Below are 218,488 nucleotides of genomic sequence, written 5' to 3'. Positions count from 1 at the left end.
GTGGTCGACGTAACGGAGGTTGCAGAACTGCTGCATGGCGCAGAGAACGTCGTCTGTGCCGACGCGGGCTACACCGGCGTTGAGAAAAGGCCAGAGCATGAAGGGCTGCCAGTGATCTGGCAGATTGCTGCGCGACGCAGCACCTACACGCGCTTGAGCAAACGCAGCGTGCTTTACAAAGCCAAGCGCAAGATCGAAAAGGCCAAGGCGCAAGTGCGTGCGAGGGTCATTCTGAAAAGACCTTAAAAATCAAATGCGCTGTTTTTGATTGGTTTGAAAAATGGGGGCGCCGCATGCCATAACACTTTGTCACGCAATCAAAGTGATCTGCCATGGGGGCGACAGCAAGGGGTCATCCTCGCGTTCTGCGAGGGCAGTTAGCTTGGTGATTAACTCGGTACGAATGCCCTGCGAACTTCGCTTGCGAACTCAACCAGGTCCTGGTGCTTTTCCCAAGCGGTAGTTAAGGACTCAACCGTGGGCTCACCGGCCTGCGCAACGTTCAATCCATGCTCGATCGCGGCGTCCCGCTGGCGACGGGTAGGTCGAACCCTGTTGCAGCGACAATCAGGTCAAGCAGTTCGCCAGCTTGATTGGAGAAGTTGGCAAAGGCGTTGAGCACCGTGGGCTCTTGCTCAACGTTGAAATGTAAAACGGTCAGATGCTCGTTCTGATCCTGGTTCATATGGGCGCTACTCCTAGACGAGTAGCACCTATGATAACGGCTGAAGCTGAGGCGCCCAGTTGGAACGCCCTCTCGGAATTTCAGGGCTTATGCGACGGCTGAGCATGCGGCGTACAAGGCAAAACAGACGAGTTAACGCTGCATTGACCGCCACTACTCACCAGGGGCTTCTGGCTTTTTCCCGCCGGCGCCACTGCTGCTCGCCAGCCGTTCCCGGACGACTTTGAAGGCTAGCCGCCCCAAGTAGAGAAGACTCTGTCCGAAGATCCTCACGAAGGTCCATGTCCAGGACTTAAATAACCCCAAAACCAGCTTCACTTTTGCAGGGTCGACCAAACGGGTCTCGCCAGCAGACTCGGCCCAGGGGTTATCAGGTCGAACAGGCTGAACAGGAAGGTTGTTCCACCAGTCTGTCAGCGCCTGCATCTCCTGTTCGGCCCGGGCAATCACCTCGGGATCGGAGCTGCTGCTAATGACCTTGACGACTGCGAACTCGGCTGAGAAGCAATGCATGGTTGAGCAATAATTCGAAAAGGGCTGGCTCTCGGTCCACTTGTCCATGGTGACATTCAGGACTGCATTCGCACCCATTTCCCGGGCCTGGTTGGTCAGGTTTTGACGCGCCTCGTTGGGATCATTCGATTTGCCCCAGCCCGAGCCGATAGTCAGCACAACCTCCATACCAGGAGGAGGCCCACCCTTCGACCAAATGAAACTGTCAGGCTCCGCGTAGATAGGTGTCGGGCCTAAACCAGGTACGACCTGTTTAGCCTTCGATCCCTTTGGCGAGGGGGTCGGTACAAACGTCACGCGGTGACCGGTCACCAAACCTTGATCGCCCAAGACATCGTTCACATGGACGAAATAGCGCTCGCCGTCATCGCCGTTGATGAAGCCATAGCCCTTCGCCTGGACGAAACTGGTCACCACACCTTTGATGCTGCAACCAGTGATATTCTGGTGAGACAAAACTAGCCTCCTTTCAAATCAGATATCGGGGATTCTATCGCCAATGTGCGGGCCCCAGTGCATTAACTGTTCGGGCCGCTTGTGACACGATTGGCCTTGTCTACCGAGTGTAACGGCTATACTCCACCGGACCAGGAGTTCAAAGAAATCATGCCCCTTGGGGGGAGCCCAGCCGGGCAACAGCTGGGCGCCCTGCCCCTCAGATTTTGAACACCACAGGTTACTGCACCAAACTCCGGGGCTTAGCCCGCGGTAATTCAGAGCCGACATAGGCGTAACCGTGATTGAAGGCCTCACGCCGCCGATCAGCATCATGGATTAGCGCTTGCCGAATAAGGTCGATGCGGTTTTGCTGTGCAGCCAGTGCCGCAGCATACCCCTCTAGCTCCGCTGCAGCGTCATGGATGCCATCAGCCTTTGTCACACCTGCCAGCCATTGAGCCACCACGATGCTGGATGGTCCCGGTTTAAACAAACGGTACCGGCCACCCTTCTGGAAACCGGCGTGCAACATAACCAGAGCTACTAGCAGGTCGGACAGGGTCAACTTAGCTAGATCAGCGCTATCAAGGAGGATGCCGTTGGAGTGAATGCAGATAGCAGCGTTCAACGCCAACGGGCCATAGGGACCAAGGTCGGGGAAGCGATCTGTGATCTGGGTCGACACGCCCTCGGCGCGGAGAATCAGTTCAGACCCGACTGGCGTAGCTGACATTTCAGCGAGCACCTTGCCTGCCATGATGTCCAGGCTGCCTAGCGAAAGCTCCGCTTTACAGATCGCGGGAAATTCACCTGACCCTGCAAGCTTGAGCAGTACGTCATGTGCAGCTTGCTCCTTACGCTCCAAAATGCTGGATGCCCGATTCTGAAAGTCCAAAGCTTTCGGGGGTAGGAGCACTTTGTTCTGTACATCATGCGCAAAGGCGAACCGGTTACGATCATCGACAGGAGGCCCTGGGCGGAAATCGGGGAACAGCGTCAGCATGTCCGACTCTGCAAGCCATGGAGTGGTTTCGTAGTAAGTAATCGTCAGGGCGCCGTCCGCGCGGACCTTCACCGCTTTACCATCAAGAACCCAAACAACCTGCTGTGTCCCGAGGTAAGGCTGGACCATTGTGAGAGACCCAGCGTAAAGGTTCGGAACACGCTCCAGATCCGCAGTCGCCACACGAGTTTCTTTGCGTGTGTCAAAAACGGCTCCCGGCTTACGCACACCAGGTTTCAGGGTGTACACAGCATCATCCCCTCTGGGAGGTACAAACCCGTTGGGGAACTGGGAGGAACCACGCTGAAGGTATGATCCTTGAGCGACGAATGCCAGGCCCTCAGCCACCTCCTCTTCTGTGAGCAGCAGCCGCGGAATCACGCCCCCATGAGCTTTATGCCTAAGTGCACGGCCGATGCAGAGGCCTGAATCTACAAAGAGCCAAACCACCTCATGATCAGGCACGGCAAGGCCATTTTGGATGTGCTGAGACAGCGGCAACCAGGACTGAGGAATCACCGTTTTGCTCAAGAAGTTGTCGACCGCCTCCTCACTCCCCTCTGGATACTGTTCGTCCGGGTCGATGATTGAGCGCTCCAGGCGGGAAGCGCGGATAGCGTCGTACAGGGCGGTGAAGTCAGCCCAGTTGAACGCGCGGCCGTCAGGACGCACGCAGAGGTCGTAGCTTGGTGCACCAAGCTTGAAGAAGCGGTCTTGCTCAGCATGCCAACTGCGAGCAGTAGGCTGAGCTTCCTTCGCCGCCTGCTGGTCGCCCTTCAGCCCAATGGCCTTCAAACGATCCTCTTGCTGGCGCTCAACTGTGAACTGGTCAATGCTCAGCCCACGAAGCCGGGCCCGGCCAGCGCGAAGCCAGGCCTGCATGAACGGGATGCTGGCAAGCACATGCAGCTTGTAGGCGAACAACAGTTGAATGTCTGCCCGGGTTATCGACCCTGCAGGAGGGAATGGCCCACGACCAAGACAGGCAATGAATTCATGCATGTCAACGTACGCGGAAAGCTTGGCAAAAACCTCCCGGAGCAGGTCTGGGTTGCCTGTGGCTGCGAGATCAAGCCCGCGGCAGAGGCGTTTTACAATGCCAGGGATTTCGCGGAGGTCGGATTGCTGGAAAACAAGACGCTTGAGAGCAAAAGGGGGACGGTTCATCACATGATCCTTAGAAGTCGCACAAGCGAAATGCTTATGCCTACGGGTATGCACGATGACTGCGGTTGCTGGCTGACCAGGTCTGTGTGCACAAGACCGATTCTTCTCGGGGTGACAGATTCCCAGTGATGCGGATGATTCCTATAACTCGGCGTCTTGAGATCACTCGGATCAAGCCAATGCCAGCGGCCCTTTTCAAGACTGAAAAAGCATAGGGGATTGGAAAGGCGCGTGGCAAGCGAAATGTTCGACCGCGGGGGAAAGCGGTCGACGACGGGGAGTTGCTCAATAAGAGTGGCGCGGGCCGGGACGATGGGCCAGTTGCCACGCGACCAGGCCTACTGGCAGATCAGCCTGTGGCCTTGAGCTTGATGGCCTGAGTACTTCGAGCTTCGACCTTCGCCCAGGCCTCATCGACTCCTTCAGTGTGCCCGCAAAAATCGCATTGATACCCCCCGTAAGCAGGGTTGGAGTCGCTATCGTGGAATGTCATCGGCCTGAAGTGACAGGTCGGAACCGGGTCATCCCGGGACGCCTCATGAGCGGCAGCCAGGTCTTTCAAGGACTGCTGAAACGCCTCGTAATTTGCGTCTGGATTCACAAGGCATCCTCCTCGCCATACTTCATCGCTACGCAGGCTCGCGTCGTTCTATACCGCAACATTAGCTGCTCCTCTGCCCTAGTCTCTGGTCAGAATAACGGTTCCGATGCACCCGGCCATAGGTTGCATGCTGATGCGCATCGGGTATCCGTCCAAACCTGATTGACCAAAGCGCGCCTTCGATATCTACTGTATATAAATACAGTACAATGAAGTGTCGCACCATGTTCGTAACCAGCATCCGCCAGATCACCGAATCAGAGCTACCTGGGCTGCTCATAGTCCTTTCTGGAAGGGTTGCCGGCGGCTTTCCTGGCCCGGCCGCAGACCACTACGAGCCTCCAATCTCCCTGGATGAGCTCGTTGACCTAAGAGCCCCGCACGTCTTCCTGGCGGAGGCCGAAGGTGACAGCATGGCTCCCGCTGCAATCCTTACGCGCACCAAGCTGATCGTCGATCGCGCGCGAACGCCACACCCAGGTCATATTGTCGTGCCGTACGTAGACAACCAACCCGTTGTGAAACGACTCGATAAGAAAGTTGATGGCACGTTGTTCCTATCTTCTGACAATCCAAACTACCCCCCATCGACGGGAAGGAAAACATTGATGTTTTCGGGGTGGTAACATGGAGCCTTACGTGCCATGCACCATAACAGGCCAACATATGCGCTTATTGACTGCAACTCTTCCGGGGCTTTACTAACAGTTAGATACGATTTTTTCTAGAGAATACAATCGGTTAGGCTAGGTAATTTTTTTCACGTTTTTTGTTTTTGAGGTGGTCGTCGCACGTTAATCGGGCTCTGCCCATCCGCTATCCATGTGGCTCCAAAGATCAGGCATGGAGGGGCATGGCAGGACTCCACGCGGCAATCGAGTTTCTGGCTGGGTATTACACAGACTTGCCCGCCCGTTTGCATCCGACCTGACCAGTCCTTTGGGCCGGATTCGACCAGCACGCTTCTTGATCATGACCGGCAGAAGACGACCCATAGCGGACAACCTTGTCACTTTCAATTTCTATTCTTAGAGAGAGGCAATCAGTGCATCCATGTGCTTCTGATCGGTTTGCGTGATAGCTTCTATGAGATCCTTTACGGCATACTCAACATCAAAGATCAGTTCATTGTTCCCAACCAATCTATCGATAGTGTTGGCATGGCTAAAGTAGTGGAAGACCTTAAGGATGCGCTTGGATTTCTCAACACCAAATAATGCTTCAGCTCGTTGATCTACCGTCTCCTTCATGATTCCAGGTAATCTTGAGTAGGTATAAAGCTCAATGAATCTCCGTATTGCATTGGGCAAGAGCATTAAAACGGTATGATCTGTCTTGTCTGGGGCCTGGTGGAAGCGGTAAATCACTTCAAAGAGGAAATGATACTCCGATTGATAACGGGCCAATGATGTAGGCATGTCGCAAAATGTTGATTCCTTCTCGCTTATCCGCTTAATGAGGAACAGTCTAGCCCCTTGCTTGGAGGCTTCTGGCTTAATTTCGCGTAGCAGGTTAAAGAATTCGAAATTGTGAGTCGAAATGAAAATCTGCTTGCAGGTAGTTAACCATGGGGAGTTTTCGTTTTCTTGCTTGAAAAATAATGATCGGATCGCGGCTGTGATTTGAAAGATATGATTGGCATCAAGGCTTGAAATTGGGTCGTCGATATATACGACAGTCTGCTTGAACTCCTCAGGCTTCAACTCTTGAAGCTTAGTGAGGAAGTAGGAGAAGGCAATGGCGGTGCGCTCCCCATCACTAAGATTCTTGGCGACCTTGCCATTCTTGCGGAAGAGCCTGAACTGCTCTTGGTTCGTCGTCGGATCTTTGATAACCAATATCTGGATAGCTTCACTGCCCAGCATGGATACCAGTCGTTCATTGATCTTCTCTCGGCCAAGCTGGGCTTGACTGATGAGGGCCTGAAGTTTCTCGACTTCCCCTTGAAGGCGTGTGGCGTACGTGTGCAGCCGATCACGACGTTTGACTATCCGTGCTTTTTTACGTTCGTATCCGGCATTCTCTTGAGAGTCGATGAACTGCTGAACGTAGTGGTACCTCACGTGCTTAATGGCCTCTGCCTTAGCAGTGGTGAAGTTGTCAGCTAGCTTATTGTTTTCATCGATTACGGTATTGATGACCTTGATCGCATCGACAATGACACTGGCCAGTCCTTCGGCCAAAGGGGTTGGTTCCAGCTGTTTGCGTGGGGCATCAACCTTGCGTTGGACGTCATCCGCAAGGGTCTTTACTGCCAGATTGAACGCTTCAATGGCCTTAGGTAAAGGCGCGGCAGCGACCTTATAGCTGTCTCGGAACTGTGGGTTGAACTCAGCTTCCTTGGGCAGCGTGAGCTTGATCTCAGCGGATTTTACACGCTGCAAAAGGTTTTCGACTTTCTGCTTGTGCTCCTTGAGATCTTTGGAAAAGTGGGCTCGAAATGTGGCAAGCCTATCCTCGGTGACAGTGTTTCCGCAGAACTCGCAAGTGCCTTCTTGTTGGTGGATGTGTAGGCCTGACTCAACCCAGCGCTCGATCTCCGGATGGTCTTCAAGATGCTTGAGCATGTTGGTGAAAGTTGGGATAGCAGCAAGAATTGTTACTGCATCTTGGTGAATATTTTCAATCGATGGAGAGGCGTCGACCCTGTCGACGGTGCTTGGCTTCTTGTTGTCAGGAGTTAAGGCAAGTTCAATACTTTCCGAAAGATCCTTCTCGTCCAGAAGTTGGGAGTCGAGGACGCCCACGACCGGTATGTCATTTCCTAGCTGGGTTGCAGTATAGGGATCAATCTTAAGAAGCTGACGAAGGTTTTTGGCCGCATCCGTTTTGGCATTGGAAACTGTCTGGGTGATAGTGTTAAATTGAGAATCAAGCTTCTTCCTCGTTCCCTCGGATTTTTTGATTCGACCCGAGATGTAACCAATCTGATTTTGGGCCTCTTCGGATTCTTTGCCGAGAAGAAGAATTGGCTTAAAGCTATTGCCTTCAAAATGCAAATTGTCTCGAATGAAGTCTGAATTAAAAACGCGAACTATCAAGTTGGATTGCTCGAAGTTCTTGTCTGTGATCGGCTGCTCATCGGTCTCGAAGCTGAATTCACATCCAGCTAGATCGGGGTTCGGCTTCTTTGCTTCGAGTTGTGCGAATAGCCTCGAAAGCGTCGTTTTTCCCGAGTAATTCCACCCAAAGATCAAGTTTTTTATCCCGAACTCTTGGGTATCTATCGGCTTAGTGTAGTTGTTGTAAATGCCCAGATTTTTTATCTTCGAGATTCCTTTTATCACTATCACACTCCATAGTGCTCTTGATGTTGGCTATGTCAGACTCGACCATTCTGTTTTGGTGTTTTGTCAAAACTAGTGCAGCGCAGGACGTATCGGTGAGTATCTCGTTCGTCAGGGAGGTTAGCATTGAAACCCAATGAATGAGACGAAACAAATGACCGCTCCTGGCCGTTCTCTGTCGGTCATGGCCACTAAGCGTGCTGGTCAAATCCGATGCAATCGGTGGTCAGGTCGAATGCAAAGGTGGTCACGTGAAATGCAATTTCGCATCTGGCGGCTCGGAACAAAAATTACAGGCCGTTTGATCTGTGGGTCACGTTTTGTGGGAGGGCAGGGCTACTATTTTAAGGTCACCGCTTCTTGCTTTTAGGGCTCGCAGTTCTGCCATCAGAACTTCATTAATCGACGCGAGGTCAGCGGTTTTCAGGCGTAGCTCTTCTAGTTCTTGGCGGAGCAGTTTATTTTTCTCGCGTTCCGCTATGAGATCCTGATGCTTTACGTCGCGTTGGGCACGACTGGAGCGGCCCTGAGCCTCGCGGATTGCCTCGGCCACATTCGGGTAGTGGTTATGGATCAACGCCGTTGAGACGCCCGCCTCACGAGCTACTGCGGCAATAGTGACTTTGGTCTCACCTGTATGGGCTCGGCCACGTTGAATGCGAGCTAACGCAAGACGTAGATCTCGCTCTCGACTGTCGGATGTCTTGCGTGTTGTTTTCATTCGTCAGCGGTCTCAGGTTCAAATTCAAGCTGTTCCAGTACATTCCGACAACGATCCAAATCACGCAGAACGCGCTGTCGACCACCTTCGCCGATGTCTTTACAGTCCAACAATCCTTTTAGGTTGTTGAAGAGACCTTGGTAGACCCCAGCGTGCTGGACACCAATCACAGAGCTGTCGCAGCCGCCACAGCGCGTTCTTTCCATTGTATTGCCGACGCAACCGTCATCATCAGCAGTACACCAGGAGTGGCCATTACTTCGGATCGAGGTGCTCTCGGCAATCGACTTAACCATCGAGGCATGGCTTTTGAAAATGGCGAGATTTTTGGGGTCTCTTTGCCATTGCTTGATTGATCTTCCGTAACCGCCCCCTAGAGATGAAGTGCCCAACCAGCCACTAACCACACCAGACTTGATGTCTTCGAGTTCGAACTGGATATCTTCAAAAAGCTCGATATCGAGGTGCTGACCCCACTCCTGATCCATGGCGTAACCTAAGGTCATATCCATCGACCAATGAGCGAAGTGTTCTCGGAGGTAGCGCAGGTCACCGAATTGGCTATGCGCAGCGTAGTTGGCAAATTTTCGCCGGAATTGATGGCTTGCGAGATTCCAACTGAGGCCACAACTCCTTGCGAAGGCTTTCAGGTTCTTGTTCCAGGTTGAGCCCGAGAGGGTTCTGACTAGGTTGTTTTTCGTGGCACTGACGCCAAGAAAAAGCGCATGCCGATGCTTGTGTGCTTCGGTGATTTGAGGGTCAGTCGGATTGATGCTGTGGCGCCGAGTGATTTCGTCAGCAATCATCGCCTGGTAGGGAGCGGCCCAACGCTCCATTAGGCGCACCGCCGATACTGTACTTTCAGGAATCATCCAATCATGGATACCTGCGTCGGTTTTTTCCGACGTTGATCGCAGCCAGTGGTAGACCGTGCCTTCATCGTCCTCAGTGCTGTGGTGAGCTCCGATCATGACGTTTGCTAACTCATGGTTTCGGCAGCCGGAAGTGCTGGCTATGACAATGTAAGATGCCGTTCTGAGGCTCTGGATCGCTTGATTGAACTCTCCAAGCCCTCCGGCCCAGCCAAGCGCAACCAGTCGACGATTTTTCGCCTCTTGAATGTTTCTGGTTACTTGTCCATTCCGCTCAGCAGAGACGCGTTCTAGATCATCTTGGATGTCGAGCAAAGCATTACCACGCCGAACCTGCTCATGTGCCTTCTCGAATAGAGTGCAAAATACATCGTCGGGTAGTAATGGGGTCTTGCCAGCCTCTTCACCCCGCGATCGGCGCCCTGACATCGCGCTCGCCGAGGTATCAGGCCAAGGGTTTCTAGGTATTGGATCGTGGGTGTATTGGCTCAGCTCGTAGAGGGCCTCCACAGCCATAAAGCGCCGTTCAAGCGCGCTGACAGATAAGGGTTTTCCCTTACTACGCCGTGTCTGGCGGATAGCCCTGCACTCAGAAACGTAATTTGCACAGACCATGGGTGTTATCGCACCGAAATGATCGATCTTGAATGTGCTTACATGCCGCAAAAACGGCAGGCTGTTTTCGAAAACGTTGCGCAGTGTGCTGGCAGATGGGCGTTTTTGTCCGGCGCGGCCACGACGTAAATACCGATACATGACGGACTTCATCACCGGAATAAATTCAATAGGGACGCGACTGAAGTCTATCTCCCGCACACCGTCTGGCACATTGCTGGTGAATCCCTCTAATCGCCAAGTCATGTCACGATATCGACTAAGGATGACCCACTCGCGTCCTACCCTAGTGGCACTAATGATGAGCGCTTCACGTTCGTTCACAGCGAGCTTGCGAACATCCCCTGGCTGCTGTCCCAATTCGCTCCACTGTAGTGCATCAGTATTAAGCGCACTCACGAGAAAATCTCCAGGCTATCCAGGACATCCACTGACCAAAAGGGATGCGGACTGACGCGAGCTTGCTCGCGGGCTGCCTCCACAGCTTCTGGTTTGAACGCTCCTCGCCGCAGGCCTTCGGCGATAACATAGTCGTCTATCAATCTAGGAATGTGGGCGTATTGCTGGCTCCAACGCCGTTTACCCATCCGTACACGCTCCGCAAATACTCGGAAATAGAAACTGAATAGTCGGTGCAAATCCTCACCTGTAATCGCGTAGTGTTTGCAACGCAGGCAGTTGAGAAATGAAAAGCACGCGATACCTTGGCGTTTTGGCGCGTATTGACCATTTACCGGGTCTTCGCACTGGCCCATTGGAGTTTTTTGGTATGTAGCGCCTATCGTCCGACTAAGTAGTTCTTGCACCAGGATCTCTCCCATGAAGCGCCAGTTGCGCCTTGCTTCAGTGCTCGGTGCTAGATAATTTCTCTCGGCCACCTGAGGCGTATTTCCTAGCGCGATTGACGTCGTCGTCAAATCGCCATCTAACAGTTCAAATATTCGATTGGCAAATGTCTTGCGCAAGCGTGAGATATTGATGCGAAGCGGCTTACCATCTGTGTCTACAAGCTTGTAGTCGGTTACCAGCTTTCTGGTCGCTAGCTTCAGCGCCCCGTCTGTCAATTCGATGATGCCGCCACGGCCTGGCCCTCGTTGTACGCGATAGAGCCATACAAGATCTTTGATGCTATCAGGCGCTTCTGGCCGTAGCGGTTCACTAAGGATCAGGACTCGGCGGATCAGGCGCTCAATATTGGTTCTGATGGTCGGAGTAGATTCAAGGAGGCGCTCGTCCGCGCTTTCTGTTCGTAGAGCAACCTTGTTTGTGGTGTGTCCACGGCGCTTCCACAAAACCAAAAATACACTTCCGTCTTTGGGATGCGCTCGCAGGCAGTCGCGCCCCATTTCTAGAAGAGGGGTGGAGTTGCGCCCTGTATGCAGTGCGATGGTCAACAGTACGTAGGCCAAAAGCTCACCACTTAGGACGGCATCATCTTTCCATATCGGTGCAACTGCTTGTTTCAATGCCGAGGCAAACGCTTGCCTTTGGCGCTTGGGTAGTGGCGTTTCTCCTTTGTGTTTACCACTACTAGGGAAGGGGTTTCTTGGAAAGGTCGCATCGTCCCCTGACGTGATCAGAGAAATTATCCCTCTGCTACCTAGCGCATTCAGGATGGATTTCGCAGACGTGTAGTGACTTCTCTGGCTGAGGGTAGCGATGCCAAGGCCTGCGAGGTGCCCGAGAAAATCGTCCACTAAGGAGCGATTAATGTCTCCAAGCACTAGCTCACGCTCAAGCGCTGTGGCTCGCAAAGTCGCAAAGTTGAGGAAGTGATTTAGGCCGCCTTTGCATATACTCGCTACGGTACTCGGCTCGATTTCGCTGTCTTGCTTGGCGAGGTATCGCTCAATTTGCCGCTGGCATGCATAGGTGATTGAATCGATACCAACCCCGTACCACGACGCGAAATCATAGTTTCTAGAGCCGGTAGGGTTTCTCCCAAAATCGACATTCGTATTTGTAGGTGGAAGCGCTTCAGGAAGTACGAAAACCGCACCCACTGAATCACGACTATGTTCCACCTGGGGCACGCTGAGGTCGGTCTTAACAAAGATCTTTCGCTTGCCCATTAAAATGCGTCCATGCCATCTGCAAGCTCGTCATCGTAAGCCAGTACCGCATTGTCAGCGAGTTCATTGATCAGGTGCAGGTATATCATCGTCGTTTGGATGGAGCTGTGGCCGAGTTGTCGCTGCAAAAACACGAGCGGTTCAACCTCTCGGCCATTGCGCTGAAGAGCGAGTAGCGTATGAGTTGCATAGGTGTGACGAAGCATGTGCGGATGCACTCTGAGGTTCGCTCGTTTTCCAATATCACGGACAATGCGTTCAATGCGCTTTCCATCATCGGCGTAAGGCTCACCAAGCTGATTCAGAAACAATGGTTTGTGCTGGGTATCACTCAACGAAGCCCGCTCACCACGAACTTGCACCGCGTATCGATGGAGCTCCAGGAGGAAACGCCGACTGATGTAAATGTCACGCGGCTTGCTCCTCTTGGTGCGCATACTGCTACCATCTTGTGGATCGAGATGAATCCGAATGTTTCGCTCAGGTTTGCCGGCCTTGTCGGGATCGAAGACGTAGGACAAGGGAAAAGTCGCGATTTCTTCTCGCCTCAGCCCTGTATGAAGACCCAGCCGGATCATCATTCGGTGATGTGGATTCTCTGCTTCTGCCAGCAGCGCCTTAATCTCGTTCATGCTGAGAAATTTGGGCAGCACTCGGTGCTTCACCGGCATGATGTCATTCACCAATGCTGTTCCACCATTGGCAGCAACGTGAGCTAGAAAACCTGACTCGCCATTTATTTTCCGCTCCTCAAGTCTGAACGGTAGCTTGGTTACCCATCCCTGATGTTGAGCAAACTCGTAGAACTTGCATACGTAATGAAGCCTTTGGCGGGTGGTGGAACGTGCCAACTGACACTCTACCAAGCAGAAATCTCGGTAGCCCACGACTAGGCTCTTTGCCTCACCTCGATCTACATCTCGCCAGTCGAGTCCATGCGCTTGGAGGAAGCTGAAATAATCGTATAGAGCACGCCCGGTGCTAGGCCAAGACTTCTTAGATCCTATGGCCCCTCGGAGGAGGTAGTCGCGCATAAACTCGTTCGCATGCACGCAACTATCCATGGTGTCCCACAGCAAGATCGGGAATCCAGGATATGGACGACCTCCTATCACTAAGGACTCAGTGGCCCAAAGCAGCTCCATCTCTTTCCTCCAACCGGGCTTGAATACTGAAGATTTCTAATCTGTTGCCACGAGGATACTTTTCTCCTAACTCTTCGCAAGCCCCAGAACAACCGTTTTTACTGCTCATGCGAAAGACTATTTCGACCAGACTTAAGAAACACTCCAATAGTAACGTTGTCAAATAATGACGGTTGCATAATTGCGCTCACTGATGAAGCAAAAGCGCTAGGACTTAGGATGGGTGACCCCTACTTTAAGATCAAAGACTTCTTGAGAGATAACGGAGTTGTAGCATTTTCTAGCAACTACGCTTTGTACGGCGACATCAGCTCAAGAGTTCAGCAAACCATTGAAAGTATGGTCCCGCGGGCGGAAGTTTACTCAATAGATAAGAATAAGTTGCATACTGTGGACGCCCAAAGTTAGATAGGGTTCCCATGGACATTGGCGCTTTTTCTTACAGAGATATCCCTTGGCTACCGTTGAGCACATCCACTTCAGTCCGCATGACCTTTCTGTCAAAGACCGCCTGATTACCTACTCGTCGAATAGCTCCCGGGTAGTAATCGAAGGGCTACCACAAATTTTCTGGGTAAACGGCTTGCCCTGGAGAGAGGCGAACCTCTGGGCTATGGAGCGTGTCACCAATGGGGAAGCAATCCTAAAGACCGTTTCCAGCAACGTTAATGGACTGCTGAACTACGCGAAGTTTTTGGAGAGCCGCAGACTTGAGTGGTTTGAGTTCCCGTCTCGAAAAGCTGATCGGTGTCTCGTTCAGTACCGTGGGGCGCTTATTAAGGCGCGAGATGCTGGTCATATCAGCCCAGCAACGGCCTCCGAGTACATGCGCAACTGCATCAGTTTCTATAGGTGGGTCAGGAAGCGTGGGCTTCTATCTCCGCTGTTGCCACTATGGAAAGACAAGCGCTTTTTCATCAAATACTTTGACCAGGTTGGTTTTGAACGAACCTTCGCTGGCACTACTACCGATCTGGGGATTCCCAACCGGAAACGCATCGGGATCACTTTGGAAGGCGGGTTGCTTCCTGTCACCTCATCTGACCGCGACGTCATTCTCGATTTTGCAAAACGTAATGCCTCGCCTGAGCTGTACCTGATGCTAGCTCTAGGCTTTTTCACGGGTATGCGACTGGGAACAATCTGTGACCTTCGTATCGGCGCGTTGGAACGTGCGATACCTGATCCGTCCGCTAAAGGCCTGCTTAGGATATTTGTGGGGCCAGGTGCGTCCCCGCCCGTGCATACCAAATTTGGAGTAACTGGCCAGGTATGGATTCCCGAAGCTTTGTGTTCAGAAGTTTTGGAATATTCCAAGGGGCTCCGCAGGTTAAGTCGCGAGGCATCTGCTGCCGATGAGAATCGAGACCTAGTTTTCTTGACTCGTTTCGGTAATACCTTCGGACGGCGCAGCAGCGATCAGTCTTCGGCCATAAACGTTGAGATGTCATCGCTTAGAAAAGCAGGCATCACAGCTGGCGTTAAGGTACTCAGGACATTTCGCTTCCATCAGTCCCGGTGCACCTTTGGAACTGAGCTAGCCAAGCTGGCTTTAGCAAATTGCGATGATGTGGCGATAGTGATTGCGACTGTTAGCAATGCATTGCTTCACGGTCGAAATTCGGAGGCTACTACCTTCAAATACATCAAGTTTGTGCAAGCCACACCCGCTAAGCAGGCCATTGCGAACAGCTTCATGGCTGCGTTTACAGGGATTTCTTCCAGGCACGGAGCGAGCAATGAATAATCGGACGTCTTCAGACCTAACGTTTCCAATGCTTGAGTACGCGAAGAACGAGACGCCTTGGGATCTGACCCCATTTTTATACAGCGGTGGTGCAAAGGCAAAAGTGAAGACTGTACGCAATGAAATCACATCAGGTGTTTTAGGGGATCCTTTGCTGGAACGGGTAGAGCTTGTAAAGGAGCTCCACGAGTGTTTGGCCGACGACCTTGTAGGCGGGGGGAGCCGCTTTTCGGCGAATAACAAGATCGGTTCGTTGCGGCAGTTTTTTCGGTGGGCGGATCAATCCGGACGCCAGTTGAGCATTGACAAGGTTGCGCAAGCTTACCTGGGGTGGGCAGAGCATCTTTTACACCGTCACCGTGTGGAAGGATATTTAACTGCCGGATCGTTATACGACACTGCAAGTTTGACAGCGACGATGCTTGATCGAGTGCTAGGCCGAAGCTCGACACTTTTGTACAGCACACGAATTCGCAAACCCAGAGGCAACGGACGGGTTAGAAATGGGAGCGCTGATAAGCAAAGTGTGGAAGAGAGCTTTTCTTTCGGGCAGTTAATTGCCGACCTCTGTACGTCACTCACTTATGAGGCTGTGGCGGGACCACTCCCCATCCAAGTGGCATTGAGATCGGGTACAACGCTACCTATCTGGTGCGGCCTTCGCGATACAGAGAAAGAAGCGTCACGACGGGTTCGACCTCAAACCAAATTCCAGATTGCGGCCATCCTTCGACACCGAGAATTCCGGGACTCTGACGTTTCAATCGAGACTCGATACCCGGCAGTAAATCTGAGAATCGAAGCCGAGATGCTTATGTTCATCGCGCAAACCGGCATGAATTTGTCGCAGGCGCATCAACTTCGGATCGACCAATACCACTATACGAGTCACCTTGATGGTTACCAAGTCAGGTCTTACAAAAAGCGTCGTCAGGGCGAAGTGCTATTTGAAGTTTTCTCAAGCTACAAGGAGTGGTTTGAACGCTACATTGAGTGGCGAAACACGTGGTTTCCGGACGACCTAGAGGGGCTTCTTTTTCCTCTCGTCCGTCTTGGGGGACGTCTCGTTGTAGAAGCTCCTCAGTTCACAGCTCTAGTGCGCCTCTGTACCGATTCCAATATTCGATTCGTTCGACCACGTAAGCTACGGGGTGCTCGTATTAACTGGTTGTTACGTGAATCGCAACGCCCTGAACTGGTCGCGGAAATCGCACAGCACACAGCTGAAACGTTGATCCGTGTGTACGCTGAGCCCAATCCGCAAATTGCGATGATTGAAATTACTCGATTTCACCGGCAATCAGATCCCGTCATTTGCTCACCTGCTCCAGGTGCTTGTGCGACGTCCTTGCCAGAATCGGTCGTAGATGCTCCGACGAATGCACCTGATCCCGATTGTATCAACGCTGCTGGTTGCCTCTTCTGCGTCAATCATCGGGATATTGAAAGCGAAGATCACGTCTGGTCGCTAAGTAGTTTGCGCGTGCTCAAGAGCTTGGAGCTAACTAGATATCGTCCAGCTTCCACGGATAGATCTGAGGAGGCTGACCATCCTGCAATGCTTGCGATTGAGCGTCTGAGTGCGAAGCTGCGGTTCTTTCAAGAAAGTAGCGAGGTGCGTCGGCTTTGGGTTGAGGAGGCACTGGCTCGCATAGCTGAGGAGAGTTATCACCCAGCTTGGGACGGATTTATTCGGCTGGCGGAAGTTACAGCGGGACCTTCCTTATGAATATCCTCACGACGTTAGGGCTTTCTATTGAGTCGCCTCTCGCCGTTCCCGGAGCGCCAAATTACCGTCCTGAGAGCTGGCCTCCGCCACCTGATTGGCCTGTCGTAATTGATGCACAGGGCAAAGTAGTAAGCCGTTGGGGCGACCCAGTTTGGAGGCTTGACCCATGGGCCAAGAAGGCGTTAACGCTAAATTTCGGGGATGGCCCCGCCACAAAAGTCGCGGCGCCCATTAGCTCGGCGAACGCTGATCTGCTTCGTATCATCACAGGCTGGTGGCTATACGGGCCGTACGGCGCTCGCGGCTATCGATCTCTAAAGACGCGGTTCGATCAGATGCGGCGGTTGTTTGTTTTGTGTGAAGAGGCAGGAATACTGGCCAGCGAATTGAGCCGCTTTCCACGCGTATGCGAGGAAATCCCTGCCTTTCTTCATGCCTCAAGAAAGACTGAGTTTCTGTCGTTAATGCATGAGCTATACGCGTCTCGCAGCGCCGTAGGGTTTACTTTGCTGGATTCGGGCTCGCTAACCCGTCTGGCTGCGCTGTTTCCACCCCACCAAACAGCTCAAACACCGTACATTCCTCCACGTATTTGGCACTACCAAGTCACCAGGCTGCGAGAGTGTCTTGATGACTTCCTATCCCATCAACAACAAGTTGAAGCTTGTTACCGGTTCAGCATTGAGGCTTACGAACATAATCATAGAGTTTCAAAAAGAGTGGCGTGCGCAAACGCACAACCTTTTTGCGGCCATAAGATGCATTTATCAGGCGCTAAAACGGGGCTTCGTTTTCTCGGAGCGTTTGCAGATACCGCGAAACGCTTCGGCATTTTTGAGCTACTTGAACGTTGGGTGGGGCGCAGTGGTGAATTGCAAGTAAGAACGCTGACTAGCTATCTGAAACTGGTCAATAGCGCAGGTTTAGCTTACATCCTTAACTTCAGCCTCATGCGAGTCGAGGAAGCTTGGAATCTTCGAGCGGGATGCCTTGAGGTCGAGCACGACAAGAATTTCGGCGACATTTTTTTGTTACGTGGACAGACGACGAAAACGCAGGCCGATAGCGACGCCCTGTGGGTCACATCCCCATCTGTAAAGGTCGCAGTGAGGGCGATGGAGGTCATTTCTCTGTTTCGGTCATTATACGCACCTCATGTAGCTGCGAGCGGGCTCACGGGGCGTTTTTTAACCTCGTTTTCTTACGAACCGTGGGCCCCATCGAGCAAGAAAAATGATCACTCACTGAGACCAAGTATTCCGTCATATTCCGACCTTTTGAGCCACTACGGCAAGGTGTTTGACTTGGAGCGTTTGCGTATCACGAGTGAGGATTTGAAATTGGCCCGGCTAGCTACTCCTACATTGCCGGAGGACTATCAAGTGGGCGCGGTATGGCCGTTAGCATGGCATCAGTTGCGTAGAACTGGTGCAGTAAACATGCAAGCTTCCGGGCTCGTAAGCGATGCCTCGCTTCAGTACCAACTCAAGCACGTCACCCGAGCGATGAGCCTTTACTACGGACAAAATCACTCGCAGATGCGTCTAGAGGATAAGGCTCACACGCTGTACGTTCGCACGATGTACGAGACGCTTGGTAGAGAGTTACAGCAGCTTACGAGTGAGCGTTTTGTAAGTCCCCATGGAGATAAACGTAAGGCTGAGATCGTTCGGCTGATCACGCCAGAGGATGCAAAGAAGATGATCGGTTTGGCGAAGAAGGGTGCCGCAGCATGTCGCCAAATCCTTCTTGGCGTTTGCTCGAGTCGCAAGCCTTGTCCGTACGGAGGAGTCGACAACATTGCTCATTGCGGGGGCGGTGATTCGGAGGATGAAAAACCTTGCCCTGATGTGCTGTATGACTCAGAACGATTGGACGCAGTCGATGATCTTGAACATGTCCTCAAAGAGCGGCTTGTTAATGCTCAGTACGGAAGTCCGCTAATGGAGTCCTTAATCGCTCAACAACGAAGCGTAGAGAGCTTCCGGCGAGTCATAGGGGGAGCAAATGGACGTTGAACTCACGGCGCGTCGCAGCGCGGCCGATCAATATCGCGAGGCTTTTGAGCGCTTGAAACTCAATAAGCCGCAGCTTCTAACGAAGGGGACACCGGTTACTCAAAACAACGTGGCCAAAGAGGCCGGGAGCGATCCGTCGGCACTTAAGAAATCACGTTTCCCGAGTCTCATCGCAGAGATAAAAACCTACATCGAACAACATGCGGAGGAGCGACCTCGTTCGTTGAACCAGATAAATCATCTTGCCCGTCAGAAAAGCCGCGCCTTGCGAGATCGGATTGAGCAGGTTGCCCGACAGCGCGACCAGCTAGCAAGTTTATTGAGCGAGGCGGATGCGAAAATCATAGAGCTGTATGACCGTATTGCTGAGCTTGAACGACAGTTACCTGCGTCCAACATACTATCGTTGGATCCACGCGGGCCCAGAAAGCTTTGAGATGGCAGTCGTGGGGGTACACGATCCGCAACTAGCCGCAAGGCTAGGGGCGATACTCAATGAGCGTGTTGTGAGGCTATGCTCAACGAGCGTCCGCTTTGGCTGACCTTGCTGACTGACCAGGGGGACGAGACGACACCTGGAGTATCGTCGAGGCGGATCATCACGACAGTCGCGGTGGATTTAGAGAATTAAAACTGTCGCTGCGAAGCCCGGCTTTCTGGGGCTTCAAGCCAACTCTGGAGGAAACGCAAAACTGTCGCAAACCCTCAAGTCTCTGCTGTGGAGCGGAGGCCTAGAGAATTAAAACTGTCGCGACCACCCGATTAGGCATGTTGCAACTGTTCAGCGAGTCACGCCTGCGCAATTGCCGACCTGAGCGGGTAGATGAATTCATCCTTCCATCTACGTTCACACATTACAGACTCAACCCAGCCGTCCTTTCTGCTCATTCTCCAACTCGGTGTGACGCTAAGAACAGAACGCGCATCGACGGTAGTGGCGACGGGGACCGGGCACATCGACAGGGCTACATTCTTTGGTAAGCCCCGCGTCAGCGGTTCAGGCGTGCTGGTGCAGGTCGGGCAGCTATAGCTTCGCTCCCATACCCGAATGCCTGATTTTGAGTTTCCAAAGCGCCCGTAACGATGCCAGACCTCAGATGGCCGTCCAAACCCAACGCCATATTTTTCGGCGCTAACTTTCACGGCAGACATGCCCAGGTCAAAATATCTTTCCACCGCCCTCATTCTAGCTGTAGGTAGAAGCCCCTTTCCCACCCTGCTTGTCCTAAAGCAACTAATGAACATTGGGGCAGTTTCACCGGAGATTCTGTTGAGAAGCAAAACACAGCCGAACGGGTAGAGCCATCTGTCTCCGCATGCACAGTTTATGAGCAGCGCAACTGGTCTTGCTGGCGTTTGCTGGTAGTGCGACAAGTCATCGTAGAATGCTTGGCCACGACACACTGCACTCGCTATATCGGCTGCATCCAGTGGTGTTTTTGCGACGAACACGGGGTTTGTTCGTGCTAGATCCTCGTTGATAACGCCCGTCAGGCCGATACTGCCGAATATCCAAAGAGTCGGAACACCAGAGCGATTGCGTTGTTCAGTGCGCTCATATGTCCGCTGCGCAGACTGAGGCGAAATCTGCACTTCTATTGCTAGGCGCGGAGCAAAGGCCGAGTCGCCAACCAGAATGTCAGCCCGCCAATCGTCTACGCCGTCTTCAAGCTCGGCTTGAATGCCTAGAGCAACCAGCTTCTTGTAAATGGCCACCTTCATGGCGATATGGTCTGGGCTTTCAGTGCTGGAGTAGCCCTCAGGGCTCTCTCCAGGAAAATGGGAAAAGTACCTGGTGATGCCTCCATCCCGTCTGAGGGTTTTGGCCTGTGCCGGAAGTTTCGTATCCGGCATGAGCACCTGGCGGCCTTTCGATATTTTCACTACTTTCTTCCAATCTTCATCGCTAAGCACTGAGGCCACAGTACGACAGCCGTTCACTAAACCCACGCAAGCCAAGGCAACCTCCTTTTCCAAAGACGCAGTTCAGATTCACAACAGAGTCAGTATTTGATCTTTAGTAATCTGAAACGTCTGTCAGGTACGACGCCTGGAGAATACTTATTTGGCAGCGACCCGTCACAACGGCGACCAGCCTGCGACAGATTTTTATACCCTGCGACAGTTTTAATTCTCTGAATTTAGCGGGGACCATCGCAGGATGTACTTATGCTTGTGGTCGTGCGCTAACGTTTTAGATCGTTTTGGTTACGAGACACAAGCCCAGTGAGTACGGCACGGGCCCTTTGACGTCGCAAACAATCCAGTGAGCATGAGATGCTGCTATCATCCAGGGTTCAGCGGGGGTGAACGTAAACAAAGGTGATTTGCGGAAGCGTAGTAAGCGTCTAGCCAACACACCTTACTGACCCCAAAGCATACTCCGAAGCTACCAACAAACACCTGAACACCGCTTCTCCAAAGGATAGGCGCTGCGAAATATGCCCGATCCTCGTAGAGACTATTCAAGCTCTGGCTAGAATCAATTATTGTCGATGCCGAGGTTCCAACCATGACCCTAGCCCAACTCCTCCTATTTCTCCCCGCAGCAGCAATCGTTGCCGTCTCACCGGGCGCCAACAACCTGCTTGCATTCGCAAATGGCAGCAGGCAGGGTTTGCTGCCTACAGTGGTCGGTCTGTCAGGTCGGTGTACGGCCTTTGCATTGATGATCGCAATGGTGATTGTCGGTTTAGGCGCATTGCTAGAGGCGTCTGAACCCGCTTTCCAGATTATTAAGTGGGTAGGTGTCCTTTACCTCGCCTATCTCGGCGTAAGAATGATGATAGGCCGTGATTGTCACGAAGATGGGGCTTCGGTATTCCAGCCTGTCGATGCCTACTCCTTGGCACGCAGGGAGTTCATGACTGCCATGACCAACCCCAAAGCAATCTTGCTCTTCACTGCTTTTGTTCCCCAATTCATTGTTGCTGGTACTGGCGCCTCCTTCACTGCCCAGTTCGTCGTTTTAAGTGCAATCTACATTGCGGTCGAGTTTATCGCCGCTATAGGCTGGGCCCTTGCTGGCAGCATCATTCGATCTCTGCACCCTTCGAAGCGGAAATTGTCGATCATCAATCGCATAACGGGTGCAATGATGCTCGGCGCAGCCGCCTTATTGGCTACAGCCAGACGAACTTAAGTGTGTACGTCCGAGCGTCACCCTTACATGATTAAACGGGCTCCCACTTATGCGGAAGCAACTGCTTGATTTCACTCACCCGCTGCGTCGGCAGGCGTCTGAGAACGTCTTTCAGATAAGCATACGGATCATGACCATTCAGCCGTGCAGACTGGATCAGGCTCACGATCGCTGCCGCACGTTTACCGCTGCGCAGCGACCCTGCAAAGAGCCAGTTCTTCGGCCCAAGAGCCCATGGCCTGATTTGGTTTTCGGCCCATTTGTTGTCTATGGGTACGGCACCGTCATCAAGGTAGCGCGACAGCGCTGCGGCCGTGTAAGACCCGACTTGCTGTGACAATGCGCTTTCTAGACTGGCGCTCACGACTAGACAAAATCCATGTTCGAAGGCAAGTCTGAAAGTGGTGGCGACGTAGGGATGGGCGTTAACTTGGGTAAACCAACTCAGACGGCCTATGGGTCACAATTTATTGGTATAAAGGACGGTAAGGAGATTCGCTCCTCGAAATATTGCGATCCTATTATCTAAAATCGGGCGTGTAAGCCCGTCACAGGAGAGGCGATGTCAAAATCCTATGTGATTGGGATTGCAGCTGCAATTTTCGCTACGTTCAGCTGGGCGCTTAATTTTCTGTCTCCTTACATGATGGGAGATTTTGGACCGGTTGATTTTATTACATTGAGATTCATCATCTCTGGCTGCATTGGTCTTGTTGTTATTCGTGTTTATTGGCCTGGCGATCCAGTTTTAAGCTGGCGTTCAACTATGATGGCCGGGCTGCTTGGCGTCCTAGGATATGCTCTTTACATAGGATGCATTATGGGAAGTGTACTTCACGGTGGGGCTATAATCGCACCCGCATTTTTGAGCGCTACGCCGGTTATAGTTGCCATCACAGGCAATTTGATCAACCGAACAGTTTCCTGGAGCAGCTTCTGTGCACCCATAATTCTGGCAGTTTTTGGTTTGGTTGCAACGAATTATGGAATTTTGGTCAGCGTTTTAGATGGAGGCGCGCCCTCGTACCTTGTGGCAGTAGGTTATGCGTTAGGCGCAGTATTGGCTTGGTTAATGTTCAGCATATTAAACCAAAAGATATTGGCAAAAATTCCCCAAGTACATTCAGGTCTTTGGACTGGACTAATGATGAGTGGAGCAGGTGTCAGCGTCCTGCTTTTCTTACCTTTCGGGCTTGTGTTTGGGGTATATAGCTACCCGCACATTGACCTACGTTTGGACAATACTCTACCGGTTTTCGCCGCAGCATCAGCGCTGGCATGTTTTGCCTCCGTTGGAGGGGCATGGGCTTGGAACATTGCAAGCCAGCGGTTACCCATGGCCCTGTCTGGGCAGCTCATTTCTGTAGAAACGATCTTCGCCGCTGCGTTCGGCCTTATCGCCGAAAACCGTCTACCTACCGGTCTTGAGATGCTGGGAGTAATAGCCCTGTTAACAGGTGCCACAATCGCAATAAAGGTCATGACGCCAAGTTACCGCGCAGGTTCGAGTGTACAGGCGTGATTTGCTCTGAAAGCCCATCGGAGAAAGTTCTTTGGTAAGCGTCGTTTGGAGTCACCTACACAAACCCAGCTATAAGCGCGATGGTGTTCATTTTAAAACCGGAGACACCGTGGCGCTTAATGCCGGAGCTTGGAAGATGTGTTGGCTGGACACCGCTGACAGGACGCATACGTCAGTGCGCATTCCACGAACTGGCCGTCGACCGCTAGTGAGCAGGAACCGGGAAAATCGTATACTAAGGTTTTCCGACCTGCCGTAGCGGCCTGAATTTTCCATCTTCCAGTTTGTGGCTCTGCCGCCACACGTAATCGCCTGTCAGGTTGATGTGCTACCAGCCCAACGGCGACAGGTACTGATACAGATCTGTATTCACCGGCTTTCCGGCGTCGGCTGACCTTTGGGCTGCCCGCTCGAGAAACACCGTGTTCCACAGCACAATGGCTGCGGTCAAGTCCAGCAAAGATGGCTAGACACCCGTGTGCACCGGGGCGACATTACAATGTGTGATGCCCGGTGCTTGCGCATTATCACAAAGCGACACGTCCCCCTTTCGCGGAGTATACCTATGTTCAGTCACGTGCACGTCGGAGCTAGGGATCTTGAGTGTTTGGTAGTCTTTTACGACGCCTTGCTGGCGAAACTAGGCCTTATCCAGATGCCTGAAGGGAACGGTGGGGCTGCTCGCGGCGTAGGCTGGCGATACCCCAATAGGCGATGGCCCCAGTTCTACGTCCAGCACCCTATAAATGGTCTTGCAGCCACTTGGGGGAACGGTGTTCAAGTGAGTTTTCTGGCAGCTTCGGAGGCCCAGGTTCGTGAGGTCTGGGCGCTTGCTATTGAGATGGGAGGAACCAATGAGGGTAAGCCGGGCTTTCGAGAATATGCTTCAGATTTCTATGCAGCATATTGTCGGGATCCAGAGGGGAATAAGCTTTGTTTTGCATATGCTCCGGATCCCTAAGCGTAGCTTGAAACTTTGAACAGTCGAGAATCGAGGGCGCAGCATTATCTATCGGGAAGCAAGGCGTGTTCGCCGGACGGATACGGCAGTGGAGCTGCCGTCAAATGCGAGCATCACCTTTTCGGGCTTTTTATAGCTGCTAGCTGTGATCAGGATAGGCCGGTGAATTGTTCGCACCACAGCTTCTATCTGGCTGCCAAGGCTGTGCGCGTTGCGTGAGTTGTCTTCACCCACTCTTCCTATCACCAACAGTCGAATCCTCCTGAAGGTCGCTCAGATTTCTACCAAGTGTCCGTGGCGCTGCTTCAGCTCAGGAAACGCAGCGCCGGAAATGGCCGTTCGCTCCCTGGCCTTTTCCAGCATGTGTTGGCCATGCTCCAAGGCCAGTTTTGCACGCTGCGCATCCAGCGTGGCCAGATCTTCCAGTAGATGTTCACTGCTGCCGAGACCGATATTGCCGCTGAGGTCAGCGGATGCAGGATATTTCTCCTTATCCAGCACATGAAGCAAGGTCAGGGGGAGCGCTGAGACGTTGCGAAGCCCATGCTGCGTAATCACAGACCGCCAATGCGGATTGTGAGTTATCTGCATGCCATTACGTGGGTCATTGTCGTCCTCCTTAGTGGCTCATGAGCTTGTCGATGGCACCGGGTTTGTCATGCATACCGAAGCGGTCAACGATTGTTGCGCTGGCTTCATTGAGACCGAGCACTTCAACCTCAGCGCCCTCACGGCGGAACTTGATCACGACCTTATCCAGCGCTGCGACGGCGGTAATATCCCAGAAATGCGCCTGTGTGAGATCGACGGTGACCTTTTTCAGCGCTTGCTTGAAGTCAAAACCCTCAGTGAACTTGTCTGCAGAGCTGAAGAACACCTGGCCCACAACGTAATAAGTCCGATGCGATTGCGCCTCTTGCAGAGTGCTCTTGATGTCCAGATAGTGTCCGACCTTGTTGGCAAAGAACAGGGACGCCAGCAGCACACCGACCAATACGCCGTAGGCCAGGTTGTGAGTGGCCACGACGACCACGACGGTCGCCACCATGACGAGGTTGGTCGACAGCGGATGCTCTTTCATATTGCGCAAGGAATCCCAGCTAAAGGTACCGATGGACACCATAATCATCACTGCCACGAGTGCCGCCATCGGGATTTTAGAGAGCCATTCGCCAAGAAATACCACCATCAGCAGCAGGAAAACGCCGGCACACAATGTCGAGAGGCGGGTGCGGCCACCAGATTTCACGTTGATGACTGACTGGCCGATCATCGCGCAACCTGCCATCCCGCCGAGCATGCCAGCGGCGATGTTGGCCACACCCTGACCTTTGCACTCGCGGTTTTTGTTGCTGGTGGTATCCGTCAGACCGTCGACGATGGTCGCGGTCATCATCGACTCCAATAGGCCTACAACTGCCAGCGCTGCGGAGTAAGGAAAGATGATGCGCAGGGTTTCAAAGTTCAGCGGCACTTCAGGCCACAGAAAAATCGGCAGTGTGTCCGGCAATTGGCCCATGTCACCCACGGTACGGATGTCCAGCCCGAGGTAAAAGGCAAGTGCAGTCAGTGTCAGGATGCACACTAATGGCGAAGGAATCAGCTTGCCAATCACAGGTACATACGGAAACAGGTAGATTATCCCTAGGCCCGCTGCGGTCATGGCGTAGACGTGCCAGGTCACGTTGGTCAATTCAGGTAACTGCGCCATAAAAATCAGAATCGCTAATGCGTTTACAAAACCCGTGATCACAGAGCGAGAGACGAAGCGCATCAGCGAACCTAGCTTCAGGTAACCCGCGAGGATTTGAAGTACCCCACAGAGCAACGTGGCTGCCAGCAGATACTGAAGTCCGTGCTCTTTAACCAAAGTAACCATGAGCAGTGCCATGGCGCCGGTAGCCGCCGAGATCATGCCGGGACGACCGCCGACGAAGGCAATAACAGCACAGATACAGAAGGAGGCGTAGAGACCAACCTTGGGGTCGACGCCGGCAATGATCGAGAAGGCAATGGCCTCCGGGATCAATGCCAGGGCGACTACGAGACCTGCTAGCACGTCTCCACGGACGTTGGAAAACCACGTTTGTTTGAGCGATTGCAGCATCAGAATATCCAAGGCAAAGCATCGCGCACGCCAAAGGAATGGCGAACGAATCGATACAAGTTCAAATTTTGAGGATTTTTTGCTGTGTGCTTGAGGTGCAAAAACCAGGCGTACAGCAGTGTGCGCCCGCGAGCGAGACTAGCGGAAGCAGGTGTTGCGAGGGGGGCGTAGCGCTAAGGCGGCGTAGGCTGCCAGTAGATCGTTTGGAGTACAGTCATGCTGATGTTCCTGTGCTCAAGGGGTATGCGGAACCGAAGTATACAATGAAGCCGTCGCCGATTGCGACCCGTTGCCAAGCTCTGCATGAGCTACGTCAGATATAGGCTTAGTCAATCGGTATACCTGCGGGCAAGACTTTGCTTTCCATTCATTCCTGTTCGAGCTGGTCTGTGTGCTGAGCGGTGAGTTGGCCAGACGGTTACTGTTAGCTGCCTTCGTGGCCGACCGGAGGCAGTTCTGCTCGCGTTTGATCGTCCAGGCTTATCGTCATGCTGGCGTGAACCTAGTGTCGGATGCGGACTTCTGCCATCCGGGGTGTTCCGGAAGGCGGCCGAGAGAACCCGGAAAAAACGTACGCTAACCTTTTGGTTTCTTCTAACCACAAGATACCGGCGCACTGAGCGCAGCGTAGGATGTCCAGCTGTTCCGCACGTAATAGTGTAGCAATGCACACTCTGCTATCATCCAATTTGCTCCCTGTGCGCGAGGCCATAGAAAAGTTCCAATTTTTTTGGGGCATTCCATCGAACCCGAGAGCACAGCTACTGGCCTTATTCCTGTGAGTGCACACTATGAACACCGTGACTCATCCCGTCAGTTCTAGTAAGTCCGCTCAAGAGGAAGCGCTCAGGATGAACGCTGTTCGCAGGTACGCCATCCTAGACACGCCTCCGGATGGCGCATTTGATCGTGTGACCGCGATAGCAGCTCGTCTTCTTGGAACTCCGATAGCAATCGTGAGCATCGTCGATACAGACCGAATCTGGTTCAAATCTCATCACGGACTCGACGTAAAACAAATTCCCCGCAATTCAGGCCTTTGTTCTTCCGCGATCCTCCAGGCAGAACCTTGGTTAGTAACGGACGCTAGACACGACCCTCGTACGCTCGTTAATCCCCTCGTCGCAGGCGAATTCGGGTTACAGTTTTATTTGGGAGTACCGCTTCATACCCACGACGGTTTCAATCTTGGCACGCTATGTGTTTTGGACACGCAGCCGCGTACGGTCACCCAAGACCAGCTAGACACATTGACGGATCTTGCAAGCGTTGTGATGGATCAACTGGAGCTGCGCCTGTCTGCTATGCGATCCATCGCGGAAAAGGAAGCGGCGCTGAATCATTCCCACTTAATGGCCGAAGAAATCGACCATCGTGTGATGAATAGCCTTCATCTGATTGTGTCGATGTTGAGCATTCAAAGTGCTCAGCTGGGCAGCTCTGAAGCGGCTAAGGAGATTTCCAGAGCGGCAACCAAGATATTTGCTGTAGCCAATGTGCATAAACATATTAATGTCGGCAAGGCAGCCTCTACGCTGGATAGTGCTGACTATCTCGTCCAATTGTGCGCTGGCTTATCTACGATGCTGGGATCTGAAAGCCAGATGGTAATCTCAGTCGACGCCGTCCCACTGGCGTTGGATAGTGAACAACTCAGCCGAATCGGTCTGATTGTTAACGAATTGGTGACCAATGCATTGAAATATGGAGCCTCTAAAATCAACGTTCATTTAACACCATATCAGCACCAATGCTGCTTGACTGTGAGCGACAATGGCAGAGGCCTCCCGACTGACTTTGATGTACATAAAATGTCGGGGCTGGGAATGAAGGTGATCACTGAACTGGTAAAGAACCTAGATGGTTCGCTAAGTCATGAGCCCAACGCAGACCTTGGAGGCACCGCGTTTCAGATAATTTTTTCTCCTGTGTTCAAGACTCGCCTCCCCGCAAGGCTGGTTCCTGATGGTCTTCTGAGATGAGCAGGGAGACCGTAACGTACAAGGACTTTAATGGAAACGGTCTGCAACTTCATCTCGGCGAGCGCTCTGTGTAAGGTTAATCTGAAACCCGTGTCGGGCAATGGATTGTCAGATATCGTATCCCTCGGATGCTCAAAAAGCCCGCCCAGCGTAGGCTTGAATGATTGGCGCTATCCAAGAGCAGCAATTATCCGCCACTGCTCATTACTGTTTTGTAGAGGTAACGACAGAGCTGCTCTTGCTGGGTTCTGTATTGGATTTCAAGACACACCACTGCTTCCATCTGACCCAGCCAAACGTCATCTGAAACGTGTTGCAGGTGATTAACCGTATCCCGCCAAGCAATGCGAGCCAGCTCAACGGCTTCCACCAATTCCACCAGGTACGAATCTGAAGCCAGCGTAGAGACTGTGTGCATTTAAAAAATCGCCACCCATGAGCCCTTCAAGGGCGCTGGCAGCGATCCCGCTTCGTGGTGCTCAACGTAAAATTCCAGCCAGCCAACGTACGTTCGGAGATTTTGTTCATTAAGTTGAGTGCCAAAATTTAAGGAAAATATTCGCTACGAATATGGCTTTCTCACGATAAGCAGCTACCGTAAAGTTGCCAATAAAATCTAACTGTGCTTTGTCCCTGCCTCGCAAGAGTCACGGCTGCTCCATGGAGGGGTAAATGGGCTGCTTGATATGCGCTCAAAAGACTGGTTTGCAACGGTCAATTGGCGATTGGGAGGAGCGTCACTGTGCTACCTGCGGGCATTACCGAATCTCAAGAAACTTTCTCGTTCTTATGGAAATACAGGGTCTGAAATTCAATATCGAGGAAACGAGACTCTGGCTGTCAACTCTGAGGAGAACTGATCCTCTCCCTGGAATCGTCGCGGAGAATGCGATTTGTGTTAAAAATTTATCTATCGGTTCTCGCGTTTATGCCACACGCGCAACAGGTAGACGATAGATCCCGTAATTTCGTAACGCATCTCGTAGTGGCCAATCAGGATTCGGCGCACATCGCTAGGTTCGAACTCATCTAGCCGCTCACCGATGCGTGGATTTGCCAGCAACGTTGTCGGGGCAACTGTTAGTTGCTGTACAGTACGAGCAGCGGCAGGCTGATCCACCACCGTCGCCAGAAATTCATATAGGCGAGCAAGGTCAGAAAGCGCTTTGCTGGTGCAATTCAACTCCATCAATTCGGGATTGCTAATGGCGATTCGGTGTTGGGGCTGTCGGCCCAGGCTTGGACAGCTTAGTGGTCAATCACATGACCAGCGTCTACATCGGCCAACGCTTCGCGTGTCAGGCGACTGCGCCCCCCTTCTTGGTCTATCCAAGCAGCCAGAGTCTGCTTGACGATCCAATTCTTGGAGCGCTCCAGCCGCTCAGCCATTAAATCTACCTTTTCGGCTAACTGCATAGGTACATGAGCGGTGACGGATCGAGTTTTTGCGGTAGTTGCCATGAAGACTGCTACTTCTAACCAATTGGCTGCACAAGGTGCATGCCTTGCCGGCGTTCAATCACAGCAGCTTCCGATGCCGCTTGGCGTAACGTAATGGCACGTTCGCTGGCTTGGCGTGCTTCGGCATAATCGCCATTTTTTCTGAGTTCATTGGCGCGCCATTCCGCCGCTTCGGCAGAAGCAAGCAACGCCAAAGAGTGCGGCACGTTTTGCTCTGATTTTTGATTCAGTTCTTGCGTGCTTCGATGGCGCTCGATCACGTGCGAGGCCTCGCGGGCCGCATTACGCAATTGGGTACGGGCAATATCGTAACTGTCATTGGGTACAGCTTCGAGGGTTTGGAGGCAATTATGCAACGACTCCACTGCCGTCAGCAGCTTATCAATTTTCTGTAACAGCTCAACTGTGTCAGGATGATTTTTCATGAAGCGTCACTTCTCTCGAATTGGTACGGTGGGGTTCGAGTGAGGAATGTCATCAGCAGCCGGTGGAATGACATGTGATTGAGCCTCTCATTCTACGCCAGCGTCCAAAAAAAATGATTCAAAGTAATCATAACTAATAATATTATGTTGACAAGCTGCGGTGTCAGGCTGGGCTATACCCTAACCTGATGTCAGCTCCTGCTGCTCGCAGTCAACAGCGGCTTTCGGTATGGACAGATTAGGCTCTGAAAGCGCTTCGTAGGTGGATATCCATGGTCATGGTGTATTCAGCGGGAAACTAGAGTTGGCGTGGGCTTCACTCATGTCCATGGGTTGACATCTTTCCTTTACATCGATGAACTATTTGCAGATCTAACTGGCATACAGGAGCCTGTTGGTGATTTCGCGCGAGAGATACAATCAAGAATAAAGCTATGGGTTGGCATGCCTGTGGGTATTGGGATTGGTCACACCAAGACACTTGCAAAAGCAGCACAGCACGCTAGCAAAGTGTATAAAAAGCAAACTGGCGGCGTGGTAGATCTACGCTCAGAACATGCGGTGAAATGGCTTCTACAGCGGATGCCATGCAATGAGGTTTGGGGCGTGGGCCGTAGGCTAACGGAGCATCTCAGCGCCCAGAATGTGACCACGGCATGGCAGCTTGCAAACCTAGACCCTAAAACCGTTCGCCAGCGGTACGGCGTGGTACTCGAGCGGACGGTGCGTGAGCTTAGTGGCGAGGCATGCATTGAGCTCCAAGAGACCGAACCTGATAGGCAAGCTATCTGCACCAGCAGGATGTTTGGTACCAGGGTGACCACTAAGCCTGGCATGCAGGAAGCGATTGCTGCTTATATGCATCGAGCAAGTCAAAAACTGAGAAAACAACGCTCGCTGACTGGCGTCATACGAATTGGTATTCGCACCTCCCCTTTCGGTGAGGGGCCTAAGTATTCAAACGCGGTGACTATCACCCCACCCTACCCCACTGATGATGTGCTGTTGCTCACTCGTTTAGCAAACGAAGCTATAAACACCATTTGGCGTGACGGATTCAAATACAGCAAGGCAGAGATATTGCTAATGGACTTGCGCAAGCGGGGGGAATATACAGAGGATCTGTTTACTCCTTCACAGTCGATTAAGTCCGATTCGCTGATGCGCGTACTGGATCAGGTAAACAGACGCTTCGGGAAGAATGCCGTTCATTCAGGGCGCATGCCATTATCACCCGATTGGGAAATGAGGCGTGAGCTGCTCAGCCCCAGCTACACAACCTCCTTTTACCAACTTATGAAATTCGCCGCTATCTGAGGCCTGGTTGTAAACCGCTATAGGTCATTCAGGTTCAAGATACAGAAAATCCTGCAAGGCTTAATCGGAAACGCGTTCATAACTATTTTACTTATGGGTGAAAGGCGTTTCCTTTAACTCTGAATGGTGTCCGATCCGTTCGCCGAATGGGCTTTGTAGGAGCAAATGAGTGTCAAAATGATCGACAAGCTGAGCCCAGCGATTTGCCAAGCACTTGCAGTTTGTTCATCCGTCAAAGCGCCTAAAATTTGTGCTACGGCAAGTACGCCGAATAGGAGCGTGCCCAGATCAGATCCAAGGGTATTCAAAGGTCTGGCAGTGCCTGATACCCTAAAGAAACGCGCCCAGTTATAGGCTTTCCGCGAGGCTTGAGTCTGTTCAATCATGATCATTTCCCTAAGCTATTCCGTACGTCCAAGACGGCCTTCGTAGGCCTCTAAAAACAGGACAAGCGACCACCCAAAGCACAGGAACAACGGTGGCCCTACGGCAAACGATTTGTCGGGCCAAATGGTCACTACAATGGTGGCAGCAAGAACTACTATTGCCTGCGTACCAAGCATCCACATTAGACCCTTGCGGGTGGCTGGGCGGCGAGGGTGATTGGCTGCTGCCTTAAGTATTTCAAACAGTCTGTTCATACTTTTCCTTTATTGCCCGACTTGTGACTGAGGTAAGCCAACCAGCTCAGAAAAACTATTCCGCTACCGCCCAAGAACAAGCCAAAAACAACCCGCATTTTGTCGCTCTGCTTCTGTTCACTCGCCATCATCAATTCCTATGACATAGGAGCCTTAGTCTCGCTATAGCCGCATGAGGGACATTTCAGACAAGCCCTCAATTCGGGTGCTTTTTCTTTCCCCTCCCACATTGCGTTAGGTCTTAGCTGCCGGAGGGAGAAAAGTGCCTTCCCATCAGTTAACAAGTCTCCGCAGCTTGGGCAATGGTCGTCCGGAACAGGCGCAGGTCGGTACTCAATTTGTCCCGCGCTAATAGCGGTGCTGGCCTTTCTAAGTGCATCACTTTCGGCCTGCCTTGCCGTCGAGCCTTCGCCAAAGAAACGCGAATCCGTTAGCGACCCGTCTGTCAGCCCCACCTTCACTTCGCACCGGTAATGCGTCGATGAGATTTTTTCGATGGGGCGAACCGTCGCGTCGTGTTTATCGTCTAATCGATGCGTAGCCATCTGTCATCATCCGTTTTTAGCGGACGCCAAAAACGGCATCCCTATACTGACGTGGCCCCGGTTTTAGGCCGGGGCTTGGGTACAGCAGAAGACTATTCCTATGATCCGAGTACCACGAAGCCGATGATCGTCACCATCACAACAACAAGAATGAAAATAATCAAAAAACGAAAACTCACGGCGTTCTTTCCCTTAACTCATCCTTGACCATTGGCACGGCGTATAACCGTCCCGTCACAGAGTGTGATTTGGCCCGTACTTACGAGCGCCAGTCGAGCAGAGCGAGCAACCTTTCGCTCGACCTGCCGTGGCAGAAAAGCGACCTTGCGAGCCTTGCGCTCGGCAGATACAGCCATGGAAGAAATTAGGTTGGCGCTACCCTGACCAGCGACCTCCCAGCTTCCATCTGGCTGGCGAACAGCATCAGCAGTATTGGAGCCCACATCCAACAGCATCTTCGTCGAGTCGAAAGTCGGAATCTGGGAACCGGCGAGATACTTCGTAAGCTTGTCGAAAAACTCAGTTTTACCTTTTGCAATTTCATGTTTCATGGCGATTTCCGTGACCAATTACATATTTAGAAAGGGGAGCGTTAAGCCTTCTCCCCTAATACGTTTAGATCCTAGTTCTGACTAGGCTCACCCTTTGGGAGAATGGCGTCTAAAACAGCCTGCGGCCCCTTATCGACCAAACTCTTGACATTGGACTCATCAAAACCATGCTGACGCAATATCAGCTCATGGCGCTCCCTGTTTGATTGAATCTGCATGGCCACATCAGGCCAAACGAGTTCTTGATCAATCGACAAGATCTGACCTTCGGCAATCAGCCCATCAAGAAACACTTCACCTATCCCAAACTGACGTAAGAGCACGCGAAGACGATCTATCCCCGGTTTCCCATGCAATGTTGCCACAACCTTTACGCCTGCTTTCGCCAGTGCCACAACCTCAAATGCAAGCCGTGCAGAACGAATTTCGTCAACCAACACCAGCCTTTGACCTAAAGGGGAATCAAGACAGGTTTCGCTGCCGAGCCCCACATCGACAATCAATGTGGGGTCGTTTGTGTTGATATTTGCACGCAGTAGGTCGTTGATCACAACATTGGCTGTGGTTGATTTCCCCTGTCCCGTGGCTCCGCAAACAAGAACCAGCGCCCCTCGGTTATCCGATTGATCCAACAAACGATGTAATTCCAGAGGGATCGTTTCGCTTTCTTCAAAGATGGTGGCCATGCTTCGCGTTTGATCGCGACGGGCGTTTACCTTGATATTTTGTGTCGGGTAAAGGGTGCGGGGGGATTGGATTTTGTCCGACTGCCCATAGGACACACACGCGGCGTCCCAAGTGGGAAAATTTTCTGCCTTCGCCACAAGCTCCAGGGCCTGAGAGTGCGTGACCGAAACCTTGAACATTTCGGCGACTGCCGGACGCAGTTGTTTGGCGCGAGCTTTAAGAGTTTCTGAAGTCATTGTCGATGGTTTCCATGTGAGCCAGGTTGACGCATAGCGTTGTCGGAGTCCTCGTTCTCGATGCCTGGCAATGGTTGCCAACAAGCTTCGTCTACTCCCCCATTCACCGTACCGTTTCCGGCGAGGACGACAGGCTGGGGTGGCCTTGTTGAAATGATATTTGGAATGGCATCACCATGCCGAATAGCACTTCTTCCGTCGAAGGCCCCTTGAACGGGGCCAGCATAATTTCCGTGATTACTGGGCGTCTTCTTCGCAGCCGGTAGTTTCAGGTTCTGGATACCAACCGAGGGTGACAGCGGCTGCATTTTGCAGCCCTGGTTCATTGGCATCACCCAACACAACACGCACCGACCATTCTTCTAGTTCGGCGAGGGGTACATCGCAAAGGTCTGCAATCTCCACGATCCAGTTCTGATCGTTGAGGGCTTGAGCCGCGATCATCACTAACCGCGCTAAGCCCGCGTCATCGAGAGCTAGTAGTTGTTCACGTAGCGGTTTCATCTGACTTTTCGTGTCAATCCGGCCTCACTGACTGCTACGAGAGCTTCCAAGCGAAAAACCCGCCCCAGCTCAAAGCCATAACTATTACGAAAAAACGATACGTTCCATGCTACTTCTCCCTATTTACCCTATGCATTTGTTGTAGGTTCGGCGTCTACGGGGTGGCGCGCTACCAGGCCGACAGTTCAGTTTCTTGTATTCAAGATAACCACCGCTCTGCGAATTCCAACTCGTTGGGGAATTCTCCCACAAATCTGGAGAATGCAACCCAAGTCAGGGGGCCTAAAAGTCGTTTAACTCAGTAAAGGGCAAGCTCATAAGCTTTTCGAATGGTGGCCTGATCGACGATTAAGTAGGGGTTGCTGCGATCCAGATTTTGACCCGGGATGGTCTGCACCGTCTCCACCTCACCGGTCGCTGCCAGTAAGTGGCGGACTAGGTTGCGCCGGACACTATGCGAGACATCGTGAAGCTGGCCTCCCGGTAGAGTCGGCAGATCGTTTGCTGGAGCGAATCGCACGCCAATCCAATGCTCGATGGCGGCCAGGCACTTTGGGTTGGTCGGGTAGATGTTGCGAGGCCGGCAGCCCTTGGTACTCTCGGTCTAGGTCTCTGGGCGGATGGCGCTGCCGGGCTAAAGCACGTCGCCAGCCTCGAGCAAAGCCAACTCTTTGACATGGATGCTGGTGGTGTTGGTGAGATACAGCAGCATCACGCCACGCTCGGGCATGCTTCCTGACGGATGCGAAGCGGCTCAGGTGGCTACTTTGGCGTGGACGAAGACATGCTGCGCGCCGGGAGGCTGTGGCTATTGTTTCTCGCTGTCAGGATTGAACGGGGATCGAGGCCGATCCTGAGAGAGCTGGCGCGGACCCTCCTAATCAGCATACCAACAGGCCAGGCCAAGCGCGGTGTACACGGAAAACTTCATTGCTGCGGATTGTGTGGACTCGACGGCCATTGATGCCGATACCCTTTTGAAACGCGCCAGAGAACGACATGTAGATAAGCGCTTGCAGATACTTGAACGGAAAACGACGTATCGTTTTGGGATGTGTTTGGAATATTCCAACAGTAACCTTACGCTCTTCATGACGCCGGACTATTCCCAATGACAGACCAGATCGACTTCGCAGAGGTGGATTCATTCGCCGATAACCCCGAGCCCCGTTGCCCATGCCTACTCCTCCTGGACGTATCGCGGAGCATGGACGGCCCGGCACTCGATGCCCTAAACGATGGACTCGTACAATTCAAAGACGAGCTGGCAGCGGACGCATTGGCTTTACAACGCGTTGAAATCGGTATCGTTACGTTCGGCCCAGTTGAGATCCACACTCCGTTTATTGAAGCTGGCGCATTTATGCCACCTGTCCTCTTAGCTCGTGGGGATACGCCTCTGGGCGAAGCCATCACCACCGGCCTCAAGATGCTTGAAGACCGTAAGGCGATCATCCGGGAGAACGGGGTAGCACTTTTTCGACCGTGGATTCTGGTAATCACTGACGGGGGTCCGACTGATGCTTGGAAGCACGCTGCTGCATTGGTTCGTGATGGCGAGCAGAACAAGCGTTTCGCCCTCTTCACCGTAGGGGTCGAAGGAGCCAATATGGAGGTGCTCTCCCAGATCAGCGTACGCGCTCCATTGAAACTTGATGGACTGAAGTTCCGCGAGTTGTTCCAGTGGCTTTCCGCCTCAATGAAGGCGGTTTCGCAGTCTTCACCAGGAACCGAGGTTCAACTCGCTCCGCCAACCGGGTGGGCAAGTGTGTGATGTGGGAATGCGCTAGCGCGGTGTCGATTGGAACCGCGCACACTGAGCGTGGCGGCCGATGCGAAGATCGCTGTTCCTCTCAGGTTTTTGACCAAGCCGGCTCGCCATGGGTCGCTCTATTTGTTTCCGACGGCGCCGGCAGTGCCGAGTGTGGAGAGCAAGGCGCAGATATTGCCGTGCGTACAGCAAACGAGACCGTCGCACAGCTGATGGAACTAGCCGAGCTACCGCTTGATGAAAGCCTAGCTCTTCAGATCGTAAATGAAATCCGTCAGGCCATCTCGCAAGCTGCTGATCAAAGCCAACTGCCGATCCGAGCGTATTCCTGCACCTTTCTCGGCGCACTCACCTCTTCCGCAGGAACACTAGTATTCCAGATTGGTGACGGCGGAATCGTTCTCGACGGGCAGCATGGACTTGAATTAGCGATTGAGCCCATGAACGGGCACTACGCAAACGAAACTTTATTTATCTGTCAAAAAGACGCAATCGAGAAGTTGGCCGTTCGTGTATACCCAGCGGGCGTAACAGCCCTGGCGCTCTTCTCTGATGGGTTACAGCATCTTGCTCTGGACATGGCCAAGCGCGAACCTCACGGGCCTTTTTTCGAACCAATTTTTCGGAAGATGCAATTCCTCACGGATGTAAGTCGACCACAGATAGGTGCTGCGCTGGAAGGCTTCCTCGGAAGCTCCAGGATCAACGAAAGGACTGATGACGACAAGTCCCTTGCCATTGCCGTATTGAGGGTCTGAGATGGCACGCAGGCTCTATACAGCGGACGGTAACCCGTGTGAACTTGTTGAGGTACTTGGCAAAGGTGGCGAAGGCTCGGTATTCACCCTTCAAGGAACGCGAGATGTTGTAGCCAAGGTGTACCACGCCCCCCTCGATCGAGATAAACAAACCAAGCTCAGTTACATGGTGGGTGTCCACGATGAAAAACTACTGAAGTACGCAGCTTGGCCTCAAGCGACGCTCCATGAATCCCGCGGCGGGCCCGTGGTTGGTTTTACGATGCAAAAGGTCGGCGGGATGAAGCCGATCCAGTCCCTCTATAGCCCGGCACAGCGAAAGCAGGAGTTTCCGCAAAGGGGCTGGGACTTCCTCGTGTACGCTGCTCGAAACACCGCAGCTGCTTTTTCCGTCCTGCACGATCGCGGATTTGTAGCCGGCGATGTAAACCATGGAAATCTCTATGTAGGACAGTCCGCCGTGGTCAAGTTGATTGACTGCGACTCGTACCAGTTAAGCGACGGCGTTAACCAGCACCTCTGCGAAGTCGGCGTCGGGACCTACACACCCCCTGAGCTTCAGGGCAAAAGTTTCCGCGGAGTAGTGCGAACGCCAAACCATGATAACTTCGGTCTTGGTCTGCTCATCTGGCACCTCTTGATGGGCGGTCGGCACCCTTTCGCCGGCGTGCCTCAGAAGGAAGGTGTCGGCGAAACGATTGAAGACAACATCTCAGAATTCAGGTTTGCGTATAGCGCCAGCCAATCCCTTCTACTTCCGCCCCCCAACGCACTACCTCTATCGACGGTGCCAGGCTCAATTGCCGGGATGTTTGAGAATACATTCACGGTGGCAGGCCAACAGGCAGGTCGACCAACTGCCCATCAATGGATGGTCGCACTGGACGAACTCCGGTCCTCGCTCCGGCCATGTGCGAAATCAAAGCTCCACACCTTTCCGTCACATCTGAGCACTTGCCCTTGGTGTTTGATGGATGGCAAGGGTGTCTCCTACTTCACTGTCACACCCATCTACGCACCAGGGGAGGCAAATAACGGTACCCCAGTCAGGATTGGTGAAGTATGGGCAGCGATAACCAAAGTACCAGTTCTTGCCCCAGTGCTAATCCCACAAGCGAGAAATCCTAGCCCGCAGCCAGATCCTTTGCCGCTTGGAGTATTCAGCACAACCGCCAAGCACATCATGAGCTTATCGCTGACGGCTATTACGATCGCGATATGGTCGGCCGTGGGTGGGTATCCGCTCATATACCTAGTGATCGTTGCTATGACCTGGCTGTTCGTGGGGCAATTTGGCACAAAAGCTAAGACGGAAGAGAAGCAGCGTCGAACCCTTGTGAGGGAAGCTGCTCGTAAACGACACGAAGATGCAGTGAAGGAACTGAAGGCAGACTCCGGTGTTGATCAGGTAGCAGCCAAGCGCGAGTTGCTAAACAGGCTCAAGCTTGAGTTTGACACCTTGGCTATCAGGGAGCAGAAAGATCTCGCAGGCCTTCGCAGTAAAGCTGAGCAACGCCAACGCACAGCGTACCTAGAGCGATTTTTCATCGAGAAGGCCGTCCTGCCAGGCGTTGGGCCCGCTAAGCGAGCAGCTTTGCAAGCGTTCGGCATTGAAACCGCCGCAGAGATCAATGCGCGCAAGATCATGCAGATAAGAGGATTTGGAGAGCGAATTATCCAGGTACTGTTGGATTGGCGAGACTCTCATGAGCGCAATTTTCGGTTTAACCCTGCAACCGCCATCACGCCTGCGGACACGCAATTAGTTAAGAGTGCTGTGCGGAAGCGTGCAGTCGAGATTTCTGCTCTGATGGTGCAGGGCCTAAAAGATATCAGGCAGGGTCCGGAGGTGCGCGAAGGGGCGCTACACCGACATCTAAAAACGGTGCAACAGGCTGCTGATGAGCTTGCACAAGCTGAGGCTGATTGCAAAGCACTCAACTGATCAGGTTACCAAAAAACGGAGCCCTATTTTGGCTGGTGAATGGATAGGCGAGGACTGATCATAACTTCTCATTCGCTGGCGAGGTCATTATGCAGTTAACTCAAATTCGAGATTTTCTGTTGCAACACCAGTACGAGTCAAAGCTCGTTTTTGTCTCACGATCTATCCGTACTGTGTTCAAAGTCGCAGTCGTCTACCCTGCGATTCTTTCGGCTTGCATGGTCGCGCTGATAGGGATGCAAGGCCGAGGCTTTGCTGAAATTCCATATATGATGTTGTCGACCATGGAGATGTCCCAGCGGCTCGTAGGAACCAACAAGGTCATCCCGGGGCAGGTGCTCATCGAGAGTTGCGATGACAAGCCAATCGAACCAGCGCGCATGCCGGACCATCTTAAGGTATGCGGGTCTCATTCAGTGGAGTCCGTCAGCATCGATCAACTCGCGGCACACCAGGGGGCACTGATTAAGGTGACGTACTTAATTGTCGTTGGCACCTTTGCTTTCTTTGAGCTGTACCGATCATTCAGGAAGTTCAGGCGTCGAGTTTAATCCATAAGCATCAGCGGTCGGAGGGTGGGCACTACTACTCTCCTGCTTGCCCATCCATATAAAACCTTTGGGCTCTTCAGAAGCAGCACAAACTATTGTCCCAATAGCCCCACAAACTATTCCTAGCAATAAGACAGCGGGCACATCGGCCTTATCAAAGGCCGGCAGCAATAGCACGCCCATCAAGAGCGCCACTACACTGCTGAGAAATTAGAACAAGCCTGCACGGTCAGCCACCTGCCTCAACTAACTGCGCTCCCACCAACATAATTCAGGCTTGCTAGAATCTTTCGCACGGGAGCAAATGTCTTCCGGTGTATCGGGGTTACTCCCAATCGGGTAAGGGCCTCCAAGTGTTCCGGGGATGGATAGCCTTTATGCCCTGCGAGCCCATACCCTGGGTAAAGCAGATCTGCCGATTGCATCTCCCTGTCACGGACGACTTTGGCAAGCACTGATGCAGCTGAGATTTCGGCAATCAGCCCGTCCCCTTTGATGATGGCCTCTGCTCGCATCGGTAGGATTGGGCATCGATTACCATCAATCAGCACCAAAGTAGGAGTAACATTCAGGCCGTAGACAGCTCGCTGCATGGCCAGCATGGTGGCTTGCAATATGTTTAGCTGATCGATTTCTTCAACGCTTGCCCGGCCGATCGACCACGCTAGAGCCTTTTCACAAATTTCGTCGTACAGAAGATCACGTTTCTTCTCACTGAGTTTTTTTGAGTCATTCAATCCTTGGATTGGCCGTGATGGATCTAAAATGACTGCAGCCGTAACCACATCCCCACATAAAGGCCCCCGGCCTACCTCATCAACACCCGCAACGACTTCACTGCCGGCGAACTCAAAACTAAATTGAGACATCGTTCTTTCCTGATATCGGGTTGATTTCAGTCTTCCCACTCCGGGAGTACGTCAAACTCAAGCGGGTTTTCAAAAGCCAGGGATTGGATTAGGGTTTCTGCTTGGTCTTGTCCCAACAGAGAAGGCACTTCGAGCAAAGCGGATCTAGGGCCGGCACGGAATGGGCGGACCACTACATCGGCACTTAACAACCCCAAAAGAAGCTCTAGGTGTTCGGGCAGTAGGATGCGCTCCAAGAGACCTAGCTCGCTCTGCAGGCGCTCGCCCCCATCTGCACCAAAGCATCCAATTTCGGCAAGATTGGTGAACGCTCTTATGTATTCGCTCGCAATCCAGTGCGAAATTGATGGGTACTCAAGCTCTGAGGTCTCTTCATCGTGCTTTACTCGAGCGATGCCTTCGTCACCCTCTTCAAACAGGACGTAGCAATAAGCATCCACTCCGCATGACATCGCAAATGGGAGCAATGTGAATCCTGCACCACGCTGCTTGTCACGGCCAAGCCAGTCACCGAGCAGTCGCTCCACATCACCGCAGTCGATGAGTTCTATATCGTGAAGGCTGGCGAACAGCGTGGGTACTCCGCGCTTGAAAGGCTGGGCGCCTAGTTCGATCAGCTGTGCGAGCGCAGCGGGGATTGTCAGGCCAATCTCCTCTGCGATGTCCTCAAAATCCGCAAGCATTATTGCTTCCTGTATGTGTTCATCACTCAGACAGGTTACGGATTTATTGACCATCACCAAGTGAAAAGCAGGGTGGCAAATTCTGGCGTAGGATTCGCAAAATTCCGCATGCGAAAACAACCAGCCCCCACCCTAGGTTCCGGGAAGAAGGATTTAGCGACCCCGTTTCGGGGTGCGCGCGGATGAGATCTCAGTAAAATTATCGGCAACATAGGTGAAGAAATTCCTAACCGCCATAACGCCGGGCATGGCATCTCTTAGCTGTGATCATATTTAAGAAGGTACGAACATGAAGGTACTTCGTTGGGCAGCATTAACCGCTGCTGTGATGATTGCGTCAGGAACTGTGAGCGCCAGCGAGCCACAAGAACATCGCCCTCCTCCGAAGCTGCCGCCGGATGTGGCGTATCAGGCCTGTGACGGCCTTCAGCCTGGCGAAATCGTAGAGTTTTCCCAAGAAGGTGGAAAAGAGTTCGTCGGGGTTTGCCAGCTACTCGATGGGCGCTTAGTAGCAATCCCCGGCCACCCCCAGGGCCGGCCTGGCGGCGAGGGTGCGCCTCCGCCACGTCCAGATGCACCACGAAGCTAACCGAGCCTTTTGAATCGAAAATGCCGCCCTTCGAGGCCGCGGCATTTCTTTTCAGAAGTTGGAGTCGGTTTGGTTAAGCGCTGCGTTCAGCACGGTTAATTAGCCAGCCCGGAGAGCGGTGATCTGAGCTTCAGCAATCAATGCTTGAACTGCGTTCCGCTGCTGGTGGACATACTGATCCACAAGGTGAGTATCAGAGAGGCAAGAAGCTCCACTACGGCTAGTCCAGAGACCTTCTGGAACTTCTACCTCGACGGATGCCAATCGCCTGAGAGCCTGCCAAGCGGTATCACGCTCAATGGAAGATTTGGATTCTGCTACCGCTCGCATATCAGCTTCTGCGAAGTGGAACCAGGCGCCCTCCTCACTCTCGGCCTTTTGGAAGTAACTCCCAACAGGAAAGGCATCCAAGGGTGTTGGACAGGCGACAACTGGTATATTGAGGATCGACACAGCCACACGAACAATCAGGCTCGAATCAGCACTGACTTCGTAGACCTCGCACTCATGCTTTGCAGACTCGATGGCGCTGTAGAGGGATGAAAGGTAATCGCCACAATCTACGTAAGAAGCACCGGTCTCCAACACACGGCCACCGTGCTCAAAAACAACTTGAGCGGTAGCCTCGCGTAGCCAGACAACAGGCTGTTCAAAGCGTATCCATTGAGATGGGCCAACACCAGATAGACTTCCTAGCCTAGCTAGATCGAGGACCTGTCTACGCACAATCGGAAGAGAGCTGCAAAACGGCGCCGGCCTCATAGCTCACACTGCCTCTGCTCGGACATGCTTGCCCAGACGCTCGAAACGAGTCTGAGCTTCAGTGGTACGAGATGCGGTCGGGTTGTTGAGTAGGCGTTTAAGCCCGATAGGCTCTCCAGAGTCATCGCACCAACCGTAAGCATCTTCTTCGATGCGAACCAGCGCAGCCTTGATAGCCATAGCTTCGGCGCGCTCCCCCTTCAGGATGCGCATCAGAAGCCCGCGGTTCTCTTCGATAGTGCCCGCATCTGATGAGTCAGCGACTTTTTCAGTTACAGAAACCGCTTCCTCATGCCCTACGATCCGCGCGGTCAGCTCGCTTTGTTTCGAAAGCAAAAGCTGCTTGAAGAACTGAAGCTGGACAGCGTCCATGTAGTTGTCGGTGGGCTGGGCTAGCAATGCAGCTGCGTCTATAACCATAAGAGGACTCCAATTGTATCGAATTAAAGGAATATCTCAGGGTAACGCCGGGCAACCGGTTTGCAACCCGGAACGCTAGCAGGAAATTCCTCCCTTGTTAGAACCCTCATCAACGTTATGTTGGCATCCACTACCACAGGAGATCACCATGGCAATTGAATCCCGCAAATCCGGATCGGACCACTTCGATGCCACATACGGAGCTGCTTCACACAACCTCAAAGACAAGATGAGCTTCCTGCTCCAGAGCCGGAGTGGTGCTCAAGTCCAAGGCTGGGATACCACTGTTCACGTTGATGGCTTGGTAAGCCTGCTGCCGATAGCAGCGTCGTGCGATGAGCAAGCGATGCTGGACTTGGTTGATTCGATCAGTGCATTCGCCTCGGCCGCGGAACAGGCTTTTGAGGCATTCTCGGTAGATTGCGACCTGGAGGACGCTGGCGCCCTACCAGCACTCCTTCTCAAGTCAGCTGAGTCAGCCCGCCAGTTGGCAGGATCAATGTAATCTGCTTATCTATGCTGAATCTGGAGGTTTTCCATGGCAAACAACACCAAGAATCCAACCGGCGACATTCAGCTTGGACGATTCAGCTACACACACAATCGGTTCTTGCTCACGCTTGCCAGCCTGGCGCTTGCTGCCTTTATTTTTGCAGACATCATCGGCTCGAATGTAGCCCAGGGCTCCAACTGGCTTGAAAAAATGGCTTCCCCTCAGATGTTATGGGCGCTGTTGCTACTGCCGATTGCAACTTTCGGCAGCCTCATGCTTAAGCGCTCAGGCCACCCTGATACGGCCCTGAAGTGCCTGATAGTTGCTGCAGGATTTATCACTGGAGCAGTCGCCAAGATTATTTTCACCCCATGATTTTGGGATGGTGCTTTTGAATTCGTCATGTGCAAGCCCCTCGTTATACTCGTGCTTTCACTGACAACCCACGCTGGAGAATGAAATTGAATAAAAGTGAATTTGTAGACGCCGTCGCTGAGAAGTCGGGTCTTACCAAAGCTGACACTCAGCGCGCCGTTGACGCAGTCCTGGAAACCATCACTGACACGTTGCGCAAGGGTGACGCCGTATCGTTCGTGGGCTTTGGCAATTTCAGCGTCAAACAGACTGCTGAACGTCAAGGTCGTAACCCGTCGACTGGTGCTCCCATTACAATCGCGGCCGCAAAAAAACCTCACTTCGCTGCCGGCAAATCGCTGAAAGACGCGATTGCCTAAATCGAACCCGATGTGAGCAAACGCCCCGTACCCCACGGGGCGTTTTGCTTTCTCAGCCCCGAAATGTGAAGCGATGAAATGTACACAATAGACACCCTTCGAAATGGGTCTATCGATCCGAACTCGCATCTTGCTGACACCAGCCCTGAGGGCAAAGACTGGATGTTAGGGCAGGCAGCTCTTGCAGCGGAATACATGGAGCAGCAGGGTCTAAAAAGCATCGACTATATAGGGCCTTTCCTTCGGCACCCGGTACCCATACTGGAGAAAGAGGGCCCACTTAGCCTGCTTGTCCTACCTAAGGGATCAATCATCCATCGGGTTGACCTGCGCCCAGTTCGGGGATTTCCAGCGGTACCATTTGCAATGTTCATGGTCACATCAGTTGGTCAAACATTCGAGCTTCAAGCTGATCTCCTGGTCCAGTGCAATGACGTAAGGCCTGGGCGAATCTTTAAGGACGGTTCACCACGTCTGTCTTTGGTCGAGACACGAATTGCAATCGTGAACCCGTCACATGACTACGCCTTCTACGTGTCCCTGGACAGCTGGGCCGAACTCAACGGCGCAGAGCTCAGTGCGCGGCTCCAGGCTGCATGGCGCCGATCAGAAGGCAAGTCCTCATCGCGCAAGATGTCTGTAACAGATGTCATCCTCTCCGCCGGCGTAGACACTGCTGGCTTGGATTACGACGAGAAGGTAGAGGACGCATGTCGCCACCCATTTTTCGGGCCGCCTGATTCCTATAGTCGAGTGGTACACATCAGCGACAAAATCCTAAATGAGTTCCCTGACGAAACCGACCCGACACAGTTTCGAGCGTGCAGCTGTTCGATTACTCGACCTTGCGTGTGCGGGAAGCGAAGTGGGAATTAGCCATAGGAAGAGCTAGTTCAGGCCTCGGAATCGTATGCGTGGCGATTAGATTTAAGATTTTTTGCATTGAAAGGCCGAAAATGGAGCACTCCATTGCCACTATTGGTTTAAGACCTTGAGGCCTTCAATGCAACCAATTCATACCCAAGAAGCTAAATCCCTGATTTCCGAGACGTACCCGGTTGTATACGGCACTCTCAAGCGGGGAACGCTCCGCAAATTTCTCCACGACGGATCGAGCACTGTTTTCTCGTGCAAATCGATTCGACAACGTAAGTCGGCAGCCACACTGTTCACCAGTGGTGTCGATGCCGCCCTCAAGAAAGTACAGGCGATCGCTGATAAATACGCCGGCTTGCCCACTGACGGGCTTTTTGACGGGTATGAACCTGAGCCCGCTTACCCGGACGGGATGATCTACTGGGACGACTTATTGCGAGCAGTCGATCTTGTTGCCCTCTATGACCATCTGGTCGCCCTCACCTATAAATATCCAAGCCATCTCGACGAGTCGCCAAAAGCCATCCGAAAGGCAGCAATGATTGTGACCATGCGGCCCTTATGTCGTGTCCGTCGCGCCTCTCGCATCGCTAACAGCGGCCGGGCTTTCGAACAGGGATGAATATGGAACGTGTACCCGAAGCAGTCGAAGGGCTGGTGCGTGAGCAAGCAATTCTAAGTTCAATTCAATATCGTGACCCACACGGCCCTTGGGGGATCGGTACCTTCCGCAGAGAGGACGGGACGACCTTCCAGGCGACAGGAAGCTTCGGGCAACCCATCCTGTATGAGGAGTTCATCCTCTACGGGAAATGGAGCCCAGACATTCCGGGCGGGGATTTCGATACTGCATCGTTTTCGTCTATGCCACCGAAAGCTCTAGAAACCCTTCCGCGGTACTTGACGAGCCTGACTCAGAACAGGGTTGCTATTGCTGCAACTAACAAGGCTGTTCAGCACTTCGGCGAGAATCTCATCGACATTCTCGAGCGAGCACCCTCTCGGCTGACGGAAGCGGGCGTTTCAGAAAGCGATGCTGAGCTTCTCGGGACGACGTGGGCAACAGAGCGTTCCCATCAGTTAGCTTTGGCGCAGATAGACCTTGAAGGCATTCCTCCAGAGAAGCTGGCCACCCTGCAGCGCCGCCTGGGGTACATGACTGACTTGAACCTTGTGCTGCGTGAAGACCCATACCTCCTGTATGTCCACTTTGACGACATGCTGTTCTCGACAGCCCAATCTCTCGCTAAGCGCTTCCGAGTCACTAACGACACTGTGTCCGCAGTCAAGGGCGCAATCGTTGCCGTGCTTCGCAAGGAAGCTTGGTTGGGCCATAGCTACATCGAGGGCGTCCCCCTAGTCGACGCCGTGTCCAAATTACTCAAGCTCGACCGCGCAGTGCTCTATCCACTAATCAAAGAGGGTGTGACCGAATTGAGGCGGGCAAAGGTAGCTCGCGCAGAAGAACGCAGACTACAGCTGTACAACCTATATGAGATCGAAAAGTCTCTAGTTGAAAAGGCGATCGGCTGGACAAGGCTGACCGCGGCCGAGCTAGAGGATCTGGTTCCGAGCGAGGAAATGGGCATCAAACTGCTCCGCCCTCTGAAACTTGGTGCCCCCGCCACGAAGACTCTTTCAATGGGTCTATGCCACTTGATGGCTGAGCGCTTAGCTCTTGTCCAGTGCGAGACCCTTCACGATCAATTGACCATCGTCCAGGGCATACAGCTATTCCTGAATGCTTTCGGAACAGACGCACTCATCACTGCATCTTCCAAGGAAATGGTGACCGAGCTTCAACTGACTCTGGGGGATGAGGCCCCGGTAGTCAGCTATGCGGAGTTGATTGGGCTCGACCCGGTGACAGGTGTCCCACAACAGAACCGGGCCAGCCCTATACCAACCGACGTGGTCGTAGTGGTTGGCACTGATTCTATGGGGGTAGAAGAAATTCACTATCTGCTCGAAGCCATGCCTGAAGCTGGCCGAGTTTTCATGCTTGGGGCCCCCAAGGATCTCCCGTCGCAAACAATCGGCCAACCCTTTGATGAGATGGCCAAAGTGCCAGAAATTCGAACATTCATCGCCAGTTTCTGGCTGCCGGCCCGTACTGAACAGCGAAAAGCAGCAAAGGACGTGTGGTCGGGATCGATTAAGCCTGATAACAGTTTTGATCCTAGCAAGCCCATCAGTTGGCTCAATACGCCACGAGAGAGCATTCCTGATGTGGTGAATGTGCTGCTCCGTGAGCTGTCTGGCTCATGCCAAATATCCCCATTGCACGACATCAAACCTGTCGTGGCGCGCCAGCACGCAGAGGTCCCAGGTACTGATGCAGTTTCCTGGCTTACTCGTTCGATCGCCCATGAATTCGTTGGTAAGGATGACCCGGTCGACTTTCATGGACGAGCATTGTTTAAGGGCATGCCTGTGTTAGTGCACCAGGCTCTCTCTTTGGAACACCCTGCCTTCTCTATTTTCGAGGCCACTGAACTTTCTGGCGAAAGAATGCTTGCCACGCCCCGCTCGGGAAACTCAGCGGTGATCGACCTCAAGCGGAATCTCAACATCTTTCACGGCGGTGTACTGACACCAAAATTTGCGCGCGGTCGAGTTTACGAGTTTGTAATCCTGATCGTGCTCAAGGAGCACATGGGGCTGTTCAATGCCGAACTTCTCTCGACCCTCCTGAACAGTGCAAAAAGATCATTGATTTTGGTAGGCGAGCTAGACGGTATTGCAGATTCATTTCCTGGCGATGAGCCCACACGGGTGAGGTCATCACTCTCGAAATGGATGGCCACCGATGGCGATCAAATTGACCCGCCGCAGAAGTAATGCGACCTCCTACTGGCCGGGTCCCCTCATGCATGGGGTGAGTACAACTCAGCCTGAGCTCATTCCACAATTCACACTCCAGCACGCGGGATAACAGTACATGGCGATCAGATCTGCACGACTCGAGGCACAGGAACGGGCGAAGCTGAAAACACAGCAGGCCCGCAATGTTGCGTTGAGTCTCCCGCTTGTAGGAGCTGCAATCCCTTTTGTGCCTCTGCCACTCGCAATCGGCATTGCTGTGGGCTGTGCTGTATGGACTCTGTACCTTGATCGGAAGGACAAGGAGGCAGTGACTCCGTTGGTTTGGGACCGTAGCTACACACAGACTGACATACCCGATTGCGACTTCCAGCGCTCAACCTTCTTAGGCAAAACCATGCCATGGGTGGAATGGAAGGAACGTGTAGATGCGGTCTCAAACGCGAAGGGTATCGCAAGCGCCGACGATGTGCGTCAGTCGCTAATCGAGGCATACCCCGGAATGATCCCCTTCATGCTGTCAGACGACATCATGACAAGGCATATGGCGCTGCTCGCCGCGACCGGGACCGGGAAGACCGAACTCATCCTCGCAATCGCCCAACAACAAATCAAAAAAGGGGCAGGCCTACTGCTGGTCGAGGCCAAGGCTGATTCTGATTTGTCGGGTGCAATCTACGCAATGATGGAAGCCGCTGGCAGGCTGGACCAGTTCAAGCTCATATCCTTCGAGTTCCCAGAGATCAGCCACACTTACAACCCATTCTTCGCCGGCGGCGTTCGCGCCACCCTATCGACAGCGATGAAGATGCAAGCCGCGTCAAAAGAGGAGTTCTGGACTGACGTAAACCGCTACTCACTGTCTGCAGCAATCCTATGCATGAAGCTTCAACCTGGTGAGCCTGCATTCCACATTAAGGATCTAATCGCAGTCCTCTCTGATTTCAATATCCTCCTGCGATACGTGAAATCGATTCGAGAGTCTGACTCAGATGCTCACAAGGACGGGAAAGAGTTCCTATTTTCCTACCTCCGCTACTGGTACGACGAAGAAAAACAGGAGTGGAATCGTAAAAGCTTCAAGACCATGCTGCAGGGCGCTATCTCAAAACTTTCTGCCTTCGCGCATTCAGAATACTCACGCATTGTTAACACCTATAGCCCTGATGTTGACCTGAAAGACGCCATCCTCAATGGCGAGGTGGTTGTGCTGTCCATGTCGGCTCTCGCCGACAAAGACGGTGTTGAGCTGATGGGCAAGCTATTCATCTCCGACCTGGCCCGTGCTATCGGTGAGATCCAGCTTCTTAAGCTGAAACCTTTAATGATCTGCCCAGCGATCTTTGACGAATATGGTTCGTTCGCGGAGGAAGGTCAGATCACCCTTTTCCAGCTTGCTCGAAGTGCAAACGTACCAATCATCATTGCTTTCCAGGGTGTCGGCTTCCTTCAGCAAAAATCTGCACCATTCGTGGAGATGGTGCTGGGTAACTGTTGGACTCACGTCTACTGCGACATCAGGGATGCTGAAACAAGAGCCTTCGCTTGCAAACTTGCCGGCACAACCCTCAGGAAATTTGAGCAGGAGACTTCCGCCACTAGCTCCGGTGCCAGCCATAGCACAGAGCAGTCAGGCCTCATCTCAAATGAAAACACGGGAGCGAGTTCCAGTGTAGGTGCTAAGGCGACCCGTGAAGACCTACTTCAGCCTGATGACTTCCAAACCCTCGACCAGGGCGACGGAATTATCATCGCAAAATCTGGTACCTACAGGGTTCGAATGCCAATGGTCCGCAGCAGTTTCCCGAACGTACATTTCCGAGATATGAAACTGACGCGACGACATTCCCGCGGGCGGGCAGGCATCAATGCCTGGAAAGACTTTACCGATTTCAACCGCAGGCTTCTGGGCGACGTCTGACAAAACATTTCGCATGCAGAATCTTTTAAGGGGGTTTCTATGACATGGCTTGAACGGATCAAGAACTGGGACTACAGCCTGGAGGGGATTGTAGAGTGGGTCTTGAACCTTATGGAATTCCACATCCAGCGCGCAGGGATCTGGGGCTACATCGGAATTGTGCTGTTCATTATCGGGCTGGGTCTTGCCTTCCCGGCGACACGAGGAGTGACAAGCCTGGTTGTGAGTGGTGTTTTCCGCATGGTGTTCACCTTTGTACAGAACGTCCTGACGTTGCTCACAGCCGACCTCTTCAAATTCTTCGGCAGACTCCTGCTAGCGATGTTTCACCGTTCTCGCCGCTGGATCATTGCCCTTGCCGGCCGTACACGTCGCGACTGATTGAAAAAACCCGGGCAATCCGGGTTTTTTTTTGGAAAACATCCCGAAATGGGGCACTCCCTTTCCACTATTTAGTGAAAGGAGAACCCTCATGAAAGCCGTCTTTCTAGCCATCTGCATTTCAGTCTCTGCGTTTAACGCTGTGGCTTCTGAGTATGCGGGCGATTCATACGTCATCGACCAGCGCGATCCGAAGTATCAGATCGCAATTGAGCACCTCGCGAGCGCTGCTCAGGCACTGCGCCTTGCTCAAGATGAACTGAAAAAAGCCGAGGCCTCCCACCCCCTTCCTGGACTGGATCTGGTTCGAATGTTGAGCCAGGTCAGGCCCGTGGAAGAAACCATCAACGTTGTCCTGCGCCCGGAGAAGAAACGCCTTCGGTATCAGGAGCTAACACCTGATGGGCAGTTCTTTACTACCCCACCTCGACTCGGAGATTGAGACGATGACCGTCACTGGAATCACCCATAACGTACGCATGGAGGAAATGAGGCGGTTCATGGCCAGCTTGTTTCTGCTGCTCGCTGTTGCTGCTCTATTTCTGATACCTGAGATGGCTCATGCAGCCGACGGTACAGCCTGGAACGGTCAATTTGGCCCAGATGCGTCCCTGACAAAAAACACGAACACCAGCCTTCAAGGCTGGTGGAAATCCGCAGCAGGGTGGGGGCTGTGGCTCTCAATCGGCTGCCTATTGTTCTCCATCTTTTTCCTTGGTGGTAAGTGGTGGTGGATCCCTGTCTGCGTGTTCCTCATTTGCCTATTCGGCGAAAAAGCGATCACCCAAGTAGCTACATGGGCTGGTTTCACCAACTTCGCTACGACCTAGGTAACGAGATAAGCCATGCACCTTAGAACCACAACAGAAAGCGACACTTACGCGTACGCAACTTCCCCGCTGAATTTTGGCGGAGTAGAGAAAGAGGACCTCTTGTTTTGGATGATCCCGATGGCGATCGCGAACAACATCATGGACGACCCCTTTTATGCGTTTGCTGTGGGTTGCTTCTGTTTGTGGCTCTACAAACGGCTTACTGCAAATACACCTCCAGGTCACATGGTTTTGCGACTGAGCATTGTTATGGGTCAACTTGAAAGCGGCGACCTGGCGACGATGTACCCAGCTGTCAGAAAGGTTGCTCGGGCACTCAACAGATTCCTAACCAACCTTTGGTTAGAGGTTGGCCTGCTCCCCTCCCCTACCTATTGCAACCGATACGAGCCTTAAGAATGAGCGACAAATACGGCGTACCGCTTGGATACTTCAACCTGCTCGGTCGGGGTGAGTTGAGGGCAAGCAGAATCAACGTTGCATTCATTGCAGTCACTGTGATCCTGACAGGGGTCATTGTGTACCTTATTAACTGGAACAATCATCTTCAGGATGTGAACGTTGAACTACAGGGCCAGCGGGTCATGTACGGATACCCGAACGCAGAGGGTGTATTCGTAAGCGAAAATGAAGTTCCTGAGCGGCACATCATCGCTTTTACTTCTGTCTTTCTTGACAATTTTTATAACTTCACGCCGGACTCTTCGTTTAGCAATGCAAATGAAGCCTTGCGTCTAATGTCGCCTCGGTTCCGCGCTGTTCAGGAAGAGACTCTTAAGTTGGTTGCAAAGCAATCATCTGAGCAACAGATTACCCAGGTTTTTGTTCGAACTTCGCCGTATAAAATTGAAACTACACCCCAAGGTTATATTGTGACCTTCCAGGCGCTGCGCTACCGCGCGACGCTAAATACTGTCTTCGGCAAGGCCAAGTTCAACGTCCGAATTCTGATGAAACCTGTCAAACAGTCGAAATACTTCGAGTGGGCCATCGTCGCTGACGATCTGCAAACTCAGGAGATTGCTCAGTGAAAAAAACAATTCTGGCTGCGATGGTTGCCGTAGCCTTTGCTTCACCCGTTTTTGCTGATGAGGAATGCAACCGTTCCCCACGTTCAGTTATTTATGAAAATTCACCAATTGATGTTTATATTTCGAACGACAACCAACGGGCCGAGGTAGTTTTTCCCGAAACATATCTTTTGGGTGTGAACCGTGAACAACCTGTTGGCCTTGAGCTGTTCCCAACGCCGATAAAAAACAAATTAGCCTTCAATACTACAGACGGGCAATACGTTGGCCTAGTAACTGTAGATGGTCCTTCTGGTCAATCCTATCAAGTCAATTTGATAGCCCGCCCTGGCTGCGCAGATAGCTTGGTGACGATTTCGCATCAAGCACCAGTTGATCGCTCCCAGCTGGCAAAGGATGGTAAAGGTCGCGTCAAGGGACTAATGAACTACCTGTTCGATGGAACAGTTCCAAATGGGTACCGTAAAAATAACTTTTCAAAGCTCACTAAAGAGCAACGTGTTGTTTTCCGCCAGGGTTCTGTCGAGTTTTCACTCCAATCCCAAGTTATCGGACCAACATATGTCGGCACCACCTACGAGGTGGTTAATCGTGGCCGCACTGCATTCAAGCTTGCAATCGACCAGATCGACTACTCAAACAAGGCAGTGGTGGACTCAATCGGAACGGCTCGCCAGGTAGCGATGCTACCGACTTCTCACATTTTAGGTCCATCCCCCGAATATATATCTGAAGTCTACGGTGATTCACATCGTGGATTGCTCTTCATCGTATCGGAGAAGAGCAAATGAGTGATTCGAATCCGAGACCATCAGGACCTAACAAAAAGCTTCTTTGGATCTTCGCTGCCGTTGGTGGCGCCATGTTCCTCTTCGGCAAGTGGTCGGACAGTTCAAGCACTGCGCCTGTTACTGGTAAGTCGACGCCGGTAGCAATTGAGGCGGGCCCTGCAGGCGTCAATCAAATCACTGCCCAAGACAAAGATGCGGCACTCACACAGTTCCGCAAGCAACTTGAGGCCATGCAAGCCGACGCTAATCGCGGGGAAGCTGAGCGGATCAAAGCGGATAAAGTCCGCGATCAGCAATTGCGTGAGATGCAACAGCAAAACAATGCCCAAACGAGGGCGTTGAGCGAGAAGATCGCCGACCTTCAAAAGAAAGGCGTTGACGACCTGTACGCCGCTATTAATGCAAAGGACAAAACCACAAATACGATTCCTGACATGCCGGGTGTTCAGGGTCTAAAAGTTCCATCGGGTGGCTTATCGTTCGACGGAGACCTTGATTTGGGTCCTGCCGCACTGCCGTCGACAATGACAACACCGGTAACAAGCCAATACGGTCCTAACTACATTCTGCTTGCCCCGCCAGTTCAAACTCAGGCGCAGACTCAATCGAGCTTCCAGGGTAAGAGTGGTGGTGGCCCAGGCACGCAGTCAGAAACATCCCTTTTCAATGACATGTCTGCGCCGACCCCAAGCAACCAAACAGGACAGACCAACAACGAAAACCTGAACGCTCAGTTCAATGACGTATATGGCAAACCCAACACTGCCCAGCAGAACAACCAAGCGTTTCAAAGCTCAGGCCAACCTGCTGCTCAGCCAGCCGGGTTAACTGCGGAAGAGGCTGCCGCGAAGAAGAAAGCTCAAGATACCTACACCGTCGAGGCTTTTTCCTTTGTTGAGGTCACAACTTTGCACGGCGTCAGCTGCCCTATCGGCGCTAACGCCCCGGGCGCTTCAGACTCTTCAAAGATCCCAGCCCGCCCAGTTGTTCTTCCAGTTCACGGGATATTTCACGGACCGAATGGCGTAGAGCGCGACATTGGTACTGCCCACCTTATGGGTCTTTGCTCGGGCCGGAGAACCTCTTCGTCTTCTACTGGCCGAGCACTTATCCGCATTGAGCAATTGAGCTACTGGGATGCTTCGGGCGGAGCGCAGATGGTAGCGGCAACTGGGTACGTCGTAGACATGCGGGACAACGAACAAGACGTGTATGGACGGCTCGACAAAGCTTCAGGTCGAACCCTGGCTCTGCAAGCCGCATCCGCAGCCGCAGCCGCTTATGCAACAACTTTGAGTTCAGCGGAATTCACCAACACCAGCTCTACACAAAACGGCACTTCGAGTGCTACGAGCCAACTGACAGGCGACGCAACAAAAGCAGCAGTTGCCCAGGGTATTGGTTCGATGTTCCAGAAGATCAGCGAGCGATTTGAAGCTGAAGCAGATGCTGCTGTCGACACCATTCAAGTCGAGCCGGGCATCAGACTGCGCTTTGTGACTGACCAGCCAATCCGTGTTGTGAAACCCCTCGAACCATTCGACATCGACGCCTCGATGTACGACACCCTGATCTAAGGCGGCCAGCACTATGACTTCAATCCAAATCCGCCTTCCAGCTACACGGCGTGCAAATCTCGTACGTGACAAGAGTGAGCCAAAGACCATGCAGAAGCTGATTCTTCTTTCCTTCTTGGCAATGGCCCTCACCGGCTGCGCAACTGATGAAGAACCGTTCCGGAACAGTGCAACCATGGATCAGATCTACGACACGGTTAACTCCTCTGGTGGCGCTGACACTGTCCGGTTGCTGCGTGAAGGGTTGCGCGCCAGGCCTGAACTTGGTTCAAGCGATCCCTACTATCCAATCCGAAATCCAGATGTCGTTGCACCTGTATGGGTAGTGCCATATGCCGACAAGCGCACAGGCGTGAAGCATGGCGGTCGCTGGGACTACGTGATCATGGAGGAAGCGGGATGGGCAAACTAATCCTGAGCCTACTGTTTTTACTTGCCCCAATTGCTCAAGCCGAAGGGATCACGCAATACCACAAAGATGCCATTCGTGAGTATTACGAGAAGCAGATCCTAGGGAGAGGCCAGGACCTCACCGTTCGCCAACCCGACGTTGATCTTTATCGAAGAATCTTTACGAAACCCAACGAAGTTGACACCCGGCCGCTACCCCCACCGGATCAAATTCCTTGGCCTCAGATCTTCAAAAAACAAAATCTGACTCTAGGTGAAATTCTTAACTTGGCCTCGGCCGCAAGTGGTTATGAAACGGAATTTGACCCGGCGATAAACCAGAACGAAATCGTGCTGATCAACACATCACCGAATTCGCTTCGTGACATTGCTGAATACGTTTCCCGGGTCAGTTCAGCACGCATCACTGTTTACCCCGAATCGCGACTGATTACTGCAACACAGAAGGTATCAACGAATGGCTAAAAAGTCTGATCTGCACCTATACGACTCTGAGCTAGCTGGCCTGGGTCGTCGCAACTATCAAGGCGGCATGCCAATTCAACTGCTGTCCGATGCCTTCCTATACGAGCAGCAAGGTCGCTATTTCCATACGCTGGATGGTCGGTTCGCAAAGATTTGGAAGATTTCCGGTGTGGATGCGTCCATGTTCAACAACGACATGTTGTTTGATGTGACCGGCAGTTTCTCGGACGTTCTGAACAAGTATCCAGCGGGAAGCACCGGGCAGTTTCTGCGACATACACATCGCGACATCCGCCAGATCATGGGGCTCTATCAAGATCAGATTGACCCTGAAGCCGGTGAGTTCGCCGCCGCAATCGCCCACTCCATAATGGACCGGCAGTTTTCGGCTGCGACATCGGCCAATGGATTCTTCGGCGATGCCACTGCGGCCACTCTGAAAAAGATGCAGGACGATGCTCTTGCGGATCTTGAGCAGGACGAGACTGATGAAGATGTCCGGGCAACTGCGTCTGAAGCAATCAAGCGCGAGGTACGGGAAGGCCGCTTCCCCTTCGTAAACGATTTCTACATCGTGTTCATGTGGCAGCCTGAATACATTTTCGGGAAGTTTTTTGACACTACCGTCAAAGCAGCGCTAGCTTCGGTAGGGCTAGCAGACGCAAACAAAATGGCTGAGCGTGCCTATAACGGGCACGCTAAGATTTTTGGTCAGTATTGCACTGAGATCGAACAAGCACTGGCTACCTATGGCTTCCAACCTGAGGTTTTGACTGGTCAAGGCTACATCAACCTTCACTATGGGCTGATGAACCCTGTCCGGAGCTTTGAAATCGAGCCACCGAAGTACAGGGCTGACATACCAATACTTGATGCGCTGGATAATCCAGACATCGTTGAAACCCGGGATAACCTTGCTGCGACAGCTACCTTTGCGCATGTAGAAACGGAGCCTAACGGCTGGACAATTCACGACCGCGGCGTCCCGTACTACATCCGTCCTGTGTCCGTTATGGGCAAGCCGATTCGCAGCGCACCTGGCATGCTCCAGGTAGCCATGGCTGGGATTGAATCCGAAAGTCTAATCACAATGAACTGGAGCGTTCCACGCGCTGTTGTCGTGACCAGCCGGCTAGCTATCCGCGGTCGAATGATCGCGGCTAAGGAGTCGATGCGCGTAGGGGACAAAGAAACCCGTGAACGGCAGCGTAGCGACCTTGATGCTGTAAGGAGCAAGGTGTCCTCAGAGAACGCGAGCAACCGGGAGCAGTTTTTCGACCTGTCTGTTCACATCAATCTGATGGGATTCAACAAAGAGATCATTGACGACCAAGCCATGTCGCTTGAGCGTCGGCTGTGGCGTATCGGTCACAAAGAAGTATTGCGTGGGGATGCTGTGGTCCGTAACAGCATGCCATTTAATTTCCGCCAGACCAGCATGAAACTGCTGAAGCGAAGCATTCCTCACCTGACGGAGAGCGTTTCGCACATGGCCCCAATGTTTGTTGAGTACCAAGGAGTACCCGACCCTGCGATCCTGATGAACAATCGTGCTGGTCAGCCGATCTTCTTGGACCTTTGGGGTAACAGCGTCAACACAGCTCACTCGTTGATCTGCGGGACCACAGGCTCAGGTAAGTCATTTACTTTCAACAATTTGTTGATGGCCCTGAGGGTGAAATACAGACCGAAGGTCTGGATCATTGACAAAGGTGATTCGTACGAAAGCCTTTGTCTGGTGTTGAATGGTAATTACGTCCGCCTCACGACCGAGCGGTTTGTTGAGCCCGTCTCCGGCCGCACAATTGACCCAATCTGTATTAATCCATTTGCCCTCAAGCGTGATGAGAATAATCGCAATGTGAAGCCCGAGCTTGACGAGATTTTCTTCGTCGCACGGATGCTGATCATGATGATGGAGGCCGGGGACGGCTCAGGGTCCACCAAGTCCAATCTAACCAAGGTGACTTCATCTCTCCTATACCAAGCACTTGAGGAGTTTTATCGTGACTGGGTTGAGACGCGGCCTATGGATGAGCCGCGCTTCAGGGACTTCATCCCTCACCTGATCAAGACAAATTTCCATGAGCAGAAAGGTGAGGTTCTCGCACAGAACCTGACGCTGTACTACGGCACTGGTCCGTTCGCCGCCATTTTCGATGGCTACTTGGATGTTGATTGGGAAAACGACTTTACGGTACTTGAAACACAGCGCATGTCGAAGTCCCCTGCGCTTGGCATTGTGACATTGGCTCTATTCCGCCAAATCGACTTGTACTGCAAGTTCAAGCTCGATCGCAGCCGTAAAAAGGTGGTTGCTGTCGATGAGGCCTGGGCAACACTGTCCGATCCGAACGCCGCAAAAGCCTTGTCCAGTTTTTATCGTGAGTTGCGCCGTTATGGTGCTGGTTGCTTGCTGATAAGCCAGACGGTTAAAGACTTTGTGAACCTGATCAAAGCAGAGACGAGCGGTGGTGGCGACTCGCAAGACGGAATTCTCGAGAACACAAGTCATTACTTTTTCCTTGCCTGCTCGGAGTCTGACTACAGAGTTGCCAAAGAAGAACTCGCATTCACCGACGAAGAAATCGATCTGTGGCGCTCTCTAGCCTCGCTGCCTCCGATGTATTCAGAGGTGTTCTACAGGATGCGGACCAGCCAGAGCCTCTATTACTCAGGTGTATTTAGACTCTTTTCAGCCCCGATGACTTTGTGGATTGCAAGCTCGCACCCTGATGATTACCGGATGCGAGAGCTTAGGACTGAAGCAATCGTAAACGAGCAAAGAATTGAATCGTCGGTCGCCCGCCAGCAAGCAATCATCGACCTATCAAAAACTCACCCATACGGAGCACGTTATGGCCAAGTTGTTTAAGGCTGCCGCCCTTCTATGCATCGCCGTCACGGCTGGGTGCACTGATAAATACGAACCTCGCGAAACGATCGTTGACACCGAAACCAAGCCAGTCAAAGAAATGTACGCACCGAATACTGAACTCGAGCGCCGCGCTTACTCCGAAGGAGTGAGCCAGGTACTAACGGACATGAAAGGAAAGATGCGGGCTCGCGAGCGCTTCACTTGGGATGCCCCACTAGTTCAATGCGGAGTGAAAATCCCCGCACGTGTCGTCAATGGGATGTTGTCACCCGAACACGAAGAATGCGTACAAATTGCCCCAGGCCGCTTCTCCGAAGAGGCGCCTACTTACCTTCCCCTGCTCGGATCAGAAAAATGAGTGAACAAAACAAACCAGGCGGTCTCGGCGATCTGATCGGCAAGATCAAAAGCGGTGCAGCAACTATTGCGGCAAGCACGAAGAAGCCTCGACGAGACGCAGGCACCGACGCAGACGCTGATAACGTTGAGGTCATTGAATCTCAGGACGCCCCACGCCCGCACATCGACGATTACAACGATCCGCTCCTCATTGACCCACAGGACCAGGCTGTACCAGCAAAGCCAGATCCAAAGAAGATGTCGTTAAAGAAAAAGCTCGTGCTTGGGGCCGTGGTTGTCGCCCTTGGTGTTATGGCTAAAAACGGTATTTTCACACCGGTTGCGACTCATCAATCACCTCCAGAAACACATCCGTCCACGGCCGATGCGAGTGCGCATGAAGACAAGCCATCGCTGCCACAAATGCATGATGGTGGTTTGACTGCCGGGTTACCTACCGCACTTGGCGAGCAAGCAGTTGTTGATCCGGCGATTGGAAAAACACTGGACGAATTGCAGCTGGACGGACAATTGCAGAAGCCGTTGGTTGCTAGCGGCAAGACTGTTTCAGCGCAAGATTCAGGGTCAATACCTGCTGACGGTTTTGGCTTTCCTGCCCAGCTAGCCAATGAGCCACCACCTCTTGAAATTGGAGCAACAGCCTCACAGCCGAAGGAACAGCTTCCTTTACCAGGCGGAGCAAACAGCCCATTCGCCGCTGCTCCAGAGGTAGCGCCGGAACCAATCACTGCTGGTTCGGGCTCACCATTTGGTGAGATGCCTGTGGGGGGAGAAACACCCCCTAAACCAGCCTCACTTTCAGCTGAAAAACATGACCCTGTTTTGGGTAGCACTTCACTCCAAAACCCGGATAGTAGTCAGAAACCGAGTCTGCAGAAAGACGCGGCTGATGTGACGAAGATGAAAGCTCAGCTTGCTCAGAAGGACAATGAAATCAAGTCCCTCAAAGATCAATTGGCAAAGAAACCAGGTAGCAACATCAAGCCTGCCCAAGCCAAACCTGCTGTAGCTCACAACCCTAAGCACTCGGCCCGCGTTGCACAACGATCGCCCACCAAGGCTGTACCGCCAGTGGCGAAGGTTGTCTCGAGACCAAAACTCTGCGTGAAAGCAGTAGCACCACCAGCGCGTAATTGCACCACGTGCGTAGCTCATGCGTTCGTAGTCGATGCCGGCGCGGAGAATATGGTGGGCCAAGGCGATTTCCTCGATGGATATCGCGTTGCAATCACCGGTGATCGTCTCGATTTGCAGAACTCGGATGGCCAAGTAGTCCATAAGTTCTGGAGTTCTCCAAATGGGTGCCCGTCGATTTAACATTCATGAGCAGATCAGCAGCGCTGACGAGCTGTTTTTGGCGCGACTAGCTGCTGAGGTCTCAGAGTGTCATTTCCGTGCACCTAACCATGTCCCCGTGCGCTGGGGAATTCCCAGCGCAAGCGAGGCAGACGAACCCAAGCTACATCCAGGCGATCTAACTCAGGCCCAGATATGTGCCCTGGAGGCCGCAGTAGTTCTGTTCGTAAAGCAGGACTATGTAGCTGCCAAGAGCGCGCTTGAGCCGTTCGTTGCTATAAATCATGAAGAAGCATCCAAGCTCTACATCAAGGTCCTTCAAAAGCTACGTGTAGCTGACTGGGACAAAATTGCCCGACGCATCAACCGCGTTAGCACCGACACTCTGTTCGTACCAGCCGGAAGTACGGAAGTGATTGATGGCCAGAAGGTCATCCTGATTCATCAAGGCTTGAGTAAGTCCTTAGGTCATGATGCCCCCAGGTGCGTTGTCAAATATGTGACCCATCACGAAATGCTCCACGAGCAATTGGGTACAAGCCCTGAAGACCCCCATCCTCCCCTTTTCAGGCGTCTTGATCGAAGCTTTCCGGAGCGCGCCAGAACCATCGCTTGGTTGCAGAAACACAGTTTCCATACCATCGACGGAGTACGGGTGTGATTCGATCCATTGTCGCGCTTGCACTGGCACTTAACGCTGCTAATGCAATCTGCTCACCTTATGACTCGATGATTGATCGTGCAGCTCGAAACCACGGCGTTGATCCAATCGTGCTGCGTGCGATAGCAGCGCATGAGTCAAACAAAAACCCATGGACTTTCAACGCTGATGGAGAACCTTTCCGCTACCAAGATAAAAAAACCGCGGTAAGAGTGCTCTGGTCACTAACCAAAGCACCTTGGATGGTCAAAGCCATCTCCTTGAAAGGAGAGCGGTTCCGCCGGTTCTTCACCTCTCAGGCTAGTGCGAATTCTTATGCGAAAAGCATTCGAGATTCAGGTCGACTGATTTTGCGGGTAGATGACAGCAAAGTGGTCAACAAAGGAGAGGTGCGGGTTCGAGCACTAAGACTAATAAATACAGATATAGGGATTGCTCAAGTTAATTACCGTTGGAACGGTCAAGGAATTGCGACTGTTCAGACATGGTTTGATCCGCATTACAACCTTGAATTCGCAGCGACTCGTATTGCAGAACTTAAAAAGAAGCACAAGAACGAGATCGAGGCCGTTGGCTATTACCACTCAGCAACCCCGGTTTACCGCAAGAAATATCTCGAATATTTCATACCAAAGTACAACGAGGAGAAACGTCTTGCGACCGTATCTATGGCTGCTGCTCGCTAGCTTCATTTCAACCAATGTAATGGCCAGCGTTATTGAGCCCACTACCGACCAAAGAGTCGGCGAAGGCATCATGGCTATTCTAAAAGGCGAAAAACAGAAAGCATGGGACATCCTTTTTCCTGAGGCCAAGAAAGGCAACATTATTGCCATGTATCACCTTGGTGATCTAATGCTGAGATCTCCCGAATATCCGAATAATCTGGAGCGAGCAGCTACTTTTTTTAAAGCTGCAGCTGATCGAGGACATAAGGGTAGTGCTGCAATGCTATCTCAGGTCCAGGGAATGCTTGGCCAGCGTGGTCAAACACCAACAATTGGCGGTGCAAGCGGTGTTCCAGTACCGAAAGATATTGAGGGCGCAAAACAAGCATACGCGCGCATGCAGTCACAAATCGGTCGGTTTGTTGGCGACCAACGATTGGTTGAACCGGTTGCAACCATAAAGATGTTCATCACCGAAAATGCAAGCAATGTTGCAGAGTTAGTGAAGATATCAAACGATGCTAAAGCCCGATTTGGGGAAAAGGTTGACTTTCAATATTATGTATTAATTGATCAAGCTAACTGGAATCCTCGACGTGTTTTTACTCCAGCAGCAGGAAATCTTCCGTTGACCGGATTCCGACCTGATATGAACGGCTCTGAAGCACTGAAATATGGTGTCCGCTCAACTCCAGCTATCGTGCTAGTCCCTCAAAAGGGACAACCAAAAATATTGAGCAATGCTCAGTCTGTAATCACCGAACTGTCTGCTGTTCTTAGGTAAGGAAAGTATGAAAACTTCAATTAAGATCTCTCTCGCCTTTCTGGTTGGATGTTTTGTCTCCAATGCACCTTTCGTACTTTCCGACGCATCAAGTCCAAATGAAGCGTTGTCAAACGCTATCGCAGTAGCGATGGCAAAAGTTGACAAGTACAACGATGATCGTCAGAACGCTGAAATCGACAAGCTTCCAAATATTCTCGACTGCCAGAATATGGACTGGATGAAAAATTGCTCTGAGTTGAACCGGAACGCGAAGAAGAACCCACAAGCGCCTATGCGAATGATTGGCAAAAATGGTGTGGAGTTTAACTTTCAACCGGGAACGCCAAGCGCCGTAATCAACCTTCAGCTCAACCAAACCCCAGAGGCGGCATCAGAGCTTGTCTCTTATATGGATAAAACCTGGGGTGAGTACCACAAGTCCGCCGAACTCTACAAAATGGCAATGTGGCAAAACGGAGACCTGAAAAACATTAAAGGACTTGATGCTGCTACTGAGAAGGCTAAGGAAGTAAAATACATAGATACCGACAACGTGAGTATGTCTGTGTTCGTAGAGTCAACCTGCCCTGTCTGTGAAAAACAGCTACAAATCCTTTCCACTGTCCAACAAAAATATCCAAAGCTTAAAATAAAGATATTTCAACTTGACGGTGATCGTGATGCCTTCACAAAGCATGTAACTCAACGAGGATTGTCTGGTCGCGTACTTTCTCGCGAAGAACGTATTAGTTTGCAAAAGCTGGGAGTGACCTCATGGCCAATTTCATGGATCGACAATACTAAGGTCAACAGACGCAAAAGTATTGTCGGTAACAGAACACTTCGCCAGCTTGAAGATCACTTTCAGGCTATGACATATATCCAGCCAGAGAAGAAAGGCGCATGAAAATGAAATCACGCTATATCAAATCGATCCTCGCGCTGACAGTCTCTGCTGTGATGTCAACAAATACTTTCGCAGCGTCAATTGATTTTGGGGCTGACGGGTCGGACTCTCCCTGGACACGCCGCATGGACGACGTTACAGGCCTGTTTGGTGAATCCGTGAAAGGGAGCGCGGTGAACGACGCGAACAAAGGAGGCAGCTTTTCCTTCGATACCTTCACCCCATTCCAAGACCAGCGGACTTCAGTGGTAAATGGCTACGGCGCTACTGAAGTTGGCGTGGGTTGTAATGGGCTCAATCTTAGCACTGTACTAGATGGTCAACTGGGCCAGTACCAGGAGATGGTTGAACAGTTCATCCAAAATGCTCCGGCGCTTGCCATCATGTATTTAGCCTACAGCCAGCCGACCATCAAGTCTGTGATCGACCAGCTTAATAGCGTTGGTCAGTTTGGCTTGGACCTCTCAAACATGACCTGCTCGGGCGTACGGTCTCTGGCCGACAAGGCATATGACGAGAAAAAGCAAACCCTAGCTGAAGCCGACTGTACTGTGGACGAGGGCTATAAAAGCTCAAAATGCATGGCAGGTGAGGGTTTAACCGGATCTCTTCTCAACCAAATGGGGGAGTTCAAGCAGAAAACCTCCGATCGCGCCAACGCAATGATGGGAAAGGTGTCGAGCGCTACTGGCGGGCTGGTTGGTTGGAATTCCTCTGTCTCGGGCGGAACAAATAAAGGCGCTGGCACTGGGTCTGGAACAGGAACCGGCGGCACTGGCTCAGTTAAAGCTTCTGTTAGCGGTAAATCATGCAGCAATGACCCACAAGATGGTAGCGCCGGCCTGGTGCTCGCGGCATCGGAACTTGGTTGTGATGACATCAAGAAATATGGTGGCCTCGTACCTTCGTATGGTTTCAACAATGATGCTGCCTCGGTAACCCCGCGCACTGAAAACATTGAGAACCTTTCGAAAACCCTGACCACTGAATACATGGACCTGTACAAAGCTGTTTACTCTGCAGATGCCGCATCCTTCAAAAATACACAGGCATATAAAGATCTGATCTCTCGAGCTGACATCGTTGTCAGCGAGAACGAACATCAATACATGCGAAACCTAGCCAGATCGAGCCCGGCCATGTTCATTTCAACAGAGCGCCAATTATCAACGCTCGGAATGATGAAAGAGCTGGACGACGTAATTTCCAAGATTGAAATTGGCGTTTCAAGCGGTATCGCCAATCAACCTGATAACGTAATCCTGAGTGATGAGGTTATCAGCCGCACTAAAACCTCTGTTGCGGGCCTTCGCCAACAATACATCGCCCTTCAGGCAAGAATCAAACACGATCAAGAACGCAACAAAGTATTCGCGAGTGTCCAACAGGTAACGAACTAATGTCAGACTCGACTGATATTGAAAATTTTGACTACCTACAGATCGTCAATTCCAATTTTGGCGATCTTGTTAGTCATTACATCAACATGTGGCAGGCTTATAACCAGTCCTTCACTGTGGCGGCGATGAACCTCTGTCTGTGGGGAGGACTTGCCTGGGTAAGTATTTTGACCCTGAAAGCACCTGCAGATAAGCTCAAGACAGCTGCGAGCGCTATAGGTGTTGTACTTTTGGTTGCCATGCTCCTGCAGCCAGGTAACTATAAAATTGGGCCCGCTGGTGGAAGCGTAGGACTATCGGCGGGTGCTGGCTGGTCAGTTTCAATTATTGGCAATATTTATCAGCTTTTCAAATCAGCTCTGGATAATGTAAATAAAGAAACGGCAATGAGCCTGGCATTTGAAAATGCTTATCATGTGACAAACGAGGGGACACTCAAGAAATTCGCCAATAGCCCAGTAAAGGATATGTACCAAGACTATATAGATAAATGTCAAGGTGCGCTGTCTGCTACGGCTGGTAGCACCCCAGATACCCGGCTCGTAGGACAATCAGTTGGTCTCTACGGTTCAACAATGATAAACCCTGTTGAAGTTAGTCAACTTAGCAAGGAGCAGTATGAAGAAATGGAGGCTGGCAACAGGGTTGGAAGTGCATCGCCGATGAACGTTCTTGGCCTTGGGTTATCAATCAATTCATGGAGAAGGTATTTCGCAGACAGCGAGGTAGCCGATAAGGTGGACGCCGGCAGAACCGCACTACTCAATATACCTGAAGATCAGAATCCGTTCCGAGGCAATAATGTCAAACCCGGGGGCTATCTTTTACCTTCAAAAGAGTATTGGGTAAGACAGTATTTCCCATCCAAAGCAAATGAAGGCGCCTCGGAGTTCGATAAAACTACTGACAATGCCGATAGCTCAATGTATAGCAACCCACAGCTAACTGAGGGCTCATCGGTCGCCGCGGGACAAGAAGTTAGGTTTTACCCTAAAAACTGCCTCCAAATGTATGGCATGGTGACAAAGGCCGTTCAGAATTGGACTGATGCAATCAGAGAAGAGGTTCCAATGGCTCAAAGATCCTCATATATGAGAGATCAGACTGAAGCCCAGACCCTCATGATCAAAAACATAAACAATATGATTGAGCAGCGAGATAAGTTTTCAGATAGTTCGCTTCCTATTATTGGCTCTGAACGCCGTAATGGTCAGGACATGAACTGGGGGATCAGCGATGCAGCTGACAGCATAATGACCAAGATCCAGGACGTCGGCAAAGCATTTAAAGAATGGATGCTTACCTTCAAGGTACCTGCAATGATCAATGGCTGCGCCATGCTCGCAGGGATGATGGTTGTGCTCTTCCCGGTGATATGTGTATTTGCTGTTTTTGTTAATCCGAGCATTCTGATTAGCTTTGTTAAAATTCTTAGCTTTGCTTTCATGATCCCATTCGTCAACAACCTTTGTTTAACAATGGCTGCTACATTGCTTGCAATGAATGGGGAGCTGATGACAGGGCTAACTTCGGGCAACATTTATGAGAACTATCCCCTGCTCATTTCAGCAGGCTCTGCACAATATATTATCTTCATGGCTTTGACTGCTGTAGAGATAGTTATTGCTAAAATGCTGATTTGGGATGATGTCAAAGGTCTTTCAGGATTTAACCCAGCCGGCGCAGCTTCTGGAATGGCCGCAACCGGTGGTGCTGTGATTGGTGCAGCAGTCAAACTCGGCAGTGCTGCATTGAGTCTCGTTGGTGGACCGGCCAAGCTTGCTGGCGCCCTCGGGCGAGTTGTCTCGGGAGCAGGTTCGGCAGCTAACGGTGCAGCAGGCGCAACAACTGGGGCTTACCGAGCTACAAATATTGTCCAATCGCTCCCGAAAGCTTCTGCTGGATCAGCCTCCCAAGCCAGCAAAAGGCTCGCTAAGCCAAGCTCACCGCCTCCAAAACCTAATCTCCCCGCGTTGCCGCCCCCGACCCCACCGGGTCCAGATACTCCAAAGGGGCCAAACAAGCCCTAATCAAAGCCCGCGCGAGCGGGCTTTTCTTTGCCCGAGCCGTTCACGTTTGGTACTGATCAAGGAAGCCCTTCATAATCCCATCCCATTAAACCTGCGCTGAGACTTGGAATCCTGGGCTGACCTGTTAAAACAGTTCGTGTCCAGATCACGGAGATGAATTATGAAAAAATTAATGGTTGTGGCACTGATTGCAGTGGCGATCGCAGGTTGCGGGGACTCATCGAATCCGACCTCCACGAAATGGATCGGCGGAAGCGTCGTCGACCAACCAGAATTCCGGTTGCCAGGCTCGACCTTCGGTTTGAAGAGCGTACAGGATTCCAACGCTCAATCCGGACAAGCTTGGTTTTTCGAGAAAGCCAATTGGAAGCCGAAGGGTTGGTCACTGTGGGTCGCTTCCAACGTGTATTCGGACTACAAGGCGCCGAAAAATGATTTGAGCATGCTGCAACATGGGTTTGCTCGAGCAGATTCGGCAGCCGAGCGGTCTAAGAAGGAAAGCTTTTTTATCGGTGGGGTGAGCAAGTGGCTCAAGGAAAATCACGTAGACGTTGAGCTCAACTTCCTGGGCTACGATGGTCTCCCGCAATCCCTGATGCAGAGCAACGATGCATACAGAGGTTTTTGGTTGACCTGGAACAACGAGCCCTGTGAAAAAGCTTTTCGTATGTGCGTGGACAATTACTTTGTCTCGCCTGTATCCCGCCTGTCTGGAGGTGAGCGCTTGGGCTACAAGGACTGGATCAAGCCATACCTGAACCTTGGGGAAGGCGACACGGCTGTAGGCCGCAAGTTTGTTATCGATTCGTGGGGCGGGATGGAAGACGAAAAAAGTCCCTTTTATGACATCTGGCCTACTATGGTCTTCCTAGTGAATCCTGAAGGTGTTGTTACACGTGCCTGGCTTCCTCAAAAAAATGACGCGGCCACGGTTCAGCGCGTTCAGGCTGCCATTGTTGCTGATGTTGGTGGGCCTTACGCCAAGGTGGCCGTCAGTGAGAAAGCGGACTCAGCACGACCACCAACCCAAGGCTACTATGGACAGCACTACATCGAGACCGGCGTGGGCAAGGTCCTAGAAACCTTCCAAGAGATTATGAACTCGAAATGATAGGCGCAGTGATTTTCACGGTTAATGACAATGTGTATCCCTCTTACTGCCTAGACTCACTTGGGAATTTGATTCGCTGTGACGAATCTGGACCAGAGCTGGGTCTGGTCCCATTCGGCGTTCAACTAGTTTCCACCGCTGACGAGTTAGTGAATCCTTTTCCATGGACAATCACAATAGGTGCCGTGCTTGAACGTCTGACCTTTGTAGCGCGCATCCAGGGTGAAGTTAAACGCGCGTACCGAGATTTCGAATTGGTCTCGGCCACAGCCCCCTTCGTACCACACATACCTGTCTCAGAGGGCGAAGATGTTGTGATCCAGGCTATCGACTTGCTGCCAAGTCTTTCAGCTGCTGACGCAGTGGCGGTCCGTGAGCAACTAGCTGCAAACGGGATTTTCGAAATTCCGTTTATCTCGAATTTCGATGCTGGATTCCATGAGGCAGCAGGCGCTGGGCTGAGCGTTCCGCCTATTGAGTATGTGACAGCTGGTTGGATGTCGAGCATGAAGGTATACCGTAAAGCTCTAGTTCGATCTGCCTAATTTGCCCCGATCCAGACCGTGCCACCACCTAGAAATCAAAATATGTTGATCCAGATTCGGAGCAAGAAAGAGATGCAAACCTATAACGTTGATGTCGGCTATCTTCAGGAGGCGGACGCATTCGATGTCAACCATCTGCTGCCTAACTGGCTCCCAAGTGCGAATATCTTTCTCGCGCGCTCGGCTTCACAGGCGAAGGTCGGTGTATTCGGGTCGCTGTCGCAGCTGGACTTCAATCTCTGGCTTTCAGATCTCGCACTGAGCCTTCCCGAGCATACAGGCGTTTCTCTTGATCTCGTTCTGTCCGAATCTCAGGGTGTGGCTCACGTTAACTACAGCCTGGTTGACCGTATCCCCAACATAGACCCCCCTATCGAAGCTGATAATCCAGGCTTTCTCAACTATGCGCTGACCTGGTTCAGATCTCGGCGTCCGAATGTTCGAATCTATGCAACTGAAGGTCTATTTTGGGTGGAAGGGTTTTGATGATGTCTACTGCAGCAGCTCCAATTCACACTATGGTGACCACCCTGCTCAACAACTTTGTAGAGGGCGTGACCGTTTTATCGGTCACCCAGGAGGCGGTCAAGGTTCTCCCCCATACTCAAGCATTACCACCACTTCTCACATGCGACGGTACACCGCGACAGTTGGCCCGTGTTCTTGATTGTTTCGTTCGTTGGGATGGCGAGGTGAGAGTTGCAGCCCTCCTGGACGAAGGGCTGCTGGACGTATGGGTTATCTAGGAGAAATCCATAGGTGGCAAATCAGCCAATGGATCATCCACTTCCACCTGAATTACCAACGCTTCAACCGGTGGCTTCGTTCCAGTTGTGAAGTTGCCCGGAGCAGGTTCAATGCTGGCCTGATCTACGCTGGACACGACCATAGCAACTGGTCTCGCCACAACCTCCCTTTCGATTTCTGCACTTACACCCATCTTCGTGTTGGCCAGGTCGGTCGATGATCCGTCTGTGACCTTTCTACCGAGCAGCGCCTCATTCAGAGCATCGTTAACCTTACCCGGATCAGCTTGCCTAAATAGTTGATGACGGTTCAGTAAGTTGATGATCGCTTGCCCCTTGACCCCCCTCGGAAGTGCCCGATACAACGCATATAACTTCGGATACTTCTCTGCCGACAGTGTAAATTTTACGTTCTGAAATTCACCGCCGTCGGCTACGTTGTAGTCGGCCTCAGAAATGGGGCAAAAGCTCAAGCACGCTTCTGACATAGCCAGCACAACCTGATTACCAGCTTGTCGGGGGTATTTTGCTAGGACCTCGACAAGGGCTTCATGCATCTCTGGATAAAGCCTTTCCCGGATCACAACGCTCTGGGTCTCAGCCACGCTGAGCTACCTTCATCCGGGCCTGCTCCTTGAAGTTCTGCGTTACGTAAAAACGATGATAGCCACGCACGATCGAGTTCTCAGGATCCTTGGCCATGTAGATCACCGTGTTGATATACGTTTGGAGGAGTTTCCTCCCCAGAACAATTGCACCACCACCAGCCACCACCATACCGGCCATGAAGTCAGTCTTCCCCCAGACGGTGTTGATACACCGTACGACCACGTCATCTGCGAACTCTTGCCGTGCAGGTAGGCTGATGGGATCAATATCGATCCTGGATCCGCGCCACGGGATGAAGCCTTTCCTCAGCCAGGTATCCATCGTGTACTCAGTAGTCTGAGCGTCGAGAGAGAAATCCTTAGGCAGTCGGGACTTTGCCGGCAGGATAGTATTTAGTGCATCCACCTGCTTTAGCTGTGTAAACAGTTTCTTGTGGATGTCAGAAACCCCGCTAGATTCACCCCAACGTAGCTTATCGTCAGAACTCACCTTGCCGTCGACGAATTGTCCGGCATCTGTGGTGCCCTGGCCGATATCAATAATTCCAAGTTTCCCCTCCATCACAACACGGGGATCAATGACTTTCCCTTCCGGATCCAACAGTTCAGGGTCGAACCATGGGCCAACGTATTGTGGTAGCACATTGACGCTTGCTGGTTGGTAACCTTCTTCGATAGCCCATTTTTTGAGATCGGAGGCAAACTCGTTGCGGCGAAGCTTGAAAAACTCAGTCGGCAGCCCCGTCACGATGATCGGATTTTTCTGACCAACCTCTTTCAAGACCTTGAGGAACAGAACCTTAATGCTTTCTGAACTGTAATAGCTCGAGTCAGTGCTACGGGGGGCAGCACCATCTTCCCGGCAGTCATCGCCGATGTAGAAAGATCCGAACTTTGTCTTGAAAGACTCACGGGTGAAGCCACCACCCAGGCCTTGGTTCGATTGAGCAGGTGCAACAAGTGACGCAAAAGACCCTCGAATTTCGCCAGCACCTGCGATGTAACTGGTGGTGCCGTTACCAAGGTCGATCGCAATCAGCTGTTCGATAGAATGAGACATTATTTTTCCTTCTACTCAGAGTAGCGCTCGGATAAGGACTCTCAACGAGCCCCACTCTTCCAGAATCGCCACCATATTTTTTTGGTGTCTGTTGATGCTTCCCGAATGCTTGCCTAGATGACAGTGAGAAATCAGCTCGGCTGTCAGCCATGGCGTTGGCTTTCGGCTTGGTCTAGTTGATATGACAGCAGACAAATCGGCCTCAGTTGGAGGGCGACCCAGTGAGAGCGCAAGACGCTCTCGTACCTTCTGCTGGTTTAGCCTTTGCTTGTAGCTGCTGACATCTCGGCTACTTCGCTTACCTGTCCGGCGGTCGAAGTATTCAACCACCCTGTATCGCGGCTCCGCAGGGGACAGCGGATCGAGAGCAGGGCATTCACGCCTGCAAATGATCGACCTGAATCTTACCGGTTGTCGCGCTTCATTGAACTCAAAAGCTAGCTGATTTAATTCACTATCCAACTCAAGGTACTTCTCGATCAAACCGGCAGCCTTAGCGCTTCGGGTCTCGCAGGACACTGCCAATGCCGAGATCCACTCATCTAGCCCGGAAGCCTTTGATTTCGGAACAAGGATCCCGAGATCATTACCAGGAAATGCATTCACCCAACGTACCGCTCGCCTCGCTGCATTGAGGAACAATTCAAGGTCTCTGGAAAACGATTTAGTCCTTTTGGCACCGAGGATCGGAGTCATGTGAGCAAGACGTGCCTCCACTGTCCTCAATGAAACGCGGTGGAAATCGCCATCTTTCTTTGTTCCCTTCGACAGGTACACCTCTACACACGAAACCCGCCCAACCTTCTCGCTTGCTCGCCACATCCACATTAATGACCAGCCATCCTGAGAGCGTCTCTGTGCCCAGCCTCCTTCGTAGGACCTAACCTTGTCAGCAAGTTGCTGAAGTGTAGTTTGGACAAAAGCCATCTGGTCGACGATCCCCATCAAGAGGTGCTCTCGCCTCTCTGTCATCTCGGCGAGCTTTTGAAGGAACGGACCTGCCAGCTCAACATCACGAACATTTCTACGCACAGATCAACCTCAAAACTGTGGTTATTGCTGTTTACGACCAATACGGTGTCTTAGAGAGCACTGCAAAATCCCTTTAGGCACTCGTAGCGCACCTCCAAAGCCCGGCAGCACCTTCTGACACACCTAAGCAACACTACTGACTGCCCACTGATGCCCCAATCACATAGGTATAAGCATTCGAACGCAAACGTCATACGCCCTCGTAACGCCTGACTAAAACCCACTGGCACACGACAATTATCCCCTTATTGCCCAGCAACGCACCTCAAAAGCACCATACGAAATCCATTAGTCAATTCCGGTTGTTTTTGGACTCATTTAGTGTCGGAATGCACATTACGGATATGCCGATGGTGCTCCCGGCCGGCTGCATCCGACAACATAGAGTAGGCGGGAAATTAGTTAAATCCCCGTCTAATGTAATAATACGGGCCCTTCTGCGATTCTGATAAATCCGATTCTATTTCAACGGGTTATCACAAATGTTCGAAAATGAGTTCTTGAATGCCAAAACGCTCTAGCCAAAAGCACCACGCTCCACAACCAACTGATCAGCTGAGGGGGTCTGAGGTCAGCTCAATCCTCGGAATCCACCGCAACACACTCCAACGCATGGTTGCTCTAAAAACTCTTGAACATGACGGAGAGACAGGGGGTGGTCGGCGGTATTGGCTTAGGTCCTCTGTTGATGCTTACCGCCTCGGAACTCTGACGACTGCAACTGTGTGGTACATCCAAAGCAGTCTTCTACAGGAGCTCGTGGTTAAGGTTCAGGCAGGTCACCGAATCCTCGGTCAGACGGCAGCTAGCATTCCGCTTGCCGCGACGAGCCGAGCTGGATGCCTATCTCTGCTTCTTACGTTCATTGAGAAGAGCGAACCTCATGCCATTGCGCTTCCCGCAAATGCTGCCGGCCTACCAACTGCAGCAGTAATCACTGAGATATGTCGCACTCACGGCGTGCCCGTCATTTTGTTCCCTTGTTAGGCGGCAGCACTTCGATTGCAAGCAAGAGGTTTGGAGAACAACGATCCCATAAGAGGCGGGGGGCGCACTCAAGGGGTCTTAACTGATTGGGTCGATGGGGTGCACATCATTGCTACTGGTGGTTACAGCCCTGCTTTTCTCGCTGGAGAGCCCGTGATCATTGCTAAGGGCTGTAACGGTAAAGACATGAGCATCGTGCATTGCCTGAACTCCCTGAAGACAGGGGAGGCAAAACGCTTTCTTTGCCGCCAGGGTAGGGCCGGGCGTTGGAATACCCTTGAGCGCGTTTACGACCTTACGTACCAAGGTAGACCCAGCCGGCCTGCGGCACTCCTCCGTTCCCAGCAGACAAAAGATGTCAGTGATGCTCTACACGATGGAAAATCGCATCAGCCAAGAATGACCTTAGCTCGCCAACCGACACCTCATAGAGTCAGTACCAGACAGCCAGGTTTCATCATCACAACGCTCACACTAGGTGATGCATGGGTCTTTAGCTTTTAGCTCGCGCTCGGCGAAAGAAGGCCCATTTCACGAATGACCTAATAGGGCAACCTGTTCAGCGGCTGTGACCATCTACCGATCACTCAGTATCAGCCACCATAAGATTTGGCTCATGGCATAGGCTGCGCCGTAGGGCTCGAGCCCTCCCCCATAACTAGATCGGTCTGCGACCCCTCAAAGAAGGCAGGCTGCGGCGCGCACTCAGTTGGTGTTAGGAATATTCGGGATTCGTCAGATCCGATTAGTGACAACCGTGACCTGCAAGAAAGATCCAGCAGCCCGTGACAAGCTCCAAACCCTCAAGCTGAGATCCCTGGCTATCCAGGTAGGCTATTAAGTTCGGAAATCGGAACACACTAGAGAGGCAACTCAAGCACCTTGAGCCGATACGGCCACTCTCGGACTACTCGCACCCACCAAATGGCCAGAGACAGCCGAGCCGGTGTCGGTATAAGTCCCCGCAGCCCACGTCACTTGTTTGCGCTGTGGAATCAGGCCGCCGGCTGATATCGGAGCCGCTAGTGAAGAACGGCACCTTTGGGACATGGCTTCATCGGGAGGAGCGTATCGCTGTCACCACTTGCCCGATAAACATCAATCAACATTTGAACGAGTTCGCTCCCAGCACCAGCCTGGCCATTGAGGTGATGCGCTACCAGGTCCATCGAGTCGCGCGGATCGGGCCCACTCCAAACAATCTGAGCACTGACCTGGCCGCCTTCGATATAGAAGAAGCTAACGAGAACAGTATCAATGCCCTCTTTGATAGCTGCCCAGCCATGCAGTCGATTCTGCAAAGCAAATCCCGCTTGACGAGCCGAGCTAATGGCTTGGTGATACGCGTTGATCATGGTTACTCCTACAGGTGATGAGCGCACCTTAACGTCACGTTCGTGAATTCCAAGAGCAGCGACGAACGGTAGTACATTGCCACCATTGAGCATCTTGTGGCCATTGGTGTGCCATCAACGCCGGGTTTCAGGCGTCAACTTCCTTACGGGACAGGGTCTGTAGCGATTTACAAGCTGAACGTCATTGCACACAGTTGGGTACCTGATGTCTCACTTTGCCTCCAGCTCAACGCTTTTGACTGAAAAATCACGCCCTTTTTAGAGTTGCCTGTCCCATCCGCGCCCAATAGAATCGCGCTCAATTACTTCGGTACACACCTACGGGGCGTCCGAGGAGCCAAGCGGTTGAGCATTGCTCACCGTATGTAGAAGGGGGTCGGTGGCTGTCGTGGCTACCGGACAAAGCAAATTCCAGGGGACTGGATTTGCGCTTAGGAGCCGATCGTATGATCGGAGGAGGGAGGCATGCGCCTCGTTAGGAGCAACTGGCTCGCCGGGCTTACCAGCGACCAGTTCTTAAGTCTTGACCCGTGGGAGTTCGTCATTCATGTCGAATCCCAACAACAGTGGGTAGCTGAAATCCGCTCGAAGCTTTCTGTTCGTCTAACGGACGAGGAGCTTCTTCAGATTCTGTACCCGGGCATCTATGACGCCACAAAGAGCGCCATCAGAAACTACGCTGCCGGCTCCCCTGACGGACGCGGGTTGTGCTTGATCGGCTACGCCCTCTCTTACATACGTAAGTACGGTTATGCCCGCGTCATCGATGAGGTTCCAGGTTCTGGCGCATTCAACTTTGCGGATCTCGACGGCTTAGACTATGCGCCGCGCGCTCATGGTCTAGAACCTGATTACCTCAACACTGCGTCCAACTACACTGACAGCCTGTCGGCACTACCCCAGTTCCTGTCCGACGGCATCGTGCTCAGTGATGAAGGACTGCAGAAGCGCCATGCTCACGTTGAGACGCTGCGCAGGTTTCTGACACATCGTGAACACCAGATCCTCCGCCTGGCTGTTCTTGAGCAACATTGCTCCGTAGACATGAGCTCGATGCTTGGGCTTAGTGAAAAGCAGGTATGGAAGGTACGTCGCCAACTCAAGGTCAAACTCGGTGAAATAGCGATTGACCAGGGCATCTGCCCTCGCGTCGTCGCAAGCCTGAGAGGGAAAGAGACGGCGGCGGCCGGCGAATGAAGCAATCAATCACAGACTTCATCAAAGACGCCGTATACCCGAAGCTAGATGCAGTGGATCGTGGCCTTCTTAATCACCTGCACCCCAAAAAGCTATCAGCCAATGGCTCCTATGTCCTCGACTGTCCAGCCTGTGGTAAAGACCGCGCTTTCTACTACCCATTCAGGTCCGGGATTCAGTGCAATCGTAAGGACAACTGCCCAAGCCCATACACGCCTTTGTGGGACGCCCTCGCCCAGAACGGCATGAGCAACGGCGATATCGTCAAAACCCTTTGTGAGTCCGCAGGTGTTGAACCCCCTGACAACCGGGACAACGAAGCCAAGCAGCAGTCACGCGCAGCCAATGGTGGTCGCCCTCCCCTCACGACGGGCCAGGCAATCATTCTGGTGACTCAGCAACTGGCTCAACGCAACAAGGGGATTCTTGACGAATTCCAGCAATCCCGAGGGTATACAAACGAGGTCATGGCTACGCTGCGCCTCGGCGTATTCACTAACAATGATGAAGTGCTTTCGCTTCTTCAGGCTCACGGTGTTACCCGGGAGCAAGCCCGTTCTATTGGGATCGTCAGCTTTGAGGATGAAACCCCTTCATCTGTCTGGTCGGGGATGGAAGGTCGAGTTATCGGTTACTGGCCTCACCCAGACGGCGAGGCCCGTATCTGGGGCAGGATCCCATCAGGACAAGGTGAAGCAAGGTCTAATCCGAAATACCGTTTTTCACCAAAATCGTCCAAAGATATCCCTTACCTTTTCAAGCAGCGGCAGAAGTCCATCCTGGTTTGCGTGGAAGGGACGTTGGATGCTTGGGCTCTGCAGCTCATCAAGGTTTGGGGATGCGCCATTGGGCAAGCATCAATTAACTCAGCCCAGGCCGCATACCTAGCCAGCCAAGGAATTACAGAGGCCGCTCATATGGTCGATGGCGATCATGCCGGCTATGAAGGTGCACTATCGTCGATCCGTGAGGCTGAAGCCGTTGGCATAACCTTGAGCATCATAGCGCTTGGCCGTGGCATGGATGATGCCGATGCCATGCGAACAGCTGGTCGTGAAGACGCACTCAAAGCCCTGATCAACTCAAGGATGAATGCAGGTGAGTATATGGCCAGATATTGTGCCTCTTTACTCGACCAGCCCCTTCCTGACCTACGGCGCGTAGCCAAGATACGAGCCATTGCCAATGGGCTTACCACTGCCTCCAAGCGTAAATGGCTGGATTTCAGCCAGAGCCTAGGCATCGCCGCCGATGAAGAATCTGATGCCCTACGGGCACTGAGCCATCTGGTCTCGGGTGGTCTCACTTTTGAAGAAGCCTCTGGTGTTATTCGCCGCAGGACCGGATACCAAATCACCATCACCAAGGATGCCGCTCATGGCTGAGTCGAGCTCACAGGGGTCGTCATCCGGCCCGATAGTGAAATCTCTCAAGATCGTGCTCTTTGTCTTTCTCGTTATCTTCGTTGCGAAGATATACCTGAGAGCTCCTGAGTATCGATACGTCGAGGTTTGTTACTTCCCGCAAAAAATATTCCAACTCGCTTGGATTGATGCTTGGGGTTTGTTCGTCCCTGACGACAGCGCCAGCTACCTGAGTCACGCAAGTGACGTCAGCGACTTTTTTCGCTCATGCACCCAACAAGCTGCTGGTTGGGAATGGCTGAGATCAATTGGCACTCACCAGTAAGGTAACCCCATGGCTAACGAAACTACCCAAGTCCGCAACACCGCGCCTCAACTTCCAGAGCGCACCCTACGCATTGACGGCGAGCGTACCGCGGCGATGTACACCCTGGCGATCCGTGTTGCACGGCTCGACTCGCGTTTTCGTGAGCTTGCAGGCAACCCCTCCGTGGAAGGTCGCAAGCAATATCGTTCGGGCAACGAAGGCTTTGCTCGGGCGCTCGGTGAGTTCGAAGACGCTCTCATGCAGATCGAGAAGGACGTGGATATGAATTCACGCCGCAGCGGTCGCCAGAGTAAAGGGCAGCCACAACGACGCGAGCCTCAGGCGCGCCCACAGACTGCTCCACAAAAGAATTCAGCTGCGCCGGCGGCCACTACTACGCCCACAGCCGAATCTAAGCCTGCGCAAGGTCCCAAGCCTGAGGCTAATGGTTCGACTGCCCCTGCCGGCGAAGCACCCAAAACCCAGGCCAAACAACCGCAGAAGCCAACTCAAAAACCTGCTCAGCAGAATGGTCAGCCACCTAAAGGCCAGCAAGCAAAACCGCAGGCCAAAAACCCGCAGCAGCAGGCTAAGCAAAAGCCTGATGTAGCAACCGTCACCTTATAAGAGAGCTGGACAATGAGCAGCTGGAACAATATTAAAGACGCGAGCCGGATGCTTCCGGCCTGGTTCACCCCATTTGTTCTTGCGGGGGCAACAATTGGTTTGTACGTGATTGCCCGCTACATGACTGCGGAAAAGCCTGACGAACTGGTTGGTTTCGCAACAATGTCTGCCATTGTCCTGTCGCTTCTTGTCGGGTTTGTATTCATGGTAAGTGCCATCGCAAAAGCGAAAGCTGGCAATGTCGTGGCAGCGATCGGCGAAGGCTTTCAACGTGGCCTAACATTCGTATGGGTCACTTCGGCCGTTTGCCTCTGCGTTTACGTCTGTGCCACCCCGGCATACCGCTTGGTCACACAGAACATTTTCTATACCGTCACTACCATCGGAGTTGCTTGCCTTCTTGGTGTCGGTTACTGGGCATCAGGACTTCGGCCAAAGGCCCAGGCTCATCAAGATCAACTTGGTGGCGCAATGAGCAGCGCAGTCGCTCTACCACTTTCATTTGCCCCAACACCAGAGCAACGGCCGGCATTTCAGGTGACAATGGCAGACCAAACCCGGCTCATGATTCATCAAGCGGCTCGGATCATTGCCTACAAAGGCAGTAACTGCTTGATTGCAGACTCATTCAGCGCTCACCTTGACATCAACACTCGGACTGCAAAGATCTTCACAGATCTTAACCTCCTCTCTACTTCAGACATGGTTTTCTGGCGAATGCACATGCTGATGATCGGCAGTGCCGCAGAACAGCGCATCATGAATACGTCTTCTGACGCAGCGCTTGATGATCTTCAGAATTTCGACGAGCTTTGTCTGCGCTACCTGCAAATGACAAACAAGGGGAATTTCTTCAAACCAGTGTCGGACCACGAAGTAGTGATGAAGGCTAACCGTTTGAATCTGTTGCGGGGGAACGTATCGCAACGTTGCCACGCAGCAGTGGTACAGAACGAGCGCCTCATCCTTGAGCTGGTCAAACTGATGCGTGGCCGCCCTACCCTGATGTACATGGACCTCAAGCACATTCTTGATCGCGTTGAAATGCCTGCAGACTTCCCTTCTGCTGAGTTCGACTCGAACGAAGCAATGGAGCGCGTGCTGATGCAGCTTACCTTCGACGAGCCAGATGACATCCAGGGCATAACAGAGCACAGCGACATTTCAGAGGGTAATTTCTCTGAACCTGTGAAGGACAATGTCCATCACTTCGCCCCCCCGGCCGAGAAAACCTTTCGAGCCTGATCTCAGTAAATTAAAAGCCCCAGATGCTGGGGCTTTTTTATATCCGCAGATCGGAACTGGTTAGTCAGCAGCCTCTACACGGTTTCGACCGCCATGCTTTGCCTTGTACAACGCGTGGTCTGCAGCCTTCATTGAAACCGCTGCGGACCCATCCAGCAGAGCCACGCCGGCGCTGAAGGTGCAGGCAAACCATTTCCCACTTTCACCCTGATCCTGCAGGCCGGTTTCAAACTGAAGATTGCTGAAGAGTTCGCGAATTCTGTCGATTACATTCCTGGCATCTGACATCGGTGCGCCAACCATCAGCACGGCGAACTCCTCGCCCCCCATCCTGCCTATGAAATCGGTGGACCGAAGGTTGTCTGATAGCACCTCAGCAAGCCCAACAAGCACCTTGTCACCTACAGGATGACCAAACGTATCGTTTACCTGCTTGAAGTGATCAATGTCGATCATCACCATGGTGTTGGGCACGCTGCCTGAAGCACTGACACGTGATGCTGATGCCATCAACTGCCCGTGGTTCAGAAGCCCTGTGAGAGGGTCGCGCCGCATTCGCGAGTCAAACGCCTTAGACCTCGATATGAGCGCCTTGAGGGCTTTGATGAAGGCTCCCCGCTTCAATGGTTTCTGGACAAAAGCGTCTGCCCCCTTCGAAAGCGCGATCAGCTGGGTTTCTGTGTTCCGCTCACTGCTCAGAAAAATGATAGGCATCACTGCATCGCTATCTTGGCGAATAACACTGGCAACTTGGGCGCCATTGGCTCCCGGCATATGGAAGTCAGTTACGACCACGTCAGGCCTGAAGTCCTCAATAGCCTTCAAAACCCCAGCTGGAGAAAGGATATGGAGTACCTCAATCCCTTCCTCACGCATGAATTTAATTGCCGGGTATGCATCCGTTTTGGAGTCATCGAGCAGCAAAACCTTGTACCCATTGATCTGCGAGTCTCTGGCTCTGCTACGGATCAGCGATCGAAGCGTTTTGACGTCGGCCTCAACCCCTAGTAACCGCACTACACCAAAGGTCGCGGCAACCAAGCGCTGCTCGAATGTCATTGGTGTATCTTCTGCAATGACCACCAGCAAATCACTGTCATGATGAGCAGCCAGAGCTTCGAGCGCACGACATGCTTCTGGGTGGTCCACAACAGCGCTACCCACGAGCACCAAACCTGAGGTCGGCATTCGTTCCCTCAGGTCGGCTACAAGATCCGAGCTGGAATCCAGACTGAGTGACAGGATCTTAAGCCCCATAGAGCTTAAGCCTGAGGCAAAGAATGCTCCACGGTTTCCGAACCCGGGGATGTAGATGGCTGATGGTCCTTGATCACTGGCTCGTGCGTCGCTTTCCCGCCGGCTTGCCGCCTGTAGCGTGTCCATCTGCAGATCAATTCCTTCTAATAATCTTGCTGTCAGTGATTGGTTGCTGCTGATGAGGGATGAAAGCGAACCGAGCTCCGTCGCGAATTCCCCGGATAGGGAACTGATGGTGCTTGATCGAACCTTGGCAACTACGGCTTTGAAGGCTTCAAGGGTGTACTCGCTTGGCCTTGGCAAGACCTGTGAGCGCCAAGCTGACTGCAGGACCCGGTTGATGGTTTCGTGATTCATAAGCAGAGGCCTCCACTAGTAATAGTGGCCATCTAGTGCCCCATATTTGCAGGTTCCAACTAAAATATTTGCCTTCCGGCCTGAGGCAGCGAGCCATTCAGACCTGCGCCCGTGGACGAATGTCGGGAAGGCTAAAACCTGAAGGTTCGCAATGTGGTGGTGGTGGCACAGTCCGGCACTAGCGAGGATGGGTCACCGACAGATGGAGTAACCATGGACACGACATTAATAGCCGCGCTCACCAACCGTGGCGCTATGCCATTTGCGAGAAAAGTCGCCCGCGATATGCGACAGGGTGCAAGCTTAGACGACGCCATTGCGTCCCGAAGCGTCCCAGCAGGGGTATTGGTGGATGTCCGATTGATCATGTTTGCCGTCCAGGCTGGATGGTTTGAGGTTCCCGCGGGCCCAGACCTGACTTTCAGCAAGGCCCAACACAGCAGGCTCACAGCCCTCAGCAGCAGAGCCCCGTGGCTTGGTGAGCTAGTCGATGAGGCGGCAGCATTCGAGGCAATGCGTGCAGACCGAGCTCATGGTCGGGCGCGCGCATTCGGTGCCAAGGCATTACCGAACTTCCATTCATCCGCCACAGCGGCGATGACCCGCCTCTCGAGACTCCCACGAGATCATGTAGCAGGTGAAATCACACTCGAGCTCTGGGTCCAAATCCTTTTAGATACCCAGTCCGTGGCTAAATACATCAGGGCACAGATGGATTGCTTCCGTCCAGCCTGGATGTGGGAGTCGGCTTATTCCCTAACAGAGCAAATCGAACGGCTTCGTGAGCACGACTGCATGCATCTCTTGCTCGACTACGTGTCTGCAACGAGGAATCGGTACATCGACAGCTTTGAGCGCAAGCTGCTTGAGGACGTTCAGTATCGTGGTATGAACCCTTCGGAGTACGAGCAGTGCTGGGCGGCTGAGGAGATGCGAAGGGTCAATGAGCAGCAAGCCCACTGGAAGGAGGTGTTTGGTCTCGTTAGGCGTCTCGCAGCTGTCCTTGATGGTGTGAAGACCTACCACCAGGGCACGCTAACAAAAAGGCTCAGGAAGGAATCGAATGGCGCATTCCGGCTCCAACGTTCAGATCTGGATAGAGAGGCCCTCGTCGTAGAGGTCAAGCTCAACTACTGTGTCGGGCAAAGCGCAAACCTTCAGACCGGCTTTGAATTAGTGAATTACTGCCTAGCGCTGGCGGACGAGATAGAGGTGGAACCCCCGACCTTCTCTGGCTACCTGTCTGCATGCGATAGGGCCAAGGCCCGCGTGGCAAACCTGGTAACGCCACCACTCGACACAGCGTGCTCCACCCGTCGGCCACCAGACGACTTTGACGAAGCTGCTGCCTAACTACCCGAGCCGCTCTAAGAAGCGGCTTTATCATGTCAAGGCTCGCATTCATTCCCTCAGTCTGGGTAGGTGTCTTGCCTTGAGTTTGGACGGGGTGCAGATCCTGAGCTCGGGTCTAGCCTGCCTTTGAGGCTCCCCATCCACACTGAGACACTAGGGTTTCTTGAGGATGATGAATTTCCAGTCACCAGGTGCTTCTGGCACTGGGATACAGGGTTGACCATGGAAATCATCAACCTCTCAAGGTCAATTCAGATGTCTCTACACGACACCATCCACACCACCCTCCGCTCAACCGGCTACGTCACCAATGGCCAGGCCAGCGACCTCGCAGAATCGGTTGAGAACCTCATCTACTTGCGCGAGGCTCAACTCAACAGGCAGATCGAAGCCTTGAAGGCTCAGCTTGATAGCCTGCACGCCCTGATTTCAACTGCACAGGAAGGCACGGACAAGATGAACGCCGAGGCGTACAACGCCCGAGCGGTAGCGATATTCAAAGCCATCTCAGCGCCCGGCCTGCTTCTGCCCGTAGACGTGGAATCCTTGGCAGCTGCGGGGCCTAAGACAGGTCGTGTGGTTATCGACTGTACCGGCCCAATTACCATCAGCGATGCCTACTCCGATCACCCCTTGGATATCGTAGTGATCGTTCGGCCCCTCAGCCAGGAAAGCGATGCTAAGAAGCATGATTACCTCGAGCGCTACTGCCACGGCGTGGGCAAAGAGGATGCTATTGCGGATGCGTTTGAGGAGGCAGAGGCCGCCATCTAGGTTGGAGAGAATTTCCAATCAGGGGTGGTTCTGGCACACCAGCATCGCCCCCAACATGGTCCCCATCAACTGATCGCCAACTAGGTTACGAACATGCCCGAAGCCAATTCCCCTCAAGCCATCAAGTTCACCAGCTTTTCCGTAGCCCCATGCATTCGGGTTAACTACGACAATGATGTGGTCTACCGCACCATCCACCCGCAGCAGGAGCCGTCCGCGCTTGCATCTGTGGCCTCGCTCAACTGCTTTGATGACCACGAGATGGGGCTGACCCTCGTGAGCGTTGAGGCTGAAGGTGTGGATGGGCTAGTGGTCGCCCCGGAGGGCTCTGAGATCTACGACATCGCTCATGGAGCAGACCGCACCGAGATCAGCTTGTGCAGCGGGGAGTACGGGGGTCTGTACTGGCGCATCCTGGCATTTGTAAATGGCAGCACCAATCCCGAGGACGCATACCAGATGATGGTAGGTGACTGCGAGTCGACGGTGCGCTCGGCCTGTGCTGGCCTTCAAGGACTGGTATCCCTCCCCCAGGCTATCCGCATGCACAACGACAAGCTGGACGCTGATGAAAAATGCCCTGATGGTGATGACTACAACGATCTTCTGAAACTCGCCGGCGTTTAATGCCGCTACTTCCCCCGGCCCGGCACACACCGGGCCTTTTTGTTGGTCAGCGCTATCCCAGTGATAATGTGCCATAACGGTTACCAAACTGAGGCTTCCTACGTGCCCGATATCGACCCTGATGTTGCTTCGCTGAATGCGCGCCTACGTCTCTCCACCCTCGCCCCTCACCGGCTAACGCTCGCCCAGTTTCTTGAGCACGGAGACGCTTTGCCTGTTGTGGGCAATCCCCGCAGCTGGGAGGTCAGTCACGGTCGTTTTCTGACCTGGGCAGAGGCAGACAGTGCTGAAGCCGCGCTGAGGCAGATACACCGGCGTGAAGTGGAAAGCTCGCTGAACTGGAACAGCGCAGGAACAAGTGAGAGAGGCTATCTACCGTCGATGCCAACACAAGACGTACTGGACGACTACCCGGATCTGAAGGTGACCTTCGCAGAAATCCTGACTGGGGCGGTGAATCTGCCCGAGGGCCGATAACCGTCACTGGCAAAGTATGACTCACCCGCTTCTGGCACACCCTTCAGGGCATGACACTGGCTCTATCAACACAGAGCCGGGAGGCCATACCATGCAGAACGTCGAAACCAACACTCATGCTAATACCCAAGCAGCGGCCATCGCCCCTCACCTGCTTACTCAAGCTCAGTTCATCGCCACCGCCCAGGCAGTACCCCTGCTCAATCATGGGCGCAAGTGGGATGTGCGCATGGGGAACTACAACTCCTTCTCGGATGCTGACACAGCTCAGGCTGCGCTGATCGATGCCCACCACGGCGCCGTTAACAACGCCCTGTTCCTTAACGAGGCGGACGCACCAGAGATCCCAAACAAGCCGTCGGTACCCTCGGCCGAGGTTCTGGCCAGCTATCCGGACCTCATCGAGCAATACGCTGACGTGATTGCGTATTCTCAAGGCGAACGGAGCATCGCGCTGCCGGCGGTGAACAAAGCTGAATTCGATGCCGTACTGGCTGCCCTACGGCTGCTTGGTGCATCCATGACGGGTGGCCTTGTTCGCCCATGTGATGGCGACATCGGAGAAATCCTCACGGACAACGGCACCCACGAAGGCCTTACTGCCGAGGGTGTTGATGCACTCTGCGAACGTATTCAGTTCGACTCCTAACGGAGGGTAATCCCCCTATTTTCAGATCCACTCTCTTTCGCCCAGCACTGCTGGGCATTCACGCGCGTGATTGTTTCATCAGTCCTCTAACTCAGCGGTTTGAGGGTGCCCAATTGGGTGCCTGAGCAGGTGCAGTGATGGCAAAATGGCTCGCAACTGGGAAATTCACTTCAGATCTAGGATCTAGGATCGGCAATGGCAGCACCAAATGGATTCAAAGCAGGTGACATCGCGCATTCGCTCAAGTCAAAAGCTGAGCATGCCTTTGGCTTAGCAGTTACAGATCCATTCGCGATCAAGGAAATTGAGAATCACAGGGCAGACGTCACTTATACGGTCACCGCTTCGTATACAAGCGAACCCGAGAGCCGTCAGGTTCAGTACGCGTCCGGCCCGGCTTACAAACGTGAGTACATCGGTGAGGTCCTGGCGCAGCGCCACAAACAAATATTCAGTGATGCTACCTACACCCGCAACCTCATGCAGGGGCAACTAAAGGGCAATCCCAACCTGTACCGCAGCCCCGTCTCGAAGCATTTGATCCTTCGTGATGACTCATATTGCTACAGCGTGGAGGACTGCCGGGGTTGCGGCGGATCAGGCAAGAATGATTGCTCCACCTGTAACGGCACGATGTACCACACCTGCCGCGAATGTAATGGCCAGTGCCGGATGCATTGCACAAACTGCAGCGGCACCGGGAACACCTCACACAGTCGTTATTGCCCAGGATGCGGTGGCTCTGGTGCGAGAATGGGCGACCGCTGCAACCAGTGCTACGGTACCGGCAAATCAGGTAGTCCGTGCTATCGCTGCCACGCTACAGGCACCATGACCTGCAACGGGTGCAATGGCGGTGGCAGACAGAACTGCCGGCAATGCAACCTGGGCGAGGTTCAATGCAGCAGTTGCAGGGGCGCATGTCAGCTTACGTACGAATACAACCTGAACGTCTATGCCCAGACTAAGGTGTCATACGGCTGGAAAAATCTCACTGCGCCTTGGCTTGCGCCAGCCTTAAAGGAGATGATGAACGCACCCGAGTGCAGCACCATCTTCAGTGTCGACCGCTACGAGCTTGCCAATGAGAACCCGAACGTGTTCGTCGGTACCGGCCACGTCCTAGCTGCGCAAGCAAAGGTCGGATTCCAAGGCATGAGCGGCACCTGCCAGTTCATTGGCCCGACGCTGGTCCCGGTGTTCCTGGACAATATTCTCAGCGGGGGTTTCAAGACAGCATTGGAGGGTGTGAAGGATCATAAGAACCTCAAGGCGGTATTCCAAGCATCGAGCAGCAAGATCGCTCGCGAGCTAATCACCGAGCAAGCCAAAGGCAAAGATATCAATGATTGTTCGCCAGTTCGTAAGGGAATCATCACACCGAACGACGCAACGACGTTCTCCATGGCCCGCCACCTCTCCACGCTCCATATCATGACTACCTTCAAGCAGTTCCGCTGGAGCGCCGTATTTGGTTTGGCCAACTCGATGTTCGCGGTGCTCTTCGCCTTATACGCGCTAATGAGCATCCTTCATTTGGATGCAACCAATGAGCACAGCAAAGGCGAGTGGTGTCTTGGGCTTTTTGCGATTCTCGTTGACCCCAAAGGTGTAATGGAGGCATTCATGAGCCCAATGGAATATTTCATTGACCAGTTCAGGTACGGCATCGACTACCTGCTTATCACGTGCTGGATGCTCACAGCGCTGGTCTTCAATCGTTTCACCCTGCCCCTGCTCGCACCGAGGGTGTGGGGGTGGACTTCTGGTTCATTCCTGAGGATGGGAATTCTAGCCGTGCCGAGCATGGTGGTTGTCCAGATGCTCATGGCTTTGCATCCATCCCAATTCGTGCCACTGCAGTTCTCATCGCTGATTCCGACCTTTCACGTGAATATCGGTCAGGTGTTCGTGTGGGTAGTGGTGATCACTCCGCAGATCTACCTGCTCTCCCTAACGATTTCCATCATTCGGTACAAGGCTGCCGGAATTCACTGGGGAGAGAAGATGATGAGGCTGATGCTCCAAGAGGAAAATACGAAGGGCATTCGACGGGTGTTCTTGGAGAAATCCTAAGCACGCTATCGGCACCTACGAGCACAACACAGAACACCTGAGGCCCAGCTTATGCTGGGCCTTTGGCATTCTTGGGATGAATCGCTCCCCATCAGCGGATTCGGCCGATTTTCGAAGGGCGCCGAGGTTCTGGCACACCCAAACCGCCCCGACAATGGATCCCATCAAAAACGAACTCGCCCTCTACTGGAGCCACACATGCCAACCCTCCTCGAAAACCAGCAGGCACTGACTGGTGCAGGTTTCGCCCTCTCCGATTTCAAATCGATTGCTGGTGCTGATGGGTCTCTCAAATTCACGGGGCTGGATGGGTTTGAGGTCGTTGAGACTGGCGGGGGCTGCTTGGCTATGCGTCGCAACGCAGGCGAGTTCTACATGCTTCTTACGTCGGAGTGTGGCTCAGATGTGCCCGATGAACAGGACTGGGATGAAAACCTGATCGGCATTTACCGTGAGGACGATGATTCCGAGGTCATGTGCATGTCAGCCCGCGATTTACTGGACTTGATCAACAAAGATACAAAGCCCATCGACATCGAATCTCTGGATTCATAAGCCCGATTGACGGCCTGTAGGCTGAGTACACCCCGCCTGCCCCATTCGCTATCTCGCTGGTTCTGGCACGCAGGAGCTCGAGGCATCCTGGTACCAACTTCAAAGGGAGCTCCCCATGCAACTCACCGTCAAATACACCTACGTCGAAAACATCATCCCGCCACGCTGTCGCAATCCCCGCCGCGCTCGGTTCGACGATGGACTTGAGGTTGTAAACCTCCGCGAGATCCCGCGCGAGGCCGCGCCGGTTGCAATCATCAGCGCCAGCAATAGCAGCGAGCCGCCAATCGAGTACCGCTGGTTTGACGGTCAACTCTGGACCTCCTGCAGCGTGTACGGTTGTTCGCGCCAGGCGCGCACATCGGGCGGTACTGACTACGACTACGCTGCTCCGGGGACAGAACTCTCGCTAGTGACCGACAGCGTCAGCATGAGCCGCCACGATTTAGGCATCTTCGTTTCTGTGAGTGAGGGGAAGGTGGCCATCGCTGACTACCTTCACGGCTGGGCTAAAACCCTCATCCTCATCGATGGTCAGGTCTACCGCCCCGCAGGCGAGCCGCGCTACGTGGTGATGACCTTTGGCCTAAGCAACAACCACGGCGGTACCGCAGTGCTGTGTACTGACATCTCGAACACCAACATTAAAGAGCAATCCTATTTCTCAGTCCTGCAATTCGAACAGGCAAAGGACTATGCAAGCCGAATCGCAACAGCGCGCGGAGACACCACCAAATTCAGTGCAGATCCAGGTTATACGTTTGAGGTGCTGATCCCTGAGGCGGTTCGGATCAGAAATGACTACAAACAAGAGGCTGCGGCGTGATCGAGGGTGCGGGTACGCTCAAACGCGTAGAAAAGCCTGTTACCGATCACGTCTACATCAATCATCCGGCTGGGTTTGCTTGCCCGTGGTGTGCATCATCTAACGTGACCTTGTCCGGTACCGACTTCACATTCGGCGGGGACTTCATCGGTCAACAGACTTCGTGCGATGACTGCGCTGAGAAATGGGAGACCATCTACACACTGTCTGGCTACGGTTCCTGAACACGAGCCTTGCCGACTATCCACCGGTGGGAACCGATAGGGTGGGGATCTCGAATCCCCATCTCTGGCATGGGGCCTGTGTCTGGCTTCGACGCAAGATGGGAAATCCCCCATTCACGTTCACTATGAAAATCACAGCCCTGACCTTGGAATCGGCCCGCTGTAACGGCTAGGCATATCGGCCTCAACTAGCTCCTCCGGCAAGCCGGGGATTTTCATAGACCCGGTTTGGCTAGCCCCCTGCAAAATCGGCGTTAAACTTTGCCTATCCACTTAGACTTGGATCCAAGATGGCAAACGACAATGACGCAAGGAACGCGGATTCCATTTGGACGCCAGCAGCCGTAGCCCTGCTTGGCAGACTAACCGACAAGGAAGTGGCGGCCCAACTTCGGATCACAAAATCGGCAGTATTCCAGGCGCGCAAAGCCCGGGGCATCAAGACGAGGTCGGGGAATAAAGTGTGGACGGAAGAGCACTTAGCCTTACTGGGTAAGATGTGCGACCAATCACTCGCCTACAAACTCGGCATCCCCAAATCCACAGTTACCTCAAGAAGAACTCGAAGCTCGATCCCGCCCCTCAATGTGCCTACCGAAGCTTTCGAGCTCCCTGCAGAATATCTGACGCGTCTTGGAAAGGTCTCTGACGCAAAGATCGCTAAGGCTGTGGGTGTATCAGCCCCGACTATCAGTGCATACAGGCGAAGGCTCGGGATCGGCGCAACCGTTGAGTTTGGTCACCCCAGTGAGGAACTCAATGATCTGCTGGGTAAGGACACAGATTCTAATCTGGCCAGGCGCTTTGGGGTCACTACCGCCTGCGTTTGGCTCAGGCGCAAAAAGGCAGGCATCCCACCTTACACAGAAAGCATTAACGCTACGCGCCCAAGGGAGGTCCAGAACATATCTCACCTCGCAGAGTAACGCCGATAACGCATTAGGTTCTGGCACGCCAGCTATAACATCAGACTGGACTCATTGTAGAAGCCCCTCGAGGGCACACCCAACGATCCAGCGAGTCCATGCATGAGCCAATACACCCTGCCCCAGCGACCCGGCGAAACAGCACTTGTGCTGTGGGAACGCCTGACCGGTAAGCCAGTTGAGAGCCTCAGTTTTGGTTCGGACTTAGATGGCTTTAGCCTCTACTACGCCAACAAAGAAATCAACGCGGCGATCAAGACAGGGGACGAAGCCATCGTCACCCTGCTCATACGCTCACAGATGCCCCTCTATGCCAGAGCGGCGACCTTTCCCCTCAGTGAGTACCGGAGCGGCTCAGAACGCATATCAACCATGCTGGAGGCTATGAGCGAACTGGATGCACTGTTCGCAGATTCAGCCATAGGCAGGCTACATGATGAGTACCTGGACTATGCTCAAGGCTCACTGGCCTTCTACCGAAATCTGGACAGATCAGCACTCTCCGCTGAGACACTGGAGTTTGTCGCTACACAGGCCGGAGGTGTTGGCCTCGACGCGCTTCACAGCATCGACCGGCTGACACGCCTAATGATCAAGGACGGTGTTCCGGCCCCAGCAGGGGAAGCGAAGCTTGGACGAAACATCTACGACATCGGACGTATCGAAGACCTGCTGGTTCATGCCCACCAAATACCCACGGGGTTCTCCCTGTGTGTCATCCGAGGCAAAAGCATCGCTAGTAGTTACTTCGTCATGGTGGTGCGCACCGGCTCACGCATCCTGGCGCTGACCGACAAAGGCAAGTTCGAGCACCCTCTCCAAGAAGAACGCATGCAGGCACGCAACGATCGGTTCAACGCCCAGCGTATCGATGGCAGTCACTTTCCCTATTCCCTGCTCAAGATTCAGTGGATGGACCGGGGCCGGACAGCCCTGGAGAGTGAGCCGCGCGCAACCAACCTACCCGCCGCGGCCGGACTGCCGGTCCTGGCGGACATCAGCGAGCTGGATGACCGCGAGTTGCTCTGGCTTCAGCTGTTTATCGACCAATGCCGCGCACGCTACTTCGACCAAGGCAAGTCCGAGCCATTGCTCGCAACAGGTTCAATGTTGAGCCTCGGGCACAAACTTGCAGAGAGTGGTGATCAGCTCCCAGCGCTTGCTGGCCGAAAGCTGGATCTGGTTACACGCGCCAGCAAGGATCTGACGGCCGCATGGTTCTATCAAACTGAGCCACAGTGGGAAACGTGCGCCAATCCGAACCTCTGGATGGAAGATCGATTCGCCGCCGCAGTGCCCGCGGAATGCCTGTACATCCCTGAGACAGTGATACAGGCCGGCCAGCTCCAGATTGGCATGGATGGGCAAGGCGAACTGACCATGAACCACGGCGAGCCGGGCAAGGGGCTGTTCGTGGCTGAATTGAAGTCGATTGCGATGAACACCCTGGACACCCCGGAGCGCATCATCGCTGACGCCCACTACACGGCACGTCACAACCAGGTCGAAATTATCCGGGGCCTTGCAGCTGCAGACTACGCTCACCGGCAGATTCAAGTGCAGGAATGGTTCTACAAGGCCGTGGCCAAGAATCTGCCCGCGATCCTGGATGACCTACTGCTAGCCAACCATGCACGATTCCGTCTGCCTCGTACGGAGAGTGGCCGCCCAATGATGGGCGTGAACGGCACCAACATGCGACACATTGGGTATATCTACGAGCCACCCAGCAAGCAGCACGCCCCCGACCGCCGCGACAAGGTGCGCCTGGAGCACTTCATTGGTGTCACTAACAGAGCGGCATTTCAGTGGGATTGCTACCTTCAGCCTGGGGAGCACGTGCAGGCCAATCTGTTCATCACCGTGAGTACCGACACCATCCACGACATCAAGGTCCTTACCGGCCTTTCTCTTGCAGACATCCCGGCTGAACTTCATTCCCGAGGATTGGATATCTACACGGGGAACCACATCCTCACCCGACTGGATCCTCTAAGTAGGATTCGGAACCCATGGGCAGGTCTGACACTGAGGTTCCGCTTGCCCGTCAGCTTCAAGGCATTCAAGGCCTACCGCGCGGCGCACGGGCTTACCACGCCCACTCCAGGGGCACTTGTACAATGGGGATTGGAGGGCGGCCTAGCTGCGCACACCGAAGGGCTGACGTGCTGAGTGGTCCTGCGCAGCAGCTTCACAATCAAGCGGAAAGGAGAGGCACCCCTAACCGTTTCCGCTTCAAATAAACGGTGCTTACGCTACACCCGAGGCGCTCAGCTAGAAGCCGATCGGAGCAAGTGCCGAGTTGATTTATAGCGTCCTCAGTCCAGTCAAAGAACTTTTGATGTCGCAACAGCGGCACTTTCTTCTTTTCACGCATCCGGGCTACCGCGTTTTTAGTAAGTCCAAATCGGAAGGCGATAACTAAATCCGACTCCTTCCCGAGTAGAGCAATTCGCTCCGGTGTCCAGAAAACCCCGGCGCTATACCTCCAAGCAGGAATGCCAAGTGCGATTCGTTTGTACCTGACAGCGTGACGCGAAATACCAAGCTGTTCAGCCAGTGCGCTATCGGAAACCCCACCCAACAGTGCGATTGCCTCTGCCCCCATTCAAATCTGTTCTCAGGCACTCAGTCCCCGATTTACTTTTAGTGTGTGAGCTATTTACTGGCGGATATGGGCAGCTGTGGTGATAACGAAGAATCCTTTCTCGCCAACCTCACCTTTCTTTAGTCCTAGAATCCCATCTTTGTCCCAGATGAGGCCTGGCATCTCTGTCACTATCAAGGAACCGTCAGCCTGCGCACAGGCGAGGTTTGCAACCCCCTCCTGAGCTTTTAACCGGCCATTTGTTCCTCTGGAGACCCGGATATTAAACGCACATTTACTCTCCTGTAGCTGATCCGCGACTTGGCTTGCAAGCTTAGTCATCGGGCCTTTCTCATCGCCCAAGGAACCCCAGTTCTTCACGACACCGAAGAGTAGGTCTCCGGGAGTGCTGACGATGAAAGGGATAGGGGTGAGTGCCGGAATCGCGATCTCGTTGGTAGACGCAAATGCCGGCGCTGCGAGAACCAGCAGTGCCATTCCCCAAAATGCTTTCTTCATTGGTGATCCTTCAAACATAGGCTTTTAGAGGATGTAGCTCAGTACGGCAGTTTAACGCCCGGGCCAGCGTCATCAAGGCAAACCCCACCCTTGAAATTCCACCTGAGGAATCGATGACTGAGGCAGCGCGAGCAAGACGGACTTTATGTGCGGGCGGAAGTCCAAATGGCTCCCCGGCCGCCGTCACTTAGCGCCTTATCAGCCCAAGGTAAAGCCTGAAGCATCAAGAGCGTTTGATGGAATGTAGCGAAAGCTGGGTGCGAAAAAGGAAGCCCCCAGTTGGGTTGCAAGGCGTAGTGCCCGACTGCAACATCACCGAATTGCTTTCTACCTGGAATGGTCCAATGAGTGTGCAGGACAGCGTAACCGCCCCTAAAAGCCGGAAGGCGTTGCGGAAGGTTTTCAACACCATCGGCTTTGCCTCCGCAAGCTGGGCTGCCTACGTTGGGGGCTTTGTGGTGTGCTATGTAGCGTTAGAGCCTGTCACTGACCAAATGTCGGTGATGATGCGATTCACTACGTACATGGCTGTTACGGCAGCGATTGCATTGGCTGAGCACCTGTACCTGCAACCCTGGCACGGCTCACGAATGCTGAAGAACATCGCTGAGAAACATGGACCTAAAACTAGCGCTCACATCTACGGCCTGTTTGTGAACGAAGACCCTAATAGACCCCGCATCAATATCCCCGAAATCGCCAAGCAGTACGGCGAGCGTCCATAACCTAGCCTGGGATGGTGAAGTGAATGGAGCCTGCTAAACCCGCACTTGCGCCTTGAAAGGAATGATTGGACATGGAATGCACCTGCTGCAACCACAAGACATCGATCGTCAAATACTTCCCCGATACTGGAATCGTGGCCTGCAGGGTCTGTCAGGATCTTGGCATCGACACCCCTAAACCCACCCTCCGCGGGCTGGGATTCTTGCTGCGGTCAAAATGCGAGACCTGGCCGGAGGGGCACCTCAAGTCGAAAGCTGCTGCACTGATCGAGCACGACCGTGCCCTGCGAAACGGTTAAAAGCCATAGTTAAGGCTTCATAAGCAAAGCACCTATGACCATCTTGCGAGCAGTGCACTGTTCAGAACGGGCACATCCCGCACCACGGAGTTAAACCCACCAATGCGCCCCCCTTCCCAAGACTTCATCGTATGGATGAACGCTGAGTTTTACTCGCTTTATCGCGTCGACCAGAATCAAGCCATTTCAGCGGCTAAGAAAAAGGTTAACCAGGTGCAGCCTAAAGAGCAGGCGCAATTGAGAGCGACCCTTGAAGCAATGGCCCGAAAGAACAAAGGTTTTGCCAACATTTTCAACAGGCGTGAGGCATATTTCGTTATAGGGCTGGTGTTGGCTGCAATTGGCACTTACGTCGCTGGAGGGTGGGCAGCCTGCTGCGCCGTCGTGGTCGCCACCGTGACACCTGTTGCAATGTCGTGTATCCACAGTTCCCGTAAAGCAACCGCGACAATTCAACTGATCGCAGCGCTAAAGCAATGATCGACCGCGGCTGTTTATGTCGACGCGGTCTATCCGCCATACCGAGGCTTGACCAGAGTCTCACCCGTAGCCTGGTGATTTTGGACGCCGACTCTGAATATCTCGAAATATCCGCTACACTATAGATTATAGCGTGTCGGATATTTGAGGATATAGCATGAGCATCAGTCAGAAACGCCCTATCTTCCAACGCCCTGCGCTTGCAGAATCTCTGGCACGAGATGTCGCCGGTGAGTCGTTTGTCGATTATAGCTCAGGCCTGTTCCTGGCCGCGCCTCGGCGCACTGGCAAGAGCACTTTCCTCAGAAACGATTTCATCCCCGAATGTGAAACGCGGGGCTGGCTTGCAGTGTATGTCGACCTTTGGGCCAATCGCGAAACTGACCCGGCCGAACTGATAGCTGGAGTGATCGGCTCAGCCCTAGGGGAATTCGATAGCGCCATGAGTAAGGCCGCCAAGAAGATCGGCATCGAGAAGATCAACCTGTTACGGACCCTCAGCTGGGATTTCTCAAAGCCTCACTTGCCGGCGGGCACCACCCTTGCAAAGGCGCTGGACGTGCTTCACCGGGTCTCAGGTCAATTGATCGTACTTATCATTGACGAAGCTCAGCATGCTCTGAACAGCGAGAGTGGGTTGAATACCATGTTCGCCCTCAAGGCTGCGCGTGATCACCTCAACAGCGGCGTGGGGGACGACGGGCTGCGCTTAGTCTTCACTGGCTCGAGTAGAGACAAGTTGGCCAACCTGGTGCTCAAGAGCAAGCAGCCGTTCTACGGCGCCAACATCACTCCATTCCCATTGCTGGGCAAAGACTTTGTCGCGTTCGCAACGGAAATCTGGAATGCCCGCCTCGCATCCAGCAATCAGTTTAGCGTTGAGGATTTAGCTGACGCATTCGACCTTGTTGGACACCGGCCTGAGATGTTGAATCAGCTCCTCACTGAGGTAAGCGTCGGTCTAGGTGAGGCCAGCAACCTTGGCGAGCTACTGCGCACAGGCGCGCTGAACCACCAAGCAGGAGTGTGGAGTGACTACGAGAGCGCCTTTAACGGGCTTTCCCCTATCCAACAAGCGGTTCTTGAGGTCATGGCTGAGCGTGCTATCAGCAAGCAGCCATTCGTGCCCTTCTCAGATCAAACATTTCAGGCCGTGAACCGTAAACTCGAACTCGCACAAGTCGACGCCAACGCCTCAACCCCGAACGTTCAGAAGGCCTTAGACGTGCTGCGGGACAAAGAGCTGGTCTGGAAGGCAAACCGCGGTGAATACGCCCTTGAGGATATCTCTATGGCTACCTGGCTTACCCGCAGCTCCGTTAAGTCATAACTGAACCGCCTGTTGGGGAAATGTTAAATATTGCCCTGACAGGCTTTCGGTAGCGCTGCACCACCATCAGGCGCCCCAAAGCTGACTGTTCGGTTGGTGGATCTCATCTCATCAGGACAGATCCAAGATAATGGACCGGGCGTAAATCGCCGCACTCTCACAGCGGGAATGGAAATTATCGTCATTGGTAGCTTCTGGCACACATCAGTCGCCTACAACATAGGCACATCAGCTTATGGAGTGCTCGCAATGTCCGTCTACCTTTGGCCCCTCGTATCCCTTCCGGCAGTCATCACCGAACCAGGTGCGTACATCACTCGGGGCGGCGAACGCGTCACGGTAGTCCGTGCAACCCAGCGCCACAGCTTCGACTGCAACGGCTTCTATGGTGAGGATAGTGCGGCGATCGCTGAAAGCTGGCATCGCAGCGGGCGCCTCTATTCGAATGTCGAATGCATAAACGACATCGTTCGGCGGGTGTGAACCAACAAGAAACCAGTCAAACAGCCTACAAGGAAAAGGAATGGCCACCCTGACATTTTGTGACTTCGATGAGGCCCTTGAGGCCGTAGAGAGCGCACCAACAGAGGAGGCTCTTTCCGCACTAATCGACACCATCAACCAGCTGTTTGAAAGCGACTGCCTCGAGGTCACACCTCGGGACTGGGCACACCTCGCATCTGCAACTATGTTCCGCACCACACAACTTCGGGATACGGCACCGCAATAACCAGCCGCGGACAGGACAAATCATGACCAACAATATGCAAAAATGCTGGGAGTGGTTGCATGAGCGGAGTCGATTCGCTTCCGTTCAAATCGACTTCAACCGCGACCACACCTACAAACAACACCGCTCCGTTTGGCACGTTGAAGGCTTCGGCTGGTGCAACGCGAAGGGCCAAAGCTTTGAAGAGGCGGTAATGAACGCTATCAACACTCGCTTTGATACAGAAACTCTGGAATATTTCCCGGCTGAATAACAGGCCAGCCGCAGCAGCCCCTACCTGGCACCTCAGTGACCGTGTCAACTTTCCCATCAACTTCATCGCAGGTGCTTTTTGACAACGATCACATGGGATCTGAAAACCCTCAGCGCCGACACTTTGGTGAGTGACAGCGCAGCGATGGTGCAGACCGGCTACATCGCCCAACGGGATTGGTCACTGAAATCCAAGCTTTGGGTCCCAGTTAAACCCCTCACGTTTGAGCTCTCGCCTATCGTCGCCGTGGGCGCATCCGGAAACGTTCTAGTAAGCAACCTGATTGTTGACTACCTGCTTGACCGGAACCTGCCTGCTGGTACCACTAGGCCTTCAACTCCGCTGGAGGCCGATCTCGCGGCCCACGCAACGGCTATTCTTGGAATCCATAATCAGGACGCATCGTTTCTAATCCTGACTGAAAGTCACTGCTGGCGCCTCAAGGTGTTCCCCGGAAAACCCGTCGATATCAGCGACGTCACTGCCCACCCGACTGCGATCGGTGCAGGTGCCCAAGTTGCGCAGCCGTGCCTGGACGCAGGCCAAAACGGGATCAAGAGCATTATTGAAGCGGCTCGGCACACAGATTCGGAAACCAATTTCTCCATCGACTATGTTGATCGGACGTCCAGTCCCACAATAAAACGCGCGCGGCAGTCATGCACAACCCTCAGAGACCCACAGCGTCTGAATCGGGTGATTACTCGATCCATCGCACTCATCGGTGGGGGGCTCACCGCAGTGGGTGGCATTGCCTTCCAGACTGGCGGGTTTACAGGGGGCGCTCAGATGCTGTTAGTCGCGCTCAGCATGGCTGGGATCGTGGCCACAGTATCCTCGATACTCACATCTCTCTGGGACACCAAAGGAGCCAAATATCACCTGGTGCCTATTGGGGTGATGGCGTTACTGCTAGTTTGGAGTGTGAGTCAGAGCTTTCTTGAGGCACACCGGTTGACACCCCTAATCCTGCTCTACTTCCTCACAGTTTTCGCTCTGATTATGCTGCGCATAAAGTGGCCTTGGGTAAGCCGCCCGCGAAATGCGGTACATCTAGGGGCCAGCTTAACGCTGGGTAGCTTGCTCGCCGCGCTGACACTCTTTTCTCAAGCCCCCTACGACTGGCCCTTGCTTATTGCAGGCACGATCGGCGTTAGTCTTGGGTACACGGCAACTCTGCTGACGGTCAACTACATGATCCGAAACTTCTCCCGCCACCAGGTAATCATTGAGCGAATTCAAGCGAGTCAGAATCCATAGTCAGGAATTTAATGCCCCCGCTCAGGCAAGATCCTCGGACGTGCACAGCACAAGGGCTATTCGAGCAAATGAATTCAGGAAAGATATTGGCTGTAGGATGTTTCGGCGTGATGCTGATTGCCCTCGGCTTTGATATTGCAGTCACCCGACCCTTCGCAACGATGTATTTCGTCGGTTCAAACCCAGCCTGGGGCTTTGGTCCAAGGGAGCTTGCACACTGCGTGGGGTTCGCAGGCTGCACCCTGGCAGGGTGGGCTCTGATCCGGTCGTTTGCCACGCAACGAGGCCGTCGCGCCAACATTGTGGTTGCATTGGCGGGCCTGTGTGGATTTCCTCTGTTCCTGTCATGGCCCGCTTGGATGCCTTTCCAGATGGAGCATGGCTTGCGAAAGTTCATCTGCACCATCGTCATCCCTTTCTACCTCATAGGCTCAGTCATGTTGCGGCAGTATGTGAAGGAATGGCCTTCACTTACCCGGCCGACGCAAGCAGCGCTCATGAGTGCAGGAATGATGTGGATTTGGTCACTCACATGGGAGGTGGGGATCCAGCCTCACGAATATGTTTATGAAGGTCCTCCTCGGGGATACATCCAGTGGGCACAGCTGCTTTCCGACTTCGTAGGCATATGGGTCCCAGCATTGGGGTTGATTGGCCTGCGCCACCACATAGCAAACGACACCCCATCTGCGGTTTCGAAGAGCGCAGCCTTGTAGATCCCCTAGCGATCCAGAAGTGGTGCCTGCTTCTGGCACACGCAAAGGCCACCCATGATTGCTCCATTGAACAACTCAAGTCTCTGGAGACAAATTATGAACGCAGCATTCCGTGAAGCCCTCGTCGCCCGCTTCCTGTGGACGGACTACCTCGTTCTCGAAGCCATTGGAGCATCGGAACCTCAGGTCGATACCGCGTACCAGGCCGCTTGCAACGCAGTAGATGAGCTCGCTTCGAACGACGTGCTTTCCCACCGCCACTACGGCCCTGTTGCCCCTCTCCTGCTGCAGGATGTTCCCTTGCTGGAGGACCATTACAATCTCGCGTACGAGATGTATTCAGAGCTCTACTACAAGAACTATCACGACGGATCTATCGAGGTGATGCAGTCGCACTGGCTACCACCAGTCAAACCGCTGGTTCTTCCCTATTCCCAATGGATGGCCGCAGTTACTCGCGCGATTGCCGACCTGATGCAAATGACCTGTGCCGAAGCCGCGGTTGCTACGTTTTCTTTTGATGAGGACTTTTTCCATTCATGGAGAAACCAGGACCTGCCAACTGTTGCAGCTGTAAAGATCCATGAGTCTTACAAGCGCCATATCGGTGGGCTGGGTGAAATCGAGCTCGAAGAGTTCATGCATGAGGTTGCCCGGGATCTTGAAGATGTCCGCCAGCAAGAAGACCACCACTTACGTTGCGATTGCACCGACCATTCTTAAGTCGGAGTCGCCGGCTAACTCCGGTTCAATTCCTCTGTAAGCGGCTGAATAGCTGGGGGCGGACTTAGGAAGGAGAACGGACATCCACCAGCAGGAAATGTCCGTTTCCCGCCACATCCCCAGTCAGGCACGTCGCGCAACCCCTGTGAAAGTATAGAAAAGCCGTTATCCTAGCCACGATCCGAATCCCGCTGCTGGTTACCAATGTCCAAGAATCGTGGCAACGAATACCGCTACCAGATCCTGAGGTCTGAAGCACGCAAGGCAGCCCAGGCGCTGGCGCACTCAAACGAGAACCTTAAGGCCCGGGGAATAGACACTACTCAAATCCGCTTCGATAGCATCACGCCAGTGGAGATCGAAGCCTCGGACCTTTGGGGTGATGAGGCTACCCTCTATCCTTGGTACGATGTGCATCATTGGAAGCAGGACGACACGCGCGGCTTCGATCTTTCGCTATGGTTTGGTCAGGAGCTCTGTGGGCTCTGCTACGCCACACCTCGAAAGAGCAAGATCTGCATCAAGATCGTGATTCTCGAGGGCAAGCCAGACAAGTCGCACCCCCTACGAGGTGCCGTGGCTGCGCTGGCGCTGACCGCAATCGAGAACTACGCCCTTATGATCGGTTGTACGGAGATCGAGGTCCAGGAGCCTGCAGCAGGTGCTATCCCGGTATATGAGAGCCTGGGGTTCGCCTTCGATCCGACGGACCGGCTTGTCATCTCTATTGAGCAGTAATACTATCCACCTAAATCCCGATACCCGAGAGGTGTCTATGCAGAAGCCAAAGCACGAACCGAAACCAATGATGGCAGCACGCTTCCAAGCAGAAGCTCGTGCGGTCCTTGCTAATCGTTCCGTGAAAGCCAGCCGTTTTCTGGACGTAGCAATGTCCAAAGGCCGTGATTTCGAGCCCGTTGGCCGCCTCGCTGGCTGACAAGCATCATTGATTTCCAAAGAGCTGCCCTGACGGGCGGCTTTTTTTGTGCCTGCAATTCACAATACCCCCGGCCGGGTTCGTGGATCCTCCATAAGCATGCTTCTGGCACGCTTGCGAACGCCTCAATATTGCCCTCATCAACTTCCAAGAGTGTGGAGAGATCATGAGCAAGGCTGAAGAAAGAACAATGAAATCACTGCGAAACCGGTGGGCTCAGGGCAAGGCGACGGCAAAGCAGGTCCGCCTGTGCATGGACCTGGAACAAAAGGCTCGGGTTGAGCAGCTGAAATCCCCACTCTGAATCCCAACCAACTGGCTGTACTGGCCGGCCCCGGCTATTCAAGGTAGGAATTATGAGTAAGTTAGCAGCGCTGTTGGGCCCCGCGGACGAGAAGACGCCGTATCAGCGTGGACGTGAAGCAGGCCAGAAGGGAGACCCGGGGCCAGCCTTCCCCAATCCGGATTCGACCTGGGAAGACCGATTGTACGCCCGCGGTTGGTCACGAGGCGCAGATGATCGGGCTGGCAAACGGAGTTAGTTGCCGTCCACCAAAAAAGGGGCCCATGCGGCTCTTTTTTCGTAAAGAGGGTTCTGGCACAGGGTAAGTGGCAACAAGATGGCCATATCAAATTCAGCTCATGCAAGGAAATCAATATGGCTACCGCCCACACCATCACACTCGCTTCGGGACTGGCGGTGCCTGTCGTGCAGTACAACTCGACCATCAACGGTAAAGGGTTCTACGTCAGCTTCAACGACCACGACATGTGGATCTATGGCTGCGACACCACTGCGCTAGTGCGTGATCAAATGGATGGGTTCTACATCCTCAATGGTGATCACCGCGCAGCCTACTCAGCGCTTATCTCGCAAGGCTTTGAAGCGTGCATGGATTACTTCAAATCCAACATCGGGATCGCAAACAAACGTAGCGACCTCCCGCCGCAAGCTGCCTGAGCCTGATCATCCCACCCTCACGCCCGGGCTCGCCTGGGTCTCAAGGAATCAAAACATGAACCCTAGTCAGACCATGAGTATTCAATCCCTCAAAAGCAACTTGATCGGTGTTATGCCGGTCCTCGATGCGAACCTAGCCGCTGCGCACAGTGAGTACATGGCCGGCGCCATACCTGCCGGTGCTTTTCACTATGTACGTTCACGTCATCTGACTGCCTGCGCAGTAGTCTCCCGCGATGACCTTGAGGCCGTAGACGCTTACAAGGCATGCGCGTTCTTAGCGATAGATCTGCGCAATGGAATCAAGGAGCTGACCGAGAGTGTGAAGGACCAGGTAGATGCTTGGTGGCAGTGTTATCGAGATGCGGGTTTTACGGAGCTTCACCCGTTTTTCGAAGCACCTATGCTGCCTTCTACGCCTATCAATTGAGCCATTTCATCAAATTCCAACCCGGTGCCAATGAGACACGGGTTGAGTTCCTTGAAATCAATTAGGTCTGAGTGCCGGCACCAACCTGACCAAGTCCAGCCTCCCCATCAACCGCGCGTAATCCTCCGACCACTGACAGTAGTTCTGTGCGTCACCGTCACCCTCCCCGATCAGCACCAACTGGTGATACACAAGCCCGGTCATCATCGGTAAGTGCCGGACTACTGGAGTGTGCTGCTTGCCGGAAAAATAGACCGACTCAGCAAAACTCAGAAGCTCAGATGGGTTTTGGCTTTTGCGATGCTGAGAAGGAAGGATAGTGGTGTCAATGACACACCCATTCTCCAAGGTGATCCAGGCATGAGCATTTATCGGCCGGCCTACAGGACGCCCATCCTGAAAGTCCAACCCATAGCCCCCGGCGACGTCGCGCTGCAGCTGCTCTAGGTCAAGGCCCACATAGAGGCCATCAACCAGCTCGATGTCTCCAACAGTGACGGTATGCCGGACACCCAACTCAAGCAGGATGTATGACAGCTCACGGGCGACTCTGAAGCATTTCCCTGGCAGCACGTCGGTATGCGGGAGAAACTCCGAGAAGTCACGAGCGATCGCATCAACAATCTGAGGTATGTCGATCTTCAACCCTGGAGTGATCCTCAGCGGGTAGTTCGACAATCCACCTGCAATCCCATCGGTCCGCACCATGGCTACCTTGAAAGCGTCTATGTACTCGTGCATTGGTACTTGCTCCGGCGATTCAGTGTCAATGGGCGATGACGATACAGATCGACCAAGGATCAAGCGACCCCAGCACACCTTTCCCTAGGCTGGATAACGACCGCATTGGTACCCCGCCTGAGGCATTGGAAGTTCGATTAGGCGGGCATTCCAAACGTTGGGGCGGCAGCCTTATTTTCCCCTTGGGAGGTTCTGGCACACTTAATACCCCCTGATGATGGTTCCACTGTCCAAACAGACTCGGAGCCTCAACCATGAACCCAGCATTTCAAGAAGCCCTCGCCGCCCGCTTGCTCTGGATCAATGTCGCTGCTTTTGCTGGCATCGAAGGGTGCGAGGCTCAAACCGAAGCCGCCTTGGAGGCTGCCTACAACGCGGTGCACGATCTTGCGTCGAATGATGTTCTGACCTACCGCCACTATGGCCCCTGCGTGCCAATCATGCTTCAAGACATCCCTGAGCTGGCAGACCAATACAGCCTTGCTCACGAGCTCTATACAGAACTGCATGAAACCAACGTTAAGAGCGGATCGATTGGCAGGCTCTCAGCAAGTTGGTTGCAACCTGAGCCACATGAACACTTCCCTTACACAAGCTGGCTTGCTGCGGTCGATATGGCTATCGCTCAACTCATGGACGCTCGTGTCGGCACGGTCGCACACATTCGGCAAGGGCATTACCGCACAGTGATGCACCAATGGTCACATGGAGAGTCGCCGGTCGACACGGCAGAGGAATGCATTGATGCCTACGAGTGCAACCAGGAAATGTTGGAGGAGGAAGCCCACCGCGCGTACTGCCAGGACCTTCACGATACCTATGCGTCGATTGAAGCAGATCTCTGGGCCGGATGGCGTGAGGAGTGTGAAGACCTGGGGCTTGCGGCCTAACACCGGCGGCGAGCGATTCAATTCGTCAGACCCAACCTGCGGAAACCGATTGCGCAGCCTTCGGCTCACATCTGGGATTCAGCCCGTGCTTACTCATCATTCTGACTGGATGGGGCTTCTGGCACGCTGAATCCTCTACGAATATGGGGTCAATCAAATGCGACCCTTCATAAAGGAAATCACCCATGAGCGCCCACACCCCGGACTATCGACCCACCATCGGCCAGACCTTGTTTATGGGATTCATGGACGACCAGCCCTACGTTGTAACGGTAACCGGCTTCCACCAAGACGCCCGCTTTTCGAGTGAGCAGATCGAATTCACTGTCGGCAAAGACGGCAAGCCCCACTCCTCGAGCATTAATCTGTACAAGTTCTACCCAGATGCCCCGATCGACAGCAAGTACGTCTACTGCGTTGTGCAATCGTCATTTGATGGGCGGGAGCTTCTAGAGGTGGAGGAATCGTACTTTTTCAGTGAATCCAGCGCGTTCGAATTCAAGGCAGGTCTGGAATCTGGCGCGATAGGCTCCCGGTTGGATTTGCATGACAAAGACCGGACGTTCCGTGTTCAGGTCGAGATGGTGTAAGCCTGAGTTGAAAAGGTTGTGGTTGTATTTCGGCTTCCACCGACATGCTGGCCACATGAAAGAACGGACACTAATTGTCCCTAAATACGGATTACAGCAATGGCACGTCAGATCAGCGAATTCGAGCAGCAACTAAATAATCTCATCAAGCCACTGCGCACCGCGCGCTGGTCCGCGGATTACCGCTGGGATGGCTTGGAGCGGGCCCTGATTGGTCTCGGCGAAGATTATGGTGGACTGGAGCTAATTCCGGACTTCCAGCGCGGACATGTTTGGACGCCCGAGCAGCAAGCTCACTACATCGAAAACTGCTTGCGCGGCGTTGTACCTGTCAGCGGGTTGCTTATCCAGTTCAACAGCGCTAGCTGGAATAATATCGCCAAAGCAGATACCGATCTCCCGCCTGGGTTGCAGTGCGTTGACGGGCTGCAGCGTTTCACTGCAATCACTGAGTTCGTCAAAGGAAACGTGAAGCCATTCGGGTTCACTGCTAAGGAGTTGCTGGGCACCGCGTACAGCGCACGAAAATTCTACGTGAAGGTCGCAGTCTACGACTTCACCAGTCGCGAGCAACTGCTTACTCAATACCTAGACCTGAACGCGGGCGGCACGCCGCATAGCGCGAAGGAAATTCAACGTGTGCGTGCACTGCTGGAACAGGCCAAGCAAGCCGTCGACCCCAACTAACCGGACGCCCCAAACTGGTAACGGTGGAAATGGCGGTGATGTTTCCGCTTCTGGCACACAGCCAAGCAAGGCAGCATAGAGGTAATGATTTCAGCCGAGGATACCGAAATGACAGCCTACGCTCCTGTGCCACCCGCAAAACCCCAAGCACTCTCCGGATTCGTACAAATCTACCTTGAGGAACTGGACGGGCCAGCCCTGGACTGGGCTGTTGCTCAAGCGGCCGGGATCAAGGTTCAGATCGAGAGCCCTCAACACCAGAACCTCGCACGCGCCTATCGCGTTACCTCACGGGGCTTAATCCCGTTCCGTCCGAGCACAGACTGGGCTCATGCCGGCCCATTGCTGCGCGAATACCAGGTGGCGCTCAACCCAGAGGCTCACTACGGGGACGAAGGTACTGAGACTTCCGAGCGTTGGATTGCAAATATCTACTACAGCGGAGGCGATCAATACACCACCGAGCCTGCGCGTAACGAGCTCGTAGCGCTTTGCCGTGCTGTGGTTGTCACAAAGTTTGGGGACTGGGTCAGTGTGCCGGTTGAATTGAGTGTGGCACCGGAACCTGGCTATCCGAGAACTGACGCTGCCGAACTTTGAAATCCAGGCGAGGGGTCTATACGTCGGGCACTGTTGAAAATGCACCACTTCAGCGGGTTGCCAGCAAATCAGCGGGAGACCGTCTATTGGGTACCAGTCCCCCAGGCCGCCGTCTATTGGGTGCCCGGAACACCGTCTATTAGGTACTCGGACGACCGTCTATTGGGTACAAATCCCTCAGGCACTGTCTATTGGGTGACCGCACCGTCCGAGCACAGAATGGGCTCAAGCCGGCCCATTGATGCGCGACTACCAGGTGGCGTTTACCCAGAAGCTCACAACGGGGCCGAAGGTACTGAGACCTCCGAGCGCTGGATTGCAAACATCTACTACTGCGGCGATCAATACACTACCGAGCCTGCACGCAACGAGTTGGTAGCGCTCTGCCGTGCCGTCGTCGTCACCAAGTTTGGCGACTGGGTCAGTGTGCCGGTTGAACTGAGTGCGAGTCCGGAGCCTGCCTTTCGAACCTCCAGTTCCGCCAATCAATGAACCCTTGGCCCACGGAAAACTCCATGGTGATTTTCAAAGAGCGACTCTCATTCTGAGTTAAATTGGAAGCTTGGCTTTGGCCGCTAATGATGGATTAGACATGACTGAAATTGTTCCGACGCAAGAAACCACGGAAACACCCCCACGTCGATCGCTCATCCTCGCCGCTATCACGGGATTCAATCTGTATTTGATTAGTGGTATTACAGCCCTCTGGCATGTCCTGCCCCAAGCAGTAACCCAATATTTTCTTGGGATGACCCTGCTTGTCTGGATTATCCAAGCCTCGGCGGGACTTGTTTACGAGCGGTATTACCAGAAGGGCACGGATAGAGCCCTTTGGGTCGCGATGCTAGTGTTTTACGGGCTGATTTATGTCTTCGCCACTCTCGGTTCAAACGTACAGATTCCAAAGCCTCCTGAAGGCTTTTCTACTTTCTATGTAGTCAGCGAACTCATCATCATTGGAATGGGCTGGATCGCTTCTGAGCTTACTCGATGGACTGTCTGGGGAGATTTTCGCCTCCGCATAATAGGGCTTTAACAAATTCCTCTCATGCTTCAGCCCGGCATGTCTAGGCCTTTTCATTTCCCATAAGCCGGAGCGTGACTGACTCAAATCCTGGGACAGGATTCATAGCGCCAGCATTAGGTAAAAACTCTGTCCCAGTTGGTTCTGGCACACGCAAAGTATCCTGATACTGAACCCATCGAAACACAGGTTCTCAACACATTCAGGGGTATCAAACATGGGCTCTACAGTCACCACCGGCAAACTCATTGGCGCATTCCGCGGTCAAGATGGCCAGCCTTGCTACGTCATGTTTGAGCAAACCTACGAAAAGAACTGCCACCCTCACACTCCGAGCTGGAGCGCCCGCGCAATTGGATCGTCGTCACAGATTATCCGCGCGATCTTTCGGTCTGCATCCTCCTGCGAAGGCCAATCGCTGCAGGGTGCTGGCGGACGGACGATCAGGCCTGAAAGCTATATCGCGGGCTGGCTAGCAGAGATGGCCAACCCTGTCGCGATGGCCAACCTGGACATCATCCTGAAAGCTGGCAAAGAGTGGAATTCTCCGCTGACCATGAGCGCGTTCAACGACTCCAAGCCCGCCATGCAAGCATGGGGCTATGGGAAACAGGTCGCGGCGCTTGAGGCCGGCGAATCCGTTGAGCTTTCCCTGTACGCGGACAGCAACCTCTTGGGCACCTTGTATGACGGCATGACGCTAGGCGCACACCGGGTTATTCAGAGCTACAACATCCCACTGGGCAACCCGCGTGACGAAAGCCTGGGCTACAAGCCTCAGAAGGCCAAGGCATACGACGTTACATCGCCGCGCTGCATGCAGGTCCGGGACAATGACAACGTCCTGATGATGGGCAGTGACGGACAGTGGCGCTGTGAGGGCTGGGCATACAGCATCGTTGCCCAGTTCGTAGCCTCGCTTTGGGAAGCAGAGGTTAAGGAGCCAGGCAGCTACCGCAAACGCATTCAGGCACTCCGAGCCTCGGTGGAAAACGCAGAGCCGATGCCTGCCACCGGCGTAAGGGTTATCGTCGACACGACCGTGAAGGTCGAAGACTACAAGCAGCGGACCATTGAGCGTTTGTTGGCGAAGGTTGAACACAGCTCTGTTGGTAAAGAAATCCACTTCGCTATGCCGCAAGGTCATGACGAGATCTACTCCCTCACCCAGTTCCCTGCCGCCAACACGACTTGGGTCATCGACGCCAAGCCCGCGGCAAAGCCTACCCCACAGCAAGCACCCATGGAGCAATTGAGTTTCCTGGCAGGCTGAATTCAGGTCGATTGTGCGGTGGCCAGTTACAATGCCGATCATGGCCACCGCGCATAAACTTCGGAGTGTATTCGTGAACAATCCCGCAACCACTGAACGCCCAGGTTTGAAGCTCCTCGCAATCGAAACCCGGCCCGAGTCATTCGCTTTCCACTACAGCCGCGACGGCCGTGAGTGGTCGGTTGAACTGGGTGCGGTAGCGAGCGAGAAACTGCAAGACCTGATCAACGGCGCGTCCGACCTGGATCAAGCAACGCTCAGCGAGCTCCGCAAGTTTGGTCTCGTGGTGTTGAATCCGGATGGCGGAATTAAATACCCGGTCGCAGTGACCGAGATCGGATTCAGAACTGCCAAAGGTCTGGCCGAAATTCGAACCGCGCCAGCGGTGCCAGGCCGGATGCTCATCACAGACCCTGAGTGAGTTTATGATTACGACACAGCAACGCGAATACACGGTGGCCATGGCTTCATCCGGCAATAGCTATCTGATTCACCGTTTCTTCCACGAGGTGCTTTCAGGCGGGACGGGGCAGGAATCGCATATTTACAGCTCAAAGTGCGGCAGCGTCTCTGTTCCAGGGATAGACCGGGATCCTGAGTTGGTAAAAACGTCAAAGCGCTGCAAGCGTTGCTTCAAATGACTGAGCCCGGCACTGTCCGGGCTTTTTGTGACCTGCACTTGGACTCGCCTTTAAATCCTCAGTGAGGAATTCGCCCTAAGCTGAGGGATTGGTAGAGACGGGCGAGATTATTCAGGCCCACCCCAGACTCAGGGATGTTCGGGGGAACTCAAGCTTGCGAATACTCAGATGAAGATTAGATAAATGCCGTTGGGCACGACTGTTCAATTGGATGCTGGACGGGACTTTTCCCGGGCGTTTGAAACTCATCACCGGCCAACACTCTCTCGCAAAGCTGCTTCACAAATGCAATATGAGCTGCTTGTTTGGCCCCTTTCTCCGTCGAGTCTTTGACTCTGACCCTTACAGACCCATGCAGAAAAGCGGCCTGCATGAATATCGAATGGGTATAGACATTTTTTATCAGGCAGCGGCGCTTGATTTCAGTAAGAAAGGTGATCGCATTTGGAGCGCGGGGTAACGTGTTGATGACGTGGGAGCAGACCTCCGCATGGGTTGCTAGATCCGGCACCACATCTGCGATGTAATCCAAAGCTACCGAACTGCGCGTCATCAAGGCATGACGCAGAGCGGTTTCACTCACAATCTCACATGATTCAAAGTCGAAGACCTCAGCATTGGTCGGAGCTATACGGCCACTACGACTCCCGCGCCTGGTGTTTGAAGCCGAGCCTTCTGGTGAACCATCAAGCCCGATTTCGTACACGGATCTACTTTCTAAAAGATTGCTCACTCAAATCTACCTTCTGAATCGAACAGCCTTGTAGCACGGCGTTTTTGACCCAGGCAATCCAATAACTGCAAGGATAAATCCGAGCCCAACAATTCAGTTCATTTGCGTTGAAAGCCTGAGGTTCTGCCACAACGAAAATGGCATCAGCATGTGATCATCTAGTCCAATGACTCATGAGTACAACCAATGAAATCCACCCTGACTTCGGCCGCAGGCCTGCGCTTCGTCAAGTTCGACATCGAGCGCTGCATTCGTATCGTGACTGAGGACGGCGAACATTGCCTGCCGATTGACCCTCGGCAGTGTGAAGACATTCTAGCGCCGATTGCCCTGGATGGATCGTTGAGCATCGGAGACCACCAGCGTTTGAATCTCATCACCATTGAAATTGGTGGCGCTTCCTACGCGGCTATGGACACCATCGATGGGGAGCTCTACCAGCGGGCTGCCAATGCAGAATCCGTCGATTACTCGCACACCTTCTCAGAAGGTTCGTATGGAGGCGTCGTGTGGCGCGTTGTGGGCTACCTCTCCAACCGTCCGGGCGATGCCTTGCAGCTGAACAGTGGTAATGACGAAGCAGGCGTGCGGGCAGCCCTGGGCGCTTTCCAGTCGCTTCTTTCGCCAGCACCTGCACCCTCCCCAACTCGTGTGGTAGTGGAACTCTCCGATGGCGGCTTAGTGGGTATCCATAGTCAGCAACCTATCGAGGCCATCGTTGTGTGCTTCGACCACGAGGATGAAAGCGAGGGAAGTGTCAGCGAACAGGCACAGTGGTTCAAGGAGAATGCCGGCAGGACTGCGGCGATCTGGCATCACCGCGACAATGCAACAGAGGAGATGCAGGCCTTCTTCGCCAAGGCAGCAGAGCGCTCCACCGCCCCAAGTTGAAACTCTGACCGCTGGCCCAGCAGCGCCGGCATTCGGCAACTATTGTTATCGTCGAATTCCGAGATGTAGAGCGCGGTACCGGGCTAGAATCCACTCAACGCCTACTGAGGAGAACCCAATGCAAATTCAACCCGAAACAACGTATCGGTTCATTAAGAGCGGCAACCTTGTCCGCACCAAATCACCCACTGACTACGGCGGACGTGGCAACTGGGTTGTTGCCCGCATCGACACCGGAAAAGAAATGATTGTGCCGGGACGTGCTCTGATCGATCCCGACCATCCGGATTGGTCTTAGGGAGCGCTGGAAATACAGAGTGTGCCTTAGGTTCTGGCACACTCGGAGCGACCTCAAAATGTGTCCATCATCCAGCGGACACCATCGAGGTCATCATGCAAGGTACCACCAGCTACCGCCCTTCCCCTTTCCCAATTGCCACTAAAGCCACCAACGGTTTCCGAACGCTGGCTGAACTCTGCACCTTGTGGAATGTGCTTAGCGGTGTTTGCCTGGCTGATGATGGCGCTGAACTGAACAATTCCTTTCTGCACTTCGACAAGGGCGACGACGTCGCCGATGTATGGCACTGGTTTGAGCAGCAGAACCCTTTGTTCGTAGCAGCGAATGCCGGGCAGCACATCGGCGGTGACCATCCATTCCGCACCTTAGGATTGGTTGAACAGGCGCTGGCCCACGTCGCAAGCATTCACCCTTCCGTCACGCAAGTCGTCTACGGAGATGATCTGCGCTGGCGCTACTCGGCGAGCGGGGGCACACCGGTAGTTTTCAATCGCACTGAAAACATCAGCCTTCTCGAAGATGCTGCCGATGAAGCATTCGATCGTGCACTGCAGAACGTGGTCGTCACACTGAGCAAGATTAGCAGTAGCTGACTGCCAACACCGCCTAGCGGTGCGTGCGCTTCTTGCACATGATAGTTGCCCTCACGATGAGAACTCCTAACCGATCCCACAAGAGGGCCACTAGATGAACGCCCCAGGACTTTTCCTGCAGTGACTATGCGATTCCCGAAGCTCGCCATCGAGCGTTGCCTGCACGTTATCTACGACAGCGCCTCGCAATAAATGCCCTTGGACGCCCGCCAGCGCGTAGAGATCCTTTCCCCGGTTGCCAATTCCACCGGTCGGACTGACGAAGACGCCTCCCGCCTGGTACTCACGCACTGCGAAGTGATCAAGACCATGAGTTATCGCGCCGAAAACGCTTCGAAACGCTTAAAGCGGTGCTTCAAGTGAATGTGCAACGGACGGACTTCGCTTTTGTCCCTTTAGATCGGTGCGCATTCAGAACCTACGTGAGGACCCCATCCTCAAGTTAAAAGCAAGAAACTACGATATGTATTATTTATATGTTTCATCGGGGACGGTGGTTAGATTTGGAACCCCTGTTTTGACTTGCCCTGCACATTTATCTACTCCAGAGTCATGTGCAATCTGCTGCAGTTTTGCCTTTCCAAACCGTTGATTGACTGATCTGAGGGATTTAACTGGTGCGAGCAATATTCACAATACTTATAGCGCTCTCACTTCTGACAAGCGCCCATACAAGCGCTGGTACATGGGCCCCCATTAGGACAGCACCGGGAAGCAACCCCGGCACCTGGCAGTATGTAGTGTGTGAGCCTACTAGAAATGGATGGAACAACTGCGAACAGGGATTGATCATTGTCTTGACAGCAGCCCCCCCTACCCTCGCGGCCCTTGGCGAGGTGACGTATATCACAGCGACGGTTACCGATGCCTATGGCTCACTTGTTGAAGCAAGTATTCCGATTACGTGGACAACAACCAGCGGAACCCTTGGCGCTTCGGTTACATATACGAACGCAAATGGACAAACTGTGGTGAGTTTAAAATCTTCTAGTCAAATTGGCGGGGCTACCGTAACGGCATCAGGGATGGTTGAGGGTGGGTCAGGTTCGATATGGATTCCCTTCACGGACAAGTGGGCAGCAATCGCCCCAACCTATACGTCTTGGACACCCTATGGGGCCTTGTTCAATTGCAGCGCATGGAGTCCTGACGCAGCCACTGTTGCGCAGGGCAGTAGCTTCACGCAACAGCAGGTTTGCACCCAAAACTACTACCAGTATGTTCAAGCCCGGGAACAAAGCTTGGTGACTGGGCAGGTCAGAAATGTTGGCGGGTTAACGACCAATTACACTTCTGGCCAAATAACAAACCAACAAACCGCTGTTGGTACAATGGCTCCAGCTGGACCATCATGCGCTTACAGCGGCTCGACTTGGATTGGTACGAACTCGGGAGGTTGTCGAGGCAACCAGGACAGAGGCAAAGAATTGAATCTGAATGGGCAGCGGTTCTTCCCCAAAGACTCCGGCGGACTTTATTCAACTAATCCATACCCGGTTCTTTTCTGGGTCGTTGGCGGCGTAAAGTATTACCCTGGCAAACTAATGTCTCGCTCTTATGCCTCATGTGCACAAGGCGAAAGTACCGATTTATTACGTTACGAGGCGTGCCACGACTAGAACGGTCGTTAACTCGCCCTGCCCCCAGAATCATCCGAATCTTCGGAGTGACCATTCAATCCGCGCATTTTGATTGGTTGAGCGGGCACTGGGCCACGTCGCGGGGATTCGCTTGCCTGTTACGCATCTCGACTACAGCGATGATATCCGCTGGTGCTACTCCACGGACGGGGGCACACCGGTGGTTTTCAAAGTAACCGAGAACATCCGCCTTCTCAAAAAACACCCGACCGTGAACTGCAGAATCTAGTCACCACCCTCGCCCTATGCCACTGAGCCCGGACCGCTTTAACGGACTGCCGGCATCTGCACAGGGTGCAGGTGCTTCTGGCACCCGATAGGCAACCCCATCATGAGAACTCTTAACAGAGCTCACGAGAGGGCCACTAGATGAACACCCCACAAACTAATCCCGGAGCTGGTCTGCGATTCACCAAGTTCGCCATGGAGCGTTGCCTGCACGTTATCTACGATAGCGGCGAACATTACATGCCCGTGGATGCCCGCCAGCGCGAAGAGATCCTTGCATCGGTTGCCAACTCCAACAGCCTGACTGGTCATGACGCCGCACGTCTGACGCTCATCCACTGCGAAGTGGACGAAACCATCAGCATCGTGCTGGATACCCTGGACAGCCCAATGTATGCGCTGGCCAGCGATCCTAACGAACTCGAGCACATGCCATCGACTGGTAAATACGCCGGTGTGGTTTGGCGTGTGGTGGGCTTCCTGTCTGATCGCCCGGACGAAACCGTTCAGCTCAACGTCGGTACCTGTGAAGAGAGCGTGCGTCAGGTGCTGGAAGCATTCGAATCCTTGCTTGAGGTAGCAACCGCCCCGATCCGCCTTGTGGCAGATGTCACTGGTGGCGCACTGCACGGCATCTATGCCGAGCGGCCGGCGGAAGTGGCATTCATCAGCCATCACCGTGACGACCTGGACGAGGAGCAGGTCCGGGAAGGCTACACCGCCACTAATGGCCAGCCAGTGGCTATGTGGCTACAAGACTCTACTGGCGGCGAGAAAATCGTGATTGACCACTACTTCACCGAGCTCAAGAAATCCGTGCAACGGAGCGCGGCGGCTTAAACTGGGCATTCGTCGCGCCGGCGTCATGCTGGCTATCTCCGGTGCCGCTGGATCAACTGGATGCAGTAGCACCCAATTCTGAATTTCACTTGATATGCACCCCGGGCTGGTATGGCCGGGGCTCTGTCGCCGGCTATCCAATCCCGGGTTTATCACCGATACTCGTGGCCATCTGACCTACAGCACTTGTAGGGCACATCTAACGAGTGACGGATCACGCATGACCACGCTGGCCCGGGGGCGCAAAACCACCCCGACTTCCAAAGCCAAGCCAAAGAAACCAACTGGACGGTTGAGCCGCGCCCAATACGCTGGTTACGAGACATGGCTTCAATTCAAAGTTGCTTACGGTCTCTATCTGGACGAAAGCACCAGTACAGCAGACCACTCAGCATACGCTCAGTGGTTAGACGGGGGCGTACTGGGCTCGCGTGCGTTTCACCACGACAGTCAAGCCCTCACCTCGACAATCAACTTCTCCAGCCTCATCACTTCCCGGCCCGACACCGTCCTCGAGGAGGATTTATCAACGCCTCCTACGCACCTGTACGCCCTGGACGTTGAAGACATTGCCGACTTTACGGGTGATGACATCCTGCTGGCCTGGGAGAGCCGTGCCCACTCTTGTGGCTCACAAGAAGCTGCGGCCGAGATGTTTGCCCTCTACAGGGTGTTGATCGGGGACGATGAGTTTTATGCCGGCGCAACCACCTACCTGTACCACCCAGACGTATTGGCCATCTTCACCCCGATCGCCGAGGCAGAAGCGACAATTCAGAAAGTGTTGGTCGATCTGGAAGTGGTACACGTACAGAACCCGGTGATCGATAACCTGACAGAGGTTGTGGAAGGACCGGTGCTCAGCCTGGCCGACATTCGAGACCTAACCACGGAGCAGCTCAAGTCAGCCTGGGCAAATCGCCCTGACAGCTTTGCCTCACTGGAGGCAGCAGCAGAAACGCTGTCCATCCTCCGAGCGCTCAACTCGGGCCAGCCAACGAACCCAACCTATCGGCTGATGATGGACCACGAGCTGATTCAAGAGCTTGAGGATTCGCTTCCAAACGAGAGACAGGTAACAGCGCCGTCGCCCACTGTTGAGCTGGCCATGCTCAAGGTCGACCGGCGGACTGTGCGAACACAGGTTTCGGTTACCCGCCCTGGGCAAGGCAACTTCAGGGCATCCATGCTTGGTCGGTATGGTGGAGAGTGCTGCATCTCCGGCTGCAAGGTGGATACCCTGCTCGAGGCCGCCCACATCATTCCCTATCGCGGGGATCAATCGGATGATGCAACCAATGGGCTACTGCTAAGGGTGGATCTGCACCGGCTGTTCGATGCACACCTGATAACCATCAACCCGGCCACACTCACCGTGGAGGTTGCCAAGTCAGTAGATGATGCCGGGTATCAGGCCTACCAGGGAAAAAGGATGTTCATGTACAGCCCCAAGCCGAGGATTCTATTCCTGGAGAGCCACTACCAAGAGTTCAAGGCGTCGAGTAAAGAGCACCACTGACAAGTAGAGGCCAGGACCTAGTAGGAGGGATTGCCGGCGCTGGGTTTTGAATATCGCTGGCGATCGCGCTTGGTCGGCAGGTAGTACATGTATCGGTAAAAGGCAGCGGCCAGGACCACAGAAACTCCTACCAGGGTAAAACTGAAAGGGCTAGGGTGCCGGTAGACTTGAACGAATATGAAGACAAAACCTGTAGCGAGCAGCGCCATAAGTAGAACCGTGAAGATTTGCAGTTTTGTGAGCTCTGCACGGTACTTGGCTTTCCAGCTCTCGGCCTGAAAGGAGTTTCGGTTGAACATGGTCACCCGCCTCGCTGACGCAGATCCGCCAGCTCACGAGTGAGCTTGTCATGAGGGAGAGTGCCAGGTGTAAACCGTTGGATGGCTCGCTCAAGACGAGCGATCTCGGTTTTGGCTTTATTGACCGCTGTCTTCACTGCTCTACGCTGGGCAGGTTTCATCTTGATTCCTTAGCTCAGGACTACTGATACAGAACTGTTGGCTCGGCGCATGATTTCGTCCTGGTGCTGCTGCGATGTGGCATTTTCCAACTCAGCAGGGTCAGCATCGCTTACAACAGAAGCGGCAACACCATATTTGCGGCCTTGCTGCCGGAAGAAGTCAAAGACCTCCAACTCTGCAGGCTTGAGCATTGCAAAGTTAAGACCATGCAGCGGAAGCGCCTTTACCAGATCTGCCATTACGGAGTCTGGAATGAGCCCAAGCTTAGCCACCAACTCTGGTGGAAAGGCGCGTGCATTTTTGGCAACGGTCGAATTATCCATCGGTCGATTCCTGTAGTTAGGGCTGTATTGGGGAGCGGCCTGGCATGACGTTTGATTTCCCGATGAAGGTCAGGCTATCCCGGTCAATCGGTACTCCAGGCCACTCCCCAATCCAGCCCTTGTTGAGATGGTGATACTTTACTGCGCTTTAAACGTGCCACCACCCTGCTCGTGGAGCATTTTCCGTGCTAGCCGGACGTGTTGGTTTGAGCCTCAATCGAGGCAAGGAATTCGGCAGAAAAACTTGGAAGTATCTGGCTATACACAGTCCAGACTGTGTACCCATCCTGCCGTTGGACGCTCAGTTTCCAATCCGAACGCAAACCGATCGGAACGAGTTCATTCGTCTTTTTGCGGTCCCCCGTACGCATATTTTTAGCGACCTTTAGGTAAGGTGTCGCATCTGTGCCAACCAGTTCAACAGTCGCTCCGCCATATGTCTGCAAGAACACAACGCCATCATCCTGGACAAGGAAGCGATCCGCTTTCGCGTCAATGCAGTGTTCCAGTGCTGATTTCATACTCTTTACCTATAAATTGAAGTTACCGGCAGACAATAGAGTTGGTTGAGGCGGTGTATCACCGACGTAGACGAACTCCCGGGCCAGGTGGTCCCAAAGATAACCGTGCTTGTAGGCCTCAGCACGAACGTTGTCCACCCTGTCGCTCATACAGCTCACCGGCTGGCGAATAACCGCCCTGCACTTCACTTTCACCCACTCTGGCAAACTCATATCAGATCCCGCCAATACGTCCATTTTGATGGTGGCAGTAAAACTGAGTGCGCCGAGTGCCAGAAGCACCTAATGGTGAAGTATTCAAGATACATCTCGGTGTACTCGATAGGCTATTCGCTTATTCCTCCCATTCGATCACATCCCAGTCGTAACTGATCTCGCAGCCATCGCCAGCGGTACGCCAGGTGCAGTCACTCTCATCTACCCTGGTGAGCTTCTCTTCAACGGTTGCTTTGGTATTCCAGTGGCGAAGTTTGCACAGGACGGTCGTGCCTGCTGCTGGAAGTCGGTCTTTTGCAGTGATCCATGCCATCGGTTGATTCCAGTCAGTTGTGGTTCAGCACCAAGAGGACGGCGCTGACAGAGAAACCACAATACCGCCTAGTCTGGCGTGCCTGAAGCCATAAAGCGGGGCTGAAAATCTGTTAAACCGACATAAATTCGCAGGGAGCATCGGAGCGCCTTCAGGTTGACCCCTTAAGGGACAAAGGGCTGACGTTTCGGGATTAGCTAGCTGTTTGAGTGAAGAGGCTGTCGTAAATGCCAGCTGTCTGAACCTCTTTCAATCCCTCAGCAAGGGCAGAAAGGGATTCCATTTTGGCGATTTCGGCCACTAGAGCAGAGAAGGTGCCGCCTGAGGGCATGTCCTGGACAACTCTCAACAGAGCAGTGCGCTGAGCATCATCCAGGGCCACACCTGAAACCTTCTCTACCATGCTGGCAGCATATACAGCATCACCCTGCCCCAACGTCACTCGCTGCACAGGCGCTGCCGAGATCGGCAAGTCACTAGCAGCGATGGCACCACTATCTATGCCTTCCAGGACATTGACGAATGCCGTGTCTAGACGGCGCTCATCACGAACAAAATCTGCAATCTGGCTGAGCTTCTTTGCGTCCACTGCTGTTACCTCTGATTCAGAAACGAGGGATTGAACTGGTTCAAGGATATCCCAGCTTCCAGAATCGCGCTGCTGGACAATCCGCTGTTGGATCGGGGCCCCGGGGGCTTCTGACACACCCATTGACCACGATAATGGAGGCCATAACAAAAAGGGGCATCACATGGTCATCAACGAGAAAGAAGTGAAGAAAATCGAGGCTTATGCCTGCCCTCGGGATTTTCGTACTGGCAAGAGGACTCGTATGCGCGACTGGCGTGTAACTGTTCAGTTCGTAGATGGCCACGTATGGAACGACGGTGGCCACGGCACCCGTAAAGCTGCTCTAGCCTACGCCCAACGCTATGCACTCTGAACGCCGCGGCAGCTGTAATGCTTCTTGAGATTGCTCCGCCGTTACCCGTTGCTGGTGGTGATCAAGTCCAGGCTTCGGATTCCGCACACCGGTTTTGGCTCTGTTATCTGATGTTCCCGCGTTAATTTATTGACCATCAAGCTGGGGGCGATGCTTCTGGCACACCAATATGCCCCGCAGTATGAACGTCCCGAATTCGCTCAGGAACATGCCATGTGCCCCTTTCATTTGTCCGAGAACACTCGGTTGAGTCCCACCGATGTGCACGCTCAACCACCCGGTGAGTTTTCCCCCTGCAACTGTGGACATGCAGGACCACTGGGCCGTGAGCGTTGCGGTGCTGATATGGCAGCCTTCGCAGTTCGCTGCCCGGGCTGCAACAAGTCTGTCCAAGCTTTCACTGAACAAGGTCTGCCCGTTAATTGGAATGCAGTGAGCCGTAAACACGCCCCCGTCCAGCCGGCGGTCCACAAATGAACGCAGCGCCGGCTAAGCGGCGAGAGCGCGCAATCGAATTCACGGGCCAGAAGGTTCGTGCATTCCAGAACGGTGCCAGCAACGTCACTCGACTGATCGTTAAAGGCGCTGCACGACAGTGGCTGATCGACCAATCCCCAGCATGGGTTGCGAGCCACGCTGATGAGCTCTGCCCCTTTGGCCAAGCTGGGGATCTGCTGTGGGTGCGTGAAGCCTGGAGCCAGGACTTCGCTAACCATTACCCTTTCACCACCACTTGGTATCGCGCGGATGACGATCGCAGCTATGAGATAGATGAAAAGGACGGAGTCCGAGGCATCTACAGTCCAGAGCATGATGAGCACGTACCTTTCAGGTGGCGCTCCAGTCGTTGCATGCCGCGGAAAGCAAGCCGACTGACCCTCGAGATAACCGGGCTCAAAATTCAACGCCTACACGACATCAGTGATCAAGAGATCATCGGCGAGGGCGTGCGTCAGGCGCGTGATGGCAGCGGTTGCTGGGTTGGCCGTGAAGGCCCACGACGGTTAATGACCCCATGGCTGACCGCCCGCGAAGCCTTCATCGACCAGTGGGAAGAGAAGCACGGCCCCGGCAGCTGGGAGGCTAACCCCTGGGTTTGGTGCATCGAGTTCAAGAGACACCTCAATGGCATCTGACCGACTGCCCTAGCCTCCCCTACAACCCACACTCACGAGGTGTTTCATGACTGACATCCAACGCTGGATCACCGTGCCTTTACCGTTGACCGTTGACATGGAGGTGGCATTCGCCGAGGCCTGGTACTCCAAGCGGCGTTGTATTGATGACGTTGAGATGGCTGATGCCTGGGAAGCGGCATGCAACGCAGCACCTCAGTCGCCTCCGGATCCACGTACTGAGTCCCTTCAGCGCCAGCTGGGCCGACTTAACGATATGGTGCGCAACACCGGGAAGGCCCGCGACAAGCTGAAGGTGAGCAACGATGAATTGCTTTCCTTACTACGGGAGTCACTGGTCCGCGACGACGCAGGGATTTACAGTGTGTCCATGACGCCGTCTTACCGGGATCGCGTGCGCCAGGCGCTCTACAAACACGAAGTTCGTCGACCAGGCGTAGCTACCCTATTCGAAGAAACGATTGATCACTTCCAAATGCAGCTCGAGGCAGAGCGCCCTGGGTCGGTGGAGCTCCGAGACGTACTCAACGAGACAATCGCTCGAGCAGAGGCAGAACGCGATGCTGCGCTTGCTCATCTGCAGGCCCTGCAAAATGAACCGGTATCAGTGAAGCTGACCGTTGTGCACCGGGGCATTGAAGTTGACGAACCGCTGGTGACCTTCAGCCCCGAGTTTGCCCGGCAGTTTGATGCCCTCCCCCCCGGAGCAGTGGTAAGCCTTTACACCCATCAACCATCGCCGCGATTCCGCGGTGAGGGTCTGGCCGAGTTGGCCTTCCCGACAATGCTTCGGCAGATGTGGTCCGGTGGTGACGTTCAAGGCTGGCTGAACGAACAAGGACCGGTCTATGCATGGCCCTCGCTGCAAAGAGCCTCGTTTCAATCCCGTGTAGCCCCTTGGCTGGTCGAATGCTTTGGAGAAGTGATCGCCCAGGACACTCAAGAGCGCAACCAAAGGTTTCTTGAGGAGGCCCTCGAGCTGGTTCAAGCATGCGGCGCTACATCCGACGAGGCTCACCAGCTGGTCGACTACGTATTTGGACGGGATGTTGGCAAGCAGTCGCAAGAGGTCGGCGGCGTTATGGTGACACTGGCTGCACTCTGTCACGCCCACAAGCTTGCAATGCATCAGTGCGGCGAAGCTGAGCTTGATCGAATCAGCTGCCCAGACGTGATGGCGCGGATTCGTGAAAAGCAGAAAGGCAAACCAGCATTCAGCCCTCTACCGGGCGTTTACTCTGATCGGCGCTAGGAGCAGAGATGGTCACTTCTACTGATGCAATAGACGCAAAAACTACAGCACGGTGGACCTTCGCCTGCTCGCGTTGCACCTGGTACGGATGCAACCCTGAGGTGACTCTCATTGGCTACTTCGCAGACTGCCCTAAGTGTGGAGGTTCTTGCACTACAGACGAGCCTACATATGAACCGGCTCCGGGACTAGCTGACAACAACTGATTTAGGGGTTAATTCCCAGTCATGGGAAAACACTAAGCATTAATTCAAAATGGGTAAATTATGAGTAATCAAGAAAACTTGGTGAGAGATACAGTTCTGTCCTGCACCCTTAAGATAGGTGTCGGAATTTTGTGTATTGGCATGTTGTCCGGGCTCATAGCTCTAGTACCTGTGATCGAGGAATGGCGAGCCCAAATGTGGCAGCACGTGTCGGCAGTCCTCACCGATGGCGGCTCAAACCTTTTGCCAGCAGCCTATATTCAATGGGTGACCTTCATAGTCGCTGCCTGGTCGCTGTGTATTGCATTGCAGCTGGGCAAACAACACTCCTTATGGGGCATTCCCTTTGGATTGCTGTCACTAAGCTCAATTTTTCTGGGCCTGATACCCTCGTATTACGCAATGATGTCCGTGTGCGGGGAATGGACGCAAGACTTCATCTCCACTCAACCATTCGTCATCAGAACTGCGGTAGGTTTGGTTACTCTACTTCCCGCCATAGGGCCAATTTTGCTCATAGTATGTCTATTAGCAAGTCTGTGTGGGGACGATCATTCGTCAAGTAGCCAGGCATCTGAAACATGATTGAGAGCCTCAAGCATTAATGGTCAATGAGGTAATATCATTGACCCTACTAAGCGTAGATACCCAAAGAATGAGTAGCATCGATTAGCACCTATTCCACTTAATTATCGAGTATGAAGATGTCACGATCCCTGGCCATGGTTGAATTTGAGGATGGTCGCAGGCTTTACCTCATTTATGACTGCACCGTCTGTTATGCCTACCGGCCCCTGTTCGAAACAACAAAGGCAGCATGGGATTGGTACGTAGCCGGTAAGCCCGACATTCCGGAGCCCCCTAACGCATCGAGCACAGAACTTCCAGTAATCGTAACCACGGACCTTCATTTCGAAGGGCAGGAGCGCTGGCAGTACGAATCGAGGGCGTCTGCTGATTCAATGTGGCTGACTGGTCCGCGAAATTCAGAAGAGCGTATGGATGAGCTGAGTCGAGACGATGAGCCCTTCGGGGGGTACTTTTCGACTTAAAAGGAGGCAGGCAGCTCGGTTTGAGGGCTGCCTGCAGGTCTGAATTAATGCGTGGCAGGGTTTTTAAGAGCAGGGAAGCAAGGCTGCAAGAATGCCTGCTCGTAGCCTTCTTCATCTGGCAACAGATTGTGTTTGTCAGCAACAAGAACTTGATAGATTCGCTCGACCTCACCTCGGACATCGCAAACATGCGTCTCCATGGCCGCTGATACGTTAACCGGCACGCATTTCGTGCGCAGGCCTTGACCTGGCGTTGATGACAATTCAACGAGATCTGTGCGCTCTTCTTCGATCACCTCGCCAGCCTTGGCCAACTCAGCATATGCGTTGACCATGTAGGCGTTCAATTGATGATCCATCCCCGCCATCGAGATCAGCTCAAACCCCACGGTGCCAGTCAGACCGACTGAATACGCGAACGAAGGAGAGTCGTCACCTCCGAATATTGATTTCACTGCGTAGCCTTGCGCGCCGATCGCCCCATCAATCTGCGCAGCCATGCTAGGCGCAAGCAATGGAATGCGAATAGCTCGAACTACGTCGACAAGGTTTTCTTCAGTCACCTGTCCATCCTGAACCAGCTGATTGAGGCGGAAACCGACGGTCACCGATGGCGCGAGTTCAAAGGTCATATTTGCGGCAAGGGTGCTCATCTGGAACTCATTGATGTGATTGGCAATGCCGGGCACTTGCAGCTTGAGCGCAGCGATTTGAGCGGGTGTAGCTTCGGGGAGGTCGGTCATGGGTACTCCAGAACGGTTCGTTAGGTGTGTCTCAAGTTGATGTGGCCATTTTGACCTGCCCAGCCTGTGCCAGAAGCCTCAAGTTAGATTCCGATTTCTCTTGTGGGTGGTTGCATCTCTACCTGACGATATACTCAACCCAACTTGGCGGAATGATTCGCCTGAAACCCGATCTGATGGAATGAACCATGTTCTACGAAGATATCAAGACAGCCATGCTTGCCGGTAAGCTCAAGGTTGGCATTTACCCGCTGAACGGTATCTCGTACCGTGATGGGATATTCATCGAAGCCCCAGGGCTTCTCGGAATCAAGGCGAGGCTTCTGTCAAAGGCTGATCGGTTGGCACTTCTTAATCTGGTGAAGCAAACCACCGGTAATGTAGCGCGTGAGCTGAAGACCTCGACCGTTCAGCAATGGCTTGAGGAACGCAAAGCCGTGCTGTTGACCGGTAAAGTGGCCAGCGGCAAAACCACTTTCCTTCAAGCCGCACTGCCAAACGCGGTCTACTTGAATGGACGTACGTCGGACTGCTCGAACGCAAACTGGTTTTGGTACCAGGTGAGCAAAGACCCACATCTCCCAGTGGTGATCGATGAACCTCAAGCGTTCCCTGTACTGGTTCTCGGCGAGATCCTGAAGATCATCAAAGAGCAAAAGCGTGGGTACGTGCTGGTTAGCCAGGCAGAGGACGGGGCGGGATTCAATGAGCTATGGGAGTCGATGACAACGGCCCCGGTCGGTTTGCTCGGCTACCCTCAGGTTGACCCAAATTTCGTCTGGGTGAAGTTTCAGCGCAGCCGAGAGGTCACTACAGCCATGTGGGTCGGGAAGATTGTTGAAGACAATGCCGCGGGAGATGATGGCAACGGTCCAGGCGCTGGTCCATTGAGCCTAGCATCGCATTAGGAGACCAGGGCAGCATCATGCCGCCACGAACAGTTTCTACTAGCTGCCCGGTCATCTGAGTCCGATCACCATCTGATGCTGATGATAAGAGTATCTTCAGCGGATCGCTTTCAGTAACTCGATCGCCCCATCAATCGCTCTGTCAGGCCGGTCGACGATCGCGAATATCCTTTCGACGGAAGAAGAGAACAAGCCGGTTCCGATCAAGCTAATAATGAAAGGTGCACCCTGATCTAGATTCGTCTTGGCTTTTCCCCACCCGCCTCGCTCATCGGCGGCCTTGACCTGCCCTTCGAGGATGCCAGCAATAGAAGAGGCATTGAAACCGTCATTGAACAAGGATTTGATTCCTAGCAATGTAGCTAACTGCATTTCGTGACTCATGTGGCTTCCAGTGGCGGTGGTAGCTGTATTCATGTCCGCAAACCCTCATGTTCTAGTTCTGATGCTTTCTCTTTTGACGCAAGATCGGGCTAGCCGAGCCTGATCTCAGTCAGGCCGACATGATGCCAAAGGTTATCCGCCTGGCAACTCAAACCCCCGCAACGGAATTCATTCCAAGTGAAGCCGTTAGCTGGTGGCACATCCAGAGCTGGCCGACACTGGAAACTATCAAACACAACGGAGATCACGATGGACATCGGGAAGCGGCCGGCTCTGCATCTAATGCGATCCTAAGCCTTCGCAATATGCTGGATCTGCCAGCAACCGCAAAGGTGGATGAGATCGTCGCCAAGGTCCATCAACTGATGCAGCAGATAACCAGCTCCAGCTAATTCCAACCTACTGTTGGACGGTGAACGCTTTGGCAGTGCCACCCACCGAGAATCCAACATCGCACTGACCTTTAGGGTCTGGCATCTTTTGGATGTCGACCATAGCAAGGCCATTGGCCCCACTCTTGTAAGCCTTCATCTTCAAGCCAGTCAGGATGTAGTTTTCATCAGATCCGAATTCATTTGCGTCGCTACCACATGCGGCCGCCATGACCGAGCGAACCCCAATGGCGCCCTCTGGAATTGCTTTGTAGACACGAACCGATCGGATAGCGGTGTTTTGTTGAGACATCGCAGTATCGTATGAAGAGGACTCATCGCTCCCGGGATTCGCGGCGCAACCCACCAAGATTGCTGCACCAGCTGCGGAAACGAGAGTGAAGCCAAATCTGCGAACAGCAGGAGATGAAAACCGGTATTGGGGCATTGTCAGTCATCCATAGAAGAGGCTGGCCAGTCTAAACGCTAGGGGGGTTTTGGCACACCTAGGCCCACGTGATGATGAACCCATCAAATCACTCACGGAGATATCGATATGAACCCTACCGATCACATCAACGAACCAGGCCAACCAGTGTTCATTAAGTTCGAGACTCAGCGCTGCATCCGTGTCATGTACGGCATCGAATCACAGTTCCTTCCAATCGACCCGCGCCAAGTGGAAGGTGTCCTGGAGCCGGTTCGCAACGAGCAGAGCCTGGCCGAATACCCTAACCTTTCTCTGATCCTGTCCCAGAAGCCTGGCGGTGTGCAGATGGCCATGATCGACCACTGTGACGGCGACGTTTACCTCGCGGCTGATGCCGGCCAGGATCCACACTCCGAGGTAAGTATGGCCCGCTTCGCCGGTGAGGCCTGGCGCGTCGTCGGGTATGAAGATGGGTTTCCGGACGAGCCCTATCAGCTCATGACCTCGGAGAGCATGCTGGCGGCCCAGTCCGTATGCAACGGCCTGCTGACCTTGCTAAAGCCTGTACGGGTAGCCTTGGGGATGGATAATGGTGCTCAAACCTTCATTTTTACCGATCGCCCGGCCGAGGTACTGGTCATGGACAGCGCCTATGCGGCGCAAAGCAAAGAGAGTGGAACCCTCGTGATCAACAGCCCTTACCTCGGCCACGAGAATGAATATGCCGGCGACGTGTATCGTGGAAATCTGGCTCGTGACGCAGTCAGCCATTTCTGGGGGCAGGTCGAAGCACACGAAGACGCTAGCGCCGAATTTCTTGTCAGCCCTTAAAGGAGCCTTAACTTCCACAAATCCGCGCTGGACGAGGTTGACTCACCGGCGCTTGCGGGCTGTACGGGCTGAACGGTTTCAATATGAACCTGTTTGGTCTGAGCCTCCCCTTGGTACAGTCCTCGCTCCACTTGCCATTAGTAATTGTTCCACTCATCTCCTCTGCCATCACCGCGCGGCACGTTGGGGGCCGTGGACTTTCAAATCCCGCTTGAGCTTGTCCCGACTTGTCGAATCCGACGCGTAGTTGAGGACTTCGTACCATCCTTCAACTTGTCAGAAACTTTTTCTTCAAAGAGTTTGCTCAGTTTTGCCTATTCATCGCACGCCATGAATGAGGGTTTGCAGCATCGGCTACCAGAGGGTGATCTCTATTAAGAGTTGGCCTGAGTCGCCATGTGTCAATCCAGCCTATTAGACGGCCCAACCTCGTTAGGTTTGAAATGTTGCCTCCAGGTGGTTCTGGCACGGGTTAAAGGGCCAGAGAATTGCTCCATCGTTACCACATGACCAGGAGCAAATCCATGAACACTCAAACCGAGTCACCTCTCACTGCTATCGGCATCGCCGGCGCCGTCGTCAGCACCGCTCCACTTTTCAAGCACTTCTGCTGCGCCATCTGTGAAGATACTGGCCTGGTAGCCACCGAGCATCAGAACGAGGCTGGCGATTACCTCAACGGTCGCTGTTGGAACAGCTGTGAAGCTGGCAATTCGGTGGTGTGGAGTTCCGAACAAGAACAATGGGTCAAACCCTCGGAACAGGTTCGATTCACGCTGCGCAAGAACGAGGGCAGCACCAAGAAGCCCTGGATCGTCGAAGACACCCATGCAGATCCTGCTGAGGATGCTGTGATTTATCACTTCGCCAGCAAGCTCAAGGCTGAACGTTTCAAGTCGGACATGGAAGCTGAGTACGGATCCAAGCAGCTGGGCGCCTAATCGTGTGTAATGTCGGCTTTAGCCACAACCCACGGCGCTGGCTACCACAGGGAGCACCGTGAAAGGTGAACCGTCAATGAATCAAGAACGTCGTTCCGCCCTGCTTAATGCCTTGTCTGATGAGGTCAGAGTACCGTGGGAGCACAACTGCGCCGGTGAGATCTTCGTGCCAGGTAAGTCAGAGAACGAAACCCTGCGCATCGGCCACTTCCAAGGCGACGCGGCCCTAGCGGCATACGTGGTTGCGATGCATAACGCGACACTTGCAGGCCAGAGTTGACCCTGGAGGTATGAGCATGACCAGCAAAAACGCCATTAACGTCACCTTTGAAGACCTGAAGCTGGAAGACACAGTCATCATTTGGGGATCGTGGGCACGACGCGCATGGCTCACGAGGTACAGTTTACTGGCTCGATCCCGATACTAGGATGGTCTCAGTAAACACAAACGGCATGGCAGACACCTGGGAAGGCTTAGCCGATGGACTTCAGAAAGTCATACCCTGAGCCCGGCCGGTTAATGTGAGCCATCCTACAGATATCGGAGTTTATGACCATGACCGCTGTAAAACTCTCAGCCGGCGAAGAAGCGCTGATCGCCTCCATCATCTACCCCGCCCCCCAAGCAGGCACTTCGCTGCCGGTTGAGCCCGGGGAAAAGCGTGCTGCCCGAGGACTTGAGCGTAAGGGTCTCGTGGTGCTCGGTGTCGACACTCAAGGCCGCGACCAGATGACGTTTACGACGCTCGGTCAGGCCACTTACGAGGAGATCAATTCCACCGCGCGGGAGGGAAACAGTAGTATAAGCAAGACAAAACTAGTTCGACCAAGTGGGCTGGATACTAAGCTGATCGGTACTATCAGGGCCGCGGTGAGAACTGCTGAGATTGCTACCACCTGTGATTGGCTTGTAAGTGAAGGCTACGCATCAGATGATAGCCACGCCCGCGAACTGATTCAGTCGGCATGCAGCACCTAGGCAGCCAATTTGATCCAACCTAAATCATTGCGAAACATCAGCGTTAACGGAACAAGGTAATCGAAGGCTCGGCCTTCCAAGGGTTACTCTGTGAAACGTTAATATCCATACTGGCAAGGTACGACTGGGGTGGCAGTAACATCCTGCTTTATGGTTGCGAGAGTTTGATTTCTACGCAGCACGACGTCTCCAGTCTCAATAATTGCCGAAGAGTAGGTTAAATCATGAACGATCGAAAAACACTAATTACGGCTGTTTGCGGAGCAACTATTGGCATCGCTGTAATGTTAGCTGGCAAGTCTTATGTCCTGGAGCCATACCTCGCTTCGAAGCGCGCGGCATCACAACAGGACCAGGTTGATGTTGAAAATCGCCAACGGGATGAGCTTGTTGCTGCTCAGATTGAACAACTTGATCCTGGCTCAAAGAAAGCAGCGTGCGAAGGCTATATCGGTGGCCTTAAGGAGCAAGGCATCCCGATTTCAGCACTAATAAGTACAGCATGCTCAGGAAGCTAGAATGCTTCGCTTTCTCTGAAGTCGATGCCTCGCTCTACTGGCACACTACAAAATTGAACCTATATGGCTGAGGTCGCGCAGTGTCATTGAAGCGTATTTCCAACGAGCTCGAGCAGCTCTGCACCGTCAAGGATCTGTTCGTATATGAGGTGCCCGCTGGCGATCGTCGGGAGGTCTATCCTGTCATCACTGAATACACCCGTACATCCTCAGAATCACGGCACATGGGCAACTACGAGTTTTACAGGGCACGCGCAGTCCACCCGGCAGCTAGTGGATCCTCATTCCATACTTGGAACAATCAGGTATCAGTCGTCATTTGCCATCAAACCCGACGCGTGAAGTTCGGGCCTACTGGTCAATTGATCATGCACAAAAAGGGCGTAGGTCTGGGCCCAGCTCTCATGTCCAACGTGATCGAGTGGCTCACCAAGCAGGATGTTGCGGGCTACGCAATTGACCCAGGTTCCCTTGCTGATATCGACGCCAGCACTGAAAAAGCACGGGAGCAACGCAATCGGTTCTACATGGCTTTCGGCTTCGTTCTTTCCAATCACGATCAGAGCAGGACAGGTATCGAAGTCATTGGCGGAACCTTCACTGCAAAGTGCGTGGGGGACCTGTTCGTGCCTGATCGCTACTATCGCCGCCTGAAACCTTGGTTCGGATTTGAGTCCGAACTGCGCGATGAGCGTGAGTGTGGTGTGAAGAGCCTGGCGGAGCTCAAGCTAATTGATAGATGGACCGATAGTGCCAGCGGTTTGGGCAGGTGGATCTTGAAAAAGATGGGATGGCCAGCTCGATTTACCACCCGGCATATGCACAAGCGTAAGAGCTGGGAGCCGCAGCCAATCATGACATCAGTACAAACCCCAGAGTGATTGCAGCCAGCTGAATGCCAAACGGACAATTCTCCCGAGAGGATGTCCGTTTTCCATTAAGCCATTCGCGCCCGGCGGGCGATTGAATTTGGGGTCATGCTTATGAGTTGCATCGACGTGCCATGATCCGCACCCTTGGCTGATCCAGAACAGCCCAGGTAGAAGACCCTCATGAAACGCCTCTCCCTTAGCCACCTCATCCTCTGTGCGCTCATCGCTGGCAGCATCTCGGTCATTCTCACCTCACCGGCCAGCGCCAGCCAGGCTGCCCGTGACCGAGGCCCCTCGCCCACACCGGCCGCATTCGCTGCATGTGTTAACCACAAACTCGGCGATCGGGTGATCGTCAAAACAGCAGCCGGGAAGTCGCTGAACGGGACCTGCCGCAAATACAAAGACAAGCTAGCCGCTCGCACTCATATCCGGCACAAGAAGGACAAGAGCTGGTGGAAGTCTCTTACTTCCTGGATCTAACCAGAAAACAAGAGGCATGCTTGATAGGACTCGCTTTCAATACCTCGAATAGTCTAGGAATAGTCCTCGACTAGGGCAGCCGGTTGCTTTCGGTCAAGATCGATATGAGTCCGAACTTCTTAGCTTTCCGTAAATTGATCCGGACGATTCTTTCAAGAGCCATCTTGTGAGCAGACGATTGACCAGAAAAAGCTACTGCGTGTGCACGTGTTTCTCGCACCAGGAGCTCATTCGCCAAAGAATCCTCGCTGCCGAGCCAACAGAGGGTTCGGTGCCACCAGTTGCGACGATGAGCATAAGTGAATGCTCGCTGATACTCCTCGATAGCGTGGCGCACTTGGTGACCTATGACGCCATCTGGCTCAAAGGGATCCGCCTTCTGTTTGTCTGTCCCGGGTTCAACGTTGTGCGGTCCTCCAGATGACTCAACCAAAGCCTCACAGCCACTCAGGTCGTTCGCCAATTCATTTTGAAGGAACGTGCGTAGCCGAGAAGACATGTAGATGTCGTACTCTGTCTTAGTGGTCCGGGACAAATCCACACTGATTTTTATCATCAAGAAATTCCTGTGAAACTGACACGACCGTTCAGGCCACGCGCCGTGTTTAGGCTTGGGATTACGCCGCGGCTTTGATTAGCGGGTCTTTGCGAGTACGCCCGAGTTTCGCTTTGAGGATTATTGCATTTATATCCAACGCGGTTTTCTCAGAAACTGTCAGTTCGGCAGGTCAAAGGACTGGTTGGCTGCAGTGGGACCGGAAGAAGGGCCGTGCACTATATTGTGACCCTCGAGCCAGGCCTTAATTTTGCCTAGGCTGACGGAATTACCACTGGCAACCGAGAAGACGAAACCAGTCTGAAGCAAGACCAGCACGCTCCGATCATCAAACGCAAAGACCATGAATTCTGCAGACTCTTCGTGATGGATCATCTTGGCGGTACCTGCTGCCTCAGGTAGAAGCCAGTCGAACCCCCGCCCAGCCTCTGGATTCACAGAGTTGGTCAGCTGTATCGCCCGGCGCTCTTCTCCAGGAACAGACGACTGTCCAGATGCAAGCATTGCCGCGTCGAACTGGGCTAGCCGATCGAATAGTGACTGTGGCACTTGATGGTCCTCATGGTGCTTACTTAGTGCTGGTTAGGATAACGCCTCGGCCCCGGCTGGCCATAGCGCAAGAATCAAGCTGGCTGACTTACCTCAACCCTTTCCCATCTGAGGATACTGATCGCTCTGAACTGGCTAATACCCAAGGAACCACGCTCGTTCCTACTTCTCGAGCCCGGCCTGGTCAGCAACGCCTCGACGTCTGGCCTTTTTGCTTCGAAGATCTGGAATGCGTTGTAGTCGCCATCAAGCAGAACCAGCATCACAATGTCAAAAGGTTGCTTCAGGTCGATCGATCCAAGCCTGCCCCCTCGCATGCGACGGTTCGGGAAATACCGCCCTTTGATCTGGATCTTGAGGTCTATGCCATCTTTAGTCTCGATGGCGTCGAAGCCCGCTGTTCTGGCTTGCTTCAACTCTAGACCGAGGATTCGAGATGCTTCGTACTCAGCCACCTCGCCGGTGACGCCCAGAGGCTTGCCAGTCAAATGGTAGTAGCGCCTTGCTAGCAATTTTGCTTCGCTGAGGATCGCGTAAACGTCGTCTGGTTCTTCCATTTTCATGACATTTTGCTGCCTGGGAAACTCGGCTGAATCAAAAGCGGGAAAGCCAACGGCCTAGGTTGTCATGAATGGAGATGGTTTTGTCCATTTCTGATTGAGCAAGCTCGCTCAAAAACGGTGAGGACTCTACAAACAGCCGGCGTAGCTCGCTCTGGAGAATCGAGGCGCTCACTCTGCAACTGTTGAGCAAAGCTGCTTCATCACTGCATACAGAGGCAAGCTGATCGTCGCTCAAACATTGAGAAGCCAGATCTTTCGCCTCACGCTCAAGCTCAGCGCGCCGTGACTGTACGGCAATGATTTGCTCCTTTAAATTCTGGACACGCTCATCTGCATCGTCGATTTTCTGCGACAGTTCAACAGCAGATGCATTCTTTGGCAGGAGGGTCTTGAGCCAGTGATTCATCTTATCGTTTCCTAGGTAGGGGACTGATCTGAGGCTTATACGGATGCCACGGATAGTCATAATCCACTCAATGGACACGTGCCACCAGCTAGGACAGTGAGCAACTGCTTTTTTATTAGATGACCAGCATGGAAGTGCAAAGACAAACTAATTGCCAAGGATCATCTAACTGGGGGCTTCATGTCTAAAATTTTCTACCAGGGTGGTTCTGGCACACATGATTCGCCCTAAAACTGTGCTCATACCGAAATGAACACAGTGAAGTAATCATGACAACCGCCCACGCAAACCTGATTAACGTTAAACAAGTAGGCCTCTTCGAAGAGATCAAGCTTGAGTCTCCACGTGGGCCGGTTGTATCCCTGAGTTTTGATGATAAAGTCAGAAGTGCGATCGACGCAATCAAACAGCAAGTAATCAACGGCGCTAACCTGTCCGTGGCCTGGAGCGGCGGCAAAGACAGTAGTGTAACTTTGAATCTTGCTTATAGCGCACTTTCCGAACTGAAGAGTGAAGGCGTTGAAGTACCAACCCTGCATATTGTCAATTCTAATACAAGGATGGAAAACCCTAGAATTGACCAGTACAACAAGGGGCAGATTAAATCTATTGAATCCTTCGCAAAGTCCGCAGGCATTTCTACTAGGGTATGGATAGCATCACCCAATCTGAGCAACGATTATCTAGTGGCGATCTTGTCCGGCCGTTCGATCATGAGTGTTGGCGCTAGTTCCAAATGCCAGCAGATGGTCAAGGCGGCCCCACTTGATAAAATCAAGCGACAAGTCAAGGCTTACATTGCTGAGAAAGATGGCGTAAAGGCCAAGGATGCAAACCTAGTCACACTCATCGGCACCCGCTTTGATGAGAGCAGCGCTCGCGCCACCAAGATGAAGGCGCGCGGAGAAAGCGCTACCGACGCGGTAGACGCGATGGGCAATGGCCAGATGGTCCTTAGCCCCATTGCCAACTGGGATACCTTCGATGTTTTCACATACATCGGCTATGTTCGGTCGGGTAAGTTCGCCGCCTACGACAACTTTGATGAGCTTGTGGAAATTTACCGTGAAGCGAATGGTGGCGAGTGCATGGTTAATATGTACTTGAGCGGTACTGAGCAAGCCCGGCCAGCATGTGGAGCCCGCACTGGATGCTGGACATGCGGGAAGATATCCAAAGACACTAGCGCAGACAATATTATCGCCACTGAGGGTGGCGTTTATTCTTGGATGGCACCTCTTCGTGACCTCCGATCATTCATGCTGGCAAAGCACTTCGACCCCTCCGCTCGCTGCTGGCTTGCTCGCACTGTTAATGAAGAAACAGGAACTATCAAGATCGTTCCTAATTCGTACAGCCCACAACATTGTCTCGACCTGTTGCGTATCATCTTGACAGTCCAAATCCGTGAAGAGATTGAATCCGGCCGACTAGGGATCGCCCCTCGATTCACTATTCTGGACGAGCGTCAAATTATTGCAATTGACTTCATCAGCGCGCGATACGGGTATCAAAATAGTTTTTCGGCTCTGAGGGCCTACAAAGACATCTATGAGCGCGGAATGCGGTATGAAATTCCTTCATTGGATTCGATTCCCAAATTCACAGAGAAGGATGTGGCGTTCCGGGCTGAAGCTCCGTTTGCCGACGCTCAGTATCACAGCGCCTGGCGAGGTTTCCGCAACCTCGCCCATGCGATGGTCGACTGGGAGTCTACGACCACTCTGGCGGATGGGACGATTGTTCAAAGTGCAAACGTCGGGGATGAGTTTGAGATCGACGAGGAAGGTGCCGAATACTTTATGGGCTTCGATCTCGACTATGCCCTTGATCGAATTGCACCGCTGGATAACCCAATGTTGGTGGTCGACTACTTCGTAGGGCTGGGTACGGCCACCCTTTACAAAGGCGGGCTTGGGGAATGGAATCGTATGGCCAAAATGAGTAACCAGATCTTTGTTCATGGGATAAAAGACGTGCTGCATGACCCGCACGCCCTTTTGAAGGCTCTTCAGTCCAAGTTCGAAACGGAACAGTCGCCGGCAGTCCCCCCAGCCGCACAAACGACCCTTGAGCAGCTTTCGTTCTGGTTGTAGCTGTTTTTCACTTGGGCAGGTTCTGGCACACCTCCCCCACCCTCATACTGGGCTCATCGACAAGGAGCTTAATCAATGACTCTAGCCAAGCCAGCTACCATCACCCGCTGCACCTCGGATACCGACCTCAAGAAACTGGGCGTCCAACCTGGTTGGTTTGTTCGGTTCGCGTGCTGCTCAATCTGGCAAGAGATCACCTATGTCGCTGATGGCTGGGTGCAGTGTGTAGCGCGCGACCCGTCTAAGGGTAAGGATATGGCCTTCGTCGGTAATCACTACAGCGCTATCGACGTCCTGGCTGACGGGAACCCGGGCCAGCACGAGCGCTGGATCGATAAGGACCGGCGGAAATCTTTCTTCGATAAATTTCACCCCGAGCCTGACAACATTGTGCGGCCGGTAGCGGCTTGATAGGCATATAGCGGCCGTTATAACTGCTGAACCACTCTGCATACGGTAATCTGCAGAGCACGGACAGAGCGACGGTTCAGGCTTGGGACGCAGCGGCTCAAGGCTGACCGGTTGGCTTTTTGCACCCCGCAGCAACGTTAGGTGCTTCTGGCACACCTAATATGGTTTGAACATGGTTCCATCTTGAAGCCACTTGGAACAAAGCCATGCCTACTTACGATCAGAGCAGCACTCAGACTTACAGCGTGTGGGAAGGCGAGGTAACCCAGTTCGTTGCCGATGACCTGGAGATCTCGCACTCGGACGCCGCGGGCATCGTTGAGGGTCAGCCTTTTTACGTCCAGCAGGCGTGGGGTAAAGGTCTGAACTCCCGCGAGACGGCCGACAAAGTTCTCAAAGAGTGCCGCGATCCAAGCTGATTCCGTTCAACACACCAAGGCACCTCTTGGCGGTGCCTTTTTTGTGCCTGTAAGAACCTGTGGAAGGGGGTTCTGGCACTCCAATACCGGCCGCAAGATGAATCATCAAATCTTGAGGAGTCACCAATGTCACTCAATGCATCGCCATCGCTGAATGTTGTTTCCCAGTGCGTACAAGCAACCGTCGTGATCAGCGCCAGCCATCCAACCCTGGGCCCTGTCTACTGGTGCTTTGTCGATGGCTCGGACCATAACGCCCCTAACTGCTACACGCTAACGACCAATCTTGAGGACGCAATGACGCTGCGCAAAGGCTGGCGAGAGGGAATCATGGCGTGGAGTCATCGCGACCACATGACAAAACTGATGCTCGACAGTGAGCAGTTTCAGCAAGAGCACGACATCGACGAAACCAAAGTGTGCACTTGGTCTACCACCACCACCCTTGGAGGCGTTCTCAAGTCGTTGCAGCGACGTAGCGGGCAGGATGTTGACGCTTTCACGGCGTGGCTAACCTCAGCCGCCTGGTTGGATGTAGAAGCCCCCGGCGCCGCACTCGACTTTCCCCAGTCCTTTGTTTCACCACAATTGCAGCTCTTACCTGTCTGGCAGCGCTTGCAGGCCTAAATTCAAAGGCGGACGCCATCCCGGCCACCAACCAAAAGCGACGATTCAAAGGAATATCCATGTCTAAGTACATCAGTGGAAACTGGGGTCACATTTTTGAAGCAGACGAAAGCGAGCGGATGACTCGGATCGTGATCGATGCCGAAAGCCAGAAGCTCGTATTTGCTCAAATTCAACGCATCCGCTCTATGGACTCCACCTATTCCGAAGCCAGCCACCACGAGATGGCCGACCTGGAGGAATCGCTACTCGATGCAAACGCTGAATTGTTCAATGACCCAGTGGGGTTTGGATTGATTACAACTGATGCCATCCCCGAATGGGCTGCCAATCTCGCCTAAGTATCGGCGCAGGCAATCAAAGGGCCGGGGCGCACGGCGGCCCAGCTTCTGGCACACCCTAATCCCCGTAACATGGCGCCATTGACCTTTTAGGAGTTGCAAGCCATGCCAATCGAACGCGATGACGAACGCCGAACCCGTACCGGAGTGGTTGTATCTGCCACCCACCCGACGCTAGGCCCTCTGTACTGGGAATTCGTGTCAGAGAGAAGCGTGGGCGGTCCTGACTACTATTCAATTTCGACCAGTATGGCGCGAGCCTTGCTGCTCGAACCCGGCTGGCGCGAAACCAGCGATTTCCGTTATTACGGTGGCCACCTCTCGCAGGTCATCAGGAACCAGGCCCGGGAATATCGTAACCCCGAATACTGGGGCGTAGATCTGGTGGTTGAGCTGGAGGATGGATTGGCGAGCCTGCAGGCTCAATCCGACCAAACCGAGATTGAATTCCTTGCCTGGCTGAGGACTGCTGAATGGATTGATGTCCCGGGTCCGACTGTCATCGAAGAGCTCGTCGATCACGGATTCATGGAAGAGTGGGAGGTTTTGAGCTTCACACTACCTAAGCCGATTCAAGCCCCAGCCTAGGAAACCAGAGCCCAAGCGAGGGATGCGTCGGGGCCTGAGAAAGTTTGTAGGGTGGTTCTGGCACAGGCAAAACGACCTGATCATATGCCCATCGAAACAACACACTCTTTGATCAGGCCTATTCCAATGACCATTTTTACTACCGAGTACACCGCTGTTAAAACCCGCATCGCGGCAGCACTTAACGCCCTTGGCTGGAAAGTCGCATCCGCCCGAGACATGGAAATTAGCTGCCTTATTGCCCGGATGGACTATGAGACTGTGGTTGGCGATAAGACCGCGACAATCTCCCTTGAGCCATGGTCTGAAAGCCTGATGCTGGTCAGCAACTATGACAGCGAGGGTCGCAACATCCTTAGCGCCAACATGAAGCGCTTCGATCCTGCCATGACAGATGAAAGCCTGACTGAAGCTGTGACCCTCTACGTCGAGGCATTGGAGAAAGACGTGAATCGATCTTATGCCCGTCGGATCCACCTGAATCACCCACAACCGGCATAAAGACCGTACGGGCTGGATAACACCCCTCTACCCTAGTCAAGCACTCTCCTTCAATCCCTGCATAGGGCGCCATGCCATGACCATTGAACAGCACATCACCGAAGCCCTGAAATCACCCACGGCTAACCTCCCAGCTTTCCAGACTGCAGCAGATGCCTACGACAACGAGCTGGCAGGTCGGACAGATGTGGCCATCAACATATCACCCGTCTCTGTAGTGTTCTTTCGTGATCGCGCACTACACCTTGGTCTGTTTCAGGATGGGGTGATAGACATCGGAAACGCACAGCCGCTCACCGAGGATCTGTGGAATACCCAAGCCCCACTGCTTTCCAACAAATCGTCCGTTATCGACATCAGCGCCCTCAACATTGCGAGCTTCAACTGCGATCAGGTTCGCTTCGAATTTGAGGGTGATGACATCCAAGACCCCACGTTGTCTGAGTGCGGTCGCTTCGACATGACGCCGGACTACTACTCTTTTCAGAAAACCTCAGCTGGGATCTGGTGGAAACGCATTGAGGGCGGAGACACACTGATTCTAGATGGCGCTTCCTTTGCCCGGGCCAACCCGGTGGGGGAGTTTGTAGGACGTGTTCTTCTCTCTGAGGTCGCTTTCGACTGTGAGTATGATCCGGACGCTAAACCAACCGATCACCTACCAGAAACACTTGCGTGCGCAGCCAGAACCACTTCCGGCATGGTTGAGTACGCAGTACCCTCACTGACCGCTGACGCAATTGCTAAAGGCTTCAAGCTAGGGCTTTTCGAAGTAATCGGTAATGGCTTGGCTCGTATTACTGCCAAGGGTAAAGAAGTGGCCGCCAACGGATCCGAGAAATCGAATGATGAAAGAAGCTGAGAATAATCCTCGCCCGGCCGGGCCACGCTTGATCAGGAACATCTCCCAGTACCTGAATCGCTCATTGTCCCAATGGTACATGTTCGAGCCCCAACTTCATTGGCAGGCTGGCGTTGAGGTACACGACATCTACGGAGCGTTCATGTCAGTCGCCGTATCACACGCGCGGGTGCTTGTTGCCAATGTGGTGATTCCAGACGATGGTGATGGGCTGGCGGCGTTTCTGAATACACATTGCGATGAGCCGTTTCATTTTCCACGAATGCCGCAGGCATTTTCTTGCTCTGCATTTTTGGCTCGAGCAACGCACGCTGAGTGGCGGATGATTGCCGACGAGCTGGTAATGCCCGACTGGCTCGATGAAGAGATCATTGGTTGGGCTTGTACCCAGGGGCTGATCATCAAAGCGCCAGAGACACCGTCCCCAGTAGTTAAAGTAACGCCAACCACGACAAGGCCTGTAAGCCAGAAGACAGGCGTACCCGGCACCAAAAACCTGTTCAATCCCGAAAAGGTGCTTTGGCTGGCCAACAAGCCTGAGGGTATGCACGTTTCGCCGAAGGAAGCTGAGAGACTCAGCGACCTCGATGAGATCGTAAATGACCTGCATGGGCGCGGGCAGCTGGAGAAAATCCGGTCTGATGATTCAGGTACTTATTTCCGCACGACTCACGCGGGGCTAATTTCACTCTACGAACTGAGGATTGTCTGGCGGGCGGCGAATGGGAAATCGACAGATGATGAAGAAGCACATCTGGAAATGCTCAAAGCTCAGGAGTCTTAGCAATTTGGTTATGCTGGGGAGATCTCTGTCCTAGGGAGGGATCCTTACTCTGGCGTCTTTGCAGAAACCTTTGCAAGCTTGTTGGCGTGGAGATTCCTCCCCTTCTTGAAACGGGTAGATTCCCCGGACTTGCTCCCTGACTTGAATCGGCCACCGTGCTGACCATTTCGGAAAGAGTCGCTGCGCTTGATGCCCAAGGTCCTTGCCTTAGCATGAATCGACCCTACTTTTCGGTTTAGGATGGACGTCAACTCAGCCATTGGAGTGTCCCCGTAGAGTTCCTTGATTACCTTCTCTTCTGCTGTAGTCCAAAACCTCAAAGCCCTGCCCCACGGATTTCATAGTCAATCGACAGATTAACGCGACCGTCCAGTTTGCCAAATCCAAAAAGGGCCATGCTTTACCGTGTATTTGCTCTAACTGGCTAATGATTCATTCCAGCGGCCAGACATCGGGAATTTGCTGGATACCCTTTGGCTTTCACATGCTCAAAGGCAAGGGCACAATGCGTCCAAATCACTAAACCATCAGGAGATAGCTATGGTCGCGAGCGCAGTCGGTAAATTAGCCGCCCGATTTTTTTGGTTCATGTCATTCGTCATGTCCCTCGGGGCTCTGGTTAGTTTCTTCACGTGGGGGCTGAATGCGCTGGAAATAACCTCAGTCTTGTCTCGCTTGTATGGCACCGATGCCTGGCCTCCATTCAAGAATCTTATCGGTTGCGGGCTCGGAAGCTTGGTGCTTTCGCACATCTCCACGAATCTCTACGGTCGGGCCATTTTAGTGGCGGAGCAGGAACGTATGCTGGACAAGTAATCACAGATCGACAGTTCAAATGACGATGTTGCAAAACTCCTGCAGGTCAGGAAGCTCTCCGCCGGCCCGCTAAAGAAAATACACTTTGATGCCAAGCGTCTCGGACGCCGTATTTATCGCACTGCTGGGAATCACCCATCCTCAAGGTAGCTTCCGCATCAACGCTCATATCCCGCAGCCCACTCGAAAATGCTCAGATCGGGCTTTAGAACCCCTATATCAAATCTGAACATGTGAGCATCCAGGTCGGCAAAGTGCCCTGTCAACGCCGCACCAAAGGGCAGTTCCATATTAGGACAGAGCGCGACCTAGATCCCTGGCGCCTTGATGGCCTTGATGCACAGCACCGCATCTGCATATGTCTCAATAGCTTCCTATACCAACTGGCTCAAAACTGTATCGCTCAGCATGCCGCAGACCTCTGCAAAACTATGCAGGAGAATAGGCACCAAGATGCCACCGGTGCGCATGCGTGCGTAGGCAAAAAGCACAGCCAAAGACCCGATCAGGGCAAATGAGGGCCAATGCGTATATTGGCTATGCATCAGCATGAATAACGAGCTGGTGCACAAGATCGCAACCCACTGCCAGAGCCGGCTGTTCAAAGGGAACAATCTCATCAAAAAGTGGCGGTACAGAAGCTCTTCACTGATCGGGGGAAGTGTCAGCAGCATAACCAGACATACCACCTTTTCCAGGGCAGTTAGGCCGCCCAAGAAGGAAACCATAAAAGTCTCGCGGCCGAACCCCAGCCCCACGTCTAGGCTGGTGCAGACCACATAGATGACGATTACGATTGGTAGACAGATCTTGTAGGTGCGCCCAAGGTCGCGGCCTAAAAGCGCCCTGAGTCCGCCAGAGCCTCTGAGTTGTACTGCGGCAAGGAACAGAAGTGCTACGGCTGTTGCACCGTGTGCGAGCATAAGCCACAGGGAATTCCATTCTTCTTTCCCAACGACAGTGAATATCCAGGTCGGTATTGCTAGCGCAAGAAAGAGAGCTGTGACGCCCATCAAGCAACGCCGCCACCATGAGTAGCGGGCTTGATCGATTGCTGGGTAACCTGGGGAAATGGCGTTGTTCACGCTAAGCATCCTTTCGCGAAAATAAGTGCCTACATCTTACCCGGTCCATCAAATGATCTAGCCAAAGCAAGAGCGCCAAAATGGATGCCCGGCAGGTTAAGGATTTTGCAAGGTTGTTATGGCTTGTGGCACTCATTGCAGTGCTCGACTATGAACATGACCGAGCGGGCACTGTCCGCAATAGCAAGGAATAGCCCACGATGGAAAATCGCCAGTTCGCAGAGCAAATCGCGGCAGCAGTACAACTTCTCGGGGCCGAAGGCGCTGCAAGCTGCATGGCCCGGGCTTTGATCTGCCTTGCCCACGAGGCGAAGAATGATCTGGAATTTGAGGCTGATCTGGGGGTTGTCACCATCAAACGTACAATCACGCCCAATTCCCAGAAGCACTGAATTAAGAGGGAATCCGTCTATGGCTAGCCGCCGTCAGCCCTACACCCCTTGTAAATTGTACATCGACGGAGCTGAAGACTTGAGCGCCGGCGACTATATCGTCACTTCTGGTGGTTCAGCCTATCTAGTCCAAGCAACTCGACCGAGCCCAAGCAAACCTGAACGTTTGTACTTGGACTGCCTGCGCTGGGTGCCGGCCGAGATACCCGCGGATGCCAGATGCTTCAAGCTAAACTGGTATCGCCGTTGAAGTTGATAAGCAGGAGCTAAAGACAATGTCATGGGCAGATGCAGCTGCGCCAGTGGTAGCGCAAGTGATTCGCAACGTTGGCCGCAGTGATATGAAAGCGCTACGTAAGGCGTTAATAGAAGCCTACCCCTGGGGGGAACGAGCAAACACACCTTACAAGGCCTGGCTTGGTGAGATTCGCCGTCAGCTGGGCCACCCGCTGAACGCCCCAAAGGCAGATACGGCCAATACTCAAGCAGACATGTTCAACAGACATTAAAAGGAATCGGCACTATGCGCTGCAACGATCAAGAATTCACCATCAATAAAGGCCAGGAAGTATTGGACGGGAAGTCCCATTATCCCGACCTTGTTCGGTTGATTATCCCGAAAGACGAAGCCCTAGGTCTGGCTCAAAAAATCCTTCGCGAGCTCGAGCATATGCTGCCCGACCAGACCCATCTGGGCGAAATCGCGCTTTTCGGAAAGCTTGAAGTAGTTGATGACGAGTGAGCGGCTGGACAGCCGGGGCGCATAGAGCGCAGCAGGCCTGTTTTACCTCAGCTCAGACCTGGGCCTCCAAAGGATAAAAACCGCGGTTGTTGAAAAGTCGATTAGGCCCAGGACAAGCACTGATGAAATACCATGCACCAACAAAGCAACTGACTGTTCCACTCGAAAACCTAGAGCCAAGTGCAGCGGCATTTCGATTCGCAATCAAAATGCTTCGGAACGCGGCTGGCCTTCCTCTTGAAGGTGATGAGCGGCCAGTCCATATGTCTGATGCTTGCCATGCCGAGCAAGCGATTCTTCGCGGCGCTCGGTTGCTTGGAATTGATCTCGGAGCGGAAATGCCGGGGGAGCTCGACGTCCGGAAGGCTTGACTTCGGAAGCCAAGAACCAAAAAGCCCGCATCGAATGCGGGCTCTTGGGAGAGAAGCAGAGGCTTCTTGGCTAGTTCCGGCGGTGCCACCCTTAGGGTCGCGGGGCAGGGCCCATAAAGGCTGTCTCTCGCAGCCAGGATTTAAACATATCCGGCAGACCAATCAGAGTCAACACTCTCTCCCCCTCTCGCAGGTGGAGCATTGACGATTCGGCCGATGATCTCGGCAACGCTGGCGGTGGCCTGGTAATACACGTCCTGGGCCCGCTCGAAATTGGCCAAGAGCACTGCACGCCTTGCAGGCGGCGCCTCGCTGGCCAGCTCCTCTAGCGCCACCCGCAAACCTTCTTTGGCCCTTGTAACTTCCCCTACGTAGGGAAGCAAGCCACTTGAAGGGTGATGTGCTGGCTCCCCCTCTACCTCAATGGTCTGGGCTATAACCAGAATCGCCGCGCGTTCTGCCTGTGCGCGTGCCGGCAGCGAACATGCAGCTGGATCGTGTTGAACCTTGTCCAACGCGGCGGCCAGGATGGTCATTGGCGCGGTCATCTGTACTCCTTACAAAAATCGGATCTACATCTGCTGACCCTATCCAGAGAGGGTGGGTCACACCTTTTGGACAGGCGGCAATCAGATGCACTATGTATCCGGCTGAGAAATTCACATCCCATTTCCGGTATTCAGTTGGCCGATCCCTGTGTGGCCCTACCCTCGCCCCGCGACACAACATGTCGCTTGCGGTCTATCCTGTGACGCAACTCTTTGGAGACTGACTATGTGCTCACACTACGAAGCCCCAACTGAAGACCGCCTTCTTGCAGGCTTCGGGGTCGCCCCTACAGAACCATACCAACATGACCTATGGCCTACTTACCTTGGTCCCTTCATCCGACTTCGTGGCAGCGAAGCAACCGATGATGATCAGTCAGAACTCGAAGCCCAAGTTGGCCAGTTTGGTCTCCTCCCCTTTTGGTCTAAAGACCGGAATCTTGGACGACGAACTTACAACGCCAGATCTGAAACGGTCAGCAGCAAACCTTCCTTCCGTGATGCCTGGAAGAAAGGGCAACACTGCGTGATCCTTGCCTCGGGGATCTACGAACCCGATTGGAGAAGCGGCAAAGCAGTGCCCACCCGAATTACCCGCTCTGATGAAGGGGTCATGGCGATCGCAGGCTTATGGGATGAATGGCACAGCCCTGAAGGCCGGCTACTCAGCTTCACAATGCTGACGGTGAACGCACAAAATCACTTCATGAACCAGTACCACAAACCCGACGATGAGAAACGAAGTGTTGTCATCCTTCCTAACGGGCTGATCAACGACTGGCTACGCGCCACCCCAGAGCAGTCCATGGAGTTCATGCGCTTGTATCCAGGCGATAAGCTCAAAGCAGAAGCCAAGCCGAAGTAAGGCAACTAACGAGATCCTACCGACGGATTTGTGACGGTGCACCCCATAGTGTGGGGTCGAAATTCAGACCGAGCTAACCATTCGCCAAGAAACTGCCAGGCGGTGAGCTCGTTCTGGTGGCACACCGCGGGGTTATCATTAGGATAGCTATCCTCAACGCATCCCCAATCAGAGGCCCTACAATGACCAAGCCGGCCGAACGTACCCGGAAAATCCTCTTCCTAGATGAATTTGTCGAGGTCGACACATACCAGCCAGTACATTGGCCCGAAAAACAAGAACTGGTCGCAGGGCGGTTTCCCCTAAATCCCACATTGCGTCGGTGCTTTGACCAAACTCCAAATGAGGACCGCGAGTCGCTTGAGACGGAGCATTGGTGGGACCTGCCCTTCATCATCTCCCGTGACTGGGAATGCTGCGTTGAGATCATCAAATCCATTCAGGCCCAGCATCGCGAGCAGGCAAACGACTACGTTATTTCCGATGATGAGCTTGAGGCCAAGATCCAGGCGGAAAAACTTCGCTGGTTTGCTGAATTCCCGGATGGTGTTCGTTATGACGTCAGATGCCTTGATGGCGGAGCGTGGGACAGATCTACCTGGTGGGGTTGCAGCGGGAGCCTTGATGAGGCGGCCAAACTTGCCGAAGCGGGGCCGGCCTGGCGCTCAAAACTCAGCTGAATGCCGGCCCAGGGTTAGCGTTCAGGCTCGTAGAAGCTTTTTGCGCAAAGGTAACAGTGCGGTGCTCACCATCAGAAGCGATGAGATGGCGCTCCAGGTGTCACTACCTCCCCCCATAGATGCAAGAGCTACCACTACGGTAAGTGCTATCAACACGGGCTTGAAATAGTCGGACAGGTACAGAAGTTCAACGGGTGTGTCTCCGTGGATTTTGAAGCTCCAGGGTAGACAGTTCACGACCAACAGCAGGACGGTTGCAGCTATCCCGAGCATGATGCTGTCTTCGAAATCGCTGATCAGTGAGCTGGCAACAGTTGTGCCCAGCGTTGCGAGCACAAGCCACAGGCATGTGCGTCGCGATTTGGTAGTTTGGGCGAGGAGCCCGACCGCTGCGGTAGTCATTAGCCGGCACGCAAAGGGAAATTGAACGCCGAGCTTATGTTTCAAACCTGATTCATGCACCTCAAACTGGCCTAACAAAAACTTCACTTTTTTTGCCCTGGGTCTGAGCGGTGCTACTTCACCGGACGAAGACCCAGGCTCTGGTGGTGCAGCCTGACCCTCGCCTGCTCCATCGACTCACCTGTTCGAGCTGACTCAAATATAGGCTCCAGTACGCCAAAGCCTCGTTTATTTGAGGTCTCAGCCTCCATCACCCGGATTCGCAAATACCCAAGGCCCTTGAGGCTTTTTAGGGTCTGCGTCGCAGCTGGTGCGACCGTGATTGACTCAAGGTCCTCGGACAATGCCAGTTCCAAAGTCTGTGCAATTATTCCTACCCATTTGGCATGCGCGAGATACAGCAGTGACAGGTCGCAGTAGACGTGGCCATCTGGAAGGGTTGCAACCTGACTGCCCAAGTTAAGGGCCCGCACTTCATCCAAGAAGATCTTCATGAGATCTTGGCTATGGACATCGAGCCCGTCACGAGCAAAATCGGCTTGAAGGACTGCGCAGGCCTCCGTCAGGTCGATAGCTGTCGGGGCGCCCGGAGCTGCAGGTTGTTCTCGGTCAGGGGCCTCACCAGCTTGATGCAAGCCTACCTTCTCAGCATAAACCCGGGCATTTGCTTGGTGCTGGTCTTCGCCGGTGGCGACAACCTGCTTGAATACGTCAGTCACTCGGTACCCGAAACGCTCCATTGAGTCCCGATCAAGGGTTCCGATCGCCCCTACGGCGATCTCGCGCACGGTCAAAAACTGCTCGTTTAAGTTGGGCATATCCACGAACTCCCACCTTCCCAGATGTCCCTTCGTGCAGGCCACCCCGATCTTTGCTCCGATCAGAGGTGCAAGCTTGAGTTGAATCGCGAATATCAGGGTCAATGGTCCGGACACGTCCCCTGCGGCATCAGTCACTAGCCTCTCAAGGAGACCCGCTTCCTTAGCCAGTCTTTCAATAGCCCGTGTAACCCAGTCTGCTGAGAGTGAGCGTGAATCTTGTAGCGCTGCAACCTCAAGGCTTTTGGCCATGGCGGTGAGGTTCAATACAGGATGGTCGGTCATGTGAACGGACTTGATACGAGTTGGTGTACACACATCCTAACCCGCGCAGCCCTACATTCAACTCTGGAATTGGCTACCCCAATGGCATAGCTAGGCGGTTCAGGTAGGTAGACAGGCGAGACCACGACCCCTAAACAAATTTTAAGCCTTGGAAATAGTCCCCGATCCTCCCTAATTGAGCTCTTATTCCTTTCCTTCCTAGGAGCTTAGAAACAAGAAATGATTTTTAAGGAGGGTGGTTCTGGCACACAGAAATCAACATGAAACTGAGCTCATCTACTTAAAGGAGCAACATTCATGACTACTTCCAATATCGCAGCAGGCCTGATCACCGCTCAAGCAATAGACTCTCTTGCCGCGTGCAACTCACTTCGCAAGTTTCACGACGTAACCCAGACCCTGATCAAGAACCAACAACTCGGGCTCGATTTCGCCCCGAAACGCAACAACGCGTTTGCACTACCCGTCGCTCTCTTGGTTTGCTACATGTCCGACTCCCGTCGTGAATCCTTGGATCCGGACCAGATCCGTAGCTTCGCCAATGCTTACAAGGCTGGCGACCACGTCGATCCTATGACTGTGGTACCAGAAAGCGGCAAGCTTCGAGTGGTGACCGGCATCACTCGATACGCTGGCCTGATGCTTGCCATCTCCGAGGGCTGCACCATCAAGCAGGTGTGGGTTATGGAAACCGATGCGGACCCTGCGTCGATCATCATCCGCCAGCTGAACTCTAACCGTCAGGTGGCCATGAAGCCTGTGGAGTTGGGCAACTCGTATCGCGAACTGATTGAGCTCAAGATGACCGTCCCTGAGATTGCCACCCGTCTCCACGTCAAGGAGAGCCATGTGCGCACCATGCTGGACTTCGACCGTGTACCGGCTGAAGTAAAACAAATGGTTGTGGCCGGACAGGTATCGGTTAAGCGCGCGATCAACGAAGATCTCAAGTGCCAGATGAAAGGGGCGGACACCGTAGTTCACATGCAAAATCAACTGGCCAAAGCACGCGAAAACGGCCACAAGAAGATCACACCCAAGAACACTTCGGCGCCCTCGCCCCTTTTCAGCCGCAAAGATCTCGATGCGTCTGTCCCTGTGCTGCTCACTCTCGCAGATGCACTTGAGAAAGAGCTGCCGATGATGGGCGACACACCCGGCGAAGTAACATTGCAGCTGAAACTCGGCGGCGACCTGCAAGCTCTGTTCACTGCGCTGGCCAACTTACGCAATGCCCATCGCACTGCGACCGGGGATTCGCTGCCAGCAGTCGCCACCAACTAACTCCCAAAGCCAAAGCTACTCCATCGCGGGCAAACCAGATGGAGCAGCTCAACCGGCCGCCGCCGTGTTTAACCCCTGAGCTAGGGTGCCGATTCACAGCTCAGGCATAATAATGCTCTCTGTACCGCCCAGATCAAGGTGAACACCCATGTCCAGCTCTTGCGCGCTGAACCCTCTCAATAAACCCTGCGGCTCTTGTCCTTGGCGAGTGAATCAAGAAGCCTCAGACATTCCCAATTTTGATCTGGAGAAGGCTGAGCGGCTGAGAAACTGCAGCCCGGACATCAATGGGATGGGTCCAAGCTATCTCGACCCGATATTCGCATGTCACCAAAGCCGTGTGGGAGAGGAATTCGCCTGTGCCGGTTGGTTGGCCAAGGTAGGGCATGCCCACCCTCGCATTCGATACCTCGTTAGCACGGGTAAGCTCCCAGCAGAGGCACTCAACCCCGGCACTGGCTGGCCAGAGCTGCACTCAAATTATCCAGACGTCCTCGATAAGCTCAGGGAGGCAACCGTCGAGTGATCCTCAGCAAACCAGAAGCCGGCGCTTGGCTTCTGGCACGCCATAACGAGATCTACGATGGCTCATCTCTAAGCCATTGATGAAGCCACCATGCAAATGAACAAAGCCCTGACAACGACTGGCATCTATCGCCCAGGTCAGCCGCCGCAACTGTTTCCTGTGTACGACGCCCACCTGAACCGCATGCAGGAGCTGGCTTTTCTGATTGGCGACCGATTGCTCAGTATGCCGCTAGGCACCCTGGCATCAGTCAGCGAAACCATGAAAGTTGGCGTTGTCACGCTGGCAGGCAAGATCGAAACCGTAATGCTCGAGCACTACTCCCCATTGCAGTCTGATGACGATGTGCAATGGTTCTGCTTCACAAAGCAGAAATACCAGGACTGCGACTGGGGCGGGGAAGAACAGATAGACGAGATCATCGTGGAGCTCGAGGCTTGGCTAGCTCGACCAGTGTTCACTGAAATCCAGCCAGCCCAACGTCTTCAGACCCTGGCCAAGGGTCTGGAAGACTGGATTGAAAACTACGAAAGCTCCCAGCCGAGCTAAGCCGCAACCGGGCGCTCAAGCTGCAAGCACCGCAGGGCGAGCTTGTGCTGGTAATCAACGCCGGTGCAAGTACGCTCCAAGCGGGTCAAATCCTTCAGTGTTACGTCATTTGCACCCGCAGAGTGAAACTGCGCGAGAAGAGCCTCGCATAGCGTTACAACATATTGCGGGGCCTTGTGCTCAGGGCTGATGTTCATCGCTCCCGGCATTGCTCGCCGGCTGGCCAAGCCAGCACCTACGATCCCCCAGTATGGCTCCAGTTCATGCTTGCTCGCGGTCGTCATCTTTTCACTTCCCACCCTTGGATTTCAGATACTGAGCAATTGAATTGCTCCCACCCACGACGGCTGCGCGATATGCGGTGTCGCCGTCATTATTCTTGGTGCTGAGGCTAGCACCGTGCTCTACGAGTAGTTTCACTACGTCGAAGTGACCCTGGTAAGCCGCCATGATGAGTGGCGTATCTCCTCCCCGCTCTAATGCCACATCTGGCCGCGCGCCAGCAGCAAGCAAAGAACGGACGCAGTCGGTAGCACCGGCCTGGGCTGCATGCGCGATTGGGGTCCAACCGTACTTAATGCCCTTGAAGTCAGGTTTCGCTCCTGCTGAGAGAAGATAATCGACGGCAGCGCACTTCTTGGCTGCCGCAGCGGCGGCGATCACAGGATTCCCCTTCTGATTGAGCCAAGGCATGTCTGGCCCAGGAGTATCAACAGCATAGCCGCCGTCGACATACTCTTTGAGCGTTGGTATGTCGCCGTTGCTTGCTGCCTTGGAAAACCCTTCTCGGCTAAACGAGCTGGAAGTTTTGGGACCTGAGGCTTCGACGGGAGCAGGAGATGAATCGACTTTAGCAGAGTGAATCGATAATTCCGGAACAGCGGTAGAGGTGGAGCCTGTGCTTGAGCAGCTCTTAACCCCCTGCTGAAGCAGCGAAAGCAGTTCAGACGGCTCGTAACGCTCTTTCCCATCCTTCCAGCCCTGGGCGGCCGCCATAGTCCGCGCGCTGCCATTGATAGCGTACACACTCCCATCAGATGTTGCCGTTACGACAATGCTGCCTCCCACCTTTTTACACTGAACAGGGTCACCTGCAGTGGCGGCCGGCGCTACAACAATTGATATAGCGAGGACACAAAACCTGATCAGCGTTTGCTTTCCCTTTCGTTTGGAATCCATTGTCCGGCTCCTATGCAGATCATCTCAGGCGTACGCGGGGTCCTCAAGGACCCGCTTTAGAACGGCCAGGCCGAGGGCGGTGAAGATGAGATCGAAATGATCCATATCCTTAGCCAATGACTCAGGCATTTCAGCGATCAACCCTTTCTCCCGGCAAGACTTGGCAGAGCGGAATTCACCACGCTGGCAACTAATACTGCTTGTCAGGTTTAGATCACGATCAAACGTCGCGAGGAAGGCTCGCTGCCCCGGTGATAGCTTCTTAGCGATGGAAATCGACTGGTGATTGATAAGCCACTGGCCTACATCATCCGGGAGGACTTCGGACTTGGCCCAGGCGGCAAATGAAACTCGAGTGGTGTTGCTTTCGGTCCCAGCAGGAATGCCGCCCGAACTCACATGGGGCTTATAACGGAGGCAGTCTTCATCTGCGACCGCTTCGTACAGCTTGAATTGCGGCCCCTCGGCAAGGACTTCACGCAGACCCGCTTTGCCGTCGGTATAGAACCGGCCGACTCCAATATCAGTTTTCTTCACGATGACGCTCCCGAAGGTGATCAGTACCCCGTTCGGGGCTGTGAGAGTAAGGATAACTGCACGAATGCTCGTGCCAACAGCATGTAACCAAAACAAACCGATCGCATTACCCGGCTTGTTCCGACTGGATTTCAAGCATCAGATCAGCAGCATGTTCATCAACTGCTTTCTGATCACCAGGTATGTACCTGGCTGGCAGATCTTCAAGGGGCGCCACTACTACCTTGGGGAGCCCGAACTGGTCCGCAGTGACATCGACAACAAAGGCTTGATCGCCGGCTGTCGCCTCCACCCAATAGTGACCATGACCAACCCAGTCGATGTAGAGCCCGCCATCCGAATCACCATCCCCCCCACGCACAGAGGCCTGGAAACTCGTAAAGCGGTTGATTACCGCCGCGCACATCACCGCCGCATACAGACAGGTACCAAGCGTGCGCTGGTGGCCCAGTGATTGAGCCAGAATGCCTTCAAAGATCTCCCTCGAGCTCGCTGCCAAGCTGGCCAGCTCTGGTGGTGCTAAGTGGTGAACATCCATTGATTCGTTTCCATTCACGGAGTCTGGTGAGCATTTTAAGGGGTGCATGTGCACGCGACCACAGAGTTAAGCTGCCGATATACTGGGCGTAACGTACATTTCCGGCTTTCCAGGGTAGGACCGATGATCCGCATTCGAACGAAGATGGCCCCGCGGTGGATTCAACAGATCACCAGTGCTCAGTCTCAACTTACCGTGCTCTCCCCCTACATCACGAAGAACCCTACTCTAACGCTGCTCGCGAACAAGAAAGCTACGTTCTATACACGCTTCGATCTCCGCGATTTTCTCAGTGGTGCGTCAAAGCTGAATGCATTCAAACAGCTACTCAAAAAGGAGTGTAAAGTCTTCGTAGTGCCAAAGCTGCATGCAAAAGTGATCATGGATGAGGATAAGTTTGTCACCCTTGGGAGCCAAAACCTGACTCAGGGAGGGAGGCGGAACAAGGAGCTGAGTGTCTGTTTCGACGGTTCAGCTCGAGACAAAACATGTGAGTCAGTACGAAATTTGGTGCGGGAATGGACTACTGATCCAGATCTAGTTCAGGTCGACTGGGATTGGTTCCACCAGATGGCTGAGGATGTAGAGCGCGGCAAGGAGGCATACGAACAGTTCAACGAGTCACTTCGCACCATTGAAGTTGATGCAAAACGAGCAAATGCGGAACGGTTAAATGCTCAGGAGCTTCGCCTGGAGGGTGAGAGGCGATCGAGGAAAACGGCAGCCCTTGCTGAACTCCAAGAGACAGTGAAGTCCGCACATCCGTCTGGCATTAACCATCTAGGCACTGTAACCCCTACCAAAGCATCACCATGCTTACGGTTTGAGCCCGGGGTCGACCTGCTTAGCTGGAAGAAGCGAAACAAGATCCTGCCTCCGCTGGATAAGGGCTCTCGATGCCTTTGCGTCCTCAATCAGAAGCATGTCGGCTGGGCTCGCCTGGCTGGGAGGCAGATAACTAAGATAGCTCAGAGCATGAAGATTCGCGGAATCCTGCCTGCGCCATTCAAGACCGTTCAGATTGAGCTTTCTGTGAAGCCAGAAGACCTCAGAGCAATGTCCTCGGACACGACGATGGTTGTGAAGCTCTCAGCACCCAACGGAGTAAAGCTGCTCTCAGTGGCTCTAAGCTATTCCATCAAGAAAACAGAAGTGCTTGGAACGCATCTGCCAAGGGTTAAGGCCAAGGGTAAGAAGCTCAAGCCAATTGCCCAGTTGAGAACCGACCTGCAAGCTTGGATTGACTCGGATCACGATGCATTCGAAAACCTTCTATCCAAACATATTACCAGCACCACACCCTTGAAACAGCGGCTCGCCGGTGTGAATGCTGATGAGTATTTTGGAGGGTTGTATAGCAAGGTTTCGGTCACGATGATGTTCACCGCCCGAAGCAACCAACCAATCCTAGTAGCGACCTTGATTGGTGATGACTGAGCGCCCAAAGCTGGTCAAATCTTACTGTTCTCCAGGTTTGAACAGGGCGGATCATGATTTGTAGCTTAGAACCTTTTCGCCCTGGCTCTCCAGGGTTTGGCGTTCAACTCGTTGAATTTCGAGATACTGCTCGATTTCCTTTTCCCTATCAGCATCACCCATCGGGTCCATGATTACAGGTAGCCAAACCCCATCTGCGCCCTTTGTGAACATAGTAATTTTTGATACTGATTCGCCTGATGACTGCATTCTTTTGCCTTTGATTAAGTAGTGCGTGTAATTGGCCGCTGTATGTAAAAATTCATTCAACAGTCTGAGCGGGGCGGAATACACACTTATCACCATCAAAATGAGCGATGCACTTCCCCTCAGCACTATAGTATTTCACTTTCCAGCATGGATGGCAGTTGTGGACTTGCTTCCCGTACTTTAGCTGATTTGAGAATCGTACGTTGAGGTTCGCGCTGTCGTTCATTCCGATGATTGTTCCGATGTCACCATCTACCTCGACCTGCATGTCCAGTTGAACAAACTCCAAGCCACGGTGCTTGATCATGTCAGCTACGAATTTCTGAGCCTTAGTCATCTTGCGTGTATCGGCCATACGATCCTCTATCAACATTCGCTGCCCAGGATGGGCATCTTCTCAACGCAGTAATCTTCGGTCACTTAAAACCGTGCCAACAGCCCGTCGATGATTTTCCGCCAGCTACGAGTAGACGCTGTTGAACCTCTTGTTGGGTATCGAATGCAGGGTGCATGGGTTAGCCTCACTGTCGACCATGCAGATGATGAAAGCCTGGCCAAGTCCACACCCATTGAGGCTCACTAATGGCAATTACTGACCGCGACACAGTTGAGCGCACTCTTAGAACCGCCCTCCTCAACCCTGAGCAGCGATCCCGGGCACTGGCTTTTCGCCAATTGAGGCTTCGAGAAGAACTCAGCGGTGTTGGCGTCGGGTCCGAACCATTGCCTGAACTGAATCGGTACCTAGCCGGGGAGCTGACCCTCGGAGAGTTAGTGGATCTACGACTGCGCCCAGAGTTATGCGAGTGATGGTGTCACGCAGCAACAGCTCTCATGCTTACTCCATCCAAGCATCTGCGGAGAATCAAAATGTCTAGCGCACCGCTCATCCCCTTCACCCTGCTCGGCCGTGACATGCCTCAGGTAGAGTTCTATTGGTCCAACGAGATCGAGGGGCTGGTTTCATCAGGTCCGCACTATGCGTCCGACGAGAAGGACGATAGCGAACAGGTATGGGGGATTGTTCTTGTTTCCAAGTGCGACGCAGGCTTCAATGCCGGCTGGTCCAACGGTGAGATGGCGCAATCGGGATACACTGAGGAAATGTACACGGACCTTGTTGAGGCCGGCAAAGCAGCTGAAGGCCTTGCTCAAACTGAAGCCGACCGCCAGTGCGCTGAGTTCCGGTAATCTGGTTACCATTCACCCGGTTGCAAGACGGTCAACCCTGCCAATGAGAACCCAATAGAATGAAACAGCTTCTATCGTCCCCGCCTGATCTTACAGGGCTATCCCCAGCACAGCATGCACACGTCCTGAAGGTGTTTCCAGAAACCCGCACAGACATGGCCAACTATTTACGCAGCGGCGCCCAAGTCATTGTAGGCCCTCAGACTGAAGCGTCCCCGGATGTTCCACCGATCGCCATATCAGTCCTAGCAGATCCTGACTTCTGGATTGATTGTTGCGATTCCGTGGAAGAGGCACATCAGCGAATCGATTCGCTGGGTCTCGTTTTGGCGGCCCGATAGAGCGTTGAGGCTAGGCCTTCACTCCACTACCCAGCCTGCCCCCGACAAACGCGACGGCCTGCCGTTGAAGCTGGGCTACGTGCCGGTTCAATTGAGATTCAGCATTCACCATCTCCTTCCGGCCCCAGCGCGCTAAAAGCCTGTCTCTGATTTCAAGGGCCTGGCTGGAGCGGTAAATCGGTTCCACATCCACAATCGCCATCTGACCCTCAGTGCTGGCGCTCCTCGTGTTCATGACCACCTGGGTGTTGTGGGTATCAAGCACTTGGAACCCTAGTCGCTCGTAGAAGCCAACCTTTGCTACCGGGCAGGTCAGCTCGACGTGCGGGTACCGTTCGATTGCCTTCTTCATCATTGCCGAACCGATCCCGCGCCCTCGGTGCGTCTTTTGCACAGCCATGTAGGTAACACCACAAGCATCGGAATGTGTCGGTACAGGCAAGTACATCAGAAACCCCAGGACATGCCCCGGGGTTTCTTCATCGAATGCCACAAGCAACTCAACAGGAGCGATCGGCACCTGCCCAATTCGATCAATGTAGAGATTCACCTCAGCAGGGACAGCCCACTTGTAGATCTCATAGAGGTGGTTGCTAGGCGGCACCGCCAGCATGCTCAGTTCCGTCAGATTGGACACGACCATTTGCAGGACCTGATGGGTAACATCCCGGGGCGGCGGCGCGCTGTCAAAAAGTGAGATTGGCATTTGCATACTCAATAGGTAAATGATCCTGCGGGGCAGGTCCCGGCCTCTCGGTCTCGCGGCAATATAACAAGGTGCCCTCCCCTCGCCAAAAAGTAGGCCTACCTTTTGGCTTATGACACCCGATTCCAGCCCCGACCTTACACGAGGGCTTGGTCGATAGGCACACGGCAGGGAAACCATTACAAGCCCTGCCCGAGGGAATGAATATGCGCGGTTAATCTAGCGATTATGGGGTTCTGGCACACCGATTTCGTCCTGAATATGGCTCATCAATCAAGCGATGAGGTATGCCCCATGGAGTTGATCTCCCTTCCTGTAATCAGCACCAGCCACCTGACTCAAGAGGTTGCAGCGACGCTCACAGCCTTGGGCAATGAGAACGTCTGGGTTCCCTGCGCAGCGTGGCCGTACGGCTTCTTCATCTCCCTGAAAAGCATCGAGAACAAGGTTGCCGAGGGGGAGGAAATCCCTAAGTGCCTCCAGGACATCGCTGCATGGCTGAAAACGAAAGATCTCCCCTGCTCAGCTAGCGGCCAAACCTGGAGCGGGACATGGGTGCAGCTTGACCAGGCTGTTGATGCGGTCGACGAACTTCCAACTTACAGCTGGTGATCACCCATCAGTAACTGCTGGCTTCCCATGCAAGCCATAGCTACCACCCAATCCGACTTAATAAGAGGTTCGTCCATGTCCGCTCAAATCCGCCACGCAATTGCATCCGCTGTTCCCAGCACTATCACGGGCATCAAGCTGTCCGTACCAGAGTTGTTCGCACAGCCGGAATTCATCAGCTGGCTCAATAACTCTCAGGCGATGACTTGGCATTCCCGGCAAGGCCCGGTCAGCGAAGGCGACATTGCTGACGTAGCAATCTTCGTCGACCCATCGATGACCGGTGAGGGCTCCGATAGTGACATGCCCGGGTGGGGGCACGTGGTAGATATGCTCAGGGTTGCAATCGGGGAAGGTCCTTTCAGCGGGAATCACTTCATCGTTGTCCTGAGTAATTCCTGATCATATCGAGCGAACTGCCGTACTGCGGATTCATGGGTCAGCAGCGCCATAATTGAGTCCCCGCCTTGGGAGATCAAGGCGCTGCCGGCACTTTATTTGAGGGTCAAAAATGAGTGTCGCCGTTGCTTCTGGCACAGCCAAAACAGGCTGAAACTGGCCTCATCTTAAATAAGCAAGGACAAACCTCATGATCTCCCAGACCCCAAAATTTACAGTTGAGTCGCTGGTGAAGCTGCTTTCAGACATCCGGGCGCCTCACATCGCCGGGGAGATCGCGAGCAAACCTTTCAGTCCGGCACGCAATCAACTGTACCTGGAATACTCCTTTGAACTGCTGCGCCTTCTCCTACCTGTTGCAGCCAAGGAGAAGGCATTCGCGGATACGCCCGTAGGCAACGCTAGTGACTCTTGTGATCACCAGGTGTGCAACCGTGCAGTTCGAATGATGCTTCAAATCCTGGACAACGCTTTTTACGAACGCTTCAAGCCTGAGCATTCCAAGATGCCTAAACAGCTGACGGTTCGAGAGTGGGGTGTTTTCATGATGCAGCTCCGCTTCCATGGCTGGCACTCCGGTGTGCCTGTGTATCCGAGCCCCGAGGCAGGAATTGAATCGGCAACGCCTCTGGACTTCATCTCCGAAGAGCAATGCGCAATGGCACGCGCAGCCAGAATGGGATCAAATCTGAATGATCGTGACGCCTTCTCTGTGGCTAGCGAAATCAGCGGGGATTACCCTCACACGTCATTGTCGGCACTGGTGCTGGTCGTGACTAAAGCACAGAGCAAGCAACGTGTGGCACACATCGCGGAAACGGCCCGTGGCCCAGCTGGAATCCATACCTACTACGCGACAATCGAACAGGCAGAACAGGGAGTTGATGCAATTGCAAAAACCCTTGGGTGGTCGTTGACCACATCGGAACGTGAAAGCGCAATCCAAGGTGTGTACTTGGCCCCGCCGCTCGTAAAAACGGCAGCCTAAAGCGTCATAATCAAGTCAACTTACCGACCTGGCCGATAGCCGGGTTGGTCCACATTCATTCCCCAAGATCGGGTATGCGAAAGTCAATAATTCCTGGCTCGGTAGCTGGTGGCACAAACAAGAGCTTTTAATATACACCCATCAGCCAAGCAATCCGGAGCTACACAAATGTCCATTTCCTCAACTACCAAACTGTTCACTTCTGCTAGCTGCGTACAATCGCATATCGTCCGCTTTGCAGCCGAAGTCAAAGGTCTGGAATACATCGAGCTGGACATGGCCCAGCATGCCGATCTGGCGCTTTCAGTCGATGTCGTTGAGTCCCCGGCGCTCAGTGATCGGAACGTGACAACCGGCGAACTCGACATCATCATCGAGTACATCGACGAGCAACACCCCCAGCCCCCACTGCTCCCTGCCAACACCGCTAGTCGTGCCATCTACCGCAAGCAGGTCCGCTCCTTTCATAAGCAACTGTTCCCCCTGTTGGAAGCTGCCAAAGAAGGTGACGCTGCCGCACAGACAAGCATGCGTAAGTACCTGCAACAAATGGATAGCATGGTTCAGGGGTACGCCTACTTCGCGAGCAATGAAATCAGCGTAATGGACGTCACAATTGGTCCTTGGCTTTGGGCGGCAAAACAAGCGGGGCTTAGCCTCAAAACATTCCGTGATCTGTCCGCCTATGCAGACCGTTTGTTTGCATTGCGATCCTTCCAAGCAAGCCTCGGGCACAAATCTGAGAACGCTGCGGCTTAACGCTTGCAGATCACGGGGCCAACCTAGGTTGGCCCAAACACCCTCGCCAAAGGCCCTTGCAGATGACTGTGACTATCTCATTCACACTAACGCCCACAGAAACCCTAGACTGCTTGGCTGATGTGCGGGCGCTTGGGTGGAGTCTCGGTCAGTTCGCTTCGTGTAGTTTCAGTGGTGAGGCAACGTTTGTGGAGCTATTGCTGTCCGAGGTTTGGCCATGAAGGTTGCTAATGGGTTCCTGCTCTTCCACCACAAGAGCGAGATATACAGCAACTGGTACCTGCGCCCGTTCACGGTCAAGGGGATTATCTTCAATTGCGTCGAACAGATGCTCATGTTCGCGAAGGCCCGCCTCTTTGGAGATGAAGTCCGCGCTGCGGAAATCATGGCTACCCATGATCCCGCTGAACAGAAAGCTATTGGGCGCAAGGTCGATGGTTTCGTCGAGGCTGTTTGGGTTGAGAGGCGGGAAGCAATCCTTCTTCATGCTCTGTATGCCAAGTTCACTCAGCATGAGGATCTCAAACTCGAAATGATCAACACAGGTGATCTTGAGTTTGTTGAGGCAAGCGGGAGCGATGGGGTTTATGGCGTAAAACTCTGGGAGTCCAATCCACGCATCCTGGACCGGCGCAACTGGCGCGGCTCGAACATACTTGGGCTGGCACTCAATAGCGTCAGGTCGAAAATAGTAGCCGAGATCAACGCGGGCCACCCCCATCGGCGGTATACATGAGTGCGGCCCTCAAATTGACATAAATCCTGCCGATACTTCTTCGTCTAGAAAGTAGAGCCGAACACAGCAGTCAATCATGATCAGATCCCAAGATAGAAAATCGTTGGCCTACCGCGAAGGCCAGCGGGCCAGGGTAGACGGCCTCAGCCTTCAGGAATCGGCGCTCAAAAACCTGAAGGCAGGCACCCGGCAGCATGCTGAGTATCTGGAGGGCTTCCATTCCGTCGCAGGTCCCCCGCATATTCTGCGATCAGCGTAAATTCGAGCCTGTCATTTTGGTTTGGCGCTGAGCGATGTCTAGCCTATAAATGGGCTCACATCGTGATAGAGACCTTCCATGAGATTGCAAGGCACAATTCTGAATCAGCCTAACACTTGGCCCACACAAGCCACAGTCATCTACATGGTAGTGCCGGTATGAAGCTGCTGGGTGTTGAACTGGTAGAGCCACCACTTGAGCGGACCATTAGGGGCGCAAGGTGGTTGGTGACCACCCTCCTCGCTTTGGCCGTAATTACTGCTGTGATCGGCGGGAACATGCACGACGTCCCGAAGGCAGGACTGCATTGGCTTCCAATGGTCGCACTCTGGACTTGGGGTTGGGACCCTTTCAAGCAAGGCCCGCCCGCATGGATCCTTGGTGTATTGGCTTGGATCGCCTCGACCTTATTAACCGCGCTAGTCGTGCACATTTTTGTAGGATGATGAGAGGCGAGCCAAATCGTTGTGAGGTGTGGGCTTGAGAGCGCCAATCTGGGCAGAGACGCTCTCAAGGGGCAAAAGGGAATTAGAGGTGAGTCAAAGGACGGCACCTTTCAAAGCGCCGCATTGGGATGTCAGATGTACACCTGTTGAGCGCTACCACGCGGCATGCGGTTGCGACCCGGCATCTGAGCCAGCCGATTTCCCCAGGATGCACGAGCGGTGAGTTTCGGGGAGGCACGTGGCACTGATCGCTGCGGTTGAGGTTGAGGTTGCTGTGCTGGAGCGGACACGCTCTCAGTCAAAGTTGCAGGTACTGCCTTCTCCAGCGAGCGCAGGCACGTCTTGCAGGAGACTTGCCCACGTTCTTGGGTGATGGCCAGGGTTGAACCGGTCCGACCGCAGGAAGAGGTGCCAAGGTCTTGCGAGTAATGAGTGACCACGTTTGAATCTCCAGTTGGTACAAGCGCCTTGCGTTGATTCGCTACCACCGGCGCTTTCAGATGGCAGCATTCGTTGAGGTAGCCATCCTCACATCAAAATTCGCGTGCCAGAACCAGCTCAGACATGTTTTTTCAGCCCCACTCTGGCTCGCCAATGCTCGAATGGCGGCGATAATAGAGTTCCAACTGAGGAAGTAGATCCTAGACATGACACTGTTCAGCGAATACACGCAAAAAGGAACTTGAGTCGGAGTCCGCGATTACACTGACCCTCCCGAAATTGAGTGCTCTCCAGCTTTCAGATTCAGGTGACGTGTTCGCGCCTGGCAGCCAGTTAAGCACAAGCCTTGAAAGCGCAGCATCGAAGCTGGATATTGCACTGGACATTCATAGGGCCGCCCTAGCGGCCGGGCTTTTACTGAATGTGGCACCAACTGAATCAACGGCTCAATAGCCAATTTAATCTGTAACTCAGATAGGGATATTTATGGGTACCTTCCCCGCGAAAATCAAACACGCCTTGCTCACCTGCTACCGAGAAATACCTCTGCTTACCGTCAGCGCTGCTGCGTCGGCGCTAAGTCTCACGAAAGCTCTTTTGCTTGAGAGAATGGGGTTTATCCTCTTCTATTTCGCACTCGGAGCGGCAGTCACTCTGATTTCTCAGAGCCCACGGCTATCAGACTTCGCGAACAATGTGTTTAGCGAGCAAATCGGTATTAGCACTGTAATCTTCATGCTTTGTAGCAGCTTTATCTTGGCTTTGGTGACCTTCTCTATCGCGCCTACTGAAGGCGTGCCGAATGAGCGCTTTGAAAATACCTTGAGCGTTCTCAACAGGGTATGCAGTGTTGGCGCTGACTTGTGTTTGATTTTCGTAAGCGTTTCATTGGTACCTGTACTGTTCGCTAGCGGCGATGTCAGCATTTTGCAGTTCTGCATAATGAGCGTTGCAATGCTAGTCTGCTCAGTATTGCTCACTAACATCCCAGTGTTTGGGGCCTATGTGCGCAGAGAGACCGGCGTATTGGTCTTTCGATTCCTCAGTTTTGTTCTTATATCACTGAGCTTATTTGTCCTTTATAAGGCAGCCGCACCATTGAATTAGCCCCCTGCCACATCCAGACCGTTAACAAGTATCCCAATGGTTCTGCCACGCCTGGTTTCACCCGAAGATTGGCCCACATCAATCTTCGGAGCAGACCATGCGCACCACATCCCCTGCCTTCAACTTCCTCAGCGCATATCGCGGTGAGCACCATTACCAGGTACAGCTGAGCAACGGTGCCAAGCACCGACTGTCTATCCGCCTCACACATGAGCAGTACGACCCAAATGTCTACCATCAAGACCAGGCAGCCTTCGAGCGTCTGGTGAACGGCCAGGTCGGACTGATCGCGTGCGGTGCTGACATCCTTACAGAGGAACTGGTTGCTCAATTCAACAAGCAGGCCTATCTGGATCACGAGTCGCAGTTGGCCAAAATGCTCGCCAATCCCAGGACATACGGTGAAGTCGAACGCGTCCCCTTTCCAGTGTACGTATCAGGGCGCATTGATCCGGGTAACGGGGCGTGGGCGGCGGTTCAGGAGTTCGATGCCATTCGCGCTCTAGCTGGAATTCCACCGGAGCATTGCATTGACCCGAGGGCCAGTTTTAACGAGTGAATGGCAGCCTAGTTTGGGTGGTGGCACACCCAAACCGGCTGGACAATGGGCACATCAACTTATGGAGGATGACCCAATGACCCGATCTCAACGCAGGCTCCCATGGCTAGACCTGGAAACCACAGGCTTTACTGAGCTCTTCGACCGTAGAGTTTACGAACACCGTATCCTCGAAATTGGGGCAGTGGTCACTGATGAACACTTCACTGTGCTGGCCAGTACCTCAATCGTGATCCAGCAACCCATGGTTCGTGTCCTCGAGCTAAGTGATGAGGCTGTCACTCGCATGCATACGAATAACGGACTCTTCGATGAGGTGGTCAAGTCCTTCACCACCCTCAAGGCCGCGGAACACCAACTGATTCAGTTCTACCGGCAGAACGGTGTTTCCAAGAAAGTCGAGCCGCTGTGTGGGAGTGGCATCCACTTCGATCGGATGTTCATCGAAGCCCAGATGCCGGAACTTCACGACTTCTTGTACTACCGGAATCTGGATATCTCCTCAGTGAAAGAATTCCTGAAAACGGTATCCCCCTCCTTCGAACCGTCGAAGCGCCAGCAGCATCGAGCCTTGCCCGACATTCTTGAGTCAGTGGCGGAGGCCAAAACGTATCGAGCACTGCTCGCGCCACTGCTCGAGCAAGATTAAAACAGCTGCTCATGACCTAGGGTTCTGGCACAGCCGTATGCCCCTTAGGATTGACACATTACAAGCACCCAGGCCATACCAATGACACGAGTCACCTCCCCAACTCAGCCATTCAGCTCAGCTGAAGCCACAATGCCTACACCGAAATTCCAGGTCGGCGATCTGGTCAGCCTTGATTTTCGACTGGAGGTCGACCGCCCCTATTTCTGGAAGCAAATTCTGAGGAATGAAATCCGCCAGATTCGTCGTTTCATGCCCCAAAGGCCTATGCACCCGCACAACAAGGCTCAGATCCGGGAGAAGATGGAAGGCGCTCGAAACGCTACAACAATTCAGATCGCCGGTATTCGCCCATGGGGCGGTCATAACGTTGGCAATGTAGCTGCTGAAGGATATTTGGCGGGCTGGCCGGGCGCTGCCAGTCCTCTTGAGTACCATTTCTACTTGGCCTTTCGCTGGACGAATGCTGAAGGCCACGCCGTCGCATACATCCCAACAATTGGTAATGCTCACAACAACATGCTGAGCCCGGTGAACCTGGCACCAATTGAATGACCCCAATCACTAAGTGAGGCCTGTACCCATGACTGCACAGATTCAACGACTGGCCGCCCGCGGTTTTGTGGAAGCAAACTTAAGCCAGCTGTCCGCCGATGTCCTCCATTGGAGAAAGCACGGAAAGCTACCACCGAGCAGCTTGATGAATGAGCTGGCCAGCATTTGCATGGCTTTCGCAGTCGAGGGTGATGAGTTCCAGGAAGCTGAGCGGATGATCATCCAGTTCGCACTTGGATATTCATCACGCAAAACGTCAGCACAAGGCGAGTCCGAGGTGACGACATCAGCACCCACTGCGCCTGAGGAGCTGAGCGAGGACGACGCTTACAAGAGCCTGCTTCCTAAGCTCCTGAGCCTAGCCGACATGATCGACGACATGTCGGATGAGGAATACCGTAGCTGGCTGAATGCCCTGCCTAAGGAGGAGTTTTTTGAGTTTATGGGATTGGACGGCAAGGATGAGTTCCGTGCAGCAGTGGCTGAGGCACGAGCCCTCTCACCCCGGTAGCACCCGAAGTAAGTCCCTGTAGGCTATTTGCTCTATCCCTCTCAACGCCTGATTACAAAAGGTCAGGCTTGAGGTCACACGAGCCTGCTGAATTTCGATGCCTACGTCCGGAATGGAATGCGCTCCCCCTGGGTTATTATCTGGAGCTCGCTGTCAGTGGGTGACCCCCCCAATGAGCTACGTTGAAAATGTCCTACCTCGCACTGATGAAATCAATTCGCTTCTTGCCGAGGTTCTCGCGGGGACCGATATAGACCTTAGTTCCATCATCACCACTCACCAGTGTCTCGTGGCCATAGATCAAGCGCGCCGGCCCTTCCCGGTTGACCCATCCCAGGTCGACACGGAGCAAAGTCGGATTAATGCTGCAATCCGCCTTGTTTGCTTGGTTGCTCTTACCAATGCGTCCGCACTGCCAGGCTTGGCCAACAAAGAAGCTGCTCGCCTCTTTCGCGACTTTGCAGATGGTGTTCCCGTTACAACTGATCGGTTGAAGCGTCACCAGGCGCTGGGCAGGCTTTCCGTTGTTCCCACGTAGTGCCGTGATATTGGGTCTCACTTAGCAGTGTCACCCGACCACTCCATTCCTACTTAAGGAATCCTATGACCGACAAGCCTAAAGTTTACGTCGAGCCTTTTTACATGCGCCGGCTTGGCCCGGAATTGTCCAAGATCCTTCGGGATCAATTGGATTATTTCGGACCTCGCCTGATTGTTGGTACTGATCGTGCGACCTTCACGCCTGGCTTCGCGTTTGAAGGCATGGTCAGCAATGCCTATCGAAAACGCTCGCTAACGAAGCTCAGTGATCAACCCAGCGGAGATATCTGGTTCTCTATTGCCATGGATACGACGCCAGATGTTTGGGCCGTAAAGTACATCCAAGGTGAAGGCTCCCTGGTACAAGTAGTCACGCCGGCGGCCGAACTGTGCTGGGTGCATGAAACGCGCGGACTCGCAGAAACGGTGATGCGACCACTGTTCATTGATTGGGTGTTACGCAAAGGGCTTACTCGAGAGTTCGGGGTTGGGTATGCTGACCACCTCGAAACCGATGAGGAATACCGCCGTTACAGCCGAGGCCTCATCCTTCTTTACCAGACGTTCGGCATTCGATCTCGTTGAGTGCCCCCGGTTAAACCCTATCAGGACTCAAATGTTCTCCGAACAACCTCAACAGCCAATTGCAGCGACCAAGAAATCCATTTTTGCCAGCACTTGGTTCTTCATCCTGGCAACCGGCTGCGCGATTTGGGCTGGTTCTAAGAGCTCAGATTATTACTGGCAGCACTCTGAGATGAGTGCACGGCAGTACGCGATGGTTTGGGATGGATACCAAAGGCTTTCCCCTGAAGGTCAAACCAAGTTCGGCTCAGTGCTGCTCAAGGGCTTCCTGCTGAAGCCTGAACTCTCGGCGATCACCGATATCGCGCTGCAGGAGCGTGACTCTTTCTCCATCAGTGCAGGAGATACCGGAGAAGAAGCCGAATCTGTAACCCATCAGATCTATCGGTTTTATGCGGGAATTCCTACTGTGTCGATCGCCAAAGATAAGCTGCTGGCGTCACTAGCGGCGCAGGGATCTGCGAAGCCAGAATGAGACGTTCCATATGGCATTCGTAACTCTGAAACCAGCTTGTATCTCGTACTATCAGCCAATAACACCCTATCTGGGTCAACCCCCCTCCCTCACTCAAATCAAAACTCATTGAGAGCGAGGGGTGATGATTCGTATCAAGCCCACCATGGCTCCATGGGAACCGGTTCACCTTCCTCGATAGCTTCACTGTGCTGGGAGTTAAACGACCGGTATCGCTCAAGATGCTCTTGGCAGAAAGCTTCTAGCTCTGCTTTGGGCAGTCGAGGTGAGTAGACCAGGTCTGTAGACCCATCGAGTTCGGCAATGATCGCCGTACCGTCCCCGAAGTCATGGACTGAAGACCCTACGTAATCCATGGCGCGAGTTGCAGCCGTATCGGAGAAGTCTACCAAAATTACTGCTTGCTCGATTGGCGCGGCCGGCAGGTGAACTTGACCATCCTTTTCATAAGCTGGGGCTGCTACGGTGACCATGCTGCCTGCAACGATGACCTGATCACCCTCGACCAGGCTGAACACATCGACTTGATGAAAGCGGTCCCATATGAATTGACTGACTTGCATGGGTGACTCCTGCAATTGAAGAAGACCTCCAACATAAAGCACAGCAGCAGTACAGCAACCCAAAACCCTGTTACCGAATATCGATACATTCAGCGTCCTCCCTGACTGCCCCAGTTTCGTCATTTCAAAAGCGGGCATGTAATAGGGGGTGGGGCTTTGGCGGCCAGCTTAACTACCTGCCATGGGCTTCTGGCACTGGCAAAGTTACCGCAGCATAAGCATATTCGCATAAGGACATAATTATGGACCTCATCACTGCCCGCCCTGTACTTAACAACGTCGACGTCTTCGTTAAGGGGGTCATGCTCACCTTCCCCTCCCAATTCACGTGCCGTATGGACGTTCTGCAGGCTGTCTTTCTAGAGCCTTGTGACGCCGAGCTAGACGCAGGAAACCCTGACCTCAGCTGCTTCGGCGATCTGCGTACAGAAATGAACTACAGCGATCTGGAAGAAAATCGCAGCGACAGTGATATCGTGGAAGCCAACAGTGGTGGTCCTAGCGCAATTTTCCACGCCGGCCGACTAATAAACTACACACGCCTGAGGCAGGACCGAGAACTGGTTGCTGAGTACATCGACGTCCTGGCTATTGAGCATACCCGTGGTGAGAGATTTCCTACATCCAGCAAGCTAACCAAGATGTTCCGGGCAAATGGGTGCCTACTGGATAGCGTCGACATCAGCACCTTGGATTTGAATTGGGCACTCGCCGCTGAAGAGGTCGTGATAGCTGCTCTATCCGGTCTTGCCTACGAACTCGGGATGACTAGCCCCTTCTACAAAGAGGAGACAGCACCGCCCAAGCCGCTGGCCATATACCGCCACCTCAATGCCTACCTTGAGCAGCTCGATACCGTCACCGGTACCAAAGCGCGCGTTGCGGAAATGGAAATGCTTACAGGCGAGTTGATCGATGAGATCCTCGCCGAGGAACGGTGAGCCCTGATTAAGAGCCTCACCTTGGATTCAATCCACGCCTACGGGTAAAATCAGGTGTCACACGGGCCGAAATGGCCAGTTACGGAGTAACGAAATTGGCTCTCGAATATTGGTTTGAAACCACCCCGCTGCGGGACAGAATTTGGGTCCAATGCAGCGATGCCAGCACTGTCGGACGGTTCAGTGAGAGAGGTATCGACCTTCACAACACTATTACCGAACAGCTTGCTGGCTCGCCAGAGTGCAGGCTCTGTACCCACGGTTCGACCACCGTAGCTGACTGGGCCCTTTTCCGCGAGAAGATACTTGAGTGGTGGGGGCTGGCCATACCCGCCGACGCTATCTCTCCGGAATATTTGAAGCCTGAGACGTCGCCTGCACTTTGAGTGGAACTGCAATTCCTCTCTAACATTCATTCCTCGCCTGGTTCTGGCACACGGTTAAGCCAAGCATCCTGGGATCCTCAAAATCAGGAGGTGCCAAATGTCAGAACCAACGCCAGAAGCAACAACAGTGATGATGGCCCACGCTCTCATCAACACCCTCAAGATCGCAGGCTGGACCCTTAAAGCAGTCTGCAACTACTCTCACGACCGCCACCCGGTTCAAACTGCAGAGGAACTTGAGCCACTGCTTGAATGTTTCGATGTCTGCATTCTCGAGTTCTCACACACCACCTCAGGCGAAATGCTGAACAGGGTGCGGTTCGACAATTTTGCTGAACCCAAAGATCAGGTCTATGGCTGGGCGGAAACCGGGGACCCTGGTTTTGCTTCCCTGCTTGAGGGTTTCGTCGCAGGTATCCCCGCCCTGTTGCTGCAACGGAAACCAGACATTGGACTGGATGCTTTGCAATTGTCGACGAAGTATTCAGCAGCAGGTGAGCATGGCCTGTATACGAAGGAAGACTGGAGATACGAGGTCTTGAATTGTGACACCTTGCAGGGCTACTGGAACTGGGTCGCTTCGAAAATTGAGTGTGCTCAATCCTAATTCAACAACCACGTGCAGTCAGGCCCCCTGCATTCCGATCCGATCCTGAGATTCGTAGAGTTGAGGGTCTATCGGTCGCTCACTGAATTTCTGAGCGGGAGGGTTCTGGCACCCTTAATTTCGACGGAATATAGCTCATCAAATCAGGGAGCTAACCGTGAATAATCCTACCTCTACCGCCACATTCGCCCCGAACAAATCCACAGCTGAGGTGTACACCAATACCGGCTCACTCCCTTACGACTACGAGGATTTCGGGCTATCTCGCAGCGAGCTCGTGGCCAAGTTCCTTGAGGCTGGCGAGCACGAGTACTACCTGCGCTCGGACTGGAGCGCAGCAAACCCCGTTGGTGAACAAACAGTCCCCGACTATTGGGACTGGGTAATGGCTCAAATCGCTCAGGACGACGAAGACTACTAAGGCGCATCCGCCCCTATAGTAACGGCCAGCCCTGCCGGCCCCTTATCGAATAGCTGGGAAAAGAGCATGAGCTTCAACCGGGAAAACATTTGCTGGCAGTCCAAGGATGGCAAGTGGTCGCTGGCGTTCTATGAGTGCTGGCCTATCAACGATGATGACGATGACCACGATTCTGAATGGGACGTCGAGTACGGGGACCAGTTTGAGTGGGTCTCAACCGGTCACGCCACTGAGGAAGCCGCTCAAAATAGCTGGCATGGCGCGAATCCGGGTGGTGGCTCAGTCATGGAATGGGGCGACAGCAGTGCGAAGGCATGCGAGCAGCTGGATGTTAAAGCGCAGTCCTTTCTGGCCAATCAAATGGAGCAGACCAAGCTGAATAGAAATCGCGGCTGGTGAGGCTTCTGCCACATCCAATCCAGACGGACTATGGGTCATCAACTTCAACTGGTGACCCATATGCAACTCCAGAATCTCAAAGGCAACCTGCTCAGCCTCTACCTCGCTATTGCACTTGAGCCCTCGAAGAAAGGCCTTATTCGCGCCCCGTGGGATGATTGGCAGTGCGACATAATTTTCAATCGCCGCGAGTTTGGACCTTTCGACACCCCAAAAGCTGTCAGTAACCCTAACACCCTCCTCGCCATCATGCCCTTGGTAGCTCAGTGGCAGCTGTCTAGCCGTCCAATCGGCACTGGCCGTTGGTTGGTCGAGACACCTGACGGTCAATCTTACATGGGCTCCAGCCTCGTTCACGCTTACACCTTGGCGGTGATTGGCACCAGCTTGGGGCAGGATCTTCCGGACTGGTATGAGGACCCGAATCTCCACGTTTCCGTCTTCCTGCCACCGTTTAACGTTGAGTACGGCACAGAGGGTCCGAACGCTTCGACCCCTACAGTATTGACTTTCAAGTCCGACAGCCATGAGTGGGCTACCTACGATGAGGCGCTCGCTAAGGCCAAGGCAATGACGGCCGAAGCGCTAGCCTTCAATTACACATGCGATGGGCACTCGTGGGTTCAGGTGCAGCTTATGGATGGCACCGTGCACACTTTGTATCAAGGGGCCAGCACCCTTGGACTACCGGCCTGCACGCCCCCTTGAAGGCATTGCGGTACACTTCAACCACGCTGGCGTCGGCAAGACCGTCGCCGGCACGACAAGATTGTGAGGATAAATCAGTGACTCAAACGCTCAAGGCACATCTCTTCAGCAACAAGGCGAACCTGTTTTCCAAGGGTGGCGCTGGTAAGTCATCGGTGGCCGGCATGGTCGCTGCGGAATTCGCCCGCCCGAAAGGGCAATGGAAGCAATACTGGACACGCCACCTGCTCAACCTGTCGCCAGCAAGCCGATTGCCACGTGGTTTCAATCCCAGGCTGGTGGACCAAGTTACGCTGCAAATCGATGCTGACCCTGCTCCTGAATCTAGCTGGATCGACCAGAACAAGTCTGCAATCAGCGAAGCGGTTCAAAAGCTCGCACCGGCCGAGCCTGTGAAGAAACCCACCCGCAAGAAAGCAAAGCCAGCTGAGTAACCAACCCAGTAATTGTGGGGGTGCCTGTCCTTTGAGATAGGCACCCAATTGACTCGCTTTAGCCGCTTCTGCCACACCCCGTAGGGGCTGATGATGACCTCATCGAAACCTAACGGAGAAACACCATGGCAGCGCTCTATGACTTTCGCTTTCTGATCCGAAAAGTCAGCTTCGTCGGGAACCTGGTCATCGCCGCCAGCGGCAGCGATTCAGTCCTCTTCGAGGAATGCAAACAAATGACCTACCGCGACGCCCAGACCCACCTGGCGCATCTGAGCAAAGGTCAGTCCCAAAGCCACTCGGCAATCCTCAGCCTCAAATACCGGGATGACAAAAAGCCCCGCGGCTGGAATGGCAACACTCAGAACAGAATTGACTACGAAGCAACAAGCGCAGCAGCTTGAGGCGTGATTTTAGGCACCTCGGTTTTCGCTGGGGGGCCTTCCCTATAAGGGATAATGTCCTTTCCGCAACTACTGGGGGCTTTCCCTGCTCACCGATGCCGCGCCTGGTCAGACGCCCAGTCACTGATACCCCAGCGGCTTTTGGCCCGCACACGCGCTGCGGAGAATGCAGCCGGACGAGAGTTCGAGGCCATAGATGTTCTGCCAGAAATGCTGCCTTTCAGCTGATCTTGCCCTTTACCACATCCAGTATAGGAGTCCGCCGTGACAACCTTCTCAGAGACTCAAGAGCATCGTCTCGCCATCGCCAACTCATTTCTAAACGCAATTGCCAGTCATGGCCGGCAGTTCTTCCTGCACAAAGCCAGCGGACGGATTGCAGAACTGAGCCTACACAACGAACGCGTACTGATCCTGGACGAGTACACCCAGAAAGTCGTTGATACGCACAGCGATGGAAGCTGGCCAGACTTCTGCCATGGGGGCGGATTGAGGGACTTCGTGCGGGCGATCCGTGACTTTGTTCTGTCGGGGGATCAGATCCGACATCAGTATTTTAAAACAGTCCCACCAGGTGAACGCGAGTTCAATTATTGGGGGTATGACAACGCTTCACTCGACCTAGTCCGAGAGGCTGGCCAACAGCTTGGAATTGTCACTGCAGGATCTGCCTGACCCGGTTCTGGCACGAGTCATCTCGGCATATTGTTTTCGAAGGGCTGACTTAACGATCAGCCACCCCATCCTTTAAAACCGAGTTGAGCCAATGACTTCAGCAACTACGTCCGTAGACAGCAACGACAGCGACCATTCACTGAATACACTCCAGGCCCTGAAGCTGCTGTGGCCTTCACTGAAGCAGACAGTGGAGCCTTTTCTCATTGCCTCACCGGAAGTCGATAAAAGCGCCGCCGAAAGCTTCCTCGCTATGCTGAACTCAACTCACATTGCGGAGCCCTCCAGCCCGGCCGCATGGGATATCGAGGGCTTCAATCACTGCATCAGTCAGGGTTCCAAGGCGATACGCCAGCTGCTGAATGATGGGCCCTCTGCAGGCGGATGTCAGTCCTTCAACGCGGAGCACTGCATTCAGATCGCAAATGAGTTAGTGCATCAGGTGGATATCAACCGAAAGGCATGCACCTCAGGTAATCGGGCTGGCGTTACTATCCGTCCCGTTCAGGACAGCTCGAATTCAACTGAGCAGGGCCGCTCTGTCCCTGCTTACAAGTTCGATCGTCTGGTTCAGCATGCGAAAGCGCAGGATAAAACGATCGCCCGACTGCAGGCTGAGCTCAACTTATACCGCCTGTACCAGAGTGATGAGCCTTCCATCTGGGTCTGGCAGGGTGATGGTGAAGACCACCCCGAATCACTGGGCTGCCCAATTCTGATCCAGCCGGCCGACCTCAAGGCCATCATTGATGCCCCTTCAGACGAAGGCTTTGTGCTGCGAGCTGCAATGCACCAGGGCCGGCTTGGACGTGTGCCACTTAATTCGCGCTACTACCTGGCAGAGTGCGAGAAATGCGGGTGGCTTGGCAGTTCACAAGAGTGTACTTCCTCGCCATCTGCATCGGGAGACGATGGAATTCCATGCCCCTGCTGTTTCCGAGACGAGCTGAGCGAGATCGATACGGCACGGGCTCTGGAGCTTCTTCAACTTGTCGTTTTCGGTGCCAAATCGAGCATCGGGTGTCCTTCCTGATCCGTAGTCGTCATGAGCATGGAATTTTATCCGGAATTCCATAACATGGTTTTGGGTTGCAGAGAGGGCGCAACTCTTCAAAATGAGGCATCACTAGTTCATTGAGATCCTCACATGGAAAGCAACCCAACAATATTTGCAACGGCATCTGATATCACTGTCGATGCAAGCGAGCGTGGGTCGATAAGACTTTTGGCTCCGGGTTTTGCTGTTGAGATCGCAAGCGGCTATGGCAGCCTCAGCTACTCACTCCGCTCTCTGGACGAGGTAGATACCCGCCAAGGCTACGAGCAACCTCTCTCCTACGTGGTTGCCGACCACTCGAGCTCGAAAACAGTCGCTCATTTCACTACCCGTGAAGAAGCAGACAAGCTGGTCGAAATGATATCTGCAGCTCGCGACCTGGGTGCAAAACGCAAAGCCGAGGACGAAGCCGAAGCTCGCAAAAAGCTGCACCCGTTCCGGAGAACCCTGTTCACTTTCGCTGAAATGTTAAGCGCAGCAGTGCTGATTGGCTTCATCGGCTCTGGTGCAGCAAACATCGGTTGGAACGTCGCTTCGCCCTTGGTCTCCCGAATCACTGGCGTTCCTACACCAGCCGAACAATATTCGATGGATCGAGCAGACACTCTCGACCAGATCAATGCTGTAGTTCATGCCGTGCCAATGATCATGAACCAGGTCAGAAACGCCAGGATCAGCGAACAGTTTCAAAACATGGTCGATTCTTCGAACGCCCAGGTCAGTCGTGAATTGATCGGCATGCAGATGTTGCCGTCCGCTGCGGCTGATCGAGAAACTCATGACCGCCAGCAGATGCTCGAACACATCCCTCCTTTCGCTCGTACGCCAGAGCAAGCGGCTGAGCTGGATGCTGCGCAACCTGCAACCGAGCAATAGGTTTGGGGGGCCGGCGATTCAGCCTCGCTGGCTTCTGGCACGACCGAATGACGTTGAACATAAGGTCTCACTGATTCAGGAGGCCCTATGAAGCCAATTCAACTGCTCGTTATGAAACTCTGCACTGGCCCCAAAGCGTTGATCATTGAGCTTCCTGCGGAGCAAGAAGCCTCGGGCCTTCAAGCAAGCTTCCTCACTGTCGCCCTGAACATCTTGGCCGAGACCGGGCAAGCAGTCGCTGTCGTTGAAAACGGTGGAATGCGCCACTGCGCCCTTCTCAGTCCAAAAAACAATCTTGTGTTGGACTCCACGGGGATTCGCCCGCTCGAGCAGTTCAACGAGTATTGGCAGCGTATGACTGTCGGCAAAGCGACCATTCAGCAAATGACCATTGCAGACCTTGTATCGCTTTGCCCTCCCGAATCTGGTTTTTTCGCCCGCGCGCTGTCGAGCTTCGAGAAGGTCGTCGTGAAGCACTTGCCAATTACGGCGCTGGCACCGGCGATCGTTGGCTATCAAGTTCACAGCCGTGACCAAGAGCATTGGGCTGATCGACCCAGCTTTGAGATCCTCTCAATGGAAATGGCTCATCAAGATTTGGTCGAGGCCCGGGGGTCGCAACCCGACGCGGGCTGGTTGATGGTAGCGATCCTTGATGGAGACATTGAGGCCCCAACTTTTGCCTGACATAACTGCTCGTTCGCGTTCCTCCCCTGATTAACTCCTTCAAGCACGAGTCACCATATGCCACCTAAACAACCGACTGCCGATTCTGTGCCTCAAGCAGACGACATCAGCGCTTTGATGTCCAGGTTTGGGCCAGACACATTCCAACGATCGGGATACTGGATCACAGGACGGCACCGACTTGCGTAGCTGAAGTGATCAATTTTTGGGGGTTCTGGCACACCATGACATGACTGAAGATGACTTATCACTCAACTACAGGAAGTCCACACATGGCTAACTCTCTCACCATCATCCTCACCGAATTCAAGACCCTCGGTACTACCGAGACCCACTGCGGCTACATGGCCATGGACGATGGAGTCGAAGCTTGCTGCCGGGTTTCCGATACGTGGGAAGGCTTCAAGAGCAACTACCCCACCCTTGAGTCACTGATTGATCAAGTGATGGGGGAGCAAGTCTTTGAGCACCTGCAGGTGTCGTACACGGTTCAGGGCCTGGATATCGAGGTAGATGGAAATCACGGAATGTGCGAGCTGAAAGGAATCAGTGTGGTGGGGGCCGAGTTTCTTTACGGCCCGAACGCTGCGCTGGCCGCCTGACCGCTTGAATTGAATGAGCCCTCCCAACGTGGAGGGCTTTTGCTTTCTCGAAGGAAAATTTCATATGTTGCCGCTTCTGGCACACCTTAGGTGACAGGAAAATGAGCCCATTCTGAAATTCAACGGAGACTCATTTATGAAACCCACCTACACCTGGACTAATCAAGCTCTCGCGCTCCTCGGTACTGATACTGATCGCGCTGTAGCCGCAAAGCTTGGGATTACCATTGGTGTCGTCTCCAGCAAGCGTACTCGGCTCAACATCAAGCCATCCCGGTCCAAGGGTGCCCCGGAGCATGGGGCGCTTCCAGCCGCGCCTAAGGCTGCTCCCAAAGAACAATCTACACCCAAGGTCAAGTTCTGGACGGTTGATCGAATCAAACTCCTCGGCACTAAAAGTGACTATGAACTCGGCAGGATCTGGGGCGTGAGCAATAAGCGTGTCACTAAAAAACGGGCTCAGCTGCAAATCTCGGCTTTCAACACCCACGCCCGCATTGAGTGGACTGAAGACAAAATTAAGATGCTCGGCACCATGCCGGACAAGAGGCTGGCCAAACTACTTGGGGTCAGCCGGAGCTGCGTAACCCTTCGTAGAAGTGAACTTAAAATCCCTGCCCTGGTAACTCAACAAGAAGTGGTATGGACTGAGGAAGGCCTCAGGTTGCTCGGGACGATGTCCGATAAAGACGTCTCTTCAGCGATAGGCATCTCGAGCAGCTCCGTTGCCTACAAGCGCCAGCAACTTCAGATCGGCGCTTTCGTTGGTGGTCGGGCCAGTAGCTGGACACCCGAACGTGATGCAATCCTCGGCACGATGACCGATCGGGAAGCTGCAGATCAACTGGGCGTAACCCTACAGACAGTAATGTTGCGGAGGAACGCATTGAGCATCGAAGCTCAGACCCCAAAACCTAGGCATCAGTGGACTGAAGCACAGGTGCAAAGACTAGGTACCGTTCGAGACTCCGTGCTGGCCACAGAGATTGGGGTTTCGCTCAACGTGATTGGCAACAAGCGCAATCAACTCGGCATTGAACGCTTTGCCGCTTGAGCCCCTCGACAATCTCAATAAGCTGCCCGCTGGCGCACCAAGGAAATGAAATGGCACCCTCGACCGAGGAACTCCTCAAGACTCTTCAGGAAATGCACCCGGAATTGAAGTGGGGCACTTACCCTCTCAGTGATTACGACATGTACGCAGAACTGGATGCGCCTGAAGTGCTCGTGTGCTTCGGCAGCGAAGACTTAGATCTGGAGTACGGACTGGTTGACCCCTGCTCGACCTTCACTGGAAAACGCTGCCTCCCGGCACACTGGGGGATCTCTGGCGAAGCCGCCGAAATGATCCAGGCCCACAACAAGGTGTTTGTTTCCAAATACCCGAACTTTGACGGACCAAGGGCCAGCGGCGAAATTCGCGAATCTTAATTTTCAAGAGCTTCTGCCACGCGCAACACACTATGACAATGATGACCATCAACTAAGAGGGCGCATCATGCGAAATCAACCAGATTCAGCACAAACACTGAGAGGGGCGAAGGATGTTGGATCACTTGCCCCCCTGGATCGCATCCGCTTGCGCGCTCAACTGGGGATGGCCGACGATGTCACTGCATCTAACATCCGTCGAGCCACAGCACTGCTGATTCAGCGCATTGCCGACTACTACACAGTCATCCAGTACACGGGCCCTTCCTACGTTTACGGTAGGGTCAATAGCGATTACCCCTCAGCTCTCAAGGCTACCGCCAGTCACAACTACATGGATGGCTCTTGGAGTTATCGAGAGATGACTCCTGCTCATCCGACCTGCACGAATGAGTCACTCTTCAATGAGGCTGGCTGGATGTGCATCGACACAGCATGCCGCCTGGCCGCCTGGGAGATGTCTGAAGAGGTACCAGAGGCTCGCCCGATCCTCGACCAAGCCCGATATGCGGTGAAATCCCTTTGCGAGGCACGTGAAGTCTCAGAGTTGAACTGGCAATCATCGCGCCGGCGGTTGGGGACACCGGGCATTCAAAAGGTCATCAAGCGCATCACCGCAAAGCTCCGATTCGTCCGAATTGGCAAGGGTGCAGTCAGGCCGGTCGTCATCCCACAAGAGTTGATCTCAATGGTCAACTCTTACCGGAATATCACTGATTGGTCTGCTGAAGATCAACAAGTCGCACTCGCCGGGTAACGGCATTTTATTCACCCACTTAACGCAGGTATCAAACATGAGCAGGATTTGGACGGTAGTTCGTTTCCCAAATGGCAGCTGGAGCTATGGCGGGTCGCCAAGCGATCCTGACTATTCGGAGTGCGATATCTACTCAATTGAAGCTGTCAGCCCTGAGGCGGCAGTCAAGTCGGCTCAGTCAAAACGCTATGCGAGCCTTCGCAAGGCAAAACGGCAGGCCGATAAGGATGCATCACCGCCGGCAGCACCTATCTGCTAATTCTGCGGGATTGTGGCACACAGAACATGGCCACAGAATTACTCCGTCAAGCAATGACTTGGTAACAACTGAGGAGGCAGAGACCATGCTGAAGAGCGTCAAGAGAGTGTTGGCCAGGGCGTTAGACCGAGCAGGCCTTGCCGTGGCATCTGCGGAGCACGCGTATAGCCACTTCGGTGACGATTTCACACGCTGGACGGTGTGCACGCATTGGGCGGAAGGTTTCTTTGAAGGTCTGGCCATGGGAATGAAAGAAGTGCGCTCCCACCAGCCCTCCTTCAATCCCGATTACCAGCCAAGCGTACGATTCAAAGTGGCAGGCAACAATCTGCTGGTTGAAGTGGACTTGTCCACCGCCGACGGCACCGTTAAGCCGGTTCTGAGCACCCTGAGCTACGGCGAGGCAATGGCTGCCGCATCGGGACTGAAAACGCTGCGCGGTACCGGTGTATTTGCACTAAATGACGAACAAGCTGCCGCCTTCATTCGCGCCACAGAAGAGCTCAAGGCTGCCCGTATCTACGAACCACCAAGGTCGCAGAGCACTACTCGCCCGGCCACTCGATAACTGACACAGAGGAACACAATATGATCCAGGCACCAACCATCAACACTCAAGCGGCTCAAACCAACCTGACAGCCATCGCAGCCTGCATGGACGAAATGGCAATTCAGATGATTGAATCTGCCGACGTCCTGCGCACATCGGCAATGACCAGCGTCATCGGTAACTCGATTGCAGTGACCGTGAGCGGCATGAAGGATCGTGCACATCAGATCCAGGGTATGACTGCCGAATTCCGCCTCTCTGGTGACATGGCAGCTTTCGATGCAGCCTGCCAGCTGGCCGGCTGGCATCCAGATCCACAGGCACTCGAAAACCTTCATGGCGCTCATTGACTGTGTGGCGTGAGCCCGCGCAGTCCGTATTACTCGCTGCTAACCCGTGGGTGAAGGTATGCGCCCTGGCTTTGACTTGGCAATTTGGTGGGTTGGCCGCTTGAAACAAGCCTGCGAGAACCTGCTCGATTGCCAATATTAGAATTCAATTTCCGGTGGCATCGCCGCCATCTTTTAGATATACCTGTTCCTAACGCAGCCACCAGGATTGGCTGGGGGCATCCGCCTCCCGGCAAAAAAAATGAGTAAAACCGGAATTCTCGACAGCAAGGACTTAGCTAGAGGGGTCGATATCGCTTCATCTCTGGACTTGAGATTCGAATCCAGGCGAGAGAGGCGAAAAGCGCGGATCCACCTGACCCTAATCATCGCAACAGCTGCAGTGACCGCAGTTAATCTGCTACCCGGGTTCCAGGCACCACTGATCTGGGCCGGCTGCGCAGTCTCAGCTTTACTCCTCGCTCGCAGACTCCCCACGGTACGATCCTCACTTCGCAGGACGGCGGCCACCAAAGAATCAGCTCTTCAGATCCAGTCTCTCCTGATTGAGTCTGGCCATGACGAGCAAGCTTTCGCATTCAAGGTCTCCAAGTTTCAACCCAAAATGCGTGTTCGGGTTGTTACGGTCACCAAGGACAACTGCTTATCGCTACGTACCTACAGCGTGATGCCGGGCTCAACCGCAACGCTGGAAATTGAGAACCGCCAGGTCTACGTCAAGAGCTGGCTGGGTAAGACCTTTGGAGATAAGTGGACCCAGCTGGCACAGGACCGCGGTATCTCCACTCCGAGGGCTCGATCTCCTCAGCTCAGATTTAAAAGCCACCCAGCAAACACCCCTGGAATGACTCATTAATCATGGACTAATGCTTCCTGAATTATTCCCACTAGGTGGTTCTGGCACATGCTGGGAGACCTGATGATGGCTCCATCAACTTACAGATGGAGTCATCACTTGAACCAGCTAATCAATCTCGCCACCCGCGAAGGCATAAGCTCTGCTGAGCTATTCGCTACCTTTGACTCCGACATCGCCGGCGAGACCTTCACCTTCGCGATTCATCGTCACCTCTCCTCCAGCACTCACATCAAGGTATCTGAGCTGCACACCGGTATGGGTGTTGCTGAGATCCCCTTTGAAGCCCTGGTACCTACAGAGTCGCCAGTCTTTGTGGACACTGAGCTTGCTTTGCAGGGCCAGAACGCCCTTGAGCAGCTCATCAGTAACCGTGGCGAGCAACTGGTCGCCAACGTTCTGATCAACAATCGGTTGGTTGCACAAGTGCTCAACGAGCGCGGGCAAATGCATTGAAGGCCACTCGACTGTGGGTACCTGAACCAGCGGACGCATGGATTGGCTACTGTCGGTATGAACCTAGTGCAGGCGGGTGCGTTACTCACTTATTTCGCTCCGCCGGGACAACAAGCCTTTGCGGCGTAACCCTGACTGAAGACACAGGGCAAAACTATGCCGTAGCCGGATCTGTCAGCTGTAAGCGCTGCACCAGGATCATGGTGAATGCGCTGAGCACGTCCAAAACATCCTGAAATTCGGGAACCTGTTTTGGCTGGCGTTTCGGCTCCATATCAATACTATTTAGCCACTAGGCATACGGAATAATGATATTTCGGGGTGCTGGTGGCACGCACAAACAAGCCTAAAACTGTGCGACATGAGCCGAACTCGACGGCATGAAAAGAGGAACACATGATGACCACACCCAAGCTAGCACCCTTCAATAGCCGCACAGCTGACAAGTTCGTTGTCCGCCTCCCTGACGGAATGCGTGAGCAGATTGCCGACATAGCCAAAGTACACCATCGAAGCATGAACTCCGAGATCATTGCCCGCCTGGAGACTAGTTTGGCGGAAGAATCCCAAGCAGCCGCAATTCAGGTTGATGCCTCCAGCCTGACTGCAGGCGAGAAGCAACTCATTAAGGCCTTCCGGAACATGCATGGCCCGCACCAGAAAGCCATTCTGGAATTGATGACCATCAAGCCGGCATTAACCGAAGTTTCCCAGTCGCGCGTTGCCTAACACCAACTCGCACAAAGCCCGGAAGAACCTCGTAAAACGAGCTAGCTCCGGGCTTTTTTATGTCTATCAATCGCCACCACCGACGTCCCGCTCAGAAATAAGGAGAAAGGTATGGACCACGATTTAGAGCACTGTGACAGTTGCTGGACCGAACTCGAAGCTTCACAAATTGGACTGTGTGATAGCTGCCAAGGCGAAGAAGGAGTCATCGTTAAGGACGCAGGGCCCTCCGTAAACATCATCAAAGCGGCTTTTCGAGACGCCAGCTTTTTTTCCCGGCCAGACACCAGATTTTCCAAGAAAGCACACATCGTGCTGGATGGTTCAAATCCCGCCTGTGGGCTTCGAACAGTGCTTTGTGACAAAGAGCCAGCAGTGGGAATTTCAAAGTTCCTCCGGTGCCAGCGAAAGGGTTGCTGTGAGCACTGGCCGACGGCGGTTCCGGAGGACAAGGAGTTCCATTAGGCAATTCACCTCAACGGCTTCTGCCACATGAAAGACCAGTTGACCATTGCTCCATTAACTAACTGGAGCAAGTCCTGATGAAAACAGCACAAGCCACCCCCCTAAACCTCAACCAGGCCTTTCATCTCTATAACGCTCAAGGCGTTGTCCGAAATGTGAGCGCTCGAGCTCGGGTTTGCATTCAGGGCCGATCGGAGCAATTTGTTAAGGTCATCCTTCTCGCTGATTACACAACCTCCTATTGGGATCCTAAGCTCGCAAGCGCCTATGCAGTTGCTGCAACGTTTGTCCTCGACGGGATTTCCGAGCGTTCCTATCAAAAGGCTGTAGACCATGCCATTCGACAACACGGGCGAGGCCCAAACGGCCAAAGCCAACGCTCTGAGATGCAGGCGCTGTGTGACTTGATCGCGAGCGGGAGCGCGGTGTGCATCCAGCGGGATGTCGACCTGATCACCACCCTGCAGCAATGCAATCTGCTTGTTCCTGCAATGGAGGCCACTTTGGCTGCTATCCCAGCCCAGACTATGTACGACGCCGATCGTACTGTTGCTGGGATCAAGGGAGAGTTCACTGCTGATCACGTATCGCAGCTGGTAAGCATCACCATGGGTGAAGGCACCACTAACTTCTCCCGCGAGCGTCTCGAACAGGAGTCCGAAGGCGGCCAGCATGCCAACTGGCGGTTCGAACAGAACAAAGTGGCCGCGTAGAGCATACCAGGGGGCCCGGCGCCCTCCCCAAATCAGGAAGGTCTTCATGCGCAAGCATCATCCACCGTTCGCCAAGCACGCCCCGCACATCCAGGCCGCTCTCGATCGTGCCAAACAAGAAAAGGCCGATGGCGTGATATCAGGTTTTCGACTTGTGCATGATGGTGCACAGCTGCTGCCAAAGGCCGGCGGCTTCACATACGGCCGAATCGGCTTTGAAGACGAAACACCCATCCAAACAACTCGGATCAAGACTGTTGGTGCCGATATCATCACGACGGACAGTGGTCGTCGCTATGTCATCGCCGATTACCACGACGACGCCGCTGCCGATCTTAAAGCATTGAGAGCCAACATCCGGAATCGAAAGAAGAACCCAACATTGGTTCTTGCGAGCTAGAAAACCCGGGTGAATTAAATCTGTTCCGCCCGCTTCTGGCACACGTTGGACGCTCTTCTAATAGGGGTATCAACTAATCAGGAGCGCAACATGGAACACATCATCACCCCAGGCAACAAGTGGATTCCCGCGGCGAAGATCGTTGCAGAGACACCAACCACGGGTGACGAGAGCGGCTTCTACAAGCGCTTTGCTGGCGGCATCCTCTTCTACTCCCTGGATGGACAGGTCTTTGCCTGCTTGGTCACCAATCGGCATGGAGAGCGCTTCTTCGTTACGGCCACTGCGAGGGTTGAGGGCATCTTATTCATGCACAGCACCTGCAGCATCACGGAAAAGAAGTTAGGGCTGACTGGACTGGGCCTTCGGGCAGAGCTTGAGCTCGCTTCCAACATCGTCGATGAACTGGACTTCCTCAAGGCTAACGGCACCATGCTCAAGCTTGGTGTGACCTTCGACCAGTACGTTGCCATGGCCAACCGCGAGACAACCACGCAGGAGTGCCTGGCAGCATTTCATGAGGCTGGCCTCACAACTGAACTGCAAGGGATTGAAGACGACGGCTACCTTCTGGCAACACGTCTGGGCCGCACCATGCTTCACGCCGCTGGCTACCAGAATGCGAGCGGCATGTGGGTAAAGACGCCAGACAAAATCGCAGCCTAAGTCCACGCGGGGGATTCTGGCATGCCTGAATCCCATTCAATCTTCAACTTCTAGCCATCCAGAAAGTGAGCCAATCATGAAATATCTGTTCTGCAACCGCGTGAACTACACCTGGGCCGGGTTCGTACTGAGCATTCTGTTATCGAACGTTGCCGTCCTCGCCCTGCTGCATACCGGTCTGATTCAGGAAGCGCCGAACGAAACCGTTGCATTGGTTTTTGCATCTTTGGTCGTAACCCCGCTGATGCAGCTGGCTCGCAAACACTGGTATCCCGATGCCGACAAAAATGCGAAATGGTCACTTACTTGGGCCGATGCACGCATCTTCATGCTGGCCTTGCTGATGGACTGCCTGGCGCGCAGTAGTGCAGCTGCGCTGCTTAGCATGGTGAGCTCTGTTGACCCCTTAACCCCGGCGCTCACCCAGGGCTTGTCTTGGGTAGCTTATGTTGTGGCCGCGGTCCTGATCGGGCGATATTTGACCCAGCGTATTCAACCGGCGCCGTTGCTTGCTAAAGAAACCCGAGTTTAGAGGGTTTTGATCCCCAGTTTGGGTAGCACTCAGAGCGCCTGGGTCAATAGACTGAGCCGAACAGCAATTTCATTTTCGACACCGACTTCCGGGAACTGGAGGAACAAACCATGAAGGATTGGGTATCTTGGGATCGTAAAGGCCGCCCAGTAACTGGCTTGATTGATGTCCGCTACAACGACGGAAAGGAGTTTTTCAAGAAGCTCGCAGAGGATTGCTATTGGGGCACCGACAGCCTAATCGCATTCTGGCGCAAGGCTTAGGATCCTCAAGTTCGCGCGACAATCCCAATCTAGTTGAAGGTGGTTCTGGCACACCCAGGCTCACCCCACAATCCCCTCATCAACTTCTGAGGGAACTAAAAATGCAACTGATCGACAACATCAAACGCTCCATTCAGGCTGGCATCGCTCTGAAGAACTTCAAGGCAGCGAATGGAATGGATGGCCGCATGTGGTCGGCCGATTTGATTATCAATGGAGTAAAGGTCGGGCACCTGGTCGACCAAGGTCTGGGACACCTCGATACGTCATGCACTGACGAGGCGGTATCAGCTGTGTGCTCTGCACTCAAACAATCAGGCTACGACCTAGCACCGGGAGACGACTTCCCTCTGCCCGTACCTACCAATGACTTCGGTTTTTTTGAGGAAGCTATTGGGCTTATGGCCGCAGAGTTGGAGGATTTGAAGGCTCTGAGGAAATCGATCAAGCAGAAGATTGTGTTTGAGCTGAGCGACGGTAAAACATACGAGATTAAGGCCGCATACACCTCGATGCTTGGCGAACTTGTACGCAAGGAACATGGCGACAAGCTGACATGCATCATCAATGAAGAGCTTGCCGCTCTCTAAGTAGACTGCCCGCCGGGACGGCGGGCCACCACTCTCTCCAGGAATGCAACATTGAACACTTCAACACTATCTACCAAGGCGGCAGCCCAGATCCCGATGGTCCCGGGATCGAACCTCGATGCTTATTTGACCGTGATTCACTCGATACCAAACATGAGTGCCGAGGAAGAGCGACGTTTGTCTGAGCGACTTGTAGAGCACAATGACATGGACGCAGCGCGCCAACTCGTTACATCCCAGCTTCGCTTTGTCGTGCATATCGCGCGAAGCTACTCAGGATATGGGTTGCCTTTAAGCGATCTGATCCAAGAGGGCAACATCGGGCTGATCAAAGCCGTGAAGCGATTCAATCCCGCAGCTCAGGTCAGACTCATCACTTTCGGAGTCCACTGGATTCGCGCAGAGATCAACGAGTTCATTATCCGCAACGGTCGAATGGTGCGCCTGGCGACCACAAAGGCTCAGCGAAAGCTGTTCTTCAATCTGCGCAAGCAACCCCGGTCCCGCAACTGGCTTACTGCCGATGAGACGAGGCACATCGCCGACACCCTCAATGTGAGCGTACTCGACGTTAAGGAGATGGAGACGCGCATGGCAGGTAACGACACGTCGTTTGACCCTGCCGCAGATGCAGATGATGAATCGGCATACCTCACCCCGGCCCATCAGATTGGAGACCACCGTTACGATCCTGCCCATCAGTACGAGAGTGAGGCCGACACTTCGATAGATGATTTGCATGAGGCGCTCAACAGTTTGGACGAGCGCAGCCGGGACATACTTGCGCAGCGATTCCTGTCGGAGAGCAAAGCGACACTCCATGACTTGGCGTCCAAGTACAACGTATCAGCTGAGCGTATCCGCCAAATCGAAAAGCTGGCCCTAGCCAAGCTCAAGGTCGCCATTCCTCTGGCAGCGTAACCCTGGCGGAAGTCGAGCGCTCTCCTACAACAGGCCTGGTGGGTAATCAAAGTTTCAGCTCACGGGCTGTGCGAGCCTTCACGTTACTCTGGACATGGTCAGCGCCTCGCTTCGGGGGCATGCGGGGCTTGTTCAGGACAACTTCTACCACCGATGCGGGCATAACGCCCTGGTACGGCGCCGCGGAAGAGCACTGGCAATAGCCGCCGAGCTCTCGGCTTAAACCTACCCACTTCTGGCACGCGGGGCTCCGACTGAGAATTATGGTTCTCACAAAAGGAGCCCCAGGATGAACAAGGTTACGTTCTCTCCAGATGCCCGCCTGAACTTCACTATCATCACTGCGGATGAGTGCAAAGGCATCTATGGCACTGCCAATTACGGTGACCGCCGGCAACAAACCCCAGTTCAATGGGTACCTTCTGAGCCAGTGCTCCAGACCGAACAGGTCAACTTTCACCTATCACGATCAAAATGCTCCGAAGGTCATGAAGAGATCGACGGTGACACCAGGCGCGAGCTTGAGGCGAACGTCGAGCGATGAATTCCTCAGCCTGCTACTCAAAGGGTATTGCGCCGAGGAAGCGGCCAACCTATGTAAGGCCACGCTCTGACATCTCTAGCTTCATGTTGGTAGCCCCAGGTTCAAGCTAGGCTTTAATGCAAAGTCCTTCGTTGCACGCGTGTAAGCTAAGGCCATGTGCCAAGACAGAAGTCAGGAATACCTCATGTCCGATCCAGCCGTAGTTGCCGCGCTGTGCCTCTTGCTTACCTGCACGCCCGCACTTGCCCAGAACCCAGCGCGGGGTTGCGTTCTGCTTAACCCTGTTCAGCTGAACGTAGTCACAGCCAAAGATCTATCGTCTAAAGATCTTTGCACCCGCGACGGGAAAACCATCAGCTCGGTCAGCGTCGGTAATTCCCAGGCGTGGGAAGGCAAGCTTGTTCCACCTTATAACCGCGTAACCATGCGGGCTAAAGGCGAGCCTGTCGAGACGATCGTTAAGTTTCAGACCCCCAGCGCGACCTATCAGGTCCACATCAAACCATAGGTGGCTTGTCCCCCGGTTCTGGCACGTCAACATCGGCTGTTCAATGGAGTAACTCACTCCTAGGAAATGCTGCAATGTCATACGACCCGGACCAAACTATCGACCGGATGGTCAACTACACGGCAGAAGTGGGCGGACACCGAAACCGAACAGTCCGACTGAATGATGGCAAGGTGCCACTAACTACGTGACATATAATTTTGCACAGGACGATCAGACCAAAGAAATGGTCGCTAACCGCATTGCTGCACTCTGGAACCTGACCCAGGGAATCGGAACGGCAGATCTTGAGCATCTAGTTTCAAAAGGGATGACACTCTCCAAACTGATGGATATGGCGCTGGAGAATATCCGCAACAGGGGTTCTGCCACACCTGGTAAGGCCAAACAATAGGCCCATCAACCAAACAGGTGACCCCATGAAATCAGCAGCACAGCAAACCCCACTGTTCTCCTCTTCCCTACTGGTGAGTGCCGGCATCACAGATCTGTCGAAGATTGTCAGCCTATCCTTTGACCTGCAGCCGCAGATCAATAAGCGCTCCATCACCTACCGCGAGCAAACGACGGTGTATGTTGATGACATGGTGGCTCAGGTTCGCCTAGTCGTAAAGCTCAAGGTTGAAAGCAAAAAGCGTGGGGCTAAGCGAGTCCAGCTGCCGGATAGTTACCCTGACCTACAGGTGGCGCGCCTGGTGGGCTACGACCCTGTGAAGCATGTCTGGGGGACTGTGAGTCATACAACCAACACCCTGCCTGAGCCAGAGCTTCATGAAGCCTGGCAGGCGCATCAAGAACTTGAAGCTGTCCGAGCCGGCATGAAGCAGAACGACCCTTACACTTGGTATCCCATCGCTAAATAGAACGCGAAGACCGCACTAGCAGGGCTCGCCCTGCTTTTGGGGGAAGGTTAGGCACAACCGCCTTACCTATCCTGAAAACCGCGACCCCATTTTGGGTTTGTCCTTGCCCCTCCGAACCTCATGATGCGTCGGCCCTAACGTCAGGTACGTATTAATGAGAAGCCCCACCCTTAACAAAGCTCGCCTGCCATGGAGACGAGTAGCACTCTCCGCCATGATGATTGCCCTCCCGGCCTATGCAACAGCTAAAACGTTGGAGGTACAGAACCTCCAGCCAATAACCTCGGGAATGAATGGAATTGTTGTCCTCAAGGTAGTGGGCTCAGCATCTTCCTGTACCTATATGGGGAAGCTGGTTCAAATAGCAGCCGGCCAACCGAATGAGAGATGGGTCGTAAAAGCTGATCAGCGCGTCTGCCTAAAGTCGGCGCGTGGGGATATGACGATGGCAAAGGTTGAAGCCCTGGCTCCAATCAACACCTTCCCGATTCCGAAAGAGAGCAACCTCACCCTTTACATCCGGGAATAGGTCAGCGAACACACTGGGGGCGGATAAAAAGATTCCGCATGCAGAATCTTTCTGTGAGGGTTGGGGCACATCTGTTTACGGTTAAGACTTACCGCACAAATTCAGAGCGAGTGATGCGTAATGGGACACCCAACCGCCTACAAGACCCTATCTGGCCTGCTCAGGGCCACGGAGAGGGTATTAAGGGACAGCCACCAATCGATCCGCCACACATTCGATGGTTTGTCCCGGGGGATGTGGCTCAAGAACGCTGAGTATGTTGCCGATACCCAGTTTGGGGATACTAGCGGCGTTGCTGAGCTACGCCGTAAGTGGTCCACGAGCCGGCCCCAGGACTTAATAGGCGGGAATGCTCTCTTCGGAATGCCATTGCCTACACGTGAGTACGCAGCTGGGGACAATATACCTGGCTGCGGATTGGTCCAGGATGTCCATGGCGAACAGCTCAAGATCAATGGACATTGGTATCACAAGCGGTGCTTTAGCGCCAAGGGAACAGCATAGAAACCGGGCACCTATCGTGCACCAATCCTTACTGTTTCAGCACACCGGCAAAGATGGAAATCAGATTTCAGGAGCTTCACCAATGAACCGCACCACCACTCTGCTGCTTGCCGCAGTCGCGTCAGCTGCAACATTAAAGCTGATCGCGAAGACCCAGGCTCAGGGCACTGATGTAATTCTGGCCACGGCGAAGATGGTTCGCAACGATATGCTGGCGCTTGAGGCGCATGTCAAAGCTACCGGTATTGATGTGGGCCAAAACCCACTGTTCCATATGGTCCAGCATGACTATCCGTCTGCAGGCCCTTTAGCAACTCTGCCGGCATAAGCGTAGAACACATAGCTGAGGTACCAACAAATGACCGAATTCAACAGCCAGTACGACCGTGCCGTCTGGTCTCAGAAGCTGGTCACTTACTACTTCATCGACGTCAACATGCTCACACAGGCAATCCATAATGCCCTGCCGATGCCCGCGCGGGCAGCACACCCGCCCGAGCACATCGCCGCCATGCTCACAAGTGACTTGGCCATGTTCCCCGAGCGCGGAGCGGGCTGGTACCGCAGCGTTGGTAGCCGGGAGTTTCTGGGGATCATCCTGTTTGTCCGACGTTTCAGCCGATGGATGAAGTCTCTGGGCGCCTCGTTAGGGTATGACGTCGACTCTATGCTTATGGAAGATGACTGGGTGGATTCACTCCCAGAGCTCCAGCCCGTACTTTGGGGGCTGATGGATCGTGTCCGCTCGGACCTTCAATCCGCGAAAGCGATTACTGACATCGGGTCAATCGAGGCCGCATTTCAAGTGCTGATTCGTTCTGTGGACGCGGGGGAGCACCCTCACCAGACCTTTGTAAGGGCTGAGAGAGTCACCCAAGGACTTCGGCTAGTTGGTTGAGAGCAACAGCAGGGCTTCAACGCACCACCCGGTTCTGGCACGCACCAAGTTGCCGCATGCTGGCTTCATATTCAACGGAGCCTGACATGAAATACCCAAGCCCGCCCCAACTCCAAGCCCTGTACGAAAGCAACGAAGAGCTCATTCAGAACCTGACTCAGCAAATGGTCATTTCTGCCCAAGACATTCAGGGCATCAACAAGAACATTCTGACCCGCCTGGCGAGTGATTTCTGGGGAATGATCTCTTCTAACGCACGGGCTGAGATGATGAGTCACAGCCACCACTTTGTGCGTAGCTGTGCCCGGATAGGGCAGCAAGATCTTGAGAAGGCCCTGGCAACACCAATTGCTGACCTTTCAGAAGGACACCTCGTAATGCTGCGGCAAGACCTCTGTCGGCGAGCGGCTGAGATGGAAGCCGATCCCGTCATCCAAAAAGCGGTTCTGGTTCGAGGTTCAGCTGAAAACGCTGATCTGGCATCCTTGAATGTTCAGTTACACGCCGTGCGTTGTCGCCTGGCCGCAATCGGTAAGCCCGAATCCCCCAAAACCTACATTTGGATCTGAAAATGGGTACGTTTGCCGCTCAGACACGCAATAGCATCACCTTCGGTGTGAAGGTGCAAACTCGCACCGCCCCGCGCACCCTGAAGATCCGTTCGGTTTTCACCCGGCACAGCCGGGCGGTCACAGATCGGGAGTGCTCCGCAGCTGCATCCGACATTGCCCTGACTCTGCGCCAGCAGCTGCCTGTCCAATGGCTGCTTGAGGGTGGTGACAGTTTCGATTTTGATCTGGCTGCCATCATCGACGGCCTTGATGCAATCAAGCCATTTGGCTACCCAGAGGATCCACCAGGTTTAGCCCTTGATGATCTGAACGAGCAGCTAGCCAAGCTGCTTGATTGGGCTGACGATGCTGAGATAAAGCTCATTCCCTGAAGCTTTACCCATGATCGACAAGCACGGCTTCTGCCACACTGTGATCAGGGGCAATGTGTCTCATCAATTTAGAGGCATTTCCCATGCATAACCGGCTCAATCATTCCGAAATTCACATAGTGCGCGAAGCGGCCGTAATGGCAGTTTTCAGTCTTTATGGATATCTCGGTGCGGGCGCGCGTCTGATACGCGCTCTTGAGGCGCTTGCTGGGTCAAAGAATTACGTGGCAAGCCCATTCAACGAAAGAATGGACATTTTCCAGGTTTCAATCTTTGAAAAAGGCCCGGATGCCCTGTTACGCCTACAAGTTGTACACTCTCCGGACCATAATTCAGTGCACCAGTTGGCTTCGCTACCAGCTGATACACCTGGGTACTGGACCGCGGTATTGGAAGCCACAGCACTGAATGGTCCCTTCAGCTTGGTCTCACTAACGATTGAAGGCCAAGATATGAATCTGAACACACAATCGACGCTGTCAAATAGCTCAGCACAATGACACCGAAACTTACTCTTTTCCTACCGCTGGAAATCGACAAAGCCGAGGAACTTGCTGCTGTGGACTCACGGTCGGCTGAGTTATTCCACCAATGGTCAGTTCATGAAATCGCTAGTGCGGCTGTAATCCAGAACTCAACTGCTTTTGCTGGCCACAACCTCAGAGCTGACAAAACCGAGAAGGCTCTAGCCGAACTCATCAGCATCGGCATTCAGGTTGAGCGATCCAACGGCCAGGGTGAGTTTGGTCGGCTTATGGCCGCGCGCTTCAACCGAGATAACTTCAATACAGGCCTAAATGACCTTAAACGAATCCCCGCACGTCTTCTAGATCCCGAGCTGATTTCAAAGGGCGGTTTTGTTTTCCCCAATGGGGAGTGGAATTTTGAATTTAAGCGCCAGCTGTCAGCCCAGTTAAATCCCTTCACTGAGAAATTTGTTACTAATGACGGGAAAGAGTTCACCCTGACTAACCAGCAGGCCCGCACCTTCAGCGTTTTTCGAGGTGAGCTTGATGAGAGCATGGACGTCCAGGCACTGGCGGGGACAGGGAAAACCTATCTGATCGAGCGGATGGTCGATAGCCTAAGCAGGTATCGCCCTCTTCTCCTAGCGTACACTCAGGTTCAGCTCCAAGCCCTGATGGCTCGCATTGGTCCAAATCGTGTAACTGGGATGACTTTCGGGCAACTAGCTACCGAGTGTCTTGAGCGAGACCAGAGCAAGCCATATCGCCGGGCAGGTAAGCGCGCATGGTCTACCCACCAGCTCGCACCCTCACTGGCTGCTGAGCGCCTTGGGTTTGGGCCAGTAGGTTCAATGGCACCCTGGCAAGTGGCCCAGACATGCAACCGCATGGTGATGAGGTTCTGTTTTAGTCGGGACACAACGCTAGATACTCGCCACATCCCCCCATTGGATACCAAACTATCCGAGTTGGATAAAATCGCTTTAGCTCAATATGCCCAAGTGTTCTGGCAACAAACTATAGAGCCTACGGATCCTCGGATTGAAATGCCTCTGCGTGGTTACCACCGAATCAAGCACCTGGCGCTGGCGCTCGATACGTTCATAGACCCGGGCTACACCCACATCATCATTGACGAGAGTCATGACCTCACGTGGCCCATGTGCGCATTCCTGGATCGCTGCCCACAGCCCGTGATCACTCTCGGCGACGCATGCCAGAGGCTGGATGGAAACCTGAGCAAACGCTCGCCGGCGACCCGAAGCCGCGAGGTCGTTCACTCCATAAGGGCAGGTAGGCAGATTGAGGGTGTAGTGAATACCCTGATCGACCAGAATCCAGTGGTTCGAGTTGCCCACATGGAGGGCAGTCGAGAGCGTGACACCAAAGTCATCTACTACGACAACGCCGAGATCCCAACCGAGCCGGCCACGATACTCTGCAACTCCGAATGGGGCCTATTCGAGTGGTTCCAGCGCTTAGGCAATGCCGGGGCAAAATTCAGTCTTCTGCCAGGCGCAGACAAAGCGTTCAGGCTGTTCGTGCTTGATTGCATCGAGCTGTTCAACAAAAGCGTTCGGCCGTCGCACAGTGCACTGTTCAAGTACACAAGCTGGGCGTCCCTTGTGAAGGACATGGCCAAGGATGACCTGGCCTTTATCCGTATAGAACGCATGCTCAAGAAGGGTTACAAAGCCACCGATTTCGAAGCATCGCTGTTGTGGCTCGATGCTACTGGCCGCGCCCCTATCAAACTCGGACGAGTTGCGGATGCTCGAAACACAGAGGTCGACACTGTAATGCTCGCACCCGACCTCTTATCGAGAATTGAGTCCGGCGACCGAATGGGCGCTGCTAAGGCGCTGGCTGCCATTTACACCGGCGGCACTCGGGCACGCTTCAAGTTAATCGTACCTGGAGAGGTTCGTGATTGGGCTACGGATCTGTCTGCGAAATCCAAAAAATCCTAACATCCCCGGTTCTGGCACGCACGCAAGTATCTGATCCTGTTAGCTCTTTAGCTCACTGAGGCATTGCTATGACCAACCGGACAAACCCTTCGCTCGCGTCTCTCATGGAACAGGCCATTGAAAAAGGCTGGGTTCCTGACAAGAATCAATCTGACGGCAATCATGTTTTCGTCCCGGTCTGGCTCTACTCCTACGGATATGAAGCGGGCTGCCGTGTCCACGGACAATTGATCAAGGACGTTCATGACAATGGGCTGCCTAAAGATCTGCTCGCCTCTCTCACGCTGAATCCCGGTGATGCCTATGTTGGCATGGTCGACATCATTGATAGCCTGCCAGGTGGATCGTCAGAGCGGGATAACCAAATGCTCATTGCACTGATGTTCAATTACACCCGGGGCACACGACTCTGGAGCACTCTACCCTCGTATAACTCCGTCCCGGGCATTCATGTAGTCTTGGTTGACTGGTACACCAGGTCCAATCAACACATTCTCGTGCAAGCCGCTTCGATCCAGCCAGGGCTCATGACTCCTCAGCAGATTGCTGATGCCAGCAGAATGGCGGTGGAAGCGCACCTTGCTCGCCACCCCAATGAGAGACCTCGCAGCAGGGCGCAAGCACATTGAATTTTGGCAACGTGTTTTGGGTAGTTGTGCTGGCACAGTGATGTTTTAATCAATTTGCCCAGGGGTGGGCATGCAAGTCACCAGCTTCACGGCCTTGAGCACGTTGCAGGAGATTTCGAAGCCTTCGGGCATCCCCAAAATTTATGGGCCCACGCCTACACCCCCAGGCGTGGGTTTTTTTTGGCCTGCGATTCTGGCACGCCGCAACTAGCTTGATGATTGGCCTCATTCAATTAGCCATCAGGATCCAGGTCATGAACACTGCCACCAGCAAATCGAGTTGCACCATTCCACCTAAATTAGATGAGCGCGAGACCGAAATGCTAGCGACCCGTGTCCGCGCTGCGTGTTTTGAATCACTGGGTTGCGCTGATATGTCGTACCCCCGGGCGGGCGTTTCGTTTGAGCAGGATGGACGCTTTACTAAGGCCAAGCACAGTGGCTTTACGGTTGCATCTATGATGGGTCGTTTCTCGAAAGAGGTGCTGCTCAATACCATCCGCTCGAATATCGCAGATAGCACCCGCCAGGTCGCGAATGAAGTCTTCCCCAGACTGAAGAACTCACTGATGCTTCCGCGGGGCCACGTTATCGGCTACGACGTCGACGCAAGCGTGCTTCAAGTTGCACAACGAGGTAGTCGCAGGATCACCGCCTATGTGTTCCGGCCGCTGGGATCTTCCGGGGATTCTTTCTACAGCGAAATTCACTTGGATTTGCAGGCGTGCCAGGCACAGATCACTTTCAAGATCGGCGACCGGTGGGGCGGCGGCCCTACAATCCTTCCTGCTAACCTAGGGACACTTCAGGCCGACACCTATAGCGAACTATGCGAAATCGTGTCACTTACCTTTAATGGGGCTTATAGCGCACACCTTGCTGGTAAGACTGATTCAGATCCTCAGGTCGAGACGTGTCCAGTGTGCAATGGTGCTGGGGACAAGCGGATCGGTTGGACGAATCGTTATAAGTGCCGTGCATGCGACGGATCTGGCAGCTACCCGGATCCAGTTCGAGTGGCTGGCCTACTAGACTCACGAGAAGCCCAAGCGCTGTTTTACGCAATAGACGCAGCCAGTCATCGTGACGGCATGGTCATGGCTGGATTATCAAATCTTGGTCTGGTTAGCGGGTGCCGTAGTGGAGACAACGCTTCCCACCTTACTGAACTGGGGATTGAAGTGAAGAAGGCGCGCGAAGCTTCTGGCGATTCGGCGAAAGTTGGTTGAACCATGCCCGTACAGCGGCAGACGCGCGACGAAAAAGAAATGGGTGTTTTGGGTGGTCATTCAAGAACAAGCCGTTACTCTGTAGAACAGGTGCCAAGGATGACACCCAGTCTCATCGTGTTAAGTAATCCGCGTCCCCTCCGCGGTCCTGAGCCGGATGACCTACTCCCCTGGGTCATCCGGCCTTTTTTTGTCTTCAATTCGGTCAGCAGCCAACCGCCCCTTGATGAACTTCACCCCTTGCCGGTAAAAAAACAGACAAGAGAGCCCAAGTATCTTGAGTAGGGTTAGTGACCAAGACCAAATTAGTCCCAGGATAAACTTAACCTTTGCGGGTTCTATCAATCTAGTTTCGTTTGCCGACAGCTCCCACGTTTCGCTTCGAGGGACTGTCTTGCTTTGCCACCAGTCGTGAAGATCCTGCATCTGCGCTTGAGACTCCATGATGGCCGCTGGATCTGAGCTGAGGCTGACGACTTTCACAATGGCGTACTGACCTGTAAAGCGGTGCATGGTGAAGCGGTAATTACTGCATGCGGCTGAGTCGGTGTACTTCTCAAGCGAAGCAAAGATCACAGCATTCGCGCCATTCTCCTGAGCCTGAGCCACCAACATCCCGCGGGCTTGATTGGGATCGTTCGACTGTGCCCAGCCATCCCCGGTGGTCATCATGACCTCCATCCCTTTCGGAGCACCGGATTTCGACCAAACAAAATTGTCGGGATTGGTATAAATCAGGGTTGGTCCGATTCCTGGAAGAACATGCCTGGCCTTCGACCCTTTGGGGGACGGAGTAGGAACGAAGGTCACTCGCTGGCCGGATGTCAGAGGCTCGCCACCCTTGACGTCCTTCTGATGGACGAAATATCGCTCGCCATCATCACCGCTGATGAAACCGTAGCCTTTCGAGGCAACAAAACTGATCACCTCACCTTCAATACTGCCGGCAGCGATTTTTTCCTGATCCACAAACACATCCTTTAAATCCGATGTGGGGGATTCTACCGGCATTGAGCTGACACAACTCTAACCGTGGTTGTTCTTTTGCTGGGGGGGTTCTGGCACATGCGAGGAGGCATGAATATGGCTCCACCAAACACGCACTGGAGCTGTCACCATGTCCACCACACTCTTCCCATATCACCCAACTACAGGCCTGCGCCTGGAAAAGACCATCGAGTTCATTCCAGCTGGCGTACCTCAGCAAATCTTCAAAGAGGCCGGCAAGACGCAGTTCGAGTTTACCGGCGGCTCGCAACTGAACTGGGACGCATCTGAAACTCAGCAGGTGGGTGATGATGTCTACCTCGCGGACTCTGATGGCACCGAGTGCCTTCTTAGCGAAGCAGTTTGGAGTGAGATTGAGGGAGATAGCATCGCTATTGAAACCCCCGGCACTCACACCTCAGTGGTGTGTGCGAACTCCCTTCGAGATCAACTTCGGGAGCTCGCAAGCTCCGCTCGTGAAGCTGTGCTTGACGTTGAGCAGGGGACTGATCCAGAGGCATCTACGATCGCGCTGAAAGCCCTGCTTGTGAAACTCGGCCTGTGGGAAGAGTTCGAGCCGGACGCTGAATAAACAGACTGCTGTGGAGCCTGCGGGCTCCTTTCATCCGGAGGAAACATGACTCCTACTTCAACACTACAAAATGAGCCAGCATCTACAGCTCATGTCCTGATTTTTGCTGATGTTCACGATCTTGGTAACATTTCGGATGGATTGATTGGCCCAGAGTTCTACCCTTCGGCCCACGCGGCATTGTTGCGGTTTGTTGGGTATGCCCTCCCACATATCACTGCAGATCAATCGCTGTTTGATTCATGCGCTGCACGACTTGCCGCTGAAGGGCACGGTGAGTTCCAGGAACCCGGTTCTCTGCAATTTGAAAACGTGCAGTCTCTTCCCACCGTCGCACTTGAAGTGTTGGCCGACACATACGCCAGCGCCAGGCAGTGGGATAGCTACCAGTGTTTCTTCAAGATCGCTCGAATCCCAACCTGACCGACCTCCCCTCTTGCTTATCGCTTCGCCACGCCAGACGGTTCGAGGGGAGCTCAAGACCACGCCACACAACCAGAAGTCCTGAAAATGCTGCCTCGTTTTGGCTGGTGGCACAAAGCCTTTCCACACACAATCCAATTACCAACTCATGAGGGCAGGACAATGACATTCGACCTGACGCGGTTTCTGGAAAAAGCTGGCACTGTCGCAGGAATCTCCGGGGCTGTGCTCTTGTCGTTGAATGTCACCTACTCCTCTTACGGTTACGTGTTGTTCTTGGTGAGCAGCGCGATGCTTGCTGGTCATGCCGGTAGAATAAAAGCTCGCTGGCTGCTCACCTTGCAAGCCTGCTTCCTGCTGACAAACATGAACGGCATCTATCATTGGATCCTTTTGCCCGCGATGGGTGGTCAGTAGCCGCCTGCACTCTCCAAGAAGACATGATTTCGAATATGCGTACCCATTATCACAACCTGCAGGTCCAAGAGAACGCAGATCAGGCAATCATCAAGGCTTCTTACAAGGTCCTCGCTCAGCGCTATCATCCTGACAGGAACTCAGACAACGCTGAGGAAGCCAGCCGGATATTTCTGATCATCACAGATGCTTATGAAATACTCTCTGAACCGGATAAACGCTCGGTTTACGATGCAAAACTGAAGGCAGCACGCAAGTCTGCACTGGCAGCGAAATCACACAGAACTGAGCAAGAGCCGCGTCCCGCCCCACATATTCCCGAACGCGTAGCACCGATCTCTGCGAACCCCGCCGGACTTCTAGACCTCGTGGCGAACACTCAGATGGGGCAGAAGCTGCGTCGGATGATGAGACGAGTAGCGGACAATCAGAACACCCCACCGACAATCAGGTGGCTGCTAAACCGGCCGGTACACCTCGTTGTTATGCTCCAAGTTATCGTAGCTGCCTACCTATTCAAAGACGTCATTTTCTAACCAGGTCTGTCGGCTTCCGAGCACAAAATTGATCATGGCTAAACGTTCACCAGATGGAGCTTCAACTTATGGGCAAACGGATCATCTATGAGATTGGCCACCCGGCCGCGGCCACTCTCTACTCCAATTCCAGTCACGACAGCCAAGACCCTGAGATCTTGTTCTATTCCCTGATGAAGGATTTCATCGGCCGGCCTACAGCGCTTGTTATTGAGCTGCTCAGCCTGTCCTACCAAACGTCTTCCGGAGACAACCTGGCGGGTGATCCTCTATTCACCATCGCCCAATACCCAGGCGAGCGTGAGTATGTCCTGATTGGGGATGTCGACTCGGGAGCCGTGACCCGCCGGGAGGACGCGTACGTCGGTCTGGCACCACTCCCAACCTCATTTGAGGCGAGTGTGCATGCTCTGTTTAACCGGTTCCGCAAAGCTGCGGTACCGACCGCATACAGTTCGGTTGAGAGTGTTCGTCAACATCTTAATGAACTTGGTAGTAGCTTGAACAAGGTCATGAGCTCAGACAACGATGACTCCGTAGTAGCTGATGCTGCATCTGCCCTTCACTTGGCCTTGGTTGACCTGCTTGCTCGCCGGGGTATCGGCCTTCAGGCATGGTCCACGGATGCACTCATGGAGCTGAAGTCAGGCAGTACGCGCCAAAGCCTTACAACGGCAGCCCCTCAACACAGACCTTGGATGCCCGGCAGCACTCTAGCCTTTGGTGAGGAATACGGCGTCCTCTATCGTGATGAGGAGGAAACGCTACAGGTGGTTGTCGAAGAGGGCTCCGTGGTCGTCTGGCAGCGTGAGGTTGACGGTGAAATGGTGAAGGTTGAGCAGCACTACGTTCCCTCAGATGTCGACATGAAAAAACACTGCTTAAACCTGGTGCCGTACAAAGGGTTCACCTGCATTCACTTTGGTGATGGTCGGGCCGTATTCACAAGCGGCGAGGTTGAGGCAAGCTATCGAGTGAAGCTCGGATCAGGATGGGAGCTCGAAGCTTGGGCGGGCGTCAAAGTGGATATGGACCGGGCATTGATGCACTGATAACCCCACATGGGCTTCTGCCACAACCATTACACCCCGATTATCAATCACTCACTGATCGGGGCTCATCATGAAATCCATACCTACAACTTCTGTGCTGGAAGTTAAACCGCAGCCTTCTACCGCGGTAACCAGCGATGAGGCCCATGCCCAAGAAATCCGTTCATCACTGAGTGTCGACGCTATTACGGCTGAGCGCCATTCCTTATCTGAGATATCCAAATCCAGGTACGAGACGGGTGACCGCGCAGGACTGGCCGAACCTTCAGGGCACTACATGGCGGGTGATTCTGCAGGATGCACAGTATTGGACTGGATGACTGCAGCAGAACGCTTGCGCTTCCACCTGCTGGGCTTAGCGTTGCCGTCTTTTGGTGAAGAACGGCTGGCCGCCCGCTCCCGTATCCAAGAACGCATTGCAGCGAGGAAACGCAATGCTCTGACCCGTAATTTCAGTTCCTCGCGAGAGCAGGCTGCCGAAATCTGTTAAGTAGTCACAAAGCATTGGCGAATTTTCATGCATGGGTTTTGGATAGCCGGATGCCCGTCGTTAAGGTGTACTTGAACGACTATCTCCCATGGTTACCACATATGCCAACACACTCCGTTGTGGGCACGGCTATCGACAATGACGAGCGGATAACGGCTCTTCGACTAGCCATGTCCAAGATTGTCAGGTTCTGCTCCAGTCAACGCGTTGCGATGAAAGATGAGAAGGTCGCCCAAGCCCAAATGGAGACTCTACTTCTCGGCGCAGGTTTTGACATCAAACGCGAACACAGACTTTCAGCCCAGGACATCCCCGATTTTCTTATCTCAGAATCGGGCTTCTCAATCGTTCTCGAAATGAAAACCCGGTGCCAACGGATGAAGATCCTCCGCCAACTAGAGCGCTATTCAAAGCACCAAAGCGTGGACGGGATCATCCTGCTCAGCGCTACAGCAATTGCCATTCCACCGCAGATCAGTGACACCCCCGCCATCTTCGCTTCAATGGGCCGGGGGTGGCTGCGATGAATACCTATGGCAAGTTGACCCTGACAGACAGTAAACGTCAGTGGCTGCTTGAGGGGTTAGCTCCGCACGTAGCGATCCGTCTCAAGCAGATTTTCCCGCGAGTATCGAAAACTCAGGTTGATTGCTTCACGTTCCCTAATGATCTGGAGCATTGCAGCGATCTTGAATGGTTTGCCAGTCGCTACCCTCTCGACATTTCGGATTCTGCAGCCAGGGCTTTGAAAAAGGGCCGCAAAGGCTTTCAGGCTCGGAAGGCTGAACTCGAACAGATCCTCCTTCCCAGCTTCGTTCCGTCCCCATGCTCAGGATTGAAGCCCGCATGCCAGTCACGGCTTTACCAAATGCAAGCTGCTGCACTCGCCCACGCTACCGGCACACTTCTGCTGGGGGACGACATCGGACTCGGGAAAACGGCGGCTACCGTGATGTGGCTGCTGAATCCGGCATGTAGACCCGGGTTAGTGGTTGTGGACACTCACCTTCAAAAACAATGGCTGAACAAGGTAGAGGAATTCTCTGATCTGTCGGCGCACATAATCCGGACCGGAACGCCCTACGACCTCCCGCCCAGCGACGTCTACATCATCACATACGGTAAATTGGCCGGGTGGGTTGATATGTTCAGAAGTCGTTTTTTCAAATCAGCTTGCTGGGATGAGATCGGCGGCCTTCGCAAAGGCCTGGAGAGCGTCAAAGGCGAAGCATCGAACGTGCTCGCCCAGAATGTGGACTTTCGATTGGGCCTATCAGCAACACCGGTGTACAACTTTGGGATTGAGATCTTTAATATTTTCGAGATCCTTCAGACCGATGTGTTAGGTACTCGTGGAGAATTCATTCGAGAGTGGTGTAGCGATGGCCAGCACGTATCAGACCCAGAGGCGTTGGGATCTTACCTTAGGGAACAGAAGGTTTTCCTGCGGCGCACGCGAGAGGATGTAGGACGACAGCTGCCCCAGGTCAGCACGATGGTTGAGGACATTGCCCATGATCAGAAGGCTCTGAAGTCGATCGAAGAGATAGCTCGAAAGCTAGCCCTTAGGTACCAAACTGGCACTTTCGAAGAGCGTGGTCAGGCCGGCAGAGAGCTCGACATGCTCGTGCGCCAGGCCACTGGCATCTCGAAGGCTCGATTTATTGCTCAATACGCGCGCATGTTTCTGGAGGACAATGTGCCCATTGTTCTTGCAGGCTGGCATCGGGCCGTCTACGACATCTGGAATGAAGAGCTGGCCCAGTGGAACCCCGTTATGTACACGGGGAGTGAGTCGCCCAAGCAGAAGGAAGAATCCAAACGTCGCTTCCTAGCGGGAGAGTCGAATGTTCTGATTCTGTCACTGCGCTCCGGGGCAGGCCTCGACGGGCTACAGGCTCGATGCAGTGTTGTGCTGCACGGTGAACTGGACTGGTCGCCCAAAGTGCACGAGCAGGTCACAGGAAGGCTAGACCGCGAAGGTCAGCCCAACCCTGTGCTATCCATATTCCTTGTGTCAGAGGATGGATCAGATCCTCCGATCATCGAACTTTTGGGAGTTAAGGCTGCACAAGGCACAGGTATCACTGACCCCGGCCGAGTCTTTGAGGCGAATGTGCCGGATACAGGCCGCATGCGACTGTTGGTAGAGCGCTATCTGCCTAAAAACGCTCAACAGGCAGCCTAAGGGTTCTGCCACGCTGGGCCAGGTCTAATCATGGGCGCGTCCAATCATTGGGAGCGCCCATGAAACTTCTGACTTTCCACCACACCGATAACGGCAACTGCCGGGTCTACTACAAAGACAGCATGAAGCAACTGGTCTGCTTCCAACCGTCACATCTCAAAGGCCAGTTCGGTCTTCTCGCCTGTTCACGCGACGGCGAACCGTCCCACAACATCGAGGTCAGTGGTTACATCATTGACCGATTTCCCGCGGCATCCGATGGTGCGACCGCAGTTCAATTCCGCACCTGGTACTTGGCGTCAGCCTCAGAATCGCAACGTGTTTTCGTAACGTTCTACCCAGAGGTCTGGATTCAAGACAATGCCACTGTGGCGGACCCGGGTGAAACGCAGATCGATGTCACGGCCGCCATACTTGACATGGGTATGCTCCAAGCGCTGAAGCTGAAGGACAACGACGACCACTCCGACGACCTGAGGCTAGCAGTGGAGGCGCCGCAATGGGTAAAAGACTGGCCAGGCCCTCACCGGGTTAGCTGTGAGAGTGCTATCCAGGAACACTTTACTGAAGACATACAAGCATCCTGATTTACCTCGTACGCCTACTCTTCCAGGGGTTCTGCCACATCATTTCCGATCTGAAAATAGCCTCATTCACTACATTGAGGCTTCATTCAGATGATCAGCACTTCCAGCCATGCCACCTCTACCCTGTTGCAGTCCGGTCTGCCCCGGGCTGAACTGATCACCTCGATCGCGACCCTTTACATGCAGAGCATGCACGCGAAGTGCGCCGGCCAGCCTGCGGACGTCCGCGAGTACCACATCGGCTTTGCAGAGAAGGTTTTGAATAAAGATTTCTACGGCCTTGAGCACATCTGCAATGGACTGAATTCAGTTGGCAAAGAAGTGTTCTGCACAGTTGCAGGCCTGAAACTTCCTAAGGCCCAAGGAGCTTCACGCGAAGCCCTCCGAGCATGGTGTGGTGTAAGTGAATTGGACGACGATCTGACGAAAGCGAAAGCCCGGCTTGATCACGAGCTCAAATCTGCGCAGCGGGTGTTCAAGGAGAACATGCCGGCGATCATCACAATGATCGAAGGCTGGTATAGCGCTGGTTACGTCCTGCTGATGTCTCAAAACAAGCGCAACTACATCGCGAATCGTGCTCAGACCCAGGGACGCGACCTTTCAACGCGCGGTCTTCACGGATCTAAGTTTCGACCATACCTTGAAGCCTACCTATCCCTTCAAGCGCTTCGCGTCCAGAAGGGTGAGATCACTGAACCCGAATACCAGCCACCTACAGCTGTCTCGGTAGTCGCACCAGTGTCGGAGCCAAAGCCAACAAATGAGCCAGCCCATTCTGCCCCTGAATCGAGCGCTCCTATGCAGCATGGTTTCTGCTTCTGATCCCAAAGCACATCCCAAGGGGCATGCATTCCATGCCCCATTTTGGATTGTACTCAACTCTCATTCTCATGTCTGACCCACGCCAATTCAAGAATTCGCTGATCAACCCTACGCAAGCCGCGCTACTGATTAAGGGCCTCGGTCTGCGAGTTTCGATCCAGATGGATGACCAGGCTTGAGGCACACGCTAATAGCAAGACAATGGGTGCACTCAACTTCTGAATACAGAGAACCGTCGATGAAATCAGTGCCCTATGAAGCGTTGGACAATGTAGGTAAACCATTTAACCGATCTGCCAGAATTATCTCTGAGCTGCCATGGCGTGAGCGTAAAGCCGCTCTGAGTGGTGCCCTGGCTGCGGTTTCCGAACAGGTAGGCATTGCACCGACAGATCAGATCTACTTTGGCATCCCAGTGTTTAACGCTTTCGGGATGAACGCAAAAGAGGCGCGTCAGCACCCAATGGCAGCCCTGCTGATGACTTCCGGAGGCGATGTTGGTCTTGAGATGGTCGCTGGCTTTATGCCTAGTGACGCTATCAGTGGAGTCATACATAGGTAGCTTCTGGCACGATATAAACCACCAGAAGATGTGCGGTATAACCGTTATGGAGATACCGCAATGCTTCCCCCTCGACTGCTCAATGGTACGACCCGCGCTTTTACGATCGAATGCCTGATCCCTACGGCTTCAATAAATCGCGACCTCACCCTTCTTCCAGAAAGCCGCCAAATCATGCGCTTCGTGTTGCCCGACTGGCAGCGTGCTGAATGCTGGGACCGTGAGAAGAAGGTTAGCTTCATCGAAGGTGTTTTTTTAGGCTTCGGAACCGGTTTTCTCGTTGTAAACGGCCGTGAGTGGGAGGGAGATTCTGCTAAGCCGGCTCCCATGGCTGGATGGTTGCTGGATGGTCAGCAGCGAGTATCGGCCGTGCGTGACTTCCTTGCCGGCGAGTTCCCAATCTTTGGTGACATCTACTGGTCAGATATTCCCCGCGCCGATCAGATGCGACGTTTTCTACACCATCCATTCCCTCAAATGGAGATCGAGTACATCGGTGACGAACTGACCTTGAAGTCGCTCTACAAACGGCTGAACAAAGGCGGAGTTCCTCACACCGAAGCCGACATGGCGCGCGTGGACCAGTAGTTTGCTGTCACATCACCTCAGTGCGGCTCAGGACGCCACAGCAAGAAGATCAAGCGAGCCCCCATGACCTCATAAGCTCTTTGCTACTTCGAAACCTGCATGCCTAGTGGAGGTCTCCTTCAAGCTGTAAGGGCTATGCCTCAATCAACCTAACTGTGGACATCCGTTAGCTATGCCCCGGTTGCGAGATTCACATCAGCACCTGGTAGCTGGACATGGTAGCGACTGGAACGGCCGAGATCGCAAGAAGCCCTTTATCGAACTGCTAATACTTGATGACTTCGTTTCCTCACATAGTCATGGGGCGACGACTACGCCTTGGCAGCCGCAGAAATAGCAGCATGAGGATTCACCGTAGATCTTGATGCGAGTACCGTTTGGTTGCCACGTGAATAGAACAAGATCGACCACAACCGCGGGCAATTTGCGCGTGCTTCATATCGCACGCGCAGAGCTTTAATCTCCATAGGCATTGAACTATGCAATAAGGATCGAGCTGGCTATGAGCTAAGCCTTATGGATGTCCGTGGAATTAGTGAATAGGCGCTTTCGTTGTATTTCACAGTTATTGAATCTCTCAAATGACCCCCTTCTGGCACACCCTAAAGCCACTGATTCTGGTGCTTCCTAACAGCAGAGCACCTGATCATGTTCGAATCATTGCGCGCGGCAAAAGATGCAAAACTCACCCTCGGAAATCTTAAGGGACCGTCATCCAGTCCTGGAAACCGAGAGTGGTCGTGCTCACTCCTTTTCTTTGGTGCAATTGTAGGCTCTGCATCAGGTTCTGAGCGCAATCGAGAATTCACCTTGGTACTGAACAAGGGGCTTCAAGAACAGATCATTGATAATCTAGTGAAGCATGGTTTCAGCTTGGATCTCACGCAGATCCCCAAGAATGCAATCCGCCCCACAAATCCAACTGACTTCATGCGCCTGGCCATTGCCCAAATAGCCGATGAAATGGACATCGTGCGTGAATTGCGTGAGGCCACTGCAAAGTCGACACTGGTAGTGTTCCACTCAACTCCAGGAAAAGTTGAGGTCTTCCCTTACATCTTCACCCCTGAGGTGAAGAAAGGTTTGATTGAGGCCTATGGTGAATCAGAAATCGAGTTCCTGAACGAGACACTCAAAGGCCTCTGAATGCAAAACATCTGCTGAAACCTATTCCCCACATGAACAAAGCGCCAAACTGCCGTAGAAATCCGACAACAGGCAATTTGGCGTCATGTTCTTGACTGGAAAAATGATAAGGTTCAGCGGAGAATGCGCCCAGTTTTATTGACTACCGACCTGAGTCTGACACCATGAATAGCTCGACCAGCCTGACATCAACCCCGGATTCCGCATTCCCTGCGGCCCCGTCGCGGACGGCTGAAAAATTCGTACTTCGTATTCCGATCGTGCTCAAAGAAGCTATCGAAGAGGTGGCTCGACGCCAGTTCCGCAGTTTCAACAGTGAAGTGGCACTCGCAGTTATCAGCCAATTTGAGAGTCATCGCCGGCTGATCACAATGCGCAACTCCCTGGCCACCCGGCTGGGCTCAGATGTGGCTGACGAGGTGCTTTTAAGGTTCCAGCGGATTGATCCTGAGGAAGGCACCGTACAGGGTTTCAACATTCGCTTTCCAGAAGGCTTGCGGGATGAGGTTAAAGCATCATCGGCCGACACCATGAAGATTGCGATTGCCAATGCTTGTGCTGACTGGGTCTACTACAGCCAACAAATTGAAGCACTTTTGAAGCGATGTGAAGATCCTGACATTCAATTCCCCTCGGCAGTTGTCAAACACTGATCCGCGCGGGCTAAATGCGGCCCGCCTCTCATCTCCTTTGACCGTCCTTGCCTCTCTACGAACTGCCTCCCGCCTTTCTCACTCTTGCCGGCCTCAAGCTATGACAATGTCATTAGCGCCATCTGCAGCCATCTGTGAGCACCGACCTGACCCTTGCGACTATCATGAGCAAAGAACAAAAAAGGGGCTCAATCTGAGCCCCTCTTTGATCTGACTGAAATCACATACCAGCGGCTTTCAGGAGTGGGTTACTGGAGCTACCATTCCCACCATTGGTTTTGTAAGCGTCCAGCAACTTACCACTCTTCGACCATTCAAAGACGGTCGCTTCGGCTTTGTTTTTACCTACGAAAGGAATCGCGGTAATGAGGTTATATTCGTATCGCCAAATTTCCTTGGAAGAGATTTCACCTTTTGAAGATGGATAACCGATTTCTTTAACAACTTGCTCTTGAGATGCGCGAGCAGTTTTAAGTTGTTGAACTTTCTCTGGCGCGACGAAAGTCCCAGTTTCGTAGTCAAGAGGTGACTTTCCGTTAGCGCAACCGCCCAGGACGGCCAAGGACAATACAGCAGCGGCAATTAGTGCAACTTTCTTCACGAATAGATTCCTGTTCAGATCGGTACCTGGCCGCTTCATTGCGGCCAGGTAGCAGGCATGGATGACGCCCACTACTCACGATAACGGCACCTTGTGAATACGGCGAGCCAAAATGCCGTAAGCAAAATGGTGGTTCTGGCACTCAGCCACTCGCTAGAGACTCACTCCTATAGCTCAATCATGGAGTGCTTCAATGCCCAGTACCAAAGAAAGCCTTGCGACGATGTCTAGCATCATCAGCTCTGTAGGCTACTACCCAGCCAGGAGCGTATTCGCCGATTTTGTTGAGATGGCCGCAATCGCGATACGCAATTCGTGCGACCAATCTGCGCGTGATGTTCGGGAAGCCCGCTATCTAACCCTCATTGGCAAGTACAAACCACAAGATCAGCCCAAATTCGGTGAGCTACTGCAGCATCTCGTTCAAGCCCTTGATTTACAGGCTGGTGATCTACTCGGCGAGCTCTACATGCGCCTCGGGGTATCGAATGCCGATATGGGGCAATTTTTCACCCCACCCTCTATTTCAACCGTGCTTTCAAAGCTCGCGATGGATAGCGAGCATATTCAAGCACAGGTGAAGCGCAGAGGTTTCGTGACGCTTTCGGAACCCGCAAGCGGATCTGGTGCCATGGTCATCGGGTTTGCTAATTCAATGCTCGAACTGGGTATCAATTACCAGCAACACCTGCACGCCACCTTGATCGATCTCGACATACGCGCCGTTCACATGGCCTTCATTCAGTTGAGCTTGCTTCACATCCCGGCCGTTGTGGTACACGGCAATACCCTGACGCTAGCTGAGTATTCTCATTGGCATACCCCCTCACATGCCATGAATCTCTTTGACTACAAGCTCAAGCGCGGTTTTTCACTTGAAAGCGAGATGGGAATCGCCTATCTGAAAGAGGATTCAGCTACGCAGCTTTCTGAATTCACTTGTGGGGTTTTGGCACACACAGCCGTAGACAATAATTTTGTACAGGCTAGCAACCTGTAGCGTTGAGCAGAGAACCCTACCTGCTGAATCAGTTTCCGACTAAAAGTCATCACATAAACGAGGCCGATCATGGCTGTAGAAACCTTGTATCGCAGTACCCGAGACCTGGAGACAATCTTCGTGGAAAAAAAGCTGGCAGATCAACATGATGCGATGCTTGAGCTTGGCGAAGCACTCACTGCGGCACTGATTCAGAATGTGCCTGGGTTAGATGAAAAAATGGGTGAAGAAGTAGGTATTTTCATGGCGAAAAATCGCTCGGCCTTTGCTTCAGCTTTCAAGAATAATCCGGCTGCATTGCTTGAGATTGGTCGAGAAGCTGAGGGTTGATCGAGTTCGGTACGGGCTGAAGGACTGCCCGTACCGCTTCATTCCCTGCGCTGGATCCTCAACCAAAATCCGAACACTCCACCTTCTTCTGCCTCTCCTATCAATTCGTGGCCAGTCTGTTGAGCAAAGGTTTTGAAGTCCCTCTTGCTCCCAGCGTCGGTCGACAAGACCTGCAGTACCTGCCCTTGTGACATTCGATTGCATTCGAGCCGAGCCTTCAGGATCGGTATGGGACATTGAAGTCCTCTTGCATCCACGATGCCGTCAGGGTCCTGGTATGGGTCTGGATTTGTGGCAGCCATTGCGCCGAGTCCTTAGTACTTGATAGTGCGCCCAGTGTAACCCGCATTCGCCCGGGGGGGGCTTCTGGCACGCCCCCTTCAAAATGATGATGACTCGGTTAGTGGCCAAGGCGACTTCGCCGTCCACATCGTTTTTTTATCACCACTCGGTATGAATGATTTCCCGAGATGAAATCTGATGGATATATGCATGAAACTTCAAACCACTCTTTTACCCCCCTTGTTGACTCCTACGTGTGATGCTGCCCAGCTTTACGCTCAGCACAGTGACCTTAAACACAAGCTTTGGCGCTCAGCCCATACCGATCATTTCACTCGTACCGAGCGAGATCAAATGCGTGAGGCGCTGGCTGGCCTCAGTGAGGCTTACCGATCTGTCACAGGGGCCCCGTTGAAATGATGGCCAATCGCTTATACCGACGGTACCAGTGCGCCTTTGAAGCTGGTGAGGATAAGCTTGATCTCGAAGTCACAGGATTGGATTTACGTCATGGAGCAGTACATTTGCTCACTTCTGATGCCGGCATGGCCATGGCCCTCAAGCATGCAATCAGTGCTGATGTTCTGCATGAGATCCCAGGTAACCTTGATCCGTCGTGCTTGGTCAAAGGCCTAGGTTGGGCCACTTGGATCAAGCAGACTTCAACGATCTAACCAGTGTGGAGACAACGCGATGTCATTAATCAGTAAATCGGCAATCCAGGCTGTTCGTGATTACGTTATCGATGACAATGGTGGGCGTCTCGAGACAGATTATTTTGGTCACCAAGTAATTGCTGCTGCAGAAGCGCATTTAGTCACATTGGAACGTCAGTCGAGCCCCCCCATTCCTCTGCTTGAGTTCTTCGAGAGGAAAGATGACATGGGCCTGGGCCGGCTCCGGATGATCATGGATGGTGACGCTGACGTGATCATCGAGGTGATCAGCACAGAGGGTGAATCACTAGCTCTAGAATTTTGCACCTCGGTCACAGGAGGTGGTCGATCCCCAAAGGTGCGTGAAGCGCTCTACAATCTTATGAATGCGATTCGCGATGAGAACGAAACCAATCCTATTTTTACTGGAAGATAGTGTCCGATGTTTTCCTGCCTAGGTCCATTTTCTGATTTTTTCGGGCTTTTCCTGTTCACCGGTTGCGAAGCGTGTTGTTGTTTTTTTGGTTAAAAGGCTAAGAGCGATTAAGAACGGATAGGTCGATGGATTTCAGCCTACGGCCCTTGTGCTACGTGGATCTCAGCTAAAATTCAGGCCCTGCATACCTACATCATGGAGCGGAACAGACCTACTACTTAGGGCCCTCCAGACCTACAACGCTTATTTTTGGCCTGCTTTTATCCACAAGTTTATCCACATTTACCCCCTTCCAGCACTTCCAATGACCAGTTGAGCCCACCAAACCTACAACCCGATTGAAGTTAATTGGTGGATCTGGAAAGGCTCTCACCTGTGCAGCGCACCAAACCTACAACTCTGCAGCAATTCAGGAGGTTTTTCTTCTGGTGTCTGTCGCCTCGAAATCGGTTGGGCGCATCAAACCTACAACCTGTTGCGTTTCGGGCCCTGCAAACCTACAACTTTTTCTCAGTTACACACAGGCTTAGCCACAGCCCTCCCATGAGGAACAGTATCAAGCTATATCTGGCCTGAGTTGTAGGTTTGGTGCGCTCTTTATCTGGGCAGTTCCAGCGTGTGGTGTTGTAGGTTTGGTGAGCCCTTGTTGGACCGTCCTATGGCTTTCAAGGTTGTAGGTATGCTGCGCTCTACTTTTCACCGCCCAGGTGAGGGCTTTGACTGCACCAATCATAGGTTTAACCGTTCAATTCCAGTGGCTTACGTTATTGTCTTAATGCCAGCTCGGCTGTTGATTCTCCCGCCCGCATTCGTTGGCCGGCATGTACGGGTTGGAGGTTTGATGCGCCCTATCTTCTCGCAAGTGCTGGGGTTGGAGGTTTACTGCGCCCTAAATTGCAACCAAGCGTGCAATTTCAATGAAATTCTCAGTTTTCACTAATTAGCCAGGATTCAGTGGGTTACGGTACATAGCTCGATCTCAAGGTATGTATCATTCCTAAGCATCTGATATTAGTGCCTATGCAAATCGACCGTTGTAGGTTTGCTGCGCCCAATCTCAGAAAACTCAGCCCACGTTGTAGGTTTGATGTGCCCTATTTCTTCACCATCACTCCCACCACGGCCACATAAATTGGGCTCAAGCCGTTACCCCTGAGGGGCTGTAGACCAGACATGACATCAGCCTACGTGGTCTAGGTTTGAGTTTGTCCTGGACGCAGGTGGGGTGTTGGGGGAATGCTGCAGGTTGGATTGACCGCCGTGGGTTGTAGGTTTGATGCGCTGCATTTATGAGGTAGCGCCGGCGGGTGTAAGCAGGAATAGGGTTGTAGGTTTGTGGGGCCCTATCTCATCGAGACTTGGCCACATCACTGTAGGTTGTAGGTTTGGTGCGCTCTAGATGGCAACACAATGTTGTAGGTTCAGTGGGCCTGACCTAGTCCGACCCTGCATTCGTTCACGATGTTGTAGGTTTGGTGGGCCCGATCAGTCGAACACTTGGTCGGATCCGTCCTCAGGGAATGAGCCCTCTGCGCCAATGTTCTGCGGAGCCTCAGCGGAACCTTCAATGACATTTTTCCCCTTAACCGCTTCTTTAGCCTCAGCGATGCCTATCTTGCCCTTGATATCGCTAGCCTTCTTGTTGGCCTTCATCATGTGTTTGATGAAATTGTCGTGGGGTAGGATTTCAAATTGAATATCCTTGGTGACCCTCTTGTCATGATCGTCTTTGATCATCACTTCGTTCCACCCAGGCAGGATCACATTCTGTTCGGCGAGGCTTTTCAGCGCTGTGCGCATGGCCCGCATGTTGTCCTTCATACGCTCTGAGAGACCACGAGGGCTCTGCTCTAGGAAGCTGACCAACTTTGGCTGGTAAGGATGGTTCAGCGATGCCTGGGTCCAGTAATGGGAGATGCGCTTGTAAATGTAGCGAGCAAGGTCGGACTTCAGCCCCATCGAAATGCTGTAGTCATACATCCTGAACGCCTGCGTTTTTACCCCCAAGGTCACCAGCGGGTGAAAAGTAGCAAAGCACCTTGCCGACCCATCGCTCAGATAGTCTTCGCGTGTTGTGATAGCGAGTTTTGGCAGCAGGTTGCCCCGGTAACTGTTCCGCCCCTTACCCGAGCCTGTTGAGCACTCGAGTAGTGATGAACTCATGACATCAAGAGCCTCTTGTACTTCCTGGGCGCTGTAAGAGTGCTTCGTTCTGGCCAGCTCTTTCCTAAGCTGGCTGATGGTGAAGTAAACTCCTACCTCTTTATCGTCTGGCGACTCGAAGGAATTACCGTTCACCGCAATCTTCCGCAGTGCTTCCTCGACGATCTCCTCTCTTGACCCAGGATAGAGCATGACGCTGACCGTCTCGCCGTTATCGTTCGTCCGCTCAACAACGGCCGGCTTGATCTTGATCGTGTACACCGCCCCGCGAGATTTTAACTGCCGGGTGATAACGCTGTTTTCTCTAAGGTCGAGTTCAGTATTCGCCCAAACGTATTTCGGTAAGGCGTCATAAAGCTCGATCGTATTGCTGTAGTCAGATTCCGAGGAGTCTAGAAGCTCAAAAAGGGCGAGCTGGGGTGTTTTGTCTGTAGCTTTGCTCCCAGTCTTCGCAATACCCTTTTTTCCGGTGCTAGCCATCAATTGCTCCTCAGCATTCTGCAAAATACGATTTGCCCAGATTCGTTGAGTAGAACCTCGGTTTACGAGTTGAATTTTTCCATTCTACCCGGTGCAGCTCTTGCCCGCACTCAAGGCCTGGCCGATCGCCTGAATGACCTTAACCCCCCCTGTATTCAGCTTCTGCCACACATTCTCTGCCTCCACCATGGCTTCCCAATTTTTAGGCAGGATTGATCCATGATTCAGGTCCGCATGAAACCCCAGTCGAATATCGAATCCTCAGGCTGGTTTTCGCGCCTCAAGCAGCTCGACAAGGGCTACACCTCGACCTCTCGGGCAGAGGCTTTCGGTACCATCGTCCACTTGGTGAAGGTAGGGAATGCTTGCCTCAAGCTCAAGCAAGGTTGTAGCCGATCCCTGCGATCAGAAGTCAACGAAGACAGTTCAGAAGTGAAAGCGATGCTTCAAGATCTCACGTCAGTAGGTGCCCTTTTCCCTATTACCGAGGCGAAGTCATGGTCCCTTTGATTTGCATACTTGCGGCCGCCGGTTTTGGAACCGTTGCTGAAGGATTGCTTCCATCTGCTGAGCTCAACGTTCCGCCCCTCAGCATAGGCAAAGTGTTTGACTATTTCCCCTACTGGCTCGGTGGTGTGCTCGCGAGCTGTTTCTCCCAAGTTAGTCCAAAGGCTGCAGTGATTTTTGTGATCATTCATTCCCTGGTCGTGGTCATGACTGCCGGCATTCTCCGGTTCGCCTCCACGTCGTCAAAGACACAAGCCCAACTTGCAGGATTTTCCCCTGCCCTGCTGGTCTGTGGTGGTCGAATACTGATGGTAAAGTTGACCTTCATCCTGATGATTGTCTTCACCCTAGCTCTGTCGGGCATCCATCTGGCGCTTTGAAAAGCGATACATCAATTCGGGTAGTGGCACGACACCGTCTGCTTGATTATGTGCTCATCGGATTGAGGAGACGTGGATGAGCACCAATTTATACAACGGCCGTATTCTGAGGAATGCAACTCTCAGCGATGCGCTGGCCAGGCTTAAGGATTTGCGCCCCGAGGCAGTGACAAGGGCACAAGCTGCAGTGGCACAGCTCATAGCTGCAAAGCGGTACTACTGGGCTGACATGGACCAGAACTTCATCCCCATTCCACGTAAGGAGTACGGCAGCTTCTACTGGAGAGTCCTTGACATCCTCAAGCAGCAGCGCATCAAGGTCGAGGGTGAAGGGATACGCAGCGTGGACTGGGACTTTACATTCCAAGTAATTCTAATCCCCCACCATGAGCATGTACTTGCGCTCTATTACCTTGAAAACAACCCAGGGTTCACGCAGATGCTCACCCAAGCGGGGTTTGCGGACTTTCACTATCAGAACGCTACTGACGGCCCCGATGACATACCGTTCTCTGAGTGGGAAGCCCGGTGTATTGCCTGGGACGAGGCTATGCCTTCCGGGGTGCCGGCTCATGCTGGGTTGAAGTACCAGGTCGTCACATGGACTGACATTGGCCTGACTCTACAGAATCGTGACTTGATCCTCAGCACTAGGCCTGAAGACGACGCGCGCCGTATTCGGGTTGCCTACAACCTCATTGATCCAATGCCTCAAACTCCAGAGAGTAGGGACATGGGCATTTTCCAGCTAGCAAAGCAGGGGGAAGCGATTGCGCAGGCCAGAGCACCGCACGTGTTTCTGGCAACCGACGAAACCGTGAATGGCCAATAAAGGCTGATCCGATCTCAAACAATTTTCCCGTACATCTCCCATTTTGGCCAGGAACTGCCGGCACTACGAAAAAGTCTGAGTGGCGAGGCATCACTTCAATTTTGTGAAACCCTTCACAGAACCGACGAACGGTCTTAATAACTCGGTACTTCTGCCGAAAAGGGAGTCAGAGCCAGTTAAGGCCAACTGTTGTGCCCAAGGGCGCACGTGAAATGGATGAGGTCTTAGGACCTGTAGAAGGAAATACAACATGTCGCACTCGATTCTCGTTGCTGGACGCAAAGGTGAGATGGTAGAGGTAGAGCAGATTGATCTGTTCAAGCACCGTATTAACGAAACGGATTTCAACATATCAGTCCATGCGGAGCCGAGATCGGTCTGCTCTCAGGGTGATCGGCCATTGGTTGTGAGCCTGTATGAGACTGGCTGTAGAATCGCTAGCCTGTCGGCTTGCAACGCTTCAGTGGTGCTGGGCGGTGGAACAGGTTCAATCGACAAGCACCAGATACGTGTCTGCGCGCTTATCACTGTCGAGAACCTGATTGCGGAGATTGGAGGCATGCGCCTTTCATCACTGCTGGATAACTCGCTTTCAGAACAAAATCATTACAACCAGTAGCCGACCCTAGCTGATTCGCAGGATCGTTGGTGCTCGGCCTCAATGATCCTGCCCCTTATCCTACCTGTATTCATTCTCTACCTGGACAACCGACCTTGCGCTGAAACATCAGCCTAAAGGCTTCTGCCACTCTCTGGCCGACCTCACCATGGATCATCGAATCCAAGCCAGGAATCCACACCATGCTCGCCCTTCCCCCAGTAGCCACTACACCTGAAATCGACATTCTCCTGAAGCAGAAGACGGTTGTAGCCGTCGGCGTCAGCGGAGGAAAAGATAGCGTAGCGTGCCTGATTGCGGTCCATCGCTACTTGGACAGCATTGGGTTCGAAGGGCCGAGGTGCGCCGTGCATGCGGACTTGGGCTCGGTTGAATGGGAACAGAGCTTGTTCAAGTGCCAGGAGGTTGCCGACAAGCTTGGCTGGAAGCTTGAGGTTGTTAAACGTGCCGCCGGTGGAATGATGGAGCGATGGCTGAAGCGCTGGGAAAATAACGTTGAGCGTTACATTGATCTGAGTTGTGTCCAACTGATCCTGCCGTGGTCAACGCCCTCGATGCGGTTCTGCACATCCGAGCTCAAGAGCGCCGTAATACGCAGCCACCTTAAGCGCACTTACCCTGATTTTAATATTCTCAATGCCACTGGGGTTCGCCGCCAGGAATCGCCCAATCGAGCCAAAATGCCCATTGCCAAGCATGAACCTGTGGCCGCGCGCCGCGGCTTTGATGCTTATCAGTGGAACCCGATCATTGAGTGGGATGTGGGGGCTGTATGGGGCGCAATCGCCAGCGTGGGACTTGAGCCACATGAGGCATATACACGGTTCAACATGACAAGGGTAAGTTGCCGGTGGTGCATTATGTCGAGTGCTGGCGACGCTTATAACGCCACTTTGGATGAGGCCGGACATCCCCTATACCGGCAGATGGTTGATCTGGAGATTGATTCCACTTTCGCCTTCCAGAGCAACAAATGGCTCGGAGATGTAAACCCTTCCCTTCTGTCCTCAGAAACCTTGGGCCGCCTGGCTATGGCGAAGCAGGTATCCTTACGCCGCAAGGCATTAGAAGCCGCAATCCCTAAACATCTGCTCTACACCAAAGGCTGGCCAACCTGCATCCCAACATTTGAGGAGGCTACATTGCTGGCAGAAATTCGCAGCGAGGTAGCGGCGGGCGTGGGGCTTACCATCAAATGCTCCACACCCGAGAGCATCATTCAACGCTACGAGGAACTGATGGAACAGATGAGACTGAAGGGCGGGGTTGCTGCTGAAGAGGGTGAGAGCGCTATCCAGTTGATCCCGGCTCTACAGATCCAACCTCAACAGCTGTCCTTTTTATGAGATCGAGTGTGATGAATACTCAATGCGCCCTTCCTCGCGCGCTGCGCCGCATGCGAATAGACGCAGCCAGCATTGAGAGGCTGGAGATACCAGAGGCTGCCCTAGAATGCGCTGCATCCTGGGATATTGAGGTTGTCGCGTTGGATGACCTTCCCCTTCCTAGGACTGATCTTGCCGACTGGCTTGGCTGTGTCCAGGCCCACCCACACACCGATCCATCTTGGGGTGAGTCGATCTTCCTCACCCTGGCTGTTCAAGCTAACCACCTATTTGAAGTTATGGTGGCTCCTGGGCTCGTTACATCGATGACGGTCCGCCCGGGCGATGTGTTTGCGTTTTCGCCACTCAAGCATCACTGGCTGCGTCCGCAGGGTGATGACGGCTTTCTGTGCGTTCAGTGGACGATACCTAAATCGGACTTCGTGAAGACCTATCGGGAGATTAGGAAGGGGCTGGATGCCATTGGGGTTCGGTCGACCAAGGTTCCAGCGATCCAGAGCGCTTGGAAAGCCAGCATTGGAGAGGAAACGCAGTGATCCTTTACTTGTTTGCGAACCGAGCCTTGGAAAGCGCGGCGAGTGTTGCTGTGTTGTCGTCTGATGACTCTCACGAACCCCGACACCCAACGGAGAGTATCAGTGACCTTCCAGGCATCTTGAGTACGGCTACCAGTTGGTTGGTATGTTCTGAGCTCTGGCCCGATCGGCAGGAGAGTGACGCGGCTACCGTCGAGTCAGTGAGCGCCCCGGGCCGCTGACATGGCTGCGGCCGCACTCGGCCTGTAGCGTTGATTACGTGGGGCTGCGGTGGGTTGTCCCACGTGAAAGCTTGGAGGAAGAGGTCCAGCGCATTGTCCTAGGTGTCAGTGAGCTTGCAGGTAAACCGGGCATGTTGGTGCCTACCGACTAATTTTGGTACACAGGTTTTGGCACACGCAATCCTGCCTCACCATGCAATCATTGAGTATTGATGAGGCAAGCATTATGACCATGACACGCGTAACAACCCCCGCGCTCCACGTTCAGCATTACATCGAAATACCGTTCACATGGGCTGCTGACCGCATTGCTGATGAAGGCTTTCACTCTGATGTTTGGTCACGCATCGAGGCAGAGGCAGATCGACTCTGTGCTGCCTTGGGTCTGGAGCTGGACCCCGCTGGGGCTATTAGCGAAGAAGGCATTCGGCTCAAGGGAACCGACCTTGGGGTTGTACTGGCCGCGGGCTCGGAACTCGCTGAGTTTCTGTCAGCCCAATCAGGTCTCGTTTTCCTTAAGCAGGTCGAGGAGCGCTCGTGATTCGCCCGTTGCTTGCGGTTGCTTCCTTGCTTCTCTGCTGCTCTGTAGCAGCCGCGCCAGTGGCCCATGATCACGTTGATAAGCGGTTAATCCCAGCACAGATCAATTTCGTTCCCCCTAAGACCCCGCAGGACATACCTGAGGTCTACATCGATGGCTACATCCACCGGCCTACGGTCGAAGCATTTCGCAAGAACGGCTTCCTGAAAGACCGGCAGGTTGGATTTGTGTATTTCAATTCTCATGGTGGGGATTTGGTTGCGGCTATGGAGCTTGGCCAACTGATCCGGGAGCGCGGCTATTCAACGCGCATTGGAGTCTGGAATGGCCCTCATACCAACCCCAGTGCGGGTTACTGTGAGAGTGCCTGCCCATTTGCTTTCGCCGGCGGCGTGTTTCGGTTGATGGACGGTGAATCCAAGATGGGTGTCCACCAGTTCTTCAAGGCCAGCGGCGTAGCTGGGGATACGGACATAGCCACGGGCCAGATCACCTCTACCCTGCTTGCTAACCACCTCAGCAACCTTGGAATCGATCTTCGCTTGCTTGAGGTTGCCTCTAAAGCCGGTCCGGCAGACATGAATTATCTTACTCCGCTCGAAGCCTATGAGTTGGATCTGGTGAATGCAGGATCGCTAACAGCAACCTGGACCATTCGCGGTGAGCACGGGCTTGTGTACTTGATGGGTGAGCAGACAAAGATCACCGGTACCGGCAGGATCGGGATTTCGTGCAACTCTCAGGGTGGAGTATCGATGGGGGCCTTTTACAAGGCGTGGTACGACACAAGCGTGCTTGGGCTGATGGATAAGCTGTCGTTGATCGTTGACAACAAGCGGTTCTCAGTCCGTAACGGAAAGGTCGGTCCCAGTTTGAAGAATGGATTTTCTTACATCACCTTCGATCCCACCCCAGAGCAGCTGGCAGCATTCAGAGGAGGTCGAACGGTCGGTTTTTCGTATGAGAAAGATGCTACGGATTTGAAAGCTCAGTTCACTATCGACGTCAACGATTCACGCGAGATGATCGATAGCTTTGCTCAGTTCTGTTCTGGTGCGCGGCCCAGCTTTGCCGAGAAGATCTGACGGAGAAGACGCAAAAGCATTCCCCATGCGGAATCTAAAGTGAACGTCAGCCGGTTGCGTGGACCGGTTGACGCTTCCATTCAGCCTTTCTTGGCTGCCTTCCACTTCTGGAATTCTTCCCATTCTGCGCGTTGATCGGCCTCGCGCTTCAGATTTGCATCGAATTGCTTGATTTGATCAGCATTCAGCGCCATACGAACCTTGCCTTCTGAATCGGATCGTGCCGTCTGGATAGCCCCTTTCATAGCAGCCTTATCAGCCTCAGAGAGCTTGTCCAGATAGTCGCGATTTATCTTGCTGACAGCCAGGCGCTCATCGCGGCCGGCCTCACGAACTGCTTTGCGCTGATCCCTATTCAGATCAATGCCTAGGAGACCTGGACTGCCAGCAAAGTCACGGACTGGACCTTGGGGGCCAGCTTCGAAGTGGCCGTGCGAACCCTTAGGGCAGCAGTCAGAACCGTGCTTGTCGCCTGCCATTACCAGAGTGGGGCTCGCCGCTGCAACGAGCAGCAGAGCGATGATTTTCTTTCGCATGGTGAACTCCATAACCATTCCGGCAAGTATTACCGGAATCGAATTTGCACAATGCCACGTCGATAATGGTCTGCAACCCAAAACCTGGAAGCCAAAATGGTTCTGAGCTATGACATAGCCATGCCATGCCGCGGGCATCAGTCACAACTCAAAAATCGACCTTTCGACTAATATCTTGTCTTAGCTAATAAGGGGCGGTCAGCCCGAATGACTATGGAGAGATCACGATGGGTACCACGTATTTCTGGCTGAGAAGCCCGGCCGGACTTGCCATCATTGCCTTCGCATTGATTTTGCCAACCCTGGCCATAGCGACTTGGCTTGGGAATACTTCTGATTTTCTGGCTCTACTGGTGGGAATTGGGATCGCTGCAATACGGCAGCTAGCATGGATGCGCTGGGGTGATGGATCAGATTAGCTTGTGAATCCCGCGCGCGAAGGTGTTGACTCCTTTCGGGCACGTTAAGGTGTAGATATCTGGCCACTAGTTTCAGTTGGCCGCCCTTAACTCTGCCCGGATATAGCCCGCCCTGGAGGTGTACCGAATGTTCGACATGACCCTCAAAACGCCCTTCCAAATGATCACCGCCCTGTGCACTTGTGGCATGACACCCTGCGGGTTCCATTTAGCTCCGTCAGAGGTTGCCCTTTGAGGATCCTGACTCTCAACCTGATCGGCACCTACTTCCATCAGATCAAGGCGGGCACCAAAACCTTTGAATTCCGACTGCGGACTCCCTACTGGCGAACTCGACTGGAAGGGCGCACTTACGACATGGTTCGGGTGTGCTGGGGATACCCCAATAAGGGGGATGCAGAGCGAGAGATATTAATCCCATGGCTGGGGTTTGAAGAGCAGACAATTGAGCATGAACACTTTGGTGATCTGCCAGTTGATGTCTTCGCAATCCGTGTGCGCGCAGAGGGGTCTGGCACGCCTAGAACGCATTGATAATGGGCTCACTCAACAAGGGAGCATCATCATGCGCAGCTTCATCTATAGCCTCGGCGCCGTTGTTATTCTGTTAGTGGCCATGGGTATGCAATATCTCTCGCTTACCTATGGCGCAGTGGTTGAAGGCTTCATCCGTGACAGCTTCGGCTGGATCTCGATAGTGCTGGCGTTTATCTCTGGTGGCGCCCTCACCGCCTTGGCTGCTGGTGAAAAACCCTAGCCTGTTTTGGATATGTGACGGTCGTACAGGGATGTAGCCTGTGCGGCATAGCAAATCAGGAGGTTGCATGAGCCAGCACTACGTTAAGGTCTACCACGCTCAAAGCAGCTGCTTAGTTCGCGTCCAACTGGGCTGGGACCGGCCTCTCCAAGGCTTTTACATGGTTGTCGAGAAGGATGGCGAGGAAGGTTTGGATGAGTTCGATGAAGGTATCGTTTACAGCAACCTTGACGACGTCGGGCATCCATCAGACCTTGCCCACTTCAAAGCGATTGCTTCGAAGCTCTCCATCCAAATACCCGATGTCATGTGGCGAGCTGCTTATCTTGACTCACAGCACAACACCATAGACAACCGAGTCTTCTACAACCTGGACGGCGACCTAGTGTCGCCGTTCTGACTCTACTTATGATTTTCACGATCGTCACACCAATCAATGATTGGGTTGAATGGGTTGAAGGAAATGGAACAGTTCATCTTGCAAGACTCCCGCGGGCTGATCGGTAGCCGGATAAGCTGGTGGCGCGAGGGTGGCTCATATACCACTGACCTCAATCAAGCTGAGGTTTTCACACGTGACGATGCGATGAGTCAGCACGCATCACGTTGGAGCGATATCCCTTGGCCGCTGGGCTTTGTCAGACCACGACACGAGATGGCGGTGGACTTCCAGTACGTCACTATCCATTGGGTCCCAAGGGGCGGAACTGAACTTTGCTATGTCGCGGCCAGGTTCCACTTTGACGGGAACGACATCTTCTGGCTTAGCGGTGATGCTCTGACCACTGATCTGACGAAAGCCTCCGTCTTTACCTTGGATGAAGCTTTTTCCCATTTTGGTAGCGAAGCCTCCGCATTCACTCGGCAGATCTGGCCTAAGGCTTACGTCGATGCAAGGGCACGCCCTGTTGCCTCGGCGGTGACCATGTCGGTTGATGAAGCTCTTGCTGGAACTGGCATCACGCTACAGCGCCCCCTTCCCCAGCGCCGAATGACGCCCAAGTGTGGAGGCTGTGGCCAATTTGTCACTGCTGATCAAGCTCCGAGCGGCATCTGCCGCCACTGCCGTTGAGGAACATCCGAGATGGAAATCCCGAATGAAGAGCGCGTACTGGCTCGGTACCGCGAAGTAGTGTCAGCACAGGGGTGCTTGGAAAATCACATCCTTGCCAAGTCCTCTCTGTACCAACGGCTATTAAAAGGTTTGCAGCCATTGGCTATTCGCCCCCCGCTAAACCATAGCTATCCCTGGTACAGCGTTGTCGAGTCTGACACGCCAGTCCCCCTGCCTTTCGGACCAACTGATTGGACACCTGAGTGGGATACACGCCATGGCGTTGCGATCTGTCAGGATGTTTGGGACCGGCTTCCTGGTGGTAATGACACTGATTTCTCCGTGACATTCCCGGGCTGGGACGCGCTTGGTTTTGTTTGGCGCATTTGGCAGGCCGATGAGGCTGCTGAGACCACTACGGCGCATCTTGTATGCTGGCACCGAGAAGACATCACCAAGCTCACAACTCCAGATCTGGTCGAAGCTGAGTGCCGTTGGCGTGCGGAGCGAGATGCTAGCTGGTTATCTCGAGCCGGTCAGATGAGCAACGAGGATTTGAAGGCCGCTTTCATCGCCTCAGGCCAGGCTGGAAAGGCAGGCTGTCGCTTCACATCGATCGTTGCCGATCAGCAAGTTGCACATCTCAGATTCTTGTCCAATGAACGGCAAGCCAAAGGTGAATCGGTCGAATTCACGGCTGAAGAGATCGAAGCCCGAGTAGCTGCGGACATGCTGAGCCTGCTTGGTGATACATGGTTGGTCAAAGACGGGCAGCTATTTCATCGTGGCTGGCAGATCCAGCGGATTACGCCTGCTGTGCTAGGTCCTGAACACTACCTGGCGGGTGCGAGCTGACGAGGATTCGGTGATCCTGGGCTGTTCGAAATAATCCTCTCTGCCTGCTCGTGGCACGCTCGGCCTTGGGGGAACATGGCATCAATACAGCCAACCGGACTTTCCCCCGTGATCAATGTTCAAAATACCTCAGCCCCTGCCACCACTCTGCCCAATTGCCCGGTCAGCCCGCTCGACCGCGTGACCTTCACACCAAACGAAATCTCCGAACTCGCCCCGGTGATCAGCGGGACTGTGTTCCAGGCTCTCGATACCAACCTCGGCAACTGGCGCGTTCGCATTGTGCGTGAAGGTGGACTTTTCCCACACGGGGTGTCTGCCAATGTCTACTCAAACCTCGGGACGTTCAAAGTCCACGGCGCATTGAATCCCGATGCTCAACCTGCTATTGCTTGAGGCTAGCCCGATGAAGACAACTAACGAAGCCCAGTCTACCGGCCTGGCTTTCATGCTTGCCGCCGCCGCCGGCATTGCAAAGTCCATTGGCGATCGACAAAAAAGCGCTGCGCTTAACGAATTCCTGATGTCCGCGATCCGTCTCAAAATGGGTTTTAACCCTGATGACGCCAACCGTCTCAATGCGCTCAGTATGTGTACCTGCGTGGGAGTCTTTCGCCCCTTCGACGAACATTTCTATGCCCAGTCCTGCATCTCTGGTGGCACCTTCGCTCGCATGTGGGAGAAGGTTCAAGGCTTAAAACCGTTCAAGGCTGTGCTGGCGGGCCAGCATGGTGAAATCCAGAGCAACATCCGTGTGGCCACCGGCGTAGCTGTGCTGCTCGATGGTAAAGATGATGACGAGATGATGCCCCGCTCCGATGACCTGCAGGTTTGGTGGGTTACCTCGGTGGATTGGAACAGCGACTGTATCAACCTGAGTCGTTATCGCATGCGCCCTGACGCACGTTATCCCTTCAGTCGTAATGACGCTCCAGCACGTCGCCTGAAGCTTTCTCGCGGCGACTGGGAGGCTCATATGGCTGACGTAGCCATTGCAAAGGATGCATCCTCACAAGCTGCCTAGGCTTCTGGCACAACCCGGGGCCGCTGATCATTGTGTTTTCTTAGGAGAACTTATGAACGACCAACGACGAATTCAGCTGATGCTGCGCAGCCCGAAAGCCATGATGGAGTTTGCCATCAATGGGAGACTGCCCCAGGTGTACACACCGGCCAGCCCACTAATCACTCTTATTGAGTCTGTTCCTGTCAGACTTCGGAGCCGAATCACTTGCGTGAATATTGGTCCCGACCTTGGATACCAAGGCATTCATCGTTTTCAATCCCTTGCACAGGCTCTGAACTGGCTGAAGCCGAGCTACACCTCGGCTTCATACCCGAGCGAGAGTTGGCGCATGAAGCGTTTCACTAAACAACTCTCAATTGACGATCTGGCTGCCTTCTGCAAAATCCCTGAGAGTCTTCTACCGGCCTTGAAAAACCTGAGGTAGAGGCTTCTGCCACGCGATTCTCCGGCCGAGTATGGTCTCCACAACTTCGGAGACCATCGAATGCATACTCACCAACTTCCCAGTGCTAAAGCGCCCGCTTATACCGCCCCGCGTTGGTTGCAACCCTACCGGGACGGTACCCGCATCGGACGGTCACAAGCCCTGCAGGCCTATGGTGAGATGTACTGCACTGATGGTTCTGCTGACACTGATGGCGCAATCGAAGAGCTGATTGGTAGCCTCAGGACCCCAATGATCCCATACGCCAGCCGAACTGGAACAAAGCGCAATCTTGACGCTATGCGTGCCAATGGATGGGGTCTTTTGGTGTCTGCCAAAGGTGTCCTGCGCACTGAAGGCTTTCCGTACATGCTGGATAACGGAGCTTGGACTGCCTTCACACAGGGAGAGGCATTCGACGAGCGAGCTTTTGGGAAGGCTTTTGATCTCCTCGGTGAGAATGCCAAAATGGTTGTCGTGCCAGACATCGTCGCTGGCGGCCTAAAGTCCCTTGAGTTCTCACTCAAGTGGCTCAACCGAATTCAAGGCATTCCAGGCGTGGCGCTGCTGGCAGTTCAAGACGGGATGGTTCCCGATGACGTACGTGACCTTCTAAATCCTGGAGTTGGTATCTTTGTTGGGGGCTCGACAGGGTGGAAGCTGAAAACTGCACATAGCTGGGGCCTCTTGGCGCGTCGTCGGCGATGCCACCTCCATATTGGCAGGGTGAATAGCGCTAAGCGCATTCTGCTTTGCTCAGCGGCCGCTGGTGCTCACTCTGTGGATGGGACTTCGGTGAGCGTCTATGAGAAGACCTGCGCTCCACTCACCGCCGCGGTGAACTACGGCGAAGCACAAGCTGACTTCCTATCACCGAACGGACTCGCTTTCGATGTAGCCCCCTTCGATTGTGCATGGCCAACAGTGCGGATTCCACGCCATTCGGACACTCAGCCCACGCTGATCCGGACACCTGTTCCACGATCATTCGGACAGGCAGTCGGAGCGCAGCGACGCAGGGGTGGCATTGTTAGTCTGAGGTGCCCGGCGTCGT

General features: G+C 53.5%; 256 protein-coding genes and 5 pseudogenes. 201 read left to right on the top strand and 60 right to left on the bottom strand.

Features of this window, described 5'->3' with window-relative positions; all coding sequences use genetic code 11:
* A pseudogene (locus tag K5E40_RS08595) lies at positions 1 to 228 on the top strand (transposase); the annotation flags it as partial.
* Positions 229 to 502: 274 nt separating this feature from the next.
* Here K5E40_RS08595 and K5E40_RS08590 read toward each other — a convergent pair.
* The 3 genes from K5E40_RS08590 to K5E40_RS08580 all read right to left on the bottom strand — a co-directional run bounded on the left by K5E40_RS08590 (position 503) and on the right by K5E40_RS08580 (position 3,806).
* A complete protein-coding gene (locus tag K5E40_RS08590) occupies positions 503 to 685 on the bottom strand; it encodes a hypothetical protein (protein WP_016970351.1) in 183 nt (60 codons plus the stop codon).
* A gap of 153 nt (positions 686 to 838) precedes the next feature.
* Entirely contained in the window at positions 839 to 1,654 is an 816-nt protein-coding gene (locus tag K5E40_RS08585; protein ID WP_016970352.1) for a cold shock domain-containing protein, read from the bottom strand.
* A gap of 220 nt (positions 1,655 to 1,874) precedes the next feature.
* Positions 1,875 to 3,806: a hypothetical protein gene (locus K5E40_RS08580; RefSeq protein ID WP_016970353.1), complete on the bottom strand. Its 1,932-nt coding sequence runs from the start codon at positions 3,804 to 3,806 to the stop codon at positions 1,875 to 1,877.
* A gap of 825 nt (positions 3,807 to 4,631) precedes the next feature.
* On the opposite strand from K5E40_RS08580, the pseudogene K5E40_RS08575 reads away from it, so the two are divergent.
* Positions 4,632 to 5,062: pseudogene (locus K5E40_RS08575) on the top strand (LexA family protein).
* A gap of 373 nt (positions 5,063 to 5,435) precedes the next feature.
* Here K5E40_RS08575 and K5E40_RS08570 read toward each other — a convergent pair.
* The 5 genes from K5E40_RS08570 to K5E40_RS08550 form a co-directional block, all read right to left on the bottom strand.
* Positions 5,436 to 7,694, bottom strand: coding sequence for an AAA family ATPase (locus K5E40_RS08570; RefSeq protein ID WP_043091378.1), 2,259 nt, complete (start codon positions 7,692 to 7,694; stop codon positions 5,436 to 5,438).
* A gap of 313 nt (positions 7,695 to 8,007) precedes the next feature.
* The gene (locus K5E40_RS08565) at positions 8,008 to 8,415 is read right to left on the bottom strand and encodes a TetR family transcriptional regulator (protein ID WP_054889573.1); all 408 of its coding nucleotides are present in this window, start codon (positions 8,413 to 8,415) and stop codon (positions 8,008 to 8,010) included.
* Positions 8,412 to 10,301 carry a hypothetical protein gene (locus K5E40_RS08560; RefSeq protein ID WP_054889574.1) on the bottom strand — a complete coding sequence of 630 codons (1,890 nt, stop codon included), beginning with the start codon at positions 10,299 to 10,301 and terminating at the stop codon, positions 8,412 to 8,414. The genes K5E40_RS08565 and K5E40_RS08560 overlap by 4 nt, the downstream gene beginning before the upstream one ends.
* Entirely contained in the window at positions 10,298 to 11,974 is a 1,677-nt protein-coding gene (locus K5E40_RS08555) for a hypothetical protein (RefSeq protein WP_054889575.1), read from the bottom strand. Before K5E40_RS08555 ends, K5E40_RS08560 begins: the two co-directional genes overlap by 4 nt.
* Complete coding sequence (locus K5E40_RS08550; RefSeq protein ID WP_228759047.1) at positions 11,974 to 12,825, bottom strand: site-specific integrase; 852 nt, start codon at positions 12,823 to 12,825, stop codon at positions 11,974 to 11,976. Before K5E40_RS08550 ends, K5E40_RS08555 begins: the two co-directional genes overlap by 1 nt.
* A 333-nt stretch (positions 12,826 to 13,158) precedes the next feature.
* Between K5E40_RS08550 and K5E40_RS08545 the strand changes: the two genes are divergently transcribed.
* The 5 genes from K5E40_RS08545 to K5E40_RS08525 are packed head-to-tail and all read left to right on the top strand — an operon-like array spanning position 13,159 to position 19,049.
* Positions 13,159 to 13,527, top strand: coding sequence for a RulB protein (locus K5E40_RS08545; RefSeq protein ID WP_221730339.1), 369 nt, complete (start codon positions 13,159 to 13,161; stop codon positions 13,525 to 13,527).
* A 46-nt stretch (positions 13,528 to 13,573) separates the two neighbouring features.
* On the top strand, positions 13,574 to 14,866 hold the full coding sequence (locus K5E40_RS08540; RefSeq protein ID WP_032873808.1) for a site-specific integrase: 1,293 nt from the start codon (positions 13,574 to 13,576) through the stop codon (positions 14,864 to 14,866).
* Positions 14,859 to 16,595 carry a hypothetical protein gene (locus K5E40_RS08535; RefSeq protein ID WP_019819593.1) on the top strand — a complete coding sequence of 579 codons (1,737 nt, stop codon included), beginning with the start codon at positions 14,859 to 14,861 and terminating at the stop codon, positions 16,593 to 16,595. Before K5E40_RS08540 ends, K5E40_RS08535 begins: the two co-directional genes overlap by 8 nt.
* Complete coding sequence (locus tag K5E40_RS34955; RefSeq protein WP_236183096.1) at positions 16,592 to 18,613, top strand: hypothetical protein; 2,022 nt, start codon at positions 16,592 to 16,594, stop codon at positions 18,611 to 18,613. Before K5E40_RS08535 ends, K5E40_RS34955 begins: the two co-directional genes overlap by 4 nt.
* Positions 18,603 to 19,049, top strand: coding sequence for a hypothetical protein (locus K5E40_RS08525; RefSeq protein ID WP_019819597.1), 447 nt, complete (start codon positions 18,603 to 18,605; stop codon positions 19,047 to 19,049). The genes K5E40_RS34955 and K5E40_RS08525 overlap by 11 nt, the downstream gene beginning before the upstream one ends.
* A gap of 353 nt (positions 19,050 to 19,402) precedes the next feature.
* Here K5E40_RS08525 and K5E40_RS08520 read toward each other — a convergent pair whose 3' ends face one another.
* Entirely contained in the window at positions 19,403 to 20,563 is a 1,161-nt protein-coding gene (locus K5E40_RS08520; protein WP_236712996.1) for a competence protein CoiA family protein, read from the bottom strand.
* 562 nt (positions 20,564 to 21,125) lie between these two features.
* Between K5E40_RS08520 and K5E40_RS08515 the strand changes: the two genes are divergently transcribed.
* On the top strand, positions 21,126 to 21,755 hold the full coding sequence (locus K5E40_RS08515) for a LysE family translocator (RefSeq protein ID WP_019819600.1): 630 nt from the start codon (positions 21,126 to 21,128) through the stop codon (positions 21,753 to 21,755).
* A gap of 31 nt (positions 21,756 to 21,786) precedes the next feature.
* On the opposite strand, the pseudogene K5E40_RS08510 reads toward K5E40_RS08515, so the two are convergent.
* Positions 21,787 to 22,062: pseudogene (locus tag K5E40_RS08510) on the bottom strand (transposase domain-containing protein); the annotation flags it as partial.
* Between the two features lie 255 nt (positions 22,063 to 22,317).
* Between K5E40_RS08510 and K5E40_RS08505 the strand changes: the two are divergent.
* Positions 22,318 to 23,277 carry a DMT family transporter gene (locus K5E40_RS08505; RefSeq protein WP_019819605.1) on the top strand — a complete coding sequence of 320 codons (960 nt, stop codon included), beginning with the start codon at positions 22,318 to 22,320 and terminating at the stop codon, positions 23,275 to 23,277.
* A 235-nt stretch (positions 23,278 to 23,512) separates the two neighbouring features.
* On the opposite strand, the pseudogene K5E40_RS08500 reads toward K5E40_RS08505, so the two are convergent.
* Positions 23,513 to 23,728: pseudogene (locus tag K5E40_RS08500) on the bottom strand (Tn3 family transposase); the annotation flags it as partial.
* Between the two features lie 114 nt (positions 23,729 to 23,842).
* Here K5E40_RS08500 and K5E40_RS35545 point away from each other — a divergent pair.
* Complete coding sequence (locus K5E40_RS35545; RefSeq protein WP_019819608.1) at positions 23,843 to 24,238, top strand: VOC family protein; 396 nt, start codon at positions 23,843 to 23,845, stop codon at positions 24,236 to 24,238.
* An 84-nt stretch (positions 24,239 to 24,322) separates the two neighbouring features.
* Here the strand turns inward: K5E40_RS35545 and K5E40_RS08495 are convergent.
* Positions 24,323 to 24,846, bottom strand: a pseudogene (locus tag K5E40_RS08495) (universal stress protein); the annotation flags it as partial.
* An 11-nt stretch (positions 24,847 to 24,857) separates the two neighbouring features.
* Positions 24,858 to 26,345 carry a SulP family inorganic anion transporter gene (locus K5E40_RS08490; protein WP_019819612.1) on the bottom strand — a complete coding sequence of 496 codons (1,488 nt, stop codon included), beginning with the start codon at positions 26,343 to 26,345 and terminating at the stop codon, positions 24,858 to 24,860.
* A gap of 851 nt (positions 26,346 to 27,196) precedes the next feature.
* Here K5E40_RS08490 and K5E40_RS08485 point away from each other — a divergent pair.
* A complete protein-coding gene (locus K5E40_RS08485; protein ID WP_019819614.1) occupies positions 27,197 to 28,327 on the top strand; it encodes a sensor histidine kinase in 1,131 nt (376 codons plus the stop codon).
* Positions 28,328 to 29,237: 910 nt separating this feature from the next.
* On the opposite strand, the gene K5E40_RS08480 is transcribed toward K5E40_RS08485, so the two are convergent.
* Genes K5E40_RS08480 through K5E40_RS08470 form a run of 3 tightly spaced genes read right to left on the bottom strand, consistent with a single transcriptional unit; the run spans position 29,238 to position 30,213 of the window.
* Positions 29,238 to 29,516 (bottom strand): type II toxin-antitoxin system RelE/ParE family toxin, encoded by a 279-nt coding sequence (locus K5E40_RS08480; protein WP_019819619.1) that lies wholly within the window; start codon positions 29,514 to 29,516, stop codon positions 29,238 to 29,240.
* A 59-nt stretch (positions 29,517 to 29,575) separates the two neighbouring features.
* On the bottom strand, positions 29,576 to 29,788 hold the full coding sequence (locus K5E40_RS08475; protein ID WP_019819621.1) for a CopG family ribbon-helix-helix protein: 213 nt from the start codon (positions 29,786 to 29,788) through the stop codon (positions 29,576 to 29,578).
* A gap of 14 nt (positions 29,789 to 29,802) precedes the next feature.
* Entirely contained in the window at positions 29,803 to 30,213 is a 411-nt protein-coding gene (locus K5E40_RS08470; RefSeq protein WP_019819623.1) for a hypothetical protein, read from the bottom strand.
* 309 nt (positions 30,214 to 30,522) lie between these two features.
* Between K5E40_RS08470 and K5E40_RS08465 the strand changes: the two genes are divergently transcribed.
* Positions 30,523 to 31,530, top strand: coding sequence for a Y-family DNA polymerase (locus K5E40_RS08465; RefSeq protein ID WP_311775944.1), 1,008 nt, complete (start codon positions 30,523 to 30,525; stop codon positions 31,528 to 31,530).
* A 113-nt stretch (positions 31,531 to 31,643) separates the two neighbouring features.
* Here the strand turns inward: K5E40_RS08465 and K5E40_RS08460 are convergent, their stop codons facing one another.
* The 4 genes from K5E40_RS08460 to K5E40_RS08445 all read right to left on the bottom strand — a co-directional run bounded on the left by K5E40_RS08460 (position 31,644) and on the right by K5E40_RS08445 (position 34,694).
* Complete coding sequence (locus tag K5E40_RS08460; protein ID WP_153046043.1) at positions 31,644 to 31,916, bottom strand: hypothetical protein; 273 nt, start codon at positions 31,914 to 31,916, stop codon at positions 31,644 to 31,646.
* Between the two features lie 997 nt (positions 31,917 to 32,913).
* Positions 32,914 to 33,267 carry a hypothetical protein gene (locus K5E40_RS08455; RefSeq protein ID WP_078466134.1) on the bottom strand — a complete coding sequence of 118 codons (354 nt, stop codon included), beginning with the start codon at positions 33,265 to 33,267 and terminating at the stop codon, positions 32,914 to 32,916.
* 71 nt (positions 33,268 to 33,338) lie between these two features.
* Complete coding sequence (locus K5E40_RS08450; protein WP_078466133.1) at positions 33,339 to 34,190, bottom strand: glyoxalase superfamily protein; 852 nt, start codon at positions 34,188 to 34,190, stop codon at positions 33,339 to 33,341.
* Between the two features lie 237 nt (positions 34,191 to 34,427).
* Complete coding sequence (locus K5E40_RS08445) at positions 34,428 to 34,694, bottom strand: hypothetical protein (RefSeq protein WP_153045998.1); 267 nt, start codon at positions 34,692 to 34,694, stop codon at positions 34,428 to 34,430.
* 1,111 nt (positions 34,695 to 35,805) lie between these two features.
* Here K5E40_RS08445 and K5E40_RS08440 point away from each other — a divergent pair.
* From K5E40_RS08440 to K5E40_RS08425, 4 genes are all read left to right on the top strand, one after another.
* On the top strand, positions 35,806 to 36,468 hold the full coding sequence (locus K5E40_RS08440; protein ID WP_078466131.1) for a hypothetical protein: 663 nt from the start codon (positions 35,806 to 35,808) through the stop codon (positions 36,466 to 36,468).
* A gap of 20 nt (positions 36,469 to 36,488) precedes the next feature.
* Positions 36,489 to 37,223 (top strand): PP2C family serine/threonine-protein phosphatase, encoded by a 735-nt coding sequence (locus K5E40_RS08435; RefSeq protein WP_161952153.1) that lies wholly within the window; start codon positions 36,489 to 36,491, stop codon positions 37,221 to 37,223.
* A gap of 1 nt (position 37,224) precedes the next feature.
* A complete protein-coding gene (locus K5E40_RS08430) occupies positions 37,225 to 39,168 on the top strand; it encodes a helix-hairpin-helix domain-containing protein (protein ID WP_221730337.1) in 1,944 nt (647 codons plus the stop codon).
* 89 nt (positions 39,169 to 39,257) lie between these two features.
* The gene (locus K5E40_RS08425) at positions 39,258 to 39,719 is read left to right on the top strand and encodes a hypothetical protein (RefSeq protein WP_078466128.1); all 462 of its coding nucleotides are present in this window, start codon (positions 39,258 to 39,260) and stop codon (positions 39,717 to 39,719) included.
* Between the two features lie 242 nt (positions 39,720 to 39,961).
* Here the strand turns inward: K5E40_RS08425 and rnhB are convergent, their stop codons facing one another.
* The 4 genes from rnhB to K5E40_RS08405 form a co-directional block, all read right to left on the bottom strand.
* Positions 39,962 to 40,588 carry a ribonuclease HII gene (rnhB, locus tag K5E40_RS08420; protein ID WP_011922979.1) on the bottom strand — a complete coding sequence of 209 codons (627 nt, stop codon included), beginning with the start codon at positions 40,586 to 40,588 and terminating at the stop codon, positions 39,962 to 39,964.
* Positions 40,589 to 40,614: 26 nt separating this feature from the next.
* A complete protein-coding gene (locus K5E40_RS08415) occupies positions 40,615 to 41,271 on the bottom strand; it encodes an SMI1/KNR4 family protein (protein ID WP_078466127.1) in 657 nt (218 codons plus the stop codon).
* Positions 41,272 to 41,959: 688 nt separating this feature from the next.
* A complete protein-coding gene (locus K5E40_RS08410) occupies positions 41,960 to 42,448 on the bottom strand; it encodes a hypothetical protein (RefSeq protein ID WP_078466126.1) in 489 nt (162 codons plus the stop codon).
* Between the two features lie 177 nt (positions 42,449 to 42,625).
* On the bottom strand, positions 42,626 to 43,042 hold the full coding sequence (locus K5E40_RS08405) for a TraR/DksA family transcriptional regulator (RefSeq protein WP_078466125.1): 417 nt from the start codon (positions 43,040 to 43,042) through the stop codon (positions 42,626 to 42,628).
* Between the two features lie 148 nt (positions 43,043 to 43,190).
* Between K5E40_RS08405 and K5E40_RS08400 the strand changes: the two genes are divergently transcribed.
* From K5E40_RS08400 to K5E40_RS08275, 26 genes are all read left to right on the top strand, one after another.
* Positions 43,191 to 43,547 carry a hypothetical protein gene (locus tag K5E40_RS08400; RefSeq protein ID WP_078466124.1) on the top strand — a complete coding sequence of 119 codons (357 nt, stop codon included), beginning with the start codon at positions 43,191 to 43,193 and terminating at the stop codon, positions 43,545 to 43,547.
* 33 nt (positions 43,548 to 43,580) lie between these two features.
* Positions 43,581 to 43,910, top strand: coding sequence for a hypothetical protein (locus K5E40_RS08395; RefSeq protein WP_011922985.1), 330 nt, complete (start codon positions 43,581 to 43,583; stop codon positions 43,908 to 43,910).
* Between the two features lie 86 nt (positions 43,911 to 43,996).
* On the top strand, positions 43,997 to 44,269 hold the full coding sequence (locus K5E40_RS08390) for an HU family DNA-binding protein (RefSeq protein WP_078466164.1): 273 nt from the start codon (positions 43,997 to 43,999) through the stop codon (positions 44,267 to 44,269).
* Positions 44,270 to 45,272: 1,003 nt separating this feature from the next.
* Positions 45,273 to 45,767 (top strand): hypothetical protein, encoded by a 495-nt coding sequence (locus tag K5E40_RS08385; RefSeq protein ID WP_078466122.1) that lies wholly within the window; start codon positions 45,273 to 45,275, stop codon positions 45,765 to 45,767.
* Between the two features lie 2 nt (positions 45,768 to 45,769).
* On the top strand, positions 45,770 to 47,986 hold the full coding sequence (locus K5E40_RS08380) for a helix-hairpin-helix domain-containing protein (protein WP_260455563.1): 2,217 nt from the start codon (positions 45,770 to 45,772) through the stop codon (positions 47,984 to 47,986).
* A 100-nt stretch (positions 47,987 to 48,086) separates the two neighbouring features.
* On the top strand, positions 48,087 to 49,889 hold the full coding sequence (locus tag K5E40_RS08375; RefSeq protein ID WP_078466120.1) for a type IV secretory system conjugative DNA transfer family protein: 1,803 nt from the start codon (positions 48,087 to 48,089) through the stop codon (positions 49,887 to 49,889).
* 39 nt (positions 49,890 to 49,928) lie between these two features.
* Entirely contained in the window at positions 49,929 to 50,270 is a 342-nt protein-coding gene (locus K5E40_RS08370) for a hypothetical protein (RefSeq protein WP_011922991.1), read from the top strand.
* Between the two features lie 91 nt (positions 50,271 to 50,361).
* Positions 50,362 to 50,712, top strand: a complete 351-nt coding sequence (locus K5E40_RS08365; RefSeq protein WP_221730335.1) for a hypothetical protein — start codon at positions 50,362 to 50,364, stop codon at positions 50,710 to 50,712.
* Positions 50,713 to 50,770: 58 nt separating this feature from the next.
* Complete coding sequence (locus K5E40_RS08360; protein ID WP_153045996.1) at positions 50,771 to 51,100, top strand: hypothetical protein; 330 nt, start codon at positions 50,771 to 50,773, stop codon at positions 51,098 to 51,100.
* A gap of 401 nt (positions 51,101 to 51,501) precedes the next feature.
* Positions 51,502 to 52,134 carry a hypothetical protein gene (locus K5E40_RS08355; RefSeq protein ID WP_011922994.1) on the top strand — a complete coding sequence of 211 codons (633 nt, stop codon included), beginning with the start codon at positions 51,502 to 51,504 and terminating at the stop codon, positions 52,132 to 52,134.
* Complete coding sequence (locus tag K5E40_RS08350; protein ID WP_078466116.1) at positions 52,131 to 52,925, top strand: hypothetical protein; 795 nt, start codon at positions 52,131 to 52,133, stop codon at positions 52,923 to 52,925. The genes K5E40_RS08355 and K5E40_RS08350 overlap by 4 nt, the downstream gene beginning before the upstream one ends.
* Complete coding sequence (locus tag K5E40_RS08345; protein ID WP_078466115.1) at positions 52,922 to 54,502, top strand: conjugal transfer protein TraB; 1,581 nt, start codon at positions 52,922 to 52,924, stop codon at positions 54,500 to 54,502. The genes K5E40_RS08350 and K5E40_RS08345 overlap by 4 nt, the downstream gene beginning before the upstream one ends.
* Before the next feature lie 88 nt (positions 54,503 to 54,590).
* Complete coding sequence (locus K5E40_RS08340; protein WP_078466163.1) at positions 54,591 to 54,914, top strand: TraV family lipoprotein; 324 nt, start codon at positions 54,591 to 54,593, stop codon at positions 54,912 to 54,914.
* Complete coding sequence (locus tag K5E40_RS08335; RefSeq protein WP_078466114.1) at positions 54,902 to 55,378, top strand: hypothetical protein; 477 nt, start codon at positions 54,902 to 54,904, stop codon at positions 55,376 to 55,378. The genes K5E40_RS08340 and K5E40_RS08335 overlap by 13 nt, the downstream gene beginning before the upstream one ends.
* Positions 55,371 to 58,253 (top strand): VirB4 family type IV secretion system protein, encoded by a 2,883-nt coding sequence (locus K5E40_RS08330; RefSeq protein WP_078466113.1) that lies wholly within the window; start codon positions 55,371 to 55,373, stop codon positions 58,251 to 58,253. Before K5E40_RS08335 ends, K5E40_RS08330 begins: the two co-directional genes overlap by 8 nt.
* Positions 58,237 to 58,614, top strand: coding sequence for a hypothetical protein (locus tag K5E40_RS08325; RefSeq protein WP_078466112.1), 378 nt, complete (start codon positions 58,237 to 58,239; stop codon positions 58,612 to 58,614). The genes K5E40_RS08330 and K5E40_RS08325 overlap by 17 nt, the downstream gene beginning before the upstream one ends.
* Positions 58,611 to 59,933: a hypothetical protein gene (locus K5E40_RS08320; protein ID WP_221730334.1), complete on the top strand. Its 1,323-nt coding sequence runs from the start codon at positions 58,611 to 58,613 to the stop codon at positions 59,931 to 59,933. Before K5E40_RS08325 ends, K5E40_RS08320 begins: the two co-directional genes overlap by 4 nt.
* Positions 59,914 to 60,573, top strand: a complete 660-nt coding sequence (locus tag K5E40_RS08315) for a hypothetical protein (RefSeq protein ID WP_221730333.1) — start codon at positions 59,914 to 59,916, stop codon at positions 60,571 to 60,573. Before K5E40_RS08320 ends, K5E40_RS08315 begins: the two co-directional genes overlap by 20 nt.
* Positions 60,570 to 61,259, top strand: a complete 690-nt coding sequence (locus tag K5E40_RS08310) for a transglycosylase SLT domain-containing protein (protein WP_311775943.1) — start codon at positions 60,570 to 60,572, stop codon at positions 61,257 to 61,259. The genes K5E40_RS08315 and K5E40_RS08310 overlap by 4 nt, the downstream gene beginning before the upstream one ends.
* Positions 61,228 to 62,025: a sel1 repeat family protein gene (locus tag K5E40_RS08305; protein WP_221730332.1), complete on the top strand. Its 798-nt coding sequence runs from the start codon at positions 61,228 to 61,230 to the stop codon at positions 62,023 to 62,025. The genes K5E40_RS08310 and K5E40_RS08305 overlap by 32 nt, the downstream gene beginning before the upstream one ends.
* 7 nt (positions 62,026 to 62,032) lie before the next feature.
* Positions 62,033 to 62,914 (top strand): conjugal transfer protein TraF, encoded by an 882-nt coding sequence (gene traF, locus K5E40_RS08300; RefSeq protein WP_078466108.1) that lies wholly within the window; start codon positions 62,033 to 62,035, stop codon positions 62,912 to 62,914.
* A gap of 2 nt (positions 62,915 to 62,916) precedes the next feature.
* On the top strand, positions 62,917 to 64,314 hold the full coding sequence (locus tag K5E40_RS08295) for a hypothetical protein (RefSeq protein ID WP_078466107.1): 1,398 nt from the start codon (positions 62,917 to 62,919) through the stop codon (positions 64,312 to 64,314).
* Positions 64,314 to 66,344 carry a hypothetical protein gene (locus K5E40_RS08290; RefSeq protein ID WP_221730331.1) on the top strand — a complete coding sequence of 677 codons (2,031 nt, stop codon included), beginning with the start codon at positions 64,314 to 64,316 and terminating at the stop codon, positions 66,342 to 66,344. The genes K5E40_RS08295 and K5E40_RS08290 overlap by 1 nt, the downstream gene beginning before the upstream one ends.
* Positions 66,345 to 66,504: 160 nt before the next feature.
* Positions 66,505 to 67,455 carry a hypothetical protein gene (locus K5E40_RS08285; RefSeq protein WP_078466105.1) on the top strand — a complete coding sequence of 317 codons (951 nt, stop codon included), beginning with the start codon at positions 66,505 to 66,507 and terminating at the stop codon, positions 67,453 to 67,455.
* Positions 67,452 to 68,000: a hypothetical protein gene (locus K5E40_RS08280; protein WP_078466104.1), complete on the top strand. Its 549-nt coding sequence runs from the start codon at positions 67,452 to 67,454 to the stop codon at positions 67,998 to 68,000. The genes K5E40_RS08285 and K5E40_RS08280 overlap by 4 nt, the downstream gene beginning before the upstream one ends.
* Before the next feature lie 42 nt (positions 68,001 to 68,042).
* On the top strand, positions 68,043 to 68,486 hold the full coding sequence (locus K5E40_RS08275) for a hypothetical protein (protein WP_078466103.1): 444 nt from the start codon (positions 68,043 to 68,045) through the stop codon (positions 68,484 to 68,486).
* A 256-nt stretch (positions 68,487 to 68,742) separates the two neighbouring features.
* On the opposite strand, the gene K5E40_RS08270 is transcribed toward K5E40_RS08275, so the two are convergent.
* Both K5E40_RS08270 and K5E40_RS08265 read right to left on the bottom strand, forming a co-directional pair.
* Positions 68,743 to 69,351 carry a hypothetical protein gene (locus tag K5E40_RS08270; RefSeq protein ID WP_078466101.1) on the bottom strand — a complete coding sequence of 203 codons (609 nt, stop codon included), beginning with the start codon at positions 69,349 to 69,351 and terminating at the stop codon, positions 68,743 to 68,745.
* Positions 69,344 to 70,414 carry a ParM/StbA family protein gene (locus K5E40_RS08265; protein WP_011923011.1) on the bottom strand — a complete coding sequence of 357 codons (1,071 nt, stop codon included), beginning with the start codon at positions 70,412 to 70,414 and terminating at the stop codon, positions 69,344 to 69,346. Before K5E40_RS08265 ends, K5E40_RS08270 begins: the two co-directional genes overlap by 8 nt.
* 1,536 nt (positions 70,415 to 71,950) lie before the next feature.
* Here K5E40_RS08265 and K5E40_RS35540 point away from each other — a divergent pair.
* Positions 71,951 to 72,433 carry a helix-turn-helix domain-containing protein gene (locus K5E40_RS35540; protein ID WP_352231495.1) on the top strand — a complete coding sequence of 161 codons (483 nt, stop codon included), beginning with the start codon at positions 71,951 to 71,953 and terminating at the stop codon, positions 72,431 to 72,433.
* 1,022 nt (positions 72,434 to 73,455) lie between these two features.
* On the opposite strand, the gene K5E40_RS08260 is transcribed toward K5E40_RS35540, so the two are convergent.
* A complete protein-coding gene (locus tag K5E40_RS08260; RefSeq protein WP_078466099.1) occupies positions 73,456 to 73,788 on the bottom strand; it encodes a hypothetical protein in 333 nt (110 codons plus the stop codon).
* 465 nt (positions 73,789 to 74,253) lie between these two features.
* On the opposite strand from K5E40_RS08260, the gene K5E40_RS08255 reads away from it, so the two are divergent.
* The 4 genes from K5E40_RS08255 (at position 74,254) to K5E40_RS08240 (ending at position 78,528) form a co-directional block, all read left to right on the top strand.
* Positions 74,254 to 74,985 (top strand): hypothetical protein, encoded by a 732-nt coding sequence (locus K5E40_RS08255; RefSeq protein WP_011923016.1) that lies wholly within the window; start codon positions 74,254 to 74,256, stop codon positions 74,983 to 74,985.
* Positions 74,982 to 76,370, top strand: coding sequence for a hypothetical protein (locus tag K5E40_RS08250; protein WP_078466098.1), 1,389 nt, complete (start codon positions 74,982 to 74,984; stop codon positions 76,368 to 76,370). The genes K5E40_RS08255 and K5E40_RS08250 overlap by 4 nt, the downstream gene beginning before the upstream one ends.
* Positions 76,371 to 76,683: 313 nt before the next feature.
* Positions 76,684 to 77,283: a hypothetical protein gene (locus tag K5E40_RS08245; RefSeq protein WP_078466097.1), complete on the top strand. Its 600-nt coding sequence runs from the start codon at positions 76,684 to 76,686 to the stop codon at positions 77,281 to 77,283.
* Positions 77,284 to 77,295: 12 nt separating this feature from the next.
* On the top strand, positions 77,296 to 78,528 hold the full coding sequence (locus tag K5E40_RS08240; protein WP_221730330.1) for a hypothetical protein: 1,233 nt from the start codon (positions 77,296 to 77,298) through the stop codon (positions 78,526 to 78,528).
* Between the two features lie 60 nt (positions 78,529 to 78,588).
* Here K5E40_RS08240 and K5E40_RS08235 read toward each other — a convergent pair whose 3' ends face one another.
* A complete protein-coding gene (locus K5E40_RS08235; RefSeq protein ID WP_078466095.1) occupies positions 78,589 to 80,142 on the bottom strand; it encodes a diguanylate cyclase in 1,554 nt (517 codons plus the stop codon).
* A gap of 213 nt (positions 80,143 to 80,355) precedes the next feature.
* Between K5E40_RS08235 and K5E40_RS08230 the strand changes: the two genes are divergently transcribed.
* The 9 genes from K5E40_RS08230 to K5E40_RS08190 all read left to right on the top strand — a co-directional run bounded on the left by K5E40_RS08230 (position 80,356) and on the right by K5E40_RS08190 (position 90,801).
* On the top strand, positions 80,356 to 81,495 hold the full coding sequence (locus tag K5E40_RS08230; RefSeq protein ID WP_078466094.1) for a hypothetical protein: 1,140 nt from the start codon (positions 80,356 to 80,358) through the stop codon (positions 81,493 to 81,495).
* 222 nt (positions 81,496 to 81,717) lie between these two features.
* Entirely contained in the window at positions 81,718 to 82,269 is a 552-nt protein-coding gene (locus tag K5E40_RS08225) for a hypothetical protein (RefSeq protein ID WP_153045993.1), read from the top strand.
* A gap of 93 nt (positions 82,270 to 82,362) precedes the next feature.
* Positions 82,363 to 82,896: a hypothetical protein gene (locus K5E40_RS08220; protein WP_169904013.1), complete on the top strand. Its 534-nt coding sequence runs from the start codon at positions 82,363 to 82,365 to the stop codon at positions 82,894 to 82,896.
* A gap of 102 nt (positions 82,897 to 82,998) precedes the next feature.
* Complete coding sequence (locus K5E40_RS08215; protein ID WP_078466091.1) at positions 82,999 to 83,373, top strand: hypothetical protein; 375 nt, start codon at positions 82,999 to 83,001, stop codon at positions 83,371 to 83,373.
* Positions 83,374 to 83,464: 91 nt separating this feature from the next.
* On the top strand, positions 83,465 to 84,022 hold the full coding sequence (locus tag K5E40_RS08210; RefSeq protein WP_078466090.1) for a hypothetical protein: 558 nt from the start codon (positions 83,465 to 83,467) through the stop codon (positions 84,020 to 84,022).
* 195 nt (positions 84,023 to 84,217) lie between these two features.
* Positions 84,218 to 86,098: a hypothetical protein gene (locus tag K5E40_RS08205; RefSeq protein WP_153045992.1), complete on the top strand. Its 1,881-nt coding sequence runs from the start codon at positions 84,218 to 84,220 to the stop codon at positions 86,096 to 86,098.
* Positions 86,099 to 86,296: 198 nt separating this feature from the next.
* Positions 86,297 to 86,653 carry a hypothetical protein gene (locus tag K5E40_RS08200; RefSeq protein WP_194941118.1) on the top strand — a complete coding sequence of 119 codons (357 nt, stop codon included), beginning with the start codon at positions 86,297 to 86,299 and terminating at the stop codon, positions 86,651 to 86,653.
* A 115-nt stretch (positions 86,654 to 86,768) separates the two neighbouring features.
* Complete coding sequence (locus tag K5E40_RS08195; RefSeq protein WP_078466087.1) at positions 86,769 to 87,479, top strand: hypothetical protein; 711 nt, start codon at positions 86,769 to 86,771, stop codon at positions 87,477 to 87,479.
* Positions 87,480 to 88,731: 1,252 nt separating this feature from the next.
* A complete protein-coding gene (locus K5E40_RS08190) occupies positions 88,732 to 90,801 on the top strand; it encodes a hypothetical protein (RefSeq protein WP_221730329.1) in 2,070 nt (689 codons plus the stop codon).
* Positions 90,802 to 91,291: 490 nt separating this feature from the next.
* On the opposite strand, the gene K5E40_RS08185 is transcribed toward K5E40_RS08190, so the two are convergent.
* Entirely contained in the window at positions 91,292 to 91,735 is a 444-nt protein-coding gene (locus K5E40_RS08185) for a hypothetical protein (RefSeq protein WP_078466084.1), read from the bottom strand.
* A gap of 344 nt (positions 91,736 to 92,079) precedes the next feature.
* Here K5E40_RS08185 and K5E40_RS08180 point away from each other — a divergent pair, with 344 nt between their 5' ends.
* From K5E40_RS08180 to K5E40_RS08115, 14 genes are all read left to right on the top strand, one after another.
* Positions 92,080 to 92,460, top strand: a complete 381-nt coding sequence (locus K5E40_RS08180; protein ID WP_078466083.1) for a hypothetical protein — start codon at positions 92,080 to 92,082, stop codon at positions 92,458 to 92,460.
* A 71-nt stretch (positions 92,461 to 92,531) separates the two neighbouring features.
* Positions 92,532 to 92,759: a hypothetical protein gene (locus K5E40_RS08175; RefSeq protein WP_078466082.1), complete on the top strand. Its 228-nt coding sequence runs from the start codon at positions 92,532 to 92,534 to the stop codon at positions 92,757 to 92,759.
* Between the two features lie 102 nt (positions 92,760 to 92,861).
* On the top strand, positions 92,862 to 93,239 hold the full coding sequence (locus K5E40_RS08170) for a DUF4832 domain-containing protein (RefSeq protein WP_221730328.1): 378 nt from the start codon (positions 92,862 to 92,864) through the stop codon (positions 93,237 to 93,239).
* A 157-nt stretch (positions 93,240 to 93,396) separates the two neighbouring features.
* Positions 93,397 to 94,569, top strand: coding sequence for a hypothetical protein (locus tag K5E40_RS08165; RefSeq protein WP_233100507.1), 1,173 nt, complete (start codon positions 93,397 to 93,399; stop codon positions 94,567 to 94,569).
* A gap of 249 nt (positions 94,570 to 94,818) precedes the next feature.
* The gene (locus tag K5E40_RS08160; protein WP_078466080.1) at positions 94,819 to 95,052 is read left to right on the top strand and encodes a hypothetical protein; all 234 of its coding nucleotides are present in this window, start codon (positions 94,819 to 94,821) and stop codon (positions 95,050 to 95,052) included.
* A 40-nt stretch (positions 95,053 to 95,092) separates the two neighbouring features.
* Positions 95,093 to 95,299, top strand: a complete 207-nt coding sequence (locus tag K5E40_RS08155; protein WP_078466079.1) for a hypothetical protein — start codon at positions 95,093 to 95,095, stop codon at positions 95,297 to 95,299.
* Between the two features lie 22 nt (positions 95,300 to 95,321).
* The gene (locus K5E40_RS08150; protein WP_221730327.1) at positions 95,322 to 95,552 is read left to right on the top strand and encodes a hypothetical protein; all 231 of its coding nucleotides are present in this window, start codon (positions 95,322 to 95,324) and stop codon (positions 95,550 to 95,552) included.
* A 78-nt stretch (positions 95,553 to 95,630) separates the two neighbouring features.
* Entirely contained in the window at positions 95,631 to 96,812 is a 1,182-nt protein-coding gene (locus K5E40_RS08145) for a hypothetical protein (protein WP_221730326.1), read from the top strand.
* 110 nt (positions 96,813 to 96,922) lie between these two features.
* The gene (locus tag K5E40_RS08140) at positions 96,923 to 97,528 is read left to right on the top strand and encodes a hypothetical protein (protein WP_221730325.1); all 606 of its coding nucleotides are present in this window, start codon (positions 96,923 to 96,925) and stop codon (positions 97,526 to 97,528) included.
* 96 nt (positions 97,529 to 97,624) lie between these two features.
* Entirely contained in the window at positions 97,625 to 98,251 is a 627-nt protein-coding gene (locus tag K5E40_RS08135) for a hypothetical protein (RefSeq protein WP_221730324.1), read from the top strand.
* 204 nt (positions 98,252 to 98,455) lie between these two features.
* The gene (locus K5E40_RS08130; protein WP_011923042.1) at positions 98,456 to 98,989 is read left to right on the top strand and encodes an N-acetyltransferase; all 534 of its coding nucleotides are present in this window, start codon (positions 98,456 to 98,458) and stop codon (positions 98,987 to 98,989) included.
* Positions 98,990 to 99,354: 365 nt separating this feature from the next.
* Complete coding sequence (locus K5E40_RS08125; RefSeq protein ID WP_161952151.1) at positions 99,355 to 99,492, top strand: hypothetical protein; 138 nt, start codon at positions 99,355 to 99,357, stop codon at positions 99,490 to 99,492.
* A gap of 354 nt (positions 99,493 to 99,846) precedes the next feature.
* On the top strand, positions 99,847 to 100,149 hold the full coding sequence (locus K5E40_RS08120; protein WP_078466073.1) for a hypothetical protein: 303 nt from the start codon (positions 99,847 to 99,849) through the stop codon (positions 100,147 to 100,149).
* A 55-nt stretch (positions 100,150 to 100,204) separates the two neighbouring features.
* The gene (locus tag K5E40_RS08115) at positions 100,205 to 100,579 is read left to right on the top strand and encodes a hypothetical protein (protein ID WP_078466072.1); all 375 of its coding nucleotides are present in this window, start codon (positions 100,205 to 100,207) and stop codon (positions 100,577 to 100,579) included.
* A gap of 57 nt (positions 100,580 to 100,636) precedes the next feature.
* Here K5E40_RS08115 and K5E40_RS08110 read toward each other — a convergent pair whose 3' ends face one another.
* Positions 100,637 to 101,320 (bottom strand): hypothetical protein, encoded by a 684-nt coding sequence (locus K5E40_RS08110; protein ID WP_078466071.1) that lies wholly within the window; start codon positions 101,318 to 101,320, stop codon positions 100,637 to 100,639.
* A 254-nt stretch (positions 101,321 to 101,574) separates the two neighbouring features.
* On the opposite strand from K5E40_RS08110, the gene K5E40_RS08105 reads away from it, so the two are divergent.
* The 8 genes from K5E40_RS08105 to K5E40_RS08070 all read left to right on the top strand — a co-directional run bounded on the left by K5E40_RS08105 (position 101,575) and on the right by K5E40_RS08070 (position 107,025).
* Positions 101,575 to 102,210: a hypothetical protein gene (locus K5E40_RS08105; protein WP_078466070.1), complete on the top strand. Its 636-nt coding sequence runs from the start codon at positions 101,575 to 101,577 to the stop codon at positions 102,208 to 102,210.
* Positions 102,211 to 102,395: 185 nt separating this feature from the next.
* Positions 102,396 to 102,800 (top strand): hypothetical protein, encoded by a 405-nt coding sequence (locus tag K5E40_RS08100; protein WP_078466069.1) that lies wholly within the window; start codon positions 102,396 to 102,398, stop codon positions 102,798 to 102,800.
* Positions 102,801 to 102,899: 99 nt separating this feature from the next.
* Positions 102,900 to 103,487 carry a DUF262 domain-containing protein gene (locus K5E40_RS08095; RefSeq protein ID WP_078466068.1) on the top strand — a complete coding sequence of 196 codons (588 nt, stop codon included), beginning with the start codon at positions 102,900 to 102,902 and terminating at the stop codon, positions 103,485 to 103,487.
* Between the two features lie 108 nt (positions 103,488 to 103,595).
* Positions 103,596 to 104,087, top strand: a complete 492-nt coding sequence (locus tag K5E40_RS08090) for a phage protein NinX family protein (protein WP_078466161.1) — start codon at positions 103,596 to 103,598, stop codon at positions 104,085 to 104,087.
* Positions 104,088 to 104,679: 592 nt separating this feature from the next.
* Positions 104,680 to 105,123 (top strand): hypothetical protein, encoded by a 444-nt coding sequence (locus tag K5E40_RS08085; protein WP_078466067.1) that lies wholly within the window; start codon positions 104,680 to 104,682, stop codon positions 105,121 to 105,123.
* 205 nt (positions 105,124 to 105,328) lie between these two features.
* Complete coding sequence (locus K5E40_RS08080) at positions 105,329 to 106,384, top strand: hypothetical protein (protein ID WP_078466066.1); 1,056 nt, start codon at positions 105,329 to 105,331, stop codon at positions 106,382 to 106,384.
* Positions 106,385 to 106,457: 73 nt separating this feature from the next.
* Positions 106,458 to 106,805 carry a hypothetical protein gene (locus K5E40_RS08075; RefSeq protein ID WP_153045990.1) on the top strand — a complete coding sequence of 116 codons (348 nt, stop codon included), beginning with the start codon at positions 106,458 to 106,460 and terminating at the stop codon, positions 106,803 to 106,805.
* A gap of 4 nt (positions 106,806 to 106,809) precedes the next feature.
* Complete coding sequence (locus K5E40_RS08070; protein WP_153045989.1) at positions 106,810 to 107,025, top strand: hypothetical protein; 216 nt, start codon at positions 106,810 to 106,812, stop codon at positions 107,023 to 107,025.
* Between the two features lie 175 nt (positions 107,026 to 107,200).
* On the opposite strand, the gene K5E40_RS08065 is transcribed toward K5E40_RS08070, so the two are convergent.
* Complete coding sequence (locus K5E40_RS08065; RefSeq protein ID WP_153045988.1) at positions 107,201 to 107,758, bottom strand: hypothetical protein; 558 nt, start codon at positions 107,756 to 107,758, stop codon at positions 107,201 to 107,203.
* Positions 107,759 to 107,944: 186 nt separating this feature from the next.
* On the opposite strand from K5E40_RS08065, the gene K5E40_RS08060 reads away from it, so the two are divergent.
* The 6 genes from K5E40_RS08060 (at position 107,945) to K5E40_RS08040 (ending at position 113,770) form a co-directional block, all read left to right on the top strand.
* A complete protein-coding gene (locus K5E40_RS08060; protein ID WP_078466063.1) occupies positions 107,945 to 108,649 on the top strand; it encodes a hypothetical protein in 705 nt (234 codons plus the stop codon).
* A 118-nt stretch (positions 108,650 to 108,767) separates the two neighbouring features.
* The gene (locus K5E40_RS08055; RefSeq protein WP_153045987.1) at positions 108,768 to 108,947 is read left to right on the top strand and encodes a hypothetical protein; all 180 of its coding nucleotides are present in this window, start codon (positions 108,768 to 108,770) and stop codon (positions 108,945 to 108,947) included.
* Between the two features lie 95 nt (positions 108,948 to 109,042).
* A complete protein-coding gene (locus tag K5E40_RS08050; RefSeq protein WP_078466062.1) occupies positions 109,043 to 109,543 on the top strand; it encodes a hypothetical protein in 501 nt (166 codons plus the stop codon).
* 617 nt (positions 109,544 to 110,160) lie between these two features.
* A complete protein-coding gene (locus K5E40_RS35535; protein WP_409339128.1) occupies positions 110,161 to 111,162 on the top strand; it encodes an Ig-like domain-containing protein in 1,002 nt (333 codons plus the stop codon).
* Between the two features lie 390 nt (positions 111,163 to 111,552).
* Positions 111,553 to 112,251, top strand: coding sequence for a hypothetical protein (locus K5E40_RS08045; protein WP_153045986.1), 699 nt, complete (start codon positions 111,553 to 111,555; stop codon positions 112,249 to 112,251).
* A 220-nt stretch (positions 112,252 to 112,471) separates the two neighbouring features.
* The gene (locus K5E40_RS08040; protein WP_078466060.1) at positions 112,472 to 113,770 is read left to right on the top strand and encodes an HNH endonuclease; all 1,299 of its coding nucleotides are present in this window, start codon (positions 112,472 to 112,474) and stop codon (positions 113,768 to 113,770) included.
* A gap of 17 nt (positions 113,771 to 113,787) precedes the next feature.
* Here K5E40_RS08040 and K5E40_RS08035 read toward each other — a convergent pair whose 3' ends face one another.
* From K5E40_RS08035 to K5E40_RS08015, 5 genes are all read right to left on the bottom strand, one after another.
* Entirely contained in the window at positions 113,788 to 114,069 is a 282-nt protein-coding gene (locus tag K5E40_RS08035; RefSeq protein ID WP_078466059.1) for a hypothetical protein, read from the bottom strand.
* 170 nt (positions 114,070 to 114,239) lie between these two features.
* Positions 114,240 to 114,554, bottom strand: a complete 315-nt coding sequence (locus tag K5E40_RS08030) for a hypothetical protein (RefSeq protein WP_078466058.1) — start codon at positions 114,552 to 114,554, stop codon at positions 114,240 to 114,242.
* 188 nt (positions 114,555 to 114,742) lie between these two features.
* The gene (locus tag K5E40_RS08025; protein ID WP_221730323.1) at positions 114,743 to 115,075 is read right to left on the bottom strand and encodes a hypothetical protein; all 333 of its coding nucleotides are present in this window, start codon (positions 115,073 to 115,075) and stop codon (positions 114,743 to 114,745) included.
* A gap of 334 nt (positions 115,076 to 115,409) precedes the next feature.
* On the bottom strand, positions 115,410 to 115,604 hold the full coding sequence (locus K5E40_RS08020) for a hypothetical protein (RefSeq protein WP_078466055.1): 195 nt from the start codon (positions 115,602 to 115,604) through the stop codon (positions 115,410 to 115,412).
* A gap of 193 nt (positions 115,605 to 115,797) precedes the next feature.
* Positions 115,798 to 116,310: a hypothetical protein gene (locus K5E40_RS08015; protein WP_153045985.1), complete on the bottom strand. Its 513-nt coding sequence runs from the start codon at positions 116,308 to 116,310 to the stop codon at positions 115,798 to 115,800.
* Between the two features lie 46 nt (positions 116,311 to 116,356).
* Between K5E40_RS08015 and K5E40_RS08010 the strand changes: the two genes are divergently transcribed.
* The 3 genes from K5E40_RS08010 (at position 116,357) to K5E40_RS08000 (ending at position 118,936) form a co-directional block, all read left to right on the top strand.
* Entirely contained in the window at positions 116,357 to 116,548 is a 192-nt protein-coding gene (locus K5E40_RS08010) for a hypothetical protein (protein WP_078466053.1), read from the top strand.
* A gap of 473 nt (positions 116,549 to 117,021) precedes the next feature.
* Positions 117,022 to 117,684 carry a hypothetical protein gene (locus K5E40_RS08005; RefSeq protein WP_078466051.1) on the top strand — a complete coding sequence of 221 codons (663 nt, stop codon included), beginning with the start codon at positions 117,022 to 117,024 and terminating at the stop codon, positions 117,682 to 117,684.
* Between the two features lie 46 nt (positions 117,685 to 117,730).
* Positions 117,731 to 118,936, top strand: a complete 1,206-nt coding sequence (locus K5E40_RS08000) for a hypothetical protein (protein ID WP_198834114.1) — start codon at positions 117,731 to 117,733, stop codon at positions 118,934 to 118,936.
* A 1,302-nt stretch (positions 118,937 to 120,238) separates the two neighbouring features.
* On the opposite strand, the gene K5E40_RS07995 is transcribed toward K5E40_RS08000, so the two are convergent.
* The gene (locus K5E40_RS07995) at positions 120,239 to 120,937 is read right to left on the bottom strand and encodes a DUF4262 domain-containing protein (protein WP_078466049.1); all 699 of its coding nucleotides are present in this window, start codon (positions 120,935 to 120,937) and stop codon (positions 120,239 to 120,241) included.
* Between the two features lie 188 nt (positions 120,938 to 121,125).
* Between K5E40_RS07995 and K5E40_RS07990 the strand changes: the two genes are divergently transcribed.
* Positions 121,126 to 121,845: a hypothetical protein gene (locus K5E40_RS07990; RefSeq protein ID WP_078466048.1), complete on the top strand. Its 720-nt coding sequence runs from the start codon at positions 121,126 to 121,128 to the stop codon at positions 121,843 to 121,845.
* A gap of 96 nt (positions 121,846 to 121,941) precedes the next feature.
* Here K5E40_RS07990 and K5E40_RS07985 read toward each other — a convergent pair whose 3' ends face one another.
* Positions 121,942 to 122,229, bottom strand: coding sequence for a hypothetical protein (locus tag K5E40_RS07985; protein WP_116827136.1), 288 nt, complete (start codon positions 122,227 to 122,229; stop codon positions 121,942 to 121,944).
* Between the two features lie 122 nt (positions 122,230 to 122,351).
* Between K5E40_RS07985 and K5E40_RS07980 the strand changes: the two genes are divergently transcribed.
* On the top strand, positions 122,352 to 122,621 hold the full coding sequence (locus K5E40_RS07980) for a hypothetical protein (RefSeq protein WP_153045984.1): 270 nt from the start codon (positions 122,352 to 122,354) through the stop codon (positions 122,619 to 122,621).
* Between the two features lie 7 nt (positions 122,622 to 122,628).
* Here the strand turns inward: K5E40_RS07980 and K5E40_RS07975 are convergent, their stop codons facing one another.
* On the bottom strand, positions 122,629 to 122,913 hold the full coding sequence (locus tag K5E40_RS07975) for a hypothetical protein (RefSeq protein WP_153045983.1): 285 nt from the start codon (positions 122,911 to 122,913) through the stop codon (positions 122,629 to 122,631).
* Between the two features lie 243 nt (positions 122,914 to 123,156).
* On the opposite strand from K5E40_RS07975, the gene K5E40_RS07970 reads away from it, so the two are divergent.
* The 7 genes from K5E40_RS07970 (at position 123,157) to K5E40_RS07940 (ending at position 127,654) form a co-directional block, all read left to right on the top strand.
* Positions 123,157 to 123,861 (top strand): hypothetical protein, encoded by a 705-nt coding sequence (locus K5E40_RS07970; protein ID WP_198834113.1) that lies wholly within the window; start codon positions 123,157 to 123,159, stop codon positions 123,859 to 123,861.
* Between the two features lie 524 nt (positions 123,862 to 124,385).
* Positions 124,386 to 124,802, top strand: coding sequence for a hypothetical protein (locus K5E40_RS07965; RefSeq protein ID WP_078466043.1), 417 nt, complete (start codon positions 124,386 to 124,388; stop codon positions 124,800 to 124,802).
* 76 nt (positions 124,803 to 124,878) lie between these two features.
* Complete coding sequence (locus K5E40_RS07960) at positions 124,879 to 125,082, top strand: hypothetical protein (protein WP_078466042.1); 204 nt, start codon at positions 124,879 to 124,881, stop codon at positions 125,080 to 125,082.
* 276 nt (positions 125,083 to 125,358) lie between these two features.
* On the top strand, positions 125,359 to 125,781 hold the full coding sequence (locus K5E40_RS07955; RefSeq protein ID WP_078466041.1) for a hypothetical protein: 423 nt from the start codon (positions 125,359 to 125,361) through the stop codon (positions 125,779 to 125,781).
* Between the two features lie 224 nt (positions 125,782 to 126,005).
* On the top strand, positions 126,006 to 126,299 hold the full coding sequence (locus K5E40_RS07950; protein ID WP_153045982.1) for a hypothetical protein: 294 nt from the start codon (positions 126,006 to 126,008) through the stop codon (positions 126,297 to 126,299).
* An 86-nt stretch (positions 126,300 to 126,385) separates the two neighbouring features.
* Positions 126,386 to 127,180, top strand: a complete 795-nt coding sequence (locus K5E40_RS07945; RefSeq protein WP_078466040.1) for a hypothetical protein — start codon at positions 126,386 to 126,388, stop codon at positions 127,178 to 127,180.
* A gap of 171 nt (positions 127,181 to 127,351) precedes the next feature.
* Positions 127,352 to 127,654 carry a hypothetical protein gene (locus tag K5E40_RS07940; protein WP_078466039.1) on the top strand — a complete coding sequence of 101 codons (303 nt, stop codon included), beginning with the start codon at positions 127,352 to 127,354 and terminating at the stop codon, positions 127,652 to 127,654.
* Positions 127,655 to 127,724: 70 nt separating this feature from the next.
* On the opposite strand, the gene K5E40_RS07935 is transcribed toward K5E40_RS07940, so the two are convergent.
* The 4 genes from K5E40_RS07935 to K5E40_RS07920 all read right to left on the bottom strand — a co-directional run bounded on the left by K5E40_RS07935 (position 127,725) and on the right by K5E40_RS07920 (position 129,728).
* Positions 127,725 to 128,210: a hypothetical protein gene (locus K5E40_RS07935; RefSeq protein ID WP_078466038.1), complete on the bottom strand. Its 486-nt coding sequence runs from the start codon at positions 128,208 to 128,210 to the stop codon at positions 127,725 to 127,727.
* Between the two features lie 159 nt (positions 128,211 to 128,369).
* Positions 128,370 to 128,585 carry a hypothetical protein gene (locus K5E40_RS07930; protein ID WP_221730322.1) on the bottom strand — a complete coding sequence of 72 codons (216 nt, stop codon included), beginning with the start codon at positions 128,583 to 128,585 and terminating at the stop codon, positions 128,370 to 128,372.
* Between the two features lie 248 nt (positions 128,586 to 128,833).
* Positions 128,834 to 129,322, bottom strand: a complete 489-nt coding sequence (locus K5E40_RS07925; RefSeq protein WP_221730321.1) for a hypothetical protein — start codon at positions 129,320 to 129,322, stop codon at positions 128,834 to 128,836.
* Positions 129,323 to 129,353: 31 nt separating this feature from the next.
* Positions 129,354 to 129,728 (bottom strand): hypothetical protein, encoded by a 375-nt coding sequence (locus K5E40_RS07920; protein ID WP_153045981.1) that lies wholly within the window; start codon positions 129,726 to 129,728, stop codon positions 129,354 to 129,356.
* Positions 129,729 to 129,997: 269 nt separating this feature from the next.
* Here K5E40_RS07920 and K5E40_RS07915 point away from each other — a divergent pair, with 269 nt between their 5' ends.
* The 10 genes from K5E40_RS07915 to K5E40_RS07870 all read left to right on the top strand — a co-directional run bounded on the left by K5E40_RS07915 (position 129,998) and on the right by K5E40_RS07870 (position 137,173).
* Positions 129,998 to 131,824: a phosphoadenosine phosphosulfate reductase family protein gene (locus K5E40_RS07915; RefSeq protein WP_221730320.1), complete on the top strand. Its 1,827-nt coding sequence runs from the start codon at positions 129,998 to 130,000 to the stop codon at positions 131,822 to 131,824.
* A gap of 75 nt (positions 131,825 to 131,899) precedes the next feature.
* Complete coding sequence (locus K5E40_RS07910; RefSeq protein WP_221730319.1) at positions 131,900 to 132,235, top strand: hypothetical protein; 336 nt, start codon at positions 131,900 to 131,902, stop codon at positions 132,233 to 132,235.
* Positions 132,236 to 132,441: 206 nt separating this feature from the next.
* The gene (locus tag K5E40_RS07905; protein ID WP_078466032.1) at positions 132,442 to 132,654 is read left to right on the top strand and encodes a hypothetical protein; all 213 of its coding nucleotides are present in this window, start codon (positions 132,442 to 132,444) and stop codon (positions 132,652 to 132,654) included.
* 126 nt (positions 132,655 to 132,780) lie between these two features.
* A complete protein-coding gene (locus tag K5E40_RS07900) occupies positions 132,781 to 133,281 on the top strand; it encodes a hypothetical protein (protein WP_116827151.1) in 501 nt (166 codons plus the stop codon).
* A 59-nt stretch (positions 133,282 to 133,340) separates the two neighbouring features.
* Positions 133,341 to 133,622, top strand: a complete 282-nt coding sequence (locus K5E40_RS07895) for a hypothetical protein (protein WP_221730318.1) — start codon at positions 133,341 to 133,343, stop codon at positions 133,620 to 133,622.
* Positions 133,623 to 133,727: 105 nt separating this feature from the next.
* Positions 133,728 to 134,210: a hypothetical protein gene (locus K5E40_RS07890; protein WP_221730317.1), complete on the top strand. Its 483-nt coding sequence runs from the start codon at positions 133,728 to 133,730 to the stop codon at positions 134,208 to 134,210.
* Positions 134,211 to 134,336: 126 nt separating this feature from the next.
* Positions 134,337 to 134,711 (top strand): hypothetical protein, encoded by a 375-nt coding sequence (locus K5E40_RS07885; RefSeq protein ID WP_221730316.1) that lies wholly within the window; start codon positions 134,337 to 134,339, stop codon positions 134,709 to 134,711.
* Positions 134,712 to 134,787: 76 nt separating this feature from the next.
* The gene (locus tag K5E40_RS07880) at positions 134,788 to 135,573 is read left to right on the top strand and encodes a hypothetical protein (protein ID WP_221730315.1); all 786 of its coding nucleotides are present in this window, start codon (positions 134,788 to 134,790) and stop codon (positions 135,571 to 135,573) included.
* Between the two features lie 142 nt (positions 135,574 to 135,715).
* Positions 135,716 to 136,357, top strand: coding sequence for a hypothetical protein (locus K5E40_RS34945; protein WP_260455561.1), 642 nt, complete (start codon positions 135,716 to 135,718; stop codon positions 136,355 to 136,357).
* Between the two features lie 540 nt (positions 136,358 to 136,897).
* Positions 136,898 to 137,173, top strand: a complete 276-nt coding sequence (locus tag K5E40_RS07870) for a hypothetical protein (RefSeq protein ID WP_221730314.1) — start codon at positions 136,898 to 136,900, stop codon at positions 137,171 to 137,173.
* Between the two features lie 374 nt (positions 137,174 to 137,547).
* Here K5E40_RS07870 and K5E40_RS35380 read toward each other — a convergent pair whose 3' ends face one another.
* The gene (locus K5E40_RS35380; RefSeq protein WP_221730313.1) at positions 137,548 to 138,258 is read right to left on the bottom strand and encodes a CPBP family intramembrane glutamic endopeptidase; all 711 of its coding nucleotides are present in this window, start codon (positions 138,256 to 138,258) and stop codon (positions 137,548 to 137,550) included.
* A gap of 200 nt (positions 138,259 to 138,458) precedes the next feature.
* On the opposite strand from K5E40_RS35380, the gene K5E40_RS07860 reads away from it, so the two are divergent.
* From K5E40_RS07860 to K5E40_RS07850, 3 genes are all read left to right on the top strand, one after another.
* On the top strand, positions 138,459 to 138,650 hold the full coding sequence (locus tag K5E40_RS07860) for a hypothetical protein (protein WP_078466024.1): 192 nt from the start codon (positions 138,459 to 138,461) through the stop codon (positions 138,648 to 138,650).
* Positions 138,651 to 139,173: 523 nt separating this feature from the next.
* Positions 139,174 to 139,392 (top strand): hypothetical protein, encoded by a 219-nt coding sequence (locus K5E40_RS07855; protein WP_078466022.1) that lies wholly within the window; start codon positions 139,174 to 139,176, stop codon positions 139,390 to 139,392.
* Positions 139,393 to 139,514: 122 nt separating this feature from the next.
* The gene (locus K5E40_RS07850; protein ID WP_078466021.1) at positions 139,515 to 139,763 is read left to right on the top strand and encodes a hypothetical protein; all 249 of its coding nucleotides are present in this window, start codon (positions 139,515 to 139,517) and stop codon (positions 139,761 to 139,763) included.
* 140 nt (positions 139,764 to 139,903) lie between these two features.
* Here the strand turns inward: K5E40_RS07850 and K5E40_RS07845 are convergent, their stop codons facing one another.
* Positions 139,904 to 140,311 (bottom strand): hypothetical protein, encoded by a 408-nt coding sequence (locus K5E40_RS07845; RefSeq protein ID WP_011923101.1) that lies wholly within the window; start codon positions 140,309 to 140,311, stop codon positions 139,904 to 139,906.
* 226 nt (positions 140,312 to 140,537) lie between these two features.
* Here K5E40_RS07845 and K5E40_RS07840 point away from each other — a divergent pair, with 226 nt between their 5' ends.
* Both K5E40_RS07840 and K5E40_RS07835 read left to right on the top strand, forming a co-directional pair.
* Positions 140,538 to 141,176, top strand: a complete 639-nt coding sequence (locus tag K5E40_RS07840; RefSeq protein WP_011923102.1) for an SOS response-associated peptidase — start codon at positions 140,538 to 140,540, stop codon at positions 141,174 to 141,176.
* Positions 141,177 to 141,358: 182 nt separating this feature from the next.
* The gene (locus tag K5E40_RS07835) at positions 141,359 to 141,856 is read left to right on the top strand and encodes a hypothetical protein (RefSeq protein WP_011923103.1); all 498 of its coding nucleotides are present in this window, start codon (positions 141,359 to 141,361) and stop codon (positions 141,854 to 141,856) included.
* A gap of 21 nt (positions 141,857 to 141,877) precedes the next feature.
* Here the strand turns inward: K5E40_RS07835 and K5E40_RS07830 are convergent, their stop codons facing one another.
* Complete coding sequence (locus K5E40_RS07830; RefSeq protein WP_011923104.1) at positions 141,878 to 142,345, bottom strand: hypothetical protein; 468 nt, start codon at positions 142,343 to 142,345, stop codon at positions 141,878 to 141,880.
* A gap of 26 nt (positions 142,346 to 142,371) precedes the next feature.
* Positions 142,372 to 143,361: a hypothetical protein gene (locus K5E40_RS07825; protein ID WP_011923105.1), complete on the bottom strand. Its 990-nt coding sequence runs from the start codon at positions 143,359 to 143,361 to the stop codon at positions 142,372 to 142,374.
* Between the two features lie 297 nt (positions 143,362 to 143,658).
* On the opposite strand from K5E40_RS07825, the gene K5E40_RS07820 reads away from it, so the two are divergent.
* The 3 genes from K5E40_RS07820 (at position 143,659) to K5E40_RS07810 (ending at position 145,720) form a co-directional block, all read left to right on the top strand.
* Positions 143,659 to 144,645 (top strand): hypothetical protein, encoded by a 987-nt coding sequence (locus tag K5E40_RS07820; RefSeq protein ID WP_011923106.1) that lies wholly within the window; start codon positions 143,659 to 143,661, stop codon positions 144,643 to 144,645.
* A 148-nt stretch (positions 144,646 to 144,793) separates the two neighbouring features.
* A complete protein-coding gene (locus tag K5E40_RS35530) occupies positions 144,794 to 145,171 on the top strand; it encodes a DUF6283 family protein (RefSeq protein WP_011923107.1) in 378 nt (125 codons plus the stop codon).
* 90 nt (positions 145,172 to 145,261) lie between these two features.
* Entirely contained in the window at positions 145,262 to 145,720 is a 459-nt protein-coding gene (locus tag K5E40_RS07810) for a hypothetical protein (RefSeq protein WP_011923108.1), read from the top strand.
* A gap of 288 nt (positions 145,721 to 146,008) precedes the next feature.
* On the opposite strand, the gene K5E40_RS07805 is transcribed toward K5E40_RS07810, so the two are convergent.
* The 3 genes from K5E40_RS07805 to K5E40_RS07795 form a co-directional block, all read right to left on the bottom strand.
* Complete coding sequence (locus tag K5E40_RS07805; RefSeq protein ID WP_221730312.1) at positions 146,009 to 146,899, bottom strand: ankyrin repeat domain-containing protein; 891 nt, start codon at positions 146,897 to 146,899, stop codon at positions 146,009 to 146,011.
* 24 nt (positions 146,900 to 146,923) lie between these two features.
* Positions 146,924 to 147,436: a hypothetical protein gene (locus K5E40_RS07800; protein WP_221730311.1), complete on the bottom strand. Its 513-nt coding sequence runs from the start codon at positions 147,434 to 147,436 to the stop codon at positions 146,924 to 146,926.
* 106 nt (positions 147,437 to 147,542) lie between these two features.
* Positions 147,543 to 147,974 carry a hypothetical protein gene (locus K5E40_RS07795; protein WP_193069005.1) on the bottom strand — a complete coding sequence of 144 codons (432 nt, stop codon included), beginning with the start codon at positions 147,972 to 147,974 and terminating at the stop codon, positions 147,543 to 147,545.
* Between the two features lie 123 nt (positions 147,975 to 148,097).
* Between K5E40_RS07795 and K5E40_RS07790 the strand changes: the two genes are divergently transcribed.
* The gene (locus K5E40_RS07790) at positions 148,098 to 149,411 is read left to right on the top strand and encodes a phospholipase D family protein (RefSeq protein WP_011923112.1); all 1,314 of its coding nucleotides are present in this window, start codon (positions 148,098 to 148,100) and stop codon (positions 149,409 to 149,411) included.
* A 51-nt stretch (positions 149,412 to 149,462) separates the two neighbouring features.
* Here the strand turns inward: K5E40_RS07790 and K5E40_RS07785 are convergent, their stop codons facing one another.
* Together K5E40_RS07785 and K5E40_RS07780 are read right to left on the bottom strand one after the other, a co-directional pair.
* Entirely contained in the window at positions 149,463 to 149,660 is a 198-nt protein-coding gene (locus K5E40_RS07785) for a hypothetical protein (protein ID WP_221730310.1), read from the bottom strand.
* Positions 149,661 to 149,712: 52 nt separating this feature from the next.
* Positions 149,713 to 150,015, bottom strand: a complete 303-nt coding sequence (locus K5E40_RS07780) for a hypothetical protein (protein WP_221730309.1) — start codon at positions 150,013 to 150,015, stop codon at positions 149,713 to 149,715.
* 515 nt (positions 150,016 to 150,530) lie between these two features.
* Between K5E40_RS07780 and K5E40_RS07775 the strand changes: the two genes are divergently transcribed.
* A complete protein-coding gene (locus tag K5E40_RS07775) occupies positions 150,531 to 150,851 on the top strand; it encodes a hypothetical protein (protein WP_221730308.1) in 321 nt (106 codons plus the stop codon).
* Between the two features lie 351 nt (positions 150,852 to 151,202).
* Here K5E40_RS07775 and K5E40_RS07770 read toward each other — a convergent pair whose 3' ends face one another.
* The gene (locus K5E40_RS07770) at positions 151,203 to 151,898 is read right to left on the bottom strand and encodes a GNAT family N-acetyltransferase (protein WP_169904092.1); all 696 of its coding nucleotides are present in this window, start codon (positions 151,896 to 151,898) and stop codon (positions 151,203 to 151,205) included.
* A 294-nt stretch (positions 151,899 to 152,192) separates the two neighbouring features.
* On the opposite strand from K5E40_RS07770, the gene K5E40_RS07765 reads away from it, so the two are divergent.
* From K5E40_RS07765 to K5E40_RS07720, 10 genes are all read left to right on the top strand, one after another.
* Positions 152,193 to 152,510, top strand: coding sequence for a hypothetical protein (locus K5E40_RS07765; protein ID WP_221730307.1), 318 nt, complete (start codon positions 152,193 to 152,195; stop codon positions 152,508 to 152,510).
* 75 nt (positions 152,511 to 152,585) lie between these two features.
* Complete coding sequence (locus K5E40_RS07760) at positions 152,586 to 152,912, top strand: hypothetical protein (protein WP_169922144.1); 327 nt, start codon at positions 152,586 to 152,588, stop codon at positions 152,910 to 152,912.
* A 187-nt stretch (positions 152,913 to 153,099) separates the two neighbouring features.
* The gene (locus K5E40_RS07755) at positions 153,100 to 153,897 is read left to right on the top strand and encodes a hypothetical protein (protein ID WP_221730306.1); all 798 of its coding nucleotides are present in this window, start codon (positions 153,100 to 153,102) and stop codon (positions 153,895 to 153,897) included.
* 168 nt (positions 153,898 to 154,065) lie between these two features.
* On the top strand, positions 154,066 to 154,656 hold the full coding sequence (locus K5E40_RS07750; protein ID WP_078466004.1) for a glutathione S-transferase family protein: 591 nt from the start codon (positions 154,066 to 154,068) through the stop codon (positions 154,654 to 154,656).
* A 217-nt stretch (positions 154,657 to 154,873) separates the two neighbouring features.
* Positions 154,874 to 155,392: an NADAR family protein gene (locus tag K5E40_RS07745; RefSeq protein ID WP_011923119.1), complete on the top strand. Its 519-nt coding sequence runs from the start codon at positions 154,874 to 154,876 to the stop codon at positions 155,390 to 155,392.
* Positions 155,393 to 157,024: 1,632 nt separating this feature from the next.
* Entirely contained in the window at positions 157,025 to 157,645 is a 621-nt protein-coding gene (locus K5E40_RS07740; RefSeq protein ID WP_221730305.1) for a hypothetical protein, read from the top strand.
* Between the two features lie 97 nt (positions 157,646 to 157,742).
* Complete coding sequence (locus K5E40_RS07735; RefSeq protein ID WP_221730304.1) at positions 157,743 to 158,204, top strand: hypothetical protein; 462 nt, start codon at positions 157,743 to 157,745, stop codon at positions 158,202 to 158,204.
* A 76-nt stretch (positions 158,205 to 158,280) separates the two neighbouring features.
* Positions 158,281 to 158,853, top strand: a complete 573-nt coding sequence (gene orn / locus K5E40_RS07730; RefSeq protein ID WP_169922138.1) for an oligoribonuclease — start codon at positions 158,281 to 158,283, stop codon at positions 158,851 to 158,853.
* Positions 158,854 to 158,985: 132 nt separating this feature from the next.
* Positions 158,986 to 159,408, top strand: coding sequence for a hypothetical protein (locus K5E40_RS07725; RefSeq protein WP_169922137.1), 423 nt, complete (start codon positions 158,986 to 158,988; stop codon positions 159,406 to 159,408).
* Positions 159,409 to 159,436: 28 nt separating this feature from the next.
* A complete protein-coding gene (locus tag K5E40_RS07720) occupies positions 159,437 to 159,919 on the top strand; it encodes a hypothetical protein (RefSeq protein ID WP_169922136.1) in 483 nt (160 codons plus the stop codon).
* A gap of 193 nt (positions 159,920 to 160,112) precedes the next feature.
* Here K5E40_RS07720 and K5E40_RS07715 read toward each other — a convergent pair whose 3' ends face one another.
* On the bottom strand, positions 160,113 to 160,478 hold the full coding sequence (locus K5E40_RS07715) for a hypothetical protein (RefSeq protein ID WP_169922135.1): 366 nt from the start codon (positions 160,476 to 160,478) through the stop codon (positions 160,113 to 160,115).
* A 44-nt stretch (positions 160,479 to 160,522) separates the two neighbouring features.
* Here K5E40_RS07715 and K5E40_RS07710 point away from each other — a divergent pair, with 44 nt between their 5' ends.
* Both K5E40_RS07710 and K5E40_RS07705 read left to right on the top strand, forming a co-directional pair.
* The gene (locus K5E40_RS07710) at positions 160,523 to 161,044 is read left to right on the top strand and encodes a hypothetical protein (RefSeq protein WP_078465992.1); all 522 of its coding nucleotides are present in this window, start codon (positions 160,523 to 160,525) and stop codon (positions 161,042 to 161,044) included.
* A gap of 31 nt (positions 161,045 to 161,075) precedes the next feature.
* The gene (locus tag K5E40_RS07705) at positions 161,076 to 161,519 is read left to right on the top strand and encodes a hypothetical protein (RefSeq protein WP_011923130.1); all 444 of its coding nucleotides are present in this window, start codon (positions 161,076 to 161,078) and stop codon (positions 161,517 to 161,519) included.
* A 134-nt stretch (positions 161,520 to 161,653) separates the two neighbouring features.
* Here K5E40_RS07705 and K5E40_RS07700 read toward each other — a convergent pair whose 3' ends face one another.
* The gene (locus K5E40_RS07700) at positions 161,654 to 162,082 is read right to left on the bottom strand and encodes a hypothetical protein (protein WP_169922133.1); all 429 of its coding nucleotides are present in this window, start codon (positions 162,080 to 162,082) and stop codon (positions 161,654 to 161,656) included.
* A gap of 242 nt (positions 162,083 to 162,324) precedes the next feature.
* Between K5E40_RS07700 and K5E40_RS07695 the strand changes: the two genes are divergently transcribed.
* The 39 genes from K5E40_RS07695 to K5E40_RS07505 all read left to right on the top strand — a co-directional run bounded on the left by K5E40_RS07695 (position 162,325) and on the right by K5E40_RS07505 (position 189,301).
* Positions 162,325 to 163,023, top strand: coding sequence for a hypothetical protein (locus K5E40_RS07695; RefSeq protein WP_221730303.1), 699 nt, complete (start codon positions 162,325 to 162,327; stop codon positions 163,021 to 163,023).
* A gap of 483 nt (positions 163,024 to 163,506) precedes the next feature.
* Positions 163,507 to 164,016, top strand: coding sequence for a hypothetical protein (locus tag K5E40_RS07690; protein ID WP_221730302.1), 510 nt, complete (start codon positions 163,507 to 163,509; stop codon positions 164,014 to 164,016).
* A 157-nt stretch (positions 164,017 to 164,173) separates the two neighbouring features.
* A complete protein-coding gene (locus K5E40_RS07685; RefSeq protein WP_011923135.1) occupies positions 164,174 to 164,437 on the top strand; it encodes a hypothetical protein in 264 nt (87 codons plus the stop codon).
* A 66-nt stretch (positions 164,438 to 164,503) separates the two neighbouring features.
* Complete coding sequence (locus tag K5E40_RS07680; RefSeq protein WP_011923136.1) at positions 164,504 to 164,836, top strand: hypothetical protein; 333 nt, start codon at positions 164,504 to 164,506, stop codon at positions 164,834 to 164,836.
* Between the two features lie 60 nt (positions 164,837 to 164,896).
* Entirely contained in the window at positions 164,897 to 165,544 is a 648-nt protein-coding gene (locus K5E40_RS07675; RefSeq protein ID WP_078465984.1) for a hypothetical protein, read from the top strand.
* 77 nt (positions 165,545 to 165,621) lie between these two features.
* Entirely contained in the window at positions 165,622 to 165,978 is a 357-nt protein-coding gene (locus tag K5E40_RS07670; protein WP_078465983.1) for a hypothetical protein, read from the top strand.
* A gap of 125 nt (positions 165,979 to 166,103) precedes the next feature.
* Positions 166,104 to 166,382: a hypothetical protein gene (locus tag K5E40_RS07665; protein ID WP_078465982.1), complete on the top strand. Its 279-nt coding sequence runs from the start codon at positions 166,104 to 166,106 to the stop codon at positions 166,380 to 166,382.
* A 264-nt stretch (positions 166,383 to 166,646) separates the two neighbouring features.
* Positions 166,647 to 167,057 carry a hypothetical protein gene (locus tag K5E40_RS07660; protein WP_169922128.1) on the top strand — a complete coding sequence of 137 codons (411 nt, stop codon included), beginning with the start codon at positions 166,647 to 166,649 and terminating at the stop codon, positions 167,055 to 167,057.
* A gap of 91 nt (positions 167,058 to 167,148) precedes the next feature.
* The gene (locus K5E40_RS07655) at positions 167,149 to 168,090 is read left to right on the top strand and encodes a hypothetical protein (protein WP_194941097.1); all 942 of its coding nucleotides are present in this window, start codon (positions 167,149 to 167,151) and stop codon (positions 168,088 to 168,090) included.
* Between the two features lie 114 nt (positions 168,091 to 168,204).
* Complete coding sequence (locus tag K5E40_RS07650) at positions 168,205 to 168,990, top strand: hypothetical protein (protein ID WP_194941096.1); 786 nt, start codon at positions 168,205 to 168,207, stop codon at positions 168,988 to 168,990.
* A gap of 87 nt (positions 168,991 to 169,077) precedes the next feature.
* Positions 169,078 to 169,677: a hypothetical protein gene (locus K5E40_RS07645; protein ID WP_221730301.1), complete on the top strand. Its 600-nt coding sequence runs from the start codon at positions 169,078 to 169,080 to the stop codon at positions 169,675 to 169,677.
* Positions 169,678 to 169,949: 272 nt separating this feature from the next.
* On the top strand, positions 169,950 to 170,279 hold the full coding sequence (locus K5E40_RS07640; RefSeq protein ID WP_078465977.1) for a hypothetical protein: 330 nt from the start codon (positions 169,950 to 169,952) through the stop codon (positions 170,277 to 170,279).
* Between the two features lie 136 nt (positions 170,280 to 170,415).
* The gene (locus tag K5E40_RS07635; protein ID WP_221730300.1) at positions 170,416 to 171,333 is read left to right on the top strand and encodes a hypothetical protein; all 918 of its coding nucleotides are present in this window, start codon (positions 170,416 to 170,418) and stop codon (positions 171,331 to 171,333) included.
* Between the two features lie 50 nt (positions 171,334 to 171,383).
* Positions 171,384 to 171,710 carry a hypothetical protein gene (locus tag K5E40_RS07630; RefSeq protein WP_011923145.1) on the top strand — a complete coding sequence of 109 codons (327 nt, stop codon included), beginning with the start codon at positions 171,384 to 171,386 and terminating at the stop codon, positions 171,708 to 171,710.
* A gap of 67 nt (positions 171,711 to 171,777) precedes the next feature.
* Entirely contained in the window at positions 171,778 to 172,467 is a 690-nt protein-coding gene (locus tag K5E40_RS07625; protein WP_011923146.1) for a hypothetical protein, read from the top strand.
* Positions 172,468 to 172,811: 344 nt separating this feature from the next.
* Positions 172,812 to 173,294 carry a hypothetical protein gene (locus K5E40_RS07620; protein WP_194941095.1) on the top strand — a complete coding sequence of 161 codons (483 nt, stop codon included), beginning with the start codon at positions 172,812 to 172,814 and terminating at the stop codon, positions 173,292 to 173,294.
* 20 nt (positions 173,295 to 173,314) lie between these two features.
* The gene (locus K5E40_RS07615; protein WP_116827200.1) at positions 173,315 to 173,626 is read left to right on the top strand and encodes a hypothetical protein; all 312 of its coding nucleotides are present in this window, start codon (positions 173,315 to 173,317) and stop codon (positions 173,624 to 173,626) included.
* A gap of 955 nt (positions 173,627 to 174,581) precedes the next feature.
* On the top strand, positions 174,582 to 174,938 hold the full coding sequence (locus tag K5E40_RS07610) for a hypothetical protein (protein WP_078465972.1): 357 nt from the start codon (positions 174,582 to 174,584) through the stop codon (positions 174,936 to 174,938).
* 396 nt (positions 174,939 to 175,334) lie between these two features.
* Positions 175,335 to 175,667 carry an Arc family DNA-binding protein gene (locus tag K5E40_RS07605; RefSeq protein WP_011923151.1) on the top strand — a complete coding sequence of 111 codons (333 nt, stop codon included), beginning with the start codon at positions 175,335 to 175,337 and terminating at the stop codon, positions 175,665 to 175,667.
* Positions 175,668 to 176,209: 542 nt separating this feature from the next.
* A complete protein-coding gene (locus K5E40_RS07600; protein WP_221730299.1) occupies positions 176,210 to 176,845 on the top strand; it encodes a hypothetical protein in 636 nt (211 codons plus the stop codon).
* Between the two features lie 46 nt (positions 176,846 to 176,891).
* The gene (locus K5E40_RS07595) at positions 176,892 to 177,245 is read left to right on the top strand and encodes a hypothetical protein (RefSeq protein ID WP_078465969.1); all 354 of its coding nucleotides are present in this window, start codon (positions 176,892 to 176,894) and stop codon (positions 177,243 to 177,245) included.
* A 90-nt stretch (positions 177,246 to 177,335) separates the two neighbouring features.
* Positions 177,336 to 177,911 (top strand): hypothetical protein, encoded by a 576-nt coding sequence (locus K5E40_RS07590; protein WP_078465968.1) that lies wholly within the window; start codon positions 177,336 to 177,338, stop codon positions 177,909 to 177,911.
* A 76-nt stretch (positions 177,912 to 177,987) separates the two neighbouring features.
* On the top strand, positions 177,988 to 178,443 hold the full coding sequence (locus tag K5E40_RS07585) for a hypothetical protein (protein ID WP_194941092.1): 456 nt from the start codon (positions 177,988 to 177,990) through the stop codon (positions 178,441 to 178,443).
* Positions 178,444 to 178,553: 110 nt separating this feature from the next.
* The gene (locus tag K5E40_RS07580) at positions 178,554 to 178,706 is read left to right on the top strand and encodes a hypothetical protein (protein WP_161952149.1); all 153 of its coding nucleotides are present in this window, start codon (positions 178,554 to 178,556) and stop codon (positions 178,704 to 178,706) included.
* A 101-nt stretch (positions 178,707 to 178,807) separates the two neighbouring features.
* Positions 178,808 to 179,296, top strand: a complete 489-nt coding sequence (locus tag K5E40_RS07575) for a hypothetical protein (RefSeq protein ID WP_221730298.1) — start codon at positions 178,808 to 178,810, stop codon at positions 179,294 to 179,296.
* Between the two features lie 51 nt (positions 179,297 to 179,347).
* Positions 179,348 to 180,217, top strand: a complete 870-nt coding sequence (gene rpoH, locus K5E40_RS07570) for an RNA polymerase sigma factor RpoH (RefSeq protein WP_221730297.1) — start codon at positions 179,348 to 179,350, stop codon at positions 180,215 to 180,217.
* A 289-nt stretch (positions 180,218 to 180,506) separates the two neighbouring features.
* Positions 180,507 to 180,761, top strand: a complete 255-nt coding sequence (locus tag K5E40_RS07565) for a hypothetical protein (protein ID WP_221730296.1) — start codon at positions 180,507 to 180,509, stop codon at positions 180,759 to 180,761.
* Positions 180,762 to 180,945: 184 nt separating this feature from the next.
* Positions 180,946 to 181,269 carry a hypothetical protein gene (locus tag K5E40_RS07560; protein ID WP_221730295.1) on the top strand — a complete coding sequence of 108 codons (324 nt, stop codon included), beginning with the start codon at positions 180,946 to 180,948 and terminating at the stop codon, positions 181,267 to 181,269.
* A gap of 187 nt (positions 181,270 to 181,456) precedes the next feature.
* The gene (locus tag K5E40_RS07555; protein ID WP_221730294.1) at positions 181,457 to 181,663 is read left to right on the top strand and encodes a hypothetical protein; all 207 of its coding nucleotides are present in this window, start codon (positions 181,457 to 181,459) and stop codon (positions 181,661 to 181,663) included.
* 25 nt (positions 181,664 to 181,688) lie between these two features.
* A complete protein-coding gene (locus tag K5E40_RS07550; RefSeq protein ID WP_078465962.1) occupies positions 181,689 to 182,132 on the top strand; it encodes a hypothetical protein in 444 nt (147 codons plus the stop codon).
* A 214-nt stretch (positions 182,133 to 182,346) separates the two neighbouring features.
* The gene (locus K5E40_RS07545) at positions 182,347 to 182,661 is read left to right on the top strand and encodes a hypothetical protein (RefSeq protein WP_221730293.1); all 315 of its coding nucleotides are present in this window, start codon (positions 182,347 to 182,349) and stop codon (positions 182,659 to 182,661) included.
* Between the two features lie 586 nt (positions 182,662 to 183,247).
* Entirely contained in the window at positions 183,248 to 183,493 is a 246-nt protein-coding gene (locus K5E40_RS07540) for a hypothetical protein (RefSeq protein WP_169904097.1), read from the top strand.
* A gap of 30 nt (positions 183,494 to 183,523) precedes the next feature.
* On the top strand, positions 183,524 to 184,063 hold the full coding sequence (locus K5E40_RS07535) for a hypothetical protein (RefSeq protein ID WP_078465958.1): 540 nt from the start codon (positions 183,524 to 183,526) through the stop codon (positions 184,061 to 184,063).
* A gap of 86 nt (positions 184,064 to 184,149) precedes the next feature.
* Complete coding sequence (locus tag K5E40_RS07530) at positions 184,150 to 184,632, top strand: hypothetical protein (protein ID WP_078465957.1); 483 nt, start codon at positions 184,150 to 184,152, stop codon at positions 184,630 to 184,632.
* A gap of 2 nt (positions 184,633 to 184,634) precedes the next feature.
* The gene (locus tag K5E40_RS07525) at positions 184,635 to 185,006 is read left to right on the top strand and encodes a hypothetical protein (protein ID WP_078465956.1); all 372 of its coding nucleotides are present in this window, start codon (positions 184,635 to 184,637) and stop codon (positions 185,004 to 185,006) included.
* 83 nt (positions 185,007 to 185,089) lie between these two features.
* Positions 185,090 to 185,506, top strand: a complete 417-nt coding sequence (locus K5E40_RS07520; RefSeq protein WP_153045976.1) for a hypothetical protein — start codon at positions 185,090 to 185,092, stop codon at positions 185,504 to 185,506.
* On the top strand, positions 185,503 to 187,443 hold the full coding sequence (locus tag K5E40_RS07515; RefSeq protein WP_169904098.1) for an AAA family ATPase: 1,941 nt from the start codon (positions 185,503 to 185,505) through the stop codon (positions 187,441 to 187,443). The genes K5E40_RS07520 and K5E40_RS07515 overlap by 4 nt, the downstream gene beginning before the upstream one ends.
* Before the next feature lie 104 nt (positions 187,444 to 187,547).
* Positions 187,548 to 188,072, top strand: coding sequence for a hypothetical protein (locus tag K5E40_RS07510; protein ID WP_221730292.1), 525 nt, complete (start codon positions 187,548 to 187,550; stop codon positions 188,070 to 188,072).
* A 254-nt stretch (positions 188,073 to 188,326) separates the two neighbouring features.
* Positions 188,327 to 189,301 (top strand): hypothetical protein, encoded by a 975-nt coding sequence (locus tag K5E40_RS07505; RefSeq protein ID WP_221730291.1) that lies wholly within the window; start codon positions 188,327 to 188,329, stop codon positions 189,299 to 189,301.
* A 162-nt stretch (positions 189,302 to 189,463) separates the two neighbouring features.
* Here the strand turns inward: K5E40_RS07505 and K5E40_RS07500 are convergent, their stop codons facing one another.
* On the bottom strand, positions 189,464 to 190,270 hold the full coding sequence (locus K5E40_RS07500; RefSeq protein ID WP_221730290.1) for a cold shock domain-containing protein: 807 nt from the start codon (positions 190,268 to 190,270) through the stop codon (positions 189,464 to 189,466).
* A 148-nt stretch (positions 190,271 to 190,418) separates the two neighbouring features.
* Here K5E40_RS07500 and K5E40_RS07495 point away from each other — a divergent pair, with 148 nt between their 5' ends.
* The 14 genes from K5E40_RS07495 (at position 190,419) to K5E40_RS07430 (ending at position 200,347) form a co-directional block, all read left to right on the top strand.
* Positions 190,419 to 190,880, top strand: coding sequence for a hypothetical protein (locus K5E40_RS07495; RefSeq protein WP_011923172.1), 462 nt, complete (start codon positions 190,419 to 190,421; stop codon positions 190,878 to 190,880).
* A gap of 45 nt (positions 190,881 to 190,925) precedes the next feature.
* Positions 190,926 to 191,303: a hypothetical protein gene (locus K5E40_RS07490; RefSeq protein ID WP_221730289.1), complete on the top strand. Its 378-nt coding sequence runs from the start codon at positions 190,926 to 190,928 to the stop codon at positions 191,301 to 191,303.
* A 162-nt stretch (positions 191,304 to 191,465) separates the two neighbouring features.
* A complete protein-coding gene (locus K5E40_RS07485) occupies positions 191,466 to 191,720 on the top strand; it encodes a hypothetical protein (protein WP_078465949.1) in 255 nt (84 codons plus the stop codon).
* A gap of 35 nt (positions 191,721 to 191,755) precedes the next feature.
* A complete protein-coding gene (locus K5E40_RS07480; RefSeq protein WP_161952147.1) occupies positions 191,756 to 192,256 on the top strand; it encodes a J domain-containing protein in 501 nt (166 codons plus the stop codon).
* Between the two features lie 68 nt (positions 192,257 to 192,324).
* Entirely contained in the window at positions 192,325 to 193,308 is a 984-nt protein-coding gene (locus tag K5E40_RS07475; RefSeq protein WP_078465947.1) for a hypothetical protein, read from the top strand.
* Positions 193,309 to 193,378: 70 nt separating this feature from the next.
* Complete coding sequence (locus tag K5E40_RS07470) at positions 193,379 to 193,798, top strand: hypothetical protein (protein WP_169904102.1); 420 nt, start codon at positions 193,379 to 193,381, stop codon at positions 193,796 to 193,798.
* Between the two features lie 170 nt (positions 193,799 to 193,968).
* Positions 193,969 to 194,325: a hypothetical protein gene (locus K5E40_RS07465; protein WP_153045973.1), complete on the top strand. Its 357-nt coding sequence runs from the start codon at positions 193,969 to 193,971 to the stop codon at positions 194,323 to 194,325.
* Positions 194,322 to 195,986: a DEAD/DEAH box helicase gene (locus tag K5E40_RS07460; RefSeq protein WP_011923178.1), complete on the top strand. Its 1,665-nt coding sequence runs from the start codon at positions 194,322 to 194,324 to the stop codon at positions 195,984 to 195,986. Before K5E40_RS07465 ends, K5E40_RS07460 begins: the two co-directional genes overlap by 4 nt.
* 59 nt (positions 195,987 to 196,045) lie before the next feature.
* The gene (locus K5E40_RS07455) at positions 196,046 to 196,573 is read left to right on the top strand and encodes a hypothetical protein (RefSeq protein WP_078465944.1); all 528 of its coding nucleotides are present in this window, start codon (positions 196,046 to 196,048) and stop codon (positions 196,571 to 196,573) included.
* Between the two features lie 90 nt (positions 196,574 to 196,663).
* Positions 196,664 to 197,398 (top strand): hypothetical protein, encoded by a 735-nt coding sequence (locus K5E40_RS07450; RefSeq protein WP_169904103.1) that lies wholly within the window; start codon positions 196,664 to 196,666, stop codon positions 197,396 to 197,398.
* A gap of 238 nt (positions 197,399 to 197,636) precedes the next feature.
* Positions 197,637 to 197,960 carry a hypothetical protein gene (locus tag K5E40_RS07445; RefSeq protein WP_078465943.1) on the top strand — a complete coding sequence of 108 codons (324 nt, stop codon included), beginning with the start codon at positions 197,637 to 197,639 and terminating at the stop codon, positions 197,958 to 197,960.
* Positions 197,961 to 198,020: 60 nt separating this feature from the next.
* On the top strand, positions 198,021 to 198,548 hold the full coding sequence (locus K5E40_RS07440; protein ID WP_078465942.1) for a DUF262 domain-containing protein: 528 nt from the start codon (positions 198,021 to 198,023) through the stop codon (positions 198,546 to 198,548).
* 648 nt (positions 198,549 to 199,196) lie between these two features.
* Positions 199,197 to 199,694, top strand: a complete 498-nt coding sequence (locus K5E40_RS07435; RefSeq protein ID WP_221730288.1) for a hypothetical protein — start codon at positions 199,197 to 199,199, stop codon at positions 199,692 to 199,694.
* A 164-nt stretch (positions 199,695 to 199,858) separates the two neighbouring features.
* Complete coding sequence (locus K5E40_RS07430) at positions 199,859 to 200,347, top strand: Arc family DNA-binding protein (protein WP_078465940.1); 489 nt, start codon at positions 199,859 to 199,861, stop codon at positions 200,345 to 200,347.
* Positions 200,348 to 200,567: 220 nt separating this feature from the next.
* On the opposite strand, the gene K5E40_RS07425 is transcribed toward K5E40_RS07430, so the two are convergent.
* The gene (locus K5E40_RS07425; RefSeq protein WP_078466155.1) at positions 200,568 to 200,948 is read right to left on the bottom strand and encodes a hypothetical protein; all 381 of its coding nucleotides are present in this window, start codon (positions 200,946 to 200,948) and stop codon (positions 200,568 to 200,570) included.
* 193 nt (positions 200,949 to 201,141) lie between these two features.
* On the opposite strand from K5E40_RS07425, the gene K5E40_RS07420 reads away from it, so the two are divergent.
* Positions 201,142 to 201,948, top strand: coding sequence for an N-6 DNA methylase (locus K5E40_RS07420; protein WP_169904105.1), 807 nt, complete (start codon positions 201,142 to 201,144; stop codon positions 201,946 to 201,948).
* Between the two features lie 69 nt (positions 201,949 to 202,017).
* Positions 202,018 to 202,278 (top strand): YebG family protein, encoded by a 261-nt coding sequence (locus K5E40_RS07415; protein ID WP_078465939.1) that lies wholly within the window; start codon positions 202,018 to 202,020, stop codon positions 202,276 to 202,278.
* A 38-nt stretch (positions 202,279 to 202,316) separates the two neighbouring features.
* On the opposite strand, the gene K5E40_RS07410 is transcribed toward K5E40_RS07415, so the two are convergent.
* Positions 202,317 to 202,580 carry a sulfurtransferase TusA family protein gene (locus K5E40_RS07410; RefSeq protein ID WP_078465938.1) on the bottom strand — a complete coding sequence of 88 codons (264 nt, stop codon included), beginning with the start codon at positions 202,578 to 202,580 and terminating at the stop codon, positions 202,317 to 202,319.
* A gap of 396 nt (positions 202,581 to 202,976) precedes the next feature.
* On the opposite strand from K5E40_RS07410, the gene K5E40_RS07405 reads away from it, so the two are divergent.
* A complete protein-coding gene (locus K5E40_RS07405) occupies positions 202,977 to 203,234 on the top strand; it encodes a hypothetical protein (protein WP_169904106.1) in 258 nt (85 codons plus the stop codon).
* Between the two features lie 19 nt (positions 203,235 to 203,253).
* Positions 203,254 to 203,652, top strand: coding sequence for a hypothetical protein (locus K5E40_RS07400; protein ID WP_011923188.1), 399 nt, complete (start codon positions 203,254 to 203,256; stop codon positions 203,650 to 203,652).
* Positions 203,653 to 205,137: 1,485 nt separating this feature from the next.
* On the opposite strand, the gene K5E40_RS07395 is transcribed toward K5E40_RS07400, so the two are convergent.
* Positions 205,138 to 206,295, bottom strand: coding sequence for a replication protein (locus K5E40_RS07395; protein ID WP_078465936.1), 1,158 nt, complete (start codon positions 206,293 to 206,295; stop codon positions 205,138 to 205,140).
* Between the two features lie 219 nt (positions 206,296 to 206,514).
* Here K5E40_RS07395 and K5E40_RS07390 point away from each other — a divergent pair, with 219 nt between their 5' ends.
* The 8 genes from K5E40_RS07390 (at position 206,515) to K5E40_RS07355 (ending at position 212,362) form a co-directional block, all read left to right on the top strand.
* A complete protein-coding gene (locus tag K5E40_RS07390; RefSeq protein ID WP_221730287.1) occupies positions 206,515 to 206,805 on the top strand; it encodes a hypothetical protein in 291 nt (96 codons plus the stop codon).
* Positions 206,793 to 207,182, top strand: a complete 390-nt coding sequence (locus tag K5E40_RS07385; RefSeq protein ID WP_078465934.1) for a hypothetical protein — start codon at positions 206,793 to 206,795, stop codon at positions 207,180 to 207,182. The genes K5E40_RS07390 and K5E40_RS07385 overlap by 13 nt, the downstream gene beginning before the upstream one ends.
* Before the next feature lie 76 nt (positions 207,183 to 207,258).
* Entirely contained in the window at positions 207,259 to 208,014 is a 756-nt protein-coding gene (locus K5E40_RS07380) for a hypothetical protein (RefSeq protein ID WP_011923192.1), read from the top strand.
* Positions 208,015 to 208,264: 250 nt separating this feature from the next.
* The gene (locus K5E40_RS07375; protein WP_078465933.1) at positions 208,265 to 208,633 is read left to right on the top strand and encodes a hypothetical protein; all 369 of its coding nucleotides are present in this window, start codon (positions 208,265 to 208,267) and stop codon (positions 208,631 to 208,633) included.
* Between the two features lie 182 nt (positions 208,634 to 208,815).
* A complete protein-coding gene (locus K5E40_RS07370) occupies positions 208,816 to 209,979 on the top strand; it encodes a phosphoadenosine phosphosulfate reductase family protein (RefSeq protein ID WP_078465932.1) in 1,164 nt (387 codons plus the stop codon).
* Between the two features lie 11 nt (positions 209,980 to 209,990).
* Positions 209,991 to 210,515, top strand: a complete 525-nt coding sequence (locus tag K5E40_RS07365; protein ID WP_233100528.1) for a hypothetical protein — start codon at positions 209,991 to 209,993, stop codon at positions 210,513 to 210,515.
* 447 nt (positions 210,516 to 210,962) lie between these two features.
* The gene (locus K5E40_RS07360) at positions 210,963 to 211,277 is read left to right on the top strand and encodes a hypothetical protein (protein WP_011923197.1); all 315 of its coding nucleotides are present in this window, start codon (positions 210,963 to 210,965) and stop codon (positions 211,275 to 211,277) included.
* On the top strand, positions 211,274 to 212,362 hold the full coding sequence (locus K5E40_RS07355; RefSeq protein WP_078465931.1) for a hypothetical protein: 1,089 nt from the start codon (positions 211,274 to 211,276) through the stop codon (positions 212,360 to 212,362). Before K5E40_RS07360 ends, K5E40_RS07355 begins: the two co-directional genes overlap by 4 nt.
* A gap of 80 nt (positions 212,363 to 212,442) precedes the next feature.
* Here K5E40_RS07355 and K5E40_RS07350 read toward each other — a convergent pair whose 3' ends face one another.
* Complete coding sequence (locus K5E40_RS07350) at positions 212,443 to 212,898, bottom strand: LTXXQ domain protein (protein WP_153045971.1); 456 nt, start codon at positions 212,896 to 212,898, stop codon at positions 212,443 to 212,445.
* A 984-nt stretch (positions 212,899 to 213,882) separates the two neighbouring features.
* Here K5E40_RS07350 and K5E40_RS07345 point away from each other — a divergent pair.
* From K5E40_RS07345 to K5E40_RS07310, 8 genes are all read left to right on the top strand, one after another.
* Positions 213,883 to 214,074, top strand: a complete 192-nt coding sequence (locus K5E40_RS07345) for a hypothetical protein (RefSeq protein WP_078465927.1) — start codon at positions 213,883 to 213,885, stop codon at positions 214,072 to 214,074.
* A gap of 67 nt (positions 214,075 to 214,141) precedes the next feature.
* Complete coding sequence (locus K5E40_RS07340) at positions 214,142 to 214,474, top strand: hypothetical protein (RefSeq protein ID WP_078465926.1); 333 nt, start codon at positions 214,142 to 214,144, stop codon at positions 214,472 to 214,474.
* A 63-nt stretch (positions 214,475 to 214,537) separates the two neighbouring features.
* Positions 214,538 to 215,146 (top strand): hypothetical protein, encoded by a 609-nt coding sequence (locus K5E40_RS07335; protein ID WP_078466153.1) that lies wholly within the window; start codon positions 214,538 to 214,540, stop codon positions 215,144 to 215,146.
* 12 nt (positions 215,147 to 215,158) lie between these two features.
* Positions 215,159 to 215,983, top strand: a complete 825-nt coding sequence (locus K5E40_RS07330) for a hypothetical protein (protein WP_011923203.1) — start codon at positions 215,159 to 215,161, stop codon at positions 215,981 to 215,983.
* 108 nt (positions 215,984 to 216,091) lie between these two features.
* Entirely contained in the window at positions 216,092 to 216,379 is a 288-nt protein-coding gene (locus tag K5E40_RS07325; protein WP_234288206.1) for a hypothetical protein, read from the top strand.
* Positions 216,357 to 217,007, top strand: coding sequence for a hypothetical protein (locus K5E40_RS07320; protein WP_177345122.1), 651 nt, complete (start codon positions 216,357 to 216,359; stop codon positions 217,005 to 217,007). Before K5E40_RS07325 ends, K5E40_RS07320 begins: the two co-directional genes overlap by 23 nt.
* A 52-nt stretch (positions 217,008 to 217,059) precedes the next feature.
* Entirely contained in the window at positions 217,060 to 217,434 is a 375-nt protein-coding gene (locus K5E40_RS07315; protein WP_078465925.1) for a hypothetical protein, read from the top strand.
* Between the two features lie 60 nt (positions 217,435 to 217,494).
* Positions 217,495 to 218,488: hypothetical protein (locus tag K5E40_RS07310; RefSeq protein ID WP_260455559.1), on the top strand; the 994-nt coding region annotated here is incomplete at its 3' end.

The organism is Pseudomonas baetica (assembly GCF_019733355.1).
Lineage (GTDB): Bacteria > Pseudomonadota > Gammaproteobacteria > Pseudomonadales > Pseudomonadaceae > Aquipseudomonas > Aquipseudomonas baetica_A.
Note: the sequence above shows the minus strand (reverse complement) of the source record. Positions and strands in the feature narration are given on the sequence as shown.

Coding starts and splice junctions, on each gene's coding strand:
- K5E40_RS07560 (WP_221730295.1), top strand. CDS start 180,946: ATGTCCGATCCAGCCGTAGTTGCCGCGCTGTGCCTCTTGCTTACCTGC.
- K5E40_RS08290 (WP_221730331.1), top strand. CDS start 64,314: ATGTCAGACTCGACTGATATTGAAAATTTTGACTACCTACAGATCGTC.
- K5E40_RS08315 (WP_221730333.1), top strand. CDS start 59,914: ATGGGTGCCCGTCGATTTAACATTCATGAGCAGATCAGCAGCGCTGAC.
- K5E40_RS08395 (WP_011922985.1), top strand. CDS start 43,581: ATGGCAAACAACACCAAGAATCCAACCGGCGACATTCAGCTTGGACGA.
- K5E40_RS07585 (WP_194941092.1), top strand. CDS start 177,988: ATGAAATATCTGTTCTGCAACCGCGTGAACTACACCTGGGCCGGGTTC.
- K5E40_RS07745 (WP_011923119.1), top strand. CDS start 154,874: ATGAAGGTTGCTAATGGGTTCCTGCTCTTCCACCACAAGAGCGAGATA.
- K5E40_RS08155 (WP_078466079.1), top strand. CDS start 95,093: ATGGCCACCCTGACATTTTGTGACTTCGATGAGGCCCTTGAGGCCGTA.
- K5E40_RS07440 (WP_078465942.1), top strand. CDS start 198,021: ATGCTTCCCCCTCGACTGCTCAATGGTACGACCCGCGCTTTTACGATC.
- K5E40_RS07435 (WP_221730288.1), top strand. CDS start 199,197: ATGTTCGAATCATTGCGCGCGGCAAAAGATGCAAAACTCACCCTCGGA.
- K5E40_RS08220 (WP_169904013.1), top strand. CDS start 82,363: ATGCCCGAAGCCAATTCCCCTCAAGCCATCAAGTTCACCAGCTTTTCC.
- K5E40_RS07785 (WP_221730310.1), bottom strand. CDS start 149,660: ATGCAGTCATCAGGCGAATCAGTATCAAAAATTACTATGTTCACAAAG.
- K5E40_RS08005 (WP_078466051.1), top strand. CDS start 117,022: ATGAACGCAGCGCCGGCTAAGCGGCGAGAGCGCGCAATCGAATTCACG.
- K5E40_RS07445 (WP_078465943.1), top strand. CDS start 197,637: ATGAAATCAGTGCCCTATGAAGCGTTGGACAATGTAGGTAAACCATTT.
- K5E40_RS07765 (WP_221730307.1), top strand. CDS start 152,193: ATGGAGTTGATCTCCCTTCCTGTAATCAGCACCAGCCACCTGACTCAA.
- K5E40_RS07995 (WP_078466049.1), bottom strand. CDS start 120,937: ATGACCGACCTCCCCGAAGCTACACCCGCTCAAATCGCTGCGCTCAAG.
- K5E40_RS08205 (WP_153045992.1), top strand. CDS start 84,218: ATGGCAGCACCAAATGGATTCAAAGCAGGTGACATCGCGCATTCGCTC.
- K5E40_RS08360 (WP_153045996.1), top strand. CDS start 50,771: ATGGCCAGCTTGTTTCTGCTGCTCGCTGTTGCTGCTCTATTTCTGATA.
- K5E40_RS07400 (WP_011923188.1), top strand. CDS start 203,254: ATGTCATTAATCAGTAAATCGGCAATCCAGGCTGTTCGTGATTACGTT.
- K5E40_RS07470 (WP_169904102.1), top strand. CDS start 193,379: ATGAAATCCATACCTACAACTTCTGTGCTGGAAGTTAAACCGCAGCCT.
- K5E40_RS07860 (WP_078466024.1), top strand. CDS start 138,459: ATGGAAAATCGCCAGTTCGCAGAGCAAATCGCGGCAGCAGTACAACTT.
- K5E40_RS07895 (WP_221730318.1), top strand. CDS start 133,341: ATGTCTAAGTACATCAGTGGAAACTGGGGTCACATTTTTGAAGCAGAC.
- K5E40_RS08400 (WP_078466124.1), top strand. CDS start 43,191: ATGGCAATTGAATCCCGCAAATCCGGATCGGACCACTTCGATGCCACA.
- K5E40_RS07315 (WP_078465925.1), top strand. CDS start 217,060: ATGAACGACCAACGACGAATTCAGCTGATGCTGCGCAGCCCGAAAGCC.
- K5E40_RS08090 (WP_078466161.1), top strand. CDS start 103,596: ATGACAGCCTACGCTCCTGTGCCACCCGCAAAACCCCAAGCACTCTCC.
- K5E40_RS08190 (WP_221730329.1), top strand. CDS start 88,732: ATGAGCCAATACACCCTGCCCCAGCGACCCGGCGAAACAGCACTTGTG.
- K5E40_RS35530 (WP_011923107.1), top strand. CDS start 144,794: ATGTCCAGCTCTTGCGCGCTGAACCCTCTCAATAAACCCTGCGGCTCT.
- K5E40_RS07705 (WP_011923130.1), top strand. CDS start 161,076: ATGTTCTCCGAACAACCTCAACAGCCAATTGCAGCGACCAAGAAATCC.
- K5E40_RS07595 (WP_078465969.1), top strand. CDS start 176,892: ATGCGCAAGCATCATCCACCGTTCGCCAAGCACGCCCCGCACATCCAG.
- K5E40_RS07450 (WP_169904103.1), top strand. CDS start 196,664: ATGATCAGCACTTCCAGCCATGCCACCTCTACCCTGTTGCAGTCCGGT.
- K5E40_RS07350 (WP_153045971.1), bottom strand. CDS start 212,898: ATGCGAAAGAAAATCATCGCTCTGCTGCTCGTTGCAGCGGCGAGCCCC.
- K5E40_RS07975 (WP_153045983.1), bottom strand. CDS start 122,913: ATGTCTCAACAAAACACCGCTATCCGATCGGTTCGTGTCTACAAAGCA.
- K5E40_RS07575 (WP_221730298.1), top strand. CDS start 178,808: ATGCAACTGATCGACAACATCAAACGCTCCATTCAGGCTGGCATCGCT.
- K5E40_RS07580 (WP_161952149.1), top strand. CDS start 178,554: ATGAAGGATTGGGTATCTTGGGATCGTAAAGGCCGCCCAGTAACTGGC.
- K5E40_RS07720 (WP_169922136.1), top strand. CDS start 159,437: ATGACTGCACAGATTCAACGACTGGCCGCCCGCGGTTTTGTGGAAGCA.
- K5E40_RS08195 (WP_078466087.1), top strand. CDS start 86,769: ATGCAACTCACCGTCAAATACACCTACGTCGAAAACATCATCCCGCCA.
- K5E40_RS07655 (WP_194941097.1), top strand. CDS start 167,149: ATGACTTCAGCAACTACGTCCGTAGACAGCAACGACAGCGACCATTCA.
- K5E40_RS07490 (WP_221730289.1), top strand. CDS start 190,926: ATGACTCCTACTTCAACACTACAAAATGAGCCAGCATCTACAGCTCAT.
- K5E40_RS08375 (WP_078466120.1), top strand. CDS start 48,087: ATGGCGATCAGATCTGCACGACTCGAGGCACAGGAACGGGCGAAGCTG.
- K5E40_RS07395 (WP_078465936.1), bottom strand. CDS start 206,295: ATGGCTAGCACCGGAAAAAAGGGTATTGCGAAGACTGGGAGCAAAGCT.
- traF (WP_078466108.1), top strand. CDS start 62,033: ATGAAAACTTCAATTAAGATCTCTCTCGCCTTTCTGGTTGGATGTTTT.
- K5E40_RS07365 (WP_233100528.1), top strand. CDS start 209,991: ATGAATACTCAATGCGCCCTTCCTCGCGCGCTGCGCCGCATGCGAATA.
- K5E40_RS07505 (WP_221730291.1), top strand. CDS start 188,327: ATGAACACTGCCACCAGCAAATCGAGTTGCACCATTCCACCTAAATTA.
- K5E40_RS08275 (WP_078466103.1), top strand. CDS start 68,043: ATGTTGATCCAGATTCGGAGCAAGAAAGAGATGCAAACCTATAACGTT.
- K5E40_RS08135 (WP_221730324.1), top strand. CDS start 97,625: ATGAACGCAGCATTCCGTGAAGCCCTCGTCGCCCGCTTCCTGTGGACG.
- K5E40_RS07650 (WP_194941096.1), top strand. CDS start 168,205: ATGGAAAGCAACCCAACAATATTTGCAACGGCATCTGATATCACTGTC.
- K5E40_RS07935 (WP_078466038.1), bottom strand. CDS start 128,210: ATGATAAAAATCAGTGTGGATTTGTCCCGGACCACTAAGACAGAGTAC.
- K5E40_RS07850 (WP_078466021.1), top strand. CDS start 139,515: ATGAAATACCATGCACCAACAAAGCAACTGACTGTTCCACTCGAAAAC.
- K5E40_RS08045 (WP_153045986.1), top strand. CDS start 111,553: ATGAACACCCCACAAACTAATCCCGGAGCTGGTCTGCGATTCACCAAG.
- K5E40_RS07615 (WP_116827200.1), top strand. CDS start 173,315: ATGATCCAGGCACCAACCATCAACACTCAAGCGGCTCAAACCAACCTG.
- K5E40_RS07930 (WP_221730322.1), bottom strand. CDS start 128,585: ATGATCCATCACGAAGAGTCTGCAGAATTCATGGTCTTTGCGTTTGAT.
- K5E40_RS07380 (WP_011923192.1), top strand. CDS start 207,259: ATGAGCACCAATTTATACAACGGCCGTATTCTGAGGAATGCAACTCTC.
- K5E40_RS08325 (WP_078466112.1), top strand. CDS start 58,237: ATGGCCAAGTTGTTTAAGGCTGCCGCCCTTCTATGCATCGCCGTCACG.
- K5E40_RS07330 (WP_011923203.1), top strand. CDS start 215,159: ATGGAAATCCCGAATGAAGAGCGCGTACTGGCTCGGTACCGCGAAGTA.
- K5E40_RS07750 (WP_078466004.1), top strand. CDS start 154,066: ATGTCCATTTCCTCAACTACCAAACTGTTCACTTCTGCTAGCTGCGTA.
- K5E40_RS08365 (WP_221730335.1), top strand. CDS start 50,362: ATGAAAGCCGTCTTTCTAGCCATCTGCATTTCAGTCTCTGCGTTTAAC.
- K5E40_RS07515 (WP_169904098.1), top strand. CDS start 185,503: ATGACACCGAAACTTACTCTTTTCCTACCGCTGGAAATCGACAAAGCC.
- K5E40_RS08225 (WP_153045993.1), top strand. CDS start 81,718: ATGGAAATCATCAACCTCTCAAGGTCAATTCAGATGTCTCTACACGAC.
- K5E40_RS08335 (WP_078466114.1), top strand. CDS start 54,902: ATGGGCAAACTAATCCTGAGCCTACTGTTTTTACTTGCCCCAATTGCT.
- K5E40_RS07790 (WP_011923112.1), top strand. CDS start 148,098: ATGATCCGCATTCGAACGAAGATGGCCCCGCGGTGGATTCAACAGATC.
- K5E40_RS08370 (WP_011922991.1), top strand. CDS start 49,929: ATGACATGGCTTGAACGGATCAAGAACTGGGACTACAGCCTGGAGGGG.
- K5E40_RS08100 (WP_078466069.1), top strand. CDS start 102,396: ATGAGCGCCCACACCCCGGACTATCGACCCACCATCGGCCAGACCTTG.
- K5E40_RS08080 (WP_078466066.1), top strand. CDS start 105,329: ATGGGCTCTACAGTCACCACCGGCAAACTCATTGGCGCATTCCGCGGT.
- K5E40_RS07845 (WP_011923101.1), bottom strand. CDS start 140,311: ATGACCGCGCCAATGACCATCCTGGCCGCCGCGTTGGACAAGGTTCAA.
- K5E40_RS08020 (WP_078466055.1), bottom strand. CDS start 115,604: ATGGCATGGATCACTGCAAAAGACCGACTTCCAGCAGCAGGCACGACC.
- K5E40_RS08200 (WP_194941118.1), top strand. CDS start 86,297: ATGCCAACCCTCCTCGAAAACCAGCAGGCACTGACTGGTGCAGGTTTC.
- K5E40_RS08380 (WP_260455563.1), top strand. CDS start 45,770: ATGGAACGTGTACCCGAAGCAGTCGAAGGGCTGGTGCGTGAGCAAGCA.
- K5E40_RS07370 (WP_078465932.1), top strand. CDS start 208,816: ATGCTCGCCCTTCCCCCAGTAGCCACTACACCTGAAATCGACATTCTC.
- K5E40_RS08010 (WP_078466053.1), top strand. CDS start 116,357: ATGGTCATCAACGAGAAAGAAGTGAAGAAAATCGAGGCTTATGCCTGC.
- K5E40_RS07740 (WP_221730305.1), top strand. CDS start 157,025: ATGGGTACCTTCCCCGCGAAAATCAAACACGCCTTGCTCACCTGCTAC.
- K5E40_RS07550 (WP_078465962.1), top strand. CDS start 181,689: ATGAAATCAGCAGCACAGCAAACCCCACTGTTCTCCTCTTCCCTACTG.
- K5E40_RS07420 (WP_169904105.1), top strand. CDS start 201,142: ATGCCCAGTACCAAAGAAAGCCTTGCGACGATGTCTAGCATCATCAGC.
- K5E40_RS08480 (WP_019819619.1), bottom strand. CDS start 29,516: ATGGAGTTGAATTGCACCAGCAAAGCGCTTTCTGACCTTGCTCGCCTA.
- K5E40_RS07360 (WP_011923197.1), top strand. CDS start 210,963: ATGACCATGACACGCGTAACAACCCCCGCGCTCCACGTTCAGCATTAC.
- K5E40_RS07970 (WP_198834113.1), top strand. CDS start 123,157: ATGAACCCTACCGATCACATCAACGAACCAGGCCAACCAGTGTTCATT.
- K5E40_RS08535 (WP_019819593.1), top strand. CDS start 14,859: ATGAATAATCGGACGTCTTCAGACCTAACGTTTCCAATGCTTGAGTAC.
- K5E40_RS08105 (WP_078466070.1), top strand. CDS start 101,575: ATGAACCCAGCATTTCAAGAAGCCCTCGCCGCCCGCTTGCTCTGGATC.
- K5E40_RS07980 (WP_153045984.1), top strand. CDS start 122,352: ATGCCAAAGGTTATCCGCCTGGCAACTCAAACCCCCGCAACGGAATTC.
- K5E40_RS08230 (WP_078466094.1), top strand. CDS start 80,356: ATGGACACGACATTAATAGCCGCGCTCACCAACCGTGGCGCTATGCCA.
- K5E40_RS08250 (WP_078466098.1), top strand. CDS start 74,982: ATGAAGCAATCAATCACAGACTTCATCAAAGACGCCGTATACCCGAAG.
- K5E40_RS08245 (WP_078466097.1), top strand. CDS start 76,684: ATGGCTAACGAAACTACCCAAGTCCGCAACACCGCGCCTCAACTTCCA.
- K5E40_RS07535 (WP_078465958.1), top strand. CDS start 183,524: ATGACCGAATTCAACAGCCAGTACGACCGTGCCGTCTGGTCTCAGAAG.
- K5E40_RS07880 (WP_221730315.1), top strand. CDS start 134,788: ATGACCATTGAACAGCACATCACCGAAGCCCTGAAATCACCCACGGCT.
- K5E40_RS07455 (WP_078465944.1), top strand. CDS start 196,046: ATGAAACTTCTGACTTTCCACCACACCGATAACGGCAACTGCCGGGTC.
- K5E40_RS08150 (WP_221730327.1), top strand. CDS start 95,322: ATGACCAACAATATGCAAAAATGCTGGGAGTGGTTGCATGAGCGGAGT.
- K5E40_RS07345 (WP_078465927.1), top strand. CDS start 213,883: ATGCGCAGCTTCATCTATAGCCTCGGCGCCGTTGTTATTCTGTTAGTG.
- K5E40_RS07410 (WP_078465938.1), bottom strand. CDS start 202,580: ATGGCTGCCACAAATCCAGACCCATACCAGGACCCTGACGGCATCGTG.
- K5E40_RS08035 (WP_078466059.1), bottom strand. CDS start 114,069: ATGTTCAACCGAAACTCCTTTCAGGCCGAGAGCTGGAAAGCCAAGTAC.
- K5E40_RS35540 (WP_352231495.1), top strand. CDS start 71,951: ATGCCAAAACGCTCTAGCCAAAAGCACCACGCTCCACAACCAACTGAT.
- K5E40_RS07465 (WP_153045973.1), top strand. CDS start 193,969: ATGTCCAAGATTGTCAGGTTCTGCTCCAGTCAACGCGTTGCGATGAAA.
- K5E40_RS07485 (WP_078465949.1), top strand. CDS start 191,466: ATGACATTCGACCTGACGCGGTTTCTGGAAAAAGCTGGCACTGTCGCA.
- K5E40_RS07825 (WP_011923105.1), bottom strand. CDS start 143,361: ATGACCGACCATCCTGTATTGAACCTCACCGCCATGGCCAAAAGCCTT.
- K5E40_RS07885 (WP_221730316.1), top strand. CDS start 134,337: ATGACCATTTTTACTACCGAGTACACCGCTGTTAAAACCCGCATCGCG.
- K5E40_RS08515 (WP_019819600.1), top strand. CDS start 21,126: ATGACCCTAGCCCAACTCCTCCTATTTCTCCCCGCAGCAGCAATCGTT.
- K5E40_RS08185 (WP_078466084.1), bottom strand. CDS start 91,735: ATGAAGAAAGCATTTTGGGGAATGGCACTGCTGGTTCTCGCAGCGCCG.
- K5E40_RS08385 (WP_078466122.1), top strand. CDS start 45,273: ATGCAACCAATTCATACCCAAGAAGCTAAATCCCTGATTTCCGAGACG.
- K5E40_RS08445 (WP_153045998.1), bottom strand. CDS start 34,694: ATGAAACCGCTACGTGAACAACTACTAGCTCTCGATGACGCGGGCTTA.
- K5E40_RS07965 (WP_078466043.1), top strand. CDS start 124,386: ATGAACACTCAAACCGAGTCACCTCTCACTGCTATCGGCATCGCCGGC.
- K5E40_RS07675 (WP_078465984.1), top strand. CDS start 164,897: ATGCAACTCCAGAATCTCAAAGGCAACCTGCTCAGCCTCTACCTCGCT.
- rnhB (WP_011922979.1), bottom strand. CDS start 40,588: ATGTCTCAATTTAGTTTTGAGTTCGCCGGCAGTGAAGTCGTTGCGGGT.
- K5E40_RS07775 (WP_221730308.1), top strand. CDS start 150,531: ATGTCTAGCGCACCGCTCATCCCCTTCACCCTGCTCGGCCGTGACATG.
- K5E40_RS08180 (WP_078466083.1), top strand. CDS start 92,080: ATGAGTGTGCAGGACAGCGTAACCGCCCCTAAAAGCCGGAAGGCGTTG.
- K5E40_RS07760 (WP_169922144.1), top strand. CDS start 152,586: ATGTCCGCTCAAATCCGCCACGCAATTGCATCCGCTGTTCCCAGCACT.
- K5E40_RS07955 (WP_078466041.1), top strand. CDS start 125,359: ATGACCGCTGTAAAACTCTCAGCCGGCGAAGAAGCGCTGATCGCCTCC.
- K5E40_RS07840 (WP_011923102.1), top strand. CDS start 140,538: ATGTGCTCACACTACGAAGCCCCAACTGAAGACCGCCTTCTTGCAGGC.
- K5E40_RS07780 (WP_221730309.1), bottom strand. CDS start 150,015: ATGGCCGATACACGCAAGATGACTAAGGCTCAGAAATTCGTAGCTGAC.
- K5E40_RS07540 (WP_169904097.1), top strand. CDS start 183,248: ATGAACCGCACCACCACTCTGCTGCTTGCCGCAGTCGCGTCAGCTGCA.
- K5E40_RS08030 (WP_078466058.1), bottom strand. CDS start 114,554: ATGGATAATTCGACCGTTGCCAAAAATGCACGCGCCTTTCCACCAGAG.
- K5E40_RS07605 (WP_011923151.1), top strand. CDS start 175,335: ATGATGACCACACCCAAGCTAGCACCCTTCAATAGCCGCACAGCTGAC.
- K5E40_RS08175 (WP_078466082.1), top strand. CDS start 92,532: ATGGAATGCACCTGCTGCAACCACAAGACATCGATCGTCAAATACTTC.
- K5E40_RS07910 (WP_221730319.1), top strand. CDS start 131,900: ATGACTCTAGCCAAGCCAGCTACCATCACCCGCTGCACCTCGGATACC.
- K5E40_RS08095 (WP_078466068.1), top strand. CDS start 102,900: ATGGCACGTCAGATCAGCGAATTCGAGCAGCAACTAAATAATCTCATC.
- K5E40_RS07375 (WP_078465933.1), top strand. CDS start 208,265: ATGTCGCACTCGATTCTCGTTGCTGGACGCAAAGGTGAGATGGTAGAG.
- K5E40_RS08485 (WP_019819614.1), top strand. CDS start 27,197: ATGAACGCTGTTCGCAGGTACGCCATCCTAGACACGCCTCCGGATGGC.
- K5E40_RS07805 (WP_221730312.1), bottom strand. CDS start 146,899: ATGGATTCCAAACGAAAGGGAAAGCAAACGCTGATCAGGTTTTGTGTC.
- K5E40_RS07405 (WP_169904106.1), top strand. CDS start 202,977: ATGATGGCCAATCGCTTATACCGACGGTACCAGTGCGCCTTTGAAGCT.
- K5E40_RS07630 (WP_011923145.1), top strand. CDS start 171,384: ATGGCACCCTCGACCGAGGAACTCCTCAAGACTCTTCAGGAAATGCAC.
- K5E40_RS08040 (WP_078466060.1), top strand. CDS start 112,472: ATGACCACGCTGGCCCGGGGGCGCAAAACCACCCCGACTTCCAAAGCC.
- K5E40_RS07700 (WP_169922133.1), bottom strand. CDS start 162,082: ATGCAAGTCAGTCAATTCATATGGGACCGCTTTCATCAAGTCGATGTG.
- K5E40_RS07940 (WP_078466039.1), top strand. CDS start 127,352: ATGAAACGCCTCTCCCTTAGCCACCTCATCCTCTGTGCGCTCATCGCT.
- K5E40_RS07690 (WP_221730302.1), top strand. CDS start 163,507: ATGTCAGAACCAACGCCAGAAGCAACAACAGTGATGATGGCCCACGCT.
- K5E40_RS08505 (WP_019819605.1), top strand. CDS start 22,318: ATGTCAAAATCCTATGTGATTGGGATTGCAGCTGCAATTTTCGCTACG.
- K5E40_RS07835 (WP_011923103.1), top strand. CDS start 141,359: ATGACCAAGCCGGCCGAACGTACCCGGAAAATCCTCTTCCTAGATGAA.
- K5E40_RS07640 (WP_078465977.1), top strand. CDS start 169,950: ATGGCTAACTCTCTCACCATCATCCTCACCGAATTCAAGACCCTCGGT.
- K5E40_RS08450 (WP_078466133.1), bottom strand. CDS start 34,190: ATGACTTCAGAAACTCTTAAAGCTCGCGCCAAACAACTGCGTCCGGCA.
- K5E40_RS07710 (WP_078465992.1), top strand. CDS start 160,523: ATGACCGACAAGCCTAAAGTTTACGTCGAGCCTTTTTACATGCGCCGG.
- K5E40_RS08285 (WP_078466105.1), top strand. CDS start 66,505: ATGAAAAAATTAATGGTTGTGGCACTGATTGCAGTGGCGATCGCAGGT.
- K5E40_RS07985 (WP_116827136.1), bottom strand. CDS start 122,229: ATGAGTCACGAAATGCAGTTAGCTACATTGCTAGGAATCAAATCCTTG.
- orn (WP_169922138.1), top strand. CDS start 158,281: ATGACCCGATCTCAACGCAGGCTCCCATGGCTAGACCTGGAAACCACA.
- K5E40_RS07680 (WP_011923136.1), top strand. CDS start 164,504: ATGAGCTTCAACCGGGAAAACATTTGCTGGCAGTCCAAGGATGGCAAG.
- K5E40_RS07890 (WP_221730317.1), top strand. CDS start 133,728: ATGCCAATCGAACGCGATGACGAACGCCGAACCCGTACCGGAGTGGTT.
- K5E40_RS07960 (WP_078466042.1), top strand. CDS start 124,879: ATGAATCAAGAACGTCGTTCCGCCCTGCTTAATGCCTTGTCTGATGAG.
- K5E40_RS07665 (WP_078465982.1), top strand. CDS start 166,104: ATGGCAGCGCTCTATGACTTTCGCTTTCTGATCCGAAAAGTCAGCTTC.
- K5E40_RS07545 (WP_221730293.1), top strand. CDS start 182,347: ATGATGATTGCCCTCCCGGCCTATGCAACAGCTAAAACGTTGGAGGTA.
- K5E40_RS08330 (WP_078466113.1), top strand. CDS start 55,371: ATGGCTAAAAAGTCTGATCTGCACCTATACGACTCTGAGCTAGCTGGC.
- K5E40_RS08265 (WP_011923011.1), bottom strand. CDS start 70,414: ATGTCTCATTCTATCGAACAGCTGATTGCGATCGACCTTGGTAACGGC.
- K5E40_RS07770 (WP_169904092.1), bottom strand. CDS start 151,898: ATGCCAATCTCACTTTTTGACAGCGCGCCGCCGCCCCGGGATGTTACC.
- K5E40_RS08280 (WP_078466104.1), top strand. CDS start 67,452: ATGATAGGCGCAGTGATTTTCACGGTTAATGACAATGTGTATCCCTCT.
- K5E40_RS08320 (WP_221730334.1), top strand. CDS start 58,611: ATGAGTGAACAAAACAAACCAGGCGGTCTCGGCGATCTGATCGGCAAG.
- K5E40_RS08415 (WP_078466127.1), bottom strand. CDS start 41,271: ATGCTTGCGGATTTTGAGGACATCGCAGAGGAGATTGGCCTGACAATC.
- K5E40_RS07950 (WP_153045982.1), top strand. CDS start 126,006: ATGAACGATCGAAAAACACTAATTACGGCTGTTTGCGGAGCAACTATT.
- K5E40_RS08405 (WP_078466125.1), bottom strand. CDS start 43,042: ATGGTTATAGACGCAGCTGCATTGCTAGCCCAGCCCACCGACAACTAC.
- K5E40_RS08115 (WP_078466072.1), top strand. CDS start 100,205: ATGAACCCTAGTCAGACCATGAGTATTCAATCCCTCAAAAGCAACTTG.
- K5E40_RS08555 (WP_054889575.1), bottom strand. CDS start 11,974: ATGGGCAAGCGAAAGATCTTTGTTAAGACCGACCTCAGCGTGCCCCAG.
- K5E40_RS08060 (WP_078466063.1), top strand. CDS start 107,945: ATGAAATCCACCCTGACTTCGGCCGCAGGCCTGCGCTTCGTCAAGTTC.
- K5E40_RS07565 (WP_221730296.1), top strand. CDS start 180,507: ATGAACAAGGTTACGTTCTCTCCAGATGCCCGCCTGAACTTCACTATC.
- K5E40_RS07755 (WP_221730306.1), top strand. CDS start 153,100: ATGATCTCCCAGACCCCAAAATTTACAGTTGAGTCGCTGGTGAAGCTG.
- K5E40_RS08470 (WP_019819623.1), bottom strand. CDS start 30,213: ATGAAAAATCATCCTGACACAGTTGAGCTGTTACAGAAAATTGATAAG.
- K5E40_RS08125 (WP_161952151.1), top strand. CDS start 99,355: ATGAGCAAGGCTGAAGAAAGAACAATGAAATCACTGCGAAACCGGTGG.
- K5E40_RS07340 (WP_078465926.1), top strand. CDS start 214,142: ATGAGCCAGCACTACGTTAAGGTCTACCACGCTCAAAGCAGCTGCTTA.
- K5E40_RS07480 (WP_161952147.1), top strand. CDS start 191,756: ATGCGTACCCATTATCACAACCTGCAGGTCCAAGAGAACGCAGATCAG.
- K5E40_RS35545 (WP_019819608.1), top strand. CDS start 23,843: ATGTTCAGTCACGTGCACGTCGGAGCTAGGGATCTTGAGTGTTTGGTA.
- K5E40_RS08235 (WP_078466095.1), bottom strand. CDS start 80,142: ATGAATCACGAAACCATCAACCGGGTCCTGCAGTCAGCTTGGCGCTCA.
- K5E40_RS07915 (WP_221730320.1), top strand. CDS start 129,998: ATGACAACCGCCCACGCAAACCTGATTAACGTTAAACAAGTAGGCCTC.
- K5E40_RS07320 (WP_177345122.1), top strand. CDS start 216,357: ATGCTCAACCTGCTATTGCTTGAGGCTAGCCCGATGAAGACAACTAAC.
- K5E40_RS08240 (WP_221730330.1), top strand. CDS start 77,296: ATGAGCAGCTGGAACAATATTAAAGACGCGAGCCGGATGCTTCCGGCC.
- K5E40_RS08425 (WP_078466128.1), top strand. CDS start 39,258: ATGCAGTTAACTCAAATTCGAGATTTTCTGTTGCAACACCAGTACGAG.
- K5E40_RS08085 (WP_078466067.1), top strand. CDS start 104,680: ATGACTGAAATTGTTCCGACGCAAGAAACCACGGAAACACCCCCACGT.
- K5E40_RS07415 (WP_078465939.1), top strand. CDS start 202,018: ATGGCTGTAGAAACCTTGTATCGCAGTACCCGAGACCTGGAGACAATC.
- K5E40_RS07870 (WP_221730314.1), top strand. CDS start 136,898: ATGGTCGCGAGCGCAGTCGGTAAATTAGCCGCCCGATTTTTTTGGTTC.
- K5E40_RS08050 (WP_078466062.1), top strand. CDS start 109,043: ATGCAAGGTACCACCAGCTACCGCCCTTCCCCTTTCCCAATTGCCACT.
- K5E40_RS07510 (WP_221730292.1), top strand. CDS start 187,548: ATGGAACAGGCCATTGAAAAAGGCTGGGTTCCTGACAAGAATCAATCT.
- K5E40_RS08460 (WP_153046043.1), bottom strand. CDS start 31,916: ATGATTGAACAGACTCAAGCCTCGCGGAAAGCCTATAACTGGGCGCGT.
- K5E40_RS08430 (WP_221730337.1), top strand. CDS start 37,225: ATGGCACGCAGGCTCTATACAGCGGACGGTAACCCGTGTGAACTTGTT.
- K5E40_RS07525 (WP_078465956.1), top strand. CDS start 184,635: ATGGGTACGTTTGCCGCTCAGACACGCAATAGCATCACCTTCGGTGTG.
- K5E40_RS08160 (WP_078466080.1), top strand. CDS start 94,819: ATGTCCGTCTACCTTTGGCCCCTCGTATCCCTTCCGGCAGTCATCACC.
- K5E40_RS07920 (WP_153045981.1), bottom strand. CDS start 129,728: ATGAATCACTGGCTCAAGACCCTCCTGCCAAAGAATGCATCTGCTGTT.
- K5E40_RS07635 (WP_221730300.1), top strand. CDS start 170,416: ATGAAACCCACCTACACCTGGACTAATCAAGCTCTCGCGCTCCTCGGT.
- K5E40_RS08025 (WP_221730323.1), bottom strand. CDS start 115,075: ATGAAATCAGCACTGGAACACTGCATTGACGCGAAAGCGGATCGCTTC.
- K5E40_RS08130 (WP_011923042.1), top strand. CDS start 98,456: ATGTCCAAGAATCGTGGCAACGAATACCGCTACCAGATCCTGAGGTCT.
- K5E40_RS08580 (WP_016970353.1), bottom strand. CDS start 3,806: ATGAACCGTCCCCCTTTTGCTCTCAAGCGTCTTGTTTTCCAGCAATCC.
- K5E40_RS07795 (WP_193069005.1), bottom strand. CDS start 147,974: ATGGATGTTCACCACTTAGCACCACCAGAGCTGGCCAGCTTGGCAGCG.
- K5E40_RS08170 (WP_221730328.1), top strand. CDS start 92,862: ATGCGCCCCCCTTCCCAAGACTTCATCGTATGGATGAACGCTGAGTTT.
- K5E40_RS07390 (WP_221730287.1), top strand. CDS start 206,515: ATGATTCAGGTCCGCATGAAACCCCAGTCGAATATCGAATCCTCAGGC.
- K5E40_RS08340 (WP_078466163.1), top strand. CDS start 54,591: ATGCAGAAGCTGATTCTTCTTTCCTTCTTGGCAATGGCCCTCACCGGC.
- K5E40_RS07725 (WP_169922137.1), top strand. CDS start 158,986: ATGCCTACACCGAAATTCCAGGTCGGCGATCTGGTCAGCCTTGATTTT.
- K5E40_RS08165 (WP_233100507.1), top strand. CDS start 93,397: ATGAGCATCAGTCAGAAACGCCCTATCTTCCAACGCCCTGCGCTTGCA.
- K5E40_RS07460 (WP_011923178.1), top strand. CDS start 194,322: ATGAATACCTATGGCAAGTTGACCCTGACAGACAGTAAACGTCAGTGG.
- K5E40_RS08110 (WP_078466071.1), bottom strand. CDS start 101,320: ATGCACGAGTACATAGACGCTTTCAAGGTAGCCATGGTGCGGACCGAT.
- K5E40_RS08055 (WP_153045987.1), top strand. CDS start 108,768: ATGCAAATTCAACCCGAAACAACGTATCGGTTCATTAAGAGCGGCAAC.
- K5E40_RS08140 (WP_221730325.1), top strand. CDS start 96,923: ATGCTGATTGCCCTCGGCTTTGATATTGCAGTCACCCGACCCTTCGCA.
- K5E40_RS08345 (WP_078466115.1), top strand. CDS start 52,922: ATGAGTGATTCGAATCCGAGACCATCAGGACCTAACAAAAAGCTTCTT.
- K5E40_RS07600 (WP_221730299.1), top strand. CDS start 176,210: ATGAAAACAGCACAAGCCACCCCCCTAAACCTCAACCAGGCCTTTCAT.
- K5E40_RS08210 (WP_078466090.1), top strand. CDS start 83,465: ATGCAGAACGTCGAAACCAACACTCATGCTAATACCCAAGCAGCGGCC.
- K5E40_RS08455 (WP_078466134.1), bottom strand. CDS start 33,267: ATGAAACATGAAATTGCAAAAGGTAAAACTGAGTTTTTCGACAAGCTT.
- K5E40_RS07855 (WP_078466022.1), top strand. CDS start 139,174: ATGCGCTGCAACGATCAAGAATTCACCATCAATAAAGGCCAGGAAGTA.
- K5E40_RS07520 (WP_153045976.1), top strand. CDS start 185,090: ATGCATAACCGGCTCAATCATTCCGAAATTCACATAGTGCGCGAAGCG.
- K5E40_RS08255 (WP_011923016.1), top strand. CDS start 74,254: ATGCGCCTCGTTAGGAGCAACTGGCTCGCCGGGCTTACCAGCGACCAG.
- K5E40_RS07335 (WP_078466153.1), top strand. CDS start 214,538: ATGGAACAGTTCATCTTGCAAGACTCCCGCGGGCTGATCGGTAGCCGG.
- K5E40_RS08440 (WP_078466131.1), top strand. CDS start 35,806: ATGACAGACCAGATCGACTTCGCAGAGGTGGATTCATTCGCCGATAAC.
- K5E40_RS07620 (WP_194941095.1), top strand. CDS start 172,812: ATGCTGAAGAGCGTCAAGAGAGTGTTGGCCAGGGCGTTAGACCGAGCA.
- K5E40_RS34945 (WP_260455561.1), top strand. CDS start 135,716: ATGTCAGTCGCCGTATCACACGCGCGGGTGCTTGTTGCCAATGTGGTG.
- K5E40_RS07990 (WP_078466048.1), top strand. CDS start 121,126: ATGTTCTACGAAGATATCAAGACAGCCATGCTTGCCGGTAAGCTCAAG.
- K5E40_RS34955 (WP_236183096.1), top strand. CDS start 16,592: ATGAATATCCTCACGACGTTAGGGCTTTCTATTGAGTCGCCTCTCGCC.
- K5E40_RS07820 (WP_011923106.1), top strand. CDS start 143,659: ATGACTACTTCCAATATCGCAGCAGGCCTGATCACCGCTCAAGCAATA.
- K5E40_RS07530 (WP_078465957.1), top strand. CDS start 184,150: ATGAAATACCCAAGCCCGCCCCAACTCCAAGCCCTGTACGAAAGCAAC.
- K5E40_RS08120 (WP_078466073.1), top strand. CDS start 99,847: ATGGCTACCGCCCACACCATCACACTCGCTTCGGGACTGGCGGTGCCT.
- K5E40_RS08070 (WP_153045989.1), top strand. CDS start 106,810: ATGATTACGACACAGCAACGCGAATACACGGTGGCCATGGCTTCATCC.
- K5E40_RS08260 (WP_078466099.1), bottom strand. CDS start 73,788: ATGATCAACGCGTATCACCAAGCCATTAGCTCGGCTCGTCAAGCGGGA.
- K5E40_RS07385 (WP_078465934.1), top strand. CDS start 206,793: ATGGTCCCTTTGATTTGCATACTTGCGGCCGCCGGTTTTGGAACCGTT.
- K5E40_RS08525 (WP_019819597.1), top strand. CDS start 18,603: ATGGACGTTGAACTCACGGCGCGTCGCAGCGCGGCCGATCAATATCGC.
- K5E40_RS07495 (WP_011923172.1), top strand. CDS start 190,419: ATGTCCACCACACTCTTCCCATATCACCCAACTACAGGCCTGCGCCTG.
- K5E40_RS08000 (WP_198834114.1), top strand. CDS start 117,731: ATGACTGACATCCAACGCTGGATCACCGTGCCTTTACCGTTGACCGTT.
- K5E40_RS07695 (WP_221730303.1), top strand. CDS start 162,325: ATGGACCTCATCACTGCCCGCCCTGTACTTAACAACGTCGACGTCTTC.
- K5E40_RS08565 (WP_054889573.1), bottom strand. CDS start 8,415: ATGAAAACAACACGCAAGACATCCGACAGTCGAGAGCGAGATCTACGT.
- K5E40_RS07735 (WP_221730304.1), top strand. CDS start 157,743: ATGCGCACCACATCCCCTGCCTTCAACTTCCTCAGCGCATATCGCGGT.
- K5E40_RS07810 (WP_011923108.1), top strand. CDS start 145,262: ATGCAAATGAACAAAGCCCTGACAACGACTGGCATCTATCGCCCAGGT.
- K5E40_RS08490 (WP_019819612.1), bottom strand. CDS start 26,345: ATGCTGCAATCGCTCAAACAAACGTGGTTTTCCAACGTCCGTGGAGAC.
- K5E40_RS08295 (WP_078466107.1), top strand. CDS start 62,917: ATGAAATCACGCTATATCAAATCGATCCTCGCGCTGACAGTCTCTGCT.
- K5E40_RS08355 (WP_011922994.1), top strand. CDS start 51,502: ATGAGCGACAAATACGGCGTACCGCTTGGATACTTCAACCTGCTCGGT.
- K5E40_RS07905 (WP_078466032.1), top strand. CDS start 132,442: ATGCCTACTTACGATCAGAGCAGCACTCAGACTTACAGCGTGTGGGAA.
- K5E40_RS08590 (WP_016970351.1), bottom strand. CDS start 685: ATGAACCAGGATCAGAACGAGCATCTGACCGTTTTACATTTCAACGTT.
- K5E40_RS07590 (WP_078465968.1), top strand. CDS start 177,336: ATGGAACACATCATCACCCCAGGCAACAAGTGGATTCCCGCGGCGAAG.
- K5E40_RS07925 (WP_221730321.1), bottom strand. CDS start 129,322: ATGAAAATGGAAGAACCAGACGACGTTTACGCGATCCTCAGCGAAGCA.
- K5E40_RS07625 (WP_011923146.1), top strand. CDS start 171,778: ATGCGAAATCAACCAGATTCAGCACAAACACTGAGAGGGGCGAAGGAT.
- K5E40_RS07430 (WP_078465940.1), top strand. CDS start 199,859: ATGAATAGCTCGACCAGCCTGACATCAACCCCGGATTCCGCATTCCCT.
- K5E40_RS08475 (WP_019819621.1), bottom strand. CDS start 29,788: ATGGCAACTACCGCAAAAACTCGATCCGTCACCGCTCATGTACCTATG.
- K5E40_RS07645 (WP_221730301.1), top strand. CDS start 169,078: ATGAAGCCAATTCAACTGCTCGTTATGAAACTCTGCACTGGCCCCAAA.
- K5E40_RS07900 (WP_116827151.1), top strand. CDS start 132,781: ATGTCACTCAATGCATCGCCATCGCTGAATGTTGTTTCCCAGTGCGTA.
- K5E40_RS07475 (WP_078465947.1), top strand. CDS start 192,325: ATGGGCAAACGGATCATCTATGAGATTGGCCACCCGGCCGCGGCCACT.